Below are 194,257 nucleotides of genomic sequence, written 5' to 3'. Positions count from 1 at the left end.
GACCGGCTGGGAGGTGCCGCTCCCCGGCGGTGACCGACCCGAGTGGGCGCAACGCCTGCCCGACGAGCTGCTCTCGGCGGCGCCGGATACGAATCTGGCGACACCGGCGTTCGACGGGGCACGCGAGGAAGAACTCGCCGGACTATTGGCCGCCACGCGGCCGAATCGGGACGGCGAGGTCATGGTCGGGGCGGACGGAAAAGCGACCCTGTTCGACGGCCGCTCGGGTGAGCCGTTCCCGTACCCGGTGGCGGTGGGCTACATGTACATCCTGAAGCTGCACCACCTGGTCGACGACAAGATCCACGCCCGCTCGACCGGCCCGTACTCGATGATCACCCAGCAGCCGCTCGGTGGTAAGGCGCAGTTCGGTGGTCAGCGCTTCGGTGAGATGGAGTGCTGGGCCATGCAGGCCTACGGCGCGGCCTACACGCTGCAGGAACTGCTGACCATCAAGTCCGACGATGTGGTGGGCCGGGTGAAGGTCTACGAGGCGATCGTCAAGGGCGAGAACATTCCGGAACCGGGCATCCCGGAATCGTTCAAGGTTCTGCTCAAGGAACTCCAGTCCCTGTGCCTCAATGTCGAGGTGCTGTCGGCCGACGGCGCGGCCATCGATCTGGGGCACGGGGACGACGACGAACTCGAGCGCAGGGCGACAAACCTCGGAATCACGCTGTCCAGGGACGAATCACCTTCGATCGACGAGATCACGAGCTGAGAGCCTCGGGCAGCCGCGCGCCGGTGTACAGTACGCGGCTGCACGGTGGCTCCGACGGAAATAACGCGCATCCGCGCCGGTGCTCAGCAGTAGACGTCGGAGCGAGGTCGGTATGCGCCGCTCCGTCGTCGTTTCGGCCCGCGGCTACGGTCCTGCACCGGGAAGTGCGGCGCGGATCGTGGCCACATGCGCTGCCGCGCTTCCCGTGTTGTCGATCAGGATGCGCGGTTCGGTGAACGGCTCCCAGCGCCGGGATCGCACCTGAGCCCAGGTCGGGTTGCCCTGTCCCGGCCGATCGGGTGTGCGGGACTCCACCCGGCGGCGATGTTCGGCGGCGTCCGAGCAGATCACCTCCACCCAGTCCAGCGGAACCTTCGATCCGAGCGCAAGATCGCTCCACATCGTTCTGGCCTTCCGGAGGTTGTTGCACGCGTCGACGACCACGGGCCGCCCGCCCAGTAACTGGTCCTCGGCCACCCAGGCTGCCGCGACGTAACCGACCGGATTGTTCTCGAACGGCGCCAATGTCGAAACGATCGCTGCCTCGAAGGTATCGATACGCAGGAACGTCGCACCGAGTTCGTCCGCGAGAGCCCGTGCCAGGGTGGTCTTTCCGCATCCCGGGAGACCGGCGAACACCACCAGACGAGGAGACCCGGCTGCCATACGACCGATCCTAGGGGGCGCATCCGAGCAGCGGTCCGGACGGGCGCACATACCGGACCGTCTGCACAGCTGCCGCCGTGCCGATCGAGTTAGCCGCCATCGGCACGCCCATCCGGGGTGCCACCGGTGAAGACGTCCCACTCGGCGGCGGTGAAAACGAGCGCCGGGCCGGTGGGGTTCTTGGAGTCACGGACGCCGACATGCCCGCCGTCGAGGAATGCGACCTCCACACACTCCTTGGTTCCGCCACTGCGACTGCTCTTGAACCATTTCGCTTCGGATAGGTCGACGTTCACCGTTGGTGCTCCCTTGCTGCCGTGCGCAGCAGATTCCTGCTGCCGACCTCATCCAGCGCGGCGCTTTGAACGAGATCGCACGCCTCTACGTATCGCTGCACAATACCGACCTTCTCGCTGTACATGTCGCCGGTGTAATTCTCGGCGTAGACGATCGTCGGCTCGGCGGGTCTGCCCGGGCCGTCCGCGTCGAACTCCATGATCACGAAAGGGCCGATCTGCTCACCGACGGGCATTCCGGCAGAGAAGGGCAGGACGCGCAGTCGCACGTTCGGGAGCGTGCCGGCATCGGCCAGATGCCGCAATTGCGTTGCCATGACCCGAGGCCCGCCGATCGTCCTGCGCAGCACCGTCTCGGCCAAGATGACGTTGAGCCGGGCCGGCCGGGCATTCCGGGTGATCAGCGCCTGCCGCCGCATCTTGAGCCGGACACGCTGCTCGCGCTCCTCTACGGTGTCGTCGGGACTCGCGACCCGGGCCAACGCGCGTGCGTAGTCCTGGGTCTGCAACAGACCCGGTACGAGGTCGGGTTGATAGGTCGTCAAGACCCGGGCCGCGGATTCCAGTCCCATGTACACACTGAAGTTGGCCGGAATCACACTGCCGAATTCGTGCCACCAGGACCTTGCGCCTGTTTCGCGGGCCAGTCCCCGCAACCCCGCCGCTTTCTCCTCGTCGATCTCGTAGATCTCGATCAACCCGTCCAGATCGCGAATGCGGATCCGCTGGTTCTGCCCCGTCTCGATGCGTTGCAGGCTGCTCTTGCCCCACTCCATGAGCGCCGCCGCTTCGGCCATGGTCAGGCCGATCGCTTCACGTGCCTCGCGCAGATATCGGCCGAGTTGCCGTCTCGTGATACTGCTGTCCCTATCAGTCAAAACCGTCCCCTTTTTGGCTGGATGAGAGCTCCGAATCGCGAGATATACATACTCGCAGTCCGGCAGCGGCACGCCGGTTTTCGGTTATCTCGTGGGTCGGGTCCTCGGGCGTCGCGGGGCGGACGGGTGCGGCGTATCGCGCTCACCCGGCGGCTATGGACTCCCGCATGGCCGCGGCGGTGGTGGCGGGGTCGTAGCCGGGGGCGACGCCGTCGACCAGGATCAGGTCGCCGTCGATATGCCGTGTGCGCAGCGGCGCGATCTCCCGATAGGCGGGGGAGTCCCACCAGGCCCGGGCCTCCTCCATGCCGGGAAAACCGATCATTACGACGGAACCGGGCCAGCGGCCTTCCTTGACCTCGTGCTGGGCGACGTGGACGAGGAAGCGGCCACCGAAAGGCTCGAAGGTGGCGGGGATGCGCTCGATGTACTCGGCGATCTCGGGATGCGGATCGGCCGGCTGCAGATGGGCGATAACGTAGGCGGGCATGGCGTCGTCCTCTCGATCGGTTCGATATACCGATCATGACGGCGAGCGGACCGCCGCACGATTACCTCGGAGGTAAACGGATCGGCTACCCGCGGGGTTATCGGCCCAATCCGGCGGCGAGGGCGGCGATCTGCTCGGCGGGCGGGTCGTATCCGGGGAAGTAGCAGCACACCCGGTCGGTGAAATCGCCGAAACGGCGGATGATCTCGGCGGAACAGTCCTGTGGAGTGCCGCGGACCGCGAGGGTATCGACCATATGGTCGGAGATCCGGTCGGACATGGTCATGATGTTGCCGGTCTTGGAGAGGGCGTTGAGTTCCGGTTGCAGCTGTTCCCAGCCCTCGACCTCGAGCACCGGCCGGTACGCCGGGGTCGAACCGTAGAACGCCAGCAGCCCGCGTACGCCGGTCGAGGCTGCCGCGAGTTCTTCCGCCGACCGGCCCATCGCCACGATCACCTGCGGATAGAGAGGGAATTCGGTGCGGCCCGCCTGCTTCATACCCTCCGCCACGGCGGGCAGCGTGCGCTCCCGGAAATGCCGATGGCTGTGGAAAGGCATCACCAGCAGCCCGTCCGCGACCTCCGCCGCGGTCCGGGTCATCAGTGGGCCGAGCGCGCCGAGCAGTACGGGTGGGGGTCCGTACGGGTTCGGGCCGGGAACGAAAGTGCTCGGCATGAGAGTGTGCCGGGTGTACTCGCCGCGGAAATCCAACGGCGAGCCGTCCTGCCAGGCCTGCAGGATCGTCCGCACCGCCAGCACTATCTCGCGCATCCGGGCCGCCGGCGCGGACCAGGTGGCACCGTAACGCTTCTCGATATGGGGACGGATCTGCGAACCGAGTCCGAGCCGGAACCGCCCACCCGACATCAAGTGCAGGTCCCACGCGGCATGCGCGAGGTGTATCGGGCTGCGCGGCATGGCGATCGCGACATTGGTCATCAGGTCGGCGTCCACCCGGCCGGCCACGGCGGCCAGGGGGAGCATGACATCGTGGGGGCCTTCGAAAGTGAAAAGCCCCGCCGCGCCGGCGTCGACGAGGGTCCGGGCGCGTTCGGCGCTGCGGTCCGGGCGGGCGTCCAACTGGAGATCGAGCAGCATCAGTTCATCCAAGTACACCCGGGCGGTCTCGAACAGGGGTTCGGCCCGGCCGGGCCGAATCGGTATGGGGGCCGGGGTGGGACGGACCCGGGCGTCTCTCCACCCCGGCGCGCCGGCACCCGCCCGGCCGGTCCGTACCTTCGGCCGCGAGTTCGCCCACCCCGGGGTGCTCGTCGCGCTCGCCGCCGGGTATCCGAACCCGCGGCCGCGGCCGGCCGATCGGGCGCTGGTCGCCGCGGCTCGCGCGGCGATTCTCGATGGTGCGCCGGAGGCGGACGGCCACCGGCGCGAGCAGCCCCGCTGGACGTTTCGCCGTGCTACCGCGCCGGACCTACGACACGGTTGGACGCTGTGAAACGGCATTCGTACCCTCGTTACGTGACGGACGGCTACGACGAGGTCGACGAGAAGATCATGGACGCCGCGCTGGAACGGATCCTGCAACTCGGGATCCGCCGCTCCAGCCTGGAGGACATCGCGCGCCGTGCCGGGATCAACCGGATCACCATCCACCGCAGATTCGCAGGGAAGGACAAACTGGTCGAGGCCGTCATCGAACGCGAGACCCGGCGCATGCTGGACGAGGTGACCGCGATCGCCGATGCCGCCGACGGCGTGGACGCGCAGATCGAGGAGACCACGCTGCACGTCCTGCTGCAGACCCGCATCCACCGATTGGTCACCCACTTGCTGCGGGTCGCCCCGGACGAAGCACTGAGCTTCTACACCGTGCAGGGCGAGCACCTGGTCGGTCTCGGTATCGACTACATCTCCGGCATGCTCACCTATGCCCAGAACGCCGGCCTGATCGACCGCTACGACCCCCGGCCGGTCGCCGAACTGGTCGCCCGTCTGGCCCATTCGCTGATGCTCACCCCGGGCAACGGCGGCGGCACCGATTTCACCGATACCGAGCAGGCCCGGGCTTTCGTCCGCACAACCATCGTGCCGCTGATGAAACACGGCATTCCCGGTTCTTCCCAGGGGTGAAATGCGCGACGCGGTGAGCGAAGGCGATCACCGCGACCAGCGCCGCCGATCGAGTGGTACGGGTGACGACGGAGGACCTCGGGGTGCGCGCCGCTGCTCGCCGTCGATGACCGCGCCGCAGGTCCGGGCACCGTCACTCGCTGCGGTGCCCTGGCCCGGGTGCTTTCGTACAGGTAGGTTCGACCGGGTGAATGCGTACGTGGGAGGGATCGACCTGGTCGATATCCCGCCGGGACGGGTGACGTTGTCGGATCGGCGGACACAACGCAGTTGGTCGGTGGAAGTCGGTCCGTACCGGCTGGGGGCCGTGCCGGTCACGCGATCGCAGTACGCGCAGGTCACCGGCTGCCGGCCGGACGGGAGTCCAGGAGACCGGCTGCCCGCCGACAGCATCTCCTGGAACGAGGCAGTTCTCTTCTGCAATGCGCTGTCCGAACACGACGGCCTGACACCGGCGTACCGCGTCGGCGCCGACGGCGAGGTCACCCGGGTCGCGTCGGCCGGCGGATATCGGCTGCCGACCGAGGCGGAGTGGGAACACGCGTGCCGCGCGGGCACCACCGGCCCGCGCTACGGCCGGCTCGACGATATCGCCAGGTACCGCGAGAATTCCGACGACCGACTGCCCGAGGTGCGGACTCGGCGGCCCAACGCGTGGGGGCTCTACGACATGCTCGGCACGGTCTGGGAATGGTGCTGGGACCTCTACGACCCGGAGGTCTACGGCAGCTACCGGGTGCTTCGCGGGGGCGGGTGGTTCGACGAACACTGGAGTTGCCGCGCCTCGGTCCGCCGGCGCAGTCATCCCACGGTCCGGCTCGACGATATCGGGTTCCGCGTCGCGCGGTCGGCATCGTGACGAACTGCCGAGCGGTCCGTACGACACCGAAGCCCGGCCGGTCGAACCGCGATTCGGGCACAGCGGTTCGGAGTGCGGAATCCAGGTCGGCTGTCATGGCGGCCGGCGGTCCTTCGCCGAATCCGTCCGCGCTTCCGGGACCCGGGTGCGTGCGGCCGGAAAACCGGTAGTCGGGGCGGCGACCGCTCCGGCACACTGTCGGCGTGGCCTTGACGGAGAAGGCGGGGCGGACGCCGGGCCGGGGCCGGGTGACCGCACTGAGTGCACTCTCCTGGGTGCTGTTCGCGAGTTCGGGTTCGCTGGCCGCGGCGGTGATGGCGGCGGGCTGGTCGCCGGCGGCGGTGACCTCGGTACGGCTCGCGTCGGCCGCGGCACTGCTGGTGCCGGTGGTCGCGGTGTTGCGGCCGGGGTCGTTGCGCTTCGGCCGCGCCGATCTCCGACTGCTGCTCGGCTACGGTCTGCTCGGTGTCGGCGGGGTGCAGCTGCTGTTCTTCGTGGCGGTGGCCCGGATTCCGGTCGGTGTGGCGATGGTGCTGGTCAACGTGGCTCCGGCGCTGGTCGCGCTGTGGGTGCGGGTGGTGCGGGGCACCCGGCTGCCTCGGCTGGTGTGGGCGGGGATCGCGCTGGCCTCGGTGGGATCGGTGTTGGTCGCCCAGGTCTGGCAGGGCACCGGGTTGGATCTGCTGGGGGTGGCCGCCGGGTTGGGGGCGGCGCTCTGTTCGGCCGGGTACTTCCTGCTCGGCGAGCACGGTGCGCGCCGGCACGACCCGGCGGGGTTCACCGCGGCCGGGCTGGTGATCGGCGCGGTGCCGGTGGCGGTGCTCGCCCCGCCGTGGACGCTGCCGCCGGGATCGCTCACCGCTGTCGCGGTCTTGGGCGGTGCGCGGGTTCCGGTGTGGCCGGTGCTGCTCGCGCTGGCCGTGATCGGAACCGTGCTGCCCTACCTGGCGGGTCTGCGGGCGCTGCGCGATCTCCCCGTCGCCCTGGCCGGTGTGCTGGCACTGCTGGAACCGGTGGTCGCCGCCGCGCTGGCCTGGCTGCTGCTGGGTCAAGCGCTCGGACCGGCTCAGCTGGCCGGGGCGGCAATCGTGCTCACCGGCGCGGTACTGGTACAACTGGCCGGGCCGGAGAACGTTGCCGCAGGCCGGGACCCGCGGAGTGGGCGCCGGCCATGATGCGGGCCCGCTCGAATACGTAGTTCCCGCCGGCCCGCACCCCAGGCGGTGATTTCGCCACCACCGGCCTCCACTACGGATCGGCCGCCGCTCGGCCGACCGTCACGACCCGGCTCGTACCCGGTTGTGGGCCCAGGGCCGGCCCTCGACCGGACGACCCCTCAGGGCTCGAGGTCGACCACGCCCCTGCCGTCGGCGATATCGAATGGGACCGACACCTGGTCGTGCGCGATCAACCAGGTGCCGTCGATCTTCCGCAGCCCGAAGGTGACCCGCACCCACATGCCGCTCATCGCCGCCCCGTTCTTCAGAGTGCCGCCGAGCCGAGCGAAGGCATGCCCGAACGCGACATCGTCGCCGATGGTGAAGGCCGCATCGCGAATCTCGTAAGTCACGTGGTCGAGGAGCTGGAACACCTTCGCCCAGTTCGCCATCTTCGCCGCCGTCCCGACGTGCTGGAGCGGCGGCTCGATATCGAAGGACACGACATCGGAGGTGTACACCTGCCGCAGCGCCTCGAGATCCGCGGCCCGCGCTGCCGCTCTGCTGGAGTTCCTGGGTCATCCGTTCCTCTCGTTTGCACCGGCCGGTCGCCACCGGTGTGCTGAGGGTTCGGCACACGCCGGTTCAGTTGTCTTCCACCGTCTCGGTATAAAGTGCCCAGAGGATTGCACGAATGCCGTGCGGTTGCCGGTCGAGCATTCCCAGCCCGGAACCGATTCGCCCGTCGGCCGGCCGCGCGAGTTCCAGTGCATCTGCTGCGGCACCGGCATCAGTGCGGTCGCCGGGACGGATCAGGTGGCGCCGGCGTGCCCGCCGATGTCCGGAAACGGCCGACGCCGGGTGTGCACCACATCGAGAGTGGATCGCACCCGGCGTCGGCCGTATCGGTGTATCGGTGATCAGTCGGTCGGCGCGAACGCCTCCTCGATGATCTCGGCCTGCTCCACCGCGTGCACCTTGCTCGAACCCGAGGACGGGGCCGACATGGCACGACGCGAGATACGGCGCAGACGGCCCAGCCGCTGCGGCAGCAGCTCCGGCAGGTTCAGGCCGAAGAACGGCCACGCGCCCTGGTTCGCCGGCTCCTCCTGGACCCAGGCGATCTCGGTGGCGTTCGAGTACCGCTCCAGCGCCTCGTTCAACCGGAACTTGGGCAGCGGGTAGAGCTGCTCGACCCGCACGATGGCGACATCGTCACGCTTGCGCTTGGCCTTCGCGGCGGCCAGCTCGTAGTAGAGCTTGCCGCTGGTCAGCAGGATGCGCTTGACCGCGGCGCGGTCGCCGATGCCCTGCTCGTAGGTGGGCTCGTCGAACACCGAGCGGAACTTGGACTCGGTGAAATCCTTGAGATCGCTGACCACGGCCTTGTTGCGCAGCATCGACTTCGGGGTGAAGACGATCAGCGGACGCCGGATACCGTCCAGCGCGTGCCGGCGCAGCAGGTGGAAGTAGTTCGCCGGGGTGGACGGCACCGCCACCGTCATCGAACCCTCCGCGCACAACTGCAGGAAGCGTTCGATACGCCCGGAGGTGTGGTCCGGGCCCTGACCCTCGTGGCCGTGCGGCAGCAGCAGCACGACCTCCGACAGCTGGCCCCATTTGGCCTCACCGGAGGAGATGAACTCGTCGATGATCGACTGGGCGCCGTTGACGAAGTCACCGAACTGGGCCTCCCACAGCACCAGCGCGTCCGGGTTACCCAGCGAATAGCCGTACTCGAAGCCGACAGCGGCGAATTCGCTCAGCGCCGAATCGTGCACCGCGAACCAGCCCGGGTTGGCGCTGTTGAGGTTGTGCAGCGGGGTGTACTCGGCCGCGGTCTTCCGGTCGATGATCACCGAATGCCGCTGGGTGAAGGTGCCGCGCCGGGAATCCTGACCGGTCAGGCGGACCGCCCGGCCCTCGTCGATCAGGGTGCCGAAGGCGAGCAACTCGGCGAACGCCCAGTCGACCTTGCCCTCGTAGGCCATCTCGCGGCGCTTCTCCAGCACCGGCTGCACGCGCGGGTGCACGCTGAAACCGTCGGGCACGTTCAGGAACGCGTCGCCGATCCGCTGCAGCACCGATTTGTCGACCGCGGTGAGCACGGTGGACGGGACCTGCTGATCGTCCTCCACCGATTCGCTCGGTCCCGGCGGGTATTTCTCCAGCTCCCGGACCTCGTTGAAGACCCGCTCCAACTGACCCTGGTAGTCACGCAGAGCGTCTTCGGCTTCCTTCAGCGAGATATCGCCACGGCCGATCAGGCTCTCGGTGTAACTCTTGCGGACGCTGCGTTTGGTGTCGATGACGTCGTACATGTACGGCTGGGTCATCGAGGGGTCGTCGCCCTCGTTGTGGCCGCGACGGCGATAGCAGATCAGGTCGATGACCACGTCCTTGCGGAACTTCTGCCGGAAATCGACCGCCAGGCGGGCCACCCAGTCGCAGGCCTCCGGGTCGTCGCCGTTGACGTGGAAGATCGGGGCGCCGATGAACTTGGCGATATCGGTGGAGTACTCGGTGGAACGGCTGTTCTCCGGTGCCGTGGTGAAACCGATCTGGTTGTTCACCACGATGTGGATGGTGCCGCCCACGCGGTAGCCGCGCAGACCCGACAGGTTCAAGGTCTCGGCGACCACGCCCTGACCCGCGAACGCGGCGTCGCCGTGCAGCATCAGCGGCACGACCGAGAAGCCCTCGGGGCCGTCGCCCTTGTCCAGCAGATCCTGCTTGGCACGGACCAGACCCTCGAGCACCGGATCGACCGCTTCCAGATGCGACGGGTTGGCGGTCAGCGAGACCTCGATCTCGTTGTCACCGAACATTTGCAGGTAGTTGCCGCGCGCACCGAGGTGGTACTTCACATCGCCCGAGCCGTGGGTGGCGGCCGGGTTCATATTGCCCTCGAACTCGGTGAAGATCTTCGAGTACGGCTTGCCCACGATATTGGCCAGCACATTGAGGCGGCCGCGGTGCGGCATACCGATGACGACCTCGTCGAGCGCGTACTCGGCGCACTGGTCGATCACCGCGTCCATCATGGGGATAACGGCTTCGGCGCCCTCCAGCGAGAAACGCTTCTGGCCGACGTACTTGGTCTGCAGGAAGGTTTCGAACGCCTCGGCCGCGTTGAGCCGGTTCAGGATGTACTTCTGCTGGGCGACGGTCGGCTTGACATGCCTCTGCTCGACCCGGTCCTGCATCCACGCCAGCTGGTCTTCCTCGAGGATGTGGGTGTACTCCACACCGACGTGGCGGCAGTAGGAATCGCGCAGCACCGACAGCACATCGCGCAGCTTCATCCGCTCTTCGCCGTGGAAGCCGCCGACATTGAACTCGCGGTCCAGGTCCCACAGGGTGAGGCCGTGCTGGGTGACGTCGAGGTCGGGGTGGCTGCGGAACTTGTCCTTGACCAGCCGCAGCGGATCGGTGTCGGCCATCAGGTGACCGCGGTTGCGGTAGGCGGCGATCATCTCGAGCACCCGGGTGCTCTTGTCGACGCCGCGCTCCTTGACGTCCTTGCGCCAGCGGATCGGCTCGTACGGCACGCCCAGACCGTGGAAGATCTCGTCGTAGAACTCGTCCGCGATGAGCAGCTTGTGGATGGTGCGCAGGAAATCACCGGACTCCGCGCCCTGGATGATGCGGTGATCGTAGGTGGAGGTCAACGTCATGAGCTTGCCGATACCGATTTCGGCGATCCGCTCGTCGCTCATGCCCTGGAACTCCGCCGGGTACTCCATGGCACCCGCGCCGATGATCGCGCCCTGGCCCTGCATCAGCCGCGGGACGGAATGCACGGTGCCGATGGTGCCCGGGTTGGTCAGCGAGATGGTGACCCCGCTGAAGTCCTCTGCAGTGAGTTTGCCGTCGCGGGCGCGGCGGACGATGTCCTCGTAGGCGGTGTGGAACTGACCGAAGGTCATGTCCTCGGTGCCCTTGATGGCGGCGACGACCAGCGACCGGCTGCCGTCCTTACCGGGCAGGTCGATGGCCAGACCGAGGTTGGTGTGCGCGGGGGTGACCGCGTTCGGCTTACCGTCGACCTCGGCGAAATGCCGGTTCATGTTCGGGAACGCCTTCACCGCCTGCACGATCGCGTAGCCGAGCAGATGGGTGAAGGAGATCTTGCCGCCCCGGGTGCGGGCGAGATGGTTGTTGATGACCAGCCGGTTGTCGATCATCAGCTTGGCCGGCACGGCCCGCACGCTGGTGGCGGTCGGGATGCTCAGCGACGCCGACATGTTCTTGGCGACCGCGGCGGCGGCACCACGCAGCACCTTCTTCTCGTCCGCGGCCGGCGCCGGCTTGGGCGCACCCGAGGTGGCGGCGGCGTTCGACGTCGGGGCCGGGGTCGTCTGCGGGGCACGCTGCTGGGCGGCCGCGGTGGTCCGGGCGGCGGTCGTGGCGGCCGGGGCGGACTTCGGCGCGGCCGCCGGAGCGGACGTGGTGGCCGACGCGGTCGGGGCGGTGGCCCGGGACTGGACCGAAGAATTTTCGGCGGGCACGGCGGCAGGGGCGGATTTCACCGCCGAGGTCGGAGCCGCGGGTGCCGGAGCGGACTGGGTGTTACCGGAATCACCGGAGGTCTCGGGGGTGTAGTCGGCGAGGAACTCGTGCCAGCTGGCGTCGACCGAGGATGGATCCTGTTTGAACTTCTGATACATCTCGTCGACCAGCCACTGGTTCTGACCGAACTGGGATTTTGAGCTGCTCACAGCAGGTGTTCGCCTCATTTCGTTCTTCGCGCTGCGACGTTTGTGACGTGCCCGGCACGGGCCTCGGTGGATGGGTACCGATACGCCCTCCAGACGAGGATATGCCCCCGCGCACATCCACTCGGTCACCGACCACCGGACAATCCCGACCTCATTGTTGACGACTCGTCCTCGACCGAGAATATTCCTTCGCCGCTTCCGGCCGCTGTCCAGAGGCGGGCATAGTGCCCACCGGCTGCCACGAGCTCGGTATGAGTGCCCACTTCGACGATCCGGCCGTGCTCCACCACAGCGATCCGATCGGCCCGCGCGGCCGTGGCCAGCCGGTGCGCGACCACCACGGTGGTGCGGTGACGAGCCAGCGATCCGGTCGCGGCCAGCACTTTCTCCTCGGTACCGGGGTCGAGGGTGGCGGTCGCCTCGTCGAGCAGCAACAAATCGGGGTCCACCAGCTGGGCCCGGGCCAGCGCGATGAGCTGACGCTGCCCCGCCGAGAGCCCGCGCCCGCGCTCGCCCACCGGCCGCCGGAATCCGCCCGGCAGGCCCGCGATCATCTCCCGCGCACCGACCGCGCGGGCGGCCGCCTCGATCTCTGCCTCGGTCGCGGAAGGTTTCCCGAAGGCGATATTGCTCGCGATATCGCCGGTGAACAGGTGAGCTTCCTGCGGGACCATCCCGAGCCGGGCACGGTAGCGGTCCAGCCGGTAGTCGCGGATATCGACGCCGTCCACCCGGATGGCCCCGGTATCGGTGCCGGAGAGATCGTAGAGGCGGGCGAGCAGTTTGACGATGGTGGATTTCCCGGCGCCGGTCGCGCCCACCAGCGCCAGCGACTGTCCGGGCGCGACCGCCAGATCCACATCGTCGAGAGCGAAACGCTCGGTGCCCGGATAGCGGAACCGTACCGCGTCGAGAGCAAGATCACCCCGCAAGCCCGCGGTGATGGGATCGGCACCGGGCGGATCGGCACGGATGGAGGACGGGGTCCGCAACAGGTCGCCGATGCGGCGCAGGCCCACGCGCGCCTGCTGGTATCCGTCGAACACCTGCGACAGCTGCTGGACCGGACCGAACAGCAGTTCCAGATACAGCACGAAGGCGACCAGGGTGCCGGTGCTGGTGGTGCCGGCGGCCACCGCGTGCGCCCCGCTGAAAACCACCAGGGCCAGCGCCAGATCGGTCCACGCCGCCACGAACGCGAAGTACAACGCGATGGCGCGCTGGGCCCGCATCCGGCTGCGCCGGTACTTCGTGGAGTACTCGGCGAACCGGTGCGCCGCGAGTCGTTCGTGCCGATTGGCCTGTACCGCTCGCAGCCCCGCGATGTTCTCCTGGAAATCCGCGTTGACCGTGGAGACCCGTTCCCGGGAGACGGTGTAGGCCACCGAGGCGACCCGGCGGAAGACCGCCGTGGCGATGATCAGCGGCGGCAGCACCCCGAGCAGGACCACCAGGGCGAGCCGTAGATCGATCACCACCAGGGCGACCGCGATACCGCCCAGCGACAGCACGCTCACCAGCGCGGTGGACACCCCGGTCTGTAGGAAGGTGGACAGGGCGTCCACATCGGTGGTCATCCGGGTCATGATCCGGCCGGACAGTTCGCGTTCGTAGTAGTCCAGACCGAGCCGTTGCAGGTGGGCGTAACTGCGGACGCGTAGTCCGTAGAGCACCCGTTCGCCGGTGCGGGAGGTGAGCAGGGTGGTCGCGGCGGCCACCACCCAGCCCGCTAGCACCAGCCCGGTACCGAGTGCGGCCGACCAGGTGAGGGCGCCCGGCTGCCCCTCGGTGACCCCGGCATCGATCGCATGACGGACCAGCGGCGGGAAGCCGACCCCGATCAGCGCGTCCAGTGCCAGCAGGGCCACCGAGGCCAGCACCAGGGTCCGCACCGGCCACAGCAGCCGGCCCAGCCGGAACCCCGGATCCGGTTCACGCAGGCGGGATTCGTCCAGACCCGGCCGTTCGGTGGCGGCGGGGAGCGCGTCGATGGCGCGGCGCAGTTCGGGGGTCGCGCTGAGGTCGGGGGTGGGGCCGAAGCGGTCGGCGGACGCGGGCGCGGGCAGCCGGTCGGGCTGGTAGACCGGGCCGGCGACCGGCACCGTGTCCGGTTCGGGCAGGCGGATCACCCGGTCGGCATGGGCGAGGGTCGACTCGCGATGGGCCAGGATGATGGTGGTGCGGGCGCCCTGATCGGGCAGTGCACCGAAAATGGCGGCCTCGGTCACCGCGTCCACCGCGGAGGTGGCGTCGTCGAGGACCAGGATGCGCGGCCGGGCCAGCAATGCCCGGGCCAGGGCGATGCGCTGCCGCTGCCCACCGGAGAGGGTGAGCCCGCGTTCCCCGACGACGGTGTCGTAGCCGTCCGGCAGCTGTTCGATGAACTCGTCGGCGGCGGCCTGTCGTGCGGCCGCCCGGATCTCCTCCGGTGTGGCGTCGGGCCTGCCGAGAGCGATATTGGCGGCCACGCTGGAACTGAACAGGAACGGATCGTCGAAGACCACGCCCACTGCGGCCCGCAACTGCGCGGCGGACACCTCGGCGATATCCACCGGTTCCGCGGTACCGGTGCCCAGCAGCCGGATCCGGCCGGCATCGGGCGCGTAGAACCGGGGCAGCAGTAGCGACAGCGTGGTCTTGCCAGACCCCGCCGGTCCGATGATCGCCACCGTCTCGCCCGGCCGGACCCGCAGGTCCAGGTCGCGCAACACCGGTTGGGCGGTGTCGAAGCCGAAGCTCACCCCGTCGAGTTCGATCCCCAGAGGGCCCTCCGGCACGGCGACCGGCCGCGGCGGGTCGGCCACCGCCGGACCCGCGTCGATCACCTGATACACCCGTTCGGCCGCGGCCCGGGTGAGCTGGGCCAGGATGAGCACCGACGCCATGGTGCGGGCGGTGGTGGTCATGGTGGTGACATAGGCGCTGAACGCGAGAAAGGTGCCGAGACCGATCTGGCCGTGCAGCGCGAGCCAGCCGCCGACGGCGATCACCACCACCAGGCCCGCCTGCGGGATCGCCGCCAGGGTGGGGGAGAAGCGGGCGTTGATCCGGGCCGCGCGCATCCGCTCGGCGAACAACCTGCGGCCGTGCTGTTCGAGCACATCGACCATGCGGGCTTCCTGGCCGAACCCCTTCACCACCCGTACCCCGGTGACCGTCTCCTCCACATGCTGGGCGAGTTCGGCCGCCCGCTGCTGGGCCGACCAGGTCGCGGCGTGCAGCCGGGGCCGCATCCGGTACACCACCACGATCACCAGCGGCACCATGAGCAGCGCGACCGCCGCCAGCGGCGGCGACAGCCACAGCATCACCGCCGCGGCGAGCACGAACTGCAGAAAAGACATGCCCGAGAGCGGGGCCATCGCCAGCAGCGACTGCACCAGCTGAAGATCGGTGATCGAGCGGGAAACCACCTGGCCGGTGCGCAGCGCGTCCTGACCGGCGCCGTCCAGCCGCTGCAACGAACCGAGCAACTGCACCCGCAGCCCGTGCTGGACGTCCAATGACAATTTGCCGGCCAGCATCCGCCGCCCGAAGGACGCGGCGAACCGGCCCGCCGCCAGCAGGGCCAGCAGTCCCGCGACGATCCCGATCACCCGGGTGGCGCCGCTGGTGGCCGAATCCACGGCCCATTTGGTGAGCAGCGGTGCGACGATCTCGGCCGCCGCGCCGGCCACCAGGGCCACGGCGATACCGGCCAGCGTGCTCCCGTAGCGCCGGCACTCCGACCACAGCCTGCGAAGCCATCCCGGCCGTGCACCGCTACCCATGAGCCCCTCTTCGCCTGGACCAGTCATCGACCATAACGACACCCGGCGACAAGGTCTTGTTCCCGGCGCTCCCGCCGGGACAGGCTCAGCGGATCACAGTTCGGCCCGGCGCAGCGCCCACCAGCCGGCCGCGCCGACTCCGACGGACCACAACAGCAGCACCACGATGGCGGCCGGTGTGGGGGCCAGCAGATCGCTGTCGGCGAACGAGCCGACCAGGACGGTACTCAGCGTCGCCGCGCCCGGCAGCAGCGTCGCCGCGCCCGGCAGCCCGATCCCGGCGGTCACCACCCACAGCAGTGGTTCGGCGAGCAGGAGCCACCCCAGCACCGCGCCGCCCGCCAGGGCCGGCGAGCGCAGCAGCAGCCCGAGCCCGGTGCCGATCACCGCCCAGCACGCCGCGGCCAGCAGACCGCCACCGAGCACCCCGAACAAGGCGGCTGTGATCTCGAATTTGCCGCGGCCGAACAGCAGCAGGCACACCATCGCCGCGACCTCGACCGCCAGCGCGGCCACGACCGCGGCGGCGGCGGTCACCAGATATTTCGACCCGGCCAGCCGATCCCGGTCCATCGTGAACAGCGCGGTGGTCACCAGCGTGTTGTGCTGGTGCTCGCCCGCCGCGCCCGCGGCCCCGAAAACACCCGCCGCCAGCACGACCGCGAACAGCGCCAGATACAGCCCGATGGTCGCGGTACCGGTCACCGGATCGCTGTCCGGGTCACGCGGCCCGGCCATGATCGCGGTCACCGAAGCGGTCACGATCGATATCGCGACCAGTGCTCCGGCCAGCACCCGGGTGTAGCGCAGGGTCACCGCTTTGCGGTACTCGGACAGGACCGGCGGAATCAGTTCCGCGGGGACGATATCGATCATCGGGCAACCCCGTACGGCAGAGAGGTGGGCGGCGGCATACCGGGCCCGACCGGCTGCGGCGCGGCCGCATGGGTCAGGGAGGCGAGCACCCGGTCGGGATGGATCCGATCGGCGACTATGTGGTCCAGCCGGACATCGGCGGCGCGGGCGGCGGCCACGATATCGTCCTCGGTCGCGTCCGCCACGGCCAATTGATCGTCGGGCCGGATCACCGCGTCGGTGAAACCCCGGGCGGCCAGGGCGGTGGCGACGGCGATGGACGAGGACGACGCCACCACCAGACGATCCGGGTTACGGCGCCGCAGCCGGGCCGGGCTGCCCTGATAGACCACCGACCCGCCGCTCAGCACCACCAGATGGTCCGCGATCGGCAGGGCCGTCACCAGGCTCGGCGTGGTGAACAGCACGGTACCGCCGCGTCGCGTGTGACTCCGCAGGAAGCCCTGCAACCAGGACAGTTCGCCCAGCTGCATACCGGCGGCGGGATCATCGAGCACCAGCAGTCGCGGGTCGGGCAGCAGGGCCGTCGCCAGCGCCGCGCGGGTCTCCTCGCCGGGGGACAGATCGTCGGGGACGGCGCGGGCGCGCTCGGTGAGACCGGTGATCTCCAGAACGGTGCGCACCCGCCGGTCCGGGCAGCCGGCCGCGGCGGCGTAGACCCGCAGATGATCGCGGACCGTCCGGCGTGGATGCAGACCACGCGGCGCGAGGACGGCACCCACCACCGAACTGCGGCCGCCGCCGGTCACCGTGGCCGACCCGGCCGTCGGCGGGAGCAGCCCCAGCAGGATCCCGGCCACCGTCGACTTCCCGGAACCGGGCGGACCCACCAGCGCCGCGCAGGTACCCGCCGCGACATCGAAGGAGATGTCCTGGGCGCCGATGCTGAAATCCTCGTACCGCTTGGTCAGACCCCGGACCGTGATCGCCGGGCGCGCCGAGGGCGTCACCGCGGCCCGGCCGGTGGCTGGGTCCGTCGCTCACGCACACCGACCTCATCGCGCGCCGGCTCGCTCGGCGCGCCCTGCGGCAGCGACTTCTTCGGCTGCTCCAGCACGGTCGGCACCTGGGCGTCGATCACCATCTCGTCCGGGAAATACGCCGGTGCCGGGCCGAACGCCTTGCGCGCGTTGTTGACGGTCGCCTTGCCCAGCGCCCGGTTACCGACCCCGCCGATCACCGCGCCGATCCCGGCGGGCACCACCTTGCCCGCCATCAGCGCGGCACGCTTGGTGATGAAGCGGACGATGAACCGCTTGAGCAGCGAATCGTTCATCCCGGACAGACCCGGGATCTTGTTCGCGAATACGGTGCCCCAGTTCTTGGCCGAGGTCCCGACACTCTTCTGCACGATCTCCATCCCGGTGTCACCGAGCACCACCGCGAGCACCAGCGCCCGCCGCTGCTCGGTGTTCTCCGGCCGCACCCCGTGCACCGAGGCCACCGCCAGCGTGAACAACGCCGACGCCTCCATGAAGAACGTGGTCTCCGCGCTCACCGCCGCCAACGCGGCGATGGTCCCCACTCCGGGAATCGCGGCCGACGCCCCGACCGCGCTACCGCTACCGGTCACCGCCAACAGATACTGGCGTTCCAGCCGCTCGACGAGCTGCGCGGGCGACTCGTCGGGATGTGCGCGCCGCAAACGCGCGACATACTTGGCGACGGCGGGTGCTTGTAGCCGGGAACCGTGATCCAGCGCCTCGACCACGGCCTTTTCCAATGCCCCGTTACGCACGGCGTCATCCCTCCTCTACGGCCTCTGTGCACTGTAGGGCACGGCGGCCGGACGTTCGCTCTGACTGGTAACGGACTACCCCTTTCCCGGGTTCCGACGCTGTGTTTATTGGCGGCGCCTCCGGCGCCGCGGGGTCGAGGCCCCCTTGGTCCCGCCGTTAAGGCCTCGAGACTCGCGCTTCGCGCATGCGCTTTCGAGGCCTGAACGGCGGGACGGGCCTCGACCCTTTCAGGGCCTCGTAAGACTCGGCACCACGAGAGGGCCGCTATTCGTGGAAGCGATCAGATGCCAGGCCGGTGGGGTGGTCGAGTCGGCCTCCGATTCGAACGAGTCGGCATGTGATCCGATCATCGAATGCCGACGCAACCCGCATGCGTCGAGAGTCTTACGAGACACCTCAAAGGGTTGAGGCCCGTCTCGCCGTTTCGGCCTCGAAAGCGCATGAGCCGAAGGCTCGAGTCTCGAGGCCGAAACGGCGAGACCAAGGGGGCCTCAACCCCGCGCCGCCGCAGGCGGCGCCAAAAAACACAGCACCTTCGCGTGCAAGCCCGCCCGCTCACCTTTGCGAGCAGGTCCACTCTTCAGGGAGCGAGCCCACTAGCCCACTGCTCGGCGGCCATACGCATCGATTCCTGTCCACTGACCCGCCGGACTGTCCACAGTTCGCGCCCCGTCGCACCTACGGCGTTCCCGTCTACCGGGCCCCGTGGTCCGCCGGGACCACTTCGGCCGGGACCGGGGGTGGTGGGGGTGTGCCGTCGCCGAAGGGGCGGCCGCCGAGTGATTCGCGGCCGTGGGGGGTGAGCCAGTTGGCGAGGTTCGGTCCCTTGGGGACGATCCGGGTCGGGTTGATGTCGGTGTGGACCTTGTAGTAGTGGTCCTTGATCTGGGTGAAATCGATGGTGTCGCCGAAACCAGGGGTTTGGAAAAGGTCTCGGGCGTAGGCCCACAGGACCGGCATCTCGCTGAGTTTGCTGCGGTTGCATTTGAAATGGCCGTGGTAGACGGGGTCGAACCGGGCCAGGGTGGTGAACAGTCGGATATCGGCTTCGGTGATGGTGTCGCCGACCAGATAGCGCTGCCCGGTCAGTCGGTCCGACAGCCAGTCCAGGGCGGTGAAGAGCCGGTCGTAGGCGGCGTCGTAGGCATCCTGGGCGCCGGCGAAACCACAGCGGTACACGCCGTTGTTCACCTCGCGGAACACCCGGGCGTTCACCTCGTCGATCTCGGCGCGCGACGCTTCCGGATAGAGCTGCGGCGCGCCGTCGCGGTGGTACTCGGTCCATTCGAGGGAGAAGTCCAGGGTGATCTGCGCGTAGTCGTTGGTGACGACCTGGCCGGTCGGTGTATCGACGATCGCCGGCACCGTGATGCCGCGCGGATAGCCGGGGAAGCGGGCCAGGTAGGCGTCGCGCAGGCGCGGGATCTTCAGCACCGGGTCCACCCCGCCCGGGTCCAGATCGAAGGTCCAGCTGAGCTTGTCGTGGGTCGGTCCGCACAGGCCCAGCGAGATCACCGATTCCAGGCCCAGCAGGCGGCGCGCGATCAGCGTGCGGTTGGCCCATGGGCAGGCGCGGGCGGCGATCAGCCGGTACCGGTCCGGTTCGACCGGGTAGCCGTCGCGGCCGTCGGCGGTGATCCGGGTGGTGATGTAGTTGGTGTCGCGTGTGAATTCGCCCGGTTCGACGTAGGTGCCCTGTTCGGTTTCCGAGTCGGTCATGGCACCAGTCTCGCAGGGCGGGCCCATGAGCCGACGGTATGAGCGGATCAGGCCCGGAGGCGGTAGCGGAGCGTAGCCACGGAGGGCCCCCGCTCATACCCGATAATCACGGTATGAGCGCTACCGAACCCACCCGGCTGGAACGCACGGTCACCGCCGGCGGTGCCGAAGTCGCCACATTGACGCTGGCGAGCCCCCCGCTGAACCTGTTCGATCAGGCCATGTTCGACGCCCTGGTCGCGGATCTCGCCGAGCTGTCGGCACGGCCGCCGCGTGCGTTGCTGATCCGGGCCGAGGGCAAAGTGGTCTCGGGTGGGGTGGATGTGCACACCTTCGACGGTCTCACCGCCGCGCAGGGGGCCCAGCTGTGGCAGGACCTCTTCGCCCGGATCGGCCATCCGATCGAGGCACTGCCCTGCCCGGTGCTGTTCGCCGCGCACGGGCTCACCCTCACCGCGGCGTTCGAGATCGCGCTGGCCTGCGATCTGATCCTGGCCGCGCCGAAGGCGAAGTTCGGGCTGGTGGAGATCGTGGTCGGGTTGACGCCGTCGATGGGCGGGCCGCAGCGGCTGGCCGAACGGGCCGGGTCGGGCCGGGCCCGCGAATTGGTGATGACCGGTGACCTGTACGACGCGGAGACCATGCGCGAATGGGGTGTGGTGAACCAGATTCACGAGGATCTCGACACTGCGGCGGTCGCGCTGACCCACCGGCTGGCCGAGGGGCCCACCCGTGCGCATGCCGCCACCAAACGGATCATCGAGGCGTGGCGGTCGGGTGGGGTGGCGCACGCGGACTCGGTGACCCCGCAGGTGTCCGGTGACCTGTTCGCCACCGAGGACCTGCCGCGGGCGGTGCGCAGCTTCTTGGAACTGGGACCCGGGAAGGCCACCTACCGGGGGCGCTGACACACACCGGGTGACGATTTCGTCATCGGCCCGGGCGATTCGCCGACTCCGCACCCGAATTTGTGATCTGCATCATATAGTCACAAGTGTCAGGCTGTTCGACTGTGCGGAGGTCCGATGCAAGGCAGTACGACCACGACCATCGGGCCCGCGGCCGGTCCGTCCGGCTCGGCACGGCAGTCCACCGGCTCCGGCCGCCGGCCGGAGCCGGTGGAGTTCCATATCGTCGACGCCGGCGCCGCCGCGCCGCTGTCGCGCGGCGCGGACGGTGTCCTGCGCTACGGCAATCTCGGTCCCGCCCTCACCGAGCTCCTCGATCTCCAGGTGCACGCGTTCTCCAACCGGGAGGCCGTGGTCGAGGTCGGCGGCGGCCGGCTGACCTACCGGGAGCTGTGGCATTCGGCCTCCCGGGTGGCCGGTGGGCTGCAGGAGCACGGGATCGGCTACGGGGACCGGGTCGCGGTGCATATGCCCCCCGGGGTGCGCTGGGTGCAGGCGTTCCTCGGAGCGCTGCTCAGCGGGGCGGTACCGGTTCTGGTCCATCACGGGCTGCCGCAGGAGGCGGCCGACGAGGTCATCGCCGACAGCGATGCCGATTTCGTCCTGGGCCCGCCCGACCGGGGTTGTGGCGCCACCCGCAGCGACAGCCGGTGGGCCGCCGATCTGCCCGCCGGCGCCGCGTTCATCGATGACGGTGCGTCGCTCGGCGATCTGGCGCTGCTCTGTTACACCAGCGGTGCCGGGGCCGGCGGAGTGCCGACGGGGGTGGAACTGACCAACGAGAATCTGCTCTCCGCGATCCGCTCGATGGTCGCCGCCCTCGATCTGCCCACCGACGGGATGCGCAACCTCGTGCTACAGCCGCTGGCCCACGCCAGCGGCTGTGTCGACCAGTTGCTGCCCACCTTCGCGGTGGGCGGCACCGTGGTCCTGGCCCAGGGCACCGGCGCGGTGGCGGCGGCGATCGCCGAGGAAGGTGTGGATACGCTCGCCGCCAGTGCCCGTGTTCTCGGCGGCCTGCTGCCCGAGCTGGCCGCGGGACGGGCCGGTGGATTGTGCACCGAACGGGTGATCCGGATCAGCACGGCCGGTCGTCGCGCCGAAACCGGGGAGCCCGGGGCGACGTCCGCCGGTGATCTGGGTGCGGTCTTCCCCGCGGCCCGGCAGTGGGCGGTTTGGGGTGCGACCGAGACCAGCGGTATCGGCCTTGCGCTGGGGCCGACCGCCGGCCCGGCCTCCGACGCCGACGGTACGGTGCTCGGGTTCCCGTTCGGCGGTACCGAGCTGGCGCTGTACGGACCGGAGGCCGTGTCGGGGCGCGGCGAGCTGCTGTGCCGCGGCCCCAATGTGACCAGGCGCTACTGGAACGACCCGCAGCGCACGGCCGACCGTTTCACCGGTAGCTGGTTCCATACCGGCGATCATGTGCGCATCGGCACCGACGGACTGGTCCGGCGCAGCGCCTGAGCGTCAGGCGACGAGGCGTTCCCGCAGCCGCTCCCGCAGGTCGGGGGTGAGTCCGGCGGCGCTCAGATACGCATCGAAATCACCGTGCAGTTCGAGACCGGATTCCAGACCCGCGCGCAGGTATTCCTCCCGTACCTCGAGCACGGCCTGCGGCAGCTCCGCGCCGAACTCGTCCTTCAGCGAGGTGCGCAGTTCGGCGACCGCCTGATTGCTCAGCAGGTAGTCGGCGAAGATCTCGGACTCGGCGACCCCGACGGCGCGCAGCAGCGTGGCGATGGTCCAGCCGGTGCGATCCTTACCGGCGGCGCAATGCACCAGGACGGCCCCGCGGTCGGCGACGATCGCCTCGGCCAGGGCCGTGATGGCGGCGTGCGCCTCGGGCCGGGCCGGGAAATTGCGGTACACGTCCATCATGTAGGCGAGGGCGGCGCCGGGCGCGTCTTCCCGGCCCGCGCCCGCCTCGTGCGGGGGCGCGGTGACCGTACCGTCGTCGAAGGGGGTGATGTTCAGCCGGATCTCCGGGGGCAGGTGGTCGGCGCCGGCACGTTCGATCTCGAGATGACCGCGCAGATCGTGGACCGCCCCGACGCCCAGTTCCCGGAGGGTGGTGTGGCCGGCGTCGTCGAGCCGGCTGAGCTGAGCCGACCGGAGCAGGACTCCGGGGCGTGTCGTCCCGCCGTCGCGCAGGCGCAATCCGCCGAGATCTCGAAAGTTGAAGGTGCCGCTGATCCGGAGATGCCCGGCGAGGGGAGAGCTTGTCACCGCATCAGGCTAACGGGCGCCCGACCGGGCGCGTTGTGTGATGCCGCACAGCCGTCGAAGATCGCCGGACCACGGTCGTAGACTGGCCGACGGTCTCTGTCATGAGACGCTGTGGCGGTACGGGTACGTCTCCCGGGGGTCGGTCCAGGTGGGCCGGACGCACGTGTACCGGTTCCCCGGGGTATGTGGATTCGCTGCCGCCGGGACCGTGAAAACAGTCTTCGGGTACGAGTTTCCAGCCAGAACTGTTCTCAAACCCCGAAAACCTTCTAATATCGAGAAGACGGATTGGATAGGCTGCGATTTCCCGACCTATGCCTACCGATCCGGCCGGCCACTGCGGTGCCGAGTTTTCGGTCCGCAGTGTGCGAGTTGTTTGCCGAGGGAGCTTGCGTTGGGCGTACGTGGAGAAATAGCGGAGGTCCGGATTCGGTCGGCCGTGCGTGAAGCGGTCGATCATGCCGACGCGGTTATGGATATCACCGGATTACGGGCGCTGCGGGTGCTGCTGCACGCCGGGGTGAGCGCCTACTGGCCGCTCGTGAAGGCGACGCCGGTGCAGCAGATCCACGCCTACTCCAAGACCGTGCAGACGCTGTGCCGGCACTGGGACTCGACCGCGGACTATGTGCCCGACCCGGTGGTCTCCAAGCGGCAGCGTGCCCAGCAGCGTGATGTGATCGAATGGCTCGAGCTGTGTGCCGCACGTTCCGGCACCCGCTGGATCGAGCCGGTCGAATCGGTGGCGTCCTACGTGATCATGGTGGTCCAGGGTTCGGTGCTGCGCTGGCTGGCCGATTGTGACGATGAGGTCGTCCTGGTCGCCTTCGACGATCTGGTCTCCAATCTGATCACCCGCGCGATCGACACCGGAAACTCCTCTCGATAAAGCTGGACGTTCGACCAGTACGATGGTTGAGTGGTCCGGGTGAGTGCGACCTCGCCGATTGCCCCACTGCACGCGGCCACCGCGGACCTGGACCCGCCATTGGCCGCGGTGGACCTCACCGCACTGCGGTCGAATGCCGCCGACCTGGTGCGCCGTGCCGCGGGTCGGCCCATCCGGGTGGCCAGTAAATCCGTACGCTGCCGCGCGGTCCTGGAGGAAGTGCTCGGTACCGGGCTGACCGCCGCGGGCGGCTTCGCCGGCCTCATGTCCTATTCGGCGGCCGAGGCGATCTGGCTGGTCCGGCAGGGCGCCCGTGATGTGCTGCTCGGCTACCCGAGTGCCGATCGCGCGGCGCTGGCCGAACTCGGCGGCGACCCGGTCCTGCTGGCGGCGATCACGCTGATGGTCGACGATGTGGCGCAGCTCGATCTCATTCGGGCCGCGGTCGGCAGCGCGACCGTGCATCCCCGGATCTGCCTGGACGTGGACGCCTCGCTGCGGATCGGTCCCGTGCATCTCGGGGTGCGTCGCTCGCCGATCCGGACCCCGGACCAGGCCGCCGAACTGGCCGAGACGGCCGCCGCCCGCGGATTCCGGGTGGTCGGGCTGATGACCTACGAGGCGCAGATCGCCGGGCTGCCGGACACCTCGCTGCCGGTGCGGCTGGTGAAGAAGGCCTCTGCTCGGGAGATCGGCCGCCGCCGCGGCGCGGTGCTGGACGCCGTACACGCGGTGACCGGTCCGCTCGAGATCGTCAACAGCGGCGGTACCGGTTCGATCGAATTATCCGCCGCCGCACCGGGCGTCACCGAGATCACCGCAGGATCGGGCCTGTACGTACCGACGCTGTTCGACGGATATCGATCGTTCCGTCCAAGGCCCGCAATGTTTTTCGCGTTACCGGTACTGCGCCGGCCGGCGCCCGGAATGGTTACGGTTTTCGCCGGGGGATATATCGCATCCGGGCCGGCGGGGGCGACGCGGGTGCCCGAACCGGTGTGGCCGAAGGGGTTACGGCTGCTCGGTACGGAAGGGGCGGGCGAGGTGCAGACGCCGCTGGCCGGCGCCGCGGATCTGTCGATCGGGGACCGGGTGTGGTTCCGGCACGCCAAGGCCGGTGAGCTGTGTGAACGGTTCGACCGGTTGTATCTGGTGGACGGTGACGGCTCGCGCGCGGCGGTGCCCACATATCGTGGTGAAGGTAAATGTTTCGGATGAGGCCGACACGAATTCGGCGTGGCCCATATTCGGCGGTAATTCCTCTCGGGCCGAGTAATTCCGGGTAACGGCACCGACTGTCCCAGCAGGATGAATCGGTCCGTGAATACCTATCGGTTCTCCAATCGCACGAACCGGGAAATACTCGCCAATTCATCGAGCGTCTCCGGCAGGAATTCGGTGAGTAGCGGGGAACGTACGATCACCGCGCGCCGGCGGGCCCGGCCCACCGCATCGTGTACCAGTGCGGGCGACAGCAGCGCACCGACGGTGATCGGCGAATCCTCGGGGCTCGACGCCGCCAGGGAGAGCAGGACCACCGCCGCCTCTCGTCCGCGGAGCAGATCCGGGGTGCCCACCAATACTTCCTCGAACCGCGCCCGCGCCAGCAGGCTCCGGATCCGGCTCACCTGAGCACGGTACGGGGACACCACGACAATGTCGTGCGGTTGCAGGAGCCGGGGCCCGGTGCCGTCATCCCATCGCTGTCCCAGCAGGTTCCGGATCTGGTGCAGGACCTCGCGGGCTTCGGCGTCGGAGGCCGTGCTGTCGCCGTGGTGCTCCACCGGCACCGTGGTGATTCCGGGCTCGACGGCATCGGCGAACGGCTCGGCGGGCGGCGGATACGCCCGCAACCGGCCGTCGAAGTAGAGCGGTGACAGCGCCTCGCTCAACCGCGGATGCAGGCGCCGGGTCCGGCCCAGGAAATATCCATGGGTGGACGGCAGTGTCACGTGACCGGAACTCGGCCAGGTGAGGGCCGGTGTGCGCACCGGTTCCGGATGCGGGCCCGGATCGGGATCGTACCGGGCTGCCGGGTCACCGGTGAGCAGCAGATTGCGGGCACTCACCGAGACCGCGGCCGTGGTCGCCAGTGGGAAGGCGTTCGCGTCGGCGATCACCAGGAGGTCCAGCGAATCACGCGGGATCCGTAGCGGGTCGGTGAAGTCGGCGGGGGTGCCGCCCACCACGCAGCCGCGGATCGCGTTCGCCAGGAACCGGGGATAGCGGTCGGCTTCGAGGATCAGCCATTCGGGAGCCACGGCCACCGAGTCGCTCTTGGCGACCAGCTCGGGCAGCACACCCGCGCGCACCACCGCGTCGAGCAGATTCTCGACCGGCGCGACGGTCGGCGCGACGATACCGATCCGCCAGTTGTCCCCGGCGACCAGCGCGGCCAGCACATCGGCCAGGACGGCGGTCCGGCCGGTTCCGGTGGGAGCCTGCACCGCGAGATACGAACGATCCAAGTCGCGCAGCGCCGCGGAGATCGCGGCCCGCGGGTCTTCCCCGGCGGGCGGTAGCTGCGACCCGGCGGTGCCCGGGGCGGTGGCGCCGAGGCGGGGTGGGCGGCGGGTCAGCAGGTCGAACAGCGGCGACGCGGGGATCGCGGGCAGCGAGACGAGCAGCTGCCGGCCGATATCCTCTACCGCGTCCGCCGCGGCGACGGGCGGGTCCGGCAGTGCCGGTGCCAGCGCGACCGGCAGTTCGTCGTGCGGTTCGGCCCCGGGCGCCAGGGTCTCCTCCAGGCGCACGGTATCGGCGAAATCGGTGTCCACCGCACAGCCGAGAACCGTGGCTTTCCCGCAGGTACGGACGGCCCGCGGCGCGCGTCCCGCGGGTTCGTAGACCACGCAGACCGTGGTGCCCGGCGCGAGGCCCGGACCGGCCAGCCGGCCGGTGATCCGCAGGAAGCGGCGCACCGTATCACCGGGACCGATATGCCATTTCGTATCGACCGCGGCCGAATCGGCCACCATGACCCCGGGTGCGGCGGCCCAGTCGGCCGGCGGATGGGTCAACCGGTCGATATGCGCCCACCAGGCCGTCTGCTGTTCCCGGCGGTGATAGCCGAGCAGCGCGGAGGTCAGTGCGGCGACCCGGTGCGGTTCCGCCGGGTCCTCCGTCTCCACGTCCGGGCGCCGCGCGGCGAATTCGGCCAGGGCGGCCTCGGTGGACGAGGGTTGCGCCGAGGGCGTTTCACGCAGCAGGCGGTCCAGCGTCTGGACGTGCCCGACCGGCGGGTCGCCCATCTGTGCGCGTAACCGGTCCGCGAGCCGCAGCACGGTACGGGCCCCGGGATCCGCCGGGGTGCCGTCGAGCACCGCGGCGACGGCGGGCAGCGCGTAGGTCTGCGATCCGGCGACGAAAGCGCCCCGGAATATCGGATACAGGTCCACCAGGGTGCCCGCCCGCAGCAGCACGTCCACGGTTTCCTCGCCGAAGCCGAGCCGGGCGGCGGTGTGTAACAGAAATGTCCGGGCGGCGGCGGTGTAGTGGTAGATGTGCAGATCGGGCTCGGCCAGCAGCGGTTCGGTGAGCGCGGCGAGGATATCGGTGAAGGCCCGGCGCCCCACGGCGCGCAGTTCGTGCCGTCGCGTGAGCGTGACCCCGGGGGATTCGAGCGGGATCTCACGGGTCAGGCGGACGGTATCGCGGGCGGCGATCTCGATCCGTAACCGGCCCGGGGCGACCTCGTCGACGTCGAGTGCGAGGTCGCCGGGGGTGGCGGCGGGCAGCATATCGAGGGCGGACGGGTCGGCGGTGACGTATTCGCCGCGGCCGGAATGTTCCTGGCGCAGCTGGACGAAGGCCTGGGTGCGCAACCGGGTCAGCAGGCGCGGGGGTATCTCCGGGGTGGCGACGGTACGGGTGGTGAGCCGGTCGATGGTGGCGACACCGGCCGCGCGCAGAGCGGCCCGCGTGGGCAGATCCATTCCGGCGACCAGCAGCAGATCCCGGGCCTCGGCGCGGGCGGCGCGGCAGACGGCGCACCGGTGGCAGGCGCGGAAGCGCGGATCGCCCCACTGCACCGGCAGCAGTTCGCTGGAATGCTCGGCCAGGATCTCGGTGACCCGTTGTCGCCGGGCCGAATACACCGGCCGGGTGTCGGAGAGCTCGACGTGGTGGCTGCCGGTTTCCGAGTGGACCGACAGTTGCGGGGCGACCCGGACCGATCGTTGCTCGAACAGCGCCGCGGCGACGGTGATCCGCAGCGCCGTGGCGACCGGCCCCGAACCGTCGGTATCGACGCCGTGCAGCCGGATACCGTCGGCGGTGCGGGTCAGCAGATCGGCGGAGGCGAACACCTCCCCGTCGGAGATGAGCGGATCGCGCACCGCCGGTGCGCCGGAGTCGAGGGCGGCGAGGGTTTCGGTGTGCGCCGTGGACAGCGCCGCGAGCGCATCGGGCGACACTCCCGGCCGGGGGATCTCGATCAGCGCGCTCGTGTATCGCTGCCGGATATCACCGAGCACCCGGTCGATTGCCGTGATCGCGTGGCCGTCGCGCGCGTGATCGGCTGTCGCGTACCCGTTGTCACCATCGGGGAGCGGGCCCACGGTGCCCAGTTCGGCGTCGAGCGCGCGCAGCAGCGCGAATTCGCAGCGCGCGGCGCGCACCAGATCCGCGGCGCCGTACACCACCCGATCACCGACAACGAACAACGACGGCCCTCCTGCGCCCAGTGCCACTCCGGCCGGCGCTCGCGCGCGGGCCGGACGGGCCCCACTGTAGCCATCGGGTCCGACCTGGTGGAACGGGCCGTCGCGTCAGGAACGCGGTTTCCGGCGATCCTGACGCTTCGGGCCGTCGCGCCGGGGGCCGCGGCCGATGAAGCGATGCCCGGGCGGGCCCTGGTCGAGCTGCAGCTGGATCAATACACCGCTGATGCGGGTGCTGCGCAATGCCTCCAGGGTCTCCGGCGGCAGCTGGGCGGGCAGTTCCACCAGGCTGTGGTCCGGCCGGATACTGATATGCCCGAAATCGCTGCGCCGCAGGCCGCCCTCGTTGGCGATGGCGCCGACGATCGCGCCGGGCACCACCCGGTGCCGTTTGCCCACGCTGATGCGGTACGTGGCCAACTCCGCGCCGGTCGCGCGATGCCGGGACGCACCGCGACGTTCCTCGAAGCCGCCTTCCTCGAACCGGCGCGGCGCCCGTTCGCGCCGCGGCCGCTCCACCGGCTCCGGTTCGGGTTCGAGGAAGAAGCTGTCCCCGTCGTGCGCCGCCACCGCCAGCGCGGCCGCGATATCGGCCAGCGGGGTGTTGTGCTCCTGCTCGTAGTCCTCGATCAGTTTGCGGAACAGCGCGAGATTGTCCGAGCTGAGATTCTCGGTGATGGCGTCGCCGAACTTCGCGACCCGCTGGGCGTTCACATCGTCGACGCTGGGCAGCTGCATCTCGGTCAGCGGATGCCGGGTGGCGCGTTCGATGGATTTGAGCAGATGGCGTTCGCGCGGGGCGACGAACAGCAGCGCCTCGCCGCTACGGCCCGCGCGGCCGGTCCGGCCGATGCGGTGCACATAGGATTCGGTGTCGTGCGGGATGTCGTAGTTCACGACATGGGAGATCCGGTCCACATCGAGCCCGCGGGCGGCGACATCGGTGGCGACCAGGATGTCGAGTGTGCCCGCTTTCAGCTGACCGATGGTCCGTTCCCGCTGGGCCTGGGCGATATCGCCGTTGATGGCCGCGGCGGAGAAACCGCGGGCGCGCAGTTTCTCGGCCAATTCCTCGGTGGCCTGTTTGGTACGCACGAAAATGATCATGGCCTCGAAGGACTCCACCTCGAGGATCCTGGTCAGCGCGTCGAGTTTGCGCTGATGCGATACCAACACCCAGCGCTGGGCGATATTGGTGGCGGTGCTGGTCTTGGCCTTGACCGTGATCTCGACCGGCTCGCGCAGGTACTGCTTGGAGATCTTGCGGATCGCCGCGGGCATGGTGGCGGAGAACAGCGCCACCTGCTTCTCGGCCGGGGTGTCGGCGAGGATGCGCTCCACATCCTCCTGGAACCCCATCTTCAGCATCTCGTCGGCCTCGTCGAGCACCAGATAGCGCAGCTTCGACAGGTCCAGGGTGCCCTTTTCCAGATGATCGATCACCCGGCCCGGGGTGCCCACCACCACCTGGGCGCCGCGCCGGAGACCGGACAGCTGGACCCCGTAGCTCTGGCCGCCGTAGATCGGCAGGACATGGGTGCCCGGCATATGCGTGGCGTAGCGGCCGAACGCCTCGGCGACCTGGATCGCCAGTTCCCGGGTGGGGGCGAGCACCAGCGCGGCCGGCTGTTTGCCGGCGGGATGCTCCTGCAGCAGGCCCATCAGGATGGGGATCGCGAAGGCCGCCGTCTTACCGGTACCGGTCTGTGCCAGACCGACTACATCCGTGCCCGCCAACAGCGGCGGGATGGTCGCGGCCTGGATGGGGGAGGGCGATTCGTAGCCGACGTCGGCGATGGCCGAAAGGATGCGGTCATCGATACCGAGATCTGCGAAGGACGGTCCGGCGGTTTCGGGTTCGGTCTCCCCGGGGTTCTCGCCCAGGTTGTCGTCGCCCTCATTGGTGCTCATTGACCAGGAGTTTACTGGTACGGCCTGGTCGTCCGGCCCACCGGCCCATACGGTGTCAGCATGAACGCCGCCCCCACCGAGCTCTCCGACCCTCCGCACGCCGGTACGACGGTTCTCGCGGTCGTGCAGTTCGCACCGCATACCGATATCGAGGCCAATCTCGCCGCACTCACCGCGCAGGTGCGGGCAGCGGCCGAGCAGGGCGCCCGGATCGTGGTGGCTCCCGAGTATTCGATGTTCGCGCTCGGCCGGCTCGACGAGCGGGCCCTGGCCGCCGCGCAACCGCTCGACGGCCCGTATGTCACCGCCTTGTCGGAACTGGCCGTCGAGACCGGGGTGTACCTGGTCGCCGGGATGGTGGAGACGGCCCCGCCCGGTGACGAGCGGATCCACAACACTCTGGTCGTGCTCGGTCCCGACGGCTCCCTGCGCACGCACTACCGCAAGGTGCACCTCTACGACGCGTTCGGTCAGCGCGAATCGGAGGTGGTGGCGCCCGGACCGCTGGACGAACCGGCACTGTTCACCGCCGACGGACTCACCTTCGGACTGCAGACCTGTTTCGATCTCCGCTTCCCGGAGGGGTTCCGGCGACTGGCCGTGTCCGGCGCGCAGGTCCTGCTGTTGCCCGCGCAGTGGATCCCCGGACCGGGCAAGGTCGATCAGTGGACCACGCTGCTGCGGGCCCGAGCCATCGAGAACACGGTGTATGTGGCCGGTGCCGACCAGTGCGGGCCGCGCGGTGCCGGTGCCTCGATGATCGTCGACCCCGCGGGCCGGGTGCTGGCCGAACTGGCCGACGCGCCCGGTATCGCCGTCGCGGAGCTGGAGTCCGGCCTGGTGGACCGGGTCCGGCGGACCAACCCGAGTCTTGCGCTGCGGAGATTCGTGGTCACCGCGCCGGAAGCGAGTAGCGTCGACAGGTAATGCTCTACGCCGACCGTCTCACCGCCGGGCGCGCACTGGGAAGCGAACTGACGCACCTGCGTGCGGAGCACCCGCTGGTGCTCGGACTGCCCCGCGGCGGGGTTCCGGTGGCGGCGGCGGTTCGCGATATCGTCGGCGGCGATCTCGATATCCTGCTGGTCCGCAAGCTCGGGGTGCCCTGGCAGCCGGAGCTCGCGGCGGGCGCGATCGGGGAGGAGGGCGCGCGGGTGCTCAATGCCGATGTACTGCGCCAGACCGGACTGGACCGGGCGCGGATCGAGGCGATCGAGGCGGCCGAGCGCGCCGAACTGGACCGCCGCCGCCTCGTCTGGCGCGGTGAAGTCCCGCCGATCCCGCTACGGGACCGGACCGTGGTGATCGTCGACGACGGGGTGGCCACAGGGGCGACCATGGTCGTGGCCTGCCGGGTGGCCCGGGCCCGGCAGCCGCGGCGGATCGTGGTCGCGGTACCGGTATCGGCGCCCGAGGCGCTCGACCGGATCCGCGCCGAAGCCGACGAGGTGGTGTGCCCGCAGGCGCCGTCGGCGCTGGCCGGGGTGGGCGGGGCCTACCGCGATTTCCACCAACTCGACGACGCCGAGGTGACCGAGTTGCTCCGGCCGGACGCCCGGTGAACGGTACCGGGCGTCCGGAGCCGGGCAGGCCGGGTTACAGCTCCGGCTGGGCGTAGTCGGCGACCTGCGCGGTCAGCACCCGCAGGTGCTCCAGCGAGCTACCGAGCGTGCGCTCGATGGCCGTGAGCCGGGCCACGTAGTGGCTCACCGGGTACTCGGAGGTGACGCCGATCCCGCCGTGCATCTGGATCGCTTCCTGGCCGATATGCCTCGCCGACCGGCTGACCTGCAACCGTGCCCGGGATGCGATGACCCGGTTCCCGGCGTCGTCGACCAGCGACGCGGTGAGGTAGTAACTCATACTGCGGGCCAGTTCGAGCGAGACGTACATGTTCGCGGCGCGCTGGGTGAGGGTCTGGAACTTCGACAGCGTGACACCGAACTGTTTACGGGTTTTCAGATAGTCGGTGGTCAGCCGCAGCGACTCCGCCATCGCCCCGATCGCTTCCGCGCACAACCCGGCCTGGGCCCGGGCGAGCTCCTCGTCCACGGCGCTCGTGGCATCGCCTCCGGTACCGAGCAGTTCGGCGGCCGCGCCGTCGAGGACGATCTGGGCGCCGCGCAGGCCGTCGACCGTCGCGTAGGAGGTGCGGGTTACCCCGGTGGCGTCGGCGGCGACCAGGAACAGGCCCAGGCCGCCGTCGGGCAGGGTCGCGCTGACCACCAGCTCGTCGGCGCAGTCGCCGTGCGGTACCGGGTTCTTGGTGCCGCTGAGCGTGTAGCCCTCGCCCTGGGCGGTGGCCGTGGTGGCGATCGCGTGGTCGGGCCAGCGGGTGCCGGGTTCCCCGTGCGCGAAGGCCAGCAGTTTCGACCCGGCGGCGACCTCGGGCAGGACACGCCGGCGCTGGTCGGACGTGCCCACCGTGCCGATCAGCCCGCCCGGCACCAGGACCGCGTCGAGCAGCGGTTCCGGCGCCAGCCGCCGCCCGATCTCCTCGAGCACCAGCATGGTCTCCACCGGGCCCGCCTCCATACCACCGTCCTCTTCGGCGAAGCTCAGGCCGAGCACGCCCAGTTCGGCGAGCTGATTCCAGACCTGTCGGTTCCAGCCGAGGTCGGTACCGATGACCTCCAGCCGGGATTCCGGGTTGTAATTGCGATTCAGCAGGTCGCGCACCGTATCGCGGAGCAGGGCCTGTTCATCGGTGAGATCGAAATCCATTACCTGACCTCACAATCCGAGGATCGAGGAGGCGATGATGGTGCGCTGCACCTCGCTGGAACCTCCGTAGATGGTTGTCTTGCGGTAGTTGAGGTAGCTCGGACCCGAGCGCTGCGCCCATTCCGGCGAGGCGATATCCGTGGCGTGTACCGGCAGCGCGTCGGGGCCGGCGATATCGAGCAGCAGCTCGGTGGCGGCCTGCTGCAGTTCCGAACCGCGCATTTTCAGCACCGACGACGCGGGGTTGGGTTTGCCCTCGGTCGAGTTCGACACCACCCGCAACTGGGTGAGTTCCAGCGCGAGCAGCTCGTTCTCCAGTTCGGCGATACGTGCCGCGAACAGCGGGTCTTCGAGCAGGGTTCCGGAACCCGACCTGGTGGCGGCCGCGTATTCCTTGGCCACGCCGATCCGCACCTTGGTGCGGGCGACGGCGGTGATCCCGGTGCGCTCGTTGCCGAGCAGGAACTTGGCGTAGGTCCAGCCCATGTTCTCCTCGCCGACCAGCTGGTCGGCCGGAACGCGGACGTTCTCGAAGAAGACCTCGTTGACCTCGTACCCGCCGTCGATGAGTTTGATCGGCCGGATGGTGACACCGGGCGATTTCACGTCGAAGAGCAGGAAGGAGATCCCGGCCTGCTTCTTCGGGGCGTTCGGGTCGGTGCGGACCAGGCAGAAGATCCAGTCGGCCCACTGGGCGAGGGTGGTCCAGATCTTCTGGCCGTTGACGATGTAGGAGTCACCGTCGCGCACGGCGGTGGTGCGCAGCGAGGCCAGGTCCGAACCGGCGTCGGGTTCGGAGAAGCCCTGGCACCACCAGATGTCGAGGTTGGCGGTGGCCGGCAGGAAACGCTTCTTGAGTTCCTCGGAGCCGAACTGCGCGATGACCGGGCCGACCATGGTGGCGTTGAAGGTCAGTGGGTCCGGCACGCTGGCGAGCTGCATCTCGTCCTGCCATAGATGCCGCTGCATCGGAGACCAGTCCTTGCCGCCCCATTCGACCGGCCAGTTCGGTACGGCCAGGCCGTGCTCGTTGAGGATCCGGTGGGAGGTCACGACGTCCTCGCGAGACAGCTCGTGACCGTACTTCACGCGTTCCCGGATCTCGGCCGGGATCGCGGTGGTGTAGATCTTCCGCAGCTCGTCACGGAAGGCGACCTCGTCGGGAGACAGAGTTAATTTCATACACATCTCCAAATATGTCTCGATTGTCCCGCATAGAATTTACACCCCTCCCCGATCCTGCCGTGTCGAGTGCATCACATATGCCGGGAGCGCACGGTCGATCACGGCGGACGAGAGCGGAGTGTGACCGGGCGGCAACCGGACGGGCCTGGTACTTTGCTGCGGTGGGCGGGGGTCGCCGGCCCGATCCGGCACCATCGCCCCGATCGGATGTAGGGAGTCAGCAGTGCACAACAAAATTGTCGCGCGCACCGCGGCCACGGCAGCCGCCCTCGGTATCAGCGCAGTGCTCGCCTGCACACCGGCGGCCGCGGCACCCGCGCCCACCCCGGCCGAAGCGGCGATGCAGGCGCTCACCGAGCAGGCCGCCGACAAACCGGAAACCCGCGCCGGTGTGGACGCGCTGGATCGCTATGCCGACTTCGTCGCGGCCAACCACATCAGCACCATCGGTCTGTACACACCCTTCGTCTACGCGGCGCCCACCTTCGGCTGCGGTAGCAACGGCCCGATCACGACCATCATCGCGGCCGGCACCGCCAACGGTCCCAGCGCCAACATCAGCGGCACCCCCGGCACCCTGACCTTCCATGCCACCCCCGGCCACCCCGGCCTCCCGCAGGCTTCCGGCCTCGTGGTCGCCTGGATCAATATCAACAACGGGCGCAGCGGTCTCGATATGCTCGACGATCTCACCGAGTTCGGCACCCCGTCGCTGTCCCGGACCGTGGACAGCGGTCCGGGTACCGTCCTCGCGTCCATGTGGGGCACCATCAACTATCCGGACGCGCTCTGTGTGATGACGCCCACGGTCGGCATGTTCCCGGTGCCCGAGGCGCCCGCCCCGGCCCCCGCTCCGGCGCCGCAGTCCGCCCCCGCGGAACCGGGCGCCCCGGCCCCCGCACCTGCGCCTGTGCCGGAACCGGCGCCTGCGCCCGCCCCGGCCTGACCCACCGGCGCGAGCGGTACGGTCCGCGGTAGCGCGGACGGGATGGCCACCGCCGGCGGATCGTGGCCCCCCAACGGCCTGTCATTCTTTGCCAGAATCCGGCCATGGGTTTCTTCGACGGCGTGCGCGGCCGCCTGCACTATCGGAACCGACCGGTCGACGGGGCCGCGACCGGCCTGGTGTTGCTGCCGGGTACCGGTCAGCACAGCGGGCATTACCACGAGTTCGCCCGGCAGTTGAACGAGGCGGGTATAACGGTCTGGACGCTCGACCCGGCGGGGCAGGGGCTCAGTGAAGGCGATCCCGGAGCCCGCCCGGTCCTCTCCGAACTCGTCGCGGACGCGGCCGCGCTCTTCGACCTGGCGCGGACGCAGGCCCCGGAACTCCCGCTCACGTTGATGGGGCATTCGCTCGGCGCGATCACCGCGCTCGCCGCATTGGGTGCCACCCCGCCGGCCCTGGACCCCGCCGTCGCGGCGAACCCGGCGATACCCGCCGATGCGCCGGTGGGGCTGGTGCTGTGTGGTACTCCGACGCGCGCCCTCGACGATCCCGGGCCGCGGCTCCCACCGGTCCTGGTCGTCCACGGGGTGGACGACCGCCGGGCGCCGATCGACCCGGTCCGGGTGTGGGCGCGCCGGCGCGAAGCGGTGGAACTGCGCGAATACGCCGATGCCGGACACGATCTGCTGCACGAGCGGGTGCGCGCCCGGGTGACGGCCGATATCGTGCAGTGGACGCAGGAGATCGTCGCGGGGCCGGTGCGACGACCGTGAAATCCGCTGTGTGACAGCGGAGCAGGAAGGGGGACACGATGCAGCCGAACGCGATCACCACGCTCGATTCCGCCGTCGAAGACGGACAGCTGTGGATCGACGGCGTCCTGGTGGCCGAGGGCGCGCCGGAACAGTGCGCGGTGCGCTACGAACAACTCGCCGACCAGGTGGACGCCCAGATCGATACGTTGTCGGCGGCGGTGTCGCTGCCGGGTTTCGGGGGCTTCGACTCGGGTGCGGCACTGCGCTCCGGATTCGAGGGCAAGGCCGCCGAGGCGATCGCGGCACTGCGGCGATACTCCGATACCGCCCGGCAGCTCGCGCACACCTTCCGGGCCGCCGCGGCGGCCTACCGCGAATCCGATACCGAGACCGCCGCGGCGCTCGGGACCGCCGAACCGACGGGGGTTTCCGGTGCGTGAACTACCCCGCGCCGGGGCGCGCGGTGTGCACTACCGCGTCGATCCCGAGTACGCACCCACCGTGGAAGTATTCGACAATCTCACCCACCGGCAGATATACGCCGGGGTGGCCGCCATGAACCCGTCGATGCTGCAGACCGGCGGCCAGGCCTGGCAGAGTGCGGCGACCGGTCTCACCGACGCGGTGGCACAGGCGCATACCGAGATCCGCGGCGCCATCGCCGACGGCTGGCGCGGGTCGGCGGCCGGTCCGGCCGCGGCCGCGGTTCGTGATTTCGAGGCCGCCGGGCGGCATCTCGCCGATGTGCTCGCCGACGTCGGGCAGCGGCTCGGCCGTGCCGGGGACGCCGCGGAAACATTGCGCGCCGCGATCCCCGAACCCTCCGGCGCCGAACCGGATCTCGCGGCGGCGCTGCTGGACCCGCATGCGGCCACCGGCAATATCGCCGTGCAGCGGACCGCCGGCGACGATCGCGCCGAGGTGGTGCGGGTGATGGACAGCGTCTACATCGGTGCCTTCGTCCCGACCGGCGCCCAGGTGCCCGCATTCCCCGATCTCCCGGACGCGCTGCCGGGCGCCGAGACGCCGGACGGAGCGGCCCCGGCCGCGCCCGCGGTGCCGAGCCCGGAAACCGCGGCGGGACAGCGGTCGCACTCCGAACCCGCGCCGACGACGGTGGGTGACCGGCAGCCGGTTCCGGCGTCGTCCGAAGCCGCGACCCCGGGCGAGCCGGGGACGCCGGCGGTCACGGTCTCCGGTGTCCGGCCCGATGCAACGAACCTCGCTGCGGCCGGCTCCGGCCCCGACAGCACGGCCGCGGCGGCTACCCACCAGGTCGCCGCGTCCGCCACCGCGACCGCGGCGGCACCGGTCACCGCCGGGCCCGCGCCGGCGAGTCCGGCGACGGGTGTCCCGCTGTTCGCCGCCCCGGTCCGCGCGGCGGGTTCGACCGGCGATCAGGAACGTTCCCGGGACGAACAGCAGCGGTCCGCGGGCGGCGAGGCGGTCACCGGGATGGGCGCGGGCGCGATCGGCGGTCTGATGGGCGGCGCCATGGCGGCCGATACGGTCCGATCAGGCACCCCGGTGGCGCCGCGCCCCGAGCGGACCGCTCCGGCCGAGGACGATCTCCACTTCGCCGACGAGGAACTCACCTATCTGGAACCCGGCGAACCGGCCGGGCAGTTGATCGGCGCCCTGGATCCCACCACTCCGCCGGTGCTGGGTGAGTGGACGGAAGAGGAGTGAACTGGCTCCTCACTCCGGACCAGTTCGCGCTGGCGTGGGAACGGACCGTCGGCGACCGTATTCCCTATCCGCTGGCGGTGCGCCTGTCGGCTCGCGATTCCGTCGAGCGCACCGCCCAGCTACCCGCCCTACGGCAGTGGTGCGACAGCACTCTCGACGCCGACCTGGAGGCGGCGCTACGGGTGCTGGCCGGTCCCGAGGTCAGCGTGGCGACGTTCGCCCAGGACGGTTACCGGGCCCCGGCCGTGCGGATACTCGGCGCGTCGGCGGGCCGGATCGGAGTGGTCGCCACCCAGCGGCCGGGCCCGCAGCCGGACCGGGGTGGCGACCTGCGGATCACCGCCGGCACCGCTACCTCGCTGCCGGTGCGGGTGATCGCGGCGCTGCCGGCCGTGGCCGCCGGGACCGGAGGGCGATTGCGCGCGGCGCGCAGCGAGGTTGTCGAGGACGGCCGGGACCGGGTCACCGTCCCGGTGTCCGGGCCCACCGCGGCGACCCGGATCCGTAAGCGGCTCAAACTACCCCGCGACGGTATCGGCCAGATCGTGGTGTCGGTACACCGGAACACCGGGCCGGCCCCGTTCGGCGTGCTGTGCTGGGTGGATATTACCGGCGACGGCCGCTACGCGGTCCATACCGGCAAGGATGTCGAGATCGCCCCGGTGGGCGCCGAAGGTTTCACCAATGCCCTGCGGCCCATGGTCGCCGCCGCCCAGCGGTCGGTCGCCTACGCCGAACACTGAGTACCGGGATCGGGTCAGTTACCGGGTGCGACGGTGACGGTCGGGGTGGGCAGGAGCGGCTCTTCGGTGGAATCCGGTGTGGTCGAGTCGCCGGTCGTGGGTGTGGCGACCCGGGGTGCGACGGGGACCCGCGTGGGCGTCGACTCCGCCGGGACGCTTTCCGCCGTATCCGTTTCCGGGGACCCCGGCTCGTCCACCGCGGCCGGAGGTTCGGCCGGCACCGCGGCCGGAGGTTCGGCGGGGGGCGGCGCCGGGGGGGCGCTGGATGGTGTGACCGGGGGTTCGGCGGGCGGCCGGGCTTCGGCTTCGGGCGGAACCGGGGCGATCACCACGGTCGTGTCCGGAGCCGGTGCGGGAATCGGGGACTCGGTGTGGGCCGGCTCCAGCGGCGGACTCGGCAGCGAGGCGGTGGTCCAGCCGGGCTCGGCCGGGTCGGTCGGATCCGGGGTGGCGGACAGGGTGATCCGGCGGGTGGTCTCGCCGGCGGTGGGTTCGGCGCCCGGACCCGCGGACGAGGTGACGGAGATCTGGTACTCCGGCGGGAGGGTCCGCCGGGGCGGCGGCTCCGGGGCCATCCGCCACGACGGTGACGGCGGTATCAGCACTTTCGCGACACCGGTGGCGGGCTCGCCGGTGAACCCCGCCGGTTCCGCGGCCTGCGGGCCGGAGCGGATCGGGGGCGGCGGTATGTAAGTGTCCTCGTGACCGATTCCGCACGCGCCGATGAGCACCAGCCCGAGGGAAACCGCCCCGGCGGCCGCCAGGGGTCCGGCGACCTTCGTTTTGCTCTCCATCGGTGACGCTCCTGTGATATGTCAGTGGCCCAACCTTAATTCAGCGCGCCGCGGAGAACTAGACCCCCATCTGCTGGTCCCCTGGTTACCGCGTGTAGAACGGTCGAGAAAGGGTACGGTTCAGGTATCGAATTGATATCAGCCGCGTGTCGCGGGCTTGTGTCGCGTAACAATCTTCGGGTTGTGGTCGTAGCGTATGTTGCTGAAGTGACGCATGAGACGCCGGAGTCTCGGTGACTATGCACTGAAGTGGTAGGCGCGCAACGATTTCCGGATCGGCGCCATCGAGGAGTAGATGATGGGAGACCAGACCACCACCGACCTGCCGGGCGCGGCGGAGGAATCCGCTGCGGCGGAGGCTCCGGAGCCGGCGGATCCTGAATCGCGTGGTACGGGTGCGACAGTGGGCAGAGTGCTGGGCTGGCTGGTCTTCGCCGGAGGGCTGGGTGCGGCGGCTTTCGGGATCGGGACCCTGCAGGTGATCATCACCGTGATCGGTCTCATTCTGGCGTGCACCGCGGGACTGACCCTGCTGAAGCTGCGGGCCGATGGGCCCGGTCCCGAACCCGAGGCGGGTATCGCCGGCTGAGCCGGCGGCCGCGCTGTGTTCCTCGACGATCCCGATCCGAGCGTTCGTGTGGCCCGGGGCCGGCGATTGCGCACTGGGTGGGACTCGTGTCCGATCCCCTTTCCGGCCAGCTGTTCACTCGCCGATTCGATCCCTCGTGGCCCGATTTCCGGCTGATCGCGCGTTTGCCCGGCTTCGGTTACGTCGGTACTTTGGGCTCCGGTCGGGTCGGATCAGAAAGAAGAGTGGAACATGATCGAAGCCGGGTCCGCGGCCCTGAATCTGGCGAATCTCGTCACGTCCATCGCCGCCAATGTGACCTATCTGCTGCAGGCCTGGGGAGTTCTCTGAGCGTTTGCCGACGATGTGGCGGTGTGCCCGGCGGGTGCGCCGCCACACCGCGTTCCGGGGCGCCCGTTCGTTGCCGGAGACGGCCCGCCCTCCGCGGGGGCGCTGCCCGTGCGGCGCGTGGGCGGATAACGTATGCGCTGTCGTGCATCGTCGCATTACCGCCCGAGAGGAGATGCTGTGCCCCAGCAGGTTCGAGGTGTCATCGCCCGCAGTGCCGGTGCCCCGGTCGAGTTGGTCCCGATCGTGATACCCGATCCCGGCCCCCGGGATGTGGTGGTACGGATCCAGGCGTGCGGGGTCTGCCACACCGACCTCACCTACCGCGAGGGCGGGATCAACGACGAGTTCCCGTTCCTGCTGGGTCACGAGGCCGCGGGTGTGGTGGAAACGGTGGGTTCGGCGGTCACCCATGTGGAACCGGGTGATTTCGTCGTCCTGAACTGGCGGGCGGTCTGCGGCCAGTGCCGTGCGTGTCGGCGCGGCCGCCCCTGGTACTGCTTCGACACTTTCAACGCCGGTGTGCCCATGACGCTCGAGGACGGCACCGAACTCACCCCGGCACTCGGTATCGGCGCCTTCGCCGACAAGACCCTGGTCCACGAAGGACAGTGCACCAAGGTCGATCCGGCGACCGATCCGGCGGTGGCCGGCCTGCTGGGCTGCGGTGTGATGGCGGGTCTGGGCGCGGCGGTGAACACCGGAAATGTCGGCCGCGGCGATTCGGTGGCGGTACTGGGCTGCGGTGGAGTCGGGGACGCGGCGATCGCCGGTGCCCGGCTGGCCGGCGCGGGCACCATCATCGCGGTGGACACCGACGCCCGGAAACTCGACTGGGCGCGCGAACTCGGCGCGACCCACACCATCGACGCGTCCACCACCGACGCGGTCGCCGGAATCCAGGACCTCACCGGCGGATTCGGTGCCGATGTGGTAATCGACGCGGTCGGCCGCCCGGAGACCTGGCAGCAGGCGTTCTACGCGCGCGATCTGGCCGGCACCGTGGTGCTGGTCGGGGTGCCGACCCCCGATATGACGCTGGAGATGCCGCTCATCGATTTCTTCAGCCGCGGTGGCGCGCTGAAATCGTCCTGGTACGGGGACTGCCTGCCGGAACGCGATTTCCCGATGCTGATCGACCTCTACCGGCAGGGCCGGTTGCCGCTGGACAGGTTCGTGACCGAGCGGATCGGGCTGGACGCGGTGGAGCAGGCCTTCCACACCATGCACGGTGGGCAGGTCCTGCGCTCGGTGGTGGTCCTGTGACGGCCCGGGTCGAACGGATCGTCACCGAGGGGCAGTTCTGCCTCGACGGCGGCTGCTGGGATGTGGCGAACAATATCTGGCTCGTCGGCGACGACGACGAAGTGCTGATCATCGACGCCGCGCACGACGCGCAGCCGATTCTCGCCGCCGTGGCCGGACGCCGAGTGACCGCCGTGGTGTGCACGCACGCGCACAACGACCACGTCACCGTGGCGCCCACTTTGTCGGCGGCGACCGGTGCGCCGATCTTCTTGCATCCCGACGACGATGTGCTCTGGCAGCAGACCCATCCCGGCGTGGAGTACCGGCCGCTGGCCGACGGCGAGGTGTTTTGGGTCGGTGGCGCGGAACTACGGGTCCTGCACACGCCGGGCCACTCACCGGGGTCGTGCTGTCTGTACTTCGGTGCGAGCGGCGAGGTGTTCAGCGGCGATACGTTGTTCGAAGGCGGACCGGGCGCGACCGGCCGGTCCTATTCCGACTACCCGACCATCCTCGCCTCCATCAACGAGCGACTGTTCGCGCTACCAGAGCAGACGGTGGTCCACACCGGGCACGGACCCGACACCACTCTCGGCGCCGAGCGGGCCAATGTGCCCGCGCAGGCCTGAGAAGCCACACCCCTATTCGGCGATGCCCCCACAGGTGTCGCCGAATCGGGTCGCTCCGCCGGGAGGTGATCGCCGAAGCTCCGGGCCGGGAGCGCCGCCGCGGGCCGCGGGCGTTCTCGGCCCACGGGCGACTCGGGCGATACCGGCACGGAGCCGACCGCGCTGTGGTCACCACGGCGAACCGCGTGACCGGCCGAGAACACCTGAACTGTCAGGTCGTGCGGGGCTCCAGCACGAATACCGGGATACGGCGTTCGGTCCACGACTGGTAGTTGTCGAAATCCGCGTACAGTTCGAGCAGTTTCGGCCACAGCCGGTCGCGTTCGGCATCGTCGGCGAGGCGGGCCCGCACCGGAATCCGGTCCTTGCCGATCTGCACGGTGGTCTCCGGCTGCGCGACGAGGTTGTGGTACCACTGCGGGTTCTTCGGCAGTCCGCCCTGCGAGGCGACCACGATGATGTTCGCGTCGTCGCGCAGGAACAGCAGCGGCACCGTGAACTGCTTACCGGATTTGCGGCCGGTGTGTTCCAGCAGCAGCGTGGGCACCGGTTTGCGGAAGCCCGCCCCGACGCGCCAGGTGCCGCCGATCCGGCCGCCGGTTTTCCGGTAGGCCCAGGTGTTGACCTTGGACATGTACTTGATGACAGTCGGCACGAAGGCCGAGTCGAGCTGTTTGGGGCGGTTGTTCACTTCTCGAAGCTCCGGTGCTCAGCGCAGGATCAACAGCGCGGATTTCTCGATGAGGTCGGCGATATCGGCGTAGGAGGCATAGCCCATACCGGCCCGGACGAGTGCACCCGCGTAGACCAGTTCCAGCGAGACGACCACGTCGGGATCCGGGTCTTGTCCCAGTGCGCGCTCGATACGGGTGCGGATCTCCAGGCCGATGCGGGCGCGTAGATGGGCCACATCGGGATCACGGCCGAGCAACGCGCTGGTGACCGCGCCGGAGACCTCCTGGTCGTCGGCGACCAGCATGGCGATGGCACGCAGTTCGGCCACCACCCGGACCGTGGGATCGGGATCCTCGCTGACCGGTGAGGGCGCCGCCACCAGCCGCCGCCAGAAGATCTCGGCGACCAGATGTTCCTTCGACGAGAAATAGGTGTACGCGGTGGCGGTGCCGACCCCGGCCGCGGCGGCGACCATGCGGATGGTCATTCCCGCGAACCCCTCGCGGGTCAGTACCTCCACCGCGGCCTTCGTCAGTTTGTCGACCGTATCGGCCTGTTTCGCGGACAGCCGCCGACGGGTCGCCTCTACGACGACGGATTCACCTTCGGACATGTGTCTGAATGTACCGTTTCAGTTCTTCGCGGCCGTAATCCCGGCCCGGCGGCCGTAGAAACTGCCGTCTCCCAGCGAGGTCCCGCTGGCGTATCCGCCCGCGCAGACACCGGAGGTGCAGCGGCCGGCGGCGAACAGTCCGGGGATGGGTTCGCCGTTCACGTGCAGCACCCGGGAATCCAGATCGGTACGCAGACCGCCCAGGGTGAAGCCCGCGGTGAAACCGCGCATATCGAACGCGGCGAAGGGGCCCTCCAGGGGTTTCGTCCACTCCGCTTTCTTGCCCAGCAGCGGGTCCTGACCGTTCGCGGCGTGCTTGTTGTACAACTCGACCGTGGTCTGCAGGGCCAGTTCGGGCAGGCCGATATCGGATTCGAGTTCGGCGATCGTCTCCGCCGCCCAGGTCGGCGGCCGGCGGAAGAACGGGGTGGAGGTCTCGGTGGTCAGCGATTCCTCGTAGGCCGCCTCGCCGATGATCAGGAACGCCTGGTTCTCCTGGTGGAACAGGGTCATCTGCCCGATCCGGCCGGGGTAGGTGTCCTCGGGGACATACCGCTGGCCGCGGCCGTTCACCAGGATGCCGCGCGCCATCATCTGCGGATCGCCGAAGAACGCGACCTCGGTGGCGTCCATATGGGCCAGATCGGCGCCGAGTGCCTGCGCGATCCGGATGGCGATCCCGTCGTGTTCCTCGATGGCGGCGCCCGGGCGGCCGATGAGCCGCGGCGCGAACCCCTCGATCATCTGGTCGTGATAGGCGAAACTGCCGGTGGCCAGGACGACCCCGCGCTCGGCCCGGATGTTCAGTTCCTTACCGTACTGTTTGGCGACCACGCCGACGACCCGGTCGCCGTCGACGATCAGGCGCTGGATACGGGTGTCGTATTCGGCGGTCACGCCGAGTTTCTCGGCGGTTTCGGCCAGCGGTTTCATCAGCATGTAGCCGCCGCCCTTGGACCCGGTCCGCTTGTTGCTCATCTGCGGGACGTGGCCGCGCGGGGCGGGGTCCGCGACAGTGTTGAACGGGGCCGCGTTCTCCCCGCCGGAATACATCAGTCCCTCGTCGTGCGGGGGTTCCCAGCCGGGTTCACCCCAGAATTCCTCCTTGAAGGGCACACCGTTGGCGACCAGCCATTCGTAGTGCTCGACACTGCCGCGGCAGTAGTCGGCGATCTTCGCGCGATCCGCCCCCGGACCCAGCGCGGCGACCATGAACTTCTCCATGTTCTCCGGGCTGTCCGCGAAACCGAGTGCCTGCTGCAACGGCGTGCCACCACCGAGGTAGATGAAGCCGCCGGCCAGCGCCGCCGCACCGCCCCAGCCGCTGGTGCGTTCCAGGATCAGCACATTCGACCCGGCCCGCGCCGCCTCGATCGCGGCGCAGACACCGGCGATCCCGTAGCCGGCCACGACCACATCGGCGGTGCGGTCCCACTCGGTGGCCTCGGCGGCGGGTAACGGTCGGAGAGAGATGGGGTCGGCCATTATTCGGATTCCTCACTGTCGTTCTGCGCACCGGCTGCCGGGGTCCCCGGAGCGGCCTGCTGTGCGGCGATGGTGGCACGCCCCGGTGCGGGGGTGGAGTGGACGTCCCGCTCAGCGGTGGGGGCGTCTTGCGGCGCGTCGGCTCCCTGTCGCGCGGTGGCGATCGCACCCCGCCCGACGCCCAGCCCCTCGCCGAGGCGTGCCAGTGCCAGCGCGGCCAAGGGGAGTTCGGCGTCGACCCGGCCGCCGAGGTCGAGCGCCAGGGATAGATCCTTTTCCCCGAGTTCCCGGACATGGGTGAGGATCGGCAACCAGAAATCGCCCTCTTCGATGGGCGCGGTGGTGTCGCGCAGCATGATCGAACCCGCCCCGCCGGTCACCGCGTCGGAGTGGCGGACCACCTTGCCCAGCGCGGTGATATCGAGCCCGGCTGCCTCGGCCAGCCGCTGTGCCTCGGTGGCAGCGGTGAACGAGATGAAATGCAGCAGATTGCGGGCCAGTTTCATGCGGGTGCCGGCCCCGACCTCGCCGGCGTGCACCACGAGATCGGCGAAGCAGCCGAACGGTTCGCGCACCGCCGCGACCGCGTCGGCGCTGCCGCCGATCATCACGGCCAGCCGGCCGCTGTTCGCGCCCGCGGCCCCGCCGCTGATCGGGGCGTCCACGAAATACACGCCGCGTTCGGCGCAGCGGCGGGCGAATTCCACCGCGGACTCGTCGCCGATGGTGGAGTGCACGGCCACCACGGTGCCCGGCGCGGCGGTACTCAATACCCCGTTCTCGCCGGTGAGTACGGCTTGGACCTGCCGGTCGTTCACCACCGCGATACTGATGACCCCGCATTTCGCGGCCAGTTCGGCCGCGGTGGCTGTGGCCTCGGCCCCCGCGGTGGTGAACGGCTCCACCGCCTCGGGCCGGGTATCGCAGACGGTGAGACCGCCGGACCAGCCCAGCAGTTTCTTCGCCATCGGCCCGCCCATATCGCCCAGGCCGATGAAACCGACCCGGGTGCCGCCGGCGGAGTCCGCACCCACTACCGGATCACCTGGCCGCCGTCGACGCAGAAGATCTGCCCGGTGACCCAGGAGGCGTCGTCGGAGAGCAGGTAGAGCAGGGCGCCGGCCATATCGTCGGGCGTGCCCATCCGCTTGAGCGGCAGCCGGTTCACCATATCCTTGACCATGCTCTCGGGCGTGGTCGTCTTGGTGGCTTCGGTATCGGTGGGCCCCGGGGCGATCGCGTTGACCCGGATATTCGATCCGCCGAGTTCGGTGGCCAGCTGCTGGGTGAGGCCGTTGATCCCGACCTTCGCCAGACCGTAGAAGCCGGAGTACACCCAGGCCGCGGTGGAGGACTGGTTGACGATCGACCCGCCGCCGTTGGCCGCCATGTTCTCCCAGACTGCGCGGGTCATCACCAGGGCGCCGTCCAGGTTCACCGACATGAACTTCTTGTAGTAGTCCCAGGGCACGGTGAGCAGCAGGTCGAGTTTCATTCCGCCGTAGATGGCGGCGTTGTTCACCAGATGGTCGATCTTGCCGTACTCCGCCACGGTGAAATCGGCCAGTGCCTTCGCCGAATCCGGGTCGGAGACGTCGACGGTGTGGAACGACGCGGTACCGCCGTCGGCCACGATCTTCTCGGCGACTGCGGTACCGCCCTCTTCGTTCAGATCCGCGACGACGACCGACGCGCCCTCGGCGGCCAGGGCCTGCGCGTAGACCTCGCCGATACCGCGGGCGGCGCCGGTGACGATGGCGGTCCTGCCGGTGAAACGAGCCATGGGATGAGCTCCTCGTTGATCGGGAAAGCTTGGTCGGAAAGGGTTTCCGCTGCTGTGGGACCGGCCGGGCGCGCCTACTGCGCGGTGGCGACGAGTTTGGTCTCCAGGTACTCCTCGAACCCGGCGACCCCCATCTCGCGGCCGATACCGGACTGTTTGTAGCCGCCGAAGGGCGCGTCGGCGCTGTACCACATACCGCCGTTGACGCCGAGCGTGCCGGTACGCACCCGGTCGGTGACCCGGCGGATCCGCTCGGGGTCCTTACCCCACACCGCGCCGGACAGGCCGTAGGGGGAGTCGTTGGCGATCCGGACGGCATCGTCGTCGCCGTCGTAGGGGAGCACCACCAGGACCGGGCCGAAGATCTCCTCCTGGGCGGCCTTGGCGCTGTTGTCCAGATCGGCGATGACGGTGGGTTCGACATAGAACCCGCGGTCGTGCTCGGCCGGGCGGCCGCCGCCGGCCACGATCCGCCCGCCGTCGGCACGGGCGCTGTCGATATAGCCGAGTACCCGGGTGCGCTGGCGGTCGGAGATCACCGGACCGCAGACGGTGCCGGGGTTCGTCGGGTCGCCGGGGCGGATACCGCGCATAGTGTTCGCGGCGGCCTCGAGCGCCTGCTCGTATTTGTGCCGCGGTACCAGCAGGCGCGAGGACAGTGCACAGCCCTGGCCGGCGTGGACGCACAGCGAGAACCCCGCGTAGCTCACCGCGCTGGCGAGATCGGCGTCGTCGAGCACGATGAACGCCGATTTGCCACCGAGTTCGAGGAAGGTCTTCTTGAGATTGGCCGCGGCCGCGGCCATCACGGCGCGACCGGTGTTGGTGGACCCGGTGAAACTGATCAGGTCGACCCGCGGATCACCGGACAGCTGAGCACCCAGGCCGTGATCGGCGGAGGTGACGATATTGACCACTCCGGGCGGGAGCTCCGTCTCTTCGGTGATGATCGACGCGAGCGCGGCGGCACACCACGGGGTGTCGGGGGCGGGTTTGAGGACGACGGTATTGCCGGCGGCCAGTGCCGGACCCAGTTTCGCGAAGTTGATCTGGTGCGGGAAGTTCCACGGGGTGATGGCGCCGACCACGCCGACCGCTTCGCGGCGCAGCGCGCGATGGGTGCTGATACCCATCGGCGCGGCCACCCCGAGTTCGGTTTCCCATTCGTAGTTCCTGGCCAATCGCGTGGCGAAACTCAGGTCCTCGACGGGGCCCTCGAGCTGGGGCCCGCTGGTGAACATGATCGGCGCGCCCACCTCGGCCACGGTGATCTCGCGCAGTTCCCCCGCGTGCGCCTTCAGCCCGGCCTGCAACTGCTCCAGGCAGCGCACCCGGAACGCGTGGTCACGGGACCAATCGGTCTCGTCGAAGGCGGTGCGGGCGGCGGCGATGGCGGCATTCATATCGGCGGCGTCAGCGTCGGCCGCGGTGCCGATGACCTCTTCGGTCGCCGGGTTCACATTCTCGAACACGCCGTTGCCGCCGGGCACGAGGCTGCCGCCGATCAGCAGTCGAGAACTGTCGCCGGGCAGAAGACTGTTCATGGAAGACCCCAATACTGTCTGGACAGGTGTTTGGAATATAGTCCGGACTCTTTCCGGAGTGCAAGAACGGGTTCTATAGTTCGGCGCTCCGTGCTGATCGTGCCGCATATCCGGCGGGATCGCGGGCGGTGGGTCGGATCGCTACCGATACGTGGCCGCGCCCGCGCTCCTGAACAGTCGATTCCCGTACGATCATTGTCGCGGGGGCGCGCCCCTGGTACCGTCCAGACACATGTCCAGCTATGTGTCTCCCCTTGGTGGCCAATCGGTCGCGCCCGGCGAGAACTCGTTATCGAAACAGAGGTGGGTCCGATGACGGCCGCATCGTTGGAGCCGGTGGCGTTCGATCCCTACGACTACGTCTTCCACGAAGACCCGTACCCGATCTACGCCCGGCTGCGCGCGGAGGCGCCGCTCTACTACAACGCCGAACTCGACTTCTACGCGCTGTCGCGGCACGCGGATGTCACCGCGGGATTCCGCAACGCCGCCGCGCTGTCGAATGCCAACGGCGTGTCGCTCGACCCCGCGGCCTGGGGGCCGCACGCGCACAGAACCATGTCGTTTCTCGCCATGGACGATCCCCGGCATATGCGGATGCGCAAGCTGGTGTTCAAAGGTTTCACCCCCAAGCGGGTCGCCGATATGGAGACCCGCATCCGGGACCTGACACTCGAATACCTGGAACCGGCGCTCGAGCGCGGCGAATTCGACTGGATCCAGGACTTCGCGGGCAAACTGCCGATGGACGTCATCTCCGAGCTGATGGGGGTCCCGGCCGCCGACCGCGACGAGATCCGCCATATGGCCGATATGGTCATGCACCGCGAGGACGGGGTGACCGATGTCCCGGATTCGGCGATCGAGGCCTCGCTGAACCTGGTGGTCTACTACTCGGACATGGTCGCGACGCGCCGGGAGAACGCCACCGACGACCTGACCTCCGCGCTGCTCGGGGCCGAGATCGACGGTGACCGGCTCACCGACGACGAGATCATCGGCTTCATGTTCCTGATGGTGGTGGCCGGGAACGAGACCACCACCAAACTGCTGGGCAACGCCCTGTACTGGGCCGGTCGCAACCCGGCGGAATACGCCAAGGTCACCGCCGATCCGGACCGCGTCACGGACTGGATCGAGGAGACCCTGCGCTACGACACCTCGAGCCAGATCGTCGCGCGGACCGCCACCGAGGATCTGGAGTACCACGGCCGGGTCGTCCCGGCGGGGTCGAAGGTGCTGCTGCTGATCGGTTCGGCCAACCGGGACGGCGAGGTCTTCGACGACGCCGACGCCTACGACCTGGATCGCGCCGAGAAGGGCAATCTGGCCAGCTTCGGCGCCGGTGTGCATTTCTGCCTCGGCGCCCATCTGGCCCGCCTGGAAGCGACGGTCGCCCTGCGCGAATTCGCCGCGCGGGTGAAGTCCTACCGGGTGCGCGAGGGCGAATTCGTCCGCGTCCACTCGTCCAATGTGCGGGGCTTCGCCGAGCTCCCGATCTCCGTGGAGGTGCGGTAATGCCCCGGTTCGACCCCCATCCCGAGAAGCGGCCGACCATCGTGGCCGGTGCCTCGTCGGGTATCGGTGCCGCCACCGCCGTGGAGTTGGCCGCACAGGGCCATCCGGTGGCGCTCGGCGCGCGCCGGGTGGAGATCCTGGAAGATCTGGCCGGGAAAATCCGGGCCGACGGCGGTACCGCCTTCGCCCACCGCCTCGATGTGACCGACCAGGCCTCGGTGGACGAATTCGTCGCCGCCGCCGAAGCGGCCATCGGGCCCACCGAGATCCTGGTCTCCGGGGCCGGTGATATCGAATTCGGTCTCATCCAGGACATGGACCCGGCCGATTTCGCGCATCAGGTACAGATCCATCTGGTCGGCGCGCATCGCATGACCCATGCGGTACTGCCCGGCATGCTGGCCCGCCGGCGCGGCGATGTGGTGCTGATCAGCTCCGACTGCGCGCCGCTGCCGCGGCCGTGGAACGGGGCCTACAGCGCCGCCAAGGCCGGCGTCGAGGCAATGGTGCAGCAACTGCGGATGGAGCTCGAGGGCACCGGTATCCGGGCCTCACTGGTCCGGCCCGGCCCGACTGTCACCGGCATGGGTATGAACGCATCGCCCGAGGTGGTGGGACCGCTGCTGGAGTCCTGGCAGGCCTGGGGCCTGGCACGGCATCCGTACATGTTGCGGGCCTCCGATCTGGCCCGGGCGGTGTCGGCGGTCGTCGGCACCCCGCGGGGCGCCCATCTCGTGCTGGTCGAGGTGCAACCGGAAGCGCCGTTGCGACCGCTCCCGGAAGAAGGAAAGGACTCCTGATGTCCACGGCACTGCCCCCGGGTTTCGATTTCACCGACCCCGCACTGTGGGCCGATCGCAGTCCGGTCGAGGAATTCGCGCTGCTGCGCCGGACGGCACCGGTGTGGTGGAACGCCCAATCCGACGAGACCTCGGGCGGTTTCAACGACGGCGGCTACTGGGTGGTCAGCACGTTGGAGGACGTCAAGGAGCTGTCCCGCAACCCGGAGCTGTACTCCTCGCAGCAGAAGGGGTCCATCGTCCGGTTGCCCGGCGATATCACCCCCGACCAGATGCAGCTCACCGAAGCACTGCTGGTGAACATGGACCCTCCGAAGCATTCCAAGGTGCGACGGATCATCTCCAGGGGTTTCACCCCGCGGGCGGTGGAGGGTCTGCGTGCGGCGCTCACCGAGCGCGCGCACCGCATCGTGCACGAGGCGAAGAAGAGCGGTGGCGGCGATTTCGTCACCCAGGTCGCCTGTGAACTGCCCCTGCAGGCGATCGCCGAACTGCTCGGAGTCCCGCAGGCGGACCGGCGCAAGGTGTTCGACTGGTCGAACCAGATGCTCAACTATGACGATCCCGAATACGGCGACCCGACCGTGGCCTCGGCGGAGATCCTCGGCTACGCCTGGAACATGGCCGAACAACGGCGGTCGTGTCCGGCCGACGATATCGTCACCCAGCTGGTCAACGCCGATGTCGATGGGGAGGGGCTGGCTTCCGACGAGTTCGGTTTCTTCGTCATCCTGCTCGCGGTGGCCGGTAACGAGACCACCCGCAATGCCATCACCCACGGAATGAAGGCGTTCGTGGACAATCCGGAACAGTGGGCGCTGTACCGGGAGCAGCGGCCGCGAACCGCGCCGGACGAAATCGTGCGCTGGGCCACTCCGGTGACCGCGTTCCAGCGCACCGCCACCGCCGACCACATCCTGGGTGGGCAGGAGATCAAGAAGGGGCAGCGCCTCGGATTGTTCTACAGTTCGGCCAATTTCGACGAAGCGGGATTCGACGAACCGTTCACCTTCGATATCCTGCGCGATCCGAATCCGCATGTCGGGTTCGGCGGCACCGGCACCCATTACTGTGTGGGCGCCAATCTGGCCCGGCTGGAAATCGACCTGATGTTCAACGCGATCGCCGACGCCATGCCCGACCTGTTCTCCGTTTCCGATCCGGTACGGTTGCGATCGGGGTGGATCAACGGAATCAAGAGTTGGCAGGTGCGCTACGCATGAACGTTCGGGATATTCCGGTGAACACACTGTCGGGTTCGGCGTCCACGCTCGGTGAGCTGGTCGGCGACCGGGTGGTGCTGCTGGTCAACGTCGCGTCGAAATGCGGTCTCACACCGCAGTACACCGGGTTGGTCGAACTGCAGAAGAACTATGGGGATCGTGGTTTCAGTGTGGTCGGTGTGCCGTGCAACCAGTTCATGGGGCAGGAACCGGGCAGTGCCGAGGAGATCCAGCAGTTCTGTTCCACCACCTACGGTGTGGACTTTCCGCTGCTGGAGAAGGTCGAGGTGAACGGCGACGGCCGGCACCCGCTGTACCGGGAAATCGTCGAAACCCCCGACGCCGAGGATACGGCCGGTGATGTGCAGTGGAACTTCGAGAAGTTCCTGATCGACCGGGACGGGAGGGTGGTGGGGAGGTTCCGGCCCACTACCACACCGGACGCGGACACGCTGGTCGCGGCGATCGAGAAAGCGCTGTAACCGATGCCGTAACGGCTTATGATCGAGGCCCGCTCACCCAGTGGTGAGCGGGCCTTTTTCACTTTCTACCTGCGAGAACAGCATGATTCGGCGCAATCCGGACGTGATCGGTGAAAATCGCCCGCCCGGATTGAATCGCCCATAACATGGACAACTGTCTGGACATAAATCCGGTTCAGTTCGGCACGCCGGGGTGCCGAACCGCTCGAGGCAGGTGAGTGGTGGTACCGATACCCAATCGGTCCGATCGGCCGACAACGACACGGCACAAGGTCTGGGCCGCCGTGCGGTACAAGCTCGCGGCACTGGGGATGGTGGTGGTCATCGCCGCGGCCGTGGTCTTCTCGCTGGTCATGTTCTTCGGCGGGTTCACGCCGAAGGAACCGGTGTCGGTCGTGGTACCGCGCAGCGGGCTGGTGATGGATCCCGACGCCAAGGTGAAATTCCGGGGCGCGGAGGTCGGCCGGGTCGGGAAGATCGAATCCGGTAACGGGGAGGTCCGCCTCGAACTCGATATGAACCCGGATCTGATGCGGCTCGTCCCGGGCAACGCCGGGGTCGATATTCGCTCCACCACGGTTTTCGGGGCCAAATACGTGAACTTCGTCGAACCGGCCCAGCCCGCCGGCCGCCTGCAACCGGGCCAGGTTCTGCGTGGCGAATCGGTGACCGTCGAATTCAACACGCTGTTCGAGCGGCTCACCGAAGTCCTGAACATGGTCGAACCGACGAAACTGAATGCCACGCTCACCGCGCTCGGTACCGCGCTCCAGGGGCGCGGTGAGCGACTCGGTGATCTGCTGGTGAACGCCGACCGGCTGTTGCGCGAGATCAATCCGAGCATCCCCGCACTCCAGCACGATTTCCAGGCCACCGCCACAGTGACGAACCTCTACGCCGATACCGCGCCGGATCTGCTGCGCACGGTGGACAATGCCACCGCCCTCGGCCACACGCTCACCGACAACGAGCAGAGCTTCGACGCGTTGCTGCTGGATACGATCGGCCTCTCCGATACCACCGGCGCGGTCCTGACCGAGAACGAACAGAACCTGGCCACCGCGCTGGACCTGCTCCGGCCCACCACCGATCTGCTCGACGCCTACAAACCTTCGCTGGACTGCGTCATTCGCGGGCTGGCCAAAGCGATGCCCTTGGCCGACGACCTGATGGGCGGACGGAACCCGGGCGCCTCGTTCAACGCCAGCTTCATGTACGGGGCCGAGGCCTACCAGTACCCGAACGATCTACCCAAGGTGAATGCCACCGGCGGCCCGCGCTGCGCGGGCGTCCTGGACCGGGTGCCGGGCAGCCACTCCGACTACGTGGTCACCGACACCTCGGAGGTCAATCCGTTCATCCCCTCCACCCGGATCTACCAGAACCATCCGACCGTATTCGAGTTCCTCTTCGGTGGTATGCCCGGTATGCGCTGAGCAGGGAGCAGCGGTACTAGGACCCGGCCTCGGGCTGTCCCGGCCCGGGACGGACACACATCACGCCGCCGCAGGGTTTGTCGCTGAGACCCGCGGGGTTGGGATGGACCGTCGGCCGCCGGTGCGCGGGGGCGCGCAGCTCGTGACGGTTGCGGCTGCGTGGGCCGCGGGCAGTGCGACGTCGTTTCATCGGGCGGCCCCCGCGCCACCGTCGTGCGGGCGGCGCATGGCGGTCCGGGCCCGGTCTGCGACGCCGGCCCCGGAATCGGCCGGGAAGGCCCCGGTAGCGCCCGGTGCCGCCTGGGGCGAACCTGTCGGTGGCCAGTAAGTCATGGCCCCCAGTCTGGCGGATGGCCCCGCGGCCGGTCGCACCCGGGTTTCCCGGCGGACCTCGGCGCTCGCCCCGGCCGCGGGACCTACCGGCTCAGGAGGCCAGCGCGCGGGGCGCCTCGACCACCGAGTAGTGACCGGCGTCACCGGTGATTACCGCGCTCGGCCGTCCGTCGACACCCACCGGGATGTCGCCGGCGAGCGTGATCCGGGTGAGCCGGCGCGGCTGTCCGTCGTAATCGTTCACCGCGTAGTGCTGGGTGGCGCGGTTGTCCCAGATCGCGACATCGCCGAGCTGCCACTCCCAGCGCACCGTGTTCTCCAGCCGGATCACCCGATCCTGGAAGAGCCGGAACAGCGTCTGCGACTCCGTGGTCGAGAAGCCGGCGAAGTTGCGCACGAAATGGCCGAGCAGCAGCGCGCGCTCGCCGCTCTCCGGATGAACTCGCACCACCGGGTGCTCGGTTTCGTAGAGCGAGGATTCGAACTCGGCGCGGTGCTCCCGGGTCTTCTGGTCCGGGTGCTCACCGTGGCGGCCCACATAGTCGTAGACATTGGTGTGCACCGCCCGCAGGTTCTCCGCCAGCAGCCGCAGCGGCTCGGGCAGCGATTCGTAGGCGGCCACGGTGGAGGCCCAGGTGGTGGAGCCGCCGTAGGACGGCAGGGTCACCGCCCGCAGGATCGACGCCTTCGGGATGCGGTCCACGAAGGTCACATCGGTGTGCCAGCTGTTGGCGCTGCCGTACTCCGAGTCGATGGCCAGGGTCTTCTCGCCGTGCGAGGTGACCGTCGGATGCGGGGTGGTCGGGCTGCCGAGCAGTTCGGCGAATTCGTACTGGCCGTCCTCGGTGAGCTGATCCTGGCCGCGGAAGAAGATCACCTTGTGTTCCACCAGTGCTTTGCGGATGGTCTCGACGGCCGCTGGACCGAGATCACCGCCCAGCCGTACCCCGTCGACGCGCGCTCCGATCTTGGATCCGAGCTTGACCACGGTGGGGAGGGTGGCGGGGGTGGCGTTGTCGGATGTCATGAGGCACCTCACGGATCGAGAGCGGAATCGTTCGCCTCTCGAGCACATCACCGGGGCCCCGCACCGAACAGGATTGCGGTCGCGCTGATCACAACGTGCGATCATCCGGGCGCCGCGTCGCCGTCATGATTCGGTATGCCCCGGCCGGCACGAACCGGGAGCTTCGCGGCGCTAGCCGAGATGCTCGCGCAGATAGGCCAGATCGTCGGCGATTCCCTCGGCGGGGGTCTCCAGCACGACCGGCGCGTCGGCGGTCCGGCACACCTCGGTGAGCAGACCCGGATCTATGGTGCCCTCGGCGAAATTGGCATGCCGATCGGCGCCCGAATCGAACGCGTCCCGGGAGGAATTGAGGTGCACCAGATCGATCCGGCCCGTGATGCCGCGGATCCGCTCGACTACGCCCACCAGATCCTCCCCGCCCGCCCAGGCGTGACAGGTATCGAGGCAGAACCCGGCCCCGTAGTCGCCGACCGCATCCCAGAGGCGGGCGATACTGTCGAAATGCCGGGCCATGGCATGGTTGCCGCCGGCGGTGTTCTCGATCAGGATCGGAACCGCGAAACCGCCCTTGTCCTGCTGGCGCTCGAACAGTTTGCGCCAGTTGACGAAACCGGCCGCCATCTCGTCGTCGTTGCGCACATGACCGCCGTGCACCACCAGCCCGAACGCGCCGAGATCGGCCGCCGCCCGCGCCTGCTGGGCCACGGCGTTACGGGAGGGCATCCGCAGCCTGTTGTTGGTGCTGGCCACATTGATCTGATACGAGGAATGGACCACCACATCGATCGGGCTGGCCAGGATCTGCTCGGTCGCCGGATGCGGCGTGGGTTTGTCCCAGCTCTGCGGATCCACCACGAACAATTGGACGACATCGGCGCCGAGTCGCTCGCCGTACCCGATCGGGTCGCTGTCCGTGCGGACATGTGCTCCAATGCGCATGGCGTCAGACTATCGGCCCGCACCGACAACCGGCCCTCGTGTTGCGCCCGGGCGGTGCGGGAAGATACACCGGAAGACACGCGTACGACCCGACGAGGGGGAATCGGCCATGCTCGAGCCCGGTGACGACTTCGCGGGCTATGCTATCCGGCGGCGGCTGGGCGTCGGCGGTATGGGCATGGTGTTCCTCGCCCGGCACCCACGGCTCCCGCGACTGGTCGCGCTGAAACTGCTGAACCCGGACCTTTACTCCGACAGGGAGATCCGCCTGCGGTTCGAACGGGAATCCGAACTGGCGGGCCGGCTCGAGCACCCCAATATCGTCACGGTCTACGACCGCGGCGCCGAGGGCAAACAGCTCTGGATCTCGATGCAGTACGTCCCGGGTTCGGACGCCTCGCTGGTGGACCTGCACGTCCTCGACCCCCGGCGGGCGGTCCAGATCGTGGCCGATACCGGGATCGCCCTGGACTTCGCCCATGCCAACGGAGTGCTGCACCGGGATGTGAAACCGGGCAACATCCTGCTCGCGAAACCGCCCATCGGACAGCCGGAACGGGTCCTGCTCACCGATTTCGGTATCGCGGGCGTGCGCGACGCCGAAACCACCATCGCCGCCGCCGACACCATCACCGCGACGCTGGCCTACGCCGCACCCGAACAGTTGACCGGCGCGAAACTCGACCACCGCGGCGACCAGTACTCACTGGCCTGCACCCTGTTCTGGCTGCTCACCGGGTCGGGGCCGTATCGCGGCAACAATCCGGCCGAGCTCATCCAGGCGCATCTGACCACGCCGGTGCCCCGGCTCACCCGGATCCGGCCCGGACTACCGCCGGGGCTCGACGAGGTCCTCGCGCGGGCACTGGCCAAGAATCCCGCCGACCGGTTCCTCAGCTGTACCGAATTCGCGACGGCCGCCGCGCGGACACTGCGCCCGCCGGGACCGCGTGGCGGGCCGCCGGGAGTCAGATTGCGGCCCGCCCAGCGGTATCCGGCACCGACCGGACCCGCTCCGGGGTACGGATCGGGGGAGTTCCGGCAGCCCGGGATGCGGCGGCTGCCGGCGTATCCCGCCACCGAACACCGCCGCCCCGGTCCGCCGCCGCGGTATCCGTCCACCGAATACCCGCATCCGGGCGCGGCCCCGCCCTACCGGTCCGCGGAATACCGGCAGCCCGGCCCGCCTCCGGGGCCCGGTGACCATCGGCCTCCGGCCACGGCGGGGCCGCCACCGGGTTCGGCCGAGTTCCGGCAGCCGGGTCCCGATACCCGGCACGCGCCCGACCTCATGTCCTCGGCGGACGAACGGGCCACCCGCCCGGCCCGGCCGCACCGTTCGAGTCCGGCCGAACCGGCGATCATCGATCTGCCCGGCTTCCGCAACCGCCCCGGGGCGACCCCGCCGCCGGCGCAACCCCACCGGCCGCCCCGGGATCCCGGCGCCGCGCCATAGCGCCGGGTCCCGCACCGTCGCGGGCGGTCGCCCGGGCCGGAGGTTCCGTGCGCGCCGGTAGCGCGGTATCCGTGTAGCGGCGGTGTTGCGGCTGCGTATGTGGACCGGTGAGAGCCCTCGGCGCTCGATCCACTGCTGCTATGGTTTCGATGATTTCGCGTGCCCGGAGCGCCACGGTCCGGACACGCTTTTCGTCTACGCCTGCGTACCGGTGGGTCCCGGTCCCGCAGGCGGGAATTGGAGCAGACATGCTGGCCAACGGCGATGTTTTCGCCGGCTATGTCATCGACCGGCAACTCGGCCGGGGTGGGATGGGCTCGGTCTACCTCGCGAAACATCCGCGGCTGCCGCGGATGACAGCGCTCAAGCTGCTGAACCGCGAGATGTTCTTCGACAAGGAGGTGCGCGCCAGGTTCGAACGGGAGGCCGATCTGGTCGCCCGCCTGGACCACCCCAATATCGTCACGGTCTACGACCGCGGGCTCGAAGACGAACAGCTGTGGATCTCGATGCAGTACATCGACGGTATCGACGCCGCCTCGGTGGATCCGCAGAAGTTGCCGCCCGAACGTGCTGTCCAGATCATCGCCGAAACCGCGTCCGCGCTCGACTACGCGCACGGTATGGGCGTGATGCACCGGGACGTGAAACCGGCCAATATCCTGCTGGCCCGCTCGACCGGAGGCCGTGGTGAACGCGTCTACCTGACCGATTTCGGTATCGCGCGGCTGCGCGACGACACCGGACACCTCACCCAGACCGGTACGTTCACGGCCACGCTGGCCTACGCCTCACCCGAACAGCTCACCGGCGCCGATCTCGATCACCGCTCGGACCAGTATTCGCTCGCCTGTTCGCTGTACTGGCTGCTCACCGGCAGCGGACCGTTCACCTCCACGAACCCGGCGGGGGTCATCCAGGGGCATCTGCAGTCGCCGCCGCCCTCGCTGAGCGCGGCCCGGCCGGAACTGCCGCCGTCCTTGGACGCGGTCCTGGCCAAGGCGATGGCGAAGCGACCCGACGACCGGTTCACCTCCTGTACCGACTTCGCCGAAGCCGCCAAACAGGCACTGACCTCGCCGAGTTCTCCGGCGATCCCGCTGGCCGTACCGCCGCCCACCATGGTGAACCCGGCCTATCAGTCCGGGCCGTACAACAGCGGGGCCAATCAGTACCCGAGCACCGCGGCGCCCCAGCCCTACGCGGGGGGCGCACCGGCGCAACCCTATGCGAGCAATGTGCAGGGCCAGCCCTATGGCGGTGGTGTCCAGGGCCAGCCTTATGCTGGTGGTGTCCAGGGCCAGCCCTATGCCGGCGGAGCGCCGCAGTACGCGAGCGGATTCCAGCCGGGGCCCGGTGACGGGCAACAGCAGCCCTACGGCGGCACGCTCGGGTACACGACCCCGGTCGGTCAGCCCTACGGTGGCGGATCGCCGGGCGGATACGCCCAGCCCACGAGCTATCCCCAGCCGATGGCGCAGGTCCAGCAGGCACCGCGCCCGCCCAAGTCGAACACCGGGCTCGTCGTCGCCCTCTGTGTCGGGCTCGTGGTGCTGATCGGCGTCGTCATCGGCGTGGTGGCCCTCGCCGGGAGCAGCGGGGGCGGCGGAACCGACTCCACGGCCGCCGGCACCAGTACCCAGACCACCGTGGCCCCGGTCCCGGCCACCGCGGACTCCATCAGCAAGGAGTTCCCGCGGCTGGTGCCCGCGTCGACCTCCGCGGAGGTCGGATACCACGACGCGAAATGCTGGGAGACCGACAGCAGCTACACACCCAGCCCCGACGACGGCGAACCCGACTTCGGTAAATGGGCCTGGCAGTGGCGCTGCTACGGCGGTAACAACAATGACGATCCGTTCTACCGGATCTACGCCTACGCCTCCGCGGCCGATGTGGAATCGGTGGTCAAGGGACTGCCCGCGACCTCGGAGAAATCCACCGACGCCAATGGCGGCCAAACCTACACCAACTACAAATGGGACAGCGACGGCCCGAAGATGGTCACGGTGTTCACCAATCATCCCGAACGAGCCCAATACCTGATGTACACCGACGGCATCGTCGGCACCATCGACGAGATGCTGACCTGGTGGAAGTCGGCACCGCTGAACTGAGTGACGAAGCGATAACGGCGGGCCCCACGGCAGGTGCGGCCCGCCGTTTCGTTTTCACCGGTGGGTGTCATCCCACCCGCGTACCCGGCGATCCTCCAGGTGTACGAATGGTCAGGGCGATCCCGGATGGCGCGGGTCGCGGCGGCCCGACACACTGGACCCATGACTGCTCACGCTGTCGACGTGGACCCGGCCGAGCCGGGCTCCTCGTCCACCGTCGCCGCCGGCGCCATCGAATTGACCAAGGTCTACGGGTCCGGGGATACGCGGGTCACCGCGCTGGACGCGGTAACGGTCGATTTCGCACGGGGCGAGTTCACCGCGATCATGGGGCCGTCCGGCTCCGGGAAATCGACCCTCATGCACTGTCTGGCGGGGTTGGACGATGCCAGTTTCGGCCGGGTGCGGATCGGGGACACCGAGCTCACCGACCTGTCCGACAAACAGATGACCGCGCTGCGCCGGGACCGCGTCGGCTTCGTGTTCCAGGCCTTCAACCTGGTCCCGACGCTGACCGCGTTGGAGAACATCACCCTGCCGCTCGATATCGCCGGCCGGGCTCCGGACTCGGAATGGATCGACACTGTGCTGAAGCGGCTCGGTCTGGAGGACCGGCTCGGCCACCGGCCCAGCGAACTGTCCGGCGGTCAGCAGCAGCGCGTCGCCTGCGCGCGGGCGCTGGCGGGTAAACCGCAGATCATCTTCGGTGACGAACCGACCGGCAACCTGGACTCCCATTCGTCCGGCGAAGTCTTGTCGATCCTGCGGGCGGCGGTGGACGAATTCGGTCAGACGGTCGTCATTGTCACCCACGAACCCACCGCCGCCGCCTACGCCGACCGCGTGGTCTTCCTGGCCGACGGCCGAATCGTGGACGAGATGCGGGATCCGACCGCCGACTCGGTGCTGGACCGGATGAAAGCCCTGGAGGTCCGGTGACGCACCCCGGAATGTGCGAGCGTCCCCGGCCGGCGCGGGCGGTCCGGTAGTGGCCGCCCATCCCATGCGCAGGGTGGCACTGCGCAATCTCGCCGCGCACAAGGTGCGGCTCGTGCTGACGCTGCTGTCGGTGGTGCTCGGGACCGCGTTCATCGCGGGATCGTTCGTTTTCACCGATACGCTGCAGCGCACCTTCGACGGAATCTTCGCAGGCGAGGCCAAGGGCGTCGATGTGCGGGTGAGCCCGGAGGAGCGGCAGTCCGCGGGTATCCCCCAGGACGTGGTCGACCGGATCGCCGCCATGGACGGGGTCCGCACTGTGGCCCCCGGTATCCAGGGGTCGGTGGTGCTGCTCGATCCGTCCGGGAAGAAAGCGGTGCAGACCGGGGGCGCGCCCAGTACCGGGCAGGCCTATATCCCGCCGCAGCAGGCGGTCGCCGAACCCGATCCGTTCGTCGCCGGTGTACCCCCTGCCGAACCCGGCCAGATAGCACTCAACACCGGTGCCGCCGATCGGGCCGGCCTGAAGGTCGGGGACCACACCAAAGTGCTCGTCCCCTCACACGGTGGCCCGATCGACGTCACCGTCACCGGCATCTACGCGCCGCCGTCCGATACCGGCGGTTTTATCGGCTTGCAGTTCACCGAGGCGCAGGCCCGGGAACTGTTCACCGACGGGACCCACGTCGCCTACGTCGATATCGCGGCCCAGGGCATACCCGGGGACACCCTGCGTGACCGGCTGTCCATGCTGTACCCGGACTACAAGGTGCAGAACGGTGACCAGGTGCGCGCCGATATGCGGGCCCAGCTCTCCGAGGCACTGAACTTCCTGAACTACTTCCTGCTGGCCTTCGGGGCCATCGCGCTGATCGTCGGCACCTTCATCATCTACAACACCTTCTCGATGCTGGTGGCACAGCGGTTGCGCGAACTCGCGCTGCTGCGGGCCGTCGGCGCGAGCCGCGGTCAGGTGGGCCGGTCGGTGGTCGGGGAGGCACTGGTCGTCGGCGTGCTCGGCAGCTTGCTCGGCCTGCTGGCCGGTATCGGGCTCGCCTACGGGCTCGCCGGGCTGCTGAACGCGTTCGATCTCGGATTGCCGACGGGCCGGATGACCGTGCTGCCCCGGACCGTGGCGGTCGCCTTCGCGGTCGGCCTGCTGGTGACGGTGGTGAGCGCGTACGCGCCGGCCCGCCGCGCCTCCCGGATCCCGCCGGTCCAGGCCATGCGCGAGGAGTTCGCCTCCGCCGGTGACACGCTGCGGGTGCGCACGGTGACCGGTGCGGTCCTGGCGGTCGCCGGAATCGGGCTGGTGGTGCTGGGCGCCCGCTACACCGGTGGTGGGGCGGCCGCCGTGGTGGGTGTCGGGGCGCTGGGCCTGATTCTGGCGGTGCTGCTCGCCTCGCCCGCGCTGTCGCGTCCGGTGCTGGCCGGACTGGGCCTGCTCATCCGGCCGTTCGGGTCGATCGGGCGAATGGCGCGCAACAACGCGACCCGCAATCCCCGTCGCACCGCCGCCACCGCGTTCGCACTGACCCTGGGGCTCATGCTGGTCACCGCCATCGGCATGCTCGGCGAATCGGCGAAGGTCAGTATCTCCCGAGTGGTGGACCAGGGCATCGAGGCCGATTACGTCCTCACCGGGCCGCAGATGATGGGAGTGCCGACCGGCGCCGCCGACGCGGTGCGGGCGAAGGTGCCCGAGGCGGCGCAGACCGTGGGCCTGCGCGGGCTGGCGCTGAAGATCGGTGACGACGACGAATTCGGCACCTCGCCCGACGGCCCCCTGGACCAGGTCGTGAACCTCGACATGCTGAGCGGTTCTTCCACCCTCGGCGACTCCGAAATCCTGCTCGGCCAGGACGAGGCGACCCAGCACGGCGTGACCACCGGTGACCGGCTACCGGTCAAAACCCTCGACGGTACCGAGATTCCGTTGACGGTTGCCGGGGTCTACGCGGATTCGCAGGTCCTGGGCCCGTTGATGGTGCCGTCGACGGTATACGAGCGGGCGGTGCCGGTCTCCCTGCGGGCCGATGTCGCGGTACTGATCAAGGCCCGGCCGGGGACCGACCTTGCGTCCATGCGCACCGATCTGGAGCAGGCCACCGAGGAATTCGTGATCGTGCAGGTCCAGGACCGCGAGGAATTCAAGGGCGAGAACGCCAAGCAGATCAACAATCTGCTGGCCATTCTGTACGGCCTGCTCGCGCTGGCGGTGGTGATCGCGGTCCTGGGCATCGTGAACACCCTGGCGCTGTCGGTGGTGGAGCGCCGCCGGGAGATCGGCATGCTGCGCGCGGTCGGCACCCAGCGGGCGCAGGTACGCCGCACGATCTACCTGGAATCCATGTTGATCGCGGTGTTCGGTGCTCTCGTGGGGGCGATCCTGGGCCTGGGGCTGGGCGTCGGATTCCTGCGCACTCTGCGCGATCTCGGGCTGGACCAGATCGCGGTGCCGTGGGATCAGCTGGTGTACATGCTGGTCGGCTCCGCGATCGTGGGAGTGCTTGCCGCGCTCTGGCCGGCGATCCGGGCGGCGCGCACCCCGCCGCTGGCCGCTATCGCCGACCTGTGAGTCCGGCTCCGTGGTCCGGTCCGCCCGGGCCGGACCACGGAGTGCGCACCGGGTTCAGCGGTGCTCGGTTCCCCAGCGCATGAGATCCCCCCGGTTCAGCGCCTGGGCCAGCAGCTCCGGAAACCGGTCGGGGGTGCAGGCGAAGGCCGGCACACCGAGGGCCGCCAGCGCCGCGGCGTTCTCGCGATCGTAGGAGGGCGCGCCGTCATCGGAGAGCGCGAGCAACACGACGACCTGGACACCTGATTCCTTCAAGGCGTGCACGCGGCGCAGCATCTCCTCCCGGACCCCGCCCTCGTACAGGTCGGAGATCAGGAAGAACAGGCTGTCGGTGGGACGGGTGATGAGCGACTGACAGTAGGCGATGGCCCGGTTGATGTAGGTCCCGCCGCCGAGTTGGGTACCGAACAGCACATCGACCGGGTCGGACAGCTTCTCGGTGAGGTCCACGACCTCGGTATCGAAAACCACCAGTGAGGTGCGCAGCGACCGCATCGACGCCAGCACCGCGCCGAACACCGACGAGTAGACCACGCTGGAGGCCATGGAACCGGATTGGTCGATCGCCAGGATCACATCACGATGCACCGCTTGGGCCCGCCGCCCGTAACCCACCAGCCGTTCCGCGATGATGGTGCGCTGTTCGGGCAGGTAATTGGCGAGATTCTTGCGGATGGTGCGGTCGAAATCGATATCGCGCGGTTTGGGCCGGGAGGTCCGGGTGGACCGGTTGAGCGCCCCGCTCACCGCGGCCACGGTACGGGTCGCGATCCGTTCCTCGATCTCCTTGACCACCTTCGACACCACCATCCGGGCGGTGGCCTTCGTGGTTTCCGGAATGACCCGGTTCAGGCTCAGCAGCGTGCCGACCAGATGCACATCCGGTTCGACCGCCTCCATGAGCTCCGGTTCCAGCAGCAGCTGGGTGAGGTTCAGCCGCTCCACCGCGTCCCGCTGCACGACCTCGACCACCGTCGACGGGAAGTAGGTACGGATATCACCGAGCCAGCGGGCGACCCGCGGCGCGGACCCGCCGAGGCCGCCGGCCCGGTCACCGCGGGAGCGGGCCGTGCCGCCACCGCTGTCGTAGACCGCGCCGAGGGCTTTGTCGATGGCCTTGTCGTCGGCGGTGCCGAGTGCGCCGAGCGCCGGTTCGGCGGCCGCGCCGAGCACCAGGCGCCAGCGGCGCAGCCGGGCCTCGTCGGTGCGGTCGTGCAGTGTGGTGGTGTTCATCGGATCCTCCGTAGCTGGCCGCCGGGCCGGCGGTATCGGCCTGTGGAGCCGGTATAAGACCTCAACGGGAGCCCTCCGGACGGGCGGTCGGTTGTGAAGCAGGAGCTTTCCGGCGCGAGCCGGAAGGGAATCCCCCGCCTTCGGGCGGGGGATTGGTCAAGCGGGGACTCCCAGGATGCCGGCGACGGCGCGCAGGGTGAGCAGGCCGCGGGCCGGATCGATTTCGGTGGCCGCGGCGGCGGTCGCGGCCGGGCGGCCGTCACGTACGGCTTCGCCGATCGCGCGGCGCTCCCCGGATTCGAAGGCACCGAAGGTCCGCCGCAGCAGCGGCACGACCTCGACGAACTGCTCCTCGGTCAGATCGGCGAGCCAGCTGTCGATAAGCCGCAGCAGGGCGCGATCGTGGACCAGGACCAGCCCGCGGCCGCCGACGAAACCGTCGACCCACGCGGCCTTGGCGGCCGCGGTATTGCCGACCGACAGCGCCGCCGCCAACCGGCGGGCCGCCTCCTCGGTATCGATCCGGTCGGCGTCGCAGAGTAGGCGTACCGTCCGGCCGACCAGCAGGCCGTGCACATCGGGCCGGTCGGCCAGCCGGGCCAGTACCGCCAGCCACCGTTCGATGGATTCGGCGTGGCCCCGGGTATGGATCGCGGTGGTGGCGGCATCGAGCTGATCGCGCAGCGCCGCGGCGGTGTCGTCGCCGAGCCCGGTGACCGCGGCGGGTAGACCGGCGCAGATGCGGACGAGCATGCTGTCGGCGACATGGGTCAGCGCCGAGGTATCGGTGCCGCGCACGTCGCCGTACCGCAGTGTGCGCAGCAGGCCCGGCAGCGCCGCCAGCAGGTGGGTCATATCGTGGTTCACCGCGGCCGCCGAACCGAGCCGGGCGATGAGCCCGTCGAGTGCGCCCGGCAGTTCGGCGAGCAGCGCGAATTCCAGCGCCTCGGTGAGTTCGGTGACCCCGCTGCCGGATCGCGCGGCCGTATCGAGGATTTTCGCCTCGGCCGCCGCCTGCACCGTGGTACCCCACCGGGCGGCCTCGATCACCCGGACCGCGAACTCCGGTTCCCAGCGCAGCTCCCAGGTCTCCCGGAATGTACCTTTCGACTGCACGATTCCGGCGCTGGGCGTGCCCCAGTGCACGCCGAGCAGCCGCAGCCGGTGCAGTAGCCGCGACCTGCCGATATCGCGTTCTTTACGCAGGTCGAGATCCAGCGTGCGGACCAGAGCTTCCTGTTTCAGCCGCAGGGTGCGGGCCGTGGCCCGCAGATCGGCTTCCAGTGGCACGGTCGGCGCCTCGGGCGGTACCGCGCCGAGCGCCTCGCCCACCACCAGTTCCGTCCCGACCAGGCGCAGCGCCGTATCGTCGCCCTCGCACAGCACCGCGCGGGTCGCCTCGGTGACCTCGGAGAGACCGGCCAGCGGGCGAGCCCGTAGGGCCGCCAGGGTTTCCGCCAACCGTACGGCCTCGATGATGTGGGCACTGGAGACCGGCAGGTCGTGGCCGCGCAATACGCTCGCGACCTTGGTGAGCCAGGATGCGATCGGACGCTCGGTCTCGGTGAACAAGTGGTGGTACCACCCGGGTGAGGTGACTCCCGCGCCGTAACCGGAGGCGGCGGCGAGCCGCGAATGCGTCCACGGCACCCAGGTCAGCGTGGCCTTGACCTTGGGCAGGCCTTTCAGGAGGCGAAGATCCGCCGCGGCCGGCCCGAGCGGTTCCTGGAGCGCGGGGGCGTGCCAGGCGCCGCATACCACGGCGATCCGGCGGGCGCCGTCCTTGCGTGCCTTGCGCAGGACCTGCCGCATATGGGCTTCACGGATCAGGGTGTGCCGGTCCAGGATCAGCGGCTCGGGTGGTGGTGGGGCCGGATCGCCGACCGCATCGGAGGCCGGGAACTCGCCGGGAAGTGCCGCGGCCGGCGGCGCACCGGGAGCACCATCGCCGACCTCATCGACGGAAGCGATCCGGAACCCGCCGGCCGGTGGGTACCCCGGATCGCCGGCGCGGAGCCCGGATTCGGGCACATCGGTCGGGCCGGCGCCTGTATCGGTCTCCGGTTCGATGATCGCGGTCTCGCGGAGCGCGGCCATGGCCTCGGTGATGGCCTCGAAGGTCCCGATGTCCGAGGTCGATTCGACCACCGCGTCCCACCAGCGTTCGGCATCGTCGTAACCGCCCGCGGCCGCCAGTTCGGCCAGCGCGTCGCGGCCACCGGTGCGGTCGTCGACGGCCAGGACCTGGGCGGCGGGAAGATCGCAGAACCGGACGGGTACCTCATTGTCGACCGCGTAGCGCAGCGCCTGCCATTCCGGGGAGAACACCGCGTACGGCCAGAACGCGGCCCGGGCGGGTTCGTCGGAGATATAACCGAGCAGGGCGACCGGTGGTGCCATCGACGCGGCGGCAATATGGACCACCAGGGGGTCGGCATCCGCCGGGCCCTCGATCAGTACGGTGTCGGGCCGGAACTCCTCCAGCGCCAGGCGCAACGACCGCGCCGATCCGGGGCCGTGGTGCCGTATCCCGAAGACCCGGGTCTCGCCGGGTTCGCCCGCCTGCGCGGGGCTCATTTGTTGATCTCCCGGCAGGCACGGTAGAAATCGGCCCATTCGCGGCGTTCGCGCACGACGGCCTCGAGGTATTCGGTCCACACCACCGAATCGGCCACCGGATCCTTGACGACCGAACCGATCACCGCGCCCGCGATATCGGCAGCTCGCAGGACACCGTCACCGAAATGCGCCGACAGTGCCATACCGTTGGTGATCACGGAGATGGCCTCGGCCGTGGAGAGTGTGCCCGACGGAGACTTCAGCTTGGTCCGGCCGTCGGCGGTGAGGCCCGCGCGCAGCTCGCGGAAGATACGCACCACCCGGCGCACCTCCTCGGCGGCAGCCGGGACCTCGGGCAGTTCCAACGCCGACCCCAGCTGCTCGACCCGGCGGGTGACGATATCGATCTCCTCGGCTTCACTGCCCGGCAGCGGGAGAACGACGGTGTTGAACCGGCGGCGCAGGGCCGAGGACAGTTCATTCACGCCGCGGTCGCGGTCGTTGGCGGTCGCGATGATGTTGAAACCCTTGGCGGCCTGCACTTCCCTCCCGAGTTCGGGAACCGGCAGAGTCTTCTCCGACAGGATGGTGATCAGCGCGTCCTGGACGTCCGACGGGATCCGGGTGAGTTCCTCGAGCCGGGCGATCGCGCCGGAACGCATCGCGTTCAGGATCGGCGAGGGCACCAGCGCGGCATCGCTGGGGCCCTCGGCGAGCAGCCGGGCGTAGTTCCAGCCGTAGCGGATGGCTTCCTCGGCGGTTCCCGAGGTGCCCTGGACCAGCAGGGTGGACGACCCGCTGATGGCGGCCGAGAGATGTTCGGAGACCCAGGTCTTCGCGGTGCCGGGGACGCCGAGCAACAGCAGGGCGCGATCGGTGGCCAGGGTCGCGACGGCGACCTCCATCAGCCGGCGCGGTCCCACGTATTTGGGGCTGATCACGGTGCCGTCGGGGAGGGCACCGCCCAGCAGATAGGTGACCACCGCCCACGGCGACATGGTCCAGGACGGCGGTCGCGGTCGATCGTCCACGGCGATCAGAGCACGCAGTTCGTCGGCGAAGGCCTGTTCGGCGTGCGGGCGCAGCAGCGCCGGGGCGGGTTCGGTGACGGCGGTGGTCATAGGAGCTCCTCGAGCATTGCGGATCGTCGGTGCAGGTCGTGGGCGAGGAATTCGAGGACCGAGGCCCACTCGTCGGCTTCGCAGCGGCCCGCCAGCGCGGTGACCTCGCCCGCGAACTCGGGTGGTAGATGGAGTGTGGCGGTGTGCAACAGCGAACGGTGTGCGCTGGGATTGGTGCCGGGTGTGCCCGGCCGAGCTGCGGCGGTCCGGGCCCGTTCCTCGAACAGGTGCAGGAGATGGCGGGCCAATTCCGGTGGCCAGGGACGAGCCACCGCGGGCAGCAGGGATTCCAGTTCGGACAGCCAGGAGGTACCCAGCCCCAGCAGATGACGCAGCTGGTCGCCGGGCGGGAGCAGTGCGAACAGTTCACGCCGGCGCAGGATCGCCAGGTTCGACGGCATCCCGGCGGTGAACAGCGCCTCCCCCCAGCGGATATCGCGCTGGGCGAGGGCGGCATCCATCCAGCCGTCGAACAGCGGTTGCCGGAAACGGTCGTCCACCTGCGTCACCACGGCGCGGGCCGGAGCGCCCAGGGGACCGGTCCAGTAGCTCAGCGGTAGTGCGGCCACCAGTTTCCGCAGCCGGGTCGCCGTGAGATCGGGCTGTCCGTTCCAGCGGTAACCGAATTCCGTGGTGCCGTCGGTGAAACCGTCGCGGATCGCCGATTCGTCCAGCGTCTCGGGAATGCCGATGAAAAGCTCGGTTCCCCGGCCTGCCCCGGTCTCGCCGCATTCGATCCAGTCGGCGGCGCGCGCGGCCATCCGCGCGGCGAACGCCGAGTCGGGCAGCCGGGCCAGCAACTCCGTGGCGGTACGACGCACATCGCCGCGGCGATCGCCCAGCGCGCGCTCGAGCAGTTCCTCGTCCGCGGGGCCCAGCCCGTCGGCGAGTACCCGGAGCAACTCGGCCTTCGGCGCACCCGATTCCCGCGGCCACGCCTCGGTCAGGGCGGCGCGGGCGGCAGCCGGATCCCGGTGTCGCAGCGCGTTCAGCCATGCGAGCCGTTCCGGTGGCCGGCCCAGATGCCAGGTCTCCTCGGTGGGTTCGGGCTCGGCGGTGTCCCGCCGGGTCAGATCGTGCCAGCGGGGAATCCACCCGGCCAGCCAGCGGCCGCGGGCGCCGGCCAGCCGCAGGGCCGCCTCGCGTGTGCCGCTGTCGCTCGAGGCGAATGCGAGCAGCGTTCCCACCAGCCGGTGCGGGGCGCGGTATTCGTGCGGCGCGGCGGCGGCGAACCATTCGGGCAGGAATTCCGGCCGGTACTCGATCAGCAGGGCCAGCCGGTCGGCGGCCGCGCGAGGGAGTTCCGGTCGGGGGTCGTCGGCGGCCGGCTCAGCGGATACCTCGACCCGGCGGGGCAGATAGCCGCCGCGCGCCCAGGCCATCTCCAGCGCGGTGGCCGCGAGCAGTCGCTGCGCGGCATCGTGCTCCGGGAGCGCCGCGACGGCCGCGGCGACCGGTGCACCGATCCCCGGCGGAGTGGCCGTACCGCGCGTGGTACCCAGCAGGGCGATCGACGCCGCCTCCGGTGTGGCGGTGACGGCGGAGCCGGCGGCGTCCGTGGCGGGCCCCGCATCGTGGAACTCCCCGTCGGCCAGGACGGAGATCAGCTCCAGCAGCCGGCCCGTCCAGAGGCCGAAGACGGTCACCGGCCGGCCGCCGGACAGCGCGAGCAGCCGCCACGGTTGTGCGGGCTCCGCCAGCGGCAGCGCGGTGCCGTCGGATTCGCCGAGCAGCCAGTCCTCGCCCTCCCGGACAGGTGTCACCCCGCGCAGTAGTACGGGCCAGGACTCCAGCCACGGATCGGCGGCAGCCGCCGTGGCGAAATCCGTCAGCGCCGCGGCGACGGTCCCTGCCCCGGCGGTCTCCGGCGGTTCCGCGGCGGTGGGTGCCGCCTCGTCCCGGACCGGGCCGACCACCGCGCGCAGCGGCGCCGCGACCGGATAGAAGTGCACCGCGTACTCGGCCGCGAGGCCGATCGGCGGGGTGTCGGCGGCGAAGACGGGGGAGCCGAACGAATGATCCACCAGCAGTGCCCACCGGCCGGTCCGCATGCCGTGGAGCCAGATCCGGCGCGTATGCAACCGGTCTTCTTCCACGGTGCGCGTGCCGACGGTCAGCCACCGGTCGGTTACGGCGGGCTCGGCCTGCACCGTTTCCGCCGGAACCGGATAGCCGATATGGCCGCGGACGGCAGCCGCCAGCGGCGCGGGCAGCGTGTCCGATCGCGTATGGGCGGTGATGAGCAGGTGCAGCCAGGCGAACCGGCCCAGCAGCACTTCGGGCCAGTTCGCCCGGCGCACCACCGCGTCGGGCAGGCGGCGCACCGCGGCGGCCGGGCCGGGCGCCTGGGCATCCACCAGCCGCGCTGCCACCGCCTCGAACGCCGCGTGGGAACGATCCGTCTGGGCCAGCCCGGTGCGGATCTGGTCGGTGAGCCAGGTATCGAGTTCGGCCAGACCGGCTTTCACCCGTTCCTGCCGCTGCTGCGCGGTAGCCGGATCGCCGCCGCGCGGCCGCTTCGGTGGTGCGGCCGCCTTCGCGGTCCGCCGGCCGACCCACTCGGCGGCGAAATCGGCGGTTTCGGCGGACTCCGCGACCGTGCCCGACGACCAGATCAGCAGCAGTGACAGGGCGTGTTTGCACGGGAATTTGCGGCTCGGGCAGGAGCAGCGGAAAGCGGGACCGGCCAGATCGACGATCGTCTGGTACGGGGTTTGCCCGCTGCCCTTGCACAAGCCCCACAGTGTGGCCCCGGACCGGCCGGTGCCGGACCACTTTCCGGCCAGTTTGCGGGCGGCGGTGAGGGAACTCGTATCGGGCGCGAGTGCTGTCACCTGGTTCTCGCTCCACCGTTGTGTCATCCGGCGGACTCGTTTCGGTCGGTCATGATGCCCCCGTCTCTCGGTCGAGAGATTTCTATCGCACCGCACCGACAGAATCTCTCCGCGGCATGGTCATGGGTGGAAGCGCTTGGCGCCGAACCACATTCGAGGCTCCGGGAAATTCCGTAAATGTTGCGTGATCCGATCGAGTCTGGCATTCTGTTCTGTTCGGCCAGACCGAGCCACCCCTGAAGGGTGACACACCGACGAGCTGCCCGACGGGGTTGGCGAGGGGTGGCCATCGGCAGCCGGTCGGGTCGGCCGATGACCAGATCCCATCCCCGCGGGCACGTTCGAGCCGCCGGCCGTGCGTACTTCCCCGCGCCCGGTTCCGGCGTGGTGTATCGCAACCGTCCGGGACAGAGCCGGGAACCGGCTCTGTCCGGAACGGCCGCCATCGGGTAGCGTTTCGCACAGCTTTCGACCGTACGACCACACACGGGGGCTCGACAGGCGTGTGGCCTCGAGGGGGTGGAGAACTTCCGTGAACGCTGTGGGAAAGGAATCCGGGGCGGCATTCGTCCGGCCCGCCGACGTGATAAAGCGTCGCATCGATGCGGATCCGGATATTCCCACCGCGGTGGCCGCGCTCGTCCGCGCGGCCCTCGACCCGCCGCCCGGCTCCGCCGAATCGATGGCGAGCGCAACGGGTTCCGTCCTCGACGGTGTCTTCCTGCGCACCATCCGGGTGGGCGGGTTCCGTGGTATAGGCCCGGAGACCACGCTCGAATTGCCCACCGGCCCGGGGCTGACACTGGTGACCGGCCGCAACGGCAGCGGGAAATCGAGTTTCGCCGAAGCCGCGGAACTCGCGTTGACCGGCGGAAATCGCCGCTGGGACGGCCGCTCGACCGCGTGGCGCGAGGGCTGGCGCAACCTGCACCGGTCCGGCCCGGTCCGGGTGGAACTGGAACTGCGGACCGACGGGCCGGAACCCGCGCTGACCGTGGCCCGGGAATGGGACGCCGAAGAACCGCTGCCGGGCGGCACCTGGACCCAGCGGCGCGGGGACGGGCCCGAGCAGGTGTTCGCGAGCGGTGACTGGGCGCTGCCCCTGGAGTTGTATCGGCCGTTCCTGTCCTACAGCGAACTCGGCGCGCTGGTGGACGGGAAGCCCAGCGAACTGTTCGACGCGCTGCACCAGTTGCTCGGCCTGGACGAACTGATCGTCGCGCACGAGCGGATCCGGGTCCGCCGCCTGGACCTCGAGCGCGCAGCCCGGACCGCGCGCCGGGACAGGCAGACCCTGCTGACCGAACTCGCCGAGGTCGCCGATCAGCGCGCGCGGCGCGCGGTCGCGCTGTTGCGCGAGCCGGCCCCGGATATCGGCGCGCTCGAGGCGCTGGTAGGCGATACCGCCGGTGGGCCGGAACCGGCCGCCTTGCGGGCGGTACTGGCCCTGAAGTTACCGTCGGCCGAGCGGATAGCGGCGCTGGCGGCCCGAATCGCCACCGCGGCTGCCGCGGTCGCCGCGGCGACCGCACCCGAGGTCGCCGCGGACCTGCGCGTCCTCGAGGTGCTGCGCGCCGCGTACACGCACGTCACCACGCACGGGCGGCCCGGGACGCCCGACACACGTCCCGCCGGTCCACTGTTCTCCGCAGCCGGCACACGGACGGGTCCGGATACCGACGAGCACAGCACCACGCCCTGCCCCGTATGTGGGGGCGGCACGCTGGATCGGCAGTGGTTGCTCGATACCGCGGCCGCGATCGCCGGACTGTCGCTACGGACGGCCGATCTCGTCCGGGCGCGCGACGAGCTCACCCGGGCGTTGGCGGAGCTGCGGGTGCTCACGGGCGAGCTCCCGCCGGCACTGGCCGCGGCCGATACCGCAGGCCTGGACACCGTGACACTGGGCGAGGTATGGGCCCGCTGGGTGGGGCTGCCCGAATCGGAAGATCCGGGGGAACTGCCCGATCGGTTGCGTGCCGTGCACGAGCATTTGTCCGCCGAACTGGATTTCGTCCAGCGGTGCGCCGGTAAGGAACTGGATCGGCTCGACGAGGCATGGGCGCCGTTCGCGCCGCGCCTGCGGGCCTGGCTCGAACTCACCGGCACGGTCGCGGCGCAGGCCGCGGAACGACAGACCGCCCGCGCGGCCGAAGAGTGGTTGAAAGCGGCCACCGCGCGGGTGCGTGACGAGCGGCTGGCCCCGCTGGCCGGGACGGCCCGGTGGGTGTGGCAGACCCTGCGCCAGCAGAGCAGCGTCGAACTCGGCGGCATCCATCTGCAGGGCAACGCGAACAGCGCGCGCCGGGTGCAGTTGGAGGTCACCGTGGACGATGTGGACGGCGCCGCGCTCGGGGTGATGAGCCAGGGTGAGCTGCACGCGCTCGGCCTGGCCCTGTTCCTGCCGCGTGCGACCGTCGCGGCGAGCCCGTTCCGGTTCGTGGTGATCGACGATCCGGTGCAGGCGATGGATCCCGCGAAGGTGGACGGGCTGGCCCGGGTGCTGGCCACCGTCGCCTGGGAGCGGCAGGTGGTGGTGTTCACCCACGACGACCGGCTCGCCGAGGCGGTACGCCGGATGCAGATCGACGCCCGGATCGTCGAGGTGCAGCGCCGGGAACGCTCGGTGGTGGAGATCCGGCTGTCCAGCGACCCCGTCCACCGCTACCTCGACGACGCGCGCGCGCTGCTGCGAACCCCGCAGCTGCCCCGGGCCATCGCCGACGAACTCGTCGCGACCTGCTGCCGTTCCGCGCTGGAGGCGGCGAGTCTGGCCCGGGCCAAGCGGGTGCTGCTGGCCAGCGGTATGGATCACCGGGAGGTACAGCGACGGATCGACCGGGCCCAATCGACCCGGGCGATGGTCACCCTCGCGGTGCTGGGGCCGGGACGCCGGATCGAGGACCTGAACAAACAGCTGGCCAAGGAGGGGCGCTGGGCGGTCGAGGTCGTGCGCGATGCCACCGCCGGTGCCCATGTCCCGATCGACCGCGATCTCGCCGAGCTGATCGCCGATACCGAACGTTTCGCCGAGTGGCTGGCGGGGTGAGCGGACGCCGGGGCCGGGGCTCGGGGCGGCGCGGGGGTGGCGGCCGCGGCTTTCGGACCGACGGCCGGCCGGTACGGTCCGGCCCCACCGGTGACCCCGGCCCGCGGCCCGGTATCGGGGAAAGGCTGGCGGTGGTCGACCGGCTGCTGGACGGTTCGGTGCCCGCCGCCGGCGGTGTCTGGTCACGCGCGACCGCGTGGATTCTGCGAATCGCGCTCGAACAGTCGGTGGACGATCTGTGGTCGCGGACCGAACCCGACCTCGCACGCTGTCCGATGCGGGCCCAGCTGCTGGCGCTGCGCGTGGTGACCGACCCGCTCACCGCCGCCCGGATCGCCGCCCTGTGGACCGCGCTGTCGCATGCCACCCATCACCACGACTACGAGCTCGCGCCCGGTGTCACCGAGCTGCGCCGCTGGCGCGACGACACCGTCCGGATCGCCACCGAACTGGCCGCCGTATCCGGATGAGCGGGCGGTGTCCGAGGTGGCCGGCGCCCGCCGGGCACAATCGGGAGGTGGACGATACGAAGCCGTGCCCTTGCCGCCACGGCGATATCTTCGGTGAATGCTGCGGACCGCTGCTGGCAGGTCGCCCGGCGCCCACCGCCGAAGCGCTGATGCGGTCCCGGTTCACCGCCTTCGCGGTGGGCGATACCGGCTACCTGCTGCGTACCTGGCACGCCGGTACGCGGCCCGCCGAACTCGGGCCGGACCCTGCCCGACGCTGGCTGTTCGTGGAGATCCTGCACGCGTCCGGGGGCGGTCCGTTCGACGAATCCGGGACCGTCGAATTCACCGCGCATTATCGGGATCCGGGTGGCCGGGGCCGGTTGCACGAGATCAGCCGATTCCTGCGGGTCGATGGATGCTGGCAGTACGTGGACGGGGAGGTCGACCGATGGTGACCGGCCGGGCCGGTCGCCCGGCCACCCGTCGGGTCCGCCGGTAATGTACCTGTCGTGTCGCGTATCGCCATCGAATACTGCACCCAGTGCCGTTGGCTGCTGCGTGCGAGCTGGATGGCCCAGGAACTGCTGACCACTTTCACCACCGATATCGGCGAGGTCGCGTTGATCCCCGGCGAGGGTGGCGTCTTCCGCATCACGGTCGACGACACCCAGGTGTGGGAGCGCCGGGCCGATGGGGGATTTCCGGATATCGCGGTACTCAAACAGCGGGTCCGCGATCGGATCGCCCCGGAGCGCGATCTCGGCCATATCGACCGCGGCAGCGCGGATCCTCGCGTCGCGGAATGACCCGTGCGCCGGGCCGCCGCAGTGGAGACGCGCCGCGACCGGCCGGGCCGCGGGGTGGCGACCCGGCCCGGGACGCGGGATCAGGCGCAGCAACCGCCGCCGCAGCAGCCACCGCCGGTAGGCGCGGCGGGCGCGGCGACGGCCGGGGCGGCCGCGCGGCCGGTGGTCGCGAAGGTGGTCAGCAATTTCACCGTGTCGTCGTGGCCGTGCGGGCAACGGGCCGGATTCGACGCCTGCGCCATCGGGCGGTTGATCTCGAACGTGTCGCCGCAGCTGCGGCAGCGGAACTCGTAACTCGGCATGGCCGAATTCTAGAGCGGGCCGACGGCCCATTTTCGCGATGCAACGCGACATTTTTGAAACTGAAGTGTAACCACTTCGGTCGTACCCTCGAATGCACAGGTAGAGGAGGTCTGTGATGAACGTCCAGTGCTTCGAGGTGACGCCTGGGGTGGGCGACGAGGGCGGCCCGGTGGCGCGGACCCAGTTCGGTGCGGTCCGGGGTAGCCGGGAGGGCGCGGTATCGGTCTGGCGGGGTGTTCCGTATGCCGCCGCAGTCGCCGGACCCCGTAGGTTCCGGCCGCCGCGGGCCCCGGAGCGCTGGGATGGCGTCCGCGACTGTCTGGTCGCCGGGCAGATCGCGCCGCAGGATATGGCCAACACGGTGCCCATGGACCGCTCGCTGACCATGGGCGAGGACTGCCTGTGGCTCAATATCTGGGCGCCGGCCACCGCGTCGGAGGAGCCGCGGCCGGTGATGGTGTGGCTGCACGGCGGCGCGTACTGCCTCGGCTCCGCGGCCCAGGGCGTCTACGACGGTCGCCACCTGGCCGAGACCGGTGACGTGGTGGTGGTGACGGTGAACTACCGGGTGGGCGCGTTCGGGTTCCTGGACCTGTCGTCGCTGTCCGACGAGTTCGTTCCCAATCTGGGCCTGCTCGACCAGCTCGCGGCGCTGGAATGGGTGCGCGACAATATCGGCGCCTTCGGTGGTGACCCGGGCAATGTGGTCCTCTTCGGGGAATCCTCCGGGGCCGGCTGTGTCACGGCGCTGCTCACCGCGCCGCGGGCCGCCGGCCTGTTTCAGCGCGCCATCGCGCAGAGCCCACCCGCCACCACCGTGTACGGGCAGGAACGCGCGGCCGGGGTGGCCGAACGTTTCCGTGAACTGATCGACCTGCCCCGCGCCCGGATCGGCGAACTGCTCGAATGCCCGCTCGAACGGATCGTGCGAGCCGCCGCGGTCCTGATCGACGAGGTACCGCTGCAGGCGCCCGGCACCCTGGCCGCCGCCCCGGTCGTCGACGAGGATCTGCTTCCCGGGTATCCCACCGACCGCTTCCGGGACGGGCGGTCACACCGGGTACCGCTCATCATCGGCACCAACAAGGACGAGGCGTCGCTGTTCCGGCTGTTCCGGTCGCCGATCATGCCGGTGACCCCGCAAGCGGTGAACGCCATGCTCGAACAGGTCCAAGCCGGGCATCCCGGGCTGACCGCGGAACGACTCGCCGAGATCACCGCGGTGTACCCCGATCTGGCGAAGCCGCGGGGTGCGCTGGCCATGTCCACCGACGCGGCGTTCCGGATGCCGGCCCTGTGGGTGGCCGACGGTCACGCCCAGCACTCACGGACCTGGATGTACCGCTTCGACCACGCCACGCCCATGCTGCGGGCCGCCCGCGTCGGCGCCGGTCACGCCACCGAGCTGCCGTACGTGTTCGGCAACTTCGGCACCTTCGACCACGACCCCACCTTCTGGCTCGGCGGCCGTAAACAGGCCGCCGAGGTCTCGGGCCGGATGATGCGCCGCTGGCTGGCCTTCGCCGCCCACGGTGTCCCGGCCGCGCTGGACGGATCGAAACACTGGCCCCCCTACCATCCGGAATCGCGGGACACACTGCTGATCGATTCGATCGACCGAGTGGTGCCGGACCCCGAGGGCGACCTGCTCACCGCCTGGGGGGAACGCGCCGTCGGCTTCGCGTAACCACTACACGTCGGTGGAAAAGCGGATCCCGCCGTCGGGGATCTCCACTCCCGGCCACACCCGGGCGCCGCGCAGCAGTTCGCAGCGGGCACCCACGCTGGCACCGTCGCCGATCACTCCGTCGCGGACCAGGGCGCGGGGGCCGATGCGGGCGCCGAAACCGATGATGGAGCGTTCCACCGTGGCTCCGGCCTCCACTTTGGCGCCGTCGAACAGGATGGCGCCGTCGAGGCGGGCACCGGCGCCCACTTCCGCGCCGCGGCCCACCACGGTGCCGCCGATGAGCAGAGCGCCCGGGGCGATCCCGGCGCCTTCGTGCACGAGGGATTCGCCGCGCTGACCGGGCAGCGCGGGGGAGGGGGCGATACCGCGGACCAGGTCCGCGGAACCCCGGACGAAGTCCTCCGGAGTGCCCATATCCCGCCAGTACGAGGTGTCGACGTGACCCTGGACACGAGCGCCCTCGGTCAGTAGCGCGGGGAAGACTTCGCGCTCCACCGAGACCGGGCGCCCGGCCGGGATCTTCTCGATGTATTCGCGCCGGAAGACGTAGCAGCCGGCGTTGATCTGGTCGGTCGGCGGGTCCTGGGTCTTCTCCAGGAAGGCCGTGACCCGGCCGTCGGCGTCGGTCGGTACGCAGCCGAAGGCGCGCGGATCGCTGACCCGCACCAGGTGCAGGGTGACGTCGGCCCGGGTCTTCTCGTGGGTCTCCAGGATGGATGTCAGGTCGGTGCCGCCGAGGACGTCACCGTTGAACACCATGACGTTGTCCGCGGTGAGCCGGGACAGCACGTTGCGGATACCGCCGCCGGTGCCCAGCGGTTCGGTCTCGGTGACGTATTCGAGCTCCAGGCCGAATTCGGCGCCGTCACCGAAGTATTCCTCGAAGACCTCGGCCTTGTAGGAGGTGCTGAGCACCACATGGGTGATGCCCGCGCCCGCGATCCGGGTCAGCAGATGGGTCAGGAACGGCAGCCCGGCTGTCGGGAGCATCGGCTTGGGCGCCGACAGGGTCAGCGGCCGCAGCCGTGTCCCCTTTCCGCCGACCAGAATCACCGCGTCAGCGCCTGCTTGTGATGCCATGGAGCTCCCTTGTTCCCATCCGATCATCGACCCGGCACGGTAACGGTCGGTTGTCTATCCGGCCTGCTCCCGATCCCGTGCACGCAGAGCGGATCGAACCGCAATCCGGCAGCGCACCGCAAGTCCGGCCTTCAGTGCCCAGCGCAGCGGGGCCTGCCACCAGTGCGGATGCCGGTCGGCCTGGAAGCGGTAGGCGCTGGCGTGGTGGGCGGGCAGCATCTTCTCGGGGTGGCGTCCGGCCGCGTGCCCCTTGGCGTGGGTGACCTCGGCGTCGGGTACGAAGACGTTGTGCCAGCCGGCCCGGCCCATCCGGTCACCGAAGTCGACGTCCTCCATGTACATGAAGTACCGCGAGTCGAAGCCCTCGATCGAATCGAACGCCGCGCGCCGCACCAGCAGGCACGATCCGGACAGCCAGCCGACGGTGCGTTCGGAGATCTCCTCGTTCTCCTGACGGTAGCGCCGGGTCCACGGGTTGGTCTTCCAGACGGCGCCGAGGATCGCGTGACCCGCGCCGTCCATGATCCCGGGTACCGAGCGGGCCGAGGGGTAGACGCTGCCGTCGGGTTCGCGGACCTTGGGCCCGATGGCGCCGGCCCGGGGCCAGCGCTGGGCCGCTTCGAGCATGATGTCGATGGAATCGTTGCCCCACCGGATATCCGGGTTGGCGATCAACACGTATTCGAGTTCGGGGTCGAGTTCGGCGACGGCCCGGTTGATGGCGCCGCCGTATCCGATATTGCCGCCGGTCGGTAGGAAGCGCACATGGGCATTGGCGTCGGCCACGAGTTCGGGGACACCGTCGGTGGAGCCGTTGTCGGCCAGGATGACCTGCGGCTTCTCCGCGGTGGCCGTGGCCAGGGTGCTGATGAAATGCTCGAGATGTTCGCCCGGCGAATAGGTGACCGTGACCACGGCCAGACGTGGCCGGTCGTGCGGGGTATCGGAAGCGCTCACAGCGCACCACCCTAACGGGCGGCCCGGTTCAGTGCCTCGGTCAGCGCGGATTCCCACGGGCGCAAAGGTGTCAGTCCGGCGTCGCGCCAGGCGGTCCCGGACAGCACGGAGAAAGCGGGCCGGGTGGCGGGCCGGGGAAATTCCGCGGTGGTGCACGGCCGGACCCGCTCGGGGTCGGCGCCGATACCGGCGAATACCGCGCGGGCCAGGTCGTACCAGCTGGCCCGGCCGGAGTTCGTGGCGTGCAACACAGGAGGTGCCGAGGGTGTCGCGGCCAGTTCGAGCAGCCCGGCGGCTAGGTCGGCGGCGAAGGTGGGGGAGCCGATCTGGTCGTTCACCACGGAGACGGTGTCGCGTTCCTTTTCCAGCCGGCGCATGGTGGCCACGAAATCGGTGCCGGTCCCGGCGTACACCCAGGCCGTCCGCACGATATGGGCCTGGGGGCACAGGTCACGCACCGCGCGTTCCCCGGCGAGTTTGGAGCGGCCGTACACCGTGGTGGGCCCAGTGGGATCGGACGGTTCGTAGGGGCGTTCGGCGGTACCGGGGAAGACGTAATCGGTGGAGAGTTGGATCAGCCGGGCGCCGGCGCGCGCGCAGGCCGCGGCCAATACCGCCGGGCCGGTCTCGTTGGCGGCGAAGGCGGCTCCGGGCTCCGATTCGGCCCGGTCGACCGCGGTGAACGCGGCACAATTGAGAACGATATCGCCGGGCCGGACCACTGATTCCACCGCTGCCCGATCGGTGATGTCGAGCCGGGACCGGGTGAAGGCACGGACAGCGGGTATCCGCCGGAGTAGTTCACCACCCACCTGACCACCCGCCCCGGTGACGAGGAGACGGTCGGCTACTTCGGTTGCGGGCGGTAGAACGGCGTTCACCGGCCCAGTCTGGCACGCCGTCGGTCGCCGAATCGGGGTCACCCGGGCTGCTGTTGGTTAGCCTGCGTGGTGCGGAAGGTGTTTCGACGGCATACGCGAAGTGGGTCGGGGTCCTCGACCGATCCGTAAGGGGAGAGGAAGTCCAAGGTGGCGCAGCGTGGGGAGCCGACGTTGTGGAGCCCGGTGCGGGTCCTGGTCGCATCAGTTGCTCTGATGGTGCTGGTGGCGACCGGGTTCGCTTGGCGCGGGGTGGATTCCCTGGTCTCGAATATCGAGCGGATCAGCGATCTGGGCCTGGGCGGGCATACCGACGGCGCGGTCGACATCCTGCTCGTCGGCGTGGATTCGCGCACCGACGCCAAGGGCAACCCGCTCACCGACGCCGAGCGGGCCATGCTGCACGCCGGTGACGAGATAGGTACCAATACCGACACCATCGTGCTGGTACGTGTGCCCAACGACGGCCGCTCGGCCACGGCCATCTCGATTCCCCGCGACGCCTACGTCGCTATCCCGGGCCTGGGGAAAGGCAAGATCAATTCCGCCTACGGGGTCACCAAACAGACCGTGCAGGACGATCTGCTCGCCGAGGGGGTCTCGGCGGAGGATGCCGAGGAACAATCGACCCAGCGCGGGCGCCAGGCACTGATCGAATCGGTGGCCGGGCTGACCGGGATCACCGTCGACCACTACGCCGAGGTCTCACTGCTCGGGTTCGTCCTGCTCACCGATGCAGTGGGCGGGGTGGACGTCTGCCTACGCCATGCGGTCGACGAACCGCTCTCGGGGGCGTATTTCCCGGGTGGGCGGCAGAAGCTCGACGGTCCCCAGGCACTGAGCTTCGTGCGGCAGCGCCACAATCTCGAACGCGGTGACCTGGATCGCATCGTGCGCCAGCAGGTGTTCATGGCCCAGCTGGTCCATCAGGTCGTGAGCGCCGATACGTTGAGCAACCCGAGCCGGTTGCGGGAACTCAGCGACGCGGTGGGGCGCACCGTCGTACTCGACGAGGGCTGGGATCTGATCGGTTTCCTGAATCAGCTCCAGGACCTCACTGCCGGGGAGGTCACCTTCGAGACCGTTCCGGTCGCCGATCTCAACGGCACCACCACCAACGGGGAATCGGTGGTCCGTGTCGATCCCGACGAGATACACGACTATGTCGCGGCGCTGGTCGGGGAGGAACCCACCGGCCGGCCCGAGACCGAGACGGCCACCCCGCAGGTGAACCCGGCGAATGTCGAGGTATCGGTGTACAACTCCAGCACGATCTCGGGTCTGGCGAACTCGGTCGCGCAGGAATTGCTCGGACTCGGTTACACCCGGGGGGCCGTGGGTAACTATTCCGGTGGGCCGGTGTCGCAGAGTCAGGTGCGTGCTCCGTCGGCGTCGGATCCGGGCGCGAAAGCGGTCGCGGACGCGCTGGGCGGGGTACCCGTCGTCGCGGATCCGTCGATTGCGACGGGAGCGGTGAGCGTGGTGCTGACGAGCGACTACGCTGGCCCCGGATCCGGTAGCGCAGACGTGATCGATTTCGGCTCTACGTCGACCTCGGCCACTCCGGTACCGCCCGCGCCGCCGATCGCGGCGGCCGAAGATGGACCCACCTGTGTGAATTGAGCGCCGAAAGCAGACGATGCGTGACATAGACCAGGCAACGACCCTTCCCGAAGCGGTGCTCGAGCCGATTCTGGACCGCGAACCGGCCGCCCCCCGCGTCACCTGGTACGACGATGCGACCGGCGCCCGGATCGAGCTGTCCGGGCTCACCCTCGCCAACTGGGCCGCCAAAACCGGCAATCTGATCCGTGACGAGTTCGGGCTCACCCCGGGCGCGCGGGTCGCGGTGCTGCTGCCCGCGCACTGGCAGACCGCGGCGGTCCTGCTCGGCTGCTGGTGGGCGGGAACCGAGGTGGTACTGCACGCCGACCCCGACGCGGAACTCGTTTTCGCCGCCGCGGACCGGCTGGCCGAGACCGAGGACGCGCCCGAGGTTGCGGCATTGTCGCTGGACCCGATGGGTGGGCCGGTCCGTGATCTGCCCATCGGGGTCACCGACTACGCGACCGCGGTCCGCGTGCACGGAGATCAGTTCCTGCCCGGCGGCACCGGTGCGGCCCTCGACGGTATGTCGGTCTCGGAGGTGCTCACCGAGGCTCGAAAATCCGCTGCCCGGCAGGGCTTCGCCGAAGGCGACCGGGTGCTCTCCAGCGCCGCCTGGGATACCCCCGCCGAATTGATCGACGGCTACCTCGCGGTGCTCACCGCGGGCGCCTCCCTGGTACAGGTGACCAATCCCGACCCGGCGCTGCGGGAGCGGCGGGTGGAAACCGAACGGGTCACCTGCATCCTGTGACGGGTCCTCTCCTACCACGGTAGGGCCGGAGTTTCCGACTCCGGCAGGTTCCCCGGCCGCCGCACGGTCCGTAGCGTTCGACGCGGTGGTACTCCGGTGCCGGTGGACATCGAACGCGACCGGACCGGCCGGCCGCCACCTGCCGCCGCCCGGGCCGCCGGGGGCGCGGCACCGGGAAGCCGTCGGCATGACAGGAGTGGGTGGGAATGAAACCGGAATACGTGTTCCGCTGGGTGAATCAGCACGGGCTGATTCGCGTCGCGAAGAAAGCGCAGCTGCGCCGGGGGGATCTGTTCGCCCGCCTCAACGGCGGACCCGAGGGGATCACGAACCCGTACCCGTTGCTCGAGGAACTACGCGGGGAGGGCGGAATACACCGCGCCGGGCCCCTGTGGATCACCATGGATCACGCGGTGGTCCGGGAAGTATTACGGGACAATCGCTTCGGGGTGGGTATGCCCGCGCTCGTCCGCCTGCCCGGATTCGCCCGCCGTGCCCTGGCGCGCCGCCCGATCCCGGCCAATCCCGTCGATCCGCCCTCCATGTTGATGATCGACCAACCCGAACACACCCGGATGCGCAAACCGGTCGCGGCGGCCTTCACTCCGCGGGCCATCGGCCGCCTGCGGGATCGGGTCGTCACGGTCACCGAGGAACTACTCGCCGCCCTGCCCGAGGACGCTCCGGCCGACCTGGTCGGCCGGTTCGCCGCGCAGGTGCCGATCGCCATCATCTCCGAAATGCTCGGGTTCCCCGACCGCGATCGACAGATGTTCCTGAGCTGGGGTGACGCCATCAGTCCGCTGCTGGATATCGGGATCTCCTGGCGCGCCCACGAACGCGCCATGCGCTCCTTCGAAGCGGTACAGGACTATCTGCTCGACCATATCGACCGGCTGCGCGCCGAACCCGGCGACGATATCCTCACCAGCCTGGTCCGCAAGGGCGAACTGTCCACCCACGAATTGTGCGCGTCGGCGACCCTGCTGATGGGCGCGGGTTTCGAGACCACGGTCAACCTCATCTCCAAAGGCATTGTGCTGCTGCTCGAACATCCCGAGCAGCGCGCCCGCCTCCTGGACGAACCGGAGCTGTGGCCCGGCGCGGTGGAGGAGATCCTGCGTTTCGATCCCCCGGTGCAGACCACCGCGCGGCTGGCGCGCGCCGACGTGGATATCGCGGGTAAGCGGTTGCGCGAGGGCACGACCCTGGTGCTGTCGCTGGCCGGTGCCAACCGCGATCCGGCGATGTTCCCCGAGCCGGCCCGCTTCGACATCACCCGCCCCAACGCCAAGGAACACCTCGGCTTCAGCAGCGGTATCCACGCCTGCCTCGGTGCGAGTCTGGCCCGGATGGAGGCGGCCCACGCCTTGCGCGCGCTCTTCGAACAGTTTCCCGACCTCCGGCTCGACGGCACGCCGCGGCGGCGGCAGTTGTACACCCTGCACGGCTACGAGACCCTGCCGGTCCACACCGGTCCCCGCGCCCGGGTCGGGCAGGCCATCGCCTGATCCGCGACGGTGATGTCACACTCGGCGCGCGCGAATCGTCGGATCGCTGTCGAAGAGTCATCGCATCGAGGAGAATCGGTATGTCCATCGAGATCAGCAATCCGGCCGGCCTGCACGATCCGGTCCCGTTCGGCTACAGCCATGTGGCTGTGACCAGCGGCGAACTGGTGTTCGTCGCCGGTCAATACGATTCCGACGGACAGGGCGCCACCACAACCGGTGATTTCGCCGGTCAAGTGGAGCGGGCATTCGCCAACCTGGGCACCGCGCTGCGTTCGGTAGGCCTGGATTTCGCCGATATCGCTCAGCTGCGCACCCATATCGTCGACCACGGCCCGGACAAACTGGCCGTGGTCGGCGCGAAAATCGCCGAGATCTGGGGCGACCGGCCGCCGGTCCAGACGCTGACCGGCGTCGCGGCCCTCGCGCTCCCCACAATGCTGTTCGAGGTGGACGCGGTGGCTGTCCGACCCTGAACCGTCCGAGAAGGCACAATCGGGGGATGGCGGATGTCGTAGTGGTAGGTTCTGGCCCCAACGGCCTCGCGGCGGCGGTGACCATGGCCGCCGCGGGGCTCGAGGTCGAGGTGTACGAGGCCGCGGATACCCTGGGCGGCGGCTGTCGGACCGCGGAGACGACCCTGCCCGGGTTCCGGCACGACGAATGCGCGGGCGCCCATCCCATGGCCCTGGCCTCCCCGTTCTTCCAGGCATTCGATCTCGCCGCGCACGGGGTCGAACTGCTCACCCCGGTGGCGTCCTATGCCCATCCACTGGATGGCGGTACTGCCGGGATCGCGTGGCGGGACCTGGAGCGGACAGTCGACGAACTGGGAGTCGACGGTAAGGCCTGGCGATCGCTGTTCGCACCGTTGATCCGGGACTGGCAGCACGTCGTACGTACGGCGATGTCGGATATGCGGCATATCCCCTTCAGCCCCGCCACCGTCCGGTTCGGCCTGCGCATGCTCGAACAGGGCTCCCCGCTCTGGAACACCCGTTTCCGTGACGGGATCGCGCCCGCGCTGTTCACCGGGGTCGCCGAGCACGTCATCGTCCCGCCCCGGCAGCTGCCCGCGGTGGGCGCGGGACTGCTGCTGGCCACTCTCGCCCACGCGGTCGGCTGGCCGGTGCCGCGCGGCGGCAGCCAGGCGATCATGGACGCGCTGGCCGCCGATCTGCGCCGGCGCGGCGGGCGGCTGTACACCGGCCATCGGGTGGACTCCCTGGCCGAATTCCCGACCGCGCGCGCGGTGCTCTGCGATATCGCCCCGGCCGAATTGCTCCAAATCGCCGGCGACCGTCTCCCCGCCGGATATCGCCGCCGGCTCGACCGTTACCGCTACGGCGGCGGTTCCTGCAAGGTGGATTTCGCACTGTCGGGGCCGGTGCCGTGGCAGGCACCCGGATGCGCCGAAGCCGGGACCCTGCATCTGGTCGGCAGCCGGGCCGAAGCGATGGCCGCCGAACACGCGGTAGCCGCCGGAATCCACACCGACCGCCCCTTCACCCTGGTCATCCAGCCCGGCGTGGTCGACCCGACCCGGGCCCCTGCCGGACAGCACACCCTCTATGCCTACGCCCACGTACCGCACGGCTCCGACCGTGACGTCAGCGAACTCGTGGCCGGTCAGATCGAACGATTCGCCCCCGGCTTCCGCGACCTCGTCCTCGCGAAACATGTACGGACGGCCGCCGAAATGCCCGCATACAACGCCAACTATGTCGGTGGCGATATCAACGCGGGAGCGATGACCCTCGCGCAAACCGTTTTCCGCCCGGTACCGCGCTGGAATCCGTACGGCACCGGGCTGCCCGGTGTGTACCTGTGTTCCTCGGCGACCCCGCCCGGCGGCGGCGTCCACGGTATGAGCGGCCTACACGCCGCCCGGCACGCGCTGCGCACGGTCTTCGGCGACCGCACCGACCCCTACCGGCTGCTCGCCGCGGACATCGCGCCGGATCCGGCGACCTAGGCCTCGCGCGCGGTCTCCCGATACAGGTCCGGTTCCAGATAGATGATCCGCGCGGCCGGGACCGCCGCCCGCACCCGGCTCTCCGCCGCATCGATACCCGCCGCGATCTGCGCGATATCCAGCCCCGGCGTCACCGCGACCTTCGCCGCCACCAGCAGCTCCTCCGGGCCCAGATACTGGGTCTTGATATGGATCAGGCGGTCGATGGTGGTCCCGTCCACCAGGTTCTCGCGAATCGCCCGGTCCTCCTCGGGAGTCGCGCCCTCACCGATCAACAGACTCTGCATCTCGATGATCAACACGATCGCGATCACACCCAGCAGGCCACCGATCGCCAGCGTGCCCACCCCGTCCCACACCGGATCGCCGGTCACCATCGTGAGTCCCACACCACCGAGCGCGAAAACCAGACCGATCAACGCGCCGGTGTCCTCCAGTAGCACCACCGGCAACTCCGGGCTCCGCGAATTACGAATGAACTGCCACCAGCTCGCCCGCCCTTTCAGCGGCGCCGACTCCTTCACCGCGGTGCGGAAACTGTAGCTCTCCAACGCGATAGCGATCACCAGGATCACCACGGCCACGATCGGCGAACTCAACTCCTCCGGATGCTGGATCTTGTGCACACCCTCGTAGAGGGCATACACCGAACCCAGCGTGAACAGCACCAGCGCCACCACGAACGAATAGAAATAACGGCTACGCCCGTACCCGAACGGATGCAGTTCATCGGCCTGCTGCTCGGCCCGGTTCTGCCCGAACAGCAGCAAACCCTGGTTGGCGGTATCGGCGACCGAGTGCACGCCCTCCGCCAGCATCGACGCCGACCCGGTGATCGCGGCACCCACGAACTTGGCCACCGCGATCCCGGCATTCGCCGACAACGCGGCGAGAATCGCCCGCTTACTTCCACCAGCCGACATCCGCCACCCTCCTGCTACTCCGATGCCCGAACCATTGGTCCGAAGCCACGCCGCGCCACAGCCTATGCTGTGTTGGATGGCGGCGCCTCCGGCGCCGCGGGACCAAGGAGGCCTCGACCCTTTCAGGGCCTCGTAAGACTCGGCACCGAGCGGGCGCTGCTATTCGTGAAGGTGACCAGATGCCAGGTCGGCCGGGCGGTCGAGTCGGCATCCGACCCGAACATCGAATGCCGACGCAACCCGCATGCGTTGAGTCTTACGAGACACCTCAAAGGGTTGAGGCCCGTCTCGCCGTTTCGGCCTCGAAGCGCATGCGCCGCAGGCGCGAGTCTCGAGGCCGAAACGGCGAGACCAAGGGGGCCTCAACCCCGCGCCGCCGCAGGTGGCGCCAATAAACACAGCACTTTTGCGAGTAGGCCCACTTCTCATCTTTGCGAGCAGGCCCACCTCTCACCTTTGTCGGCTGGGTTGACGCCGATCACCGCGGTAACACTGGGCAGACACCATGTCCCCGCCAAACACTCCGGCGCCCGAGTTCGTCCCCCGGACGGGCACTATCCGGTGGACCGGCTCCCCTGATTCACACGGCGCCGACGCAGGCGCAGAACAAGGTGGCGGGTTCGTCGGTGGCCTGGGCGCGAATATCCTTGTCCGTCGCCGAAATCCACGCGGCCGAGCCGCGGGCCAGGGTGACCTTCGAATCGCCGTCCAGTAGGCGGGCCGAACCGGCTGTGCAGAGCACGATGCCCGGGCCCGCGTCGGTCAGCGGCACGAGGGCGGATCCGGCGGTGAGGTCGAAACGGCGCAGCGCGAATTCGGGGGCCGGGGTGTCATAACGGACGGAACCGTCACCGGCGGGCTGGGGGAGGACCAGGGGCAGGTCGATCGGTTCGAAGTCCAGCACTTTCAGCAGCTCCGGAACGTCGACGTGTTTGGGGGTGAGCCCGCCGCGCAGCACATTGTCGGAGTTGGCCATGATCTCCACCGCCACGCCGTGCAGGTAGGCGTGCAGATTCCCGGCGGCGAGGAACAGGCCCTGACCGGGCTGCAGGGTGATCCGGTTCAGCAGCATCGCGGCCAGCACACCGGCGTCACCGGGATAGGCTTCGGCCAGTTCCAGCGTGGTGCGGGCTTCGGCGGCGAATTCCCGTTCGGAATTGGACAGGTATCGCACGCAGCCGTCCAGCACGGTCGGCAGCAGAGTGTCCAGTACGTTCGGCGGGAGGGTGATCCAGCTGGTGAACAGCGTCCGCAGGCCATCGGAATCGGGTTGTGCGGCAAGCAGGTCGGCGTACTGGGTGAGTTCGGCGACCTCCAGGGCACGGAAGAGATCCACCGTGCGCAGTGGGTCGCGGAATCCGGCGAGTGCCTCGAACCTTTCCAGCGCGACCACCAGTTCGGGTTTGTGGCTGTCGTCGCGGTAGTTGCGCATCGGGGAGTCGAGCGGTACCTGGGTGCGGTTCTCCCGGGCGAACCCGGACCGTGCCTGTTCCGCGCTCGGATGGGCTTGGAGCGACAGCGGTTCCTCGGCGGCCAGGATCTTCAGCAGGAACGGCAGCCGGTCACCGAACCGCGCGGCGGCCGCGCCGAGTTCCTCGTCCGGATTCTCCGACACCGCCTCCAGCAGCGACCGGGTGCCGTCGTCGATGCGCAGATAGGCCGGGTCGGCGGGATGGGCACCGAACCACAGTTCCGCTTCCGGGTGTGCCGACGGGACCTGGCGTCCGCAGAGTTCGGCGAGCGCGGTGCGTGAGCCCCAGGCGTACGAGCGCAGCGCACCCACGAGTTCGTGCACTAGTAGTGTCCCCCGTCGTAGCTGTCCGGATCGCTCGCCGCGATCGCCCGGCCGCCGATGAGCCGCAGATAGGCCGCTGCCATCTCCCAGCGCAACGCGAGCACCGCGAGACGGTCCAGTTCACCACCGATCGGTGTGGGTACCGGTTGGGGGTCCGCCGACCCGGCGCGGGCCGGGTCGGCGGGAATCGCTTCGAGTTCCGCGGTGACCAGGTCTGCGTCCACGGTGCCGCCGCCCGCTCCACCGAATACCGCGATCCGGCGGCGCGCCGCCATGAGATCGGAATCGGTGCTGCACAAGAAGATCCGCTTCTTCTCCACCGGCGGCGGACCGTCGAGTTGCTCGTCGTGGAACAGCGGATCGTAGTCGGGTGCGGCCGCGGTGGCGGCGTTCACCAGACGGGGTAGCGCGGTCACCGCGACAGCGAGATCCACCGCGGTCGCGGTGCGGCCCGCCGATTGCAACAGCACCTCGGCCGCGTGCAGCGCGAGCCCGGTGGTAGCTTCGCTGTCGCCGGCGAGGATGAGTCCGCGCTGTTGGGTCCGCGCGGCCAGATTCTTGGCGGGATTGTGGAAGACCTCATGCTGCGGGCCGTCGCGCAGGGCCTCGGTGTCGAGGACATCGGCCAGTTCGGCCAGTTCGGGCAGGAATGTGGCGCTGCGATGCCCGTCGATGGCCTGCAGGACCGCGATTCCGATGCCGAGATAGCGCAGCAGCCGGTTCTCGTCGAGTACTGGGATGCGGGGCGCGAGCAGCGCGGCCCGCCCGGCCGCGGCGGCGCGCAGCGGACCTTCGTCCGGTGCCGCCACGACCACCTCCGCGCCGCGGCGCAGCGCCCGGTCGACGGCGTCGATGAGCCGTGGATCGCCGGCGTCGTCGCCGGCCACCAGCACCACGTCCAGTGGGCCGGCCCAGGAGGGCACCGTGGTGACCTGGACCAGCGGCAGACCGGTCCGGTCGCCGAGAGTCGCGACGAGCAGTGCGGCGGCCCGGGTGGCCCGTCCGGGGCCGGAGACCAGCAGCAGACTCCGCGGGCGCAAACCGTCGAGCCGGGTGAGCGCCCCTTCCGCCACGGCTGCCGCGGTGGCACGCACCTGGGCACCACCGGACGCGGCCGACCGGAGGGCGCCGCCGGTATCGGCGGCTTCGAGCATTGCGGCATCGTCCAGATCGAGTACCGGGGTGTCAGCGATCATCGGGCGTGGCACCTCCCCTCATCGCGCTGTTGTCGGTCTCGGCCGCGACCGCCCGCGTTGTGGACACCGGGTCTGGAACGGGCGAATCCACGGTGTGTATTTCCACTATTCCAGTCAGGCGCGGACGATGCGCAGGATCTCGGTCACGAGTGCGTCTACTTCCTTCTGCGACCTGGCTTCGACGTTGAGTCGTAGCAGCGGTTCGGTATTGGAGGCGCGCAGGTTGAACCAGGCATGGTCCGGTAGTTGCACCGTGACACCGTCGAGCCGGTCCACCGAGACCGCGCGCCCGGCGAACTCGTCGAGCACGGCGCCGGTCCGCGCGGCCGCGTCGTCGACGGTCGAGTTGATCTCGCCGGAAGCGGCGTAGGCCGTGTAGGAGGCCATCAGCTCCGACACGGGCCGCTTGTCCTCGCCCAGGGCCGCCAGTACGTGCAGAGCGGCCAGCATGCCGGAATCGGCGCCCCAGAAATCCCGGAAATAATAGTGGGCGGAGTGCTCCCCGCCGAAGACGGCGCCGGAGCTGGCCATCAGCTGTTTGATGAACGAATGGCCCACCCGCGATCGCACCGGATTGCCGCCCAGCTCGGCCACCAGCTCCGGTACCGATCGGGAAGTGATCAGATTGTGGATGATGGTGGCCCCGGGCTCCTTGGCGAGCTCCCGTTCGGCGACCAGCGCCGTGATGGCCGACGGCGAGACGGGATCCCCCTGTTCGTCGACCACGAAGCAGCGATCGGCGTCGCCGTCGAAGGCCAACCCGATATCGGCGCCCGAATCGCGGACCAGTGCCTGCAGATCCACCAGATTCTTCGGATCGAGGGGATTGGCCTCGTGGTTGGGGAAGCTGCCGTCCAGCTCGAAGTACAGCGGTACGACCGTGACCTGCGGCAGTGCGCCGAGTACGGCGGGGACGGTATGCCCGCCCATCCCGTTGCCGGCGTCCACCGCCACGGTCAGCGGCCGGATACCGGCCAGATCCACCAGGTCGCGCAGGAACGCGGCGTAGTCGTCGAGCAGATCGATCTCGGTGGCGCCACCGGGCTCACCGGCGTACCCGGGTACGCCGGAGATCAACTCCGCGGCGATGGCCGCCAGACCGGTGTCCTGACCGACCGGCAGCGCTCGCGGACGGCACAGTTTGATGCCGTTGTAACGGGCCGGATTGTGGCTCGCCGTGAACATGGCGCCCGGGCAGTCGAGTCGGCCCGAGGCGAAATACAGCTCATCGGTGGACGCCAGCCCGATATGGACCACATCGAGTCCTTGGGCGAGCACCCCCTCGGCGAACGCCGCCACCAGCTCGGGAGACGAGGCGCGCATATCGTGCCCGACGACAATGCGCCGTGCCTGCTCACCCCGCATCAACCGGGCGAACGCGGCACCGGTGTCCCGGACGAAATCGGTATCGAGCTGGTCGGAGACCACACCGCGAATGTCGTAGGCCTTGATCACCGCGTTCACGGACTCGGCAGGGCGGGCGACTGTCATGGCGACTACCCTAATGCTTATGTTTGCGGCGTCGGAGTCGCCGCCGATAAGCGCAGCTCAGCTGGGGGGATCGGGGAGTACGCGCAGGTGGCCGCGGCGGCCGGTACGGGTCGGGCGGGGCGGCGGGGTGTGGTCGCGGTAGCCGCGCTGGTCGGGTTCCGGCGGGCGGCGGCGTAGCCCGGCCTCGCGGACGGCCTCGGCGAGGGCGGTCAGATCGTCGTCGTCGGGGCTGGTGGAGAAGCCGCCTTCGTGCCGGACCATATCCCAGCCCTTGGGGGCGGTGATCCGGGAGGCGTGGGTTCCGCAGAGGTCCCAGGAATGAGGTTCGGCCACCGTCGCCAGCGGGCCCACCACCGCGGTGGAGTCCGAGTAGACATAGGTCAGCGTCGCGACGGCCGGATTCTTGCAGCCGGGGCGGCAGCAACGACGCATGGAGATCACGTCGATGAGCGTAACCCGCCGCACCGACGCGAGTGGGGTAGACACGCTCATGGATCCACTCGCATACGGCGCGCCGCAGTGTGATTCGTGTCTATTTGCCCCGCCTCCGGCGGGGCGGGGTCGAGGCTGTGTTTTTGCGCGCCTGCGGCGCATGCGATGTGCGGTGGGCCGGTTCATAGAGTGCGACCATTGAGCACCTTCGGCCAAGGCGCCGCCAAAAACACAGCACCTTTGCGAGCAGTTCACACCCTCACCTTCGCGAGTGAGTCCACACCCTCGCCTTCGCAAGCGAGCCCGCCCCTCACCGCCGGGGTTCGGTCCGATGCGGTTCGTTGGTCCGACCGATCCACCGGTACGGAAGGTGGCGCCGTCGACAGCCCTATTCCGGGTCCGGGTCTATGACGTCCGGGTCGACACCGAGGTAGGTGGCGATCTGTTGGACCAGTACTTCGCGCAGCAGTTCCACCAGGTCCTCCGGATCGCCGGCGCGCAGTTCGAGGGGTTTACGGAACAGCACCACTCGTGCGCGGATGGGGGTGCCGTGCCGGTCGACGCCGGCGGGGATGAGCCGGGACAGCGGGACCGGGCCGTCGGCGACGACCTCGTCCGGCCAGGTGACCGAATCCGGGTGCAGTGGACGTATTTTGGGTACGTCGTCGACGGCGATATCGAGTTTGGTGAGCCGATCGTGCCAGCGGGTGTCCAGGGGCGCGAAGGCTTCCAGTACCAGCCGGTCGAATTTCTGGCCCCTGGTGCGCCAGGCCGGGACGGTCGGCGGCAGCATCGGTCCGCGGACACCGCGGCCGCGACGGCTGACCGACCGGGCGGTCGGGGGTCTGCGGTTGCGGGATCGTGCCATGACCATGAACGTTAGTCAGTGAGCGCCGATCGCGACGGCCCGCCCCGGCCACATACTCCGGGGCGCACCGACGCGAGCGGTGTCGTCAGCCGATACCGCGCTTGAGGCGCCGGCGCTCCCGCTCCGACAGGCCGCCCCAGATTCCGAAGCGCTCATCGTGCGCGAGCGCGTATTCCAGGCATTCGTCACGGACCTCGCATCCCATGCAGATGCGTTTGGCCTCGCGGGTGGAGCCACCCTTCTCCGGGAAGAAGGCCTCCGGGTCTGTCTCCGCGCACAGTGCGCGTTCTTGCCATTGTTCTTCGATGGAGCCGAACATCTCGTCGAAACCGGTCACGATCAGGCTGAGCCGGGGTGTCGATTCACGCTCACTCCGATCAGGTCCGGACCAGCCGTTGTCAACAGCGACGCCTCGTGCTGCGCCTGCTGTGGAATCGGTTCGCGATACACCCACCGGAATGCCGGCCGGGGCCAGATCATCGGCCATCGCTCCGCCTCCTCACTGTGTGTTAGCGCAGAAAGAATTCATTTCCGTCGATCAACGCGCATACCGACGGCCAAACTCCGCGACGTTGTCTCGCGGACTTCCCCGAGCCTGCCATTCCAATTCGAACATCCGTTCGAGTTTCCGTACGCGCCTTGTACTTCCCGCGCGACCCGGAATGACATGTCTGTGATTAGACACGCCGCCTGCAGTGATGGTCAAGCCACCGTCACTATTCCGTTACTATCCCGCGCGGCATTCCGAGTCGATCTTGTGACCCGAATAGCAAATGAGCGGCAAATATAGCGGAAGGCGCACCATTTCCGACGCGGCATAGTGTGTACAGATGTGACTTCACAACAAGCGGACAGCGCACCCGCCAATGGCCCCCGTATCGTCGTCCTGGTCGGCGGAGTCGGTGGCGCGCGGTTCCTGCTGGGCGTCCGGGAGCTCCTGCCCGAGGCGGAGGTTTCCGCCATCGTCAATGTGGGCGACGATGTTTGGATGCACGGGCTGAGAATCTGCCCCGACCTCGATACCTGCATGTATACGCTCGGCGGTGGAATCGACCCGGAGCGCGGCTGGGGCCGGTTGGGGGAAACGTGGCACGCCAAGGAGGAGCTCGCGAAATATCATGCCCAGCCCGACTGGTTCGGGCTGGGGGACCGGGATATCGCGACGCACCTGGTTCGTACCGAAATGCTACGCGCCGGGTATCCCCTCTCGGCGGTTACCGAAGCCCTCTGCAAACGATGGCAACCGGGTGTGAAACTCGTCCCGGCAACCGACGATCGCTGTGAAACGCATGTTGTTATCAGCGACCCGGAGAGCCCTGGCGAACGCCGCGCGATCCATTTCCAGGAGTGGTGGGTTCGCCACCGCGCCGCCGTCGAAACCCACGGATTCGCCACAATCGGGGCGGATGACGCCAAACCGGCACCGAATGTGACCGAACTCATAGCTGATGCCGATGTCGTATTACTCGCTCCCTCGAACCCCGTTGTCAGCGTCGGATCGATCCTCGCGGTGCCCGGAATTCGTGGTGCGCTGCGCACCACGAAGGCCCCGGTGATCGGGGTCTCGCCGGTGATCGACGGCAAACCGTTGCGCGGGATGGCCGACGAGTGCCTGTCGGTGATCGGTGTGGAGACGACGGCGGAGGCAGTGGGGCGCCACTATGGACCCCGTTCGGCCACCGGCATTCTCGACGGCTGGCTGATCCATACGACCGATACCGCCGAGGTCCCGGACGTACAGGTGCGCAGCGTTCCCCTTGTGATGACCGACCCGCCCACCACCGCCGAAATGGTGCGTGAGGCCCTCGATTTGGCAGGAGTGAAGCCGTGACCAGCGCAGAACCGTTGGCCGGGATAGTGGCCGCGGACCACGCCGCCGCGCAATTACAGATTATGCCGATCACCGGATTGCCGGAATTCCGGCCCGGTGACGATCTCGCCGAACATATCGCCGCCCGGGCGCCCTGGCTGGCCGACGGTGATGTCCTCGTGGTCACCAGCAAGATCGTCGCCAAGGCCGAGGGCCGGATCGTGCCGGCCCCCACCGATCCGGAGGAACGCGATGCCGCGCGCCGACGGCTGGTCGAACAAGAGGCGGTGCGGGTGGTGGCGCGCCGCGGCCGGACCCTGATCACCGAGAACCGGCTCGGTATCGTGCAGGCCGCGTCCGGCGTGGACGGATCCAATGTGGAGCACGGTGAATTGGTGCTGCTGCCCGCCGATCCCGACGGCAGCGCGAAGGGATTGCGTTCGGCACTGGGCGCGCGACTCGGGGTGAATATCGCGGTGGTCGTCACCGACACCATGGGCCGTGCCTGGCGTAACGGGCAGACCGATGTCGCTATCGGTTCGGCGGGACTGCCGGTGCTGCACGACTACGCGGGGGCCGTCGACGGACAGGGCAACGAACTACAGGTCACCCAGGTGGCGATCGCGGACGAGCTGGCCGCCGCGGCGGACCTGGTGAAGGGCAAGCTGGGCGGGGTCCCGATCGCGGTGGTGCGCGGCCTGTCCGTGGCCGACAACGGTTCCGGCGCAGCCGATCTGGTGCGCGCCGGTACCGACGACCTGTTCTGGCTCGGCACCGCCGAGGCGATCGCGCGCGGCCGCGGGGAAGCGGTGCTGATGCGCCGCTCGGTCCGCAGCTTCGCGCCCCACCCCGTCGACCCCGAAGGGATCCGCGCCGCGGTCGCGGTGGCGCTCACCGCACCGGCTCCGCACCACACCCGCCCGGTGCGTTTCGTCTGGTTGCGCGACGAGGACCGGCGGCGACGGTTGCTCGAGGCGATGGCCGGCGAATGGCGGGCCGATCTCGCGGCGGACGGTCTGGATCCAGAGCGGGCCGAACAGCGGGTGAACCGCGGCCGCATTCTGTTCGACGCACCCGAGGTGATCATCCCGTTCTGCGTCCCCGACGGCGCCCATGACTATCCGGACGACCGCCGCCGCGCCGCCGAACAGACCATGTTCACCGTCGCGGTCGGGGCCGCTGTCCAAGGACTGCTGGTCGCCCTGGCGACCGAGGGGCTGGGCAGCTGCTGGATCGGGTCGACCATCTTCGCCCCGCAGACGACCCGGGAAGTACTCGGCCTGGACGACGAATGGAGCCCGCTGGGCGCCATCGCGGTCGGGCATCCCACCGAGGAACTCCGGCCGCGTCCCCCGCGTGACCCGGCCCCGGGGCTGGTGGAACTGTGACCACCGAATCGCTGCACGCGTCGGCGACCGAACTACTGACCGCGTGGCGGCCGGATTCGGGCGCCGACGCCTCGCTGCGGGAGGCGATGCTGGCCTTCCTCGGCTCGGCGCCGCGCGGCTGCCTGCGGGAGCACGCACCCGGGCATATCACCGCCTCGGCCGTGGTGTTCTCCGCCGACGGCCGCGAGGTACTGCTGACCCTGCATCCGCGGGTCGGACGCTGGATCCAGCTCGGCGGGCACTGCGAGCCCGATGACGACACCGTGGCCGCCGCCGCCCTACGCGAGGCCACCGAGGAATCGGGAATCCCCGGGCTCCGGCTGGAGCCCGAACTCTACGGTGCCCAGGCGCATCCGATCACCTGTTCGCTCGGTGCCCCGACCCGGCATCTGGATCTGCTGTTCCGGATCACCGCGCCCCCGGGAGCTGTCCCGGTGCGTAGCGCGGAGTCCGCCGATCTGCGGTGGTGGCCCGTCGACGGGCTGCCCGCGGACGCCGATGTACTGATTTGCTGAGGAGCCCGCTGCTCGGCCGGTCACGGCTGAGCAGCGGTTTCGCTCGCGGATGGCCTCGGAAACGGGTCGCTACATAACGTATGCGTGAACCCGAATCCGTTCTTTACCGAACTTATAAACGTGTCCGCTTCGGGCCTTCTTCGCGTTTACCGTGTCAGGAGTGAGTGTGGTGCGCCCAGTGCGCCCGGCGTGAGGAAGTCGGACAGCAGGTCGGAGCCTGCCCATGCCCCTATCAGAAGTGAGACGGAGATGCCTGTCGAGCCCTTCGAATCCACTCCACCCGAATCTTGGCGTGACCCCAAGCGGTACCTGTGGCTGTGGGGTCTGCTGGCGCCCACCGGACTGTTCGTCATCGGTATCCCGGCGGTCTGGGCGCTGGCTGCCATGGGCCGTCCCGGTCTGATCCATATCGTGTTCTGGCTCGGGCCCATCCTGCTCTATCTGATCATCCCGATAGCCGATCGAATGGTCGGGACGGACGGATCCAACCCACCCGAATCGACCGTGGCCGCGCTGGAGCGGGACAGGTACTACCGCTACCTCACCTACCTGTATCTGCCGTGCCAGTACGCGACCCTGCTCGCCGGTGCCTACCTGATCACCGCCGACGGCGCGCAGCTGCCGGTCGAGGGTGGGCTGTACCTGATCGACAAGATCGGCCTGGCCGTAACGATGGGGGTGATCGGCGGCATCGGCATCAACACCGCGCACGAGCTCGGCCACAAGAAAGTGGGTCTGGAGCGGCGGCTGTCCAGGATCGCGCTCGCGCAGAGCGCCTACGGCCATTTCTATATCGAACACAATCGTGGTCATCATGTGCGGGTAGCGACCCCCGAGGACCCGGCCAGCGCCCGGTTCGGCGAGAGTTTCTGGGCATTTTTGCCGCGGTCGGTCCGGGGTGGCCTGCGCTCGGCGTGGTCGCTGGAACGTACCCGCTTGCAGCGGCTCGGGTTCGGGCCGTGGAACCGGCGTAACGATGTGCTGACCGCCTGGCTGCTGACCGTGGTGCTGTTCACCGCGCTCGTCCTCGTGTTCGGGATCGAACTACTGCCGTATCTGCTGCTGCAGGCGGTGGTGGGATTCGGCTTGCTGGAGGCGGTGAACTACACGGAGCATTACGGTCTGGCGCGGCAGCGTACTTCTTCCGGACGCTATGAGCGCCCCACCCCCGCGCACAGCTGGAACAGCGATTTCCTGGTCACCAATATCTTTCTCTACCACCTGCAGCGGCACAGCGATCACCATGCCTACCCGACCCGGCGATACCAGGCGCTGCGCACCTGGCAGCAGGCCCCGGCGCTGCCCGCCGGGTACGCGGGAATGATCACCCTCGCCTATGTGCCGCCGCTGTGGCGGCGCGTGATGGACAAACGGGTGCTGGCGCACTACGGCGGCGATATCACCCGCGCGAATATCCATCCTCCGGTGCGGGACCGGGTACTCGCGCGCTACGGCACGACCGCGATGGAGGCTCCGGAATGAGCGAATACCGCTGCCCCGTGTGCGACTACGTCTACGATGAGCGCGCGGGTGCCCCCCGTGAGGGTTTCCCGCCGGGTACGCCCTGGTCGGAGGTGCCCGACGACTGGTGCTGCCCGGACTGCGCGGTCCGGGAGAAGATCGATTTCGAGCCGTTGCCCGCCGGGCCCCGCGGCCGGTGGTAGCCCTATCGACCGAAAGGCCGGTGTGCTCCATGACCGATTACAAGCTGTATCAGTGCGCCCAGTGCGGCTTCGAATACGACGAGGCCCTCGGGTGGCCGGAGGACGGTATCGCGGCCGGTACCCGCTGGGACGATATTCCCGACGATTGGACGTGCCCGGACTGCGGTGCGGCCAAGTCGGACTTCTTCATGATCGAAATCGAACGAACTTGAAACTTTGACTCACATGGTGGGTTCGTGCCAGTGTCGCTGATATGCCGAGCACCGGAGCCCGGAACACCACCCAGGGGTCTGCGCGTGAGCTGCTGCGCACAACCATCCTCGACGCGATGCGCGACCTGCTGGTGCAGCGTGACTGGTCCAAGATCACGCTCACCGATGTGGCGGCCGGTGCCGGGGTGAGCCGCCAGACCCTCTACAACGAATTCGGTTCGCGTGGTGGGCTCGCCGAGGCCTACGCCGTCCGGCTCGCCGACCACCTGGTGGACCATGTGGAAACGGCGCTGGCCGCCAATGTGGGAGATGCCCAGGCATCCATCCGGGACGGTCTGGCGCGCTATTTCCACGATTCGGCCCAGGACCCGCTCGTGCAGTCACTGCTGCTGGGTGAGGTGAAACTCGACCTGCTCCGGCTCATCACCCTCGACGCCGGGGCGCTGATCGCCCATGCCACCGAGCGGCTGTCGACGGTGATGCAGCGCAGCTGGATCGCGCTGACGCAGGCCCAGGCCCGTACCTTCGCCCACGCGCTGGTGCGGTTGGCGATCAGTTACATTCCCACCCCGCCGCCGCCCGGTCACGATGCGCCGGCCGAACTGGGGCGAGTTTTCAGCCCCTACGTCGCGGCCGTGCTCGCCGAACGTGGATTGCGGTGAATTCGCTGTTTCGAAGGATATGGCGTTATCACACGCTCATGCTGACGATTGATCGATAGCGGAGAGGTCGCGGGGTTGCTCGGATGCGGGGTGACTCGACCCCCGGTGCGGTACCGGTGTGTAACGGTGCCCACGTTCGGAGCGAACAAGGACGCATCGGTGACGCATATTCTGTCAATATGTAGGCCGCTGTCGGTACGGGTTCTCAATATGCGGGGCAAAAAGTGCAATTGGTTGGTAAGTCGGCTGGATCGGCCGATCCCAAACGCCATCTGTGGATTCTCGGACTGATCGCACCGGCCTGTGCGCTGTTGCCGTCACAGCTGGTGCTGCACACCGGCATCGAGGTGTTCTGGTGGCTCGGGCCGATCGTGGTGCTGGTGATCATTCCGCTGCTCGATGTGCTCGTCGGCGACGACGGCACCAACCCGCGCGACGAGGATTACGAGACTCTTTCCAATGATCGCTTCTACCGCTGGTGCACCTACCTCTTCCTGCCCTTCCAGCTCATCGGCCTCACCCTGGCCGGCTACCTGTGGGCCGGTTCCGAGCTGAGCGTCCTCGACAAGATCGGACTCGCCACCACCCTCGGACTGGTCTCCGGAATCGGTATCAACGCCGCACACGAACTCGGGCACCGGGTGGAACACCTGGAACGCTGGCTGGCCAAGGTCGCCCTGGCGCAATCCGGGTACGGCCACTTCTTCGTCGAACACAACCGTGGCCACCACGCCCGGGTCGCCACCCCGGATGATCCGGCCAGTGCCCGGCTCGGTGAGAGCCTGTGGACCTTCCTGCCGCGGAGTGTGATCGGTGGCTTCCGCTCCGCGATCACCCTCGAGCGGGAACGGCTGCGGCGGGCCGGTCGCGGCTGGTGGAGCCCCCGCAACCACATCTTGCAGGCCTGGTCGATGACCGTGGCGCTCTTCGGTGCCCTGATGCTGGTCTTCGGCTGGGAAATTCTGCCGTACCTGCTGTTGCAGGCGGCGCTCGGCGCCGGGCTGCTGGAAACGGTGAACTACATCGAGCACTACGGACTGCTCCGGGAACGTAAGCCGGACGGCCGCTATCGCCGGTGCACTCCGCGCGACAGCTGGAACAGCGACCGGCTGGTCACGAATATCTTCCTTTTCCATCTCCAGCGGCACAGCGACCATCACGCCAACCCGGGGCGCCGGTACCAGACCCTGCGAAGTTCGGACGAGGCTCCGCAACTGCCCGCCGGCTACGCGGCCATGGTGGTGCTGGCCATCGTTCCGCCGCTGTGGCGGCGGGTGATGGACAAACGGGTCCTCGCCCACTACGACGGCGATATCAGCCGGGCCCATCTGTCTCCCGGTAGGCGCCGCCGGCTGCCGGTGGCGGCCCAGGGCCCTGTCGCGGCCTGATCACCGGACCCGCCGGGAGCGTTACCGATCGGCTATCGCACCGACCGGCACACCCGCACCACAGTGCGGGCCAACCGGCTAGCCTTGCGATCGAGACCGTGTTTATCGGGCATGAGCGAGGGCCCTGCGTGGTGACGCTCCGCTACCGCCTCCGGGCCTGACTCGCTCATGCCCTAACCGAGAGAAGGCTGATCCACGCTGATGACGACCTCCGAACTGCCTCGAACCTCGCTGAGCACCGATACCCGCAACGGTGTCGAATACAAGGTCGCGGATCTGGCGCTGGCCGATTTCGGCCGCAAGGAGATCCGGCTGGCCGAGCACGAGATGCCCGGATTGATGGCCCTGCGCCGCGAGTACGCCGATGTCGCCCCGTTGAAGGGTGCCCGGATCTCCGGTTCGCTGCATATGACCGTGCAGACGGCTGTGCTGATCGAGACCCTCACCGCGCTGGGCGCGCAGGTGCGGTGGGCCTCCTGCAATATCTTCTCCACCCAGGACCACGCGGCCGCGGCCGTGGTGGTGGGCCCGCACGGCACGGTCGACGCGCCGCAGGGCACTCCCGTTTTCGCCTGGAAGGGCGAAACGCTGGAGGAGTACTGGTGGGCGGCCGAGCAGATGCTCACCTGGCCCGGCGAGCCGGCCAATATGATCCTCGACGACGGCGGCGACGCCACCATGCTCGTCCTGCGCGGAGCCCAGTTCGAGAAGGCGGGGGTGGTTCCACCGGCCGACGAGGAGCATTCCGCCGAGTACACCGTGTTCCTGAACCTGCTGCGTGACCGGTTCGAGAGCGACAAGGGTAAGTGGAGCGCGATCGCCGAAAGCGTCAAGGGCGTCACCGAGGAGACCACCACCGGCGTCCTACGGCTCTACCAGTTCGCCGCCGCCGGCGAGCTGAGCTTCCCCGCGATCAATGTCAACGATTCGGTCACCAAGTCGAAGTTCGACAACAAGTACGGCACCCGGCATTCGCTGATCGACGGCATCAACCGCGGCACCGATGTCCTCATCGGCGGTAAGAAGGTGCTGATCTGCGGTTACGGCGATGTGGGCAAGGGTTGTGCGGAATCGCTGGCCGGCCAGGGCGCCCGCGTCCAGGTCACCGAGATCGATCCGATCAACGCCCTGCAGGCGCTGATGGACGGCTTCGACGTGGTCACCGTGGAACAGGCCATCGCCGACGCCGATATCGTCATCACCTCCACCGGCAACAAGGACATCATCACCCTCGAGCATATGAAGGCGATGAAGGACCAGGCCATTCTCGGCAATATCGGCCATTTCGACAACGAAATCGATATGGCGGGCCTGGAACGTTCCGGCGCGACGAAGTTGAATATCAAACCCCAGGTCGACCTGTGGACGTTCGGGGAATCCGGTAAGTCCATCATCGTGCTGTCGGAGGGACGTCTGCTCAACCTCGGCAACGCCACGGGCCACCCCTCGTTCGTGATGAGCAACAGTTTCTCCAACCAGGTGATCGCGCAGATCGAACTCTGGACCAAGCCGGAAGAGTACGACAACGAGGTCTACCGCCTGCCCAAGGTGCTCGACGAGAAGGTCGCCCGGATCCACGTGGAGGCGCTCGGCGGCACGCTGACCAAGCTCACCAAGGATCAGGCCGAGTACATCAACGTCGACGTCGAAGGTCCGTTCAAGCCCGAGCACTACCGGTACTGATCCCACCGGATCGGCCAACTCCATGCGCGCCCACCTGGCCCGCAGGTGGGCGCGCATATCCGAGTAGGCTGCTCCATATGGGTGTGCTGGTCTCGGTCGAAGGCCTCGACGGTGCGGGTAAGCGGACGCTGATCGCCGGGCTGGCGGCCGCGCTCGACAGTCGCGGACTCCGGGTCGCTACCCTCGCGTTCCCGCGCTACGGCCGGTCGGTGCACGCGGATCTGGCCGCCGAGGCATTACGCGGCGCGCACGGTGATCTGGCGGCGTCGGTGAACGCCATGGCCGTTCTGTTCGCGCTCGACCGGGCCGAGGCCGCCGACGAACTGGCGAAATTGCTCGTCGACAACGATATCGTCGTGCTGGACCGGTACGTGGCCTCCAATGCCGCCTACAACGCGGCCCGGCTGGGCCAGTCCGCCGACGGGGAAATCGTGCGGTGGGTGGGGGAATTGGAATTCGGCCGGTTCGAACTCCCGGTACCGCGGGTGCAGTTGCTGCTCGATGTTCCGGTCGAGGTCGCGGCCTCTCGCGCGCGCCGCCGCGGTGAACACGATGCGTCGCGCGACTTGGACGCTTACGAACGCGACGGCGGATTACAGGAACGTACCGCCGAGGTGTACCGTGATCTTGCTCGGCGTGATTGGTACGGAACCTGGTGGGTTTTCCGATCCACCGAAGAAGACGGTTCCGGCCGGCTCGCCGGGGAAATGAACTCATTGGCCGCGCGGCTCGCCGCATTGGTCGCGAATTAGTGTTGGATATCCGGCGGGAACGCGCCACTGTGTGGCGTGGCGGCCCGTTACGAGCGCGGGAGATGACAACATAGTAACTATGAAGCCGAAGATTCTGGTCGTCGACGACGATATGGCGCTCGCGGAGATGCTCACCATCGTCCTGCGGGGCGAGGGTTTCGATCCGCACGTGGTCGGCGACGGCACCCAGGCCCTGTCGGCAGTTCGTGAGATCCGGCCCGATCTGGTGCTGCTCGATCTCATGCTGCCCGGGATGAACGGCATCGATGTGTGCCGGGTGCTGCGCGCCGACTCGGGTGTGCCGATCGTGATGCTCACCGCCAAGACGGACACTGTCGATGTGGTGCTCGGTCTCGAATCCGGAGCCGACGACTACATCGTCAAACCGTTCAAACCGAAGGAACTGGTGGCCCGGGTCCGGGCCCGGCTGCGCCGCACCGAGGAAGAACCGGCCGAGCTGCTGAACATCGCCGATATCGTGATCGATGTCCCGGCGCACAAGGTCACCCGCGAGGGCGCGCAGATCTCGCTCACGCCGCTGGAGTTCGATCTGCTGGTGGCGCTGGCCCGCAAACCGCGCCAGGTGTTCACCCGCGAGGTACTGCTGGAACAGGTCTGGGGTTACCGGCACGCCGCCGACACCCGCCTGGTGAACGTGCATGTGCAGCGACTACGAGCGAAGGTCGAAAAAGATCCGGAGAATCCCGAGATCGTCTTGACCGTCCGCGGTGTGGGGTACAAGGCCGGTCCGCCGTGATCCGGCTCGAGGGCCCGGGTCCGGAGGCGCTACCTTGCGCGACCACGTAGGGTCGGACGCCGGTCGGAAAGTCGGACAGAACGGGCGTCTCGCCGACGCGCGGGAGGCGTTGGCACCGGTCAACGAATGGTTCCAGCATGTCGGCCGATCGCTGGGTCTGCTGTGGCGGCGTTCGTTGCAGTTGCGGGTCATCGTTTCGACTCTCACACTGTCGCTGATCGTCATCACGGTGCTCGGTGTCGTGCTGACCAGCCAGATCACCGACCGGCTGCTCGATGCGAAGATCAATGCCGGAGTCGAGGAGATGGACCGGGTCCGCAATACGGTCGAAACCCAGCTGGCCGGGGTCCACGATCTCACCAGCCAGGAGCAGCGGCTGACCAACGCCCGGGACTCGCTGTCCAACCGTCGCGATTCGAGCCGGACCGGCGGCGCGGCGGGCAGTTTCGATTCGGCGCTGAGCATGATCGGCGGGACTCCGCAGCAGGTGATCACCGCCGGGCCCATCAAAGAGGTGCCCGACGCGCTGCGCCGGTTCGTCCAGCGCAACCAGGTCAGTTACCAGTTCGCCACCGTCTCGGACCCGGACGGCTACCACGGTCGCGCGCTCATCATCGGCAGCCCCAGCGCCGAGGTGCCCACGCTGGAGATCTATCTGATCTTCCCGCTGGGCAACGAGGAACGCAGTCTGGCGCTCATGCGCGGGACCATGCTGGTCGGTGGTGTGGTGCTGCTGATCCTGCTGGCCGCCATCACAGCCCTGGTGACCCGGCAGGTGGTGCTGCCGATCCGGTCGGCCGCCCGGATCGCGGGCCGGTTCGCCGACGGCCGGCTCAAGGAACGCATGCTGGTGCGTGGCGACGACGATATCGCCCGGCTGGCGAAAGCGTTCAACGAAATGGCCGAGAGCCTGTCCAACCAGATCAACCAGCTGGAGGAATTCGGCAATCTGCAGCGGCGCTTCACCTCCGATGTCAGCCACGAGTTGCGTACCCCGCTGACCACGGTGCGGATGGCCGCCGATCTCATCCACGGCAGCAGCGACGATCTCGATCCCGCGCTGGCCCGCAGCGCCGAACTACTGGTCACCGAGTTGGACCGCTTCGAAGGCCTGCTCAACGATCTGCTGGAGATCTCGCGCCACGATGCAGGCGTCGCCGAACTCCAAGTGGAGTCGCTGGATGTGCGGATGTGCGTCCGCGCGGCCATTTCCACGGTGCGGCATCTGGCCCGGGACACCGGTATCGAGGTGGTCATCGACCTGCCCGAGGAGCCGGTGGTCGCCGAGGTCGATCCGCGCCGGGTGGAGCGGGTGCTGCGCAATCTGCTCGCCAACGCGATCGACCACAGCGAGGGCAAACCCGTCCTGATCCGGATGCGCGGTGACACCGAAGCCAACGCCCTCGCCGTGGTGGTGCGGGATCAGGGTGTCGGTCTGCGGCCGGGGGAGGAGAAACTGGTGTTCAGCAGGTTCTGGCGGTCCGACCCTTCGCGGATGCGCCGGTCCGGGGGGACCGGGCTCGGTTTGTCGATCAGCGTCGAGGACGCCAACCTGCACGACGGCAAACTCGAGGCGTGGGGACGACCCGGGGTCGGCGCGAGTTTCCGGCTGACCCTGCCACTGATCCGCGGCCAGAAGCTGGGTAAGAGCCCGCTACCGCTGGAACCCGGTATGCGCCGGGCGCCGCGACGGCCGCACACCGAGAGCGAGCGGGTCGGCGGCGAACGGGTGGAACTCGGCCCGCCGGTCACCGAAACCGAGCCGTGGGCGCCCCTGCCCGCGGCACCCGCCGAGCCGGACACGGGCACTGCGGAACCGGAAACCCCGGCGCCGGGAGTGCCGGCGGTCGAGACGCACGACGCCGGTCCGGATTCCGGACCGTCCGCGCGCAATCCGGAAGCCGGACCGGGTGACGCCGCGAACCCACAGCCACCCGGCCCGGCCGGTGGCTCGGTGCCCACCACCGACCGCGGGGACCGGAAGTCATGAGCGCACGCAGGCGGTGGTTCCGGCAGTTGGTGGTGGCGGCGGCGGTGATCGGCCTGGCCGCCACGGGCGGTTGCGCGAATCTGCCCGACTCCTCGCAACCCCAGGCGCTCGGCACGATCAACCAGGAACCGACCGCCGAGGGGCCCCCGGCCCCGACGCCGGGGCGGGATCCGGATCTGCTGCTGCGCGATTTCCTGCAGGCCACCGCAGATCCCGCCGACGGCCACCTCGCCGCCCGCCAGTACATGACGCCCGCCGCGTCGACCCAGTGGAACGACACCGAATCGACCGTGATCGTGGAGCGCGCGGATACCCTGCGGGAATCGCGTAACGAGAACGAGGCGACCTACGTGCTGCGCGCGCGTAAGGTCGGCGAGCTCGCCGCGGACGGGTCGTACCACGCGGTGGACGGGATCATCGAGAACAAGATCGAGATGATCCGGGTCGACGGCCAGTGGCGTATCGACGAACTGCCCGACGGCGTGGTGATGGAGTACAGTGCGTTCACCCAGTCCTACCGGCGGCACGCCCTGTACTTCGTCACCGCCGACGGCCAGCATGTGGCGCCGGATCTGCGCTGGGTCGCGGGGCGCCCGGACGAGCTGGCGCAGCAACTGGTGGCGAAGCTGATTTCCGGCCCGCAGCCGTATATCGCTCCGGTCGTACGCAACTACCTGGCCCCGCCTGTCGCGGTGCGCGGGACCGTCACCAAGGCCAACGGTGATCCGGTGGGCGTCGGCGTGGGCCTGGGCGGCGTGCGGATCGACTTCACCGGGATCGGCGAACTGAGCCCCCGTGACCGGGAATTGTTCGCTGCCCAGGTGGTGTTCACCCTCGCTGGGGCCGATGTGCTCGGCCCCTACATGCTGCTCGACGACGGCCGGCCGCTGGACGAGCGGTTGGCCGGCAACGGCTGGTCGATCGACGATCTGGGACCGCTCGCCGATTCCGTGGAGCCGGACGCCCTGATCGGACTGCACGCGCTGCGCGAGGGCAAGCTGGTCAAGGTGGAGGAGAATCGTGCCCCCGCCCCGGCCCCGGGCTACTTCGGTGACGTACAGAACCTGCAGTCGGTGGGGTTGTCGCCGGACGGGAAGCTGGTGGCCGCCGTCGCCGACGCGGGCCGCGAGCCGCCGCAGCCGCAGCGCACGCTGATGGTGGGCAGCTACGGGGGTAACGCGTTCCCGGTCGCCGAGGGCGGGGCCATCACCCGCCCGTCCTGGACCGCCGACGGCAGCGCGGCCTGGGCGGTTATCGACGGGAATCGGGTGATCCGCGCGGTCACCAACCGCGATACCGGCACCGTGTCGGTCCAGGAGGTGGATACCGCCCAGTTGCTCGCCCCGAGTTCCGGGCCGACCTTCGAACTGCCGATCACCGAACTGCGGATCTCCCGTAACGGCGTCGGCGCGGTGTTGATCGCCGATGGCAAGGTGTACGTCTCCATGGTGTTGCGGCGGCCGGACGGTGCCTTCGCGCTCACCGCACCGCGCCAGATCGCCATGGAGTTGAGTACCGCCGCGACCTCGGTCGACTGGTTCAGCGACGATACGGTCATCCTGGCCACCGCGGGCAATGTGGATCCGGTGCGGACGGTGAAGATCGACGGCTCCGGTATGGCTTCGCTGGGCGGCCGCAACCTCACTCCGCCGGTCCGCCAGGTCACCGCTTCCATCGAACGCCAGTATGCCGCCGATTCCCGCGCGGTACTGGAATTCACCCGCACGCCCGAAGGCGGCGATCCCTACTGGCGTGAGGTTCCCGGTCTCGGCGCGGACGCCGTGCCGGTGCTGCCGGGCTGAACCCGGCCTCGGTTGTCGGTGTCCACCGGCACACTGTGCGTATGCGGACACTGCTGGATCTGGTCGTACCGTCGGAATGCGGCGGTTGCCGCCTGCCCGGGACACCGTGGTGTGCCGAGTGCGCCCGCAGTGTCTCCGGCCCGCCGATCCGGGTGTATCCCCGGGCCGATCCGGGGGTGCCGTGCTGGGCGCTGAGCCGCTACCACGGCCCGGCGCGGCAGGCCGTACTGGCGGCCAAGGAACGGCACCGTCGTGATCTCGCCCGCCCACTGGGGCTCGCCCTCGCGGCCGGACTGGCCGAGTTGCGGGCACCGGACCGGCCCCTGATACTTGTACCTTCGCCGAGCCGGCGGGCCGCGGCGCGGCGGCGCGGTGGCGACCCGGTACTGCGGTGCGCGCGGATCGCGGCCCGATCGCTGGGCAGTTGCCAGGTTCTGCCTTGTCTGAGAGTCTGGTGGGGAGTCCGCGATTCGGCCGGTCTGTCGGCGCGCGAGCGCGACCGCAATCTACGCGGCCGGGTGAGCGCCGCGCCGCTATCGGCGCACGCGCTGAACGCGCAGGTCGTTCTGGTCGACGACGTATTGACGACAGGTGCCACCGTGTCCGCGTGCACCCGGGCCCTCGTTGCCGCAGGAACACGCGCGGATGGCGTATTCGTGACGTGTGCTGGGTGAATCCGGGAAATTTGCGTGAACAGTGGCGAACCTCCGATCCTCGTACTAGCGTCGCGTGCACACACCCGATCCGGGAGTTTGGAGGTGGGCCTCGTACATCACGTGCCGGCCGACTGGATCCGACATGGCCGGCACCGTTTCATCCCGCCGCATGCGACGACAAGTGTGCGGCCGAATCCGGGAGGTACGCGTGACGACTACTTCACGACCTTCAGTTCAGGACACAGCCGAGACGCAGCTGGACGACCAGTTGGACCGACCGCGGGACACCCGGGCGGATATCGTCGTCAAGGGCCGCAATGTCGAGGTTCCCGACCATTTCCGAATCTATGTGTCGGACAAGCTGTCCCGGCTGGAACGCTTCGATCCATCGATTTTCCTCTTCGACGTGGAGCTGTTCCACGAGCGCAACCGTCGTCAACGCAAGAACTGCCAGCGGGTGGAGATCACCGCGCGCGGTAAGGGTCCGATTGTCCGGGCCGAGGCCTGCGCGGACAGTTTCTACGCCGCATTCGAGGCCGTGACCGCCAAACTGGAAAGCCGGCTGCGTCGCACGAAGGACCGTCGCCGCGTCCACTACGGCGAGAAGACTCCGGTCTCGGTACACGACGCCACCGCCGATCTGGCCGATGAGGCGCTACTCGGCGACCTCTCCGGAATTCCGCACGACCACTATCCGCACAGTGCGAAACGGTCCGATTTCGCGGCCGATTACCCCGAATACGAGGGGCCCGGGCATATCGTGCGCACCAAGGTGCACTCGGCGATCCCGATGACGGTAGACGACGCCCTCTACCAAATGGAGTTGGTTGGCCACGATTTCTTCCTGTTCCAGGACAAGGAAACCGATCGTCCGTCGGTGGTCTATCGCCGGCATGCCTTCGACTACGGCCTGATCAGGCTCGCCTAGCCGACACTGCAGCCGACCGGTCCGCACGTTGGGCCGGTCGGCTCTATTATTCCCGGCCAGCCGGGGTGTACCGCTCTTCGTGGACGGCGGCGTGCAGCGGACGCCGCTCCCGCCAGCCGAATCGTTCCAGATCCGGAACCTGCTGGAATTCGGCCACCGGGCCGATACAGAGCCAGGCGACCGGCCGGACGCCCGCGGGCAGATCCATCAGGCCGGTGAGGAAGGCCTCGTCGTAGAACGACACCCAGCCCACCCCCACCCGTTCGGCGGTAGCCGCCAGCCACAGGTTCTGGATCGCGAGAATAGTCGAGTACAAACCGGTTTCGGGTACAGTCGCCCGGCCCAGTACCTGCGGCCCACCCCGCGCGTCGTCATGGACGACCACGATGCCGGTGCCGCTCTCCTCGATTCCGTCGATCTTGATGGGCGCGAAGGTCCGCGCCCGGTCGGCGGGTAGCGAATGCGCGAAGTCGCGCCGTCGCTCGGCCACATGGGCGGCGAATGTCCGCAGGGTCGCTCGATTACGGACGATCACGAAATCCCAGGGCTGCGAGTTACCGACGCTGGGGGCGCAGTGCGCCGCCTCGAGGATCCGCCACAGGGTGGTGTCGTCGATGGGTTCCCCGGTGAACTCCGCCCGCACATCCCGGCGGGTCCGGATGGCTTCGTAAACGCTCATCTCCGCTGCACACACAGCACTATTGTGCTCCCCGGTCTCGGGTCGCGTTCAATGGTCGCGCTCTATGGACAACCCACCTGCCGACCCGGACGTCGAATGCCGACGCAACCCGTATGTGTCGAGTTCTACGAGGCACCTCGAAGGGTTGAGGCCCGTCTCGCCCCTTGACCGAAGGCGCTCAACGGTCGGCCTTCCGTGGAAGGCCGACCGCACGTCGCATGAGCCGGAGGCTCGAGTCTCGAGGCCGAAACGGTGAGACCAAGGGGGCCTCGACCCCGCGCCGCCGCAGGCGGCGCGAATACACACAGGCCCACCTCCGGCCGAGGGCGGGACGGGCCTCGACCCTTTTATGGGCCGCCTTGAAATCGGCACCGTGAATGTCCGGACGAAAGCGGCATCCCTCGCCGGCACGGGCGGTTCGGTGATCTTCACATCGCTCACCAGCACATCGAAGTGGACGCGCTGTGTGACCGGTCGGGTCCGGGAACCGCGGTGGCCGGTCTGTCGAGTGTTCGCGTCCTGCCGGAGTCTGTGCACGGCCGACGCGCGTACGGGTGCGGCGGGATCGCAGGGCGGAGCGGAGCTCGGACCCGCGACCCCACCGCTGGTGGCTCAGCCCGCCAGGGCGACCGAGCGGCGGCGGAGCCGGCGGCGGCCTTCGGCGATCGCCGTGCGCAGGCCCCGGCGCTTTCCGGTGATGGGGTCGAACGTGGAGACCGCCTGCCCGTTGAATTTCCGTTCCGAGGCCGTTTCGGGGGCGTCGTCGGCGGTGTGGCGGAGATATTTGTTGGGCAGCGCCAGTTTCAGGATGGTGCGCCATGCCTTGAAGTACTGCACCGGCAGCGATCCGGTGGTGTACGGCAGGTCGTATTTGTCGCACAGTTCGCGTACCCGCACCGCGACCTCCGCGTAGCGGTTGCTGGGCAGATCGGGGAAGAGATGGTGTTCGATCTGGTGGCTGAGATTGCCGGTCATGAAATGCATCAGCTTGCCGCCGGAGATATTGGCGCTGCCCAGCATCTGCCGCAGGTACCACTGGGCCTGGGACTCGTTGTCGATATCGGCCTTGGTGAATTTCTCGGCGCCGTCGGGGAAGTGGCCGCAGAAGATGACCGCGTTGGACCAGACATTGCGGATCACGTTCGCCGTGAGATTGGCGGTGAGGGTGTGGAAGAACGAGGGCCCGGTCAGCAACGGGTAGACGACGTAGTCCTTGAGCGCCTGCTTTTTGACCTTGGCTACTACCTCGTCGACCTTGCGGTCGAATTCCGCCCGTTCCGCGCTGCCCGGCTCGAACTTTCCGGCGGCCAGTTTCCCGAGTTCGAGGTGCTGGATCGCGACGCCGTATTCGAACAGTGACTGCAGCACCAGGTTGTAGACCGGGTTACCGATGTTGAACGGCTTCCAGCGCTGATCACGGGTGACCCGGAGCAGGCCGTAGCCGATATCGTCGTCCATTCCCAGGACGTTGGTGTACTTGTGGTGCAGGTAATTGTGGGTGTGCTTCCAGTGCTTGGACGGGCCCGCGTTGTCCCATTCCCAGTGGGTGGAGTGGATCTCCGGATCGTTCATCCAGTCCCACTGACCGTGCATCACATTGTGCCCGATCTCCATGTTCTCGATGATCTTGGCGGTGCCCAGTAGCGCCACGCCCGCCAACCAGGCGGGGGGCAGGAAACTGGCGAACAGGACCGTCCGGCCGCTGAGCTCGAGCGCCCGCTGCAGCCTGATGACATTGCGAATGTATCGGGCGTCGCGCTCGCCCCGGGTCGATTCGATGTCCCGGCGAATCGCGTCGAACTCGGCTCCGAGAGCCTCGACATCCGCCTCGGTGAGATGCGCGTATTCCTTGACATCCGAGATAGCCATGGCGGCTACCCTACCGTAAGTTACGACACCGTAGGTTTGGGGATTTGCTCAGAAAATGTGGTGTGCGCCCTATTGCGGGTACCAAAGACGAATGATAAGTGCGGGGAAACCGCGCAACCGTGCGTCACACTTGGGCCTCGATGGGGATGATCGCCTGCCGTGGCAGTCGTGTTACACCCGGTACTCGATTATCTTCCGGAATCGAACCGCGCCACTCAGGCCGAGTGGGAACGCTGTGATTTGCGTAGCGTGTGCCGGGCCCGCCGGAGTAGATCCTGCTCTTGCCGGGCCTTCGCCCGCAGGGTGCGTTCGGCGGTGCGTAGCATTTCCTTCTCTTGCTCGGCTTTGGCGCGAAGCGCGATTTTCGCCTCGTGCAACGCCCAGCGCAGACCGCGGCGTTTTCCGGTCGCCGGGTCGATACTCCACGGCCGGTTCTCCGACCCCGCGGACACGGTGACCCCGGCGAACTTGCGTTCGGAGGAGGTCTCCGGTGCATCGTCGGCGGTGCGCCGCAGGAATCGATCGGGCAGGGCGAGCTTGTGAATGGTGCGGAAGGCGAGCAGATACTGCTTGCCCAGGGATCCGGTGGTGTAGGGCAGATCGTATTTCTCGCAGAGATCTCGTACGCCGACCGCGACCTCGGGGTAGCGGTTGCTGGGCAGATCCGGGAAGAGATGGTGCTCGATCTGGTAGCTCAGATTGCCGCTCATGAAGCCCATGACCGGACCGGCGGAGAAGTTCGCGCTGCCCAGCATCTGCCGCAGATACCATTCACCGGGTGTCTCGCCCACGAGCTGTTCCTCGGTGAACTTCTCCGCGCCGTCGGGGAAATGGCCGCAGAAGATCACCGCGTAGGCCCACAGATTGCGGATCAGGTTCGCGGTGGCGTTCGCCTTCAAAGTCGACATGAAGGCCGGCCCGGTGACCGCGGGATAGAGCAGGAAATCTTTCGCTACCTGCCGGGCGATCTTGCGGACGAACAGTTTGTTCGGTTCGGAGAGGAGCTGGTTCCGCGGTGTTCCGGTGAGCTCTTTCTCGATCGCCCAATCATGCAGAGCGATGCCCCATTCGAACGCTGCGGCCAAGATGATATTGGCGATCGGCTGCACCAGGTGCACCGGCCGCCACGGTTCATCTCGGGTCATTCGCAAGATGCCGAAGCCGAGATCCTCATCCTTGCCCAACACGTTGGTATAGGTGTGATGGGAATAGTTGTGCGCCCGCCGCCACTGTGCCGACGGACCGGTCATATCCCATTCCCAGTTGGTCGAGTGGATCTCCGGATCGTTCATCCAGTCCCACTGGCCGTGGCTGATGTTGTGACCGAGTTCCATGTTCTCGATGATCTTGGCGACCGAGAGCATGGCGGTACCGGCCAGCCAGGCCCACCGGTTCCGGCTACCGAACAGGACGCCGCGGGCGGCCAGTTCCAGGCCGCGCTGGGCCGCGATCGTCCGCCGGATGTACCGGGCGTCCCGTTCGCCCAGGGACTGCTCGACCGAACGACGGATGGTGTCGAGTTCCTGTCCCAGCGTCTCGACATCCTCGGCCGTGAGGTGGGCAAAGGCTCTGATGTCGGTGATTGCCACCGGCGTCCCTTCTGTAGGCGCTGTCCGCGAAGACGGCAGCGGGATAGGCGTACCGCCGCCGACTCTTCGGTCGAGCGCGTCCGTGTGCCGACCGTCTGTCCACCCGGCTGGTCTGGTGTCGGACCGCGATAGCGCCAACGGTGCAGTTCGCACGCTGACACACGTCCACGCCGGCGGTCGGACCTGGCTTCAAGCGGGAACGCGTGTTCCCGCGATCTTCCCGGATCCGGGAAGCTACCCCGAGCGTACCCGGAAGCGGCGCTCGCCGGGTGAACCGTCGCCTGTCACATATCCAGTGTGCAATCACCCGCCGCGGCGGAGATGCACGTCTGTACCTTCTCTCCTTCGAACCGCTCCGTGCCGTTGCGCAGATCGCGGGCATGTCCCGAACTCAAGGTGACCACACAGGTCTGGCAGATACCCATCCGGCAGCCGAACGGCAGCTGAACTCCAGCGGATTCACCGGCTTCCAGCAGGGTGGTCGCGCCGTCCACGGTGACCGTGCGGCCACTTCTACCGAAGGTGACGGTGCCGCCCTCGCCGGTCGCCGACCGCTCCACCTCGAACCGCTCCACGTGCAGCGCCGATTCGAGCCCGGCCTCCTGCCAGTGCTTCTCGACCTCGTCGAGCATGCCCAGCGGGCCGCACGCCCAGGTCTGGCGCTCCCGCCAATCGGGATAGAGCTCGTCCAGGGCGGCGGTGGCGAACTTGCCCTTCTCGCCGGTGAGGTGGACGTGGGAGACGAATCCGGGATGCCGCGTGTGCAGTGCGTCGAGTTCGGCGGCGAACATCACGTCCGCGGCGGTCCGCGCCGAATGGATGTGCACCACATCGGTCACCGCGTCGCGGCGATCGAGGGCGCGCAGCATCGACATGACCGGGGTGATACCGGACCCGGCGGTGAGGAACAGCACCTTCGGCGGCGGCGGGGACGGCAGCACGAACGCGCCCTGCGGCGCGGCCAGCCGCACGATCGTCCCGGCCGACACACCGTTGACCAGGTGACTGGACAGGAAACCCTCCGGCATCGCCTTCACCGTGATGGCGATGGCCTTCTTGCCGTAGTGCGGGTCGTCCCAGTCGGGCGGGCTGGTGAGCGAATAAGACCGCCAGTGCCAGCGACCCTGCACCAGGATCCCGATACCGATGTACTGCCCGGGTTCGTAGCGGAAGTCGAAGCCCCAACCGGGTTTGATCACCAGGGTCGCCGAATCGGCGGTTTCCTTACGGACGTCGACCACCCGGCCGCGCAGTTCCCGCGCCGACCACAGCGGGTTGGCCAGATGTAGATAGTCGTCGGGGAGCAGGGGCGTGGTGACCCGCGCCACCGCGCCTCGCAGCAGATTCAGTTTGCCGCCGCGTTCGGCGATACCGGCCGCCGGTGCCTCCAGCCAGTTCTTGACACCGCGCACCGTCATCGCGTTCGGTTTCCTGCCCATTTGCGCTGTTCTTCTCCTGTGTTGTCCGCGCCCGCAGCGCGCCGTGGCACCAGGTTACGGCATCGTAGGTTGTCGTGGGGGCCCAGGTGAACGGCCTCCACGGACCCGGTTGCGGCTCACAGCGAGCGGCGGTGCCGGCGGTCCCCGGTCACAAGCGTGGGCTCACAGCAGTTCGATGAGGAACGGCAGTTCCTGGGTGGCGTACCAGGCCAGCTGATGGTCCTCGGCGTCGCCCAGTACGAACTCGGCGTCCTCGTCGCCGAGGTCGGCGGCATCGACATTGTCGACCGCCTCGGCCACCGCCGATTCGGCTTCGGCGAGGTCCAGATGAACCGACGCGACCCGCTCGTACTCGATCGGTCCGTCCAGTTTCACCACCGCGTCGTCCAGGTCCGGGCGCAGGGTCGCGCCCTCCACATCCACCGCGACGACCGCGCGGCGGTACATCGGGGTCGTGGAACCGTGCACCTCCTCGGCCAGCAGTCGCAGCGCCGCGCGCGCGGCCTCGGCCATGGCGACCTCGGCCAGCTCTTCGTCGTCGCCCGAGGCATAGGCCTCGCGGAGCGTGGGCGTGAGCGCGAAAGCCGTCCCGCCGACCGCGTGCAGTACCCGTTTGTCCACGAGCTCGCGCAGCATGGGCACGGTCGCCGGCACGTACACGCGCATGGTCCGGTCAGAGGCAGGCACCGAGTAACTCCTCCATCGATTCGGGCACCGACGCGGCCAGGACCCCGATATCGGCCATCGCCTCGCGATCGGCATTGAGTCCGTAGCAGACCCGCCCGTCGTAGGACGTGATCCCGATACTCGTCGCCTGGTTGCGCAGCAGTGGCGAAACCGGGTACATCTCCAGCATCCGCGCGCCGCCGACGAACATGGGCGTCTGCGGGCCCGGCGCGTTGGTGATCACCAGATTGAACGTATGGTCTGCGAACGTACTCGCCGCCCGCACACTCATCGCGTGCAGGCTGGCCGGAGCGAACCCGGCGAGGTGTACGAGCGTCGAGGCCCGTACGCCGTGCCGGCCGCGGGCGTCCTCGGCGGTGGCATGAGCGATATGGGACAACCGCATGACCGGGCTGGGCTCGCCGACCGGCAGATCGATCAGGAACGGGGTGATCCCGCTGGGCAGGGTGCGGCCGGTACCCGGCTCCCTGCCGTAGCCCGACATCGGCACGACCGCGCGGAGCACGCTCGATTCGGTCAGGCCCTTGTTCCGCGACAGCAGCCAGTTGCGTAGCGCGCCGGTGACCACGGCCAGCACGGCATCGTTGATCGTGCACCCCGCCTGCTGATGTACCCGTTTGTAGTCGTCGAGCTCGGTGACCGCGACGGTGAACCGGCGCTGCCGGGAGGTGCGCGTGTTCAGTGGACTGTCCGGGGTGCCGCTGGCCGCCGAGCGCACCGCGGCCACCGCGCCCTCCACCGTCCGTCCGGCCGTTCCGATGAATCCGGCGGTACCCGCACCCACCTCGCGTAGCACCTCCACCGCCGCGCCGGGCTGGGCCACCAGATGCCCGAGGGCGCCCAGCAGGAGATCGGTATCGCTGGGTTCGCGGCGGGGGATCCACGCGTCGTCCGCTATCTCGCGCGGGGACTCGGCTCCGTCGACGACGACATGGCCGATCTCCAGCGCGGCCTGCCCGTCGACGAGGGCCGCGTGCGATTTCGTGTAGATCGCGCACCGCCCCCCGCTCAGCCCTTCGATCAGATACATCTCCCACAGCGGGCGGCCCGGGTCCAGGGGCCGGGAACCCAGCCGGGCGGTCAGGTCGTAGAGCTGGTCGTCGCCACCCGGCGAGGGGAGGGCCGAACGGCGCAGGTGGTAGGTGATATCGAAGCGGCTGTCCTCCACCCACACCGGGCGCCCCAGCGACAGGGGGATCTCGCGCACCTTGCGGCGATACCGGGGCACCAGCGGCAGGCGTGACTCGACCAGATCGACCAGCCCCTGGTAGTCGAGGATCGGCTCGCCGTCGTCGCCGGTGTTGTCGAGAACGGCCAGTGACCCGATGTGTACCGGGTGGGTGGTCGATTCCAGCCGGAAGAAGTCCGCGTCCTGCGGTGTCAGCTTCGCTATCACCCTGGTGTCTGCTCCTTCGGAGTCCGGAATCCGGTCTCCATTGTGACCAGGTAGTACCTGTTCCCGCACCATTGTGTGTGATATTCCGATATGTAATTCGGAGGCTTGCGCGCGAGCTCTGGGTGATATAGCCGCCGCGGGCCCCGACCGCTCGGCGAATGTCGAACGAGGCACACTGGCCGGGTACGCGGCGGCGCCTACCATGGGAGCCGCATTACCATGAAGCAAGCTGCGGCTTCGTGGCCCCTCGTCGGGCCGCGCGCCGCCGACATCGGAGCCGAAACCGACCCAGAGGACTGACGAGACTCGTGCCTGCGCTGACACTGACGAGGTTGCTACGTTTTGGTGAGGGTCGCATGGTCAAGCGCCTCTCCCATCTCGCCGACGAGGTGATCGGGCTCGAGGGCGACTACTCCGACCTCACCGATACCGAGCTGCGTGCCAAAACCGACGAATTCCGCGAGCGCTATGCCGACGGGGAATCGCTCGACGACCTGCTGTTGGAGGCATTCGCGGTGGCACGCGAGGCCTCATGGCGGGTATTGCAGCAGAAGCACTACAAAGTGCAGATCATGGGTGGCGCGGCGCTGCATCTGGGCAATATCGCCGAGATGAAGACCGGTGAGGGCAAAACTCTGACGTCGGTGCTGCCGGCCTACCTGAACGCGATCAGCGGTGACGGCGTGCATATCGTCACCACCAACGACTATCTGGCCAAACGTGACTCCGAGTGGATGGGCCGGGTGCACCGTTTCCTGGGCCTCGAGGTGGGTGCGATCCTGGCCGGTATGACGCCGCCGCAGCGGCGCGAGGCCTACGGTGCCGATATCACCTACGGCACCAACAACGAATTCGGCTTCGACTATCTGCGCGACAATATGACCCATTCGCTGGACGATCTGGTTCAGCGCGGCCACAATTTCGCCGTGGTCGACGAGGTCGACTCGATTCTGATCGACGAGGCGCGTACTCCGCTCATCATCTCCGGTCCCGCGGACGCCTCCAGCAAGTGGTATGCCGAATTCGCCCGAATTGCCTCGCTTCTGAAAAAAGATCTCCACTACGAGGTCGATATCAAGAAACGCACCATCGGCGTGCACGAGGCGGGTGTGGAATTCGTCGAGGACCAGCTCGGTATCGACAATCTGTACGAGGCCGCCAACTCCCCGCTGGTGAGCTACCTGAACAACTCCGTCAAGGCCAAGGAGCTCTACACCAAGGACAAGGACTACATCGTCCGCGACGGCGAGGTGATCATCGTCGACGAGTTCACCGGGCGCATCCTGGTCGGCCGCCGGTACAACGAGGGTATGCACCAGGCGATCGAGGCCAAGGAAGGGGTCGAGATCCAGCCGGAGAACCAGACCCTGGCCACCATCACGCTGCAGAACTACTTCCGCCTCTACGACAAGCTCTCCGGGATGACCGGTACCGCCGAGACCGAGGCGGCCGAGTTGCATCAGATCTACAGCCTGGGTGTCATCCCGATCCCGACCAACAAGCCGCCGGTCCGTATCGACCAGGCCGACCTGATCTACAAGACCGAAGAGGCGAAATTCAACGCCGTGGTCGACGACGTGGTGGAGCGCCACCAGGCGGGCCAGCCGGTTCTGATCGGTACCACCAGCGTGGACCGGTCGGAGTATCTGTCCAAGCAGCTCACCAAGCGCGGTGTTCCGCACAATGTGCTGAACGCGAAGTTCCATGAGAAGGAAGCGCAGATCATCGCGGAGGCGGGCCGCCCCGGCACGGTGACCGTCGCGACGAATATGGCCGGCCGCGGTACCGATATCGTGCTCGGTGGCAACCCCGACATCATCACCGACACCCTGCTGCGCCAGCAGGGCCTGGACCCGGTGAACACCCCCGAGGAATACCAGGCCAACTGGTTCCACGCGCTGGAGAAGGTGAAGAAGCAGGTCGCCGAGGACGCCGAGGCGGTCAAGGAGGCCGGCGGCCTCTATGTGCTCGGTACCGAGCGCCACGACTCCCGGCGTATCGACAACCAGCTGCGCGGCCGGTCCGGTCGCCAGGGCGACCCGGGCGAATCGCGGTTCTACCTGTCGCTCGGCGACGAGCTCATGCGCCGTTTCAACGGCGCGGCGCTGGAGTCGATCATGACTCGGCTCAATCTGCCCGACGATGTGCCGATCGAGGCGAAGATGGTCTCCAAGGCCATCAAGAGCGCGCAGACCCAGGTCGAGCAGCAGAACTTCGAGATCCGTAAGAACGTGCTCAAATACGACGAGGTGATGAACCAGCAGCGCACCGTCATCTACAACGAGCGCAACCAGATCCTGCGCGGCGAGGATATGGAGGGTCAGGTCCAGAGCATGATCACCGACGTGATCACCGCCTATGTGGACGGGGCCACCGCCGAGGGTTACGTGGAGGACTGGGATCTCGACAAACTGTGGGGAGCGTTGAGAACGCTCTACCCGGTGAGCCTGAACCACCGCGACATCACCGGTGAGACCGAGGTCGGTGAGGCCGGGGAGATCACCCGTGAGGATTTGCTCGAAACCCTCCTCGATGACGCGCACTCCGCCTACGAGCGGCGTGAGTCCGAGATCGACGGCCTGGCCGGCGAGGGCAGTATGCGCACCCTGGAACGCCAGGTGCTGCTGTCGGTGCTGGACCGGAAGTGGCGTGAGCACCTCTACGAGATGGACTACCTGAAGGAAGGCATCGGCCTGCGCGCGATGGCCCAGCGTGATCCGCTGGTGGAATACCAGCGCGAGGGTTTCGATATGTTCTCCAACATGCTGGAGGGGTTGAAGGAGGATGCCGTCGGCATCCTGTTCAACGTCCAGGTGGAGGTCCAGCAGCCGCAACCCGACGGTGTCCAGGTGGGCCAGGGTCTGCGTTCCCCGATCGGCTCGCAGCCGGTGCCGCCGGAGAGCCAGTACCCCACCGAGAAGCTGCCGATCCTCAATGGCGCGCCGCCGGCCCTGCGCGCCCGCGGTATCGACGATTCGGGCCCGCGGGGCCTGAGCTACTCGGGGCCGGACGAGGGCGGCCGCACCGCGGTGCACAGCGACGCGGAGGAGTACGGCTCCGACGGGCAGACGCCGGGCACCCGGCGGGAACGCCGCGAGGCGGCCCGGGCGCAGACGAAACAGGGCCGCGGTCCCAAGACCCGGCGTAAGCACTGAGCTGGTAACAGGCGGCGCCGCTCCCGGATGTCGGGAGCGGCGCCGTCGTTGCCGTCAGGGGTGGCCGGAACGCCGCGTGGGTCGCTGTTCAGTCCAGCGCGGTGTGCTGCGGGCAGTAGGTGCCGACCGCGGCTTCCAGGAACAAGTAGGGGTATTCCACGAACGGCCGCGCTTCCTCGGCGAGATAGGCACGGTTCGCCGGGGTGTTGCCGGAGGTGCCGAGGTAATCGCATTGGGCGTGGGCGAGGGCGATCGCCGCGTCCTGTAGTTGTCGGGTCTCGTCGTCGAACGCACTGGCGCGGAGGAATTCTCGGTCGGTGAAGGGTAGTTGCGCGACGGAATCGTCCTTGCCCGCCGGGCTGTGCACACCCGCCGAACCCGGCCGCGAGGCGGCGGGCGGGTGTGCCGAGGCACTGGAGAAGCTGCCGAACACGAGCGCGGCCGTGACCGCGCCGATGGTCAGGATTTTGAGCATCATTCCTTCTGTGTTCGTTGGTGCGGGACGGGTTGTTGGGGCCGGCGAGGCCCGCCGCGACGGCTCGGACCCGGACTGTCGCGCCGACGTCTCGGTGCCGTCTCGGCCGAATAACTTCGGTGCGCGCCGCATATTAACGCGGCGGGAAGCCCGCGGTTTGCTGATTCGCCGTGCGTCGCCGAACATCCCATGAATTTGCCTGATCGATTTTCGGGAATATTGGTTGACCTGGCGTGTCCGCTGACCGTGCCCGCCCGCAGCCGGGCGTGACGGCGACCGCACGTTGATACTCGGCTCGGGGTCAGCGCATCCCCATATCGACCCGACCGCGCGGCCGAACATCGAGCGACCCAGCCGCGCAGCTACGCCGCGCCCGGCGGCGAGCGCAGCGCGGGCGCGGTCAGCGCGCGGCGGCGCGGACGAGGTCGAGCAGTTCGGTCTCGTCGAGGTCGATGCGACGGGCCGCGTCCACGAGTTGCCGGGCGAGTTCGACCACCGCCGCCCGCCCGTCCGGTGTTCCGGCGCGGACCGTGGCACCGCGCCCGCGGCGGAGTTCGATCAGCCCCTCGTCGCGCAACCGCTGATATCCCGCGAGCACGGTGTGGATACTGACGTCCAACGATGCCGCGAGTTCCCGGGCGCCGGGCAGCCGGGTACCGGCGGGCGCGGCACCGTCGGCGATCGCGCGCCGGACACAGGCCGCGATCTGGTCGGCCAGCGGTTCGGACCGCGCCGGGTCGACACGGATCAGCACCGGGGTCAGTCCGCCCGTGCGACGACACCGGCCAGGACACCCGCACCCGTGCCGGCGTCGTCGACCGAGACCACGAACCGGCGCCCCGAGCGGCGGGTCACCACGATGCCGGGCCCGGCGCGTAGCACCACGGCCGTGGCGCCCGGGATCATCCGGATACCGTACCCGCCGTACTGGAGGGGGGAGATGTCGTCGGCCGATACCTCCGTGATGTCACCGGGCCGCAGTCGCCACCGCGGCCAGCCCAGCACGCCGGTCCCCACGGTGAGACCGCGCTGGTCCACGACCACCCGCAGCAGCGCCAGGTGCGCGAGCAGCACCCCGGTGAACGCCAGTAGCACACCGGCCAGCGGCTGGGCGACGAGTCCGACCACCACCCCCATGAGCACAGCGACCACACCGGTCAACAGCATCCACGGCGACACCGCCCGCCGAGACCAGCTGACGCGTTCGGAACGCCCGAGTGGGAGGGGTTCGGCCGGTGCCGGGCCGGGTGTCACCGGGCTCGCCGGTGCGGCCAGCCAGCCCGCCGCACCGAACAGTAGCCCGGCGGCCGCCGCGGCCGCGAACGCCCAGCCCGAGAGCGTGACCCGCGTGGGATCGACGGCATCCAAGTTGGCGATGGTGCCCGCCAGCAGGATGGCGCCGACGAATCCGCCCACACCCCAGGCCGTGGCGACCAGTGACCGGATGGGGTCCAGGGGAGTATCGGCCCGGCGCGCGTTGGTGCGTACGCCCACCATGAGGATCGCGGCGAAAATGACTCCCAGGCCGAGGCCCAGACCGGCGGAGACGAACATCGTCGTTACCCGGCCGGTGAAGCCGTCGGCGCCGTCGGCGGTGAAATGGGTGGCCAGCGGGTCGGGCAGTCGGTCGGCCGCCGCGGCCAGCAACACGATGTTGGGCACGGCGGACAGGATCGGTGGGAGTCCGGCGAGTAGGCAGAGCCGGAGCGAGGTCAGGTTGGTCATGGGTACCTCCTTGTTATGATTAAACCATAACAAACGGTGCAACTGGCGGTTTGGGTGGTCCCGCGTACGTCAGCGCGCGGCCGGCGATGCACACCCGGCCGCTGGTGGAAGACCGAGTTCCGCCCAAGACGCCGAAACCCCGGGCACCGAGGGACGCGGAAGAACGACCGGCTGCCGTAACCGGCATGCTCACCACTGGTCGTTGCAGTTCAGCGCGACCAGCAGACGGCGGATCGCGGCCACTCGCCGCGCCTTGTCCGGGAGTTCGTCCAGCGCGCATTCCGGATCGGCGGGCGGGCCCAGATGTGTACAACCGCGTGGGCAGTCCTCGATCGCCGCGGCGAGGTCGGTGAAGGCCGCGATCACATCGTCGGGCGTGATGTGGGCGAGGCCGAACGACCGGATACCCGGCGTGTCGATGACCCAGCCGCCATCCGGCAGCGCCAGCGCGACCGATTGGGTGGAGGTGTGCTTGCCCTTGCCGACCCCGGACACCTCGCCGACCGCCCGCGCGGCGTCGGGAACCAGGCGGTTGACCAGGGTGGATTTCCCCACCCCGGAATGCCCCAGGAAACAGGTGAGATGGCCGGTGAGCAGGGCCGATGTCGTATCAAGGGGGTCGTCGATGCCCGCGTAGACAATGGTCAGGTCCAGATCGTCGAATGCGGTCGCGAAATCCGAGTCGCCGGCAAGGTCGTGTTTGGTGAGACACAGGACCGGTTCCAGCCCGCCCGCGTAGGCGGCCACCATGGCCCGCTCGACGAACCCGGTACGCGGCGGCGGATCGGCCAGCGCCACCACGATGAACAACTTCTCCGCGTTTCCGACCACCACCCGCTCGAACGGATCGGTGTCGTCGGCGGTGCGCCGCAGCACGGTGGTGCGCTCGGTGACCCGGATGATCCGCGCGAGGGTGTCGGGCCGCCCGGACAGGTCGCCGACCACCTCGACCCGATCACCGACAACGATGGGCGTGCGCCCCAGTTCCCGGGCCCGCATGGCCACCAGCGGACGCTGCGGATCGCCGTCGAGCACGCACCCCCAACGCCCCCGGTCCACCGACACCACCATCGCCGGCTGCGCATCGCGGTGTTCCGGGCGGGTCTTGGTCCGCGGCCGCGAACTCCGCCCGGGACGCACCCGGACATCGGATTCGTCGTAGGAGGCGGTGGTGCGGCCGCGCCGGCTCAGTGAGCCGCTCCCGGTTCGGCCGACCGCGGGTCGAGCATCGATTCCCACAGGGCGACGAAATCGGGCAGGGTTTTGGCCGTCGTCCCGATGTCCTCGATCTCGATCCCCGGTACGGCGAGTCCGAGAATCGCGCCCGCCGTGGCCATCCGGTGGTCGGCGTAGGAATGCCAGCGGCCGCCGTGCAGTGGGGCGGGGACGATCTCCAGTCCGTCCTCGGTTTCGGACACCTGCCCGCCGAGCCGGTTGATCTCGGTGGACAGTGCGGCCAGCCGGTCGGTTTCGTGTCCGCGCAGATGGGCGATGCCCCGCAGCCGGGACGCCGAATCGGCCAGTGCCGCCAGCGCCGCGACGGTCGGAGTCAGCTCGCCCACATCGTGCAGATCGATATCGATACCGGCCAGCCGGTCCGGACCGGTCACCGTGAGTGCGCCGTCACTGAAACCTGCCTCGGCGCCCATCCGTACCAGGATCTCCCGGATCACATCGCCGGCCTGTGTGGTCAGCCGCGGCCAGTGCGGAATGCTGACACGGCCGCCGGTGACCGCGGCCGCGGCCAGAAACGGGGTGGCATTGGACAGGTCCGGCTCGACCGTCCAGTCGACCGCGCGGATCGGGCCGGGGGACACGGTCCAGGTCTGTTCGCCCCGGACGTCGGTCGGCGCCTCGACCACGACATCGGCGCGGCGCAGCATCTCGACCGTCATCTCGATATGCGGCATGGAGGGCAGCGCGCTCCCGGAGTGACGCACCATTACGCCCTCGTCGAAACGGGCGCCCGACAACAGCAGACCGGAGACGAACTGCGAAGAACCGGAGGCGTCGATGGTGATGGCGCCACCGCGCAGGGCGCCGGTCCCGCGCACGGTGAACGGCAGGGCGTCCCCCTCGATATCCGCGCCGAGTCCGCGCAAGGCGTCGAGGATGGTGCGCAGCGGGCGGACCCGGGCGGCGATATCGCCGTCGAAGGCCGTTTCGCTCACCGCGAGGGTCGCCACCGGGGGCACGAAACGCATCACGGTGCCGGCCAGGCCGCAGTCGACCCGACCGCCCCGGAGCGGCGCGGGGGTGACGGCCAGGGTGTCGGCGTCGCCGATGATCTGGGTGCCCAGGGCACGTAGCGCGGCGATCATCAGACCGGTGTCACGGCTGCGCAGGGCTCCGGTGATGGTCGAGGGACCATCGGCGAGCGCCGCCAGGACCAGCGCTCTGTTCGTGATCGATTTGGAGCCGGGCAGGGTGACGGTCGCATGCACTGGGGCATCGACATGGGGCGCTGGCCAGAAACTCACCAGACCATCTTGGCGCATCGGGCCGACAGGCGTATCGGTGGTGCTCGTCAGTGTGTCGCCGGGCACCACCGATCGCGTTCGCACCTGTGGTGGCCGGACTACTTGTTCCGGCCGTGCAGCAGCGGAACCATTCGGCGCAGCATCTTCATGTTCGCCTGGGTGCGGCGGTAGCTCTGCAACGCCATCCCGGGAATCGTGAAGCGCTGCACCGCGATCGAATGCGGCCGGGCGAATTCGCGCATACCCGGCTCACCGTGGATACGACCGATACCGGAATCGGCGCTGCCGCCGAAGGGCAGCCCGGGGATGGCGGCGAAGCCGAGGACCGAGTTCACCGATGTCGCGCCGACCTTCAGCCGCCGGGCGATCTCGAGTCCCTGCTTCTTCGAGTAGACCGCGGAGGCCAGGCCGAAGGTGGTGTTGTTGGCGAGATCCACGGCCTCGTCGATGCTGTTCACCGTGGTGACGGTCACCGTCGGTCCGAAGGTCTCCTCCTTGACCGCCGCCGAGTCCTCGTCCACGTCCACCAGCACGACCGGTTCGATGAAAGGGCCCTTGATCGATTCGGGGCCGCCCAGCAGGGCTTTGCCGCCGCTGGCCAGGGCCGCGTCGATATGCTTCTTGACGATGTCGATCTGGCTCGGCATGGTCATCGGACCGTAGGCGGCGTCCTTGTCCGAACCCGGTTTCACATCCTTCAGGATGCGGGTCAGTTCGGCGAGGAACTCCTCCTTGACCGACTTGTCCACGTAGACGCGTTCCACGCCGGCGCAGGTCTGGCCGCTGTTCGAGGTGGCGCCCCAGGCGATGGCGTCGGCGGCGGCCTTCACATCCGCGTCCGCCGCCACGATCACGGGGTCTTTACCGCCGCATTCCAGCAGCACCGGGGTGAGGTTCTCGGCGGCCGAGGCCATGATCTTGCGTCCGGTGGCGGCCGAACCGGTGAACGCGATCTTGTCCACATCCGATTTCACCAGCGCGGCACCGGTCGCGCCGAAACCGTTGATCGCGACGAAAACGCCCTCGGGCAGTTCCGGATTGGCCTCGGAGAATGCCTCCGCGAGAAAATTGCCGATTCCGGTGGAGAATTCCGACGGCTTGAACACCACGGTGTTACCGGCGGCCAGGGCGTAGGCCAGCGACCCGTTAGGGGTGTAGACGGGATAGTTCCACGGTCCGATCACGCCGATGACACCCAGCGGCCGGTATTCGATGCGGGCCGAGAAGTTCGCCATCAGCGGGCCCGAGGGGATCTTCTGGGGGGACAGGACCTTCTTGGCGTGCTTGGCCGCCCAGGCGATGTGCTCGAGCGCGAGCATCAGTTCCAGAAAAGCGTCGTCGAGCGGTTTACCGTTCTCGGCGTGGATGAGCGCGCAGAATTCGTCGGATTTGGTGACCAGCCGGCTGGACCAGCGCAGCAGGGCCTTCTTCCGGCCGTCGAAACCCAGATCCTCCCAGACCGGCGCGGCGGCGCGCGCCTTCGCGACAGCCGCGCCGACCGCCTTCTCGTCGGCGATCGAGTACGTGGCCAGGGTGGCTCCTGTGGCCGGATCGACCGAGGTGAGCACCGATTCTTTCTCGGTGGCGTTTTCGGTGGTTGTCACAGGTTCTCCTCTGCGGAAGTAGGGCGGTAGCTGCGCGCGTGGACGGGCAGCCTGTGACCGCCGCGTCCTCGGTGAGAGGATGCTAAGGCATAACTCTCAACACGTCACCAAGTGCTGCTCTCATTGTTGCGGACGGGGCCGGGATTGTCTTGATCTGTCGGTATTCGGTGTAAGTATCGGAAGATGTGCGGACGGTATGCGACAACGACGGATCCCGGCCGGCTCGCGGTCGAGTTGGACGCCCTCGACGAAACCGGGGCCTCCGGCGGCTACGAAGCGCCGGGCGGTGCCGGGCCGGCGGCCGGGGAGGGGGCGAACACCGGCGCCCGGGTGCCCGGCGTGAACTACAACGTCGCGCCGACGACGCAGATCGTCACGGTCGTGGACCGGCATACCCACGAACACCCCGACGACACACCGAGCCGCCGTATCCGGCGGATGCGCTGGGGATTGATTCCACACTGGAGCAAAGCCGCCGAACCGGGAGTCCCGGTGAAGGGGAAGCCGCTGTTCAACGCCCGGGCGGACCGGGCGGCGGAGCTCCCGTCCTTCCGGGACGCGGTGAAATACCGGCGCTGCCTGGTCCCGATGGACGGCTGGTACGAATGGCTCGTCGAGCCCGATCCGGCGGGGCCGGGCAACGGGAAGAAGCCCAAAATGGTCAAACACCCGTACTTCATGTCTCGTCCGGACGGTGAGCGGCTGTACATGGCGGGGCTGTGGTCGGTCTGGCGGGACCGGTCGCTCGACGATCCGCAACCGCTGCTGTCGTGCACCATCCTCACCACCGACGCCATCGGTGACCTCACCCGGATCCACGACCGGATGCCGCTGCCCATGCCCCGCGAACACTGGGACGCCTGGCTCGACCCCGATCACCGCGCCCCCGCCGATCTGCTCGGGCCGCCCAGCGAGGCCCTGGCGGCCGCGATCACGGCCCGGCCGGTGTCGACCCTGGTGAACAGTGTGAAGAACAACGGGCCGGAACTACTGGCGCCCGCCCCGGATGCGGCGGAGCAGACCACCCTGCTGTGAACTCGTATCCGCCCGGGACGGCGAATCGCCCCGGGCGGATACGGGGTTCAGCTGTTCAGGGGGCACTCGATCGCCGGAGTGGCGATATGCAGGCCGCATTTCAACATATCGGCGCTCATATCGATGGCCTGGGTCACCATTCCGCCGCCGGCTTCCTCGGCGCGCTCGCCGGCCTCCTCGACGCGCTTACCGAGATCGTTCTCCAGGGCGCGGTTCTCCTGGTCGCGGTTCTCCGGGGTGCGGTTCTCCGATTCGCTCTTCGAACCGCCCTGGCCGTCGAACGGGAACTCACCCGGCGCCGCCAGGGCCGCCGGCGCCGACAGCACCGCCGGGCCGAGGGACAGGGCCACGGCCGCGGACACGGCGAGGAACACGGTGCGCACGAATTTGCGCGGGGACATATCGCATCACATCCTCGGGTCAGACGATCGGACGTACCAAGTAACGCATACGAACCGGCCTGACCTGCTGAATTGCCCTTCGGCACGCGGGGAGCGGGCCGATCAGGCGCCCGCGCCCGGTTCTCAGGCGGTGACCGGGGCGGTGACCGCGCCGGTCAACCGGACCAGATCGGCGGGCGCGACTTCGATCTCCAGGCCCCGCCGCCCCGCACTGCACAACACCCGATCCCAGCCGAGCGCGGAGTCGTCCACCACCGTGGGATGGCGTTTGCGCTGTCCCAGCGGAGAGATACCGCCCAGCACGTAACCGGTGCCGCGCTCGGCCCGGACCCGGTCGGCCAGCGCCGCCTTGGGCACCCCCAGCGCCGCCGCCGCGGCCTTCGGCGACAGCGTGCCGGGAACCGGCAGCACCGCGACCGCCAGCGCCCCGGTGGACAACTCCAGCACCAATGTCTTGAAGATCTGTCCCGGGGCGACACCGAGCCGGGCGACCAGCACATCGACCGCTTCACCACCGTAGGTTCCGGCGCGCGGGTCGTGGTCGTAGCTGTGCACGGTGTGGGCCGCACCGGCGGTGACCAGTGCCCGGATCGCCGGAGTGGCGGCTGCTGCCATGGGTCGGACCCTACCCGGGCCGCGCCGAGCCGATCTGTGAGGTCACTTTCCCGTGGTCGGGGAACACTTCGCGGGCGCAGTGAGTTGTACGCGGCAGAAACAGCGCATCGGACGGAACCTACGGTTCCGCTGGTGCGGCCCCGCGCACGAGTGAAGGAGTGACGGTGCCCGTTCTCGTCGAACCACGCCCGGTCCACCACGATCCGGCTTCGGCGCGCACGCGGTTCTTCCCGCAGTTCACGCTCCCGGTAGATTTGGCAGGTAAGCCGATCGAAGGGACACGTGTGACGAGCGAGGACGACGTGGCGACCGACACCGGCGCCGACGCGCGGCCTGCCGGGCAGCCGGAGACCGACGCCGAACTGGCCCAGCGGTTCGAGCGGGACGCGCTACCCATGCTGGACCAGCTCTACGGCGCTGCCCTGCGGATGACGCGTAACCCCGCCGATGCCGAAGACCTGGTCCAGGAGACCTACGTCAAGGCCTATGCCGGATTCAAGTCCTTCAAAGAGGGCACCAACCTGCGGGCCTGGCTCTACCGGATCCTCACGAACACCTACATCAACTCGTATCGGAAGAAACAGCGCCAGCCCGCGCAGTACCCCACCGACGAGATCACCGACTGGCAGCTCGCCGCCACCGCCGAGCACAGTTCGACCGGTCTGCGTTCGGCCGAGGTCGAAGCCCTCGACGCCCTTCCCGACGACGACATCAAAGCCGCCCTCGTGCAACTGCCCGAGGAGTTCCGGATGGCGGTGTACTACGCCGATGTCGAAGGGTTCCCGTACAAGGAAATCGCCGACATCATGGGCACTCCTATCGGTACGGTGATGTCCCGTTTGCATCGCGGACGGAAACAACTGAAGGGTTTGCTCGCCGATGTGGCGCGTGAACGCGGGTTCAACCGCACCGCGTCCGAGTCCGGCGATGCCGATACCGCCGCGGCGGTGCGCCAGGAGGTCAAGCAGTGAGCACCGAGCACGACCCCGATATGGAGCTCGACTGCACGGCGGTACTGGCCGACGTCTGGCTCATGCTCGACGGCGAATGCGACGACCGCACCCGCGAACGGCTCCAGCACCATATGGACCACTGCGCGCCCTGTATCGAGGCCTACGGCATCGAAGAGAAGATCAAGAGCATGCTGCACCGCAAATGCGGCGGCGAGAAGGCCCCCGATTCGCTGCGCGAACGGCTCGGCGTGGAGATCCGGGCGGTGACCTTCCGGACCGGCGATCTCCCGGCCGACCCGAACCGGGCCTGAGACCGGCCCGCCCACGCCCCGAACACCGAGCGGCCCGCACTTCGACGAAGTGCGGGCCGCTCGGTGTCTGTTGCCCGGCCTCGGCCGGTCGGCTCAGGCGTTGGGACGCTTGCCGTGATTGGCGGCATTTCCCTTACGGCTGCGCTTCTTGCGGCCACGCTTACCCATAGGTAGCTCCCTCCTGGGGACATATCCCGCGACTGCGGGGAGTACATGTTGATCCCGGCCATTCTTCCATGTGTGGTTGGCTGTACCGACGGCGGTACAGCGGGCAGGGCCCCGATACCGGAACGAACCTACCGAACGGGGTGTCATGGCGGAAGAAGTGCGGGCGGAGATGGTGTCCACGGTGCTCACCGTCGAGGTCGCAGTCGGGGACCGGGTGACGATCGACCAGACCCTGGTTCTGCTCGAATCCATGAAGATGGAGATCCCGGTGATCACCGAGGTCGGTGGCGAGGTCGCCTCCATCGCGGTCACCCCGGGCCAGGTTCTTCAGCAAGGTGACCTCATCGCCGTGGTGCAGTGATCTTGGCGCCGGCGGCGTCGTGGGGTCGAGGCCCCCTCGGTCTCGCGGTTTCGGCCCTCGGGACTCGCGCTTTCGGCGCATGCGATGCGCGGTGGATCGTCTATAGAGGCCGACCATTGATCACCTTCGGCCAACGGGCTGGAGGGGCCTCAACCCTGTGTCTCGCACAACTCGACACATGCGGGTTGCGTCAGCATTCGACGGCCGGCTCGACCGCACGGGCTACCTGGCGTCCGATCGCTTTCACGCACAGCGGCACTCGCTCGGTGCCGAGTTCAGCGAGGCCCTGAAAGGGTTGAGGCCCGTCTCGCCGTTCAGGCCTCGAAGCGCATGCGCGAAGCGCGAGTCTCGAGGCCTGAACGGCAAGACCAAGGGGGTCTCAACCCCGCGCGCCGAAGGCGCGCCAGAATTACAGTATGTCGACACTGAGTGATCTGCTGGCCGAGCACACCGATCTGCCCGGGGCGGGAGTGGATCATCTGCAGCGGGTGGTCGGGGACTGGCAGTTGCTCGCCGACCTGTCGTTTTCGGATCTGTTGCTGTGGGTGGGGGCGGGGCCGGTCGACGACGGCGCCGATATCGTATGTGTCGCCCAGTGTCGGCCGACCACCGCGCCGACGGTGCATCTGGAGGATCTGGTCGGGACCACAGCCCGGTATTCCGAGCATTCGCAGGTGTTCGAGGCGCTCACCCGCGGGGAGATCGTGCGCACCGATACCGAGGGGGAGGCGCAGGGGGTCTACCACCCGCATCCGGTGCACGCGATCCGGGAGGCGATTCCGGTGCGGTGCGGTGACGATGTGATCGCGGTGCTCAGCCGGGATACCGACCGGCAGCGGTCGCGGGTGCGCAGTGGGCTCGAGATCGCCTATGTCGCCTGCGCCGATGATCTGTGCCAGATGATCGCCGACGGAACGTTCCCGACCACGGAGGACCGGGCTGCCACCCATTCCAGCCCGCGGGCGGGCGACGGGTTCATCCGGCTCGATACCGAGGGGATCGTCACCTACGCCAGCCCGAACGCGCTTTCGGCGTATCACCGCATGGGGTTGCAGGCCGATCTGGCGGGCCAGGATCTGGCTGTCACCACTCGGTCGCTGGTCACCGACCCGTTCGACGCGCAGGAGGTAGTGGGGGATATCCAGGCCGCGCTGGCGGGTCGTACCGGGCGCCGGATGGAGGTGGAGGCGCGGGGGGCGACCGTGCTGCTGCGCACCCTGGTGTTGCGGCCGCACGGGCAACTGGCGGGGGCGGCGGTGCTGGTCCGCGATGTCACCGAGGTCAAACGCCGGGACCGGGCGTTGCTCAGCAAGGACGCCACCATCCGCGAGATCCACCACCGGGTGAAGAACAATCTGCAGACGGTGGCCGCGCTCTTGCGGCTACAGGCCCGGCGTACCGAGAACGAGGAGGCGCGGGGGGCGCTCACCGAATCGGTGCGCCGGGTGACCTCCATCGCGTCGGTGCACGAGATGCTGTCCATGTCCGTCGACGAGGAAGTCGATCTGGATGAGGTCGTGGACCGGCTGTTGCCGATCATGGCGGATGTCGCCACGGTGCACACGGCCCGGATCACGGTGCGCCGCGCCGGTTCTCTGGGCGTCTTCTCCGCGGAGCGGGCCACGCCGCTGGTCATGGTGCTCACCGAATTGGTGCAGAACGCCATCGAGCACGCCTTCGACGGCGGGCAGAACGGTACGGTGACCATCCGCGCGGAGCGTTCGGCACGCTGGCTGGACGTGATCATCAGCGATGACGGGCGGGGCCTGCCGGAAGGATTCAGCCTGCAGTCCTCGGACAGTCTCGGCCTGCAGATCGTGCGCACGCTGGTCACGGCGGAGTTGGGTGGCACCATCGGCCTGCATCCGGGGTCCGATATCGGCACCGACGCGGTACTGCGTGTGCCGCTGGGGCGCCGTTCGGCACGCTGATACCCGACGGAAACTCGCCGGTATCAATTATGCACGCTCGGGATCGCCTGTGGTGGAAAACACTCGGGAATTTCCGGGGCTGTATTCCGGTAAAGTCTCGTGCCCGTGCCGACGGACCGTAGAAAAGATTCAGCCCGGCACCAGAATGCTGGTGCCGGGCACTCGCGACTCTCCGGACCGGGCCGGGTCCGGTAATCGCTTCCCTGCGCTCTAGACGGCGGTCCGAGTGCGGGTGCGCGCATTGCGGCGCTTGAGCGCACGCCGCTCGTCTTCACTCATTCCGCCCCATACGCCGGCGTCCTGCCCGGATCCCAGAGCCCAGGAGAGGCATTCGGCGGTCACAGGGCAGCGAGCGCAGACCAGCTTGGCATCGGCAATCTGCGCGAGCGCAGGACCACTGTTGCCCACCGGGAAAAACAGTTCAGGGTCCTCGTCGCGACAGATGGCCTTATGGCGCCAGTCCATTCCTTCTGCTCCTTAGTAGGGCGCCGCTACCGGGCGCCGATTCGGTTGGTGGGTCGTTCACTTGTGCGAACTGAATGTTTCCGCACGGTTGCTTGTGAATGCTTTCACGAACACCGTAGATGTCAATAGGTATCCGATGCACCGTGGGGAAGCTCACGCACTGAAGTCCCGCATCGGGGACCTGCCGCAGTCCTTTGTACTCGCCTACGCCGGTTTCTGCAGCACAACGAGATGTATTTCCCGAATGCGTCAGTTCAAACCGGCCGCGGGGCGACCACGTCCAGGACGTTGGGCACAGCGGTGAAATCCACCACGTCACGTTCACCGATGAAGTCGCCGTCGATTTGCAGACCGATGGGATCGGCGCTGGTGATGCGCACCGACGGGACGTCGTCGTCACGGAACAATTTCCGTGACTTCGGCTCGGAGTGCGGCGACAGCAGTTGTGTCGCCAGGCGCAGTGTAGGCAGTAACGCCATGGTTCGCACGGCGAACACACCGAGTCCGGTTTCGAACCGGGTACCCGGATTGGTACACACCGGAGTGGCGTTCAGATAAGTCCAGGGACTGGTATTGGTCACAAAGGCGTAATGAACACCGGAAACAGGTTCGTGTCCGGGAACGTGCACCGTGACTTCGGGCCGGTCCTGTTTGACGCGGAAGAATTGACGGACGGTCGTGCGCACATAACGTGCCGGGGTCGCGGCATGCCCCTTGGCCCGAGCGGTATCGATCGCGGCACACACATCGGCGTCCAAACCGACGCCCGCACTGAAGCAGAACCAGCGATCATCGGTGAGCCCCAACCCGATTCGGCGATCGGCGTCACCGGCCTTGAGCAGATCGATCAACTGGTTGGTGGCCGCCACCGGGTCCGGCCGGATATCGAGGGACCGCGCGAACACATTGGCCGAACCACCGGGAATTATGCCGAGCCGCGGCCGCCACACCTGCCCGTCGTCCACCTGCGGCAGCGGGACGAAACCGTTGATGGTCTCGTTGACCGTCCCGTCCCCGCCGTGCACCACGATCAGATCCATCTCATTGGTCGCCGCCCACTGCGCCAACTCCGCGGCATGTCCACGATGCTGGGTGTGCGCCACCGTCAGCTGGGTCCGGCTCTCGAGCGCGTGCGCGAGCAGATCTCGCGTGGCCGCCGTGGTAGAGGTCGCATTGGGGTTGACGATCAACAACGTCCGCACCTACGCACCTTAATGGAATGAATGGACGGTCCGGCCGGAGGAGGTATCGATCACGTGACGCTGCGGGTGGGGGTTGGGAGTGTGTCCACCTAAGCTGGCCGGGTGGTCGAGCGAAAAGACGTCGGTGGTGTGCCCGGGACGGTCCGTGGCGCCGGGGGGTTGGTGACGCTGGAAGGCGCGGTCGCGGTAACCGTGGCGGCGGTGCTGATCGTGCGGGCGCTGCTGGGGCACCGGGAGGACGAGATCAGCGGCTACGGCACGGCCATGTGGTTCGGGATTCTGGGTGGCGCGGTGCTGGCTTCCGGGATCGGCCTGCTGTTCGGGCAGCGCTGGGGGCGGGCGATCGCGGTGATCACCCAGCTGCTGCTGTTGCCGGTGGTGTGGTCGCTGCTGTTCGGGTCGGGGCAGCCGCTGTACGGGACCGTGCTGGGAGTGGTGGCGCTGGGCGCGCTGGGCCTGTTGTTCGCGCCGCCGAGCTCGCGCTGGGCGGCGCAGGAGTACGGGGTGACCGGCGAGGAATGACCGGCGCCGCGCTTCACTCCGTCGCGGCGGTCTGCGACGTCTCGGCCAGGGCGGTGAGAGCTTCGCCGGAGAGCCGGTAGCCCACCCACTCGTCCTGGACGCGCGCGCCGAGTGATTCGTAGAACCCGATCGAGGGCGAGTTCCAGGTGAGCACCGACCAGCTCACCCTGCTGTAGCCGTGGGTCCGCGCCTCCTGGGCGAGCGCCGCGAGCAGCGCCCGGCCGAGACCGCTACCGCGGGCCGCGGGGGTTACGTACAGATCCTCGAGATATATCCCGTGCACGCCGTCCCAGGTGGAGAAGTTGCGGAACCAGATGGCGCAGCCGCTGACCACACCGTCCAGCAGCGCCACATGGGCGAAAACCACGGGCTCGGGACCGAACAGCGCGGCGTGCAGTTGTTCGGCCGTGAGCGTGCATTCGTCCCGGGCTTTCTCGTATTCGGCCAGGCCGTACACCAGATCGACGAGGGCGGGTACGTCGGCGGGTGCGGCGCGGCGGATGAGCGGGGCGGAGGTCACTGGCGCGGAATCCTTGTCTGGTCGGGGGCCGGAGCCCGGATGGGAGGTGTGCCGGTCGGGCCGCCCGCGCGGGATCATTCGAGGGTGCCGGCGCGCAGATTGTGTGCCCATAACGTGGGGTCCTCGTGTTCGTGGCCCAGGACGCTCACCGCGGCGGTGGTGAGCGCGAATCGGCGTCCCTCCCGGACCTCGAACCCCAGCCAGCGGGCGATCAGGGCCCGGGAGAAATGCCCGTGCCCGACCAGGACCACATCCCGGGTACCGAGGGCGGCGGCCGCCCGGTGCAGCACCCGGTCGGCGCGGGTGCCGACCTGCTCGGCGGATTCGCCACCGGGGATCGTGCCGGTCCACACCGTCCAGCCGGGATTCCGGGTGCGAATCTCGGCGGTGGTGCGGCCCTCGTAGTCGCCGTAGTCCCATTCTGCGAGGTCGGGATCGATCCGCGGGTCGGGTAGCCCGGCCAATTCGGCGGTGCGCCGGGCGCGTAGGCGGGGACTGACGTAGACCAGCGGATCACGCAACCGCAGCGTGGACAGCACCCGGCCGGCCGCGGTGGCCTGCCGGGTGCCGGTATCGGTCAGCGGTAGGTCCGTGCGGCCGGTGTGACGGTGTCGCACCGACCAATCGGTCTCACCGTGGCGGACCAGCACCACACGGGCGTCGTCGGAGCCGGGCATACGGTCCATCATGCCCGGCCGCCGGGCCGCCGCAGCCATTCGGGACCCGGCGGTGCCCGGCGTCAGGTGGCCAGGGTGAGTACCACCAGCGGCACCGGATGGTCGGTGGTGGCCTGGAAGTCGGCGAGCAGCGGATTGTTCGCCGATACCCAGGCCGCGAACTCGTCGTATTCGGCGCCGGTGAGCACCCGGGCGGTGCCGTGGTACACGTGATCACCCAGTTCCACGATCACCGCCGGATCCGCGCGCACATTGTGATACCAGGCGGGGTAACCACCCTCGACGAACGAACTGACGTATAGGGTTTCGCCGCGGTACAGTGCGCCCAGCGGGACCACATGTCGCTTACCGGTCCGCGTACCGGTGGTGGTGAGCAGCAGCAGTTCGGCCTCCGCGTAGGCGCCGCCGACCCGTCCGCCGTTGGCGCGGAACTCCCGGATCACCTCGCTGTTCCAGTCGGCCGGGCCCTGCTCGGCGAACTGGTTCCACGGGGCGTCGGGATCGTCGTAACGGAGCCGGCCGGCCACGGGAGCCGTGTCGAGAGATCGCGCTGCTTCGGTCATGGCGCGCAGTCTGCCGGAGGGCACCGACAGAAAACGGTTCACCGCAACGGTTTTGCCGGCCGCTCGGTATCGCTGCGCGGCGTGTCGACGGTGGCGGGGTCGGCGAGGGCCACGAGTTGACCGTCCCGGTGCTCGAGCACTGTGGTACCGAGTGCGCCGAGCGAGATCGGGCCACCGCCGTAATCGGGGCGTGCCACCGGGATGCGGTTCGTCCGGGCGCCGGTCGCCGGATCGAGCGCGGCGATCGCACCGGGCACCGGTAGCAACAGTTTCCCGGCCATCGGGACCGGGGTACCGAGCGCGTCGGCCGCGGTCCACATCGGCTCGAAGGTAGCGGAATTCAGGGCGATGACACTGTTACCGGTGAACACCAGGAACGCCGAGTTGGTGCGTACCGTGGCGGCGGCCGGGTCGAGTGGGGCCGAGAGCTCCTGCACCACGACGGGATTGCCCTTGGCGTCGAGGATCGTCAGTCGCGGCGCCTCGGATCCGGGTCCGTCGGTGCCGGGCTGGTAGACCGCGATCCGGTTGTCCGACACCGCGATCACGCGCGCGTCGGCGGATGCGGCGCCCGCGCCCTCCAGCAGTCGTGACCCGTACTCCTCGGGCACATTGTCGTCCTTGGGGGCCGGTGCCAGTACGGTGATCCGGTTCGCCGGCTCACCCGGGCAGCGTTCCACGACCGCCAGCCGGGACGGGCTGGAGGCGGCCGACAGCAGCGCACACCCCTTCCGCGGCTGGGTCTTCCAGTTCTCCTTGGCGTCCACGTAGCCGTATTCGAGGGTGCGCACCAGATCCGACCGCCAGACCTCCAGCCGATCGGGACCCTGGGCGAGGACATAGGTGCCGTCGACCGACAGTCGCACCTGCCCGTCCATATAGCTGCTGCGGGCGGTCCGGCGTTGCCCGTCGGCGCCGGAGACCATGGTCGTCTCGCTACAGCCGCGGCCGGTGCGGTAGACCGCGACCACCATGCCGAACTGGGATTCCACTCCGCACAGCGGCAGCTCACGGGTGTAACGCCAGACCTGTTCGCCGGTCCGCGGATCGTGTCCGACCACACTGCCGTCCGCCCCGGTGACCGCGACGCCCTCGGCGGTGAGCGCCCGGCCGGTCGCCGTATCGGGCGCGCGCCACATCTCCTGGAGCTTCGCGGGCAACTTCGCGGCGGGTTGCGGCGGCCGGGCCGGTTCGTCGGCGACGATCGACTCGGTGTTCGCCACCCCGCTGGTCGCCCACGCCACGATCACCACGACCACCACGAACACGGCGATCGCGGCTGCGGTGATGACGTCGGCGCGCGTTCGCCGCTCGGGTGCGAGCACGTAGGCGAGCGTAACGGATGGCAGGTACCGCATCCGACGGTGCTCGTGAGCCCCGCGCCGGTCTCCCGGGTCCGGAGACACCACGAGCGCCGGCGGTATCGATCACCACCGACGCTCGTGCTGCGTGGGTCAGGCCTGGGCCGCCGCGTTCTCGGTCACCGGCGCCGGGCCGGCGGCGCTCTCGGCACGCGGAGCACCCGCACTGCCCTTCTCGGCGTCGGCCGGCTTGCGGCGCCGCCGACGGCGGGCGGGCTTCTCCGCCCCGTTGTCCCCGGCCTCGGCCGCCGGTGTACCGGACTCGGCCGCCGGTGCGTCGGTGGCGCCCGAACCGGGGTGCTCGGTTCCACCGGACTCGGTATCGGCCGAGCGCCGCCGCCGGCGTCGCCGCCGTGCGGGTGCCTCGGCCGGTTGCGCCTCGGCATCCGGACCGGTGCCGGCCGGCGCGTCGGTTTCGGTGGTGGTCGCGTCCGCCGCCTCGACCGGTTGGCCGCCGCGGGTGCGTCGGCGGTTGCGCTTGCGCGGTGCCCGCTCGGGCCGCTCCACCACCACGGCATCGGGGTCGCGCTGGGGTTTGCGCGCGCCGACGGTGCCGGCGGCACCCTCGGGGATGCCCAGGTCGGCGAACAGGTGCGGGGAGCGTGAATAGGTTTCCACGGGGTCGGGAATGCCCAGCCCGAGCGCGGCGTCGATGGACGCCCAGCGGGTCAGTTCGTCCCAGTCGATCAGCGTGACCGCGACGCCGGTGCGTCCGGCCCGGCCGGTGCGGCCGATCCGGTGCACATAGGTCTTCTCGTCCTCCGGGCACTGATAGTTCACGACATGGGTCACGTCGTCGATATCGATACCGCGTGCCGCGACATCGGTGGCGACCAGGACGTCGATGGTGCCCTTCCGGAATTTGGTCAGGGCCTTCTCGCGCGCGATCTGCCCGAGATCGCCGTGTACCGCGCCGACCGCGAAACCGCGCTCGGCCAATTCGTCGGCGACCTTCTGCGCGGTGCGTTTGGTGCGGGTGAAGATCATGGTGGCGCCCCGGCTCTCGGCCTGGAGCACCCGTGCGACCAGTTCACTCTTGTCCAGCGCGTGTGCCCGGTACACGAATTGCGCGGTGCGATCGTGAACCGCCGAATCGTGGGGTTCCTCGGCGCGGATATGGGTCGGCCGGGTGAGGAAAGTGCGGGCCAGGGTGATGATCGGGCCGGGCATGGTCGCCGAGAACAGCATGGTCTGCCGCTTGTCCGGCACCATCCCGAGAATGCGCTCGATATCGGGCAGGAAGCCCAGATCGAGCATTTCATCGGCCTCGTCCAATACCAGGACGCCCACTTTGCCGAGGATCAGATGCTGCTGATCGGCCAGGTCGAGCAGCCGGCCCGGCGTACCGACCACGACATCGACGCCCGCGCGCAACGCCGCGATCTGCGCTTCGTAGGGGCGGCCGCCGTAGATCGAGGTGACCCGCAGCGGACCCTTCTGGTTGGTGAGGTACTTCGCCGCGTTCTCCAGATCCTGGGTCACCTGGATGCACAGTTCGCGCGTAGGAACGATGACCAGGGCGCGCGGGGTCCCGTCCAGCGGCGTGGTTCCGGATTCGGCGGTGCTGATCCGGTGCAGCAAAGGAACTCCGAAACCGAAGGTTTTACCCATTCCGGTACGGGCCTGACCGATGAGATCCTCGCCGGTCAGGGCCAGGGGCAGGGTGAGTTCCTGGATTGCGAAAGTGCGTTCGATACCGATCTCACCGAGCGCGCGCACGATTTCGTCGCGTACTCCCAATTCGGTGAATGTCGGTGCGGTGTGGGCGGAGTCCAACTCGGCTGTCAACAGCGTCTCCGCCAGACCGGGTTCCGGTTCAACTGTGATCTTGCTCAGGTTCGTGCCTTCCCTCGTTATCGCGCTACACGCGCACGAGGCGTGGGGCGGACCGGCTGGTCCGCGACGACCACGGATCCGCCCTGCGATACTCACCCGGGCCGCCGCCGGATGTCGGCAGGTGCCCGGATGAGGGCAGCGAAGCTCGGACATCGGCGCAGCGCATCGGTGATGCGGATCTGGTGCGCGCACATTTTCCGTGGACCCCGGAGAATTCTTCGACCACCGCACGGCGCACCCGGGGTGCGCGACTTTCGGCGCTGCCGGTTCTCATGGATCGGCTGAATTCTTCCGTTGTCCGTCGCGATTGTAGCGTGCTATTGTTCCGCGCTCCGAAAGGCGCTCGCGCAAATCCGCTGGACGTTGTTCGTTTCGGTGGGCTCTTCCGGTGAGCTGCCCTGCGCGGCACAGCGTTTCGCCCGTTGCGGCAGGTGTTCACGTGCGACCGGAAATCCGCGCAGGTAGGAAGTGATTCGGCACACACTCGACCGGACGGTTACCGGTATAACTGGTACCGCCGTATACATCTATGAGAGATTCGTGCCGTGAGCATCGCAGACCGAGGTATCGCCCTGGCCGATCGCGCCGTCCGGGCGGTGGACCCGGACGGCGAGCTGTCCCGGACCGTCGAGCGGGCCGCACGCAACGCCTGGGCGCTGACGTTCGGTGACGGCGTGGAAGGGCGTCGTCCGACTCCCGCGTCGGTGCTGTGGGACGAACCGCATCGCCTGCTCCGGCGCTTCGAACCCGCCCTGCTCGCCGGTACCGCCGCACCGTCGGCGGCCGCGGTACTGCTGGTGCCGCCGCTCGCCGCGCCCGCGAGCTGCTTCGATCTACGCCCCGGCCAGAGCCTGGCGGAGTTCCTGCTGGCGACCGGTCGCGCGCCGTATGTGATCGACTACGGCGAGATCACCTACGCCGACCGCCGGATGGGCTTCGACGACTGGGTCTACGACATCCTGCCCGAGGCGATCCGCCGCACCGCCGCCGATCGGGCCGCCGCCGGCGGCGAACCGGAGGTGGACCTGGTCGGTTGGTCGCTGGGCGGCACCATGGCGCTGCTGACCGCGGCCGCGGGCAGTGACCTGCCGGTGCGGTCGATCACCGCGGTCGGGGCACCGCTGAACTACCGCGCGATGCCGATGACGCCGCAGCTCGCCGCGGCCGCGCGGCTCACCGGCACCGGGGACGCCGTGGGTGCTGCGCTGCGCGCGGTGGGCGGTGTCCCGGCGCCCCTGACCCGGCTCGCCTACCGCATCACCGCCTGGGACCGGGAGGTCAAACGGCCCTGGTTCGTGGCCAACAATCTCGCCCGCACCGAATCCCTCGCCCGGATGGAGGCCATCGACCGCTTCATGGCCGATATGCCCGGCTATCCGGGCCGCATGTACCAGCAGCTGTGGAATCGGCTGGTGTTGCGCGACGAAATCGGCCGCGGCGTGGTCGATTTCGGGCGGGGATCGATTCGGCTGGCCGATATCACCGCCCCGGTACTGCTGGTCGGCGGGCCCGCCGATGTCATCACCCCGGCCCGTGCGGTCGAGCACGGCGTGCGCACGCTCACCGGAGCGAAGGCCGTCCACTACGAAACCGCACCCGGCGGGCACCTGGGCATCCTCGCCGGCGCCACCGCCCGCGCGACGACCTGGACCTATATCGACAAGTTCCTCACCACACCGGTGTGAGCGCGGCGTCGTGTAACGGTGGCGTACTACGCTGGAGTTCCATGGGAGCACAGTCACCCGCCGGGCCGGTTGTTACACCGAGCGATTCGTCCACTTCGCCGATCCCCGCCGATCATGCCGGCGTGACCGACCTGTTCGCGGTACTCGCCTACGGCGAGATATCCGCGTTCTACCGGTTGAGCGAGGAAGCCACGCTGTCACCCACACTGCGCGGCAAGGTCGCGGTGGCCCGGATGGCGGCGGCCGAACTCGCGCATTTCGAACGGCTCGACGTGGCCCTGACCGCGCGCGGCGCCGATGTGTACGCGGCCATGGCCCCGTTCACCCGCGCGCTCGACGACTACCATCGCTCAACCGACCCCTCCACCTGGCTGGAGTCGATGGTCAAATTCCATGTCGGTGACGGTATCGCCGCCGATTTCTACCGCGAGATCGCCGGTGCGCTGAGCCCGGATGTAGCGGCCGTGGTGCGCGATGTGCTCGCCGATACCGGCCACTCGGAATTCGTCGTGGAAGAAGTCCGGCGGGCGGTCGCGGCCAGTAGATCCGAACGTGATCGGCTCACCCTGTGGGGCCGCCGGTTGCTCGGCGAAGCGATCACCCAGGCCCAGTACGTGATGGCGCAGCGCGACGAGCTCACCGAACTCGTGCTGGCGGCCACCGGGGATCTCAACGGGATCGCCACCCTGTTCGAACATATGCAGAGCGCCCACGCCGAACGAATGGCGGTACTCGGTCTCTGACGTTTCGACGCGGCCGGATGTGAGCCTCCGCGAGCCGGTCCAGGCGCACGGCAGCATGCACCTCCTGTCTGTTCCGGATGGTCTACCTCAGTGGTCGGGGCCCGCCCCCGATTCTGGAGCGACAGAGCGAAGGAGCGTAGCGACTGAGCGTGTGCGGTCGTCCGTCCATAGATCGGTGACCGTTGAGCACTTACAGTGAAGTGAGCCTCCCCATGCTGGTCGAGGCGCGCGACAGCATGCACCTCCTGTCTGTTCCGGATGGTCTACCTCAGTGGTCGGGGCCCGCCCCCGATTCTGGAGCGACAGAGCGAAGGAGCGTAGCGACTGAGCGGCGGAGTGAAGAATCGGGGTTACAGGGCCCCGACCCGCGGCGCCGGAGGCGCCGCAGATGGGCACTGTTCGCTGACAGCGCACCCCGTCGGGTGTCCGGGCTCCGGCGGCTCAACTAGCCTTACTGGGACAGCACAGGACTCTAGGTTCGGAGGTTGGCCGTGGAGGTCAAGATCGGTATTTCGGATAGCCCGCGGGAACTCGTCATCGCCAGCGCGCAGAGCCCGGACGAGGTCGAGGCTCTGGTTTCCGAGGCGCTGGCCGCTACCGGCGGGGTCCTGGCGTTGGCCGACGAGAAGGGCCGCAAGTATCTGATCCAGGCCGGCAAGGTCGCCTATGTAGAGATCGGGGCCGTGACCGGCGGCCGGGTGGGTTTCGCCGCGGTCTGAGTACCGGGCCCGGACGAACGGAAGCCCCTGCCGGTTCGGCAGGGGCTTCGTCGTGTTCCGGTCCGGTCGGCGTGGGTCAGCCGATCGGGTGCAGGGGGACGTGTTTGAGGCCGCCCCAGGCCAGTGCCACGGTGGTGTCCACGGCTTCGTCCTTGGGGATGGGGCGGTCGGCTTCCAGCCAGTACCGGGCGGTGAACTGGCTCGCGCCGACCAGGCCGACCGCGAGGATGCGGGCCCGGTAGGGGTCGAGGCCGGAATCGTGGGCGACGAGGTCGTAGACCGCGTCCACGCAGGCTTCGGTGGCTTGTTCGACGCGGCGCTGGACCTGGGGTTCGTTGGTGAGATCGGATTCGAAGACCAGGCGGAAGCCCTGCATCTCGTTGTCCACGAAGTCGTAGTAGGCCGCGACCGCCGCGCGTACACGCTGCTTGTTGTCGGTGGTGGAGCGCAGCGCCTGGCGCACACTGGACACCAGCATGTCGACATAGTTCTGCAGGACGGCCAGGTACAGCTCCAGCTTGCTGGTGAAGTGCTGGTAGAGCACCGGCTTGCTGACGCCGGCGCACTGGGAGATCTCGTCCATACCGGCGGCGTGATAACCGCGTAGGACGAAGATCTCGCTGGCGGCCGCGAGTAGTTGCTGGCGCCGCTCGTCACGGGGAAGCCGGGTGCCACGTTTGGGGGCGGTGCCGGACGACGAGCGGGACGTCATCCGGTCCACGAGGTCGGTCATATTCGGATCTCCCAGTCGATTCCCCGGCAAAGGGGTGTGTACCGGGTCTTTCGAGCACCATACTCGCTTACGCTGCTGTTGCCGACCCGGGTTGGTGAACCCGGACCGGCCCCGATCCGTGTGGTGCCCTTCGGGAATGCCGGAAAGTGGCTCGCGCGGTACCGGGGGCATGGCCGCCGGGGTACTTCCATTGTGGCCGTTACGGCGGGTTGTGAGAGTGTGGAGCCGTGACCGACCGACCGGAAAACCCCTCCGGTGGCGGGCGCAGCGCGCACCGCCCCCCGGATTCAGAGCTCGCGGTCGCCGCCCGGGCTACGCCGGCGTTACCGCACGGCGACGGATCCCGGGAACCGCTGCGCGCGCGCCGGGACCCGGAGGGTGATCCGCCGCCCGCCGCCCGGCTCGCGGCCGGGTCGCGCCGCCGCCGGCTGCGTTTCGTCGTATCCAGGTACGGGTGGCGGGTGTACGCGTTGCCGGTCCTGCTGGTGCTGACGGTGTTCGTCGTGGTCGACGCGGTACGTACGGGTCGTGAGGGCCCGGCGGACCCGATCGATCCCGGTTTCGGGGCGCTCGGACCGCCGCCGGCCAGCGCGGGGGTCATCGGCGCACCGCCGGGCGACGGGACCTTCCCGGAGGATCTGCCGATCGGGGCGCTGCCCGCGGGCGGGAAGTTCACCGAGACCGGTAAGGGGACCTGGCGGATCGTGCCGGGCACCTCGGCCCGGGTCGGCGCGGGCGAGCAGTACACCTTCACCTACACGGTCGAGGTCGAGAATGGCATCGATACCCGGAATTTCGGTGGCGACGAATCGGTGGCCCGGCTGGTCGAATCCACGCTCGGTAATCCGAAGAGCTGGGTGCACGACCGCAAATTCGCATTCCAGCGTATCGATCGCGGGGAGCCGGATTTCCGGATCTCGCTCACCGCCCGCGCGACCACCCGTGAGGCCTGCGGTTTCGATATCCCGATCGATTCCTCGTGCTACAACTCCGATCAGGGCCGGGTGGTGCTGTCGGAGGCGCGCTGGGTGCGCGGGGCTCCGGCGTTCGACGGCGATATCGGCTCCTATCGGCAGTATCTGGTCAACCACGAGGTCGGGCACGCTATCGGCTACCACGAGCATCAGCCCTGCGAGAGCGAGGGCGGTCTGGCCCCGGTGATGATGCAGCAGACCTTCGGCACCGCCAACAACGAGATCGCCGCCCTGGATCCGTACGGGGTCGTGCCGATGGACGGCAAGACCTGCCGCTTCAACCCCTGGCCGTATCCGCGAGGTTGAGCTCGCTCCGGGGCGCACGGGCCGGTCCGGCGCCGGGCCGGGAAGAATGACCCTCGCGCCGGCGTTGTACCGGGAACCTACGCCGGTGTGGGTGCGGGTCACAGCGGCCACGGGTCACCGGCCGTACGCATCCGCACACCGCATCCGGCTATTTCGATACGAGGAGTTCGAAGACGTGTCAACACCGCAGTCCCTGCCCCCACTTGTGGAGCCCGCCGCCGAGCTGACCAGGGACGAGGTCGCCCGTTACAGCCGTCACCTGATCATTCCCGACCTCGGGATGGACGGGCAGAAACGGCTGAAGAACGCGAAGGTGCTCGTGATCGGCGCCGGCGGGCTGGGTTCTCCGGCGTTGCTGTACCTGGCCGCCGCCGGTGTGGGCACCCTGGGCATCGTCGAGTTCGACGAGGTCGATGCCTCGAATCTGCAACGGCAGGTCATCCACGGTGAATCCGATATTGGACGGCCCAAGGCCGATAGCGCCCGCGATTCCATTCTGGAGATCAATTCCGGGATCGACGTGCGATTGCACAAGATCCGGCTGGAGCCGGAGAACGCGGTGCAGCTGTTCGCCGAATACGACCTGATCGTGGACGGTACCGACAACTTCGCGACCCGCTACCTGGTCAACGATGCCGCGGTGTTGGCCGGCAAACCGTATGTGTGGGGTTCGATCTACCGGTTCGAGGGCCAGGTCTCGGTGTTCTGGGAGGATGCCCCGAACGGTCGCGGGATCAACTATCGCGATCTGTACCCGGAGGCCCCGCCGCCGGGGATGGTGCCCTCCTGCGCCGAGGGCGGCGTGCTGGGTGTGCTGTGCGCGTCCATCGGCTCGGTGATGGTGACCGAGGCCATCAAATTGATCACCGGTATCGGTGACCCGCTGCTGGGCCGGCTCATGGTGTACGACGCACTCGATATGAGCTACCGGACCATCAAACTGCGGCGCGATCCCGCGCGGCAGCCGATCACCGAACTGATCGACTACGAGGCGTTCTGCGGTGTGGTGTCCGAGGAGGGGCAGGCCGCGGCCGTCGGTTCCACGGTGACCGCGCGGGAGCTCAAGGACCTGCTGGACGCCGGTGATGTGGAGTTGATCGATGTGCGTGAACCGGTGGAATGGGACATCGTGCACATCGAAGGCGCGACGCTGATCCCGAAGGACCGCATTCTCTCGGGGGAGGCGCTGGCGGAACTGCCGCAGAACCGCAAGATCGTGCTGCACTGCAAGACGGGTGTCCGGTCGGCGGAGGCGCTGGCCGCGCTCAAGCGGGCGGGTTTCGCCGACGCCACGCATCTGCAGGGCGGCGTGATCGCCTGGGCGCACCAGGTCGACCCGTCGCTCCCGGTGTACTGAGCCGCCCCGCGTTAGGCCGCTGACCTGCGCGTGAACAGCGTGCGGCCGACGGCCTCGACCGGTGTACACGGTGTGTGACCGGGGCCGGCCGCGGTGTGTCGCGGCACTGCTACGACACGGTGTGGCGCGATACCGGGGCCCGGTGGCGGGAGTACGGTACGGCCGTGACCACCACTGTCGAACCCCCCGAACATGTGCGGGCCACGTACGGTCTGCGGGAGCTGACCCCGGTCGCCCTCGGCGACTGGGAAGGTGGCTGGCGCCTCGGCGATGTGGTGCTCAGCCCTGTCGCCGATCATGCGCGTGCCGCCTGGTCGGCGAAGGTCCGGGAGAGCCTGCGGGTGGACGGGCTGCGGCTGGCCCGCCCGGTGCGGGCCACCGACGGCCGGTACGTGGTGTCGGGCTGGCGGTGCGACACCTTCATGACGGGCTGTCCGGAACCACGCCACGACGAGGTGGTCTCGGTCTCGCTGCGCCTGCACAAGGCCACCGCCACCCTCGAGCGGCCCCGATTCCTTTCGCAGCCGCCGGTTACGCCCTGGCTGGATGTGGACGTCTTCGTCGCCGCGGACCGGGCGGCGTGGGAGGCCGTGCCGCTGCGGACGCTGCGCGCGGCGGGGGCGGTGATGGAGAACTCGCCCGACGGCCGGCACAGCCTCGAACTGATCGGGCAGCTGGCCACGTTGCGCAAACCCGTCCGGACCCCGCCGCAACTGGTGCACGGCGATCTGTTCGGCACCGTACTGTTCGCCGGGGCACAGACCCCCGCGCTCACCGATCTGACCCCGTACTGGCGCCCGCCGGCGTGGGCGGCGGGGGTGGTCGTGGTGGACGCGCTGTCGTGGGGCGGAGCCGACGACGGGCTGCTGGAGCGCTGGTCCGATCTGCCGGAATGGCCGCAGATGCTGTTGCGCGCGGTCATGTTCCGGCTGGCGGTGCATGTATTGCATCCGCGGTCCACACCGGAAGCACTGCCGGGATTGGTCCGGACGGCGGATATGGTGCGATTCCTGCTGTGAGACCGGTGGCTCCGCGCGGGACCCGGCATGGGGAGGGCCCGGCCGGTATCGAACCGGCCGGACTCTGCCATGGCTGCGGAGCCGTCAGACGTTGGCGTACGCCAGTGACGGCACCCGGCCCACCGCGAACGAGGTACGGCGGTAGAACCACCAGGTGACGCCGGCCATCACCAGGAACGCCGCGGCGTAGGCCCAGAACGCGGGCGCCATGGTGCCGAAGTTGGTGTTGGACAGGCGCAGTGCCTGCTGGAGTACGAAACCGCCGAAGGCACCGACCGCTCCGATGACCCCGATGGCCGCACCCGCCTGCCGTTTCGCCGAGGCCGCCCCTTCCGCCGGCTCGAGGCCGTGCTCGAAGGCGTACTTCTTCGCCTGGGCGCTGAAGATGGACGGGATCATCCGGTAGGTGGAGCCGTTGCCGATACCGGTGAGTACGAAGAGCATCAGGAAGGCCAGCAGGTAGAGCGGGAAACTCTGCATCTCGAGCGCGGCCATGATGAGTGCGACCGCTACGGCCATCCCGCCGAACACGGCGACGGTGATCTTCGCACCGCCGCCCAGTTTGTCCGAGAGCCAGCCGCCGAACGGGCGGGAGAACGAGCCGACCAGGGCGCCGAGGAACGCCAGATTTCCGAGGGTGGTGATCCAGCCGATACTGGCCAGATCCGGGAAATTCGCCTTGATGAGCGTCGGGAACGCGAACGAGAAGCCGATGAACGAACCGAAGGTGCCGATGTAGAGGAACGCCATCACCCAGGTGTGGTGATTGGTCAGTGCGGGTTTGTAGGAGCGTCCGTCGGATTTCGCGGTGGACAGGCTGTCCATGTATCGCAGCGCGCCGAACGCGGCGGCCAGGATGAATGGAATCCACACCAGCACCGCCAGGGTGATCCCGAAGCGGTAACCGGCCGCGTCCTTCGCGGTGAGATGGGTGCCGAGGGTGATCAGCAGCGGCACCAGCAGTTGGGTCTGGGCGACACCGAGATTGCCGCCCGCGGCATTGATCCCGAGCGCGGCGCCCTTCTTCCCGTCCGGGAAGAAGAACGAGATATTGGCCATCGACGAGGAGAAATTACCGCCGCCGAAACCGGACAGCGCGGCCAGCACCACGAAAACCCACATCGGGGTACCGGGCTGATTGACGAAGAAGATCAGGCCGACGGTGGGGACGAGCAGCATGGCGGCGCTGAACACCGTGAAGGCCCGCCCGCCGAACCGGGGGATGGCGAAGGTGTAGGGGATACGCAGGGTCGAACCGACCAGGGTGGGGATGGATGTGAGCAGGAGGGCATTGCTGACCGCGGTCGGGTCGCCTTTACCGAGCCCATCCAGGAAGGCGAAACCGGCAGCGCCCATCCCGGTGACGACGCTGGCCCACAGGACCCAGATGCTGAAGCCGAGGTTCTCCGCGAATACCGAGAACACCAAATTCTTCTTGGCCGTGCGGTCGGCGCCGGATCTCCAGAACCGCTCGTTGTCCGGTTCCCACCGGTCGATCCAGCGGCCCCGGCGCTGATGGACGAAAGTCGTTGCGGTAGCGGGTGGTTGCCGTCCGGTGTCGGCTGTCGCGGTCATCGGCGCCCCTCTCGTCGTTACTCGACGCCCCCCCGGACCGGGGGTGCCCGGCCGCGGCGGCCGGGCGGTCGAGTGTGGTGTCGTGACGTGAGAAAACGCTAGGAGCCGGGTGTTTCCACCACATGGCAGGCAATGACGATCGCCACAAATCCCGCTCACGGCGGAGCTACACCGCTGTGATCGGTCCGTAACCTCGAGGGAACCCGGAGCGCAGCGAAGGTACGTCTAGTGGTCGCGGTAGTCGGCCAGCAGGGTGTCGAGGAAACATCGGGAGGTCCGGGCGGCCTTGTCGGCGTCACCGTCGATGATGGCCTGTACCAGTTCGCGATGTTCGGCGGCGTACCAGCTGTCGATACGGTCGGTGCGCGAGCGGATCCCGGATTCGATGTAGCCCAGCACCGAGTCGTAGAACTCGATGTACACGGCATTGCCGCTGGCGAGCACGATCGCTCGGTGTAGTTGGACATCGGCTTCGATCGCCGCGGCCCGATCCACCCGCCACAGCCGGTTGCGGTCGTCGAGTAGCCGGCGCAGCGTGGCGATATCGGTGTCATCGCGCCGATGGGCGGCCAGCGCGGCCGCGGTGGCCTCGAGTCCGTGGCGTAGTTCCAGGACATCGCGTTCGGCGGCTTCGGCGAAGTATTTGGTCAGTGTCCCGCCCACCTCGGAGGTGGCGATGACGTAGGTACCGGAACCCTGTCGCCGTTCCAGCATGCCGGCATGGACCAGCGCCTGGACGGCCTCGCGTAGGGTGTTGCGGCCGGTGCCGGTGAGTTCGGCCAGTTCGGGCTCGGTGGGGATCCGCGTCCCGATCGGCCAGCGCCCCGAGCGGATATCCTCTTTGAGTTGCTCGGTGACCTGGGCGATGAGACTGGTGCGGCGCACGCTTTGCACGGCAACACAGTACCGCCCATCACAATATTATTGCCCCTGTCATAGGGTCATCCTATGATTTCTCGGTGACTGCTGCGCTGCCCGAGACCTCCCAAGCGGCCGATCCACCTCTCGAGCAGCGGAAACGCAAGCTTATCGAAGGCCGTTTACTGGTGCTCGCGGCAATTGTCATGTCCGCTCTCGTACTGCGCGTGGCCGTCACCGCGTTCACACCGCTCGCTGAGGACATCGGGCGCGATATCGGTTACTCCACCGCCGTCGTCGGTGTCTTCGGGATGATCCCGACCCTTATGTTCTCCGTGACCGGGCTGCTGGCGCCGCTCCTGGCCCGCCGACTCGGATTGGAACGGACCGTGCTGCTGGCGATGGCGGCCGCCGGGACCGGCATGCTCGTGCGGGTCCTCGTCTCGGGGACGGCCGAGCTGCTGCTGTTCTCCGCGCTCGCGCTCGGCGGTATGGGGATCGGCAATATCGTGGTTCCTCCACTGGTCAAACGCTATTTCCCGGACCGGCTCGCCACGGTGAGCGCGCTCTACATCACCATGGTGCAGATCGGCACCGTACTGCCGGCGCTGGTCGCGGTGCCGTTGGCGGAAGCGCACGGCTGGCGCGTCTCCCTGGGGGTGTGGGCCCTGCTCGGCTTCGCGGCGGCCGTCCCCTGGATCGGCGTACTGCGCGTGCGGCGCGGCCGGGCGGATGCGGACACCACCGGACTGCCGGATGCCGGCAGCGCGCCAGCCCCCAAGGTGTGGCGCTCGCCGCTGGCCTGGGGGATGGCGGCAACCTTCGGCATGACCTCGCTGACCACCTACTCGGTATTCACCTGGCTGCCGACGATCCTCGCCGACGCCGGCGCCGACGCGGCCTTCGGCGGTTCCATGGTGGCCCTGTTCGCGCTCGTGGGACTGATCGCGGCCCTCACCGCGCCCACGGTGGCCGCCCGGCTCACCAACCCGTATCCGGTGGTGGTGGGGTGTGCCGCCTGTTTCTTCGTGGCCTTCGCCGGGCTGCTCTTCGCGCCCATGAGCGCGCCCGTCCTGTGGGTGGCGATCCTCGGTCTGGGCCCGAGTACCTTCCCGATGACACTCACCCTCATCAATCTGCGCACCCGGACGCCGGCCGGTTCGGCCGCGCTGTCGGGGTTCACACAGGGGGTCGGGTACGCGCTGGCCTGCGTGGGACCGCTGGTGTTCGGCATGCTGCACACGCTCACCGACGGGTGGACCGCGCCCTTCGCGCTGCTCTGTGTCTCGGTACTGGTGCTGCTCACCGGCGCCTGGCAGGCGTGTAAACCGCGAATGCTCGAGGACTCGGTCTCCCCGCGCTGAACCGGTCACGGGAATCCGGTCCCGATGCTCACCCGAGTGCCGTGAAGCGCGTGAGAAACCTTTGATTCGACGGTCATCTCAGGCAGCATTTCCGCAATACCGGTTTCCTACCGTGGGGTCGAACCACGTTGGGAGGCCGTGTGAGCACGCAGTCCGAGGGTCGCGGCAATGCCCGGGCGGCGCTGCTGCGGCGGCCGAAGCTGGAGCGCAGGGATGCCGAGGACACCGCGGCCTGGGAAGCCGGCGTAAGAAGATCGCCACCACCGCCTTCTGGGTGTTCACGGCGTTCTACATTGCCTGCGCCCTGGTCACCTGGGCGGTGTTTCTGCGCCGCCCCGGTCCGCGACCGTGAGGTCGTCGTGGCCGTCGAAGCCCTGGTCGGGCGGGTCGAAGCCGGTTACCGCAATTCTCAGCCCACCGAATCCCGGTCCGCCCGGTCATCGGCGACCGTCTGACCCCGGATCCCCACGGAGGACACCATGAACGCACAGCGCAGAACAGTCGTCGTCGCCGGTCACGGCATGGTCGGACACCGGTTCGTCGAGGCCGTCCGCGCCCGGGACGAGGCGGGGCAGTGGCAGGTCGTCGTCCTCGGCGAGGAGAAATCGCCCGCCTACGACCGGGTCGGTCTGTCCTCGTATATCGGTAGTTGGGACGCCGGCTCGCTGGCGCTACCAGGGAACGAGTACGCCGGTGACGAACTGGTCGACCTGCGCCTCGGCCAGCGGGCCGAGGCCATCGACAAGGACGCCCAGAAGGTCACCACCACCTCCGGTGAGGTGCTCGACTACGACGCGCTGGTCCTGGCGACCGGTTCCTACCCGTTCGTACCGCCCGTGCCGGGGCACGAACACCAGGAATGCTTCGTCTACCGGACCATCGAGGATCTGGACGGCATCCGGGCCGCGGCCGACGCGGCCGGACCGGGCGCCCACGGTGTGGTCGTCGGCGGTGGCCTGCTCGGGCTGGAGGCCGCCAATGCGCTGCGCCTGCTCGGGCTCACCCCGCACGTGGTCGAGTACAACGACCGCCTGATGCCGGCCCAGGTCGACGAGGGCGGCGGCGCGATCCTGGAGAAACTGGTCACCGACCTGGGGCTGCGGGTGCACACCGGCGTGGGCACCGCCGGGATCGAACGCGATGCGGCCGCCGACCCGGCCGAACGGCTGCGGGTCACCCTGTCCGACGACACCATCATCGATGCCGCGCTGGTGGTGTTCTCCGCGGGAGTCCGGCCGCGGGACCAGATCGCCCGCGACGCGGGGCTCGAGGTGGGCCCGCGCGGTGGCGTGATCACCGACCTGGGACTGGCCACCTCCGATCCGAATATCTACGCCATCGGTGAATGCGCCGCGATCGAAGGGGTCTGCTACGGGCTGGTGGCGCCCGGCTACAGCACCGCCGAGATCGTGGCCGACCGCCTGCTGGGCGGTGCCGGTGAGTTCTCCGGCGCCGATATGTCCACCAAGCTCAAACTGCTCGGGGTGGATGTGGCGAGTTTCGGCGACGCGCACGGCACCACCGAGGGCGCGCTGTCGGTGGTACTGCACGACGCCGCCCGTGGCACCTACGCCAAGCTGGTGATCTCCGATGACGCGCAGACCCTGCTGGGCGGCATCCTCGTCGGCGATGCCACCCAGTACGCCGCGCTGCGCCCGCTGGTGGGCCGGCCGCTGCCGGCCGAACCGGCCGCGCTCATCTCCCCGGCGGGGGCGGAACTGGGCGCCGACGCGCTGCCCGACGAAGCCCAGATCTGCTCGTGCAACGATGTACGCAAGGGCGCCATCTGCGGCGCCATCACCGAGGGCGCCCGTGATATCCCGGCCATCAAGGCCTGCACCAAGGCCGGCACCTCCTGTGGCGGTTGCGTGCCGATGATCAAGAAGGTGCTCGAACAGTCCGGCGTCGAGATGTCCCAGGCGCTGTGCGAGCACTTCGAGCAGTCGCGCGCCGAACTGTTCCGGATCGTGCAGGCCACCGGTATCCGCACCTTCTCCGAGCTCATCGCCCGGCACGGCCGGGGGACCGGTTGCGATATCTGCAAGCCGACGGTCGCCTCGATTCTGGCCTCCACCTCCAGCGAGCACATCCTGGAGGGCGAACAGGCCGCGCTACAGGACACCAACGACCACTTCCTGGCCAATATGCAGAAGAACGGCACCTATTCGGTGGTGCCGCGGATGCCGGGGGGCGAGGTCACCCCGGAACAGCTGATCGTGATCGGTGAGGTCGCCAAAGAGTTCGGTCTCTACACCAAGATCACCGGCGGACAGCGGATCGACCTGTTCGGCGCGCGGGTGGAACAGCTGCCGCTCATCTGGAAACGCCTGGTGGACGCCGGTATGGAATCGGGCCACGCGTACGGTAAATCGCTGCGCACGGTGAAGAGCTGCGTCGGTTCCACCTGGTGCCGGTACGGCCAGCAGGATTCGGTCGGCATGGCCGTGCTGCTGGAGAAGCGCTACCGTGGGCTGCGTTCGCCGCACAAACTGAAACTGGCCGTATCCGGTTGTGCCCGGGAATGCGCCGAGGCCCGCGGCAAGGATGTGGGCGTCATCGCGACCGAGAACGGGTGGAACCTGTATGTGGGCGGTAACGGCGGCCTGACCCCCAAACACGCGGTCCTGCTCGCGGGCGATCTGGACGACGAGACCCTCATCGCCTATATCGACCGGTATCTGATGTTCTACATCCGGACCGCGGACCGGCTGCAGCGCACCGCGCCGTGGCAGGAAGACCTGGGTATCGACTACGTGCGCGAGGTGGTGTGCGAGGACATCCTCGGGATCGCCGCCGATCTGGAGCGCGCGATGGCCGACCATGTGGCCGGCTACCGCGACGAATGGGCCGCGGTCCTCGACGACGAGGAGAAGTTGTCGCGGTTCGTATCGTTCGTCAACGCCCCGGCCGAGGCCGACCCGACCATCGCCTTCGACGACAGCGGTGAACGCAAGGTCCCGGTGCTGCTCGGCCTGCCCGGTATGCCCGGAGGCGGCAGTGCGGCGTAACCACGTAGGGCGTGCCGGGCGGGCCGCGATGGGCACAGCCTGCCCGGTATGCCCGGAGGCGGCAGTGCGGCGTAACCACATAGGGCGTGCCGGGCGGGCCGCGATGGGCACAGCCTGCCCGGTATGCCCGGAGGCGGCAGTGCGGCGTAACCACGTAGGGCGTGCCGGGCGGGCCGCGATCGGCACAGCCTGCCCGGCAGGGCTTCGGCGTCGGCCGCTACGAGTGGGAAATGACGGCTTAACCGTCAAGAAACAGGCCGCCGGTACCAATGGGTAACGGCGTGTGGAGGAGACACCAATGACCGTGATCGACACCCCAGTAGTTGTTCCGGCCACCACCGGGTGGACCCGGGCGTGCCCGCTCGAGTACCTGATCCCCGGCCGCGGTGTGGCGGTGCTGCTGCCCGGCGGCGCCCAGGTGGCCCTGTTCCTGCTGCCCGAGGGCACGTTGTACGCGGTCGGCAATATCGATCCGTTCGGCCGGGCGGCAGTGATGTCGCGCGGTATCGTCGGCGATCGCGGCGGTGAGCCGGTGGTCGTGTCACCGCTGTTGAAGCAGGCCTTCTCCCTGCTGGACGGCCGGTGCCTGGACGACGCGACGACGAGCCTGCCGGTATATTCCGTGCGCGTGGACGACGGACAGGTGTCGATCTCGGGCAGGCCCGTGACGGTGGCCCCGGACGGCTGCCCGGTATGACGGTTCCGGAGACGAACACCGCGCTGGCCGGCTTCACGATCGGTATCACCGCGGCCCGGCGGGCCGAGGAGTTCGCCAGCCTGCTCACCCGGCGGGGTGCGTCGGTCGTATCCGCACCGGCCATCCGGATCATCCCGCTCGCCGACGACACCGAACTGGAACGGGTGACCGGTGACCTGGTCGCCGACCCGCCGCAGATCGCGGTGGCCACCACCGGTATCGGGTTCCGTGGCTGGATGGAGGCTGCCGAGGGCTGGGGCCTGGCCGAACAGTTGCGTGCGACTCTGGGCGGCACCCGGATGCTGGCCCGGGGCCCGAAGGCCAAGGGCGCGATCCGGGCCGCGGAACTGCGCGAGGAGTGGTCCCCGGTGTCGGAGTCCTCGGCGGAGGTGCTGGATCATCTGCTCGCCGAGGGTGTCGAGGGCGTGCGAATCGCGGTCCAGTTGCATGGCGCCACCACCGAATGGGAACCGATCCCCGACTTCTGCGAGGTGCTGCGGTGCGCGGGCGCCGATGTGGTGCCCGTGCCGGTGTACCGGTGGGAGCCGCCCGCCGACCGCGGTCCGATGGATCAGCTGATCGAGGCCGTCGTGACCTCCGCGATCGACTGTGTGACTTTCACCAGTGCTCCGGCGGTGGCCTCGATGCTGATGCGCGCCGAGGAGACCGGAGTGCTGGAGGGGGTGTTGCACGCATTGCGCAGCCGGGTGCCGGCGGCGTGCGTCGGCCCGATCACCGCGGCCCCGCTCGAGGAGCTCGGGGTGCCCACCACGATGCCCGGCCGGGCCCGGCTGGGCGCCCTGGCCCGCCATGTCGCCGAGGAACTTCCGCGCCGGGCCGGCCGCATCAATGCCGCCGGGCACACCATCAGTGTGCGCGGTGCGTGTGTGGTGGTGGACGGCACGGTGAAACAGCTCGCCCCGGCGCCCATGGCACTGATGCGTTCACTGGCCCGCCAGCCGGGCCGGGTGGTCTCCCGCGAGAATCTGCTGGCCGCGCTGCCCGGCGGCGGTGACGATACGCACGCGGTGGAGACCGCGATCGCGCGGCTGCGGGCGGGTCTGGGCACCCCCAAAGCGATCCAGACCGTGGTCAAGCGCGGGTACCGGCTGGCCATGGATCCGGCCGAATGCACCGACAACAATGCCGATCCGGCGCCGGCGGCCCCGGCGCGCAACGCGCGCTATGTCCGGACGGTGGTGCCGGGGTGAGGCGGCCGCGGCCCGCGCTGGTGCTGGTCGCGCACGGCACCCGCAGCGCGAAGGGCGTGCAGATGATCGCCGCGCTGGCCGAAGCGGTCGGGCACGAACTGGACCGGCGTCCCGGCGTCCCGGACGCAGGGTGTGTCCATCCCGGCTCGCCCGGCCGTCATGCCCCGGCGCCCGGCTACGTGAACTGCGGATGTCCACCCGAGCCACCGGCGGGATCCGAGGCGGACAGCGGCGCGAACCCGGCCGTGCGCACAGCCTTCGTCGATGTGCTCGGCCCCTCGCCGGCCGAGGTGTTGCGCGATCTGGCCACCCGGGCCGTGGTGGCCGGCGATTCCGTTCCGGCCGTGCTGGTGCCGGCCTTCCTGGCCTCCGGATATCACGTCTACCAGGACGTACCCCGCGAGGTGGCCGACAGCGGGCATCTCGCGGTGACCGTCACCGCGGCCATGGGCCCCGACCCCGCGCTGGCCCGCGTCATGGCCGTACGGTTGCGGGCGGCCGGTTGGCGGTCCGGGGATGCCGTGGTCTTCGCGGCCGCCGGCTCCTCGGACCCGCGCGCTCGTGCCGATGTGCGCCGCGCCGCCGCCATGCTCACCGCGCAGCTCGCGACGCCGGTGCGCACCGCCTACGTCGCCACCGGGGCGCCCCGGGTACCCGAAGTCGTGGCTCAGCTCCGGGAGACCGGACAGGAGCGGGTGTTCATCGCCTCGTACCTGCTCGCGCACGGGCTCTTCCACGAGCGGCTGCACCGGGCGGGGGCGACCGGAGTGGCCGAGCCGATCGGGGTCCATCCCTCCGTGGTCCGGTTGATCGCGGACCGCTACCGCCGCGCGGTCCGGGCCGGGGACCGGGCGTCGGTACGCTGACCACTCGCGCTGCTCGCCGGGCATAGCGGCGGGCGGCCCGTCAGCGCGCGTTCCGTAACCGGATGCCGCTGAACCCCGGTGTGCTGGTGGTCAGGGTCTGCCAGTGGTCGGGTGCGCGGGCCGCGTCGACGGCCCAGACATACGGTTCGGCCTGCCGGGCGGTCGCGGCCGTATGGGGCACGAAGCGGGTGATCGTCGGGTCTTCGGAGAAGTGCAGTACCTCACCGGGTGCGGGGTCGCATAGGAGCAGACCCTGGCGACCCCGCAGGGGATCAGACCCGGTACCAGACGAACGGGTCGTCGCGGGTCGGGCCGTACCGGTCGATCTGCTCGAACAGCAGGGCGGCCGGTTCCACGACCGCGCTGCGGCCCTGGGCGTCGTCGTAGGCCACCAGGATCCCGACGAACGCGGCATGCCCGTCGGAGGTCTGGCGGTAGACCACCGCCCCGGAGTCGCCGGCCTCGGCGCCGAGCGCGTTGGTCGCGTAGAGCCACTCCTCGTTCGCTTCGGTGATCGATCCGCAACTCCAGCCGGTGGTCGCGCCGATCTTGCAGATCTCCTGTCCCAGCTGCGGTTTCATATCCACCGTGGACAGCCCGAACCGGCCCATGGAGGCGGCGACGCCGATCCCGTCGTACAGGCGGATCAACCCGAAACCGAACTTCAGGCCCTCGTCCGGGCGGTGGAATTCGAACCAGCCGATCGGGTTACCGATTTTGTCGGTGACGATTCCCTGGTGGTAGCAGTGGCCGGCGGTCACCGCGTACTGGGCCGAGCCGATCGAACCGGTGAGTCCCACGGTGCAGCGGGTGGTGACCGCCTTCCCGTCGGCTATCTCGGTATGCCGGATCTCCATGCCCGGGTACACCGTCACGGCGGGTGCGGCCGCGGTGGGTGCGGCCACCGCGGTGTATCCGGGGATCAGCGCCGCACCGGCGGCGGCGAGCACCGCGCATACGGTGGCGGATAGGGGACGCCGGCTCCGCCCCCACCGGAAAACGCTGAACATCGCGTACCTCGAATTTGCTCGAGCGACCGCCGACGCGGTTGGATCGGGCAGTCAGCGTAGATGATCCGTAGCCGCGCCGCTCGCCGCGACTGTTCCCAGCCGGTGGAAGTGTGGATCTGTGTACACAAGATCGGCGTATGGGCGCCGCCGGTCACTCCCGCGTGTCAGCGAACATAGACGACCGGAGCAGCGCCGATCGGAACCGGGCACACGGCTAGACCAGGGGGATGAACTCGACGTGGTCGTCGTCGCGGGCCCTCGCCGGCACGACGACCAGACCGTCGCGGTCGATGAGTCCGCCGAGGTGGGCGGTGCGGATCGCCGGATCACCCACCCAACCGCCACCTGGCTGTGTCGCGTACCGGGCGGGCACGATCCGCGCCACCGCGCCGGAGATCTCGCCCGCGTTTCGCAGGGGCCCGCGGGCCCGGCGGGGAGCGGGGGCGCCAGTACGGCCTCCGACGATCGCGGGTACCAGGGCGAGCAGGGTCGCGATCGCCGCGTAAGGATTGCCGGGAAGGCCGAGAACCGTTGTCGTGGAATCGAGTTCGGCGACGACGGTGGACCCGCCCGGACGCAGGGCGAGCCGGGACACCAGCAACCGCGCCCCACAGCGGTCCAGAGCACCGCGTAGCTGATCGGCCGCACCCCCACCGGTGGCTCCGACCACGACCAACAGCTCGCAATCGGCCGCCGTGGCAAGGACCTGGTCGAAACCGTGGGCGGTATCGCGGAGGTGCACCCGGTCGAGCAGCGGGACACCGTGCGCGGCGAGCAGTTCGGGCAGGATCGGGCCGATCGAATCGCGCGTCTGCCCCGCCCGCAGCGGACCGCTGCTGCGGATCTCGTCGCCGGTCATGACGATACGAGCGCGGACCGGACCGCGGACCGCGGCGGTGGTGACCTCGACGGCCGCGGCGGCGGAGACGAGCGCGGGCGTCACCGCGGTGCCGGCCGGTGCGATCTCGTCGCCGGGAGTGCGGTCCTCGCCGCGGCGGCGGATATCGGAGCGCGGCGGGGTCTCCGGAAGCCGGTGCACTACGCGGTCGCCGGCGATCCGAGCGAACTCGTCGCGCAGCACCCGGGTGGTGCCTTCCGGAACCTGGGCGCCGGTGGCGATCCGCACCGCTTCGCCCGGACGTAGCCCGTCGGGTCGCTGCCCGCCGGCGAAACCGATATCGGCGCGCAGCTCCCACGGGCCGTCCCCGGCGACGGCGTACCCGTCCATGGCCGAGACATCGAAGCGGGGCAGGGCCTCGGCGGCGGTGAGCGGTGCGGCGAGGGCGGCCCCGCGCACCGCGGGCAGATCCGCCTCGTGTTCGGGGAGCCGGGACAGGTCGGTACGCAGCAGTTCCCGGGCCCGCTCGAGTGATACCGGCGCAGTGTCGGCCCGGGGAGCGGCCGGCGCGGAATCGCCGGCGCCCCGGTCGCCGAGTGCGCTGCGGGCGGCGGCGATCTCGCCGGGGGTATCACAGTCGTCTATCCCGGGCAGTTCCACGATGGTCGTGCGATGCGGGACCAGGGCTTTCATCGGCTGGTTGAGCACGCTGTCGAGTTCGGCGAGCCGGGTCGCGAGCGGTTCGGTCCGCCACACGCCGATCAGATACTGGGGGCGCCCGGCAGGGTCGGCGGCGAACACCGCGTCGAAATCCGCACTCTGCCGCACCAATTCACCGATCGCCGTGTCGGTGAGGAACGGAAGGTCCGCGGCGAGGACGACGATCCGGGGCGCGGGTTCGGCACCGAGCGCGGCCAGGCCGGCCGCGACCGCCGCGACCGGACCCGAGCCCGGCTCCGGCTCCCTGGTCTGCACGATATGCGCGGCGAGGTCCGGGCGCGGCGGCCCGACCACCACCGTCCGCCCGAGGGAGGCCACCGCGGCCAGCGCCGTCTGCAGCATGGACCGCCCGCCGACCACCAGGCCCGGTTTGTCGACGCCGCCCATACGGCTGGCCCGCCCCCCGGCGAGCACGATCACGTCCGGAGCCAGCGGAGAATTCGGCATACGGTCATGCTATTCGCCGTCTGGGACGATGGGCGGTCCGGAGGCGCCGACCGCCGGATTTCCGGACAGTGGGGTGACCGCCCGCCACCGGTCCGTCCGGCGCCCCTGCCCGGGGCGCACTACTCTCCCTCCGAGGACCGGATTCCGGTTCCGTCCGAAATGAGGGGGTCGCCGATGCGACACGTACTACGGGGGATGGTGCTGTCCCTGTTGCTGGTGCTCGCCGGGGTCACGCAGCCGGGCATGGCGACGGCGCAGGATCCCGACCGGCCGGTGGTCCGGGTCGGTACCGAGGGCACCTATCCGCCGTTCTCGTTCCATGATCCGCGCAGCCGGCAGCTGACCGGATACGACATCGAAGTGATCGAGGAGATCGCCGACCGGGCCGACTGGAATATCGAATTCGTCGAGACCCAGTGGGACGCTATCTTTCCCGCGCTGGACTCCGGCCGGATCGACGTCATCGCCAACCAGGTCTCGGTCAACGACGAGCGCCGGGCGAAATACGGCCTGTCCGATAGCTACACCTACTCCCGTGGGGTGATCGTCCGGCGCATCGGCGACGAGCGCATCCGGACCCTGGATGATCTGGCCGGCCGGACCACCGCGCAGTCGAGCACCAGCAACTGGGCTCGGGTAGCGCGCGACGCCGGGGCCCACGTCGAAGCGGTCGAAGGGTTCACGCAGGCCGCCGCGCTGCTCACCCAGGGCCGGGTCGACGCGATCGTCAACGACAACATCGCCGTGCTCGACTACCTGGCCAGTACCGGGTCCACCGATATCGAGATCGTCGGTGACGCCGGGGCGGAGACCAGCGAACAGGTCCTCGCCTTCCGCGAGAACGACTCGGCACTGCTGGACCAGGCGAACCGGGCGATCGCCGCGCTGGCCGCCGACGGAACGCTCGCCGCCATCTCGCAGAAATACTTCCGGGCCGATGTGTCGGTACCCGACGGCGGCAGCGCCGACCTGTCCGAGGGCCGCGGCCACCGCGACACCTGGGAAGTGCTGCGCGGGGCGGCGTGGCCGATGCTCGTCGGGCTGGTGCAGGTGACCGTCCCGTTGACCGCGCTGAGTTTCGCGATCGGGCTCGGGCTCGCACTGCTGGTCGCGCTCGCGCGGATCTCCTCCTACCGGGTCCTGGCCGGACCGGCCCGCGCGTTCATCTCGATAATTCGCGGAACACCGCTGCTGGTCCAGCTGTTCATCGTCTTCTACGGGCTGCCCCAGATCGGGTTGAAGTTCGATCCGTTCCTCGCGGCCGTGATCGCCTTCAGTCTCAATGTGGCCGGCTATGCGGCCGAGGTGATCCGGTCGGCGATCCTGTCCGTGCCGAAGGGGCAGTTCGAGGCGGCGGCCACCGTCGGCCTCGGCTACGCGCAGACGCTGCGCCGCATCATCCTTCCGCAGGCCACCAGGACCGCGGTGCCGCCGCTGTCCAACACCTTGCTCTCGCTGCTCAAGGACACCTCCCTGGGCTCGGTGGTACTGCTGACCGAACTCTTCCGGGAGGCCCAGCTCGCGGCGGCCGAGAGCAATGAATTCCTCGCGCTCTACACTTTCGCCGCGCTGTACTACTGGGTGATCTGCGTGGCCCTCTCCGCCGGTCAGAAACGACTGGAGACCCGACTCGACAGGTACGTGGCGAAATGACCGACACCACCGACCAGAACACCGAGCTCGCCCGGATCCGGGTGCGCGGCCTGGAGAAGTCCTTCGGCGACCGGCAGGTGCTGCGCGGTATCGACTTCGAATCGCCGCGGGGAACCGCGACGGTACTGTTGGGGCCTTCGGGGTCGGGCAAGACCACCGTGCTGCGGTCACTGAATGCGCTGGATATCCCGGAGCGGGGAGTGGTCGGCATCGACGATGTCGAGATCGACTTCGCCCGGTTGCCCCGCGGGCGGGTGGGGCGCCGGGAGACGAGCCGGTTGCGTGCCCAGAGCGGAATGGTCTTCCAGTCGCACAACCTCTTCCCACATCGCACGGTGCTCGAGAACATCGTCGAAGGTCCGGTCGTCGCCCAGCGGCGGCCTCGGGAAGAGGCGGTCGCCGAGGCACGGACCCTGTTGGCGCAGGTGGGTCTGGCCGACCGTGTGGACGCCTATCCGTTCCAGCTCTCGGGCGGCCAGCAGCAGCGGGTCGGGATCGCGCGGGCCCTGGCACTGAAACCGCGGGTGGTGCTGTTCGACGAGCCGACCTCGGCGCTGGATCCCGAACTGGTCGGTGAGGTGCTGGCGGTGATCAAGGACCTGGCCACCCAGGACTGGACGATGGTGATTGTCACCCACGAGATCCGGTTCGCGCGGCAGGTGGCCGACCAGGTCCTGTTCCTCGACGCGGGCGTCATCGTCGAGCGGGGCCCGGCGGAGCAGGTGATCGGCGAGCCGCGGGAAGAGCGGACGCGGCGCTTCCTGCAACGCGTGCTCGAACCCGGCTGACCGGCCGCGGTTCAGTCGAACCGGTGACGTGCGGTACGCAGTGTGACCCGGCCGTCGGTGACGGGTACGCCCTCGGCCGCGAGCAGCCGCAGCTGCCGGTCGGTGAGGTGGGCGGCCGGCCGGCCCGAGGCGCCCAGCACCCGGTGCCAGGGCAGATCGGCGGAATCGGTGCGCATGATCCAGCCCACGGTCCGCGGGGTCGACAGTCCGGCCGCCGCCGCGATATCGCCGTAGGTCGCGACCCGGCCCGGCGGAATCGCCGCGACCAATTCACGGACGCGTTCGATCTGTTCGTCGCTGGTGACCATCAGAGCACGCCCCGGATCAGCGCCGCGGTCTCACGCGGCAGGATCTGGGCGACCATATGCTCACAATCCCATTCGTGCACGGTCAGCGCCGAGCCGAGCCGGTCGGCCAGTGCGGCGCGGAGTTCCGGCGTGACGAACGGCGGATCCACCTTGGTGGCCCGGACCAGTGCGGTGGGCAGACCGGGCTCGGGAAGTGCCGGGTCACGCGCGAGCTGACCCCAATACGCGATGAGTGCCGCCGTATCCACCCGCCAGCGCATCCGGCCGGCCGCGGCGGGCACCAGGTGCTCGTCGAGTTCGGCGCGCAGCAGCTCCGGCGCGACCGCGCCCCAGCCCGTCGCCAGTTTGTCCACCCGGGCCTCGTCCGCATCGGTGTAATCGGGCGAGTCGAGAGTGGCCTCGGCGATCTCGTGCAACCACGCCGGATCCAATGCGACGGCCGGATCGAGCAGGACCAGACCGCGGACCAACTCCGGGTGCCGCCGCGCCAGATGCAGTGCGCACGCACCGCCGAAGGAGTGGGCGGCCACCACCACCGGCTCCGCGGTTTCGGCGGTGATCAACGCGACCAGATCGGCGACGATCATTTCGAGGTCCCAGGGCGGCAGTGCGGTGGAACGGCCGTGTCCGCGCAGGTCGGGGGCGATCACCCGGATATCGGGCAGGAACTCGGTGGCCAGCGCCTCCCAACGTTTCCCGTGGCCGCTCAGGCCGTGCAGGGCCAGCAGCACCGGGCCGGTCGCCGGGCCGAAACGGTGAACATGCAGTGTGGACACAATGACATTCTTATCCGAGCGCTCCGACACCGTGGCGGGGGCGGTTCCGACGTGGTATCGGCGGTGTCGGCCCCGTCTGTTGCAATAGCCGTCGTGGTGCGTTCGGATAAGCCGGTGCGGCTGGTGCGCCGGAAAGCGGCGGCTCCCCGGGCTCGGACCTGGGGAGCCGATGTCGGCGCGCTGTTCGCCGTCCCGCCGTCGGCTACCGCCGCGCAACCGGGCCCGGACCGGATCCGGCGGGTGCTCGGAGGCCCCGGCACCGGGAAGACAGCCCTGCTGATCGATCTGGCCGCGACGCGGATCGCCGCGGGCGCGGATCCGGAGTCGGTGCTGCTGCTCACCCATTCCAAACAGGCGGCGGCGACCGCCCGGGACGCGCTCACCGAACGGCTGGACAACTGGACGGTGTGCGCCCCGGTCGTCAGGGGTGCTCCGTCCGCGGACGCTGCGGCACGCGCCGCCGAGCCGGGGGCGGGCGCGCTGTTCGGGCTCGCCGAGCCGGTTCGACCGCCGGCCGCGGTGCCCGGCGTCGCCGGCGCGACCCGGGAGCCGCTGGCCCGCACAATCCACTCCTACGCCTTCGGGATCCTGCGCCGGCAGGCCGCCCGGCACGGGAATCCGCCACCGCGGCTGCTCACCGGTGCCGAACAGGACGCCGTGCTGCGCGAGATGTTGCGCGGCGATATGGCCGATATCGCCGCCGGTGCCGGTGACCTGTGGCCGCGGCGGTTACAGCCCGCACTGGGGCTCACCGGATTCGCCGATGAACTGCGCGATCTCATGCTGCGGGCCACCGAACGCGGGCTGGGGCCGGAGGAGCTGATCGATCTCGGCCGGCGCCGGGACCGTCCCGACTGGATCGCGGCCGGAAGTTTCGCGCTCCGCTACGAACAGGCGATGCTGCTGCGCTGGTCGGTCGGGGTGGCCGCGCCCGAGGCGTCGGCGCCCGCCCTGAACGCGGCCGAACTCGTCGGCGCCGCCCTGGACGCACTGGCCGGCGACCCCGAACTGCTGGCGGCCGAACGGGCCCGGTTGCGCTGTCTGCTCGTCGACGACGCCCAGCATCTGGACCCGCAGGCGGCGCTGCTGGTGCGGGTGCTGGCGGCCGGGGCCGGGACCACGGTGATCGCCGGTGATCCCGACCAGGCCGTGTACACCTTCCGCGGCGCCGATTCGCGCTTCCTCACCGAGGACTCCCCGGCGGATCGGCGCATCGTCCTCTACGACAACCATCGGTCCGGCCCGGCGATCACCACCGCCACCGCCCGGATCGCGTCGCGGCTACCCGGGCACGCCCCGCATCGCATCACTCGGGCCGACCTGGGCCCCGCGGAACGCGGTGAGGTGCCCCCGGATACCGGTACCGAAGCACCCGTCCCGGCCGAAGTACGGGTGCGGGTACTCGGCAGCCCCGCCAAGGAAGCGTCACTGATCGCCGACCATCTGCGCCGCGCGCATCTCACCGAGGGCGTGCCCTGGTCGCAGATGGCGGTGATCGTGCGTTCGGTGCCATTGCTGCTGCCGCCACTGCGCCGGGCCCTGCTGGCGGCCGGGGTCCCGATCGCGCAACCCGCGAACGATATACCGCTGGCCCGTCGCCGCGGTGCCGCCTGGATGCTGCTGGCGCTGCGGGCCGTGCTCGCCGGCGAGGCCACGCGACGTGGCGCCGGATCCACCGAATCCCTGTTCGGTCCCGACGAGGCGCTCGACCTCCTGGCCGGACCGCTCGGCGGGGCCGACGCGATCGGCCTGCGGCGGCTGCGGCGCGGGATCCGCCGCGTCGCGGTAGAACTCGCCCGCACCCCGAACTCCGCCGGTGCCCAGAGCTCGAACGCAGCCGGTCCGCCGGTTCCGGACGCTGCCGCCGGTCCGGGCGTTGCCGGTGTCCCGGATCCGGACCTCGACGCTGTGCCGGGCGCGAACCCTGCCGGTGCCTCGGGCCCGAACCTCGCCGGTGCCCGGGGATCGGGTCTTGCGGGTGCCTCGGGATCGGGCCTTGCGGGTGCCTCGGGATCGGGCCTTGCGGGTGCCTCGGGAGCGGACCCTGCGGGTGCCTCGGGAGCGGACCCTGCCCGCATCCCCGGTCCGGACTTCGCCGCGACACCGGACTTCCCGCCCGAGCCGATACACGAACCACCCGTCCTCGATACCTACCGGACCGACGATCCCGTCGACGAACTGCCGCCCCGGGACCTCTTCGCCGAGGTCAGCCGACACCGGGCCGACGCGGACTGGTATGGGATCGATGAGGAGAGCTTCGGTGACGACCCGTGGGACGGTCTCCCACCGGAACCGGTCGACGAAGAGGATTTCCCGCCGGAGCCGTACCCCGGTCACGGCGACGAGTCCGAGGTGGCCATCGGTGCGGACGCGTCCGGACCCGCGCGAACCGATAGTGCTCGATTCGAGTCGCGGGGCCGCGCGGGCGGGTCGGGTACCAGCAGGGACAGCCGAGAACCGGTCGGCTCCGGCCGTATGGCCGATCCCGACGTCTTCCAGGAAGAATCAGGTGACGCTGCCGGCCGCCCGGACACTGCCGCCGGGGAGCCGGTCGGATCGGTCGGCGGATCCGACGCGGAGGCAGTCGGGCCGGCCCCGGGCGAGACCGCCGACGAATCCGAAGTCCCCCGAACAGATCCGCGATCCCCGGCCGGCGGACCGGATACCGAACCCCGGCGACCGGGCCCGCGCGGCTCCGGTCCGGACCGCCCTTCGGTGGAGGTGCTACGGGAGCTGCTGCTCGGCGCGGGCGACGATCAGATCCTGGCGGGCCTCACCGAGGTCGAGATCGCCCCGCTGGAGCGGGTGGCCCGCGCACTGGACCGCGCCCGCCGGGTCCGGCGCGAGGGCGGCGGCCTCGAGGACGTGCTGTGGGCGTTGTGGACCGGGTCGCGGCTGGAGCGGCGCTGGCTGGCGCAGTCCCGGCGCGGGGGAGCGGTAGGTATGCAGGCCGACCGCGATCTCGACGCCGCGGTCGCGCTGTTCGACGCCGCGGCCGCCTACACCGACCGCCTCCCGGGCGCGACCATAGAAGGTTTCGTCGAATACCTGCTCCAGCAGCAGATCCCGCAGGACCGGGCGGTACGGACGCAGCGGGAGGAGGCGGTGGACCTCCTGAGCGCCCACTCGGCCTCCGGCCGGGAATGGGAGGTTGTCGCGGTCGCCGGAGTGCAGGAGGGGATCTGGCCGGACCCCCGGCCGCGGGGGACGCTGCTGCACACCGAGGAGCTGGTGGACGAGGTCGCCGGTATCACCGAACGGGTCAGCCGCGCCGCCCCCGTCCTGGCCGAGGAGCGCCGGCTGTTGTTCGTCGCGTGCAGCCGGGCCCGCCGGTCGCTGCTGGTGACGGCGGTGGAATCGGTGACCGGCGATCGTGATCTGGTGCCGTCCCGATTCCTGGCCGAATTGCTGGGCGGTGAGACCGGTGGGGAACCGGGTGCGCTTCCGGTCGCCGAACCCGGCCGGGTGCTCGCCCTGCACGCGCTGATCGCCGAACTCCGCGCGGCGGTCTGCGATCCCGGCGCCGGGGACGAACGCCGCCGCCGCGCCGCCCGGCAACTGGCCCGGCTCGCGCTGGCCGGGATTCCCGGTACCGCGCCCGACGACTGGTACGGGGTGCCCGGGCTCAGCTCCACCGAGACCCTGTGGGAAGACGACGCCCCGATCGCGCTGTCGCCCTCGACGGTAGAGCTGCTGCGGACCTGTCCGCTGCGGTGGGCGCTGGAACGCAACGGCGGATCCGACGGCGAGAATCCGTACGCCGTCAAAGGAACCCTGGTGCACACCCTGGTCCAGGCGCTGGCCGGCCGCGTACCACTGGATCAGGTGCGCGCCGAACTCGCCCGGACCTGGTCCGGTATCGATCCGGAGACCAGCTGGTACTCCCGGCAAGAACTGCGCCGCACCGAGGCCATGCTGGACGCGTTCGTCGCCTGGGTGCGCACCACCCGCGGCGAACTCACCCAGGCCGGTATCGAGGTACCGGTCGACTGTGTGCTGCCCGCGCCCGCCGCCGATATGCCCGAGGTCCGCATTCGCGGCCGCATCGACCGGCTGGAACGGGACGCCGCGGGCCGGTTCGTCATCGTCGATGTGAAGACGGGGAAGAATCCGGTCAGCGAAGCCGATGCCGCCCAGCACGCCCAGCTGGCGACCTACCAGGTCGCCGCCGCGGCCGGCGCCCTGGAGGAGCACGCCGGTGCTCCCGAACCCGGTGGCGCACGGCTGGTGTACGTCGGATTACCGGCGGCCGGCGGGGTGGCCAAGGAGCGGGTCCAGCCCCCGTTGGACGCCGAGGCACTGGAGACCTGGCGCGAAACCATCCACGCCGCGGCCGCGAGCACCGAGGGCCCCGGTTTCCTGGCGATCCGCAACGAGGGCTGCCGGCACTGCGCCGTGAAGAACAGCTGCCCGGTGCAGGACGCCGGGCGTCAGGTGACCGACGAGTGAGCGCTCGGGTCTCGCCGGGACAGCTGGCCGACGCACTCGGGCTCCCCCCGCCGACCGCGGAACAGGCCGCGGTGATCGCCGCACCGCCCGGTCCGGCGCTGGTGGTGGCCGGGGCGGGCGCCGGAAAAACCGAGACCATGGCGGCCCGGGTGGTGTGGATGGTGGCCAACCGGCTGGTCACGCCGGAGGAGGTGCTCGGGCTGACCTTCACCCGCAAGGCCGCTCAGCAGCTCACCGCCCGGATCCGTACGCGGCTGGCCCGGCTGGCCGGGTCCCGGCTGCTGCGGGATCTCGACCCCTCCGGCGAACTGCGTGCCGGCCTGGCCGGTGCGGAGCCCGAGATCAGTACCTACCACTCCTATGCCGGCCGGCTGCTGAGCGAACACGGCCTGCTGCTGCCGGTGGAACCGTCGGCGGCGCTGCTCACCGAGACCCAGCTGTGGCAGCTCGCCCATCAGGTGGTGCGCGGCTGGGACGGCGACCTGGATACCGACCGTTCGCCGCTCACGGTCACCGAGGCGGTACTCGCGCTGTCCGGCCAGCTGGCCGAGCATCTGGTGGAACCGGAGGAACTCGCCGAGGCGCATACCGAACTCGAGAAACTCGTGCACACCCTGCCGCCCGGTCCGCGGCAGCGCGGCGGACCGAACAAGGATCTGCTGTCGATCCTGCGTGCCCAGCGCGAGCGGGTGGCGCTGCTGCCGCTGGTCCAGCAGTTGCGGGAGACGCTGTACCAGCGTGGCGCCCTGGATTTCGGGGCCCAGATGTCGCTGGCGGCGCGGTTGGCCGCCGAGCACCCCGATGTCGCCACCGCCGAACGTGCCCGCTTCCGGCTGGTGCTGCTGGACGAATACCAGGACACCGGCCACGCCCAGCGCATACTGCTGTCCGCGCTGTTCGGCGCCGGTTACCCGGAACAGCGCGCCCCGCGGTCCCGCGGGGCGCGCCCGCGCGAGCTCGCGGTGACCGCGGTCGGTGACCCCATGCAGTCCATCTACGGCTGGCGCGGCGCCTCGGCCGCCAATCTCCCGCGCTTCACCACCGATTTCCCGGCCGCCCCCGGTGTCCCGGCGCCGGTGTTGCCGCTGCTGACCAGCTGGCGCAATCCGCCCGAGGCGCTCGATCTGGCGAATATGGTCGTAGAGCCGCTGCGCGCGGTGGCCCGGGACAGCGGCGGCGTCACCGTCGACCCGTTGCGTGCGAAACCCGGTGCGGAACCGGGCGTCGTCGCGCTCGCGCTCACCGATACCGTGGCGAGCGAACGCCGGTGGATCGCCGAACGGATCGCCGCGCACTGGGCCGAAGCCCGGGCCGCCGACCGGCCCCCGCCCACCTCCGCGGTCCTGATCCGGCGCAACGCCGACGCCGCCGAACTCGCCGAGGAGTTACGGGCGCAGGGGTTACCGGTCGAGATCGTCGGGCTGGGCGGTCTGCTGTCGACCCCGGAGGTCGCCGATATCGTCGCCACCCTGCGCCTCGTCGCCGACCCCGCCGCCGGCAGCGCCGCGGTCCGGATCCTCACCGGTGCCCGGTGGCGGATCGGGAGCGCCGATCTGGCCGCGCTGGCCCGGCGGGCCCGGGAACTGTCCATCACCCGCGACCCCGGTGGCGATATCACCGACTCCACCACCCTGGCGGCGGCCCTGCACGAAGTGGCTCCCGAACCCGCCGAACGGGCCGGCCTGGCCGACGCGATCGCCGATCCCGGTCCGCCGGACCGCTATTCGGCGGCCGGATACCGGCGGGTGACCGCGCTGGGGCGGGAACTGGCGATATTGCGCGAACGGGCGGCGCAGCCGCTCACCGAACTGGTCGCCGATGTGGAACGCACCATCGGTGTCGGCGTCGAGAGCCAGGCCCGGCGCGCGCTCGCGGGTTCCGGCGCCGGCCGCGAACACCTGGACGCCTTCGCCGAAGTGGTCGCCGGCTTCGCGAACGACGCCGGGGCCACCCTCGGTGGTCTGCTCGCTTTTCTCACCGCCGCCGAATCGGTCGAGAACGGTCTGGAACCGGGCGAGGTGGAGGTCGCCCCGGATCGGGTCCAGGTACTCACAGTACACGCGGCGAAAGGACTGGAGTGGGAGGTGGTCGCGGTACCGCACGTCACCCGGGATGTGTTCCCGTCCACCCGCGGCGTGAACACCTGGCTCGGTGCCCTGGCCGAACTACCCACCTCGCTGCGCGGCGACCGGGCCACCGCGGAATCCCCGGACGGTGTCCCGGTTCTCGATCTGTCCGAGGTCACCGACCGCGCGGAATTGCAGCGCGGCCTCACCGCACACAAGGAAGCGCTGGCGCGGCGCCGGCTCGACGAGGACCGCCGGCTGTTCTACGTCGCGCTCACCCGTACCGAACGCGTCCTGCTGGTCTCCGCGCACCACTGGCCCGAAACCGGCGACAAGCCGAAGGGCCCGTCGGAATTCCTGCTCGAGGTGAAAACCGCCGCCGACCGGCCCGGTAGCGGGGTCGAAATCGGTTGCTGGGCCGCCGGTCCCGAACCCGGCGAGCCGAATCCGCTGGCGGCCACCCCGGTGACCGCGTCCTGGCCCGGTGACCCGCTCGGTGCTCGTCGCGACGATATCGAAGCCGGAGCCGCGATGGTCCACGCGGCGCTGGCGGAATTCGCCGCCGGCGCGGACGTGCCCGAACCCGGCGACGATCCCGACGGCTGGATCGCCGATGTGGACGCGCTGCTCGCCGAATACCGGTCCGGTGCGGATGCCGTGGCCGAGGTCGAACTGCCCACCCAGCTGCCGGCGACGGCGCTGGTCGAGTTGCGCGCCGATCCGGGCCGGCTCGCCGCCCGGCTGCGCCGCCCGCTGCCCTACCCACCCAATCCGCTGGCCCGCCGCGGCACCGCCTTCCACGCCTGGGTGCAGCGCTGGTTCGCCACCGATCAGTTGCCCGGCCTCGACGATCTGCCCGGCGCGGCCGACGCGGGGGCGGCCGCCGACGCGGAACTGGCCCGGATGCAGGACGCGTTCCTGTCCTCGCCCTGGTCGGCGCGCCGACCGGTAGAGATCGAAGTGCCGTTCGAGACCACCATCGCCGGGGTGGTGATCCGCGGTCGGATGGACGCGGTGTTCGCCGAACCCGGCGGCGGCTGGACCGTCGTCGACTGGAAGACCGGCGCCGAACCAGGCCCGGCCGACGAGGCCGCGGTGGCGGTGCAGCTGGCGGTCTACCGGCTGGCGTGGGCGCGACTGGTGGTGGCGCGTACCGGCGAAACCGAACCGCGCGTGCTGGACCGGATCGGCGCCGCCTTCCACTATGTGCGCAGCGGTCGCACGGTGGCGCCCGAGCGCCTACCGGGTCCGGAGGAACTGGCGGCGCTGCTCACCGATTCGACCCGCCGAGACGGGGACGAGAACCGGATGTTGTGAGCGCGGGCTGCGAGGGTTCGGCCGGTCACTGACCCCGCCGGGCCCGGCGGCTCACCGCCAGCGCGCTGGTGATCATCGGCCACTGCAGCGGAAGGCGCAGTACCGAGACCGCCTTCAGGATCGACGGTGCCTTCGGATTACGCACCGAATCCGCGGCGAACTGGATATTCGCCGGGAACACCGCGATGAAGAGCAACGCGGCCAGCCGACCACCGAGCCGCCGGGTCCGCGGGATCAACAGCGCGGTGCCGACGCCGATTTCGGCCACGCCGGACCAGTAGGTGTAGGAGCGTGCCTTTCCGGGCAACTGCGGAGGGACGATCGAATCGAACGGTTTGGGAGCCACGAAATGCAGGACGCCGGCGCCGAGGAGCAGCGCGGCCAATCGAAGCGCCGGGGTGCGACCGGAATCCGGTGCGCCCGCCGGGGTGATATCTGCCATGGCATCACCATAGATACCCGCCGTGACCATGCGCCCGACGTGACGGTGGGGGAGCGGGTAGGCTCCCGAGCTGTGTCGGAGGGACTGACGGTGACCGGTGTGCGTGACGACCGGATCGGCGAAAGGCGTCGCCGGTGAGTTCGCGGTTCGCCGATCTCGGGAGCCGGGCCCGCGGCGCGGCCGAACCACCGGATTTCGCGCTGGTCGGGCTGCTCCGTATCCCGGAGGTGCAGAACAGTCCGTGGATCTCGCTGTTCCGTCGGGTGCTGTTCGCGGTCGGGCTGCTGTGCGCCGCCTCGATCGTGGTGTATCTCGGCCGGGACGGCTATCGGGACGGCGCCGACGATACGGTGAGCCTGCTGGACGCGTTCTATTACGCGACCGTCTCGCTGTCCACCACCGGGTACGGCGATATCACCCCGGTCACCCCGTCGGCCCGGCTGGTGAACATCTTCGTCATCACCCCGCTGCGCGTGCTGTTCCTCATCGTCCTGGTCGGCACCACACTGGCGGTACTCACCGAACGTTCCCGCCAGGCTCTGAAGATCCAGCGTTGGAGGCGCACCGTGCGTAATCACACCGTCGTCGTCGGGTACGGCACCAAAGGCCGCACCGCCATCGACGCCATGCTCGGTGACGGCGTGCAGCCCGCCGATATCGTCGTCGTCGACACGGACGCGGTGAGTCTCGAGGCGGCCTCGACCGCGGGGCTGGTCACCGTGCACGGGTCGGCCACCCAGTCCGACGTGCTGCGGCTGGCGGGTGTGCAGAACGCGGCCTCGGTCATCGTCGCCACCAACCGCGACGACACCGCGGTCCTGGTCACCCTGTCCGCCCGGGAACTCACCAAGAAGGCGAAGATCGTCGCCTCCATCCGTGAATCGGAGAACATTCATCTGCTGCGGCAATCCGGCGCCGATTCGGTGGTGGTGTCCTCGGAGACCACGGGCCGGCTGCTCGGGATCGCCACCACCACGCCCAGCGTCGTGGAGATGATGGAGGATCTACTCACTCCGGAGCACGGTTTCGCGGTCGCCGAGCGTGAGGTGGAACCCAGTGAGGTCGGCGGGTCACCGCGGCATCTCAGCGATATCGTGCTCGGGGTGGTCCGGGCCGGTGAGCTGGTGCGTGTCGGTGAGCCGGCGGTCGACGCCCTGGAAACCGGCGACAAACTTCTCTACATCCGGCGCGCCCGCTGACCCGCCACGGCTGTTATCGAGCCGCGATAGTCTCGATACGTGGCCGTTTTCCGACTCAACCAGATTCCCCTGCTGTCCCGTTCGGCGCTGGACCGCGCCGATCATCTGCGCACCGACGAACAGTCGCTGAAGGACGGCTGGTCCACGGCCCGGTTGCTCCGGGTGGGGCCGCGTGGCGTGGTGCGCTACGAGTCGGAGGCGCTGGTCTGGGACGCCGCGCTCGAGCTGTCCCCCGAGCCGAGCCCCGACGCGGTGTTCCTCGGAGTGCGCGACGGAGTGCACCTGTGGGCGGTGCGTGACGAGGCGCTCACCGGCACCCTGCGGGATCTGCGGCGGCTCGCCGACGCCTCGATCGACGATTTCACGGCCGGGGTCCTGTCCACCGCGCTGGCGCTGATCAACTGGCATGCCGGCGCGGCCTTTCACGGCGCGGACGGCACCCCGACCATACCGGCCAAGGGCGGCTGGTCCCGGGTGGCCGAGGACGGCCGTGAGGATTTCCCGCGTACCGACCCCGCTGTGATCTGTCTCATCCACGATGGCGGCGACCGGGTGCTGCTGGCCCGGCAGCACAGCTGGCCGGAGACGATGTTCTCGCTGCTGGCCGGGTTCGTGGAGGCGGGGGAGTCGCTGGAACGGTGCGTCGAGCGGGAAATGCGCGAGGAGGTCGGGCTCGACGTGCGCGATATCGAGTACCTCGGCAGCCAGCCGTGGCCGTTCCCGCGCTCGCTGATGCTCGGTTTCGCCGCGCGGGCCGACCCCGACCAGGCGCTGGTCTTCAGCGACGGTGAGATCGCCGAGGCGCACTGGTTCACCCGCGACGAGGTGCGCGACGCGCTGGCGGCGGGCGGCCGGTGGACCCGCCCGGAGGCGGGCGAGACCGCCCCGGCCGGCGAAGCACGACTGCTGCTGCCCGGCTCGATCTCGATCGCCCGGACGATCGTGGAATCCTGGGTCGCCGCCCGGTAGGGGCCCGGCGCTACGGGGCGAACCGAGGCGGGGCGGCACCCGCCGCGATGTTCACCCAGCGCGAAGACCGTCCGGGGACGCGGACCGGGCGGTTCGCCGCGCCTACTATGGACGATATGCAGCTTCACGAAGCGCCCGATAACGGTGCGCGCGCGCTCCCCGGACACCACCCGGACGCTATGCCGGCGGGTGAGGCGGAATGAGTGACCTCCCGTTCGGCTTCTCGCACGGCGACGACGACGATCGCGGCCGCGGCGACAAACCGGGCGGCGGCGGAAACGACCCCTTCGGTTTCGGTGCCGGCGGCGCCGGGTTCGATCCGGCGGCATTGGGTCAGATGCTGTCCTCGCTCGGCCAGATGCTGAGCGGTATGGGGCAGGGTATGTCCGGCGGGGGTGGTGGCGGCCCGGTCAACTACGACGTGGCCAAGCGGCTGGCCCGCCAGCAGCTCGGGAAAACCGTCCCACCCGTGTCCAGCGGTACCGCCGCCGCGGTCGCCGATGCCGCGCGCCTGGCCGAACTGTGGCTCGACGATGCGACCACCTTCCCGGCCGGTGCGACGAGCACCGTCGCCTGGACCGCCAACGACTGGATCGAGAAAACCCTGCCGACCTGGCAGCGGCTGTGCGATCCGGTGGCCCAGCAGATCTCCGGTATGTGGACCGCCGGGTTGCCCGAGGAGGCCCGCGAGATGGCCGGCCCCATGATGGGGATGCTCGGCCAGATGGGCGGGCTGGCCTTCGGCTCCCAACTCGGCCAAGCGCTGGGCCAGCTGGCCAAGGAGGTGCTGACCGGCACCGATATCGGCCTGCCGCTGGGCCCGGCCGGTACCGCCGCCTTGCTGCCCACCGCCATCTCGGAGTTCAGCGAGGGACTCGAGCAGCCGGAGAGCGAGATCATGGTGTTCCTCGCCGCCCGCGAGGTCGCCCACCAGCGGCTGTTCGTTCATGTGCCCTGGTTGCGCCAGCAGGTCCTCGGCGCCGTCGAGGACTACGCGCGGGGGATCACCATGGACTTCTCCGCCCTCGAGGACGCCGCCCGCAATCTCGATCCGACCGCGCTCACCGATCCGTCCAAACTCGAGGAGATCCTCGCCCAGGGCAGCTTCGAGCCGCAGACCACGCCCGAGCAGAAACAGGCGCTGGACCGGCTGGAAACCCTGCTCGCCCTGATCGAGGGCTGGGTACAGGTGGTGGTGGCCGCGGCGGTGGGCGATCGGCTACCGGGCGCGGGCGCGCTCGCCGAAACACTGCGCCGGCGCCGGGCCACCGGTGGGCCCGCCGAGCAAACCTTCGCCACGCTGGTCGGTCTGGAACTGCGTCCGCGCAAATTGCGCGAGGCGGCCACCCTGTGGCAGCGACTCACCGACGACGCCGGTATCGAGGCGCGGGACGGAGTGTGGGCGCATCCCGATCTGCTCCCCGACTCCGCCGATCTCGATAAGCCCGCCGGGTTCATCGATACGGTGATCGGCGGTGGCGCGGGCGCGTTCGATGACCCGCTCGCGCAATTGGCCGCCACCGAGGCCGCCGAACGTGCGGCGGCGAGCGCCGAGGACGAGAGCGACAGGGGCGGCGAACAGCGTCCCGAGTCCGATCCGGAAGATCCGGAATCCGGTAAGAAGTAGCGGATCGACAGGCCCCGGCGGTGACTCCCGGGGCCTGTTCCCTCCGACTTTCCGCGGGCCGCCGCGCAGCTGTCGCGGACACCCGCTCACCTCGAAAAACGGAGTTGTCCACAGGGCGAAATCCTGTGGACAACCCGGTGCGCGAACCCGGTTGCACCGCAACGACACTCGCATACTTCCGGCATGACGATGCTCCGGCCACGCGGCCCCCTGCTGCATCCCCGGGTGCCGATCCTGGTCCGATCCACCGGACAGGTCCAATTGGGCTGGGATCCCGATACCGCGGTGCTCTGTGTGGCGCCGGGCCTGGAAACCCAGCAGGTGCTGGGTTTCCTCCGGCTGATCGATGGGCTGAACAGCAAACCCGCGATCCTCTGGCGATCCCGCTCGCTCGGATTGGAACTCGCACAGGCCACGGCCCTGTTCGAGATGATCGATACCGCGGGCCTCCTGGTTCACCCGCCCCGCCCCGCCGGTCGCGTGCGATCGATCCGGGTGCACGGCATCGGCCCGCTCACCGACGCGATCACCGCCGGCCTGCGGGATCTGGGAGTCCGCCCACAACGCTCGCGCGACTACCGCGGTGAGATCGACGGCCGGGCCCGGCCCGCCGATCTAGTGGTGCTCGCCGACGCGCTGATCCCGGATCCCCGGCTGGTGCGCGATCTGTCCCATGCACGGACCGCCCATCTGGTCGTGCGGCTGCGTGACGGGAAGGGGATCGTCGGCCCGCTGGTCCAGCCGGGGCGGACCAGCTGCCTGCGCTGCGCGGATCTGACCAGAGTCGATCACGACGCGGAATGGCCGCGACTGGCCGCACAACTGCTCGGACGGACCGGTCATGCCAGCCCCGCCGGGATCGCCGCGGTGGCCGCGCTGGCGCTCGGCGAACTCGAGACGATCATTGCCTGCGAGCCGCGTTTTCCACCGGAAACGCTGAACAGAACCCTCGAACTCGATCTCGATACCCGGTCTCTCGATCGCCGGTCGTGGGCGCCGCATCCCCGCTGTGGTTGTCTCGGAAACACGGTCGTCGAAAGTGTGTGATGACATTCACATTCGGTGCCGAGGGTAATTTGCTCCGGTTTTCCGTGGCAGCGAAGCGGGGTTGTCGGCCATTATGGGGGAGTGTCTGAGATCGTGCGCCGGCCCATGTCCCGCAATGCCAAGTTGGCAAAGATCCCGCTGGGAGTAGCGGGGCGCGCCGCGGTCGGTTTCGGCAAGAAGCTCGCGGGTGGCGATCGTCAAGAGATCAACACCGAGCTGAACCAGAAGGCGGCCGAACAGTTGTTCGCCGTACTCGGGGAACTCAAGGGCGGCGCCATGAAATTCGGGCAGGCCCTCAGTGTGATGGAGGCCGCGGTACCGGAGGAGTTCGGCGAGCACTATCGCGAGGCGCTCACCAAACTGCAGGCCGCCGCGCCGCCGATGCCCGCCGCCACCGTGCACCGCGTCCTGGACCAGCAGCTCGGTACCGATTGGCGTAAGCGGTTCCGGTCGTTCGAGGACACTCCGGCCGCGTCGGCGAGTATCGGCCAGGTGCACCGGGCGGTGTGGGCGGACGGGCGGCCGGTCGCGGTGAAGGTGCAGTACCCAGGGGCCGACGAGGCGCTACGCGCCGACCTGCGCACCCTGAACCGGATGACCGGCCTGTTCGCGAAGGTCATCCCCGGCGCCGATGTGAAACCGCTGCTCGCCGAGATCACCGAGCGCACCGAAGAAGAACTGGACTATCGCAACGAGGCCGCGAATCAGCGGGCGTTCAGCAAGGCCTATGACGGGCATCCCGAATTCGTGGTGCCCAAGGTGGTCGCCAGTGCGCCGAAGGTGATCGTGAGCGAATGGCTCGACGGCACACCGGTTTCCGCGATCATCAGCGCCGGCCAGGCGGACCCGGAGGGGACTCGGGCCCTGCGCAACCGGGTAGCCGGGCTGATGGGCCGGTTCCATTTCTCCGCGCCGGAGACGGTGGGGCTGCTGCACGCGGACCCGCATCCGGGCAACTTCATGATCACTCCGGCGGGCAAGCTCGCGGTGATCGACTACGGCGCCTGCGCGCCCCTGCCGGGCGGTTTCCCGGAGTTGCTGGGCCGCATCCTCGCGTTGGCGGTCGCCGAGGAGTACGGCGAACTCACCGAGATCTTGCACGCCAACGGCTGGGTGCAGCCGGGCCGGACTCTTACCGAGGCCGAGATCGAGGAGTACCTGCGCCCGTTCACCGACCCGATCCGCACCGAATCGTTCCACTTCACCCGGCGCTGGATGCAGCGGGTGGCGGGTAAGGCGACCGATTACTCCTCGCCGGAGATGAAGACCGCGCGGGCGATGATGTTGCCCGCCGAGTATGTGATGATCTTCCGGGTGCTGGGCGGGTCCATCGGTATCTGCGCCCAGCTCGATGCCGAGGTACCGTTCATGCGGTTGGCCGCCACCTGGCTGCCCGGTTTCCGGGATCAGCGGGACAGCGCCTGAAAAGCATTACCGCGCAAGAGTTCCCCGGGTTCCGGTGAGCACCGCGCGCATAACGTTACCGGTACAGCAGCGAACGAGCCGCTCATCGGCGAAGCGATGAGCGGCTCGTTTCCGGTGTGGGTGGTGGATGCCCGCGAGGGACACAGGGTGCCGGTCAGACACAGCTGGCAACCTTGCGCGGTCGGCCCCGCGGACGCTTTCGGGCAATGACGACCCCCTGATCGAAGATCTCGCCGCCCCAGACGCCCCACGGCTCCCGCCGATCGATGGCCGCGGTCAGGCAGCCCTTACGGATCGGGCAGGACGCGCACAGCGCCTTGGCCTCTTCCAGCTGGACCGGGCTCTCGGCGAACCACAGATCGGGATCGCCCGCTCGACAGGGCAGGACGCGCTGCCGCTGGCCCCCCGGATCGGTTGCCACGGTGCTACACGCCACATCAGTGGTGGCCGACGGCCAGCTCTGGGTGGTGGTGACCACGTCGTTCTCCTTCAGCTTGTTGTGCAGCGGTTCGGTGTTCGTGCTGCGAAACCGATGCCTTGTGGGCTGAAGGCCAAAAAAATTCTGGCCACGGTTTCGCATCTGCGTCCCGTGGCCAGGAGAGGTGGGGTTGATCCCTACCTTGGTCGGCTGTGGGGCCGCCTGTTCACGGTCGCTCGGTGTCCTTTGCGAAGGCTTTCCGGTCGCTTATCTGCCACCGCGGGTGCTGCGGCGGGATCGATAGCGAAGGAGCCGACGGCTGCCAGAGCAGCCCCCGGGTGCCAGTTCACGACGGACTGGTCCTGCGATTCGACGATGTTCGGCTGATGCGAATAGCGGATACGCGCCTGCTCACCCGCAATATCGAGGCAGGACAGGCCGGTCCCCTGCAAAGCGAGGAACCCCCGGGAAGCAGCGGATGACCGCATATTCGGCGCTACGGTGACGAAGCCGTAGTTCGTTGTGCCGTTCATCTGACTGCCTCCCTCCTGTACTCGTGGTCGTGATCTCAACTGTGCGCGTGGATGTACCCTCCCGAGCGCGATTTCCACCTTAAGCAATCTCGCCGGAGTCGACAACCTATTTTCTACCTGCAGTTTCGCCGGATTCGGTAGCGAATATGACTACCGGCCGGCGATCGAACGGCGCCGGGACCGGATGATGGCCAGCACCTCGGCCCCGTACTTGCGCATCTTGCTCTCGCCGATACCCAGTGCGGCCAGCGCGGCTTCGTCATCGGGCAGCTGCTCGGCGATCGCGGTGAGCGTATTCACACCGAGGATCCCGCGCGGATCCACGGCGAGTTCGGCCGCCTTCTCCCGGCGCCAATCCTGGAGTGCGCCGAGCAGTTCCGTATCCGGTTGTCCCACACAGTTCTTGCACCGGCGCAGGAGTAGCGTCTCCGAATCGAGCAGCGCACGACCGCATATCCGGCACACCGGCCGGTTCGCGTCCGCGGCGGGGCGCGCCGGGGCGGCGATGCGGGACGCGGGGGAGCCGTCGGGCACCAGCCCGGCGAGGAACCGGGATCGCCGCCGTGTCCGGCGGTCACCGTCACCGCGGCTCAGCGCCCACGACAACCGTAGATGGACCCGGGCGCGAGTCACCCCCACATAGAGCAGCCGCCGCTCCTCCTCCAGCGCCGCCACATCGGCGACCGACCCGTCACCGTTGAGCGTGTAGGAGATCGGCAGGGTGCCGTCGGTGAGCCCGGCCAGGAACACCGCGTCCCACTCCAGGCCCTTGGCCGCGTGCAACGAGGCCAAGGTCACGCCCTGCACGGTCGGTGGGTGCCGGGCCTCGGCCCGCGCGGCGAGTTCGCGCAACAGTCCGGTCTGGTCCAGGCCCGGTTCGTGCTCGACTAGTTCCTCGGTCAGCCGCACCAGCGCCGTCAGGGACTCCCAGCGCTGCCGGGCCTGCGCCCCCGCCGGCGCGGACGCGGTGAGACCGATCGGCGCCAGCGCGGCCCGCACGAGGCTCACCAGGTTCTTCCCGGAGCGCGCCGTCTCGGGCAGATCGTCGCGGGTCGCCGCCTTACGCAGCTCCTGCACCGCCTGACGGACCTCCGGCCGCTGGAAGAAACCCTCGCCACCGCGGACCTGGTAGGCGATCCCGCGTTCGGTCAGTGCCTGTTCGTAGGCCTCCGACTGGGCGTTGATCCGGTAGAGCACCGCGATCTCGGCCGCCGGGGTGCCACCGGCCAGGAGTTCCTCGATCCGGCGGGCGATATCGGCCGCCTCCGCGGCGAGCTCGTCGTATTCCGCGAATTCCGGGTCCGGTCCATCCGGCCGCTGCCCGATCAACTGCAGCCGGGTCCCGGCGATCCGGCCCTGCGCCATTCCGATCACCCGATTGGCGAGATCGACAACCTGCGGAGTCGAGCGGTAGTCGCGCTCGAGCCGCACCACGGTCGCTTCGGGGAACCGGCGGGAGAAATCCAGTAACTGGCCGGGCCCGGCTCCGGTGAACGAGTAAATGGTCTGGTTGGCGTCCCCTACGACGGTGAGATCGTCACGGTCTCCCAGCCAGGCGTCCAGGACCCGCTGCTGCAGCGGGGTGATGTCCTGGTATTCGTCGACGACGAAGCAGCGATAGCGTTCCCGGAACTCGTCGGCGACCGACGGATAGTCCTCCAGCGCGGCGGCGGTGTGCAGCAGCAGATCGTCGAAATCCAGCAGCAGACCCTCCGGTGTCGTTTTCACCGACTCGTAGGCGGCGTAGACCTCAGCGACCCGGGCGGCCGCGAACGGTGTCTCCCGCCGGCGGGCCTCGGCCGCCGCCGCGTAATCCTCCGGCGCCACCAGCGAGGATTTGGCCCATTCGATCTCGCTGAGCAGATCCTTCACACTCTCGGTCCCAGAAGCCAGACCCACCCGATTCGCGGCCTGCGCGACGACCGGGAACTTACCGTCCAGCATCCGCCACGGCACCTCGCCGACCACCTGCGGCCAGAAATACCGCAGCTGCCGCAGCGCGGCGGCATGGAAGGTCCGGGCCTGCACGGTCGAGGCGGCCGACCCCAACCCGAGTGCCCGCAGTCGCGCCCGCATCTCCCCGGCCGCCCGGGCGGTGAATGTGACGGCCAGCACCTGATCCGCCCGCACCTGCCCCGCCGCCACCAGATACGCGATGCGATAGGTGATGGTGCGCGTCTTCCCGGTACCCGCGCCGGCCAGCACACAGACGGGCCCGCGCGGCGCGCGGACCGCGGCGGCCTGCTCCGGATCCAACTCGGAAAGATCGACTGCGCCCACCCGGGCAGTGTATATATGCGCCGCCTTCGGCAGCGCGGGGTCGAGACCGAGGGGGCCTCAACCCCGCGGCGCCGAAGGCGCCGCCAAAAACACTGCAATAAACGTGACCCGGCCGGTGTTGCTCTGTCCGTGACTGACGTGACTCCTGATCTGACCATGTACTCGACCACCTGGTGCGGTTACTGCCGGCGGTTGAAGACCCAGCTGAAAGAGGCCGGGATCAGCTATGTGGAGATCGATATCGAGCAGGATCCGGCGTCGGCGGAGTTCGTCGGCAGTGTGAACAACGGCAATCATGTGGTGCCGACGCTGAAATTCGCCGACGGGTCGACCGCCACCAATCCGTCCTTGGCCGAGGTGAAGCAGGCGCTCGCGCGTCAGGCGTGATCCACTCGGGCGCGGTGGGTGATCTCACGGGCCGCGCTCGCGTGCCTGTCCCGCATTGTGCGGGAGCGGATGGCTAGTGTTGGCCGGGTGAATCGTCGGATCATCACGCTCCTGGTCGCCCTTGTCCCGGTTGTGTTGTTCGGTGTGGTGGGCAGTGTCTTCACCGTGCCGTTCGTGGCGCTGGGGCCGGGGCCCACCGTCGATACGCTGGGCAAAGTGGACGGCCTCGAGGTCGTGCAGGTGTCGGGGGCCGAGGTGGATCGGACCTCCGGGCATCTGAACATGACCACGGTCGCGGTGCGGGACGGGCTGACGATCTTCGAGGCGCTCGGCTTCTGGGTGAGCGGCCGGCACGGTATCGTGCCGCGCGCCGAGGTGTATCCGCCCGGGGTGTCCCGGGAGGAGGTCGACAAATCGAACGAGCAGGAGTTCACGAACTCGGAGAGCAATGCCGAGGTCGCGGCGATGCGTCAGCTGAACCTGCCGACCGCGGTGTTCGTGCACAAGGTCATCGAGGGCGCTCCGGCCCAGGACGTGCTGCGTGCCGGGGATCAGCTCGTCAGCGTGAACGGTAAACCGGTGGCGACCGCTCAGGATGTGCTCAACGAGGCATCGAGCCGGGCGCCCGGGACCGTGGTCCCGGTGGTGTATCGCCGCGACGGCGCCGAGCAGACCGCGAATATCACGCTGGGCGCCCGGACCGATGACGCGACCAAAGGGTTTCTCGGGTTGACGCCCACCGAGTCCGCGGCACCGCCCATGCAGATCGATTTCAATCTGGCCGATATCGGTGGCCCGTCCGCCGGTCTGATGTTCAGTCTGGCGCTGGTGGAGAAACTGAGCCCCGGTGACCTCGACGGCGGGTCGTTCGTGGCGGGGACCGGCAGTATCGACGAGGACGGCAAGGTCGGCGCGATCGGCGGAATCCAGTACAAGATGATGGCGGCCCGGGAGGCGGGCGCGGAAACATTCCTGGTCCCGGCGGGTAACTGCAACGAGGCGAGTCAGCGGGTCCCCGACGGTCTGCGGCTGGTCCGGGTGGAGACGCTGGCGGGCGCGGTGCAGGCGCTCGAGGATCTGTCGGCGGGGCAGGAAGTGGTCGGCTGCGGCTGAGGTATCCGAGGACGGCGGCGTAACCGCGCCCGGGCCCGCGGGCCCGGGCGTTCTCCGTTCAGTCGGTGGATTCCTCGAATGTGTGCCGCAGCGCTTCCACCAGGTTCGGCGCGAGGTTCGGGTAGGTGCGCAGGTCGAGGTCGGCGCCGTCGTCCTCGCTCTCTTCGGGCCGTAGCTGCAACAGGCACAGACTGTTTCCCGAACGCAGCACAGCCGCGAAGAGCCGGGCTTCGCGCCGTCCCGGGTGCGCATGGGCGGCGGCCCGGCCGGCCGCGTCGGCGGCGTCCGCATCGGCCAGCAGTGGAGTGAGGGCCTCGTCGAGATCCTCCTCGGCGTCCGGTGGGAGAACCACGATTTCCTGCACCAGGACACAGCCCGCCACCGCGGGGGGCCAACTGGTGGTGGCGAGGAATTCGTCGAGTGCCATCGATCCGCCGGCCACATGATCGGGCAGGGGGTCCTGGGCGATCGGTGTCAATTCGTCCGCGGCGTCGACCTCGTCGATGAGCGCGGGTTCGGCGGCCACCAGATCCGTGGTTCGCACCAGCGCGAACATCTGCGGTGATCTTCCCCAGCCCTCGGCGTCCACGAACTCCGCGACCTCGTGGACGGAACGGGCAAGGACGATTTCGGCATGCAGATCGGAGCTCACTCGACCATCCTCGCATCCGCCGTCGCGACACCGCCCGAACCCTGCGGTCGCGAACATGTCCGTTTTCCGTAGAGTGGGCCCATGAGGGTCCGTACGGGCCCGACCTCAACAATTCGGACTGCGGCGCAGCGGCCGGTGGCGTTACCGGTTCACTCGCCGCCGGACCCTGGAGAGTGGCATCGTGGGCATGCGCCCCCCCGCCGGTTTACCGTCGCTGTCCCGGCGCAGTCGTCTGCTGCTGGTGGCCGCGGTGGTGCTGGCCGCACTGCTGTTGGTAGGGCCTCGGCTCGTCGATACCTATACGAACTGGCTCTGGTTCGGGGAGGTCGATTTCCGCGGCGTCTACCTGACCGTGCTACTGACCAGGGTCGCGGTGTTCGCGGTGGTCGCGCTTCTGGTCGGGGTGATCGTCTGGCTCGCCCTGTTACTGGCCTACCGATCACGCCCGGTCTTCGTGCCGACCTCGGGCGCCGGCGATCCGATCGCCCGGTATCGGACGACGGTGCTCGGCAAGCTGAAACTGTTCGGGCTCGGTATCCCGGCGTTGCTGGGCATGCTGTCCGGGCTGGTCGCCCAGTCGAACTGGGTCACCGTGCAGTTGTTCCTGCACGGCGGCTCGTTCGGGCAGACCGATCCGCAGTTCGGTCTGGATGTGGGTTTCTACGCCTTCGACCTGCCGTTCTACCGGATGGTGCTGAACTGGTTGTTCGTCGCCGTGGTGATCGCGTTCGTCGCGAATCTGGTGACCCACTACATCTTCGGCGGTCTGCGGCTGACCGGGCGCGAGGGCGTGCTCACCACGCCGGCGCGGATCCAGCTCGCGGTTCTGGCCGGGATCTTCGTGCTGCTGAAGGCCGTCGCCTACTGGTTCGACCGCTATGAGCTGTTGATGAGCAGCCGGAAGGAGCCCACCTTCAACGGTGGTTCGTTCACCGATATCAACGCGGTGCTGCCGGCCAAACTGATCTTGATGTCCATCGCGATCATCTGCGCGCTGGCCTTCTTCGCCGGGATCGTGCTGCGTGATCTGCGGGTGCCCGCGATGGCCGCGGCGCTGCTGGTGCTCTCCTCGGTACTGGTGGGTGCGGTGTGGCCGCTCATGGTCGAGCAGTTCTCGGTGCGTCCGAACGCGGCGGAGAAGGAGAGCGAGTACATCGAGCGCAATATCGCCGCCACCCGGGATGCCTACGGGATCACCGACGACAAGATCGAATACGTCGACTACAAGGGGGAGAGCAGCAAGAATCCGGTGAACGTGCCGGTGGACCATGCCACCATCGCCAACGCCCGCTTGCTGGATCCCAATATCCTGTCCCCGACGTTCACCCAGCTGCGGCAGCTGAAGAACTTCTACGGCTTCCCCGAGGCGCTCGATATCGACCGGTACGCGCTCAACGGACAGATCCAGGACTACATCGTGGCCGCCCGCGAACTGTCTCCGGCCACCCTGAGCGGTAACCAGACCGACTGGATCAACAAGCACACGGTCTACACGCACGGCAACGGGTTCGTCGCCGCGCCCGCCAACCGCGTCAACCGGCCGCAGTCCGAGGATCCCAACGCCGCGGGCGGCAGTAGCGACTCGGGTTATCCGATCTTCCTGGTCAGCGATCTGTTCACACCGAAGGATCAGCAGCGGATCAAGGTCGATCAGCCGCGTATCTACTACGGCGAGCTGATCTCGCAGTCCGATCCCGACTACGCCATAGTCGGCGCGGAGGAAGGACAGAACCCCCGGGAGTACGACACCGACCAGGCCCGCTTCACCTATGACGGTGCCGGGGGAGTGCCCATCGGCAACTGGTTCAACCGGCTCGCTTTCGCGGCCAAGTACGCCGAACGCAATATCCTGTTCTCCTCGGCGATCAGCGATAATTCGAAGATCATCTACAACCGGTCGCCGCGCGACCGGGTGGAGAAGGTCGCGCCGTGGCTGACTCCGGACGGCAACGCCTATCCGGCGGTGGTGGACGGCCGGATCGTCTGGATCGTGGATGCCTACACCACGCTGGACAGCTACCCCTACTCCCAGACGACCTCGCTCGAGGGCGCGGTCGAGGACAGTATCGACCAGCGCACCGGCCGGCTGCTGCCGCGTAAAGAGGTCAGCTATATCCGGAACTCGGTGAAGGCCACGGTCGACGCCTACGACGGCACGGTCAAGCTGTACGAGACCGATCCCAGCGACCCGGTCCTGCAGGCCTGGCAGGGCGTGTTCCCGGACGCGGTGATTCCGGAGAGCGAGATCAGCCCCGAGCTACGGGAGCACTTCCGGTATCCGGAGGACTTGTTCAAGGTGCAGCGCGAGATGCTGACCAAGTACCACGTGGACGATCCGCGCGAGTTCTTCACCAACAACGCCTTCTGGTCGGTGCCCGCCGATCCGACGGTGGAGGGGGTGTCGGCCAGCCAGCCGCCGTATTACGTGCTGCTCGGCGATCCGGAGACCGGTAAGCCGGTGTTCAATCTGACCAGTGCGATGGTCGGGTACAACCGGCAGTTCCTGTCCTCTTATATATCGGTGCGCTCCGATCCGGACGGTTACGGCAAGTTCCGGATCCTGCAGTTGCCGACCGATACGCAGACCCAGGGTCCGCAACAGACACAGAACACGATGACGACAGCGCCACAGGTCTCCCAGGAGAAGACGCTGCTGTCGAACTCGAACAAGATCAGATACGGCAATCTGCTCACCCTGCCGGTGGCCGACGGCGGCATCCTCTACGTGGAGCCGTTCTACAACGAGCGCAATACCGGTCAGAACACGGCCACGTTCCCGCAGCTGCTGCGAGTACTGGTCAGTTACCGCGACCAGGCCGGCAGCGTGAAGGTCGGCTACGGGTCGACGCTGGCCGACGCGTTGAATCAGGTGCTACCCGGTGCCGGTGCGCTGGCCACCCCGTCCGGCGGCGATCCGGCCACCCGGCCGAGTCCCGGCAGCGCGCCGCCGCAGCCCCAGGGTAATGATTCCCAGGACCAGGGCGCCTCGACCCCCAACGGCTCGACGCCACCGCCCGCGAGTACCGGTTCGGCCGCGCGGGATGCCGCGGCGGTGGAGCTGGATCGCAAGATCGAAGCGGTACGCACCGCCATGCGTACCGGCAACTTCGAGGACTTCGGCCGGGCGCTGGACGAGCTGGACGCCGCCGTGAAGGCGTATCAGGACGCCGGCGGGGGTAGGTAACAGCCCGGCTGCGGAGCCGATTGCTGTCGGCTCCGCGCACGGCGCTGCTGCGGGTCCGGTCGGACTCCGGGCCGGAGAACGAAAGAAGAGGCGCTGCCATCCACCCGGATGGCAGCGCCTCCTCTTCGTACGCGCTGGATGGCGGCGCGCTCAGTGCGCGCCGGGCAGGGTCACAGGTACTGACCGCACACCGGCCACGCGCCGGGGCCCTGAGTGGCGAGAACGTTCTCGGCCACGCGGATCTGCTCCTCGCGGCTGGCGTTGTGTGCGCTGCCGCTGCCGCCGTTGGCCTCCCAGGTGCTCTGGGTGAACTGCAGGCCGCCGTAGAAGCCGTTGCCGGTATTGGTGGACCAGTTGCCGCTGCTCTCGCATTCGGCGACGGCGTCCCAGTTGCCCGAGGCAGCCGTTGCGGTGGCGGTGGAAAGACCGAACGGTACGGCAACGAGGGCCCCGGCGATAGCAGTCATGCCGAGAACGCGGGTGCTGAACTTTCGGGTCTTGGACATATGCGAATCCCTCCCTGTGCCCACCGGCAGCGCGTTGGAAGCTTGCGTGCCCCTGTCCCCAGGTGATGTGTCGGGGTTTGATCCGAACCGTGGGACAGGGTTGCCGGCGTTCTCCGGTTCGGTCGGCCCGTCCCGGTCTGGTCGGGGCCTGGGAACGACGGTAACGAAGAAATCTCGTCAGATCACGTATCGATAACTATCAATACGTCGATTGGTGTCGGCCGGGAATATGTGGAAAAGTCCAGGTCATAAACGGATTTCTCCCGTACCCATGGCCGTCTATGGCAATGCGGAAATGTGACCGGGATCACCCAAAATGGGTAATTCGTGTCACGCGCATAGCGATCGGAACAAGGGGCAATCGCACCGTTAATGTTCTGAGTCCTGTTGCCGGGTTGCCGCCGCGGGGTCCGGCGTGCCGACGGGCCGGGTGCTTGCCGGCGGAGCCCGGTGTGCGCCCCCCGGCTGCCCGTGCGGCCTGCGAGCGCGCTGGCGGATATGTGGTTTGAGCTGGTGATTTGGCAGTATTCGGAAGCCGTGTGTAATGTTGTGTTCACCCAACGCGGGGTGGAGCAGCTCGGTAGCTCGCTGGGCTCATAACCCAGAGGTCGCAGGTTCAAATCCTGTCCCCGCTACTAACGAGAAAGGCCCCGGAACCATGGTTCCGGGGCCTTCCTCGTGTCTGTGGCCCGTTCGAGCGGTGGCCGGGCCGGCCGGATGTCGTGAGCCCGCTCGTCGGGGTGGCCGCGGTGTGGTCGACGCGGCCTCGCGGCGCCCCGGGCCTGCTCGCGATCGGCGTCAGGCCAGCTCAGCGGCATGTTTTGGTGTTGCGAGAGGTAATGCGTAATGTTGGGGGCACCCAACGCGGGGTGGAGCAGCTCGGTAGCTCGCTGGGCTCATAACCCAGAGGTCGCAGGTTCAAATCCTGTCCCCGCTACTACAGGAAGGTCCCGGAGAGATTCCCTCTCCGGGACCTTTCCTTTTCCGTGCCGCGGCATCGCTCGGTGACCGCCTCCTCTGCCGCTGCCGGGCCCGCCCGATACCGCCGTGGAACGCAGGCGGTCGTGTGCGGTTCGCCGTCGTGCGGCCGGCCGGCGGAAGTGGTGCCCGCCGAGCTCGGGGCGGCGACCGGTTCCCGCGGTACCCGTGCGACCTACCCTCGTGCCCGAATCGTCCGGTACCTGTGCGTATTCGGCGTGCGGTCCGACACGATGGACCCGTCGACGACCGAATGCGTTGCCGTGGATAAAGAATGGGCAATCATGTAGCTATTTCATCAAGGAAAGCGTTTCAGGGGTGGCTCCGTCGGGTGGATATCGTTCGAATCGGGTGGTCGAAACCTATTTATCGGTCAACGAACAGGTAATAGCCGAAACGTATATATCGAATCACATCGGTGCAATTCAGCCGCCTCTCGGATAAGGCCGTCGATGGTGCGCGACCGCTCGCCGACTGCGCTCGAGGGGCGTCCGGGCGACCGGATCCGGGTACTGCCGGGTGGATTTCAGCTGCCGAACCCAGCGGGCGTCATGAACTTCCGGCGGCGCCGCGGGCCGGCGGAGTCGCCGCGCCACGTCCTGTGGCGGGACTCCGGCAGCGGGCGGATCCACGGCGTTGCCGAACCTCGACCGAACTGCTTCGCTGGATCAACTGCCGCGAACCGGAGGGGATGAGCTGTCGTGCCATCTGATTTCACGTTGAAGACCGTCAATGCCGTGCACCGAGCTCTACTGCGGGTCAGCTTCGGACGCCTGGGGACCGAGTACTTCGGGATGCCGGCCCTGGAGCTGACCACCCTCGGCCGCAAGAGCGGGCAACCGCGTTCGGTCATGCTGACCGCGCCGGTCGTCGAGGGCGAGGAGTACATCATCGTCGCGTCCCGGGCCGGCGACCCCACCCACCCGGCGTGGTACCGCAACCTCCGCGACAATCCCGCCGTCGAGGTCTCGTTCCGCAACGGTCCGCGCCGGCCCATGACCGCGCATATCCTCTCCGCCGAGCAGCGGGCGCCACTGTGGTCCCGGATCACCGCCACCTATCCCGTCTACGGGGATTACCAGAAGCGCACCGACCGGGAGATCCCACTGGTCCGGCTCACGCCGACGGCGGGACACGCTTAGCGCATGGTTCGAAGTAGGAGGTGGAGCGGCATTTCTGCCCGGTGCCGCCCCACCTACTGTTCTCTGAAGGTCCTATCCGCATCGGCTGATAGGAACAGAGCCGATCGCAACCGGCATCAGGAGCGGGCACGCCAGGCAGCGGCGGAGTCCAGGGTTGCCATCGGATGCAGCATGGCGTAATCGAAAGCCGCGAGCGCGGCACCATCCTGGATACGGCGCGGCAGATCTGGATTCGCCAATGCGCCACGACCCACCGACAGTACGTCGGCATGCCCTCCGGCCAGAACGTCCGCGGCTTGCTCCAGCACATGCATGCCACCGTTGGCCACAACCGGCCGGCCGGAGACCTCACGGGCCAGCCGAGTGATCGTCACACCGCTGGGGAAGCGCGCGGTGTCGATGAAATCTCTCCCCTCGCTGGCGATATGCAGGAAACTGGCCTCGCCCAGGGCGGCGAATACCACGCGTGCGTCGGCCTCACCGCCGGGCCACCGATAGGTGAAGTCGTTGACCTTGGTCTGCGACAGTCGCACGCCGACCGGAAAATCGCCCACAGCGGCGCGCACTTCGTTCAGCACCCGCGCGGTGAGACGGATGCGGTTCGTTACCGAGCCCCCGTACTCGTCGGCGCGCTGATTGGTGTAGTCGGTGAGAAACTGGTCGAGCAGATAACCGTTCGCGCCGTGGATCTCCACACCGTCGAAGCCCGCCGCTCGCGCGTTCTCCGCGGCGGTGACGAAACCGGCGACTACGTCGTCGATATCGCGTACCGACATCTCTCGGGGCACACCCCACGCGCCGCCCGCTCCGCCGTAATCGACCATCATCTGTCCGCGCGGCCGAACTGCCGACGGGCCGATGGGCTCGAAACCGCCGGAGTTGCCCTGCGAGATCGCGCCCGCGTGCATCAGCTGCGCCATGATCGCGGCTCCGTCGGCGTGGACAGCCTCGACCACAGTCCGCCAACCTTCGACATGCTGGTCGGTCACCAGGCCTGGCTGATTGAAGTAGCCCTGGCTGTGGGTGGCATCGGTGTAGATGCCCTCGGTGGTGATCAAACCGAAACCGCCCGTGGCGAATTCACGGTAGTAATCGACCATCTGCGCGGTCGGCGTGCCATCGGGTTCGGCAGATACGCGCGTCATCGGAGCCACCGCCAGGCGATTGCGTAGCGGTAGCGCCGCGAGGTGGAACGGCTCCAGGGCCGGGTGGGTCAGATCGTGTTCAGTGGTCGTCAACGGGTCGACTCCTCGTCTGCTCGGGTTGCGTGCACGGCCCTGTGCCGAGCACGCGACGACGAGCCTTCCCGACCGTGTCGACAGGGACCAGTGCCCGGCGCACCACTGTTCCGGGATCCTGGGTCGGGCAGACCTAGCTTTGCCGGTCGCGCTCGATGAGCGTGCGCAGCGCCTGTTCGGTGCGACTGCCAGGCTTGGCGGTATAGGTCACCAGGGCGCGGACCCCCGGGTCGGCTATCGGTGAGAAGAATTCGTAGTCGAGTTCTACCGGGCCCATCTCGGGATGCTGGATGTAATAGGTGCCGAACGCCACATCGTTGACGTCATGAGCGGTCCAGAGCTCATCGAACTGTGGGCTGACCGAACGCATGCGATCGATCAGCGCGATGAGCGCGGTATCGCCGGGCCGGTGGCCGATCCGCAGGCGCAGATCGGTGGCGACCTGGCGGGCCAGGGCGGGGTGCTCGTCGGCGAACAGCGCGCGGGTGCGGGGATCCAGGAAAACCAGGTGCGTCCAGTTGCGCTGCTCGTCCGGAAGGTCGGCGAAATCGATCCCGAACAGCAATTCCGCCGCCCGATTCCACCCCAGCAGATTGGTGTGATGGCCGATGATGTAGGCCGGCACCGATTCGAGCGCGGCCAGGAGCACGCGCAGGGCCGGACGCAAGACCGGCGGGTTCGGCTCCACGGGGCCGACCAGCGATGGTGGTCGGGCCAGGTTGTGCAGGTGAATGCGCTCATCCGGGCTCAGTTGCAGGGCGGTTGCGACCGCGTCGAGGATCTCGGTGGAGACGTTCTCCAACCGTCCCTGCTCCAATCGAGCGTAGTAGTCGGCGCTTATACCGGCTACTTGCGCGAGTTCTTCGCGACGCAGGCCGGGCACGCGCCGCCGGGTGCCGAAGTAGGGGAGCCCGACCTCTTCCGGCCGGAGCCGTCCACGGCGTGAGGCCAAGAAACTGCCGATTTGCTCCACGTCGCCCACAAAGGGCGATTATAAGGTGGGTCGGTCAGGCCCCGGTTATCTGGTCATGGGTAGGGCAGGGGCTGGCTGCTGGATCCGGCACCGGTCACGCTGAGCACTGACACTGCGTACCGACCAGCGAAAGGACTGCCTGATGGCCGCCCGAATCCACAAAATCGCCACCGATCCCGATTGGTATCACCCTTATCGCATCTCCCAGGCCGTTGTGGCCAACGGAATGATCTATGTCTCGGGTCAGGCCGGTTTCACCGAGGACGGCACGACAGTGCCGGGAGGCTTCCGTGCACAAGGCCGCCAGGCCTTCCGCAATGTCGAGACCGTACTGGCCGCGTCGGGTGCGACCCTGACCGATGTGGTGAAGGTCGGCATCTTCGTTCGTGACATGGCTGCCAATCTTCCCGATGTGCTCGAACTGCGCGCCGAGTTTCTCGCCGAGCCCTATCCGGCGGACACCCTACTGGAAGTCTCTGCTCTGGCCCGGCCGGAATGGCTGATCGAAATCGAAGTGATCGCCCTCTCCCCGGTCGAAAGGTCCTCGTAGCAGCGGCCGACCGGCGGTCACCGCGCCGGGCCTGCCGTGCACAACCGGTGCGTAGCGTCGTCGGCCGACGATTCGAAATTCCATGTGATCCGATCCGCCGCGGTGGAGTGCAAGGTTCCGGAGATCCCGGGGCGGCACTCGCCGAGGCCGATGCGGACCGGCCGATCGGGCAGTCGGCCCCCAGTGCAATCCGCGATGGCCTGGCCACGGCTCCACGAGAACCCGCATTCTCGTGGAGACCGATCCGGGCCCGGTCGCGGGCGGTGCTGCCCGGGGTTCGGCTCCGTCGCCGTGATCTCCGTGATGGCGCGCAGTGATATCCGAGCAACTGCTGATCGGGCGAATGGAACGATGCGCGGTATCGCCCGGTGCTCCGGTGTCGGATCGGCGACCGGTGTCTGCACCTTGCGGTGCCGGGTCCGGCGTACGGGCGGCTCAGCCGTTGCGGGTGAGGCTCGGAGGCACCGATTCGGGCTCCGCGACCGGGACCGCGGCGCTCGGGTCGGTCATGATGTCGCGCCACCAGGAATCCAGCCGGCTGGGCTCCGGCCAGATCACGGGTGCGTGCTCGGCGGTCGATTCCACGTCGTTCTCCTCGGGGCCGGTGTTGTCGGGCATCCTTGCCTCCTGTACGCGTGGTGCGCCGGCGGGTCGCTGCGCGTATTCGTACGCTGCTCCGATTGCGCCGCCCCCCGTAACCGGTGTCGCCGGAAATTCCCGCGACCGAGCAACGTAGTGACAGCAGATCGCCGGACCCGCCCGGTACCAATGTGCCGCAATTCTAGCCTTTTTCGCCCCGGCTGCCCACGGATTGGAATCCGTGGGCAGCCGCCGGCTTATTCCTGGTGGAACCATCTGTCGCACGGTATTCTGGATGTGTCTGTGCGAGAACATCTTCCGATGCTACGTGACGCGCCGCCGCTGCCGGATTCGACAAAACGACCGGTTTGTAATATATGGCGAATGTATTGCGTGATGTATGCGCGCAATCCCGATTTAATGCCGGTGTAAATGTACTTTCATTTGATCGTGCAGAACGGGGTGGCATATGAAATCCCGGTGAAGAAATCCCCGGTCGGATGGCCGACCGAGCGCGGCGCCGCCGGGACCCGCCGCTTCGGGCGGCGGTGCTGAGTACACTGCCGGACATGTCGGTGGCGTCGTCGCGATCGCGGATCCCGGGGGAGGTCAACGGATACGAGGCGCGCTGGGAGCAGCACAATACCGAGCGTCAGTTGCGCATCCTGCGGGCCGCGGTCGAACTGCTGGAGGAGAAACCCCTGGGCGCCGACGTGCCCGTGCGGCAGATCGCCGAACGGGCCGGGGTCGCCAAGTCCGTCGTGTACCGGCAGTTCAGCGGCCGGGAGGATCTGGACCGGCGCATCCGGTCGTACCTGATCGACGATCTGGGGGCCGTGCTGGACGCGCAGCTGGACGTATCGTCCGGCTCGGTGCGCGAGATCATCACCCGGACGGTTCGCGCGGTCGCGGACTGGATGGGCGACCACCCCAATCTGGCCGCGTTCGCGCGGACCGGCCCGCCGGCCGGGGGGCCGGACAGTGTGGACGCGATCTCCAGCCTGAAGATCCGGATCACCGAGCGCTCACGTGAGCTGATCGATGCGATCGCCCGCATCATGGACGTGGAGTCGGCCGCGCTGGAGCCGGTGCCGTTCGCGGTGGTGACCATGGTCGAGGGGGTGCTGGCCGCGTGGGTCGCCGATCCGGAGCCGAGCCGGACGCGCGCGGAAATGGTCGCCGACCTCTCCGGCTACGCCTGGTACATCCTCGACGGCGCCGCCCGGACGGTCGGTGTGACGGTGGACCCGGACCGGGAACTGGCGCAGGTGGTCGCCCGACTGCGGGGTTCGTCCTCGTGAGTGTGCGAGTCGTCGACCGGGCCGAACGTCGTCGGTCGGCCCGGCCGTCCCGGGTCAGGCCACCGAGGCCCGAACCCGGCGTTCAGGTTCGCTGCGGTAGCGCGAGCGGTCGCCGTCGATTCCGAGTGCCCGCCACAGCCGCGCGGTGACCGGGTTCATCAGACCGAGCTCGTCGGCGAGGGCACGCATATCGCCGAAGTAGCCGGACAGGATCTTCCGCGAGTGCGGGCTACGCCAGAACGCCTCCTCGATCACCTCGCGTGGCACGTCGAAGCGGCGGGCGAACTCCGGCGGCGGCGCCATGATCTCGCCGGCCAGCCAGCGCAGCGCCAGCGGGAAGGACAGCCCGCACAGCGCTGTCGAGACCGGGCCGAGTTTCGCGATATGCGCGCGCAGGAATTCGCCCGCGAAGGAGATGTGGCGCGCCTCCTCGGCGATATGGATCTCCATCGTCCGGACCACCAGCGGCGGTAGGTTCGCGCCGTTGCGGATCATCGCCTTCTGGTAGTGGTCGATCGGCTCCTCGCCGCCCAGGATGCCCAGGAACAGCACCACATGCGCGTAGCCTCCGGCCACCCCGATGAACGGGGAGAGCGCCCGGAAGATCGGCCGCATGCCGGGGACATCGTCGCCGATGCGGTTCACCAGTTCCTGGAACATCTGGATGTGGTTGCACTCTTCGGTCATCTCGTGCAGGCAGTAGCGGAACTCCGGCGACCCGTTGGGCAGTTTCGCGATGTACTGCATCATCCCGCGGATGAGTACGGTTTCGAAGGCTGCGCCGACCTTGATGGCGTTGGCGATCCGCCAGCGGCCGATCTCGATCTGTTTCGCCGGCGGTAGTTCCCGGTACCAGCGGGTGGCGCCGAGCGGGTCGTAGTCGGGGGAGAGGATCCAGCGCGGATCGTCGCGGTCGAGGGCGAGTTCGGGCGCATCCCAATCGATGTCCAGATACGGATCGAACCGGCGGTGCACCGAGCCTTCCGACAGTGTTTCCAGCGTCTCGCGGTACCGGGTGTCCAGCTTGGGAGCCCGCGGCAGAGTCGACGGCGTCATCGGTGCCTCCTCGTGCGTATGGCGTACATCTCTCTATGGATGAATTTACCGGGACTCAGCGTCTCAGTAAATAGAGCGTGTAGAGCCGGGGCGCAATCGTGCCCTGTGGTGATGAGGGCGCAGGAGTGACGATGGTGTGCGCGAAAGCCGCGCTTCAGGTCATATCTCCCGGTCACGCGGGGGTGCGTGCGGGTGTGCGCCGGGGCCACGAGGCGGTGTGCCGACCGGGCGACGGCATCGGGCGGCTATTGCGCGGCGACAGTGTTCGTAT

General features: G+C 68.8%; 164 protein-coding genes, 2 tRNA genes and 2 pseudogenes (1 of these 168 only partly in view). 87 read left to right on the top strand and 81 right to left on the bottom strand.

What is annotated here, in order from left to right:
• Positions 1 to 721 (top strand): DNA-directed RNA polymerase subunit beta (locus tag NGR01S_RS21060; RefSeq protein WP_444979988.1); only part of this gene is annotated, 721 nt, incomplete at its 5' end.
• Positions 722 to 865: 144 nt separating this feature from the next.
• Here the strand turns inward: NGR01S_RS21060 and NGR01S_RS21055 are convergent.
• From NGR01S_RS21055 to NGR01S_RS21035, 5 genes are all read right to left on the bottom strand, one after another.
• Positions 866 to 1,387 carry a P-loop nucleotide/nucleoside kinase family protein gene (locus tag NGR01S_RS21055; protein ID WP_169811943.1) on the bottom strand — a complete coding sequence of 174 codons (522 nt, stop codon included), beginning with the start codon at positions 1,385 to 1,387 and terminating at the stop codon, positions 866 to 868.
• An 89-nt stretch (positions 1,388 to 1,476) separates the two neighbouring features.
• Positions 1,477 to 1,683 carry a DUF397 domain-containing protein gene (locus NGR01S_RS21050; protein WP_063039375.1) on the bottom strand — a complete coding sequence of 69 codons (207 nt, stop codon included), beginning with the start codon at positions 1,681 to 1,683 and terminating at the stop codon, positions 1,477 to 1,479.
• Entirely contained in the window at positions 1,680 to 2,561 is an 882-nt protein-coding gene (locus NGR01S_RS21045; RefSeq protein WP_063039373.1) for a helix-turn-helix domain-containing protein, read from the bottom strand. Before NGR01S_RS21045 ends, NGR01S_RS21050 begins: the two co-directional genes overlap by 4 nt.
• A gap of 142 nt (positions 2,562 to 2,703) precedes the next feature.
• On the bottom strand, positions 2,704 to 3,051 hold the full coding sequence (locus NGR01S_RS21040) for a DUF1330 domain-containing protein (protein ID WP_063039371.1): 348 nt from the start codon (positions 3,049 to 3,051) through the stop codon (positions 2,704 to 2,706).
• A 97-nt stretch (positions 3,052 to 3,148) separates the two neighbouring features.
• A complete protein-coding gene (locus NGR01S_RS21035; protein WP_063039463.1) occupies positions 3,149 to 4,150 on the bottom strand; it encodes a TIGR03617 family F420-dependent LLM class oxidoreductase in 1,002 nt (333 codons plus the stop codon).
• 378 nt (positions 4,151 to 4,528) lie between these two features.
• On the opposite strand from NGR01S_RS21035, the gene NGR01S_RS21025 reads away from it, so the two are divergent.
• From NGR01S_RS21025 to NGR01S_RS21015, 3 genes are all read left to right on the top strand, one after another.
• Positions 4,529 to 5,140 (top strand): TetR/AcrR family transcriptional regulator, encoded by a 612-nt coding sequence (locus tag NGR01S_RS21025; protein WP_063039363.1) that lies wholly within the window; start codon positions 4,529 to 4,531, stop codon positions 5,138 to 5,140.
• A 214-nt stretch (positions 5,141 to 5,354) separates the two neighbouring features.
• Positions 5,355 to 5,999, top strand: coding sequence for a formylglycine-generating enzyme family protein (locus tag NGR01S_RS21020; protein WP_218020806.1), 645 nt, complete (start codon positions 5,355 to 5,357; stop codon positions 5,997 to 5,999).
• 203 nt (positions 6,000 to 6,202) lie between these two features.
• The gene (locus tag NGR01S_RS21015; protein ID WP_218020803.1) at positions 6,203 to 7,174 is read left to right on the top strand and encodes an EamA family transporter; all 972 of its coding nucleotides are present in this window, start codon (positions 6,203 to 6,205) and stop codon (positions 7,172 to 7,174) included.
• A gap of 161 nt (positions 7,175 to 7,335) precedes the next feature.
• Here NGR01S_RS21015 and NGR01S_RS21010 read toward each other — a convergent pair.
• From NGR01S_RS21010 to NGR01S_RS20980, 7 genes and pseudogenes are all read right to left on the bottom strand, one after another.
• Positions 7,336 to 7,704, bottom strand: a pseudogene (locus NGR01S_RS21010) (YybH family protein); the annotation flags it as partial.
• Between the two features lie 372 nt (positions 7,705 to 8,076).
• Positions 8,077 to 11,895: a multifunctional oxoglutarate decarboxylase/oxoglutarate dehydrogenase thiamine pyrophosphate-binding subunit/dihydrolipoyllysine-residue succinyltransferase subunit gene (locus NGR01S_RS21005; RefSeq protein ID WP_169811942.1), complete on the bottom strand. Its 3,819-nt coding sequence runs from the start codon at positions 11,893 to 11,895 to the stop codon at positions 8,077 to 8,079.
• A gap of 107 nt (positions 11,896 to 12,002) precedes the next feature.
• Positions 12,003 to 15,647, bottom strand: coding sequence for an ABC transporter ATP-binding protein (locus tag NGR01S_RS21000; protein ID WP_084481516.1), 3,645 nt, complete (start codon positions 15,645 to 15,647; stop codon positions 12,003 to 12,005).
• Positions 15,648 to 15,740: 93 nt separating this feature from the next.
• Positions 15,741 to 16,523 carry an ABC transporter permease gene (locus NGR01S_RS20995; protein WP_063039357.1) on the bottom strand — a complete coding sequence of 261 codons (783 nt, stop codon included), beginning with the start codon at positions 16,521 to 16,523 and terminating at the stop codon, positions 15,741 to 15,743.
• Positions 16,520 to 17,473 (bottom strand): ATP-binding cassette domain-containing protein, encoded by a 954-nt coding sequence (locus NGR01S_RS20990; protein WP_063039355.1) that lies wholly within the window; start codon positions 17,471 to 17,473, stop codon positions 16,520 to 16,522. Before NGR01S_RS20990 ends, NGR01S_RS20995 begins: the two co-directional genes overlap by 4 nt.
• Positions 17,470 to 18,246, bottom strand: coding sequence for a hypothetical protein (locus NGR01S_RS20985; protein ID WP_245664696.1), 777 nt, complete (start codon positions 18,244 to 18,246; stop codon positions 17,470 to 17,472). The genes NGR01S_RS20990 and NGR01S_RS20985 overlap by 4 nt, the downstream gene beginning before the upstream one ends.
• A 709-nt stretch (positions 18,247 to 18,955) precedes the next feature.
• Complete coding sequence (locus NGR01S_RS20980; RefSeq protein ID WP_063039353.1) at positions 18,956 to 19,981, bottom strand: glutathione S-transferase family protein; 1,026 nt, start codon at positions 19,979 to 19,981, stop codon at positions 18,956 to 18,958.
• Between the two features lie 113 nt (positions 19,982 to 20,094).
• Here NGR01S_RS20980 and NGR01S_RS20975 point away from each other — a divergent pair, with 113 nt between their 5' ends.
• Entirely contained in the window at positions 20,095 to 20,889 is a 795-nt protein-coding gene (locus NGR01S_RS20975) for an enoyl-CoA hydratase/isomerase family protein (protein ID WP_063039350.1), read from the top strand.
• Positions 20,890 to 21,006: 117 nt separating this feature from the next.
• Positions 21,007 to 22,356: a class I adenylate-forming enzyme family protein gene (locus NGR01S_RS20970; protein WP_084481514.1), complete on the top strand. Its 1,350-nt coding sequence runs from the start codon at positions 21,007 to 21,009 to the stop codon at positions 22,354 to 22,356.
• A gap of 3 nt (positions 22,357 to 22,359) precedes the next feature.
• Here NGR01S_RS20970 and NGR01S_RS20965 read toward each other — a convergent pair whose 3' ends face one another.
• A complete protein-coding gene (locus tag NGR01S_RS20965) occupies positions 22,360 to 23,118 on the bottom strand; it encodes a tyrosine-protein phosphatase (protein WP_063039348.1) in 759 nt (252 codons plus the stop codon).
• Positions 23,119 to 23,557: 439 nt separating this feature from the next.
• Here NGR01S_RS20965 and NGR01S_RS20960 point away from each other — a divergent pair, with 439 nt between their 5' ends.
• Both NGR01S_RS20960 and NGR01S_RS20955 read left to right on the top strand, forming a co-directional pair.
• Positions 23,558 to 24,007 (top strand): TetR family transcriptional regulator, encoded by a 450-nt coding sequence (locus NGR01S_RS20960; protein WP_245664689.1) that lies wholly within the window; start codon positions 23,558 to 23,560, stop codon positions 24,005 to 24,007.
• Positions 24,008 to 24,037: 30 nt separating this feature from the next.
• Entirely contained in the window at positions 24,038 to 25,225 is a 1,188-nt protein-coding gene (locus NGR01S_RS20955) for an amino acid deaminase/aldolase (protein ID WP_157107359.1), read from the top strand.
• 110 nt (positions 25,226 to 25,335) lie between these two features.
• On the opposite strand, the gene NGR01S_RS20950 is transcribed toward NGR01S_RS20955, so the two are convergent.
• Positions 25,336 to 28,671 (bottom strand): bifunctional RecB family nuclease/DEAD/DEAH box helicase, encoded by a 3,336-nt coding sequence (locus tag NGR01S_RS20950; RefSeq protein WP_063039346.1) that lies wholly within the window; start codon positions 28,669 to 28,671, stop codon positions 25,336 to 25,338.
• A 105-nt stretch (positions 28,672 to 28,776) separates the two neighbouring features.
• Positions 28,777 to 30,579, bottom strand: a complete 1,803-nt coding sequence (locus NGR01S_RS20945) for a DEAD/DEAH box helicase (protein ID WP_245664688.1) — start codon at positions 30,577 to 30,579, stop codon at positions 28,777 to 28,779.
• A 60-nt stretch (positions 30,580 to 30,639) separates the two neighbouring features.
• Between NGR01S_RS20945 and NGR01S_RS20940 the strand changes: the two genes are divergently transcribed.
• The gene (locus NGR01S_RS20940; RefSeq protein WP_063039344.1) at positions 30,640 to 31,506 is read left to right on the top strand and encodes a carbon-nitrogen hydrolase family protein; all 867 of its coding nucleotides are present in this window, start codon (positions 30,640 to 30,642) and stop codon (positions 31,504 to 31,506) included.
• Positions 31,506 to 32,141 carry a phosphoribosyltransferase gene (locus NGR01S_RS20935; protein WP_063039342.1) on the top strand — a complete coding sequence of 212 codons (636 nt, stop codon included), beginning with the start codon at positions 31,506 to 31,508 and terminating at the stop codon, positions 32,139 to 32,141. The genes NGR01S_RS20940 and NGR01S_RS20935 overlap by 1 nt, the downstream gene beginning before the upstream one ends.
• 34 nt (positions 32,142 to 32,175) lie before the next feature.
• Here NGR01S_RS20935 and NGR01S_RS20930 read toward each other — a convergent pair whose 3' ends face one another.
• Positions 32,176 to 33,303 (bottom strand): acyl-CoA dehydrogenase family protein, encoded by a 1,128-nt coding sequence (locus NGR01S_RS20930; protein ID WP_063039340.1) that lies wholly within the window; start codon positions 33,301 to 33,303, stop codon positions 32,176 to 32,178.
• A gap of 9 nt (positions 33,304 to 33,312) precedes the next feature.
• Positions 33,313 to 34,485, bottom strand: coding sequence for an acyl-CoA dehydrogenase family protein (locus tag NGR01S_RS20925; protein WP_063039448.1), 1,173 nt, complete (start codon positions 34,483 to 34,485; stop codon positions 33,313 to 33,315).
• 226 nt (positions 34,486 to 34,711) lie between these two features.
• Between NGR01S_RS20925 and NGR01S_RS31085 the strand changes: the two genes are divergently transcribed.
• The 5 genes from NGR01S_RS31085 (at position 34,712) to NGR01S_RS20900 (ending at position 38,624) form a co-directional block, all read left to right on the top strand.
• On the top strand, positions 34,712 to 35,434 hold the full coding sequence (locus NGR01S_RS31085) for a hypothetical protein (RefSeq protein ID WP_063039338.1): 723 nt from the start codon (positions 34,712 to 34,714) through the stop codon (positions 35,432 to 35,434).
• A 104-nt stretch (positions 35,435 to 35,538) separates the two neighbouring features.
• Positions 35,539 to 36,210 carry an alpha/beta hydrolase gene (locus NGR01S_RS20915; protein ID WP_063039336.1) on the top strand — a complete coding sequence of 224 codons (672 nt, stop codon included), beginning with the start codon at positions 35,539 to 35,541 and terminating at the stop codon, positions 36,208 to 36,210.
• A gap of 38 nt (positions 36,211 to 36,248) precedes the next feature.
• Positions 36,249 to 36,632, top strand: coding sequence for a hypothetical protein (locus NGR01S_RS20910; RefSeq protein ID WP_063039334.1), 384 nt, complete (start codon positions 36,249 to 36,251; stop codon positions 36,630 to 36,632).
• Positions 36,625 to 37,881 (top strand): WXG100 family type VII secretion target, encoded by a 1,257-nt coding sequence (locus tag NGR01S_RS20905; RefSeq protein WP_063039332.1) that lies wholly within the window; start codon positions 36,625 to 36,627, stop codon positions 37,879 to 37,881. Before NGR01S_RS20910 ends, NGR01S_RS20905 begins: the two co-directional genes overlap by 8 nt.
• Positions 37,878 to 38,624 (top strand): ESX secretion-associated protein EspG, encoded by a 747-nt coding sequence (locus tag NGR01S_RS20900; protein WP_063039330.1) that lies wholly within the window; start codon positions 37,878 to 37,880, stop codon positions 38,622 to 38,624. Before NGR01S_RS20905 ends, NGR01S_RS20900 begins: the two co-directional genes overlap by 4 nt.
• Before the next feature lie 14 nt (positions 38,625 to 38,638).
• On the opposite strand, the gene NGR01S_RS20895 is transcribed toward NGR01S_RS20900, so the two are convergent.
• Positions 38,639 to 39,418: a hypothetical protein gene (locus NGR01S_RS20895; protein ID WP_063039328.1), complete on the bottom strand. Its 780-nt coding sequence runs from the start codon at positions 39,416 to 39,418 to the stop codon at positions 38,639 to 38,641.
• A gap of 298 nt (positions 39,419 to 39,716) precedes the next feature.
• Here NGR01S_RS20895 and NGR01S_RS32635 point away from each other — a divergent pair, with 298 nt between their 5' ends.
• From NGR01S_RS32635 to NGR01S_RS20880, 3 genes are all read left to right on the top strand, one after another.
• A complete protein-coding gene (locus NGR01S_RS32635; protein WP_245664687.1) occupies positions 39,717 to 40,007 on the top strand; it encodes a hypothetical protein in 291 nt (96 codons plus the stop codon).
• A 507-nt stretch (positions 40,008 to 40,514) separates the two neighbouring features.
• Complete coding sequence (locus NGR01S_RS20885) at positions 40,515 to 41,600, top strand: S-(hydroxymethyl)mycothiol dehydrogenase (protein ID WP_063039326.1); 1,086 nt, start codon at positions 40,515 to 40,517, stop codon at positions 41,598 to 41,600.
• Positions 41,597 to 42,211 (top strand): MBL fold metallo-hydrolase, encoded by a 615-nt coding sequence (locus NGR01S_RS20880; protein ID WP_063039324.1) that lies wholly within the window; start codon positions 41,597 to 41,599, stop codon positions 42,209 to 42,211. Before NGR01S_RS20885 ends, NGR01S_RS20880 begins: the two co-directional genes overlap by 4 nt.
• 211 nt (positions 42,212 to 42,422) lie before the next feature.
• Here NGR01S_RS20880 and NGR01S_RS20875 read toward each other — a convergent pair whose 3' ends face one another.
• From NGR01S_RS20875 to NGR01S_RS20850, 6 genes are all read right to left on the bottom strand, one after another.
• Positions 42,423 to 42,845 carry a nitroreductase family deazaflavin-dependent oxidoreductase gene (locus NGR01S_RS20875; protein ID WP_084481538.1) on the bottom strand — a complete coding sequence of 141 codons (423 nt, stop codon included), beginning with the start codon at positions 42,843 to 42,845 and terminating at the stop codon, positions 42,423 to 42,425.
• A 75-nt stretch (positions 42,846 to 42,920) separates the two neighbouring features.
• On the bottom strand, positions 42,921 to 43,499 hold the full coding sequence (locus NGR01S_RS20870) for a TetR/AcrR family transcriptional regulator (RefSeq protein WP_063039320.1): 579 nt from the start codon (positions 43,497 to 43,499) through the stop codon (positions 42,921 to 42,923).
• Between the two features lie 18 nt (positions 43,500 to 43,517).
• A complete protein-coding gene (locus tag NGR01S_RS20865) occupies positions 43,518 to 44,984 on the bottom strand; it encodes an FAD-dependent oxidoreductase (RefSeq protein WP_063039318.1) in 1,467 nt (488 codons plus the stop codon).
• On the bottom strand, positions 44,984 to 46,018 hold the full coding sequence (locus NGR01S_RS20860; protein WP_281179780.1) for an NAD(P)-dependent oxidoreductase: 1,035 nt from the start codon (positions 46,016 to 46,018) through the stop codon (positions 44,984 to 44,986). Before NGR01S_RS20860 ends, NGR01S_RS20865 begins: the two co-directional genes overlap by 1 nt.
• Positions 46,018 to 46,767 (bottom strand): SDR family oxidoreductase, encoded by a 750-nt coding sequence (locus NGR01S_RS20855; RefSeq protein ID WP_063039316.1) that lies wholly within the window; start codon positions 46,765 to 46,767, stop codon positions 46,018 to 46,020. Before NGR01S_RS20855 ends, NGR01S_RS20860 begins: the two co-directional genes overlap by 1 nt.
• 74 nt (positions 46,768 to 46,841) lie before the next feature.
• On the bottom strand, positions 46,842 to 48,311 hold the full coding sequence (locus tag NGR01S_RS20850; protein ID WP_063039314.1) for an aldehyde dehydrogenase: 1,470 nt from the start codon (positions 48,309 to 48,311) through the stop codon (positions 46,842 to 46,844).
• A 312-nt stretch (positions 48,312 to 48,623) separates the two neighbouring features.
• On the opposite strand from NGR01S_RS20850, the gene NGR01S_RS20845 reads away from it, so the two are divergent.
• The 5 genes from NGR01S_RS20845 (at position 48,624) to NGR01S_RS20825 (ending at position 53,770) form a co-directional block, all read left to right on the top strand.
• The gene (locus NGR01S_RS20845; protein WP_063039312.1) at positions 48,624 to 49,829 is read left to right on the top strand and encodes a cytochrome P450; all 1,206 of its coding nucleotides are present in this window, start codon (positions 48,624 to 48,626) and stop codon (positions 49,827 to 49,829) included.
• Positions 49,829 to 50,629 (top strand): SDR family oxidoreductase, encoded by an 801-nt coding sequence (locus NGR01S_RS20840; RefSeq protein ID WP_063039310.1) that lies wholly within the window; start codon positions 49,829 to 49,831, stop codon positions 50,627 to 50,629. The genes NGR01S_RS20845 and NGR01S_RS20840 overlap by 1 nt, the downstream gene beginning before the upstream one ends.
• The gene (locus NGR01S_RS20835) at positions 50,629 to 51,852 is read left to right on the top strand and encodes a cytochrome P450 (RefSeq protein ID WP_169811941.1); all 1,224 of its coding nucleotides are present in this window, start codon (positions 50,629 to 50,631) and stop codon (positions 51,850 to 51,852) included. The genes NGR01S_RS20840 and NGR01S_RS20835 overlap by 1 nt, the downstream gene beginning before the upstream one ends.
• The gene (locus NGR01S_RS20830) at positions 51,849 to 52,334 is read left to right on the top strand and encodes a glutathione peroxidase (RefSeq protein WP_063039308.1); all 486 of its coding nucleotides are present in this window, start codon (positions 51,849 to 51,851) and stop codon (positions 52,332 to 52,334) included. Before NGR01S_RS20835 ends, NGR01S_RS20830 begins: the two co-directional genes overlap by 4 nt.
• Positions 52,335 to 52,618: 284 nt before the next feature.
• On the top strand, positions 52,619 to 53,770 hold the full coding sequence (locus NGR01S_RS20825; RefSeq protein ID WP_281179779.1) for an MCE family protein: 1,152 nt from the start codon (positions 52,619 to 52,621) through the stop codon (positions 53,768 to 53,770).
• A 424-nt stretch (positions 53,771 to 54,194) separates the two neighbouring features.
• Here the strand turns inward: NGR01S_RS20825 and NGR01S_RS20820 are convergent, their stop codons facing one another.
• Entirely contained in the window at positions 54,195 to 55,130 is a 936-nt protein-coding gene (locus NGR01S_RS20820; RefSeq protein WP_063039306.1) for a TauD/TfdA dioxygenase family protein, read from the bottom strand.
• Positions 55,131 to 55,301: 171 nt separating this feature from the next.
• Entirely contained in the window at positions 55,302 to 56,072 is a 771-nt protein-coding gene (locus NGR01S_RS20815) for a deoxyribonuclease IV (RefSeq protein WP_063039304.1), read from the bottom strand.
• Positions 56,073 to 56,181: 109 nt separating this feature from the next.
• Here NGR01S_RS20815 and NGR01S_RS30410 point away from each other — a divergent pair, with 109 nt between their 5' ends.
• The 4 genes from NGR01S_RS30410 to NGR01S_RS20795 all read left to right on the top strand — a co-directional run bounded on the left by NGR01S_RS30410 (position 56,182) and on the right by NGR01S_RS20795 (position 63,162).
• Complete coding sequence (locus NGR01S_RS30410; RefSeq protein WP_084481508.1) at positions 56,182 to 57,528, top strand: serine/threonine-protein kinase; 1,347 nt, start codon at positions 56,182 to 56,184, stop codon at positions 57,526 to 57,528.
• Positions 57,529 to 57,776: 248 nt separating this feature from the next.
• Positions 57,777 to 59,645, top strand: coding sequence for a serine/threonine-protein kinase (locus NGR01S_RS20805; protein ID WP_063039302.1), 1,869 nt, complete (start codon positions 57,777 to 57,779; stop codon positions 59,643 to 59,645).
• Positions 59,646 to 59,807: 162 nt separating this feature from the next.
• Positions 59,808 to 60,584, top strand: a complete 777-nt coding sequence (locus NGR01S_RS20800; RefSeq protein ID WP_063039300.1) for an ABC transporter ATP-binding protein — start codon at positions 59,808 to 59,810, stop codon at positions 60,582 to 60,584.
• A gap of 64 nt (positions 60,585 to 60,648) precedes the next feature.
• On the top strand, positions 60,649 to 63,162 hold the full coding sequence (locus NGR01S_RS20795; protein WP_063039298.1) for an ABC transporter permease: 2,514 nt from the start codon (positions 60,649 to 60,651) through the stop codon (positions 63,160 to 63,162).
• 54 nt (positions 63,163 to 63,216) lie between these two features.
• On the opposite strand, the gene NGR01S_RS20790 is transcribed toward NGR01S_RS20795, so the two are convergent.
• The 4 genes from NGR01S_RS20790 to NGR01S_RS20775 form a co-directional block, all read right to left on the bottom strand.
• Positions 63,217 to 64,395, bottom strand: a complete 1,179-nt coding sequence (locus tag NGR01S_RS20790; RefSeq protein ID WP_063039296.1) for a VWA domain-containing protein — start codon at positions 64,393 to 64,395, stop codon at positions 63,217 to 63,219.
• Positions 64,396 to 64,551: 156 nt separating this feature from the next.
• The gene (locus NGR01S_RS20785) at positions 64,552 to 66,972 is read right to left on the bottom strand and encodes a DUF5682 family protein (protein ID WP_063039294.1); all 2,421 of its coding nucleotides are present in this window, start codon (positions 66,970 to 66,972) and stop codon (positions 64,552 to 64,554) included.
• Positions 66,969 to 68,075 (bottom strand): ATP-binding protein, encoded by a 1,107-nt coding sequence (locus tag NGR01S_RS20780; RefSeq protein ID WP_063039292.1) that lies wholly within the window; start codon positions 68,073 to 68,075, stop codon positions 66,969 to 66,971. Before NGR01S_RS20780 ends, NGR01S_RS20785 begins: the two co-directional genes overlap by 4 nt.
• Positions 68,072 to 70,936 (bottom strand): SWIM zinc finger family protein, encoded by a 2,865-nt coding sequence (locus tag NGR01S_RS20775; RefSeq protein WP_063039290.1) that lies wholly within the window; start codon positions 70,934 to 70,936, stop codon positions 68,072 to 68,074. The genes NGR01S_RS20780 and NGR01S_RS20775 overlap by 4 nt, the downstream gene beginning before the upstream one ends.
• A 505-nt stretch (positions 70,937 to 71,441) precedes the next feature.
• Here NGR01S_RS20775 and NGR01S_RS20770 point away from each other — a divergent pair.
• From NGR01S_RS20770 to NGR01S_RS20755, 4 genes are all read left to right on the top strand, one after another.
• Positions 71,442 to 73,958, top strand: coding sequence for an AAA family ATPase (locus tag NGR01S_RS20770; RefSeq protein WP_157107358.1), 2,517 nt, complete (start codon positions 71,442 to 71,444; stop codon positions 73,956 to 73,958).
• Between the two features lie 131 nt (positions 73,959 to 74,089).
• The gene (locus NGR01S_RS20765) at positions 74,090 to 74,428 is read left to right on the top strand and encodes a hypothetical protein (protein ID WP_245664686.1); all 339 of its coding nucleotides are present in this window, start codon (positions 74,090 to 74,092) and stop codon (positions 74,426 to 74,428) included.
• The gene (locus NGR01S_RS20760) at positions 74,425 to 74,865 is read left to right on the top strand and encodes a YchJ family protein (RefSeq protein ID WP_084481506.1); all 441 of its coding nucleotides are present in this window, start codon (positions 74,425 to 74,427) and stop codon (positions 74,863 to 74,865) included. The genes NGR01S_RS20765 and NGR01S_RS20760 overlap by 4 nt, the downstream gene beginning before the upstream one ends.
• A 54-nt stretch (positions 74,866 to 74,919) precedes the next feature.
• The gene (locus tag NGR01S_RS20755; protein WP_063039286.1) at positions 74,920 to 75,216 is read left to right on the top strand and encodes an Rdx family protein; all 297 of its coding nucleotides are present in this window, start codon (positions 74,920 to 74,922) and stop codon (positions 75,214 to 75,216) included.
• An 80-nt stretch (positions 75,217 to 75,296) separates the two neighbouring features.
• Here NGR01S_RS20755 and NGR01S_RS20750 read toward each other — a convergent pair whose 3' ends face one another.
• On the bottom strand, positions 75,297 to 75,518 hold the full coding sequence (locus tag NGR01S_RS20750; protein ID WP_063039284.1) for an FmdB family zinc ribbon protein: 222 nt from the start codon (positions 75,516 to 75,518) through the stop codon (positions 75,297 to 75,299).
• Positions 75,519 to 75,634: 116 nt separating this feature from the next.
• Here NGR01S_RS20750 and NGR01S_RS20745 point away from each other — a divergent pair, with 116 nt between their 5' ends.
• Entirely contained in the window at positions 75,635 to 77,206 is a 1,572-nt protein-coding gene (locus tag NGR01S_RS20745; RefSeq protein WP_063039282.1) for a carboxylesterase/lipase family protein, read from the top strand.
• 3 nt (positions 77,207 to 77,209) lie between these two features.
• On the opposite strand, the gene manB is transcribed toward NGR01S_RS20745, so the two are convergent.
• Genes manB through rfbD form a run of 3 tightly spaced genes read right to left on the bottom strand, consistent with a single transcriptional unit; the run spans position 77,210 to position 80,127 of the window.
• Complete coding sequence (gene manB / locus NGR01S_RS20740; protein ID WP_030523329.1) at positions 77,210 to 78,289, bottom strand: mannose-1-phosphate guanylyltransferase; 1,080 nt, start codon at positions 78,287 to 78,289, stop codon at positions 77,210 to 77,212.
• A gap of 54 nt (positions 78,290 to 78,343) precedes the next feature.
• A complete protein-coding gene (locus NGR01S_RS20735; protein ID WP_063039280.1) occupies positions 78,344 to 79,246 on the bottom strand; it encodes a glycosyltransferase family 2 protein in 903 nt (300 codons plus the stop codon).
• Between the two features lie 11 nt (positions 79,247 to 79,257).
• Positions 79,258 to 80,127 (bottom strand): dTDP-4-dehydrorhamnose reductase, encoded by an 870-nt coding sequence (rfbD, locus tag NGR01S_RS20730; RefSeq protein ID WP_063039278.1) that lies wholly within the window; start codon positions 80,125 to 80,127, stop codon positions 79,258 to 79,260.
• Between the two features lie 213 nt (positions 80,128 to 80,340).
• Here rfbD and NGR01S_RS20725 point away from each other — a divergent pair, with 213 nt between their 5' ends.
• The 5 genes from NGR01S_RS20725 (at position 80,341) to NGR01S_RS20705 (ending at position 85,969) form a co-directional block, all read left to right on the top strand.
• Positions 80,341 to 81,747 carry an LCP family protein gene (locus NGR01S_RS20725; protein ID WP_084481504.1) on the top strand — a complete coding sequence of 469 codons (1,407 nt, stop codon included), beginning with the start codon at positions 80,341 to 80,343 and terminating at the stop codon, positions 81,745 to 81,747.
• Positions 81,748 to 81,763: 16 nt separating this feature from the next.
• Complete coding sequence (locus tag NGR01S_RS20720; RefSeq protein WP_063039274.1) at positions 81,764 to 82,483, top strand: TIGR03089 family protein; 720 nt, start codon at positions 81,764 to 81,766, stop codon at positions 82,481 to 82,483.
• A 206-nt stretch (positions 82,484 to 82,689) separates the two neighbouring features.
• Complete coding sequence (locus tag NGR01S_RS20715) at positions 82,690 to 83,994, top strand: cytochrome P450 (RefSeq protein ID WP_063039271.1); 1,305 nt, start codon at positions 82,690 to 82,692, stop codon at positions 83,992 to 83,994.
• Positions 83,995 to 84,074: 80 nt separating this feature from the next.
• The gene (locus NGR01S_RS20710) at positions 84,075 to 84,470 is read left to right on the top strand and encodes a RidA family protein (protein ID WP_063039270.1); all 396 of its coding nucleotides are present in this window, start codon (positions 84,075 to 84,077) and stop codon (positions 84,468 to 84,470) included.
• A 26-nt stretch (positions 84,471 to 84,496) separates the two neighbouring features.
• Complete coding sequence (locus NGR01S_RS20705; RefSeq protein WP_063039267.1) at positions 84,497 to 85,969, top strand: phytoene desaturase family protein; 1,473 nt, start codon at positions 84,497 to 84,499, stop codon at positions 85,967 to 85,969.
• Here NGR01S_RS20705 and NGR01S_RS20700 read toward each other — a convergent pair.
• From NGR01S_RS20700 to NGR01S_RS31080, 7 genes are all read right to left on the bottom strand, one after another.
• Positions 85,966 to 86,892 (bottom strand): cation diffusion facilitator family transporter, encoded by a 927-nt coding sequence (locus NGR01S_RS20700; protein WP_063039266.1) that lies wholly within the window; start codon positions 86,890 to 86,892, stop codon positions 85,966 to 85,968. The two genes, NGR01S_RS20705 and NGR01S_RS20700, sit on opposite strands and share 4 nt — an antisense overlap.
• Positions 86,893 to 87,472: 580 nt before the next feature.
• Positions 87,473 to 88,687, bottom strand: a complete 1,215-nt coding sequence (manA, locus tag NGR01S_RS20695; RefSeq protein ID WP_063039264.1) for a mannose-6-phosphate isomerase, class I — start codon at positions 88,685 to 88,687, stop codon at positions 87,473 to 87,475.
• Positions 88,687 to 89,883, bottom strand: a complete 1,197-nt coding sequence (locus NGR01S_RS20690; RefSeq protein ID WP_063039261.1) for a hypothetical protein — start codon at positions 89,881 to 89,883, stop codon at positions 88,687 to 88,689. The genes manA and NGR01S_RS20690 overlap by 1 nt, the downstream gene beginning before the upstream one ends.
• Before the next feature lie 114 nt (positions 89,884 to 89,997).
• The gene (locus NGR01S_RS20685) at positions 89,998 to 91,374 is read right to left on the bottom strand and encodes a phosphomannomutase/phosphoglucomutase (protein WP_063039259.1); all 1,377 of its coding nucleotides are present in this window, start codon (positions 91,372 to 91,374) and stop codon (positions 89,998 to 90,000) included.
• Positions 91,375 to 91,431: 57 nt separating this feature from the next.
• Complete coding sequence (locus NGR01S_RS20680; RefSeq protein WP_084481536.1) at positions 91,432 to 91,806, bottom strand: DUF3499 domain-containing protein; 375 nt, start codon at positions 91,804 to 91,806, stop codon at positions 91,432 to 91,434.
• A 388-nt stretch (positions 91,807 to 92,194) separates the two neighbouring features.
• Positions 92,195 to 92,674 (bottom strand): metallopeptidase family protein, encoded by a 480-nt coding sequence (locus NGR01S_RS20675; RefSeq protein ID WP_169811940.1) that lies wholly within the window; start codon positions 92,672 to 92,674, stop codon positions 92,195 to 92,197.
• A gap of 85 nt (positions 92,675 to 92,759) precedes the next feature.
• The gene (locus NGR01S_RS31080; protein WP_039826355.1) at positions 92,760 to 92,993 is read right to left on the bottom strand and encodes a WhiB family transcriptional regulator; all 234 of its coding nucleotides are present in this window, start codon (positions 92,991 to 92,993) and stop codon (positions 92,760 to 92,762) included.
• A 513-nt stretch (positions 92,994 to 93,506) separates the two neighbouring features.
• Between NGR01S_RS31080 and cofD the strand changes: the two genes are divergently transcribed.
• The 15 genes from cofD (at position 93,507) to hpf (ending at position 108,881) form a co-directional block, all read left to right on the top strand.
• Positions 93,507 to 94,505 carry a 2-phospho-L-lactate transferase gene (gene cofD, locus NGR01S_RS20665; protein ID WP_063039253.1) on the top strand — a complete coding sequence of 333 codons (999 nt, stop codon included), beginning with the start codon at positions 93,507 to 93,509 and terminating at the stop codon, positions 94,503 to 94,505.
• Between the two features lie 14 nt (positions 94,506 to 94,519).
• Positions 94,520 to 95,872, top strand: coding sequence for a coenzyme F420-0:L-glutamate ligase (locus NGR01S_RS20660; protein ID WP_157107362.1), 1,353 nt, complete (start codon positions 94,520 to 94,522; stop codon positions 95,870 to 95,872).
• Positions 95,869 to 96,387 carry an NUDIX hydrolase gene (locus NGR01S_RS20655; RefSeq protein ID WP_063039249.1) on the top strand — a complete coding sequence of 173 codons (519 nt, stop codon included), beginning with the start codon at positions 95,869 to 95,871 and terminating at the stop codon, positions 96,385 to 96,387. The genes NGR01S_RS20660 and NGR01S_RS20655 overlap by 4 nt, the downstream gene beginning before the upstream one ends.
• Positions 96,388 to 96,636: 249 nt before the next feature.
• Positions 96,637 to 97,869, top strand: coding sequence for an alkane 1-monooxygenase (locus NGR01S_RS20650; protein WP_063039247.1), 1,233 nt, complete (start codon positions 96,637 to 96,639; stop codon positions 97,867 to 97,869).
• Positions 97,866 to 98,051 (top strand): rubredoxin, encoded by a 186-nt coding sequence (locus NGR01S_RS20645; RefSeq protein ID WP_063039245.1) that lies wholly within the window; start codon positions 97,866 to 97,868, stop codon positions 98,049 to 98,051. Before NGR01S_RS20650 ends, NGR01S_RS20645 begins: the two co-directional genes overlap by 4 nt.
• A gap of 29 nt (positions 98,052 to 98,080) precedes the next feature.
• On the top strand, positions 98,081 to 98,263 hold the full coding sequence (locus tag NGR01S_RS20640; RefSeq protein ID WP_063039243.1) for a rubredoxin: 183 nt from the start codon (positions 98,081 to 98,083) through the stop codon (positions 98,261 to 98,263).
• A 41-nt stretch (positions 98,264 to 98,304) separates the two neighbouring features.
• Entirely contained in the window at positions 98,305 to 98,925 is a 621-nt protein-coding gene (locus NGR01S_RS20635; RefSeq protein ID WP_063039241.1) for a TetR/AcrR family transcriptional regulator, read from the top strand.
• A gap of 230 nt (positions 98,926 to 99,155) precedes the next feature.
• On the top strand, positions 99,156 to 100,313 hold the full coding sequence (locus tag NGR01S_RS20630; RefSeq protein ID WP_245664685.1) for an alkane 1-monooxygenase: 1,158 nt from the start codon (positions 99,156 to 99,158) through the stop codon (positions 100,311 to 100,313).
• 201 nt (positions 100,314 to 100,514) lie between these two features.
• The gene (gene ahcY, locus NGR01S_RS20625) at positions 100,515 to 101,996 is read left to right on the top strand and encodes an adenosylhomocysteinase (protein ID WP_063039237.1); all 1,482 of its coding nucleotides are present in this window, start codon (positions 100,515 to 100,517) and stop codon (positions 101,994 to 101,996) included.
• 77 nt (positions 101,997 to 102,073) lie between these two features.
• A complete protein-coding gene (locus tag NGR01S_RS20620; protein ID WP_063039235.1) occupies positions 102,074 to 102,748 on the top strand; it encodes a dTMP kinase in 675 nt (224 codons plus the stop codon).
• Between the two features lie 79 nt (positions 102,749 to 102,827).
• A complete protein-coding gene (gene mtrA, locus NGR01S_RS20615; RefSeq protein ID WP_033243239.1) occupies positions 102,828 to 103,505 on the top strand; it encodes an MtrAB system response regulator MtrA in 678 nt (225 codons plus the stop codon).
• Between the two features lie 109 nt (positions 103,506 to 103,614).
• Positions 103,615 to 105,495 (top strand): MtrAB system histidine kinase MtrB, encoded by a 1,881-nt coding sequence (gene mtrB, locus NGR01S_RS20610; RefSeq protein WP_084481534.1) that lies wholly within the window; start codon positions 103,615 to 103,617, stop codon positions 105,493 to 105,495.
• Positions 105,492 to 107,297 (top strand): MtrAB system accessory lipoprotein LpqB, encoded by a 1,806-nt coding sequence (gene lpqB, locus NGR01S_RS20605; RefSeq protein WP_063039233.1) that lies wholly within the window; start codon positions 105,492 to 105,494, stop codon positions 107,295 to 107,297. The genes mtrB and lpqB overlap by 4 nt, the downstream gene beginning before the upstream one ends.
• A gap of 41 nt (positions 107,298 to 107,338) precedes the next feature.
• Positions 107,339 to 107,971 (top strand): ComF family protein, encoded by a 633-nt coding sequence (locus NGR01S_RS20600; protein ID WP_063039231.1) that lies wholly within the window; start codon positions 107,339 to 107,341, stop codon positions 107,969 to 107,971.
• Between the two features lie 190 nt (positions 107,972 to 108,161).
• A complete protein-coding gene (gene hpf, locus NGR01S_RS20595) occupies positions 108,162 to 108,881 on the top strand; it encodes a ribosome hibernation-promoting factor, HPF/YfiA family (protein ID WP_063039229.1) in 720 nt (239 codons plus the stop codon).
• A gap of 46 nt (positions 108,882 to 108,927) precedes the next feature.
• Here the strand turns inward: hpf and bluB are convergent, their stop codons facing one another.
• The 6 genes from bluB to NGR01S_RS20565 form a co-directional block, all read right to left on the bottom strand.
• Positions 108,928 to 109,560, bottom strand: a complete 633-nt coding sequence (gene bluB / locus NGR01S_RS20590; protein WP_063039227.1) for a 5,6-dimethylbenzimidazole synthase — start codon at positions 109,558 to 109,560, stop codon at positions 108,928 to 108,930.
• 612 nt (positions 109,561 to 110,172) lie between these two features.
• Positions 110,173 to 111,429, bottom strand: coding sequence for a fatty acid desaturase family protein (locus NGR01S_RS20585; protein ID WP_063039225.1), 1,257 nt, complete (start codon positions 111,427 to 111,429; stop codon positions 110,173 to 110,175).
• 215 nt (positions 111,430 to 111,644) lie between these two features.
• Complete coding sequence (locus tag NGR01S_RS20580; RefSeq protein ID WP_063039223.1) at positions 111,645 to 113,018, bottom strand: fatty acid desaturase family protein; 1,374 nt, start codon at positions 113,016 to 113,018, stop codon at positions 111,645 to 111,647.
• Between the two features lie 284 nt (positions 113,019 to 113,302).
• On the bottom strand, positions 113,303 to 114,457 hold the full coding sequence (locus NGR01S_RS20575; RefSeq protein WP_373861449.1) for a ferredoxin reductase: 1,155 nt from the start codon (positions 114,455 to 114,457) through the stop codon (positions 113,303 to 113,305).
• 162 nt (positions 114,458 to 114,619) lie between these two features.
• Positions 114,620 to 115,123, bottom strand: coding sequence for a DUF6912 family protein (locus NGR01S_RS20570; protein ID WP_063039219.1), 504 nt, complete (start codon positions 115,121 to 115,123; stop codon positions 114,620 to 114,622).
• Between the two features lie 7 nt (positions 115,124 to 115,130).
• On the bottom strand, positions 115,131 to 116,540 hold the full coding sequence (locus NGR01S_RS20565) for a WS/DGAT/MGAT family O-acyltransferase (RefSeq protein WP_063039216.1): 1,410 nt from the start codon (positions 116,538 to 116,540) through the stop codon (positions 115,131 to 115,133).
• Positions 116,541 to 116,848: 308 nt separating this feature from the next.
• On the opposite strand from NGR01S_RS20565, the gene secA reads away from it, so the two are divergent.
• On the top strand, positions 116,849 to 119,695 hold the full coding sequence (secA, locus tag NGR01S_RS20560) for a preprotein translocase subunit SecA (RefSeq protein ID WP_084481498.1): 2,847 nt from the start codon (positions 116,849 to 116,851) through the stop codon (positions 119,693 to 119,695).
• A gap of 88 nt (positions 119,696 to 119,783) precedes the next feature.
• Here secA and NGR01S_RS20555 read toward each other — a convergent pair whose 3' ends face one another.
• The 6 genes from NGR01S_RS20555 to NGR01S_RS20530 form a co-directional block, all read right to left on the bottom strand.
• Positions 119,784 to 120,173 (bottom strand): DUF732 domain-containing protein, encoded by a 390-nt coding sequence (locus NGR01S_RS20555; RefSeq protein ID WP_063039212.1) that lies wholly within the window; start codon positions 120,171 to 120,173, stop codon positions 119,784 to 119,786.
• Positions 120,174 to 120,570: 397 nt separating this feature from the next.
• Positions 120,571 to 120,924 carry a GntR family transcriptional regulator gene (locus tag NGR01S_RS20550; protein WP_063039210.1) on the bottom strand — a complete coding sequence of 118 codons (354 nt, stop codon included), beginning with the start codon at positions 120,922 to 120,924 and terminating at the stop codon, positions 120,571 to 120,573.
• Between the two features lie 5 nt (positions 120,925 to 120,929).
• Positions 120,930 to 121,895, bottom strand: a complete 966-nt coding sequence (locus tag NGR01S_RS20545; RefSeq protein WP_063039208.1) for an SdpI family protein — start codon at positions 121,893 to 121,895, stop codon at positions 120,930 to 120,932.
• 189 nt (positions 121,896 to 122,084) lie between these two features.
• On the bottom strand, positions 122,085 to 122,954 hold the full coding sequence (gene rsgA, locus NGR01S_RS20540) for a ribosome small subunit-dependent GTPase A (protein ID WP_373861448.1): 870 nt from the start codon (positions 122,952 to 122,954) through the stop codon (positions 122,085 to 122,087).
• Between the two features lie 128 nt (positions 122,955 to 123,082).
• Positions 123,083 to 124,393 (bottom strand): 3-phosphoshikimate 1-carboxyvinyltransferase, encoded by a 1,311-nt coding sequence (gene aroA / locus NGR01S_RS20535; RefSeq protein ID WP_063039436.1) that lies wholly within the window; start codon positions 124,391 to 124,393, stop codon positions 123,083 to 123,085.
• A gap of 80 nt (positions 124,394 to 124,473) precedes the next feature.
• The gene (locus tag NGR01S_RS20530; RefSeq protein ID WP_063039206.1) at positions 124,474 to 125,979 is read right to left on the bottom strand and encodes an aldehyde dehydrogenase family protein; all 1,506 of its coding nucleotides are present in this window, start codon (positions 125,977 to 125,979) and stop codon (positions 124,474 to 124,476) included.
• A 183-nt stretch (positions 125,980 to 126,162) separates the two neighbouring features.
• Here NGR01S_RS20530 and NGR01S_RS20525 point away from each other — a divergent pair, with 183 nt between their 5' ends.
• Positions 126,163 to 127,014 carry an SOS response-associated peptidase gene (locus NGR01S_RS20525; RefSeq protein WP_063039205.1) on the top strand — a complete coding sequence of 284 codons (852 nt, stop codon included), beginning with the start codon at positions 126,163 to 126,165 and terminating at the stop codon, positions 127,012 to 127,014.
• A gap of 47 nt (positions 127,015 to 127,061) precedes the next feature.
• Here the strand turns inward: NGR01S_RS20525 and NGR01S_RS20520 are convergent, their stop codons facing one another.
• Together NGR01S_RS20520 and NGR01S_RS20515 are read right to left on the bottom strand one after the other, a co-directional pair.
• Positions 127,062 to 127,415, bottom strand: coding sequence for a hypothetical protein (locus NGR01S_RS20520; RefSeq protein ID WP_063039203.1), 354 nt, complete (start codon positions 127,413 to 127,415; stop codon positions 127,062 to 127,064).
• 123 nt (positions 127,416 to 127,538) lie between these two features.
• Positions 127,539 to 128,030: an aminoacyl-tRNA deacylase gene (locus NGR01S_RS20515; RefSeq protein ID WP_063039201.1), complete on the bottom strand. Its 492-nt coding sequence runs from the start codon at positions 128,028 to 128,030 to the stop codon at positions 127,539 to 127,541.
• A gap of 302 nt (positions 128,031 to 128,332) precedes the next feature.
• On the opposite strand from NGR01S_RS20515, the gene NGR01S_RS20510 reads away from it, so the two are divergent.
• Both NGR01S_RS20510 and rsrA read left to right on the top strand, forming a co-directional pair.
• Entirely contained in the window at positions 128,333 to 129,001 is a 669-nt protein-coding gene (locus NGR01S_RS20510) for a sigma-70 family RNA polymerase sigma factor (RefSeq protein WP_085995454.1), read from the top strand.
• A gap of 20 nt (positions 129,002 to 129,021) precedes the next feature.
• On the top strand, positions 129,022 to 129,294 hold the full coding sequence (gene rsrA / locus NGR01S_RS20505; protein ID WP_063039428.1) for a mycothiol system anti-sigma-R factor: 273 nt from the start codon (positions 129,022 to 129,024) through the stop codon (positions 129,292 to 129,294).
• A gap of 93 nt (positions 129,295 to 129,387) precedes the next feature.
• On the opposite strand, the gene NGR01S_RS33240 is transcribed toward rsrA, so the two are convergent.
• The gene (locus tag NGR01S_RS33240; protein WP_022597109.1) at positions 129,388 to 129,462 is read right to left on the bottom strand and encodes a 50S ribosomal protein bL37; all 75 of its coding nucleotides are present in this window, start codon (positions 129,460 to 129,462) and stop codon (positions 129,388 to 129,390) included.
• A gap of 145 nt (positions 129,463 to 129,607) precedes the next feature.
• Here NGR01S_RS33240 and NGR01S_RS20500 point away from each other — a divergent pair, with 145 nt between their 5' ends.
• Entirely contained in the window at positions 129,608 to 129,823 is a 216-nt protein-coding gene (locus NGR01S_RS20500) for a biotin/lipoyl-binding carrier protein (protein WP_063039199.1), read from the top strand.
• 416 nt (positions 129,824 to 130,239) lie between these two features.
• On the top strand, positions 130,240 to 131,754 hold the full coding sequence (locus NGR01S_RS20495; RefSeq protein ID WP_063039192.1) for a sensor histidine kinase: 1,515 nt from the start codon (positions 130,240 to 130,242) through the stop codon (positions 131,752 to 131,754).
• A 210-nt stretch (positions 131,755 to 131,964) separates the two neighbouring features.
• Here NGR01S_RS20495 and NGR01S_RS30395 read toward each other — a convergent pair whose 3' ends face one another.
• Positions 131,965 to 132,219: a WhiB family transcriptional regulator gene (locus NGR01S_RS30395; protein ID WP_033243220.1), complete on the bottom strand. Its 255-nt coding sequence runs from the start codon at positions 132,217 to 132,219 to the stop codon at positions 131,965 to 131,967.
• 254 nt (positions 132,220 to 132,473) lie between these two features.
• On the bottom strand, positions 132,474 to 133,421 hold the full coding sequence (locus NGR01S_RS20490) for a diacylglycerol/lipid kinase family protein (protein WP_063039190.1): 948 nt from the start codon (positions 133,419 to 133,421) through the stop codon (positions 132,474 to 132,476).
• 102 nt (positions 133,422 to 133,523) lie between these two features.
• Between NGR01S_RS20490 and NGR01S_RS20485 the strand changes: the two genes are divergently transcribed.
• Entirely contained in the window at positions 133,524 to 133,943 is a 420-nt protein-coding gene (locus tag NGR01S_RS20485) for a hypothetical protein (RefSeq protein WP_063039188.1), read from the top strand.
• Between the two features lie 13 nt (positions 133,944 to 133,956).
• Here the strand turns inward: NGR01S_RS20485 and NGR01S_RS20480 are convergent, their stop codons facing one another.
• From NGR01S_RS20480 to NGR01S_RS20460, 5 genes are all read right to left on the bottom strand, one after another.
• Positions 133,957 to 134,463, bottom strand: coding sequence for a GNAT family N-acetyltransferase (locus NGR01S_RS20480; RefSeq protein ID WP_063039186.1), 507 nt, complete (start codon positions 134,461 to 134,463; stop codon positions 133,957 to 133,959).
• A gap of 74 nt (positions 134,464 to 134,537) precedes the next feature.
• Positions 134,538 to 135,140, bottom strand: a complete 603-nt coding sequence (locus tag NGR01S_RS20475) for an acid phosphatase (RefSeq protein WP_063039426.1) — start codon at positions 135,138 to 135,140, stop codon at positions 134,538 to 134,540.
• Positions 135,141 to 135,202: 62 nt separating this feature from the next.
• Entirely contained in the window at positions 135,203 to 135,703 is a 501-nt protein-coding gene (locus tag NGR01S_RS20470; protein WP_063039419.1) for a nitroreductase/quinone reductase family protein, read from the bottom strand.
• A 38-nt stretch (positions 135,704 to 135,741) separates the two neighbouring features.
• Positions 135,742 to 137,028 carry an Rv3212 family protein gene (locus NGR01S_RS20465; protein WP_084481533.1) on the bottom strand — a complete coding sequence of 429 codons (1,287 nt, stop codon included), beginning with the start codon at positions 137,026 to 137,028 and terminating at the stop codon, positions 135,742 to 135,744.
• A gap of 129 nt (positions 137,029 to 137,157) precedes the next feature.
• Positions 137,158 to 138,921 carry a DEAD/DEAH box helicase gene (locus NGR01S_RS20460; protein WP_063039418.1) on the bottom strand — a complete coding sequence of 588 codons (1,764 nt, stop codon included), beginning with the start codon at positions 138,919 to 138,921 and terminating at the stop codon, positions 137,158 to 137,160.
• A 524-nt stretch (positions 138,922 to 139,445) separates the two neighbouring features.
• Here NGR01S_RS20460 and NGR01S_RS20455 point away from each other — a divergent pair.
• The 3 genes from NGR01S_RS20455 to NGR01S_RS20445 all read left to right on the top strand — a co-directional run bounded on the left by NGR01S_RS20455 (position 139,446) and on the right by NGR01S_RS20445 (position 142,047).
• A complete protein-coding gene (locus NGR01S_RS20455; protein WP_307718777.1) occupies positions 139,446 to 140,585 on the top strand; it encodes a polyhydroxyalkanoate synthase family protein in 1,140 nt (379 codons plus the stop codon).
• A gap of 41 nt (positions 140,586 to 140,626) precedes the next feature.
• Positions 140,627 to 141,328 (top strand): ferritin-like fold-containing protein, encoded by a 702-nt coding sequence (locus NGR01S_RS20450; RefSeq protein WP_063039184.1) that lies wholly within the window; start codon positions 140,627 to 140,629, stop codon positions 141,326 to 141,328.
• A gap of 491 nt (positions 141,329 to 141,819) precedes the next feature.
• A complete protein-coding gene (locus NGR01S_RS20445) occupies positions 141,820 to 142,047 on the top strand; it encodes a DUF3107 domain-containing protein (protein WP_030523398.1) in 228 nt (75 codons plus the stop codon).
• 76 nt (positions 142,048 to 142,123) lie between these two features.
• On the opposite strand, the gene fasR is transcribed toward NGR01S_RS20445, so the two are convergent.
• Positions 142,124 to 142,780: an HTH-type transcriptional activator FasR gene (gene fasR, locus NGR01S_RS20440; protein WP_030523399.1), complete on the bottom strand. Its 657-nt coding sequence runs from the start codon at positions 142,778 to 142,780 to the stop codon at positions 142,124 to 142,126.
• 227 nt (positions 142,781 to 143,007) lie between these two features.
• On the opposite strand from fasR, the gene NGR01S_RS20435 reads away from it, so the two are divergent.
• From NGR01S_RS20435 to NGR01S_RS20425, 3 genes are all read left to right on the top strand, one after another.
• Positions 143,008 to 144,060, top strand: a complete 1,053-nt coding sequence (locus NGR01S_RS20435) for a DUF3152 domain-containing protein (protein WP_084481486.1) — start codon at positions 143,008 to 143,010, stop codon at positions 144,058 to 144,060.
• Between the two features lie 175 nt (positions 144,061 to 144,235).
• The gene (moeZ, locus tag NGR01S_RS20430) at positions 144,236 to 145,417 is read left to right on the top strand and encodes an adenylyltransferase/sulfurtransferase MoeZ (protein WP_063039412.1); all 1,182 of its coding nucleotides are present in this window, start codon (positions 144,236 to 144,238) and stop codon (positions 145,415 to 145,417) included.
• A 164-nt stretch (positions 145,418 to 145,581) separates the two neighbouring features.
• On the top strand, positions 145,582 to 146,436 hold the full coding sequence (locus NGR01S_RS20425) for a TIGR02569 family protein (RefSeq protein ID WP_030523402.1): 855 nt from the start codon (positions 145,582 to 145,584) through the stop codon (positions 146,434 to 146,436).
• A gap of 84 nt (positions 146,437 to 146,520) precedes the next feature.
• Here NGR01S_RS20425 and NGR01S_RS20420 read toward each other — a convergent pair whose 3' ends face one another.
• Together NGR01S_RS20420 and NGR01S_RS20415 are read right to left on the bottom strand one after the other, a co-directional pair.
• The gene (locus NGR01S_RS20420) at positions 146,521 to 148,011 is read right to left on the bottom strand and encodes an MFS transporter (protein ID WP_063039182.1); all 1,491 of its coding nucleotides are present in this window, start codon (positions 148,009 to 148,011) and stop codon (positions 146,521 to 146,523) included.
• A 225-nt stretch (positions 148,012 to 148,236) separates the two neighbouring features.
• Positions 148,237 to 148,905: a FadR/GntR family transcriptional regulator gene (locus tag NGR01S_RS20415; protein WP_063039180.1), complete on the bottom strand. Its 669-nt coding sequence runs from the start codon at positions 148,903 to 148,905 to the stop codon at positions 148,237 to 148,239.
• Between the two features lie 65 nt (positions 148,906 to 148,970).
• Between NGR01S_RS20415 and NGR01S_RS20410 the strand changes: the two genes are divergently transcribed.
• From NGR01S_RS20410 to NGR01S_RS20390, 5 genes are all read left to right on the top strand, one after another.
• Complete coding sequence (locus NGR01S_RS20410; RefSeq protein WP_063039178.1) at positions 148,971 to 150,233, top strand: MFS transporter; 1,263 nt, start codon at positions 148,971 to 148,973, stop codon at positions 150,231 to 150,233.
• A gap of 479 nt (positions 150,234 to 150,712) precedes the next feature.
• Positions 150,713 to 153,241, top strand: coding sequence for a nitrite reductase large subunit NirB (gene nirB / locus NGR01S_RS20405; protein ID WP_063039176.1), 2,529 nt, complete (start codon positions 150,713 to 150,715; stop codon positions 153,239 to 153,241).
• 298 nt (positions 153,242 to 153,539) lie between these two features.
• Positions 153,540 to 153,938, top strand: coding sequence for a nitrite reductase small subunit NirD (gene nirD, locus NGR01S_RS20400; protein ID WP_063039174.1), 399 nt, complete (start codon positions 153,540 to 153,542; stop codon positions 153,936 to 153,938).
• Positions 153,935 to 155,149, top strand: a complete 1,215-nt coding sequence (locus NGR01S_RS20395; RefSeq protein WP_063039172.1) for a uroporphyrinogen-III synthase — start codon at positions 153,935 to 153,937, stop codon at positions 155,147 to 155,149. The genes nirD and NGR01S_RS20395 overlap by 4 nt, the downstream gene beginning before the upstream one ends.
• Before the next feature lie 62 nt (positions 155,150 to 155,211).
• A complete protein-coding gene (locus tag NGR01S_RS20390) occupies positions 155,212 to 156,015 on the top strand; it encodes a sirohydrochlorin chelatase (protein WP_063039411.1) in 804 nt (267 codons plus the stop codon).
• A 40-nt stretch (positions 156,016 to 156,055) separates the two neighbouring features.
• Here NGR01S_RS20390 and NGR01S_RS31610 read toward each other — a convergent pair whose 3' ends face one another.
• From NGR01S_RS31610 to NGR01S_RS20380, 3 genes are all read right to left on the bottom strand, one after another.
• On the bottom strand, positions 156,056 to 156,232 hold the full coding sequence (locus NGR01S_RS31610; protein WP_373861455.1) for a DUF6886 family protein: 177 nt from the start codon (positions 156,230 to 156,232) through the stop codon (positions 156,056 to 156,058).
• A gap of 55 nt (positions 156,233 to 156,287) precedes the next feature.
• A complete protein-coding gene (locus tag NGR01S_RS31605; protein WP_169811939.1) occupies positions 156,288 to 157,025 on the bottom strand; it encodes a chymotrypsin family serine protease in 738 nt (245 codons plus the stop codon).
• A 214-nt stretch (positions 157,026 to 157,239) separates the two neighbouring features.
• The gene (locus NGR01S_RS20380) at positions 157,240 to 159,030 is read right to left on the bottom strand and encodes an NTP transferase domain-containing protein (protein WP_063039168.1); all 1,791 of its coding nucleotides are present in this window, start codon (positions 159,028 to 159,030) and stop codon (positions 157,240 to 157,242) included.
• Positions 159,031 to 159,204: 174 nt separating this feature from the next.
• Between NGR01S_RS20380 and NGR01S_RS30380 the strand changes: the two genes are divergently transcribed.
• Entirely contained in the window at positions 159,205 to 160,683 is a 1,479-nt protein-coding gene (locus NGR01S_RS30380) for an ABC transporter substrate-binding protein/permease (protein ID WP_245664683.1), read from the top strand.
• A complete protein-coding gene (locus NGR01S_RS20370; protein WP_063039166.1) occupies positions 160,680 to 161,471 on the top strand; it encodes an amino acid ABC transporter ATP-binding protein in 792 nt (263 codons plus the stop codon). The genes NGR01S_RS30380 and NGR01S_RS20370 overlap by 4 nt, the downstream gene beginning before the upstream one ends.
• An 11-nt stretch (positions 161,472 to 161,482) precedes the next feature.
• On the opposite strand, the gene NGR01S_RS20365 is transcribed toward NGR01S_RS20370, so the two are convergent.
• Positions 161,483 to 161,779 carry an MGMT family protein gene (locus tag NGR01S_RS20365; protein ID WP_063039164.1) on the bottom strand — a complete coding sequence of 99 codons (297 nt, stop codon included), beginning with the start codon at positions 161,777 to 161,779 and terminating at the stop codon, positions 161,483 to 161,485.
• Entirely contained in the window at positions 161,779 to 162,555 is a 777-nt protein-coding gene (locus NGR01S_RS20360) for an alpha/beta hydrolase (RefSeq protein WP_063039406.1), read from the bottom strand. The genes NGR01S_RS20365 and NGR01S_RS20360 overlap by 1 nt, the downstream gene beginning before the upstream one ends.
• Positions 162,556 to 162,648: 93 nt before the next feature.
• On the opposite strand from NGR01S_RS20360, the gene NGR01S_RS32630 reads away from it, so the two are divergent.
• Together NGR01S_RS32630 and NGR01S_RS20350 are read left to right on the top strand one after the other, a co-directional pair.
• The gene (locus NGR01S_RS32630; protein ID WP_444979987.1) at positions 162,649 to 167,004 is read left to right on the top strand and encodes a PD-(D/E)XK nuclease family protein; all 4,356 of its coding nucleotides are present in this window, start codon (positions 162,649 to 162,651) and stop codon (positions 167,002 to 167,004) included.
• Entirely contained in the window at positions 167,001 to 170,387 is a 3,387-nt protein-coding gene (locus NGR01S_RS20350; protein ID WP_063039162.1) for an ATP-dependent helicase, read from the top strand. Before NGR01S_RS32630 ends, NGR01S_RS20350 begins: the two co-directional genes overlap by 4 nt.
• A gap of 25 nt (positions 170,388 to 170,412) precedes the next feature.
• Here the strand turns inward: NGR01S_RS20350 and NGR01S_RS20345 are convergent, their stop codons facing one another.
• Complete coding sequence (locus tag NGR01S_RS20345; RefSeq protein ID WP_063039404.1) at positions 170,413 to 170,829, bottom strand: DoxX family protein; 417 nt, start codon at positions 170,827 to 170,829, stop codon at positions 170,413 to 170,415.
• A gap of 134 nt (positions 170,830 to 170,963) precedes the next feature.
• Here NGR01S_RS20345 and NGR01S_RS20340 point away from each other — a divergent pair, with 134 nt between their 5' ends.
• The 5 genes from NGR01S_RS20340 (at position 170,964) to NGR01S_RS20320 (ending at position 177,096) form a co-directional block, all read left to right on the top strand.
• On the top strand, positions 170,964 to 172,028 hold the full coding sequence (locus tag NGR01S_RS20340; protein ID WP_063039160.1) for a potassium channel family protein: 1,065 nt from the start codon (positions 170,964 to 170,966) through the stop codon (positions 172,026 to 172,028).
• Positions 172,029 to 172,067: 39 nt separating this feature from the next.
• On the top strand, positions 172,068 to 172,997 hold the full coding sequence (nudC, locus tag NGR01S_RS20335; RefSeq protein ID WP_063039154.1) for an NAD(+) diphosphatase: 930 nt from the start codon (positions 172,068 to 172,070) through the stop codon (positions 172,995 to 172,997).
• Positions 172,998 to 173,196: 199 nt separating this feature from the next.
• Positions 173,197 to 174,624, top strand: a complete 1,428-nt coding sequence (locus NGR01S_RS20330; protein ID WP_063039152.1) for a zinc-dependent metalloprotease — start codon at positions 173,197 to 173,199, stop codon at positions 174,622 to 174,624.
• A 183-nt stretch (positions 174,625 to 174,807) separates the two neighbouring features.
• Positions 174,808 to 175,671, top strand: coding sequence for a TOMM precursor leader peptide-binding protein (locus NGR01S_RS20325; RefSeq protein WP_063039150.1), 864 nt, complete (start codon positions 174,808 to 174,810; stop codon positions 175,669 to 175,671).
• 81 nt (positions 175,672 to 175,752) lie between these two features.
• A complete protein-coding gene (locus tag NGR01S_RS20320) occupies positions 175,753 to 177,096 on the top strand; it encodes an ABC1 kinase family protein (protein ID WP_063039148.1) in 1,344 nt (447 codons plus the stop codon).
• Between the two features lie 154 nt (positions 177,097 to 177,250).
• On the opposite strand, the gene NGR01S_RS20315 is transcribed toward NGR01S_RS20320, so the two are convergent.
• Positions 177,251 to 177,532, bottom strand: a complete 282-nt coding sequence (locus NGR01S_RS20315; protein WP_051714877.1) for a WhiB family transcriptional regulator — start codon at positions 177,530 to 177,532, stop codon at positions 177,251 to 177,253.
• 665 nt (positions 177,533 to 178,197) lie between these two features.
• Entirely contained in the window at positions 178,198 to 180,327 is a 2,130-nt protein-coding gene (locus NGR01S_RS20310; protein WP_063039146.1) for an ATP-dependent DNA helicase UvrD2, read from the bottom strand.
• 123 nt (positions 180,328 to 180,450) lie between these two features.
• Between NGR01S_RS20310 and NGR01S_RS20305 the strand changes: the two genes are divergently transcribed.
• Together NGR01S_RS20305 and NGR01S_RS20300 are read left to right on the top strand one after the other, a co-directional pair.
• Positions 180,451 to 180,714, top strand: coding sequence for a mycoredoxin (locus tag NGR01S_RS20305; RefSeq protein WP_063039403.1), 264 nt, complete (start codon positions 180,451 to 180,453; stop codon positions 180,712 to 180,714).
• Between the two features lie 87 nt (positions 180,715 to 180,801).
• Entirely contained in the window at positions 180,802 to 181,827 is a 1,026-nt protein-coding gene (locus tag NGR01S_RS20300; RefSeq protein WP_218020802.1) for a YlbL family protein, read from the top strand.
• Positions 181,828 to 181,885: 58 nt separating this feature from the next.
• Here NGR01S_RS20300 and NGR01S_RS20295 read toward each other — a convergent pair whose 3' ends face one another.
• Complete coding sequence (locus tag NGR01S_RS20295) at positions 181,886 to 182,479, bottom strand: PPA1309 family protein (protein WP_063039134.1); 594 nt, start codon at positions 182,477 to 182,479, stop codon at positions 181,886 to 181,888.
• A gap of 181 nt (positions 182,480 to 182,660) precedes the next feature.
• On the opposite strand from NGR01S_RS20295, the gene NGR01S_RS20290 reads away from it, so the two are divergent.
• On the top strand, positions 182,661 to 185,663 hold the full coding sequence (locus NGR01S_RS20290; protein ID WP_063039132.1) for a UPF0182 family protein: 3,003 nt from the start codon (positions 182,661 to 182,663) through the stop codon (positions 185,661 to 185,663).
• A gap of 173 nt (positions 185,664 to 185,836) precedes the next feature.
• On the opposite strand, the pseudogene NGR01S_RS20285 reads toward NGR01S_RS20290, so the two are convergent.
• A pseudogene (locus tag NGR01S_RS20285) lies at positions 185,837 to 186,169 on the bottom strand (transglycosylase family protein); the annotation flags it as partial.
• 561 nt (positions 186,170 to 186,730) lie between these two features.
• Here NGR01S_RS20285 and NGR01S_RS20280 point away from each other — a divergent pair.
• The 3 genes from NGR01S_RS20280 (at position 186,731) to NGR01S_RS20265 (ending at position 188,289) form a co-directional block, all read left to right on the top strand.
• Positions 186,731 to 186,804: transfer RNA gene (locus NGR01S_RS20280), tRNA-Met, on the top strand.
• A 228-nt stretch (positions 186,805 to 187,032) separates the two neighbouring features.
• A tRNA-Met gene (locus NGR01S_RS20275) sits at positions 187,033 to 187,106 on the top strand.
• A 742-nt stretch (positions 187,107 to 187,848) separates the two neighbouring features.
• Positions 187,849 to 188,289, top strand: a complete 441-nt coding sequence (locus tag NGR01S_RS20265; RefSeq protein WP_063039125.1) for a nitroreductase family deazaflavin-dependent oxidoreductase — start codon at positions 187,849 to 187,851, stop codon at positions 188,287 to 188,289.
• A 116-nt stretch (positions 188,290 to 188,405) separates the two neighbouring features.
• Here the strand turns inward: NGR01S_RS20265 and NGR01S_RS20260 are convergent, their stop codons facing one another.
• Together NGR01S_RS20260 and NGR01S_RS20255 are read right to left on the bottom strand one after the other, a co-directional pair.
• Positions 188,406 to 189,527 carry an oxidoreductase gene (locus NGR01S_RS20260; RefSeq protein WP_084481478.1) on the bottom strand — a complete coding sequence of 374 codons (1,122 nt, stop codon included), beginning with the start codon at positions 189,525 to 189,527 and terminating at the stop codon, positions 188,406 to 188,408.
• Positions 189,528 to 189,660: 133 nt separating this feature from the next.
• Positions 189,661 to 190,509, bottom strand: a complete 849-nt coding sequence (locus NGR01S_RS20255) for a helix-turn-helix domain-containing protein (protein WP_063039123.1) — start codon at positions 190,507 to 190,509, stop codon at positions 189,661 to 189,663.
• A gap of 133 nt (positions 190,510 to 190,642) precedes the next feature.
• Between NGR01S_RS20255 and NGR01S_RS20250 the strand changes: the two genes are divergently transcribed.
• On the top strand, positions 190,643 to 191,050 hold the full coding sequence (locus NGR01S_RS20250) for a RidA family protein (protein ID WP_063039121.1): 408 nt from the start codon (positions 190,643 to 190,645) through the stop codon (positions 191,048 to 191,050).
• A gap of 435 nt (positions 191,051 to 191,485) precedes the next feature.
• Here NGR01S_RS20250 and NGR01S_RS20245 read toward each other — a convergent pair whose 3' ends face one another.
• A complete protein-coding gene (locus NGR01S_RS20245; protein ID WP_063039119.1) occupies positions 191,486 to 191,668 on the bottom strand; it encodes a hypothetical protein in 183 nt (60 codons plus the stop codon).
• 521 nt (positions 191,669 to 192,189) lie between these two features.
• Here NGR01S_RS20245 and NGR01S_RS20240 point away from each other — a divergent pair.
• Complete coding sequence (locus NGR01S_RS20240) at positions 192,190 to 192,930, top strand: TetR/AcrR family transcriptional regulator (protein WP_373861453.1); 741 nt, start codon at positions 192,190 to 192,192, stop codon at positions 192,928 to 192,930.
• A gap of 54 nt (positions 192,931 to 192,984) precedes the next feature.
• Here NGR01S_RS20240 and NGR01S_RS20235 read toward each other — a convergent pair whose 3' ends face one another.
• A complete protein-coding gene (locus tag NGR01S_RS20235) occupies positions 192,985 to 193,986 on the bottom strand; it encodes an AurF N-oxygenase family protein (protein ID WP_063039114.1) in 1,002 nt (333 codons plus the stop codon).
• Between the two features lie 245 nt (positions 193,987 to 194,231).
• Positions 194,232 to 194,257: the 3' portion of a nuclear transport factor 2 family protein gene (locus tag NGR01S_RS20230; protein WP_063039112.1), read on the bottom strand. The gene runs 790 nt beyond the window's last position; the window shows 26 of its 816 coding nt (coding positions 791-816); its start codon lies beyond the right edge, outside the window; it ends in the stop codon at positions 194,232 to 194,234.

It is taken from the genome of Nocardia grenadensis NBRC 108939, assembly GCF_001613445.1.
GTDB lineage: Bacteria > Actinomycetota > Actinomycetes > Mycobacteriales > Mycobacteriaceae > Nocardia > Nocardia grenadensis.
Note: the sequence above shows the minus strand (reverse complement) of the source record. Positions and strands in the feature narration are given on the sequence as shown.

Excerpts from the sequence above, each read along its gene's own strand:
- NGR01S_RS20345 (WP_063039404.1), bottom strand. The coding sequence starts at position 170,829 with ATGGCAGATATCACCCCGGCGGGCGCACCGGATTCCGGTCGCACCCCG.
- NGR01S_RS20585 (WP_063039225.1), bottom strand. The coding sequence starts at position 111,429 with ATGGCTATCTCGGATGTCAAGGAATACGCGCATCTCACCGAGGCGGAT.
- NGR01S_RS20640 (WP_063039243.1), top strand. The coding sequence starts at position 98,081 with ATGACCGATTACAAGCTGTATCAGTGCGCCCAGTGCGGCTTCGAATAC.
- NGR01S_RS20235 (WP_063039114.1), bottom strand. The coding sequence starts at position 193,986 with ATGACGCCGTCGACTCTGCCGCGGGCTCCCAAGCTGGACACCCGGTAC.
- NGR01S_RS20690 (WP_063039261.1), bottom strand. The coding sequence starts at position 89,883 with ATGATCGCTGACACCCCGGTACTCGATCTGGACGATGCCGCAATGCTC.
- NGR01S_RS20935 (WP_063039342.1), top strand. The coding sequence starts at position 31,506 with ATGCTCTACGCCGACCGTCTCACCGCCGGGCGCGCACTGGGAAGCGAA.
- lpqB (WP_063039233.1), top strand. The coding sequence starts at position 105,492 with ATGAGCGCACGCAGGCGGTGGTTCCGGCAGTTGGTGGTGGCGGCGGCG.
- NGR01S_RS20370 (WP_063039166.1), top strand. The coding sequence starts at position 160,680 with ATGACCGACACCACCGACCAGAACACCGAGCTCGCCCGGATCCGGGTG.
- NGR01S_RS20715 (WP_063039271.1), top strand. The coding sequence starts at position 82,690 with ATGAAACCGGAATACGTGTTCCGCTGGGTGAATCAGCACGGGCTGATT.
- NGR01S_RS20840 (WP_063039310.1), top strand. The coding sequence starts at position 49,829 with ATGCCCCGGTTCGACCCCCATCCCGAGAAGCGGCCGACCATCGTGGCC.
- NGR01S_RS20515 (WP_063039201.1), bottom strand. The coding sequence starts at position 128,030 with ATGGCAGCAGCCGCCACTCCGGCGATCCGGGCACTGGTCACCGCCGGT.
- NGR01S_RS20760 (WP_084481506.1), top strand. The coding sequence starts at position 74,425 with ATGAGCGGGCGGTGTCCGAGGTGGCCGGCGCCCGCCGGGCACAATCGG.
- NGR01S_RS20785 (WP_063039294.1), bottom strand. The coding sequence starts at position 66,972 with ATGAGCCCCGCGCAGGCGGGCGAACCCGGCGAGACCCGGGTCTTCGGG.
- NGR01S_RS20975 (WP_063039350.1), top strand. The coding sequence starts at position 20,095 with ATGAGCGCTACCGAACCCACCCGGCTGGAACGCACGGTCACCGCCGGC.
- NGR01S_RS20390 (WP_063039411.1), top strand. The coding sequence starts at position 155,212 with ATGATCGCCGCGCTGGCCGAAGCGGTCGGGCACGAACTGGACCGGCGT.
- manB (WP_030523329.1), bottom strand. The coding sequence starts at position 78,289 with ATGGCATCACAAGCAGGCGCTGACGCGGTGATTCTGGTCGGCGGAAAG.
- NGR01S_RS20775 (WP_063039290.1), bottom strand. The coding sequence starts at position 70,936 with ATGACACAACGGTGGAGCGAGAACCAGGTGACAGCACTCGCGCCCGAT.
- NGR01S_RS20790 (WP_063039296.1), bottom strand. The coding sequence starts at position 64,395 with ATGAACACCACCACACTGCACGACCGCACCGACGAGGCCCGGCTGCGC.
- NGR01S_RS20915 (WP_063039336.1), top strand. The coding sequence starts at position 35,539 with ATGGGTTTCTTCGACGGCGTGCGCGGCCGCCTGCACTATCGGAACCGA.
- NGR01S_RS20500 (WP_063039199.1), top strand. The coding sequence starts at position 129,608 with ATGGCGGAAGAAGTGCGGGCGGAGATGGTGTCCACGGTGCTCACCGTC.
- NGR01S_RS20330 (WP_063039152.1), top strand. The coding sequence starts at position 173,197 with ATGAGTGACCTCCCGTTCGGCTTCTCGCACGGCGACGACGACGATCGC.
- NGR01S_RS31605 (WP_169811939.1), bottom strand. The coding sequence starts at position 157,025 with ATGTTCAGCGTTTTCCGGTGGGGGCGGAGCCGGCGTCCCCTATCCGCC.
- NGR01S_RS21005 (WP_169811942.1), bottom strand. The coding sequence starts at position 11,895 with ATGAGGCGAACACCTGCTGTGAGCAGCTCAAAATCCCAGTTCGGTCAG.
- NGR01S_RS20835 (WP_169811941.1), top strand. The coding sequence starts at position 50,629 with ATGTCCACGGCACTGCCCCCGGGTTTCGATTTCACCGACCCCGCACTG.
- NGR01S_RS20720 (WP_063039274.1), top strand. The coding sequence starts at position 81,764 with ATGCGTGACATAGACCAGGCAACGACCCTTCCCGAAGCGGTGCTCGAG.
- NGR01S_RS20525 (WP_063039205.1), top strand. The coding sequence starts at position 126,163 with ATGTGCGGACGGTATGCGACAACGACGGATCCCGGCCGGCTCGCGGTC.
- NGR01S_RS20970 (WP_084481514.1), top strand. The coding sequence starts at position 21,007 with ATGCAAGGCAGTACGACCACGACCATCGGGCCCGCGGCCGGTCCGTCC.
- NGR01S_RS20620 (WP_063039235.1), top strand. The coding sequence starts at position 102,074 with ATGGGTGTGCTGGTCTCGGTCGAAGGCCTCGACGGTGCGGGTAAGCGG.
- NGR01S_RS20725 (WP_084481504.1), top strand. The coding sequence starts at position 80,341 with ATGGTGCTGGTGGCGACCGGGTTCGCTTGGCGCGGGGTGGATTCCCTG.
- NGR01S_RS20380 (WP_063039168.1), bottom strand. The coding sequence starts at position 159,030 with ATGCCGAATTCTCCGCTGGCTCCGGACGTGATCGTGCTCGCCGGGGGG.
- rsrA (WP_063039428.1), top strand. The coding sequence starts at position 129,022 with ATGGAGCTCGACTGCACGGCGGTACTGGCCGACGTCTGGCTCATGCTC.
- NGR01S_RS20925 (WP_063039448.1), bottom strand. The coding sequence starts at position 34,485 with ATGAAATTAACTCTGTCTCCCGACGAGGTCGCCTTCCGTGACGAGCTG.
- NGR01S_RS20930 (WP_063039340.1), bottom strand. The coding sequence starts at position 33,303 with ATGGATTTCGATCTCACCGATGAACAGGCCCTGCTCCGCGATACGGTG.
- NGR01S_RS20745 (WP_063039282.1), top strand. The coding sequence starts at position 75,635 with ATGAACGTCCAGTGCTTCGAGGTGACGCCTGGGGTGGGCGACGAGGGC.
- NGR01S_RS20815 (WP_063039304.1), bottom strand. The coding sequence starts at position 56,072 with ATGCGCATTGGAGCACATGTCCGCACGGACAGCGACCCGATCGGGTAC.
- NGR01S_RS20750 (WP_063039284.1), bottom strand. The coding sequence starts at position 75,518 with ATGCCGAGTTACGAGTTCCGCTGCCGCAGCTGCGGCGACACGTTCGAG.
- NGR01S_RS20450 (WP_063039184.1), top strand. The coding sequence starts at position 140,627 with ATGGGAGCACAGTCACCCGCCGGGCCGGTTGTTACACCGAGCGATTCG.
- NGR01S_RS20520 (WP_063039203.1), bottom strand. The coding sequence starts at position 127,415 with ATGTCCCCGCGCAAATTCGTGCGCACCGTGTTCCTCGCCGTGTCCGCG.
- NGR01S_RS20395 (WP_063039172.1), top strand. The coding sequence starts at position 153,935 with ATGACGGTTCCGGAGACGAACACCGCGCTGGCCGGCTTCACGATCGGT.
- NGR01S_RS31080 (WP_039826355.1), bottom strand. The coding sequence starts at position 92,993 with ATGTTCGGCTCCATCGAAGAACAATGGCAAGAACGCGCACTGTGCGCG.
- NGR01S_RS20570 (WP_063039219.1), bottom strand. The coding sequence starts at position 115,123 with ATGCGCGTGTACGTGCCGGCGACCGTGCCCATGCTGCGCGAGCTCGTG.
- NGR01S_RS21055 (WP_169811943.1), bottom strand. The coding sequence starts at position 1,387 with ATGGCAGCCGGGTCTCCTCGTCTGGTGGTGTTCGCCGGTCTCCCGGGA.
- NGR01S_RS20600 (WP_063039231.1), top strand. The coding sequence starts at position 107,339 with ATGCGGACACTGCTGGATCTGGTCGTACCGTCGGAATGCGGCGGTTGC.
- NGR01S_RS20805 (WP_063039302.1), top strand. The coding sequence starts at position 57,777 with ATGCTGGCCAACGGCGATGTTTTCGCCGGCTATGTCATCGACCGGCAA.
- NGR01S_RS20575 (WP_373861449.1), bottom strand. The coding sequence starts at position 114,457 with ATGGGCAGGAAACCGAACGCGATGACGGTGCGCGGTGTCAAGAACTGG.
- NGR01S_RS20940 (WP_063039344.1), top strand. The coding sequence starts at position 30,640 with ATGAACGCCGCCCCCACCGAGCTCTCCGACCCTCCGCACGCCGGTACG.
- NGR01S_RS20795 (WP_063039298.1), top strand. The coding sequence starts at position 60,649 with ATGCGCAGGGTGGCACTGCGCAATCTCGCCGCGCACAAGGTGCGGCTC.
- NGR01S_RS20365 (WP_063039164.1), bottom strand. The coding sequence starts at position 161,779 with ATGGTCACCAGCGACGAACAGATCGAACGCGTCCGTGAATTGGTCGCG.
- NGR01S_RS20995 (WP_063039357.1), bottom strand. The coding sequence starts at position 16,523 with ATGATCGATATCGTCCCCGCGGAACTGATTCCGCCGGTCCTGTCCGAG.
- NGR01S_RS20865 (WP_063039318.1), bottom strand. The coding sequence starts at position 44,984 with ATGGCCGACCCCATCTCTCTCCGACCGTTACCCGCCGCCGAGGCCACC.
- NGR01S_RS20555 (WP_063039212.1), bottom strand. The coding sequence starts at position 120,173 with ATGATGCTCAAAATCCTGACCATCGGCGCGGTCACGGCCGCGCTCGTG.
- NGR01S_RS20800 (WP_063039300.1), top strand. The coding sequence starts at position 59,808 with ATGACTGCTCACGCTGTCGACGTGGACCCGGCCGAGCCGGGCTCCTCG.
- NGR01S_RS20700 (WP_063039266.1), bottom strand. The coding sequence starts at position 86,892 with ATGTCGGCTGGTGGAAGTAAGCGGGCGATTCTCGCCGCGTTGTCGGCG.
- NGR01S_RS20910 (WP_063039334.1), top strand. The coding sequence starts at position 36,249 with ATGCAGCCGAACGCGATCACCACGCTCGATTCCGCCGTCGAAGACGGA.
- bluB (WP_063039227.1), bottom strand. The coding sequence starts at position 109,560 with ATGAGCGTTTACGAAGCCATCCGGACCCGCCGGGATGTGCGGGCGGAG.
- NGR01S_RS20945 (WP_245664688.1), bottom strand. The coding sequence starts at position 30,579 with ATGAGCACCAATGAGGGCGACGACAACCTGGGCGAGAACCCCGGGGAG.
- NGR01S_RS20250 (WP_063039121.1), top strand. The coding sequence starts at position 190,643 with ATGGCCGCCCGAATCCACAAAATCGCCACCGATCCCGATTGGTATCAC.
- NGR01S_RS20545 (WP_063039208.1), bottom strand. The coding sequence starts at position 121,895 with ATGACCAACCTGACCTCGCTCCGGCTCTGCCTACTCGCCGGACTCCCA.
- mtrA (WP_033243239.1), top strand. The coding sequence starts at position 102,828 with ATGAAGCCGAAGATTCTGGTCGTCGACGACGATATGGCGCTCGCGGAG.
- NGR01S_RS30380 (WP_245664683.1), top strand. The coding sequence starts at position 159,205 with ATGCGACACGTACTACGGGGGATGGTGCTGTCCCTGTTGCTGGTGCTC.
- NGR01S_RS21000 (WP_084481516.1), bottom strand. The coding sequence starts at position 15,647 with ATGGGTAGCGGTGCACGGCCGGGATGGCTTCGCAGGCTGTGGTCGGAG.
- NGR01S_RS20650 (WP_063039247.1), top strand. The coding sequence starts at position 96,637 with ATGCCTGTCGAGCCCTTCGAATCCACTCCACCCGAATCTTGGCGTGAC.
- NGR01S_RS20675 (WP_169811940.1), bottom strand. The coding sequence starts at position 92,674 with ATGGCACGATCCCGCAACCGCAGACCCCCGACCGCCCGGTCGGTCAGC.
- NGR01S_RS20895 (WP_063039328.1), bottom strand. The coding sequence starts at position 39,418 with ATGGAGAGCAAAACGAAGGTCGCCGGACCCCTGGCGGCCGCCGGGGCG.
- NGR01S_RS21040 (WP_063039371.1), bottom strand. The coding sequence starts at position 3,051 with ATGCCCGCCTACGTTATCGCCCATCTGCAGCCGGCCGATCCGCATCCC.
- NGR01S_RS20875 (WP_084481538.1), bottom strand. The coding sequence starts at position 42,845 with ATGTCCAAGGTCAACACCTGGGCCTACCGGAAAACCGGCGGCCGGATC.
- NGR01S_RS20705 (WP_063039267.1), top strand. The coding sequence starts at position 84,497 with ATGGCGGATGTCGTAGTGGTAGGTTCTGGCCCCAACGGCCTCGCGGCG.
- NGR01S_RS30395 (WP_033243220.1), bottom strand. The coding sequence starts at position 132,219 with ATGGACTGGCGCCATAAGGCCATCTGTCGCGACGAGGACCCTGAACTG.
- NGR01S_RS20830 (WP_063039308.1), top strand. The coding sequence starts at position 51,849 with ATGAACGTTCGGGATATTCCGGTGAACACACTGTCGGGTTCGGCGTCC.
- NGR01S_RS20820 (WP_063039306.1), bottom strand. The coding sequence starts at position 55,130 with ATGACATCCGACAACGCCACCCCCGCCACCCTCCCCACCGTGGTCAAG.
- NGR01S_RS20845 (WP_063039312.1), top strand. The coding sequence starts at position 48,624 with ATGACGGCCGCATCGTTGGAGCCGGTGGCGTTCGATCCCTACGACTAC.
- NGR01S_RS32635 (WP_245664687.1), top strand. The coding sequence starts at position 39,717 with ATGGGAGACCAGACCACCACCGACCTGCCGGGCGCGGCGGAGGAATCC.
- NGR01S_RS21035 (WP_063039463.1), bottom strand. The coding sequence starts at position 4,150 with ATGCTGCTCGATCTCCAGTTGGACGCCCGCCCGGACCGCAGCGCCGAA.
- NGR01S_RS20635 (WP_063039241.1), top strand. The coding sequence starts at position 98,305 with ATGCCGAGCACCGGAGCCCGGAACACCACCCAGGGGTCTGCGCGTGAG.
- nirB (WP_063039176.1), top strand. The coding sequence starts at position 150,713 with ATGAACGCACAGCGCAGAACAGTCGTCGTCGCCGGTCACGGCATGGTC.
- ahcY (WP_063039237.1), top strand. The coding sequence starts at position 100,515 with ATGACGACCTCCGAACTGCCTCGAACCTCGCTGAGCACCGATACCCGC.
- NGR01S_RS20780 (WP_063039292.1), bottom strand. The coding sequence starts at position 68,075 with ATGACCACCGCCGTCACCGAACCCGCCCCGGCGCTGCTGCGCCCGCAC.
- NGR01S_RS20850 (WP_063039314.1), bottom strand. The coding sequence starts at position 48,311 with ATGAACAGTCTTCTGCCCGGCGACAGTTCTCGACTGCTGATCGGCGGC.
- NGR01S_RS20325 (WP_063039150.1), top strand. The coding sequence starts at position 174,808 with ATGACGATGCTCCGGCCACGCGGCCCCCTGCTGCATCCCCGGGTGCCG.
- NGR01S_RS20645 (WP_063039245.1), top strand. The coding sequence starts at position 97,866 with ATGAGCGAATACCGCTGCCCCGTGTGCGACTACGTCTACGATGAGCGC.
- NGR01S_RS20680 (WP_084481536.1), bottom strand. The coding sequence starts at position 91,806 with ATGCGTCGTTGCTGCCGCCCCGGCTGCAAGAATCCGGCCGTCGCGACG.
- NGR01S_RS20980 (WP_063039353.1), bottom strand. The coding sequence starts at position 19,981 with ATGACCGACTCGGAAACCGAACAGGGCACCTACGTCGAACCGGGCGAA.
- nirD (WP_063039174.1), top strand. The coding sequence starts at position 153,540 with ATGACCGTGATCGACACCCCAGTAGTTGTTCCGGCCACCACCGGGTGG.
- NGR01S_RS20870 (WP_063039320.1), bottom strand. The coding sequence starts at position 43,499 with ATGTCCGAAGGTGAATCCGTCGTCGTAGAGGCGACCCGTCGGCGGCTG.
- NGR01S_RS20710 (WP_063039270.1), top strand. The coding sequence starts at position 84,075 with ATGTCCATCGAGATCAGCAATCCGGCCGGCCTGCACGATCCGGTCCCG.
- NGR01S_RS20470 (WP_063039419.1), bottom strand. The coding sequence starts at position 135,703 with ATGACCGAAGCAGCGCGATCTCTCGACACGGCTCCCGTGGCCGGCCGG.
- NGR01S_RS30410 (WP_084481508.1), top strand. The coding sequence starts at position 56,182 with ATGCTCGAGCCCGGTGACGACTTCGCGGGCTATGCTATCCGGCGGCGG.
- NGR01S_RS20685 (WP_063039259.1), bottom strand. The coding sequence starts at position 91,374 with ATGACAGTCGCCCGCCCTGCCGAGTCCGTGAACGCGGTGATCAAGGCC.
- fasR (WP_030523399.1), bottom strand. The coding sequence starts at position 142,780 with ATGACCGACCTCGTGGACCGGATGACGTCCCGCTCGTCGTCCGGCACC.
- NGR01S_RS20245 (WP_063039119.1), bottom strand. The coding sequence starts at position 191,668 with ATGCCCGACAACACCGGCCCCGAGGAGAACGACGTGGAATCGACCGCC.
- NGR01S_RS20855 (WP_063039316.1), bottom strand. The coding sequence starts at position 46,767 with ATGGCTCGTTTCACCGGCAGGACCGCCATCGTCACCGGCGCCGCCCGC.
- NGR01S_RS20495 (WP_063039192.1), top strand. The coding sequence starts at position 130,240 with ATGTCGACACTGAGTGATCTGCTGGCCGAGCACACCGATCTGCCCGGG.
- NGR01S_RS20420 (WP_063039182.1), bottom strand. The coding sequence starts at position 148,011 with ATGACCGCGACAGCCGACACCGGACGGCAACCACCCGCTACCGCAACG.
- aroA (WP_063039436.1), bottom strand. The coding sequence starts at position 124,393 with ATGCGCCAAGATGGTCTGGTGAGTTTCTGGCCAGCGCCCCATGTCGAT.
- NGR01S_RS20475 (WP_063039426.1), bottom strand. The coding sequence starts at position 135,140 with ATGCCCGGCTCCGACGACGCCCGTGTGGTGCTGGTCCGCCACGGTGAG.